Source organism: Marinomonas polaris DSM 16579 (assembly GCF_900129155.1).
GTDB lineage: Bacteria > Pseudomonadota > Gammaproteobacteria > Pseudomonadales > Marinomonadaceae > Marinomonas > Marinomonas polaris.
Genome location: NZ_FQVF01000003.1, coordinates 236,886 through 408,733 on the forward strand (window position 1 = coordinate 236,886; position 171,848 = coordinate 408,733).

Genomic DNA, 171,848 nt, shown 5'->3' on the forward strand with positions numbered 1-171,848 from the left:
TTCGCCGCCAATGAATCAAGAGCAATACCACTTAAATCGAGAATTTTATTACGTTCTGCCGAGGTTGTCTCAGTAGTAAAAATATTATCCAGCAACGATCGATTGAACAAATGGGGTTCCTGAGGAACATATCCAATTTTTTTACGTAGTGTTCGACTAGAGTTATTTGTAACTAATGTATCGTCAATTTTTACTGAGCCACTTTCTGGCTCCACAAGCCCTATAATTGACTTTATTAATGATGTTTTCCCCGCACCAGAATTACCAACAAGAGCAATACACTCTCCTGGTAGAATATTTAAATTTATATCCTTCAGATAGCTTTTTCCATCACTGGATTTTAACTTAAAACTAGTTATTGATATGGAACTGGGCTTAAGAGGAAAAGACGAAGGTAAACATTCAGGAAATTCACTATCAATAAGAGATAACCTATTTTCTTCTAATGCAACGGACGCGCGCTTAATACCACTAATAACCATACCAAAATAGCTTACAGGTAATAAAAACTGGAGGACATAAGCATTTATTTGAACTAGTCCACCTAAAGTTAATACTCCACTTTTCACATCAAAAATGGATTTCAAAGTAATAATTAATAGACCAATTCCAAGAAATAAAATCTGTGTACTACTTACCAACTGTGTATATGCCATAGACTTAACAGCACTTCGTTTAGAATTGACTAATGATTTTGAAATATTATCAATTTCATGTAACTCTGTTGCATGAGCTATAGTCAATTCTTTGTTATTCAAGGCATCAATTATAGTCGAACTTGTATGCTGCATTGCAAGGTTAGCATTACGTTGTTTGTCCCCGATATGAGTATGAGTGAACACAGATATAGATAAGAAAGTAATAACACATAAAATGAGAAGTGCTGGATAAATAAGCGGAGCAAAAAGAGAAAGTGCACTTACTGATAATACTAGCCTTATAATTAGGGGAATTACTTGCCATGTAAGGCCATCGATAAATATTGGCAATGCGTATAATAGTTGTGCCATTTTTGCAGAGAATTCTCCAGCAGGCATATGGCGAGAACGAGAATCAAATTTAAATATTGAATTCTTACAAAGCCGTCTCAAAGCCTCAATTTTCGCCTCTTCTATCACTTCTGTTGTTATGTATGCTCTGACCCTCAGTAGCAGTTCAGAGCATAGCCATATAGCTCCATAACCAATTCCTAGCAAATATACTACACCAGACGTATCAGCAGACGAATCGAGAGCATCAATCAGTTTTTTCAAAAGGATGGGAGCAGAAACAGAAAATAAAACGACAATGAGATCTAAAGCACAAGCATAGAAAAATTTCAACTTTGCCGATTTTTTTGAGTTAAAAAGAAGGTCTACGCATATTTTAAAAGACGTAAATATTTGACTGGTGCTTAACATCTAGCACCTCCTATAGAGACTATTGTTGAAACTTCACCATTGAGTGAAGCCCTGTCCATAACAACCCCTGACGCCCCTTCAATCCATGCATGTGAAATAAAAGGATAGGTTTGTACTCCAATCTTGAATTCACATTTAATACTTTCTTCAAAAGCTATTTTTGCTACTGCATATGAAAATTCTAAACATTGTACATCTTTCAATACGAACTTCATCGCGATACAGGTATTTTCGGCTATTAAATGAAGCTTTTTATCATTAATTTTTTTAGCGCGCCATTGCTTTGTTCTGAGAGTATTCAAAAGCCCATGAATATTATTCGCTCTTTTTTCCCTATAGGCGCTATTTAGGTAATTTAATGCTTTATACCAATATAGAGGTCTAAAGCTCTTAAATTTAATATCTTGACCCATTATAGCCCATCTTGGATCTGCTATCCCATTTGTAACCTTACAATCGATTCCTAGAGCATCAGAAGGAGCGTTACATTTTATAAGCGTACCGTTTAACAATAACTGCTCGATAACTAACTTTGCCCCCTCATCAAGCTCAGCAATATTTTTCCCCCATAGAGATCTAATATAATTACTTTGATCATCATCAAAAAAGGTAAAAACATCAGTTTTTTCATTCAAAGTAATTATATTTCCATTGTATTCCGTTGTATTAACAAAAGGAGGCCAACCTACATAATTAATTTTCATATTTTCATTAGTCATTAAGCTTCAACCTCCACTGACAAGCGAATAAATTAACAGTATATAAATTAATTATATAACCAGGACAGATTTTTACACCAGAAGACACCGCAGTGAGAGTCTCTCTGATACGATTAGGGTTAACATACTTTCCAAACTCGCCTTCAAGAATAATCTCCTCAATTCTATTTCTATTACTCTTAATACTACGCTGGGTTAAACCTGTAAAGTTCCCCTTTCTAGTATTCCAGAATTCTTCAGATTTATATTTTTTTGATGCTTGATAGCGAAGTTCATATCGATTGATTCTATTAAATAATAGTTTCTCAGATTCTATTGATAAAGCCGAATTAATTGATTCATATTGAAGAAATGGTGAGTGGTAAGCCCCCGGGAAAACAGCTAAAGGTGAAGAAATGATCTCGTGTTTATTTACAAGAGCATCAATATGACGCTCTTGTTTACTGATATCATCACTATATAACAAGTAAGGAAAACTAAGATCTACAGGGATAGAGCGTGCATCAAAAAAACCTTCTTCTATTGAGTTATTAGAAAAGTGCACCCCTGGATTTTCACACATTTTCTTTACATTTTCGTATTTTAATAATGAATGTCTAATTGTAGTTATAAGCGATTTTCTAAAATATGACGAGCTTTTTAGCAACCATTTTAGTGACGAAATAGGCATACCAGAATGAAGTAGTTCTAGGTGAAGCCAGCTTTGGGGAAGAGATCGAAACAAGGAGTCTCCGCCAGAACCATTCAGTACAAGTGTATTTTTTGACAGGATTTTTTTTGCAACAGTATTAATATAACCTTGGTTGACAAGTCCAGAATGTGGGAAGTTTGAATAACAAAAAGGATTAACTTCAGTACAGAATGGCGGAGTATCTTGTTGATCGATAACTGTCAGTCCAACTTTATTATACTCTGCCAGCCTTCGAACTCGTGCTAAGTCATCCGCCTCACCACTATCCGAGTCAGTTGCATGGATTAACTCAATTTCACCACAATACCCGCTACTTTTTACTGACTGAAGAAGGATACTTGACTCCAAACCACCACTATATTCGATAGCGACCTTAGAAAAGTTTTGTAGTTTTTTTGAAATAAAATCATCCAAGGTATCTATGAAATTAGAATTATTTTCAGTAAAATAATTTTCAATCTCAAAAATTTTGTTTCTAACGTCTATTTTTGTGCCAGGAGGTAAAAAATTAATACCTTTAAATGCTGAATCAAAAGAAGGGAGAGAACCGCCTAAAATATATTTTATAATATAGTCATCATTAAAAATGGCGTATCTACTCAGTAAAGAATCTAGATTTGAGCTTAAAACATAATTCAAATTTTTTTCTATTTTTAAAAAAATTTGACAATCACAATGATGATTTACATGTATTATTTTTTTAGCTAAAATCTTTAATATCAATACTTTTCTTTTATCTGATCTTACCTCTATATCTCCATTTGGATAAAGTTCCAGCTTTAGATCTGGAATGCTATTATTGGGTATAACATCAAATTTACAATCCCCTTCGTTATTTATCTCTAAACGAAAATGCATAGTATGCTTCCTTGCCTACATTAAGTAAAAGCAGCCACATAATGTGGCTGCGCTACATTATCTAACCAAAAATATCGTATGTAGCCCAAAGTGGTGGTTCATGTTGCTGACCACCAGCTGGACCTTGGATATTTACGGATGCACAAACAGTTACGACTGTATTAAATATATTCATACTATACTTTCCTTGTGTAGTTCAATTAATTGCGAATAATTATCATAATCATTCGCAATTAATTGAACTACACGCATTTTTCTTTGTCAACAGAAATTTTGCAAAAAATTAGTTTATGCCGGTAAGCCAGAAAATAAGTATGATATTGTTTTGTTATTGAACATCTCTCTTAATATAGCAATATTACCACCTAAAATGGTGTCCGGCTCAAATAGACCAATACACTCAAATTTAAAAGACAATGGACTTTAAGGTGTTTGAAAGAGATTAAAACATGTGGAATGCCGGACGCTTACAGTTATTCTGTCACCTGAAGAGCAAAAAAATAGAGGTCGGTAGGCAAGTGACTTAACGCGGTTATTGTGTCAATGAAGTGGTTAAACGCCTCAATACGATAACCCATACTTACAAGCACTCATTTTTTGCGTCTTTCCATAAAGCGCCAAGGAAGCCAGTCATGACAACGCGATTACAGAGAAGGAATGAGATCTTGGATTTTAGGGACAATGGTATGGACTCCTCCCCAATTCAGCGGAATTCCGATAAATTGGGGGGCGACCAAACCAAAGGAGCCATGCCATGAATAATAATACGACAATTTGTGTTGATTTAGCGAAAGAAGTTTTCCAAGTTGCTGTCTTCAATAAAGCCGGTAAGGCTAAGTTAAATAAAGAAGTCTCAGCGAAAAAAATGTGTCTCATCATTGCTCAATACCCTGATGCAGCGATCTTTATGGAAGCGTGTGGCTCTGCTCATTATTGGGCTAGGCGCTTTACATCATCAGGTCATAAAGTGGGCCTCATCCCCTCACACATTGCTGCAAAATATCGAGTCAGTAATAAGAGTGATAAAAATGATGTTCTTAGTATTTATGAGGCCAGTAAGAATCAGCAGTTACACTGCGTTCAGATCCGTACATTAGAGCAGCAAGATATTGCTACGTTACATAAATTCCGCGAAGGCTATAAAAAAGAACGTAATCAACTTGCCAACCGCCTTCGCGGTTTTGGCCATTACCCGGTATTGCTTGGATTGGTGCCAGCATGATGTATGCTAAGTTCGGTTCGGCTGAGTGCTTCAGGCGTGGCCGAGATGCCAGTGCCAGCATCGGCCTTGTGCCAGCGCACAGTGGCAGCGGCGGTAAAGTTACCATCGGCAGGATTACCAAACGAGGTGATACGTATCTGCGTACATTGATCATCAATGGGGCTCGATCTTTGGTCATCCATGTTAAAGAAAAAACAGACAGCTTGAGTTGTTGGGTAAGACAATTACTCAGCACGAAAGGGTTTAATAAAACCATTGTAGCTGTCGCCAACAAACTGGTCAGAATGGCGACAGCCATGCTGAAAAGTGGGCTTGAACATCGTCAACCTGTCGCACAGTGATGATGGTTTTTAAAAGTCAGTGAATAAAAGAAAGTACCAACCGAGACAGTTAGCAATATAGATTGAACGGAATGAACAGCTAGCAAGCAAACCAAATGAAACCTGAGTAGGTCATCGGCTTTTAAAGCCGTCACGCCGATAAGGCGTTTGGTTCACGGCGAATCAAAGCCGTTAAGGTCTGGAGTAGCTCTCCATAATAAGACCGAATATACGAAAGCTAACGCAAGTTTGTTATGACCGTTGATAAATATTGTTAATAACGAAGTGGAGTACGCATGATTCTTTATTAAAAAATAGGGACGCTATTGTTGCATCCCCAGAGAAGTCCATATATGTCCTACAAGCAGAAAAAGCGTCATTCGCATTCAAGTGGAGTGTCACCAACCAAGCCTTTTTCTGTCTAGTAGAAGCAGGGATGCCCTGTAAGTAGCCTCCCTGAACAGCAACGCGATAAGTACCTATGTAGTTTCTTTAAGAAGTCTCTATGAGTTATAAAGCTTATTTCACTACACAATGAACTAAATCCATATAGAAGATCAAGCAGACTCTCTAATAATCAATCGGCCGTCCAGCTTGATATGATTCTCTATTTCATCTGAAATGACACCTATTAAGCTCATAATCATATCAATAGCACATTTACCTATGTTTTCTACATCCTGTTCAACCGTCGTTAATGGTGGACAAGTAAACTTACTCAAAGGCTGATTATCATGACCTGATATTGAAATACTCAAGGCATTTTGATCCTTAAATGTTATCAAACCTTCTGAAAACATTGCTGAAATAACCCCAAATGCCACCCGATCATTGGCACATATAATGGCATCACCATCCAATTGATTAGATCTAATCATACGCAAGGCTTCTTCTCGCGCCCACTCTTCAAAATCCCAACGCAAACTTTGCCCAACAGGAAGGACGATAGGCGACTCATCACTTGCTTTCATCGTGTCGAGGTACACGTCCAAACGTTCCTGAGCATTACTATTTACATTCGGCATAGGGAAAAAAGCGGGATGTCGCCCCGCCCCAAGCATGTAATCTGTAATAAGACCAATTGTTTGCCTATTGTTATTTCTGACGCTGTAATTGGCTCCTTCAAAAACAGCATCAATAAACACCAAAGGCAACTCCATCTGGATTCTATGAAGCTTTTTTTCAACTTGTCGAATCCCGGATGGCGCATAGCAAATTCCAGCCACTTTCACCGAAAGAAAGTTTTCAATAGCCTTCGACTCAAGAGCAGGATCACCATAAGAACACTCAATCATCACTGAGTAGCCATAAACCAACGCGTTCATGGCAATCGAGCGTACAATAGAGGCGTAAAAAGGATCCCCTAAAGAAGGAATTAACACCCCTATTATCTTCGAATCTTTACGCATTAAGCGCGACGCTAAAAGATTTGGACGGTAATCCACTTCTTTTAGCATTGCCTCAATTTTCATTCTTGAGCGAGGACTAACGGCATCTTTTTTTTCAAAATATTTAGAGGCCGTAGGACGAGATACTCCAGCTAGCGCAGCAAACTCTTCCATTGTATTAACTTTTTTCAATCAAAAGTCCTCTCATAAAATAATACCCACAAAAACAACAACTAGATTACTGAAAATTGATTACATGCCTGAGCATACATTTTTATCTCAGAACGAATTCGTTCCCGCAAAAAAACGGCAGGATCATTAATTATCTCACCTTTTCTTAATGCAACATATTGCGCAGACATATACTGGCTAATCAATGGGTACGGAGCAGGAGATGTCGTCAAGTTCTGAATCAACACCTTCAAGCTTGCCTCAATATCAGTGTGATTCCAGTAGTATCGAGAGCGATCACTAAAACTAAACTTGCGAGCAAACATTTTATCTTGCTCATTCCCATGATAGTAACCTTCCCAATACTTAGGATTATTTACCATGGTTTGCTCCAACACATCTCGAATATTGGAGCGTTTTTCAGGTTCAATCCATTCATCTTCAATATAACTTAAGGCAAATACCGCTTCGCGAAATGCGAATGTTAATCCCGGACCCACTTTTAGAATCGCAAAATGATCTCTTACTAGATGGCTCAAACAAGATTGCGATTGATAATCCGTTGAATGAGCTTCAAAAACCATTCCGGAAAACTGATGAATAACAGACTTTAATTCTTTTGCTTTTACTGGGTCATATTCAATTACACTTGAGTGATCAAATTCCACTCCTGGCTGCACTACAACACCAATCACTCGATCAAAAGCATCGTCAATACCAAGATTAGAGAAAAGCACGCGGTGAGTATGAATGGTATCGGCCAAATCTATAGTAGAGGTCACCTGAAGTTCTTCTAAATCCTCTTGGGCACCGCCAGGAACAGGAACCTCGGTACCTATTACGTAATAAGGTTTCTGTTGCGCTAAAGAGACACGTTCAGCAGCCTGACACATAATAGCGGCACGCTTAGCAATCGTTTCCGACGACAACGGTACCTCATCATCAGCACAAGACATACTTGCATCTAAATGAATTTTAGTAAAACCAGCTTTAACATAGGCCTCTACAAGCACCATTGCCTTTTCCATAGCATCAGCTGAAGAAAGATGCTTCCAGGGATTTGGGCCCAAATGGTCTCCGCCAAGAATAAGCTGATTAGTATCATAATCAACGGACTTAGCAACCTCAGCAATATAAGCTTGAAAGTCAGCAGGGGTCATATTGGTATAACCACCATCTTGATTTACCTGATTACAAGTCGCCTCAATCAATAGTGGAGAATTATTTTCTTTCGCCTCTAACATAGCAGCTTCTAAAACAAAACGATTTGCTGAGCATACGGAATAAATACCTATCTGCTCACCTGAGCGATTTAGCTCGACGATATTTTTTAGTATTTCTGTTGAAGACATTTATATTTCCTCTAAAGATTCAGTGAAAGTATCGATAAACTTATTAAGCTCTTCTTCTGATGATGCTCCCTCCATTGGCCCCCAATGAGATACAGCCATGGCTCCACTTGCATTAGCAAGCCCAAGAGATTTTTCCGGTGAATAACCCAGTTCACGACATGCAATATAAGTAGCTCCGAAAGTATCTCCGGCACCAGTCGCATCAATTTCTTCAACAGAAAAAGATGGCATAAAGAAATAGTCATTATGACTATAAAAAGCACAACCATCAGATCCTTGTTTTAATACGATTTCACTAACACCCAATTCAAGTGCCGATTCGACCGCATCCTCTAAAATTTGTTTATTAGTTAGAGCAAATAGCTCTTCACCACTAGGCAAAAATATATCTGTTTTGGCTAAAACTTCTTTAAAAAATGCAAACAAGGCTGAATCACCCAACAATTCTTTACGTACATTAGGATCGAAAGATATTTTCCCACCATTATTTTTTACGATTTCAATCGCTGCTCGCATCATATGTATTACATCATGCGAAAAAATAGACGACCCCATAACATGTAAAACAGCACAAGTAGAAAGACGCTCTTTCGCAATATCAGTTAACTCAAAAGCAGCAGAGGCACTATGACGAATATTAAAAATAAAATCGCGGCTACCATTACTTTGATACCTAACAAATGCTGTTCCTGTTGGAAGCTCACTATTAACCCCAATTAGACTGGTATTAACACCATTATCTATAAGTCGCTTTAAACAAACTTTACCAAAATCATCATCTCCAACACTGCCAATTATCGAAGCTGGAACTTTCATTTTAGCTACTTGATTGATAAAAATAGCAGGTGCACCACTAGGATAAGGTCCAAGAAACTCACCAGCTTCAATGAATAACTGGTTCGTTTTTTTAGCCATTATTTCAACAAGAATTTCACCAAGAGTGATTACTTCTTTCATTACTTTACCTATGCAGGGATACATTACCGATAATATAAAACAGCAATATAAATTCTTTAAATTATAAAATATTCAAGGATGGTTATATTTTTAGAAATCTCTATTAGGTCTGTAGAAAAATATGACCATAAAAAAATAATCATCATTTATAAAACCTAACCAAATAGTAATACTAAGCAGCTTTTCTCTTATTTTTATAAACATCGATGCCTACAGCGATCAATATCACGACACCTTTAACAATAAGAGAAACAAAGAAATCGACATTCATTAGGCTCATAACATTACTAAGCACAGCGATAATCAAAGCGCCAATTAAAGTGCCAATAATTGTTCCCCTACCACCGGTAAGAGAAGTTCCGCCGAGCACACAAGCTGCAATGGCATCAAGCTCCATACCATTTGCGGCTGTTGGCTGTGCAGAAAACATTCTTGAGGCCAACATAACACCACCCACACCAGCCATTAATCCTGTGATCATATATGAGTAAATAGTGGTTTTAGATACGTTGATACCTGAATAAGCGGCAGCTTCTGGATTACCACCGACAATATAAACTCGACGCCCAAAAGTTGTCTTTGATAAGACAAAATGATTCAGAGCTATCATCGACAACAAAATAATAATGGGAAAAGGGATACCAAAAAGGTAACCGTTAAAAATGTATTCAAAAGGAGCATTATCATAAAGAGAGACGGCTTGACCATCACTGGTTAACATTGCGACGCCACGCCAAATTCCCATAAAGCTCATGGTGACAATAAAAGGGTGAACACCTAACCAGGTGGTGATAAACCCGTTCGAAAAACCACAAAAGACAGCGACTAAAAGCGCTATTGGAAGCATCAGGCCAAAAGGTAAACCATTTGTTAGTCCTATTACTAAAACCAGTCCCGTTAGTGCCACAATAGAACCAACTGATAAATCAATTCCAGCAAGTAAGATTGCATATGTCATACCAAAGGCAACAATAGCAACAATCGATGTTTGTAAAATAATATTTGTAACGTTATTTACTGACCAAAAATATTCGGATAAAAAAGAAGAAACCAAGCATAAAATTAATAACCCACCTAGTATTCCAGCATATTCGCGAAAAAAACTTTTAATCATTTGAATCAACTCCCGTTGCATAAACCATTACTTTATCCTGAGTTAACCCTTTCGTTTTAAACTCTTTAACCAATTTCTTTTCTCTCATAACAAATAATCGATCACTCATATTCATCACCTCAGGTAACTCAGATGAAACCAAAATAACAGCCGTTCCTTTTTCCGTCAGCTCGCGAATAATGCTATAGATTTCATATTTAGCACCAACATCTACACCACGGGTAGGCTCATCTAAGATCAAAATATCAGGTTGTCTTTCAAGCCACTTAGCTAGTACGATTTTTTGCTGATTCCCGCCACTCAGCGACCCCACACTTTGGTGTCTATTCTGTACTCGAATATTCATCCGCTTAATACTGTCTTCGGTTTGACTAACTTCTGCTTGCTCGTTAAGCAGACCACGGGTTGCTATTCGCTCAAAACTCGCCAAATTACAGTTAATATGCACACTGTGATCTAGCACTAAGCCTTCTTCTTTCCGGTTCTCAGTAACAAATGCAATACCATTTTCGATCGCTATAATGGGGGTTTCTATTGCTACTTTTTTGCCTTTAATAAGAATTTCACCTTCATATGGCAACATGCCAAATAAAGCATTCATCACATCTGATCGTCCTGCACCAACTAAACCAAAAAAACCAACCACTTCACCAGCATGAAGATCAAAGCTAACATTATGAAAGGCATTAGGATTAGTCAGAGATTTAACACTCAAGACAAGGTCACCAATTTCTGAAGCTGATTCATTTTTTGATGGATAAATATCACTCATCTCTCGACCCACCATCATGGTAATAAGGGGGTCAATTGATGTCTCGGCTTTATCAACTGTGTCTATATATTGCCCATCGCGCATAACGGTTATGTCATCAGAAATACGCATAATTTCAGCCATCTTATGGCTGACATAAATAATGGCTTTGTTTTCAGATTTCAGTTCGGAAATTATATTGAATAGAATTTCGACTTCAGAGTCAGATAATGAGGAAGTAGGCTCATCAAAAATAACAACATCAGACGGATAACTTAAGCCTTTGGCAATTTCTACCAGCTGGCGCTGCGCCATTGACAAAGAACCCACTTTTATTTCTGCCGATATTGGTATGTGATATTTATTAAGAATTCCTTTAGCATCGGAAATAATTTTTTTAGAATCGATCACGCCAAAACGATGAGGCTCATTATTTGCAAATATATTTTCTGCAACTGTGAGGTTATTACACAAAGAAAGCTCTTGAAAAATAATAGCTATACCATTGTCTCGAGAATCTCTAGGTGATTTAAACTCAACATTTTTACCATTGCGTAAAATACTGCCAAATGTAGGTGGATGAACGCCCGCCAGCATCTTAAGAGTGGTAGATTTACCACAACCATTCTCACCTAAAATAGTATGCACTTTTCCAGCTCGAAACCTTATGGATAGCCCATCTACAGCCTTGTTGTCGCCAAAATGCTTACACAACCCGACTGTTTCTAGTAATACTTTCGACATCAATAGCTCCAGAACAAAAAATAGGGCCTACATCAGCCCTATTTCTATCGCCGTTAATTACTTACCTGTATACAGCACAGGGACAATCGGATATTCAGACTTAACTTCTTTGCCATTCAAATAATCTGCAACGACTTTCATTGCCGTTTTACCCATAGCATCAGCATCTTGTTTCACAACACCGATAATATGATCATTTTCGTCGACAGCTTTAATACCCTCTGGCATACCATCAAATCCAATAACAACTGCTTTGGATTTTTGCTTAGTAACCGCAAGACCAGCACCAATCATCATGTCATCACCAAACGCAAAGATCAGATCCGTATCAGGATTTGCTTGCAGCATGTTAATAGTTGATGTCATAGACTCTTCACGAGTTTTGCCTGGTTGAACCGCAACGATTTTGATATCAGTATCTGCTACAGCATCACGAAAACCTTGCAATCTGGCTTCTACGGAAGAAATACCAGGATAAGACAACATAACAACCTGCCCTTTTCCAGCCAGCTGTTTCACTGCCAACTTACCTGCAACGACACCTCCACCGTAATTATCCGTCGCGATATGCGATACAATCTTGCTATTTTCAGCACCGATATCAACAGTAATGACAGGGATATTTGCACGTTCAGCTTTTTTCAGCGGCCCACGAATCCCCTTAGAGTCCACCGGAGATATGACAATGGCATCTACATTTTTAGTAATGCAGTCCTCTATATCATTAATTTGCTTAGCAAGATCTTGGTTTGCCACAGAAACTTTTAAGTTGATATGTTGCAACTTAGCACCTTCTTTGAGGCCATTACCTAAAGCGATATAAAACGGATGGGATTGAGTCAAAAGAGAAGCACAAACAACAGGCTCATCTTTCGCATAAAGATTGAAAGAAGCGGAAGCAAGAGCGACAGCAATTGCAGTAAAACGTTTAAGGTTTTTCATTTTGATTTTCCTGTACATTTATTTTTATAAGTATCACGCCAACACAAACCAGCTATTAATAATTAATAGTAGATATGTGAAGAAAATTACCCCTTAAATTTACTCGAGTCAATATTTTTTTTACTCGCGTACAAAACGAAAGAATTATCCTTTCCTACATAGCCACCCTAAAAGCATTGTGGGTGATTAAACTTTTGCTTGTAATATCTACATAATTGCATTCTATCTAAGACACGCCACAGCAATGTCAAAGGTTAAGCTGCTGAGATAATTATTGGGGCAACTAGGAGGCAGGTGGTTGGAATGATGCTAACATCATTGAAAGATAACCCTAGATTGGAATTAGATATTAAAAAAACTCACTCCACCCTCAAGGAGCAGAATGAGTCAAAGCATTACAAGCATTTACCCTGCTTTACTCTTACTACATAACGTCGATAGACTGAAAATCTTTCATGATACGGTCTTGAATCGCCTCTGTTCGCCCAGCGACAATCACGCCTTTACGAACATTCGGCTTATAAGGACTTCCATCCAACATACAGACATAACCACCCGCCTCCTGATAAGCAAGAATTCCTGCGGCATGATCCCACACTTTTGGTTTAGGGCTAATAAAGAAATCAACACCGTTCTGCACCATTGTTCGATATTCATGGCAACAACAACGCAGATTGGAAGAACGGGCATAATTAACTTGCTGAATAGCAACACGCTCGCGCACAGCACTGTCCTCAAACAAAAAAGGCGAAAAAAATCCAACCAACTTAGAGTCAACAGGCTGATTACTTAACATTAAGCGTCGTGGCAATTGGTCCGGTCGAACAAACCAAGAGCCTTCACCTAAACTCGTTTCAATCCAATCGTCATTTAATGGGTCATACAACAAGCCATAAACGGTTTCACCTTGATAGATAGCTGCAATTAATACACCAAAGGTTGATAAGCCATGAGCGAAATTCCATGTCCCATCAATAGGGTCGATGATAACAACCAGTTCATTCGTATCAATTTGATCTAATAATGACTCATCTTCCGAAACCGCTTCTTCACCAATGATGACAGCGTGAGGCAACAGCGTTTGAAAGCGCTGTGTTAATGCTTTTTCAGAGGCAACATCCGCTTCAGTAACAAGGTCATCAAAACTTGTTTTGAACGACACAGCACCATCCGAGAGCCTTCTAAACCTAGGCAAAATTTCTGCCTTGGCAACGTCCCGAACAATTTCTATCATCTCTGATTTTTGCTTACGTGTTAACACAACACCTCCATTTTACAATCTAAACCTATGAATTACGGGCGAGCATGATATTTTTCATCAATAGAGTTTATTGCTTTAACATTATCTGCCGAGCGACCATTTTCATCGAATACTTGAACCAAAAACGCATCGGCAATGGACTTCGCTAACTCTTGCCCAATTACACGTGCACCCATAGTAATAATTTGTGCATTGTTAGAAAGTGCGGCGCGCTCTGCAGAATAAGTGTCATGAGTGAGAGCGGCTCGAATACCCGGCACTTTACTTGCTGCAATACACACTCCAATTCCTGTACCACAGCATAAAATGGCACGATCGTATTTTCCTTCTAAAACTGCATTAGCGACACGATCAGACAAATTGGCATAAAACGGCTCAACTTCTCCAGAGTCAGTACGAGAAACTTCCTCTACATCGTAACGATCTTTAAGATGGTCAGCTAAAATTTTTGCTAGCCCTTCGCCAGCACTATCTCCAGCAATTGCAATTCTCATGATGCTATCCTCGGCTTTATATTTGCGTTTGAACGGCTGCGGCACATTTATTTAAAATATCGATATATCCACTAACACTCCAAGCGGATCGACCAATAAATAAACCATCAATGTGTTCGCAGGCTATAAGTTCTTCACAGTTATTAGGGTTCACCGAGCCGCCATATAAACAAGGAACTTTGCGTCCCAATACTTTTTTGGCAACATCCAGAATTTCAGCTTGTCTTGCGTCGGCATACTCAGCAGAAGCTGGAATCCCTCGCTCACCTATTGCCCAAACAGGCTCATAAGCAAACAAAATAGGCGCATCTTTCTGGTCATCACTCAGAAATTGCAACGCACCTCGCACTTCTTTTGCTAAGACATGAGCTGCCTGACCACTTTCTTTATCTGCCAATGTTTCGCCAACACAGATAAGCGGAATTAAACCATGACGAATAGCAGACTCGACCTTACGGCCAACAGTCTCATTGGTTTCACCAAAATACTCTCGTCGTTCTGAGTGACCCAGTTCAACGATATCAAGGTGACAGTCATTCAGCATTAGAGGAGACACTTCTCCTGTCCAAGCTCCATGTTCTGCCCAATGCATATTTTGGGCTCCTACTTTTACGGATGTATCACGAAGTATTTCTTTTACTTCACGTACACATGTAAATGCAGGGATAACAAATCTCTGAATATGGGCATCTGCATTAGCATCATCAACCTGTAAAGCGACTGAAAACGCTTGTGCCTCTGCCAGTGTCTTATTCATTTTCCAACTTGTACCAACCCAAAATTGCTTTTTATCCGTCATGTATTTTCCAGTGGTCTCGCAATAGTTAACTGAATGCCAGCGTCCACCAACTGCTGTTGGACGTTTGGCTCTGGAACTTGGTCGGTGATGACCCAGTCAAAATCATCAAGATTTGCCAGTACATGAAGTGCAACACGATCAAAGCGTGTGTGATTAACCAACAAGCAAGTCTTAACCGCCGCATTAATCATGGCTTTTTTTACTCTGATCACATCAGCATCCATATGAAACACTTGGTTTCCAGATACCGCAGGACTCGATAAAAAAGCAAGATCCGCTCGCAAACTAGTTAAATTTTGCTCTGCCAACACGCCGAAGTAACCATTAAACTTAGAAGAATACATTCCACCAAGTGCAATAAGATCAATCCCCTTTTCAAACTTTAATGCCTCCAAAATGGAAGCATTATTGGTAATAACTGTCAGTGGCTTTTTACGAGGAAGCATGCTCCCCAGCATTGCAGCCATAGATCCATCGTTGACCATCACTGTCATCCCAGGCTCAACTAGCTCCAATGCTTCTAACGCCATAAGTTCTTTACCTTCACTACCCTGACGTTCACGCAGTCTAAAATCACTTTCGAATTGCATGCCCGCTTCAATAGTCGCACCGCCTCGCACTTTACGCAGCAAGCCGCCGGCTTCAAGTTCGTCTAAATCACGGTGAATTGTCATCTTCGAAACAGCAAAACGTTTCGCTAACTCCTCTAGATCAACAACACCATTTTCGACAAGAAGATCGATAATTTGCTGTCTACGTTCATCACGCTTCATAAACACTCACTTCGATAGCAAACCTCTTGAGTATGTTATAAACCCAAAAATAACATTTTAAAAGTTATATTTAACAAAAATATGTTTGTTTTGTTAAGTTTAATGTTATTTAAGACACAAAACCAAGAAATTCCAGATTGAAATCACAAAAAAACGTGAAAACAGCCAGTTTTCACGCAACTTAGTGAGTAGAATAACATTTATAAAATCGAATTTAGATAGGAAACCATCAAGATAACAGGGGAAACTGCGTGAAACATGATTAGTAGATGTTAAAAATCACAAAAAATATCACATTCAGTATTTTTGATAGCGGATTTATTATCATTTAATGGCTGAATTTTGGCTCATAGTCCAATAATCCACCTACATAAGAAAGAACGTTATTGGTGTTCTTTTTTATGTACATCATTGTTAACGCAAGAGCTCAACCAGGAGCTCCAACTTAGGTCACTTTAAACCTGACAAAGATATATATAGAATTATTCAACTGTTAGAATCGCACGTGCGGTCAACTCATCAGTAATCAACCCTGTGAGTAAGCCTCCTTTAAGTGCTGCTCTGATAGCTTCAACCTTCTCTTCTCCACCAGAGACCGCTATTACATCACCTTTATGCCCTTCCAAAGACACGGACAACATCCGAGCACTGAGAGAAGTTTCTATTATGTGGCCATTTTCATCATAAAAATGCCCCATCACCTCTCCAACCGCACCGGCACGGGCAATTTCAATAATCTCTTCCGGTTTAATAGGACCAGAGGAAACCAACTGAGCAGTTTGAGCAACAGTTCCTATGCCAATAAACTTAATATCGGCATCATTGGCCATAGAAAAGACATCTTTAACGCCCTTTTGGTTAAGAAGAACTACCCTATCTTCAACAGAATTTGCCAATAACGGAACTGGCATAGTGTATGCTGGAGCGCCTGTTTTTGCAGCTATCCAGTGCAAAACGTCATCTCGGTTAATAGAATAGTCTCTAGTTAACCCTCCTAACAAGGATACAAAACGAATCCCCGACGTCTCAAGTTTAGGCAACTGATGAACCACTGCCGCCAATGCTCGCCCAAGCGCCAAACCTATTGTTATATTTGATTGCGTAGACAACACAGAACGCAAATAAGAGGCTCCTGCCTGTCCTAAAGCTTTGAGAGGAATGCCTTCTTCACCTAAATTTGGTGCAACAATACATTGACTCAAACCAAAGCGCTCTATAAGTTGATTTTCAAGCTTTACACACTCAGTTATGCTGCCGTCTATACTGACTTTTACAGCTCCTTCGGCCACTGCCTTTGAAATTAAGCGATGCACCTTAACCGATGTCAGCCCAAGCCTTTTTGCCACCGCCGCTTGAGTTAAACCTCCAACGTAATGCAGCCAAGCTGCTCGAATAGCTAATGAGCTGTCTGGTTCATTATTAGATTTTCTTTCATCCACAGCTATTGCTCTCTTTTTCCTGGATTAAGTTATAACGAACAAACACGGTGTTCGATGTGCACAACGTATTAACATCACTTTCTAGTCCCATGCTTAAATAAAACCATGCGAAACTTTACAACACCTACTACATAACTTCGACTTGAATAGTAAGTATTTTCTTATTTAAATTAATACTTTATTAAATATTCAAATCTCGAATGCCACTATCAATATGTGGCGCCCAAAAAGCGACGCTTTCTGCTATTTGCTCAACCACTTGATAATCTGTCGGATCACGCTCTTTGAAGCTCAGCTCAAGACAAATCTGATTGTCCTTAGCACCACCTTTATCAAGAGTTTCTAGTAAAGGTGTCGGCTGAATACGACCATTTTGATTGTATTCAGCTATAAAAGGTCGATGCCCTCCTTTATCCATAAGGCTTTGTTTAATATGAATAATAGGAGACACTGCTGGGACTACCTCTGCCCAAGCATAAGGATCATAATCTGCAGGATTACTAGATGTTACATCTCCATGGTCAATGTCTGCCATCATCCACATAGGAATCGCCATATTGGCATCCGTTAAGCGCTTTTGAAGAGTCATAGCAGAATCAATGGTATCGCCAAATTCACGTCCAACACTCATCGGCTCCCAATACACATAGTCTAAACCCGCCTGCTTGGCGTGCTCAGCCACTTCTGCCCAGCAATCAATGGCTATTTTTGTCAACTCTTCACGACGCACTTCGTCATTGAAATCCTTATGGGTCATGATGGCAAACTGTGTACCTACAGCATGCCCGCCTAAGTCGGCCGTTATATCTGCAAAGGTTTTAAACCATTCAATGTAATAACGACGAACGTCTGCATCTGGATGGCCAAAATGATTCAAGCGACCATATGGGCCTGTCATACCCGACGTAATACGGACGCCAGTCCGATCCAAAGCCACTTGCATTTCTCTTGTTAACCGACGAATAACAGCAGCTGGCCAACTAGGGTTAATAAATTCATGTGTCAATTGCACATCGCGGATTTTAATATCGTGCGCGATGGTGTCGATTAGATGGGACGGCTCGGCAAATCTATTTACCAGAGGGTTGGTATTAAGTCCTAACGTTAACGGCATACTTAACCTCTCTTATAAAATGTTTGAATAGGCTTGTGGCTGTGCAATATTAAACTGTTCTTGAAACCAATCTGAGAAGAATGTTTTTTGTTCCTCGCTTAAACGAAGCCCTTCTTTCGTCCGACGAGTAAGAACATCTTCTGGGGTCATCGCCCACTCATTTTCAACCAAATAACGCACTTCAGCTTCATAGAGGTTGGAACCAAAATGGACGCCAAGACCTTCAACACCCATTGAGTCTCCAACAATCTTATTAATTAGAGAACCATAATGACGACCGTAATGAATGAGTAATGGCCGAGGAATCCAACTATAAGCAACCTTAGAGTCCTGTATAAAACTTTGGAAATCTGCGTTACGAATGTCGCCACCCGGCAAAATCCCACCACGAGTCCAATCCCCTCCTATGTTTGGGAAAAAATGCTTAATCTTATGGATAGCATGTTCAGACAATTTTCGGAATGTTGTCAGCTTGCCGCCAAAAACATTCAGTAACGGAACACCATCGGTTTCATCCAAATCAAATACGTAATCACGTGTAACAGCCGATGGGTTACCCTTTCCATCATCAAACAAAGGACGAACGCCAGAGAAGCTAGTGATGACATCACTGCGTGTTAAGGATTCTTTAAAGTAACGATTAACAGCGGCGAGTAAATACTCAATTTCAGACTCTTCTGGCACAACATCTTCAACTCGACCTTCATAAGGAATGTCTGTCGTACCGATTAATGCCTTATTGTCTTCATATGGGTTAATAAAGATCACTCGTTTATCATAGTTTTGTACTAGATAAGCTTGCTGACCTTCCCAGAACTTAGGGACGATAATATGCGATCCTTTCACTAACTGAATATTACGAGAGGTCTTTGAGTGTGCTACATCATTGACAATATTACGTACCCAAGGGCCAGCAGCATTAACCAAGACTTTTGCCTTAAAGCTGCGCATCTCTTTAGTGAATTCATTTTCAGTTGTTATCAGCCAATGGCCGCTTTGGCGCTTCGCCGAAATACAACGAGTTCTAGTCAGTACTTCTGCTCCTTTTTTAGCAGCATCTAGGGCATTCAGAATAACCAATCGAGAGTCATCTACCCAGCAATCTGAGTATTCAAAACCTTTTGTATACTGATCTTTTATTGAAAGCCCTTCGGGGTCTCGCAGCAAATCTAATGTCCTAGTACCAGGTAGGCGCTTACGTCCTCCAAGGTGGTCATATAAAAATAGCCCCAATCGTACCAACCATGCAGGACGGTCTTCTTTGCTATGCGGCAACACAAATCGCATGGGCCAAATAATATGACTGGCAGAATTCAACAGCACTTCTCGCTCAATCAATGCTTCACGAACCAAGCGGAACTCATAATATTCAAGGTAACGTAAACCGCCATGAACCAGTTTCCCCGATCGGGAAGATGTACCTTGTGCTAGATCATCTTTTTCGCAAAGCGCAACACTCAAGCCACGACCAGCAGCGTCACGAGCAATACCTGCACCGTTGATACCGCCACCAATCACAAAAAGATCTAATACCTGTTCGTTATTCATAAAGAACCTCTTATTTCGTCGCTAAAGATCACGCTATGACTTATCTGAAGAATTTACCTGCAAGTGCGTTTTCGAATGCTCCCTTAACTGCTCCATAGCAAGCCATGTATCCGGAAGAGTCAAACGCTGCTGGTAAAAAGCATTAAAAAGCACGTCATAACGATCACAGAGTGCTTTATCCTTTTTTTCAATTTGGCCGAGCAATGGTGTAACCCATTCATCAATACAATCATCCATCGATTTATATTCACCAATCGCCACGGCTGCCATCATTGCTGCTCCAGCTGCACCTGCCTCTTCTCTTCCTGATACACAAACATCAGCGCCGACAGAAGCAGATAAAATCTTACGCAGAGTAGCCGACCTAACAGCACCACCACTTAAACGAAGCTCTTGGGTTGTCCCTCCCATTGATTCATAGCAATCACGCATGGCCATACCAAGACCTTCCACAACAGCACGCACTAAATCGTGAAATCGATGGTGATAAGTTAAGCCTGTAAAACTCGCTCTAGCCCGGCCATTAACAAAAGGACCACGCTCTCCTGCATCTGAAATATATGGGTGATAAAGCAGCTGGCCTTCTTCTGCTCGCTGTAACCAAGTTTCAACTTTATCAACCATGACATTGGGAGAAGACTCGCAGCCAAAATCCTTTAACAAATCAGAGGCAACATTTAATAGCCAATCAAGATTTAATGCGGACGCCATATTAGTTTGCACTTGTGTAACTCGTCCGGGGATAGGTAAGGCAATCACGTAACCTGTACATTGATCATTGAGAAAAACGTCATCAGACGAAACCGAGCGCATGTGCACACCTGTAGAACCGATGACAGAACAGGCTACGTTGTCTTGCCCTGTATGAACGCCTGCTCCTAATGCGGTCATCACCATATCAACGTACGCCAAAGAGACAGGAATTCCCGCCTTCAACCCAGTAAGTTCGGCGGCTTCTGCTGAAAGAGGATGAGTTGTTTCACAGCCATCAATAATGTCTGGTAAGAGGTCTCGGTATTCACTCAATCCCAAACTGGTGATAACTTGATCATCGTATTGTCGAGTACGGAAATCACCAAAAGTAAAACTGGCTTCGGATGGGTCTGTCGCCCTCACCTTAGTCAAATTGAAGTACAGCCAATCCTTACAGTGAAAAGCGGTCTTTGCTTTTTCTAATAAATGAGGGTAATGGCAGGCCATATGGGCGAGTTGGACACCTTGCTGACAGGTGCTTAACCCTGTACCAGTTTTTTCAAATCTTTGGCGCTCACTGGATTGGGTATTAAGGATATCAACAGTCTGCGCGGAGCGGCCATCTAGCCATAGCCAAGCATCACAGACAGGTAATCCATCATCATCAATTAACCACGTGCCATCACCTTGGCCGGTAACCGACAAAGCAACAACACGCAATTGAAAGTCTTCTATTTTTTCACCCAAACCTTTCAGTGCCGCAACACAGTCATCCCATGTCTTGCTGAGAGATTGAGTGGCAGAACCATTAGGTGTTGCTTTGTAGGTGTTACGCACTGATGAAACGGCAATTTGTTTTCCATCAAGCGTAAAGGCAACCGCCTTAACAACTGATGTGCCAGCATCAATACCCACTATGAGATTGGTAGTCACTTGTCAGACCTCCATACGCTTGAGAAGGCGCTTCGAAGGCAAACAAAGCGGGACAACTTTATTATTAGAAGCATGATTGAACCCCGTCTTGATCTAGCTAAGGAACCCAAAGCTAGAATGAAATATTTTTCTTATTGTGTAGATTATTTCCACATAGATCGAGTCTGTCAACCTTATATCTGTTTATTTTTTCACCTCTCTGTTAGTCAATAGAGCAGAATGAAGCAACTATTAAAATTTCAAAATCGTTGGGAAAAATCTATATAACCCTTATTTTTCATACAAATAGCATAGAATTTTAAGACCAAATATAAAAATCTAGATCTATATCTTCATTCTAAAAAAATTATTTAGTATGAGAGAAAATAGATCGATGTGATTTTTTTTAAACATTACGCAATAAATTTCATTGACAGGTATTTATTTTTATCCCATTGTAAGTGATCAAAGATCAAACAATCTTCTAAAAATAAATGTTGATCTTGGCTCGATCGAACAGCACATAACATCATTTATTGAACTTTTGTGCGTTTTAGAAGACAAGGCAGCCGGAGTAAAATAAAAATGATAAAAGCTACCACGCAATCGCAATTGTCTAATCAGATTAGTGCGAAAAAACGAAAAATAGCGCTTGTGAGTGCCATCTCAGCGACGATAATTTTCGGTGCTATGGCCCTTGATACAACCGTCATTGTTAATGGTTCTGTTAACGATCTAAGACAACAGGTTTTCTCTCCTGATAATTACGCAAATACCCACTATGCAGATATCAAATCCTATGTTTTAGACAATTCAGTCAATGCAATTACACTTCTTAAAGAACTCCAAATTGATAAGAAAGCGGCTGGGGATAAATATGGCGTAGGCGGTGGCATTGGTCCCGTTATTCCTGTTTCTTTTGAAGGTACCATTGATAGTGGAAGATCAGGCATTTTTAAAGTTAGCATCCCAGGATTCCCTGACAATCAAACCGTTCGTATTCAAACTGGTCCAGCTATTAATGGAACCGACCTTCGCGATGCAACGGGGAAAATTAGTTTTGGGGAATTCACCAACCAAATTGAATATCAAGACGTTGGTGCGGCACTGAACCGAGCGATGAAAGCAGACATTTTAGAAGACCTTGACCGAACTACTTTGACAGGAAAAATAGTTGAGATAACAGGGGTGTTTCGTCTTATTAATGCTAAAAACTGGTTAGTTACACCAGTAAGGATGAACCTAAAATGAGCCTAGCTTTCAATCATTCATCAGATGAACCTAAAAGCGATGTCGTTTTAGCAGCTCGTAATATTGCGAAGTCTTTCGGGAACACTCACGCATTAAAAAGCGTTAATTTTGATGTTTACCATGGGCAAGTAACGACATTATTTGGTGAGAATGGTGCGGGGAAATCAACCTTAATGAAGGTTTTATCTGGGGTTATTGCACCAACCTCTGGCGACATAATTCTAGACGGCTCTCCGGTACTCTTTAACAACGCGAATGAAGCTAGAGCAAATGGCATTTCAATCATCCATCAAGAATTAAGCCTTGCGCCCAATATGAACGTGCGCGACAACATTTTTATGGGTAGAGAAATCATCTCCAACGGTAGTGTTGACTTTGCTGAAGAAGAGCGTCAAACACGAGAGTTGATGGCAGGACTCGAAGAAGATATCGATCCATTAACAATGGTTGAGGAGCTTCGCCTTGGACAGCAACAAATTATTGAGATTGCTCGCGCCATATCGCAAAAATCCAGAATATTGATAATGGATGAACCCACTTCTGCACTCAGTGCAACAGAAGTGGAGGTACTGTTTAAAGTCATTCACGATCTAACCAGTAAAGGCGTTTCCATCGTTTACATTTCACACCATTTAGAAGAAGCCCTATTGATCACAGATCATGCCGTGGTTCTACGCGATGGAACAATGACCGCTTATGCACCACGTAAGGATATAGATCTTGAATGGATTGTACGCAACATGGTTGGTGAGAATTTTGATTTAGGCTCGCCACCAGAAGGTTATCAATTTGGTGATGTAGCGCTAAAAATAGACGATTTGGTCATATCAGACCCCAATGGGGCCGATTTCAATGTTGTTGATAAGTTGTCCCTAGAAGTTAAAGCGGGTGAAATAGTTTGTGTTTATGGGTTGATGGGGGCAGGACGTTCTGAGTTCATGGAATGTGTTGCCGGAAGACTTAATGCTCAGTCTGGCACTATCCTACTGGGTAACGAGGATATTAGTAAGCTCACCATTGCTGAACGAATTAACGTCGGTTTGGCACTAGTGCCCGAAGATCGTCAAAAAGATGGCTTGGTTCAAACCATGTCTGTAGGCCAGAACTTATCTTTGGCTAGCATTTCTGATTTCACAAAAAAGCTGTTCACCTCGATCAACTCCGAAAACTCGCTAGTAAGACAGTCAATAAAAGCAGTCACGGTGAAGACTTCTAGTGCAGATGCCGCTATTGGATCTTTGTCCGGCGGCAACCAACAAAAAGTGGTGATTGGTAAAATGTTAGCGACAAATCCGAGGGTTCTGCTTTTAGATGAGCCGAGCCGAGGTATTGATATTGGGGCAAAAGCTGAAGTATTTAAATTGCTTTCAGAGCGAGCAAAAGATGGTCTTGCCGTTATTTACTCCACGTCAGAAGTAGCAGAGTGCTTAAGCATTGCCCACCGCATTATTGTTATGCATAAGGGTCAAATTTCTGCTGAATTCGACTCAACCGTAAGCAAAGAAAAAATCATGGCTGCATCCGGCGAGTCCGTTGCCCATTAAAAGATTATAAGAATAATTTGGAGTAATACCATGTCTACCACCGCTCAAAACAAATCTGCAGATAACTCGCCTGCTAAACCAAAGAAATTAGATATTGGCCGCTTGCTACTTGAAGGTAGAGCCTTTTTCGCTTTGATAGCGATCATCATTTTTTTCTCTGTCATGTCACCTTATTATTTTACGGTCAATAATTTTCTGATCATGTCATCACATGTGGCTATTTTTGGCTTGCTCGCTCTTGGCATGCTACTGGTCATTTTGAATGGCGGCATCGATTTATCAGTAGGATCAACCTTGGGGTTATGTGGTGTGTTCGCTGGTTTCTTAATACAGGGGGTAAATATAGAGCTACTGGGCATTACTTTTTATCCATCCTTGTGGGTAGTTGTTGTTTTGACCTGTGCTTTAGGTGCTGCGGTTGGCTGTGTTAACGGCATACTCATAGCTCATTTCAAAGTACCTGCATTCGTGGCAACTCTTGGCACTATGTATGTGGCGCGAGGTATTGCTCTTCTAATCACTAACGGTCTGACATACAACAAACTGGACGGAAAACCTGAACTTGGTAATACAGGTTTTGAGTGGCTAGGCTTTAACCGTTTAGCGGGCATTCCGATCAGCGTCATTGTATTGATTATTGTGGCATTAATATGCGGTCTCGTATTGAGCCGCACAGCCTTTGGTCGCTGGTTGTATGCTTCTGGTGGCAACGAAAGTGCGGCAAATCTATCAGGTGTTCCTGTTATCCGAGTCAAAGTCGTTGTGTACATGATATCTGGTATTTGTGCTGCACTTGCGGGTCTTGTTCTTGCATCACAATTAACATCCGCAGGCCCTACTGCTGGAACGACCTACGAGCTAACTGCCATTGCAGCGGTGGTTATTGGTGGAGCAGCACTAACTGGCGGCCGAGGTACTGTACGAGGCACCATCCTTGGTGCCTTGGTTATTGGCTATTTGTCCGATGGCCTTGTCATTATTGGTGTCTCAGCCTATTGGCAAACCGTATTCACGGGCACTGTTATCGTCTTGGCGGTATTACTTAACAGCTTGCAATACAGCTCAAAAAGAAATGGTCGCTAAAAATGTTGTGTTTCTCGCTTTATAAAATAACAGCAGACAAACACATACAACTCGCCGAGTTTCGGCACACTCTTAAAATAATAAATTGGAGCACTTTATATGTTCAATATGACTAAGCGTTTACTGATTGCATCTACTGCTAGCCTAACCCTTATGACGGGCAATGCATGGGCGGATGGATTGATGTCTATTATTGTTAACAACCCTTCTAACCCTTATTGGTTTACCGAAGGCCAAGTCGCTAAAAGAACAGCCGAAGAAATGGGTTATGAAGCTAATGTTTCTGCTCACAAAGGGGATACAAATACTGAGAGCAAGCTGATTGATACAGCTATCACTAACAAAGCAAAAGCTATTATATTAGACCCAGCTAACGCTGACGGATCCATTGGTGCAGTTCGCAAAGCGGTAGCAGCAGGGATTCCAGTGATTATCATTAATGCCGAAATCAACCAAAGCGGTCTTGCAAAAGCACAATTGGTATCCAATAACGCCCAAGGCGCCGCATTAGGTGCCATGCAATGGATTGAAAGTGTTGGAGACTCAGGAAATTATGTTGAACTGTTTGGTGCACCAAGTGATAACAACGCCCAAACACGCTCAAACGGCTTCAAAACAGTGTTATCTCAGTATCCAGATTTGGTTAAAGTTGCGAGCGAAGTCGCTAACTGGGATCGTACTCAAGGCTATACAAAAATGCAGTCAATTCTACAAGCAAACCCAAATATTAAAGGTGTTATAAGCGGCAACGATGATATGGCGTTAGGTGCAATCGCAGCGCTAAAAGAAGCTGGTAAACTTAGCCAAGTAAAAGTAGGCGGATTTGACGGCTCTCCAGATGCTGCAGAAGCAATTCTCAATGGTGAAATGGAGTACACAGTACTCCAACCTGTGGCAACATTTGCAGCAGAAGCTATTCGCCAAGCTGATAACGTCATTAAAACAGGCAGCACAGGTATTGATTCTGAAAAACAATTGTTTGACTGCTACTTAATCACATCTGACAACATTAAATATTACACTTCTGCTTTCACACTATCTAAACATTAATCACGACTCGCTTTTAACGTAAGTTCTAGGGCTACAATCGTAGCCCTTTTTAGTCTTCTAAATCTAAAGATCAAGATTACAGAAGTAAAGTTGGACAATGTTAAATCTAGTAAGGGGACGCATTAAACATCACAAAATATGCAATTTACCATTAAAACTCATCAGCTTTTCTCTGGCCTCTTGGCTGAGTTCACTGTCTGTATATATTTCTGAAAACTGATCAAGTTCTGCCACTTTAAACAAAGAAAAGCTATTATATTTACTGCTATCAGCCACTAGAATACTTTCTTCAGCACACTTCATCATATCGGCTTTAAGCGCTGTTTTTGCTTCTTTTGGCGTAGTTACACCATGCTCAAAGCTCCAAAAGTTACTACTTATAAAAGCAATATCCGTATGAATAGACTGAAGTAGCCTTCTTGCATGCTCTCCAACGCAAGACTGGCTGGCATTATCAATCTCCCCACCAAACATGGTTACTTCAATCTGTTTGAATTCACTTAAAAACAGCGCAATTCTTAAATCAGGGGTGATAACCCTGAGAGGAAGATGTGTGATATTTTTCGCAATTTCCATTGTCGTCGTGCCGGCATCTAAAATAATAGAATTCCCAGACTCAACTCGCTCAGCTGCTGCTTTAGATATCCTTTCCTTTTCAGCCTTAAATAATTGGTTTTTTTCTTGAACAGAAAGCTGTGTCGCAACAAAATTATTTAAAGTGACACCACCATGAGTCCTTCTAACAACACCCTGATTTTCTAGATCGATTAAATCTCTCCTTACTGTTGCAGGAGAAACATTTAGAGTCTGAACAAGCTCATCAACAGTCGTTAAATTAGTATCTTTTAAGTAATCAACTATATCTTTATAGCGGTGCTGTTTTTTCATCAACTTTGGTCACCCTAGTTAAGTAAATAATCACGAATTCACCCAAAATAGTGTAATCGAAGGAAATATTGTAATAAGAACCAAGCAGCAGAGCAAAGTCCCTAAAGGCACCAACGTCGCTAATATGACTTTTTCAACCTGGATTTCAGCCACTTGGCTCGCAGCAAACAAGGTTACCCCAAGTGGAGGGGTAAACATACCTATGGCCAAGTTTACAACCATCACCACACCAAAATGAACAGGATCAATACCATAAATAATAGCAATGGGGGCAAGTATAGGTGCAAGTAGTAAAATCGAAGCAGATGTTTCAACAAACATACCAACAACTAAAAGCAACAAATTAACCGCTAAGAAAAACTGTAACTTAGTCGAAAAGTTATCCGTAGCAAAAGTAGAAAGTAGCTGAGGCAAATCGGACCGACTCACAAGAAAACTTAACAATGAAGCTGCCGCAATAATTAGCATCACAGAAGACGTTGATACCACAGAACCTTTAAGTATCCTTGGTATATCTTTAAACGAGATTTCTTTATAGACAAAAACGCCCAGTATCAGACCATAAATAACAGCGATAGCTGAAGCTTCAGTTGGAGTGAAAACACCACCATAAATTCCACCAAGAATCATGGTAGGCATTAGCAAAGCCAGTAAGGCATCTTTTGATGAAGCAAGTAAACTCTGTTGATCATTTGCATCATTTTTGCCATGTCCAGTCACAATACACCAAACAATAACCATGATAATAAGAGCGACGCCCATAAGCAGCCCTGGGCCTATTGCTGCAAGAAAGAGCTTACCTATGGATGTATTGGTACTAACACCATACATAATTAATGGTACAGATGGAGGAATAACAATTCCCAAATTCGCAGAAGACGCCTGAATCGCCGTCGCCATAGGTTTAGGATAACCATGTGCTATCATCGCTGGAAGCAAGATCGCTCCTACAGCATATGCTGTCGCAACACTCGACCCAGACACGGCAGCAAAAATCATACTGGTGATAACACAAGAAATCGCTAAACCACCCTGAAGGTTACCCACAAGAGATTTTGCAAAAGTTACCAAACGTTTTGAAACGCCCCCTTGCCCCATAATATTTCCGGCGAGGATAAATAAAGGAACTGCCATTAATGGAAAGCTATCTAGACCAATAAACATTCGCTGTGGAATGATTATTAATGGGAGGTTACTGAAAAAATAAAGCCCTACTGCTGACGCAATAACAATAGCGACGGCAATAGGTACAGACAAAGAAATGAATGTAAGTAATAACGAAACAATGGCTGTTGGCATGACTAGACCTCTGCGGTTTTAGTTATTTTAAGATCGGCAGGTTCAGATTTATTTTCGACATTTAATATATGCCATTCAAGTAAGGACGGAATGCTTAGAACAGCGCCAATAGGGATACTGATATAAAGCCAAAACGCTGAAATATTTAACATAGCGACATTCTGATTTTTTACCCTTACCGCAATATCCCAGCCATACCATATCAACACACCAAAAAAAATCAGCACAATGATGGTAACCGCTCGTTTTACCCATAAACCAAAGATATCTGGCAGTACTTCCACAAAAAAAGTAATACTGATCATACTTCCACGGCTAAATACACAGCCCATAGAAATATAAACCATCCATACCATCATCACCCTAGCCGAGATTTCAGACCAAGCTGATGGAGCACCAAATACAAACCGAGTGATGACTTGATAAAACACTAATAAAGCCATGAGCCCCATAAGAACCGCAGAAACATTTAAAGCAGAATTATTAAGGAATCGACTAAATTTAATAATGAATTTTGCCATTTTCGTATCCTCAAATAAGAAGGCTGATACTTTCATACCAGCCTTCTTAACCTATTATTTCATGCTTTTTATTTCAGCTAGTTTCTCAGTAAACTCCATTTCCTTGGCGATCTTATTACGAACACCCTCGGTAGCTTTTACAAAAGGTGCTATATCCACTTTATGAATAGTCATACCTTTTTGAGTCAGCTGATCAGAAGCTTCATTTTCAAGTTTCTCGCGCGACTGACGCATCACTTTAGCTGCAACATCGGCCGCTTGCTGAACCCACTTTTGCTCATTTGAGTTAAGTCCATCCCAATATCCCTGAGACATAGCAATAACAGCTGGACTATATAGGTGCTGAGTCATAGAGGCTTGTTTTTGAACTTCATAAAGCTTTGATGTTACCGCAAGATTGATCGGATTTTCTTGCCCATCAATCGTTCCTTGTTGAAGCGCAGTGAATACTTCCGTCCAAGACATTGGGATTGGCGAAGCACCTAATGCATTAAATGTCGCTAAATGAACCCAGTTTTCCATCGTTCTGATCTTTTTACCTTTAAGATCTTCAGGCTTCAAGATCGGGTCACCATTATAAGTAAGCTGGCGGAATCCATTTTCCCCCCAAGCCAAACCTTTAATCTGATGCTCTGACATTCCGTTAAGAATATCCTTCCCTATATGACTATCTAGTACGCGATGCGCATGATCATAACTTTCGAATACATAAGGAAAATCAAACAGATAAACATCTTTATCAAAGTTTCCTAAAGGCCCCGTTGAAGAAATAGTCATTTCAATAATGCCTAACTGCAGACTCTCAACCACTTCACGTTCACCACCCAAAGCACCCGCAGGTTTCAAATCGACTTCAATTTTATGGTCACTTAGCTTTTCCAGTTCTGATTTAAAAGCATTACCGGCCGCACCATATTGTGAATCCATCGTTTGGGTAAAAGCGAGGTTAATGGTTTTAGCCTCTAGAGCCAACGGAGAAAGGGCGAGAGTAGTTAAAGCAGCACATTGAATTATTTTTGTCTTTATTATATTCATTGGGGTTTCCTTTAATTTACGTTATTGCTTATGATCATTTTATAAAGTGAGATTTACTTAAGTGATTAACTGAATACTGTGAGCGAGTTCATCTTTATTGAAGACTTTCTTCCAATCTGGGTAGAGCAACTTATCCAAACCATTATCGATTGCTTTATTGCAAGCATCAGAAAATTGACCATCAATTTCATCAAAAATAACCGCTGACAGAATATTCATATGACCAAGAAGGAAGTCACGAGCACAATCATACGGAACACCACCATCAACCACTTCATCCATAGCTTGACGCATTGCAGTCAACAAAGTTGCGCAAACAGTTTCAGACAAACCTGGCTCTAACATTGCCATTTGATGCAAAGTAACACGGTACGAATTTTTGATCGGTGCATAGATAGTCTTCGCAATATCTTCCCCAAGCTCCCATGCAGAATCAGGACCTTGCAGTAAAGTTGAGACAACGCTTTGCTTTGCATGTAAACCACCAAAGTGGTCATTTAAAGCATCTTGATTAAGTTCTTTATTAAAAATGACTGGATGGCAAGGATGAGTCACAAAGTACACAAGATCATCACGCTTAGGGAGATGACCAGCAAACGGTGCAGCAGCATCAAGAACCACAACCATAGTCCCCGGTTTCAAATGCTCACAAACCTGACTACTGATTTTTCCAATGAGAGTATCCGGCACAGCCAAAATAACCGCATCAGATGCTTCTAAAGCCGAATTTTGCTGATCAGGGCCAATCGCATCAATATTAAGCTGCTCTTTTAGGTTCTTACGACCTTGCTCGCTTATTTCAACGTGATTAACCTTATAATCTGAATTTTGCAGGTTTTTAGACAAACGCATGCCCATTTTTCCGCCTGCACCGATTAAAGATATAGTTGTCATACTTACTCCACTTTTATTGTTTTGCTTTATGAGAAAAATACGATAATGCCTGCGATAACTCAGGATGAGTCACGGCATAATCATATATATTTTGATCTGAGATACAGGAATCCCAAGCTTGTCTAATGGCTTTTACTCCACCCTGAGCACCCAATGGGTGACCATGTATACCACCGCCGCCGAGATACATTAGTTCTGTAGATTTACCTGTTCGATTGTAGGTTTCTGGCACCTGACCACCCCACTGACCGGAGCAAAAAACAGGTAAAGTTGCAGATAAATGGCCAAGAGGTTGAGTCATTGCATAATAAGCCTCCATCACGGAATCATTACCTTGCCAATACTTCCCATCAATACCATTAATTTGAAGATGATCTATGCCTAATAGACGCCAAACTTTTTGCCAAACATTGAAAGAAATCCCCCAATCGCTGCGCTCATTAAAAGCCAGCCCATTAGTATGAGCATGCAAAATAACATCACTAAACTTATTAATTGAATCTAAACCGCAAATACCTATTTGATTGACGTTTATAACAGCAGCATCACCGCCTTTGCTTTTCAAATACTCATGATTACGTTCAATTTCACCAATATCTGAATGACAAATGTTAAATGCATAAATGACTTTCTTACCGCTTTTTTGCTGCCAATTATCAATAACAGGCATAATAGCGTCGATGCGATCTTTTACATGAGAGTATGGCGGACTTTGTAGTTTCTCATCGTCTTTGATGAAATCAATGTCAGCAGCCACAAGCTGTGCAACCAGATTTGCACTGTCTTCTGGCGTAATACCAATATTCGGTTTTAAGATCCCACCGATCACTGGCCCTTCTGACATTCCCAATTTACGATAAGTACCTTCAATACCAAATTTTGGACCTTGAAATTGAGCAACAAATTGATCGGTGAATTGAATGTCTTCTATTTTTAAACGTTCAATCACCTTAATAGAAGAGACCCCACCACAAGCAATAGTGAAAATAGCAGACAAGTCATATCCGCATAAATCAATAGGGTAAGAGATAACCACACGGCCACGATATTGCTTTAATGATGAAACAAAATTTTCTTCTACAGAAATAATTTCGGCCGAAAAGCATCCCACATTACCGCTTGAGATATCTGGAATTTTCGTAAAAGTTCCAGTTGTTTGATCATTACAAATTTTCTCAGCAACTTGAGCTAAACTGATGAAACTATGAATTAAGTACGTAACCTCAAATCTATCCATCATTTACTCTCCACCTGAGCATAATCGAACAAAGAAATCTTCAGATCCCATTTGCCCACCTTTAAGAGCCACCTCTACCCCATCTATATCACTGTCTTGAGCATGAGCACTGCATAGAGGAACACCTGGGCAAAGTGGTGCAATAAACGTCAAAGCATCTAAGTTTAAACTTTGAATACAGTAACCTGAGGTATCACCACCTGCGACAGCAAGTCGCTCAATAAGACCCGTCTTTGTAACGGCTAAAGCAATAGCACCAAGGAAACTACCAAGCATTTCATCAAAATGTAGATCTCCGTCTTGAGAAGTGGTCGTTGAACCGCTTTTCTGAGGACCCAAAGCGGAATACACCAAAGGCGATTTATTACTACTAAGTAAATCAATACAGGTTTGAACGATCTCATCTAAATATTGAGACCTGCTTTCAAGCATCAATAATCTGGCGATATCAAGTTCAACGGGAATGAAACCATGGCTCAACGCATAATCAATTTGACTACTTGTGATAGAAGAACAACTACCGGATAGCGCCAAAATCCTAGACTTAGGCGTGATATTGATATTCTCGACAAGTTTATTTTGGCTATAAACGGCATCTTCGAAACCAGATGAAGAAACAGAAAAGTGCAGACCCTCTTGGCAATGCTCATTAATCAGCGCCCCAACTTTAGCTTGAGAGGAATAATCAACAGAATCAAAGATAACCACTTTATTCTCAGCAATAAATTGCTGTAATTTAGTCGCCGCAGAGTCGTCTGAGTACATACTCAAATTAACTGAGGCGCAATCAACCTCACCTAACTGATGCATATGCTTTACCAGATTCGCTTCTGTCATTGGCGTTGCTGGATGGCAGCTCATCACAGGGTGTCGATCTATGCGATAAGTCTCCCCTTTTGAATCAGCAAACAACTCACCAAAGCACACGTAGCGTTTAATTTTTGGAGTGCCCACTACTATGGATGTCCAGCTAGGCGATAAAACGTCAATTCCGACCTGAGTTGCTACGGCTAAGTTACCTTTATGAAAGTTAGAATCGAAAGTTGAACAGACTTTATAATGTATATATTTAGGATCGAAAGAATTTAGAAAACGATATACTTTCGGTAATTCAGCTCTCATCCACGCAGGATCTTTGCTTCGACTTATCCCTGCCACTCCGACACAGTCGTAATCAGAAAAGTTAACCGCATCATTTCCCTCTGGCACACGAAGCAATAGAATCGTTTTCTTGCCACGTAAGCTTAGACTTTCAAGTACATCAGTGGAGCCGGTGAAATCGTCTCCGTAAAATGCCAATTCTACTGTTGAGTTCAAAACCAATTCCTTATTCTTATTTTTTGACAATTCCACTAAGAGATGAAGAACAAACCTTAAGCACAATGTCATTGTTATGATTTAAAATACTCAAAAAATCATATCTATTCAATCATTATTTTGATTATTTACCTTCATACAAACAAAAACAAATCAAAAAAAATCTTTTTTACAATCATAAAATTCACATGAGATTTGCATAAAAAATATAGAAAAACCAACTATAGCAATGCAATAGGACTCTAAATACCATTAAAAATGGCAAGAAAGCTTAAATACGAACGTGGTTAAAGAAGAGAAGAGAAGAGAAGAGATAATGCTAGAAAGAATGTAAAAATGATTTCAAATCCTCAAAATATACCCATGTATTTTATGAGAAAAGGAAACACCTCTTACTACATAGAGTTGAAATGCAGCTCATCAAAAGACGATAGAATGACATGGGGATCACTACACAACGCCCCATGTCATAGGTCATTATTTCCCCCAGTTTTCTATCACCTCGACAAAATGACTCAGAAATAAGTTAGTCTGATATGCATCCAAGGCTCGATGATCGATACTAAGAGACACGTAGCATTTTGGTCGGATGACAATTATGTCTTCACCATTCGCTTCTTCCACCACGGCTCTTTTTTCAAGTTTCCCGATCCCCAAAATAGCCACCTGAGGCTGGTTGATAATAATCGGCGTAGCAAATAGGCTTCCGCTCACGCCATGATTTGAGATGGTAAATGTGCCATCTCTCATGTCTGCTGCAGCCAATTTACCTTGTCTGGCTTTGTCTGTTTGTTGCTGTAGGGCTGAGGCGATTTCAAACAAGTTCTTCTCTTGAACCTGTTTAACGACTGGGACAATCAGTCCATCATCACCTAACGCTGTGCCGACACCTATGTTAATGTCTTCAAATATTTCCAAGCAATCATCATGAAAACGCGAATTAACGACAGGAACTTTTTGCATTGCCTTAGCACTGGCGGCCAAGAAATAAGCGGTAAAAGTCAGCTTTACACCCGCTTCTTCAAAGCCCATTTTGCACATTTTTCTATGCTCTATGATTCGCCCCATATCCATTTCAAAGACGCTAGTCACATGCGGCGAAGTGTGCAGTAAGCTATCTACCATATGATTCGCAATTTTCTTGCGCATGGAAGTATGAGGAACCAGCTTACTTTTTAAACCATGCGATTTTTCTGCTGGGATAGAAGTATTTGAGTGACTTTTATCCTCATCAGCTCGGGTATCAATAAAGGCTAAAATATCATCTCGCGTAACACGTCCACCTTTACCTGAGCCATCAATAGAGGACAAGTTCAGGTTATGTTTTCTCAATAACTTTCTGACCGCAGGTCCAATTAAATGGCGTTTTGAGCCATCGTCAGCCACGTCGCATTTAGCAACCTCTACAACTGACGCATTTTGCGAAGCGTCATTAGCAACAGGAGATAATGATTTATCTACAGAAGCTTTATCTACCTCTGATTGTTCACCACAATTTAAGTAGCCAAGGATGGTCTTTTCATCAACATTATCACCCGATGTCGCCAAGATTTTTCCAATGGAGCCATCATTTTCAGCACACACTTCCATCGATACCTTGTCGGTTTCCAGCTCTAATATGGGATCGCCTTTTCGAACTTGATCACCCTCTCCTACCAACCAAGTAGAAAATACCGCCGCGGTTCCTTCCAACGCGCCCACTGGAAGCGTAATAGTCATTGATTCGTTCATCGTTTCCTCCTCACACTTCAATCAGTTTTTTCATGGCGAGAGCGATCTTTTGCTCACTCGGCACGGCTTTTTCTAACAAGAGAAAATTGTGAGGATTAGGGATATCAGGCATGGTCAATCGTTGAATCGGCGCATCAAGACTAAAGAACAATTCATCGGCTAACGTCGCCGCAATTTCAGCGCCAAAACCAGCGGTTTTATTATCTTCATGAACAATCAAACAACGTCCAGTTTTCTCGACAGAGGCAAGTATCGCCTCTTTATCCCATGGCTGAATGGTTCGAAGGTCAATAACTTCAATGCTCATATCAAGACTCGTTGCTGCATTTTGACAGCGTTCTACCATCGCGCCCCAACAAACTACCGTTAATGCGGTGCCTGATAGAATCGTCTTTGCTTTCCCAAATGGGATGACATAGTCATCACCAGGATATGGACGACGCGACCAGCTATTGTCTAATAAAGATCGATGCTCAAAGAAAATAGTTGGATTATTGTCTCTTAGGGCAAAACGCAGCAAACCAACAGCGTCTTCAGCGTTTGAAGGCATAGCCAATTGCCAGCCGACTTTATGCGCCCACTCCACTTCGTCACTCATGGAATGCCATGGATCACCTCGACGGGCAAACCCGCCCGGAATTCTTACAACCATGGGCGCAGCAAATTGGTTATTAGTGCGCCAGCGCATAATGCCGGTATCAGAAAGTTGTTCAGCTGCAGGCTCAGCATATTTGCGGAACTGTATTTCTGGCACTGGCATCAAGCCACTCAACGCCATTCCTACAGAGCGACCAATAATCCCTTCTTCAGATAAACTGGTATCAAACACTCGATTACCGCCAAACTTTTCATTCAGACCAAGCGTTGCTCCGTGAACACCGCCTTTCGGTCCAACATCTTCGCCGAATACAACCACTTTAGGGTTCGTTTCTAGTTCGTAATCAAGTGTCTTGCGGATCGCCGTTAGCATGTTAAGACGAGAACCTTCAGGCTTAGTCTGATCGCTTTGAGCTGGAAATACATGACCACTTGCCGCTAATCCACCCCGAAGCTGAACCTGATCTTTTTCGGCATAAACAAAGCGTGTAAGATTTTCAGGATCAGGTTGCTGACGCTCCTTCGCTTTATCAACCGCATTACGGATATTACGATAACTTTCGTCTTCCAAATCTTGCCATTCATCTGCGGTCATTAAGCCATTATTTAATAGATAGCTTTTTAGCTTAGGAAGCGGATCTCTGGATTGCTCATCGGCAATAAAGTCAGCATCTTTGTAAGTTTGAGTGTCTTGGAATGTGTGACCACATAAACGCGGGACTTTTAGTCGAAGTAAACAAGTGCCTTGCCCAGATCGGACATAGTCGACAGCTTCTTTTATAAGTGCTGGAGTCAATTCTGGGTCGGTTCCGTCGCCATCAATAATCTTCAGATTTTTATAGGCTTTAAGATTCGCCACCTGATCACCGCCAGGCGTTTGTACTTCCTGAGGTACTGAAATGCCATAACCATTATCTTCAATGTAAAATAAATGCGGTAAGTTGTTGGTCGTTGATATGTTTAATGCCGCCCAAAAACCACTTGTCGACATGGAGGAATCGCCACCCATTGAAACAGCAATAGCACCCGTATAGCTTGAGTCCTTCAACTGATTTTTGTGATAAATAATGGATTGCGCCCAACCAGATATAGGCGAATATTGTGCGCCAACACCGCCACACATAGGGAATAACATAGCGCCTTTTCTATCGGTATTAGGATAGTTACACACTACGCCGATGTCTCTACCATCACTGTAGCCGCCCGCTTTCGCCATAGGCGATGCAACCACTTCATCCAAATCGATCCCAAGACTCATGACAAAAGGTCTAGAACGATAATAGCCACTTGCAGCATCGTGAGGATGTGTCAGCAAAGAACCTAAAATAATCTGAGCAAAATCATGTCCACGAGCAGAAAACTGGTTAAACACTAACTTTTCTGGCACTAACTCTTTTTCTTCTATCTGATCCAGAGCACGAGATAAAAGCATTAATTGACTAACTTGAAGCCAATTAAATTCAGGCTTTTGACGTATGAAATTTGTGACGTGATTACTTTTTTCTAGCAATTGATTCATAGAGGTACACCATCTTCAGCTGCTTTTCAGCTTTATTGTTATAAGTATGATGTAGTTAATCTTATCTATGATTCAGCGAAATTATCTTTCTTAATTGCCGAGTCTTTGACAGACTGAGCAACAAAGTTTCTTCAAATAACAAAAAATGGAAACACTTTCATGCTCGACAAATTTGACATCAGTATTCTTGCCGCCTTACAAAAAGACGGTCGTTTAAGTAATAGAGATTTAGCAGATAAGATTGGCCTTTCAACCGCACCTTGCTGGCGACGCTTAAAACGCCTAGAAGAAGAAGGCTATATCAATTGCTATACAGCAGAGTTGAATCCGAAGAAGGTGAACTTAAATGTGATCGCCTTCGCGCAAGTCTCAATGGATAACCATCACCCAGAAACACTGGAACCTTTCCTTTCCATCGTACGCAACTGCCCTGAAATACAGGAATGTCATTCTGTCAGTGGTGATTGTGACTACCTACTAAAGATCATCACCAGAGACCTAGATAGTTATGATGAGCTTTTGAGCAAACAACTTTTGCAAGCAAAAGGCGTTCGCTCGGTAAACACCATGTTTTCAATGAGACAGCCAAAAATAACAAGGGAATTCCCGTTAAGTGAATTCCCTCTAAGTGACTACTCGTAATATAAAAAAACGGCGCAAAGAGAAACATTTATTAACCTCTCTTTGCGCCGCAGTCTAGTCTTAAGCCAACACAAACTCTTCTATCTGTTTGCTCATACGCTTATCTTCTGGCAAGTATTTCTCCATTGCTACCATAAGTTCACGGTGTTGCAAAATAGCGAGACACTCTTTTTCACTGAGATGATCTAACAGGCTTTGAATATTGTTACTGTTAAGGATTTGCCATTCGGCACAAATCCACGCGCGACAAAATTCTTTGTTTGGTTCATCTATTGGCATTTGAGCAAGGTGCCAATAAAAAAGTGTCGCATCAGATGACAAACGTTTTAAAGAAGACAAAGCGCCATCAAAATCTAGCTCGCTTTGCGCTTCATCATAGTGACTTTGCATGTTAATAATTGGGTGCGGACGCTTTTCTTCTGGTGCGCGCATAAGACCCAAGTAATGAATCACATTGCCACGTTTTGCACCGCCACTGATCCAAGATAATGGAATAGACAAAATCAAACCAAAGCTAATTGGCAAAGACCAATAGAACAACTCGATACTTAAAAATAGCGCCCCACTCGCCAATCCTAAGCCCAATAAAGTATGACTACAGTGCGCACGAGCAGCGACTTTCCATGAAGTTGCGCCGTCATCACGAGACTGAGGTTTCCAGCCACTGTCGCGACCTTTAAAAACATCGTAAACCACTTGAAATTGAGACAACATCAAAATAGGTGCATACAACGCTGACAGCACGGTCTCTACCAAGGTACTTAAGGTCAGTAATATCGGTCCACCAAATTGCATGCATCGGCGAAAGTTCAACATCGCTGACAACCAGCCATACACTTTAGGGGCTAGCACCAAGGCCATGGACAAGACGAACAAAGAACGCGCTTTTTCGAAATCAAACACCGGCCATGTTGGAAATAACGATGGATTAGCAAAATACTCAGGACGGACAAAATACGCCTGAACCGCCAAGGCAAAACCCACCACGATCAACATCAACCAGAAAACAGCACTCAGGTATGACATGATGCCAGACATCAAATGTAAGCGAGTCGCAAAGTGAAAACCTCTAGCAAACACAAAGGCTTTGTGCTGCAAGTTGCCCTGACACCAACGGCGATCACGCACAATCACATCCACCAGCGACGGTGGTGCTTCTTCGTAAGACGCTTTCAAATCCGTATCGAAACGCACGCCCCAACCAGCACGACGCAATAACGCGGCCTCCATGAAATCATGGCTCATCACATGACCACCGAAAGGCGCTTTACCTTCTAATACTGGCAAGCCACAAGCATCGGCAAATGCTTTGGTACGAATAATGGCGTTATGTCCCCAAAAGTTAGAAGAATAACCATGCCACGCCGCCAAACCAGAAGCATAAATAGGGCCAAAACAATGGTTGGCAAACTGTTGAATACGGCTATATAAAGTGTTCGCACGAATGATGGTTGGTAAAGTTTGAATCAAGCCCAAACCTGGTTCGGCTGCCATACGACGAGTCAGAGAAATAAGGCAATCCGCCCCCATCAAACTGTCGGCATCCAACACAATCATGCATTCATAATCGCCGCCGTAACCTGTCACCCACTCAGCAATGTTGCCAGCTTTACGCTCGGCATTGTTGTAACGACGACGGTAATAAATTGGGCAAGCCGTAGCATCATCATTTAGCAAAGGACGAAACGCTTGTTCCTCGGCAATCCAGGCATCCGCTCTGTTAGTATCACTAAGAATGAAGAACGCAAATTTGCCCGGAGCCTGTTTCATCAGGTCTTCATGCATGGCTTGGATATTGGCACGAATACGTAGAGGATCTTCGTTATAAACAGGTAATAAAATGGCCGTAACGCCTTCTACGTCTTGTTCTTTACGAGTGTGGGAAAAAGGCCACAGCTGGAAAATCAAGCCAAGCGTTGCTTGTGAGAACGCAAAAGAAATCCACGTAAAGTTAATACAAAATAAAACCAAGAACACCCACTGCAAACCAGCAATAGCATTAGTATTCAGCACACTGTACATTTCAGTGGCACCATACCAAGACAATCCAGCAGTGCTTAATAAAACAAACAAGCGCGAAAGAAATGTCGTAACGGCAAAACCTTGCAATCTTTTCTTACGAGCTTGGGGAGCTTCATCAACGGTATGACGCGGCATATCCAAAGGCGAAGCTTGCGGCAATGCTAATTTTGTTGCGCTATCCTTTAACATGATTATTCCTTCATCCAACGATACAGCCAAGTAGGAGCAACGGCAGTATCTCCCTGTTTAAGTTGAATTCTTAGCTCTGCCAAATCCACATCTTGTGGGTCAAAAGAGACGTAAACACGAACACCATTTTTATGGGGGTTTTTGACGGCTATCGCTTCGAGTATTTTTCCTTTACTAATGCTGGCATCAATAGTCAGATCGTCAATATTAACATCCGGCATTTTATTGAAATCAATCACTACTTCTGGGTTTGTCTTAAAGAGCTTCACGCCTTTGGCACTGCGAACAACACGAGGGTAATCCAATGAAACAGGCGTGTCGTTAGACCAAGTCATCAAATATTGATAAGTATATGATTGGTCTTTTTTAAGGCCATCTTTAGGCTGCCAATACGCAACGATGTTGTCATTGGTCTCAGAATTTGACGGAATCTCTACTAGTTCAACGTGCCCAGCCCCCCAATCATTCATCGGTTTAATCCAAGCAGAAGGACGTGTGTGATAGCTGGCTTCTAAATCCTGATAATCTTCAAACTTACGATGACGTTGGATCAGGCCAAAGCCTTTTGGCGAGGTATCACTAAAGGCGCTAACTTGCAGTGATTTTGGGTTATTCAGAGGTCGCCAAAGCATCTCATCTTTACCGGTTAAAATCTGTAAACCATCAGAATCGTGGACAGCGGGACGGTAATCAGGAACATCAGAAACATCCAGTGAGCTGTTGTACATGAACATCGATGTCAACGGAGCAATACCCACATTCTTCAAATCAACTCGTGGAAACAAGGTCGCTTTTACATCGATACGAGTCGGCTTTCCTGGATAGATGCCGAAACGATAAGCTCCAGTAACACTCTTACTGTCCAATAAAGCATGAACAACAATAGCGTCTTGGCTTGATGATGGACGTTCAATCCAAAATTGCTTGAACATTGGGAACTCTTCACCCTTTGGCTGGGCAACATCTACAGCAAGACCTCGGGCTGACAAGCCATAAGACTGACCTTTGGAAACTGCACGAAAATAACTAGCACCTTGAAAAACAGCAAATTCATCATTCGTGTTCGCATCATTAATTGGGTAATGCAAACGTAATCCGGCATATTTGCCAACCTGAGAAATCAGCTTACTAATCTCTGCATTCGGTGTGGTAAAAGAATCTGACGATACATTCAAGGGAAAAGCACGGCCATTTTCCACGACATCAATAGAGACTAAATCTTTAAATATAAAACCAGGAGCAAACAGCTGAACTGAAAATTTTGTTGGCGTGTTTCCCCAAACCGCTTGGTTTTGCTGGAAATTAATTTGTCGATAGGTAGGATAATCCATATCAGTCAGTGCTTGCGGTGCTTTCTCCGCAGGCTTCATTGGAGATTGAGCCAACTCTTTCGCCAAATCAATAACCGTTTGATTTGAAAAAGCATACCCTTTTGACTCTTGCTCTAATTGAACGCTTTCAGCCACAGGAACAGAATCCACCTTAACATCAGACTCTTCTGCTTGTGCATGACCTATTAAGTTAATTAATAGGGACGTTAATAAAGATCGTTTTATAAGCCAAAACGAATTGGCGCGCATGTGAGATAAAGAAGTAAAAAATAATTTCAAAAGAAGCTCTCTCGTTGCTTAATTGGACTTAACCAATCCTCAACATAAGGATGACGTCATAAATTTGACACTCATGATATAAGTAAACTCGCGCGAGATTAAGGCAGCAAAGTCGGAGGAATTCATAAGAATTAAGGAGAGATTGTGCTTAAGGAAGTTTAATGATGCTTATTATCATTAAACTATATCTCTCAACCGACTACATCGCTGTACAAATGCGCTTACTCGACTGATATTGAACAATATATTAAAGAAGCCTTCGTACTCAATAGAGATAAATCATGTTCAAACAACTCAATAATTGGCTGGAAAAAAGACAAATTAAAGCAATGGAATTTACCATAGAACAATGGGAATCCGCCATTGCTGATTGGCACGTTATGAACCGTTACCAAGGCGCTGAACGTGACACACTTCGTGATATGAGCTTTCATTTCCTTGCTCGTAAAGGTGTTACTCCTGGTGCCGAATTTCAATTCACTGAAGCCATGTGCCTAAAACTTGCCACCATGGCATGCGTGCCTATTTTGCATCTCGGTTTAGATTGGTACGACCACTGCAAAACCATCATTTTGTACGAAGGTGACTTTATCACCAACCATCCTTATCAAAGTGAAGATGGTGTCGTACATGCTGAAGGTCGAGGGTTAAGCGGCGAAGCTTGGCAGAGAGGACCGTTGATTCTATCGTGGGAATCCATCCTAGAAACGGGCGCTCATGCCCGTCATGGCAAAGCCAGTAATGTGGTCATTCATGAGTTCGCACACAAATTAGACATGCTTCGTGATGGCGCTAATGGCGCACCGCCGATGCACCCGGATATGAAGCCCGGGGAATGGCACGACATATTCACCGAAGCCTTTGAACGTCTACAAAATGACTGGCAACATCACAAACACTTACCACTGGATGAATATGCACTAACCAACCCTGCCGAGTTCTTCGCGGTGTGCAGTGAAACCTTTTTTGAAGATCCTAAAATGATGAAAAAAGAGATGCCTGATGTTTACCGACTACTGTGCCAATTTTATCGTCAGCAGCCGGCGCCCTGACTAGGTCACAGGTCCAATTCAAATGTCGATACAGTGTCGTCCAGTATTTGCATAAAACCACGAATCAATTCATGAACTTTCATGCACTCAGGGCGCTCCAAATTATCAACTCTTGACCAAAGCGCGATGTCTCGCCTTGGTCCTTTTGGTCCTGGCACCTTGATCAATTGATCGATTTCAACCGCTCCAGTCATTAAGGATAAACGAGCAGGTAGACGAACCAATACATCGGACGTATTTAAAAGGTGTAAAACCGAGCGAATACTTCCCGTAAAAGCCATGCTGGCAGCTTTGAGCCCGATAATCTCACTAGGCCGATCAAGAAAGCCAGCATTTGCTCCTGCCGCTATCCAATGTTGCTTCTCCAAAATCTCTTGAGAAATAACGGTATCCCTTCCTCTCAGAGCCGATTTTTTCCCAACAAAAACACCGGAGCGATCTCGAAACAACAACTGTCTATCGAGCGCCCCTTGCTTAACTGTAAGGTGCGCAGGCGCCAATAAAAAGTCGAGTTCACCCTTTTGCAATAACTCAATCTGGGCGGCCGCGGAGCCCGTCCTAAAGTGAAAGACATAACGCTTTTCTTGCATAAAATAGGCGGTCATTTGCTCTACCGTGGCAAATTCCCAAAGCGGATCAATACCAATCACAAATTCATTATGATAGCCGCTATGAAACTGTCGAATGACCTCTTCACCTTGTTCTGTTTCAGCCAAAATCCTTTCGCCAATTTGCGCTAATCTTGCACCAATTTCGGTAGGCTGTACGCCATAACGCGTTCGAATAAGCACTGGTGCACCGACTCTCATTTCCAACTGCTGAATACTACGCGTCAATGTTGGCTGAGTTATATACAGCTGCTCACAAGCTCGACTAAGAGAGCCCTGCTTCACAACGATGGCTAATTGCTTCAATAAGTTAGGATTCATCTATGCGTTTTCTATTAGTCTTGAGATAAAAATCTATTTTTACTTATACCTTGAATACATTAAAGTCATTTCTATTCCAGACAGCAAATATTTTAATTTCTAATAGCCAGCCACAGACAATAATAAGAGGACAATCCATGCAATTTTATCAACAAGGCTTTCACCCAGGCGATCCTAAAATTACAGACCCTGCAGATCGAGTCATCGCTCCGCCTTTAAAACATCCACTGCCATCAGAAGTAGATGTAATGATCGTGGGTTGTGGTCCTGCAGGGCTCAATCTCGCCGCGCAGTTGTCGAAATTTGCCTCTATTTCTACCTGTATTGTCGAACAAAAAGACGATCGTTTATTAGTAGGTCAAGCTGATGGTATTGCTTGTCGTACCATGGAAATGTTTGAAGCCTATGACTTCGCAGATCAAATTAAGCAAGAAGCCTACTGGGTAAACGAAACCGCTTTTTGGAAACCTAATACTGAACAACCAGAGCAGATTGCACGCAGTAGCAAAATTCAAGACGTGGAAGATGACTTATCTGAAATGCCTCATGTCATCATCAACCAAGCCAGAGTGCATGACGCCTTTCTTGATGTGATGCGCCACGGGCCAGGGAAAGTCGTTCCTCATTACTCCCGCCAACTACTCAACCTTGAAGTCGATCCAACAGTCACAGACTACCCGGTGACACTGACGTTTGAACGCTTAGACTCTCAACATCTTGGCGTGATCGAGACGGTTAAAGCCAAATACGTGGTTGGGTGTGACGGTGCTCGGAGCACTGTACGTAAATCCATTGGCCGTGAATTGGTCGGCGATTCTATCAATCAAGGATGGGGCGTTATGGATGTATTGGCAGTAACCGACTTTCCTGATATTCGCCTAAAATCAGCGATTCATTCCAGTAATGAAGGCAACATGCTGATCATTCCGCGCGAAGGCGGTTACATGGTGCGCTTGTATATAGAGCTGGACAAACTAAAAAATAATGAACGACTCAGCAAGCAATCAATCACAACCGATTACCTTATTGCTGCAGCAAACCGCATCATGCATCCGTACTCCATCGAGGTGAAAGAAATCGCTTGGTGGAGCGTGTATGAAATCGGCCAACGGCTTACTACCGCGTTTGATGACGCCGAAGATGGTCGATTACCTCATGTATTTTTAGCTGGCGACGCTTGTCACACTCACAGCCCAAAAGCGGGACAAGGACTGAATACTTCGGTCAATGACACATGGAATTTGGGCTGGAAACTTGCCCATGTACTAACAGGAAGAGCAAATTCAGAATTACTGCAGTCTTATTCTTTCGAAAGACAAACTGTGGCTCAGCAATTAATCGATTTCGATCGCGAGTTTTCGAAAATGTTCAGCGCCAAACCTAAATCTGCGACCAATCCGGATGGTGTTGATCCAACCGCCTTTCAGCAATACTTTGTTCAATTTGGTCGCTTCACCGCTGGTACCGCAATTCACTATCCGCAGTCAGACTTGGTATCATCTGGACAACATCAAGGTTTAGCAACAGGGCAAACCATTGGTATGCGTTTTCATTCTGCCAAAGTGACTCGCCATGCTGATGCGAAACCAGTACACCTTGGTCACAGCATGAAAGCCGATGGTCGTTGGCACATTCTCGCCTTTGCAGGAGAGCAAAACTTCATGAGCGATACTTGCAAAGTTAAAGCGCTATGCGAGTTTTTACAAAACAATCCGTCATCCCCTATCCAGCGTTTTACACCAAAAGATGCAGATATCGATGCCATAATCAATGTGCAAGCTGTCTTCCAAGTGCCTCATCGGGAAATAGAAGTAGCCGATATTCATTCGCTTTTACAGCCATCAAAAGGCTGCCACGGGTTAAAGGATTATGAAAAAGTCTACAGCGCTCTTTGTGAAGAGAACTCGTTCTATGACAAACGAGGAATTGACAAGAGAAACGGCTGCATCATCATCGTTCGACCTGACCAATATGTTGCTGATGTTTTGCCATTAGACGATCAAGATGGTTTAACAAGCTTCTTTGAGAAGGTATTACTTAACATAGCTTCCTAGTCTAGGAATTTAAGCAGAAACAAAAAGCCGGACAATAGTTCGGCTTTCTTGATTTACACTCTGTTTAAGGAAAGCAGTAAGCATAAACACTGGTAGGCCTATACAGTAATATTATGTAGACAAAATATTTCTCATGCTGATACCAGTATAAACAACAGCCAATAGGATACGATAAAATACTAATAGTTTCATTTTATGTATCTTATTGTGCTACATTTTTGTAAGTGGAGTTCAAAAATAAATTTCTAAAAATAAAAATATATGAATTCAATGAGGTCTAGATGGAACCACTTATTCAATCTCATCATAACCTGTTACCAGTAGAAATTTTCACCTCAGAAATCCGTAAAGTGTGCGGACAATTTGATGTCGAACCCAAGTCAAGAACAGGTATGATTGATGGAGGAGTAACTACCAAACGCTTCGGGGCTTTTGATACAGCAATTGTAGACATTAATTCTGTTCAAATAAAAAGGGATAAAAAAGCCATACGCCAAGACCCTGGAGAATACTTTTTCCTTTTAGTGCAAGACTTAGGGTGCAGCCAAGTCCAACAAGAAGAAAATATAACAAAATTGCGTCCAGGCGATATGTTTCTTGTCGATTCAGTGAAACCATCATCATTCCGATATGACAATAACAGATCTCGCCAAATATCCTTTCACATTCCTCGAGATGAAGCGATGCATCGCTTTGGCAATATTGGCTATGGTGGCATTAGCATATCGCGAGATGACCCACTCTGGTTGGCAATACATTCTGTCTTGAGAAAAATGATTACATCTGACGATACGCACCAACAGTCTTTAGGTGATGCTTTTCTTAGTTTAATCAGTGCATACCTTCACACCACATATAATGTTAGCCATATAGAGCCAAGCGAACAGCTACTTTCAAGAGCGTTAGCGCTTATCGATAAACACTGTTTAAACTCAAGCTTTTCTCCACGTGATGTTGCATATCATTTAAATATTTCTGAACGAACCCTACAACGGCACTTTCAAATTTTAGGCGAAACACCAAGACATAGGATTATTAACACAAGACTTGAACACGCTCACACTAGACTGTGTTTACGAAAAGAAGGGGTATTTAATGAAAGTGTGACCGATATTGCACTTAGCTCAGGATTCAACGATTTATCTTATTTTTATCGCGAATTCAGAAAAAAATACCATACAACACCGGGGTCAACGCAATAGTGACGTAATTGTCCAATAGTGTTGTCGGATAAGTCCAAGTCCCCACTGTTAAATTTTTTTTATCATCCTTGTTACTCGTTATTTGTTAACGCACCGAGCAATTATGGAGAATAAAAATAATGAACAGTTCCATTTCAAATAGAGCAGATGATGCAAGTTTCGATGTCCTAAACCCTTCTACAGGCCAAATTGTTGGTCATACTGCAAATATGGGGAATGATGAGTTAAATATAGCGGTGGAATCCGCTAAAACCGCTTTCCTATCTTGGTCTTCGCTGGCTGATGACGAACTTAAAGAGAGATGCCTTGCAATAACTAAGAAAATAGAAGATCACTCCGAAGAACTGGCAAAACTAATAACCCTTGAACAAGGAAAACCATTAAATGGTTTAGGTTCTCGCTGGGAGATAGGTGCCGCTGTAGCTTGGGCTGGATATACATCTAATCTATCTATTCCCGTCAAAGTATTACAAGACAACGAAGATGGAAAAGTGGAACTACACCGAAAACCACTTGGCGTTATCGGCTCGATCACACCATGGAACTTTCCTGTATTAATCGCAATTTGGCATGTAATACCGGCACTAAGAACAGGTAATACTGTTGTGATTAAACCCTCACCAAATACCCCTCTATCTACAATTCGTCTAATAGAAATAATGCAGGAAGTATTACCTCCCGGTGTTGTTAATGTCGTAACAGGTGACGATAAAGAATTCAACTTAGGCGCAGCAATGTCTGCACACCCTGATATAAGAAAAATTGTTTTCACTGGCTCATGTGCAACAGGCAAAAAAGTAATGAAGTCCGCTGCCGACAGTATGAAAAGACTCACCTTAGAGCTAGGTGGTAATGATGCTGGCATTGTTTTACCGGATGTCGATCCTAATGCCATTGCAGAAGGCTTATTCTGGGGGGCGTTTATTAACAATGGACAAACCTGTGCTGCAATGAAGCGACTATATGTTCATGAGTCAGTGTATGACGCTGTATGTGAATCGCTTGTTGAATTTGCTAAAAAAATACCCGTTGGTGACGGTATGAATGAATCAAGCATATTAGGCCCAATCCAAAATAAAGCACAGTTTGATAAAGTTTCACGCTTGATTTCAGAAGCCAAAGAGCAAGGAAAGGTGCTATTAGGAGGCGAGCCTGGAAAAGGTCTTTTCTACCCTCCAACAATTATTTCCGATTTGAAAAATGGAGATTCTTTGGTTGATGAGGAACAATTCGGACCAGTATTACCTATTGTAAAGTATTCCAATCTAGATGAAGCGATTCGTCTTGCCAATGACTCACCTAATGGCTTAGGTGGGTCTATTTGGTCATCAAATATCGAAGCGGCGAAAAGCATTGCTAACCGATTAGAATGCGGCTCAGTTTGGATTAATAAGCATGGTGCTATTCAACCGAATGCCCCCTTCGGAGGCGTTAAATCATCTGGTATCGGTGTAGAGTTTTCAGATGAAGGCTTAATTGAATATACCGATATTCAAGTTATTTTTAGCTAATTCTTACTAGTCAATGCTCAAAATTGGAATGGCCTCAGTCATAACACTATATGAGAACCATTCCCCTGAAATAGTCTACTAAATAATAGTGAGTTAATTATGACGGATAAAAAAACAAAAAAAATCGATTTATCTCGACGCAGCTTTATTGGGCATACTATGGTGGCATCTGGAGTATTAGCTCTAGGTGGTGGCCTTTTAGGAGCTAGTATTAATTTGGCTAATGCTGCTGAGAATTCATATGATTACATCATTTGTGGAGCAGGCTCCGCAGGATGCGTACTTGCAAATAGATTAACGGAAAACGGCGCTAGCGTACTCCTTATAGAAGCTGGCGGACCTGACAATAGTGAAAAAATATCTACTCCCATGCGTTTAATAGAGCTATGGGGGACAGTTTACGATTGGGGCTATTCAACGGTGCCACAAGAACATGCCCATGGTCGTTCACTTTATTGGCCAAGGGGGAAAGTACTCGGTGGCTCCTCTTCTCTAAATGGCATGATTTATGTACGAGGTAACGCCTCAGATTATAACCAGTGGGCAAGCGAATTCGGTTGTACCGGTTGGGACTACGACTCGATTTTGCCCTACTTTAAAAAATCAGAAGATTTTTCTGGTGGAGAAAACCACTACCATGGTGTAGGTGGTCTACTTCATGTTACTAGCGAATTCACACCCCACCCTGTTACAAAAGCAATTATAGAAGCTGCTCAACAAGCAGGATTAGCCTATAACCATGATACCAATGGAGCTTCTCAAGAAGGGGTTGCATTTACCGACCTTAATACTAGGAATGGGAAACGTGATTCAACTGCAGTCGCATTTTTACGCCCTGCTCTTGAACGTCAAAACTTGGCACTAATAACCAATGCTCGAGTTCATAAAGTAGAGATAGAGAAAGGCAGAGCGACAGGTGTAACCTATATGCAGGAAGGTAAGAAACAAACCGTCTCTGCTAAAAAAGAAGTCATAGTATGTGGTGGGGCAATTGAGAGTCCACGTATTTTAATGCTCTCTGGAATAGGTCCAAAGCAAGAACTTGAAAAGCTTGGGATTGCAGTAAAAGTTAACCTACCTGGTGTAGGTAAAAATTTACACGATCACACCCTATGCCCTGTAATTTATGAAGGAGCAAAAGAAATACCGCCACCAACAGACATGTCAATCCAGATTCTTCATGGACATTGCTTCGTAAAATCAAAAGAAAGCCTACCTGGACCTGATATGCAGCCACTATTTTTTCATGTTCCCTACTACGCACCAGAACAAGAAAAACCAACAATGAACGCATATTCTTTGTGTGCAGCAGGAGTTCGACCAACATCTCGTGGCAGCATCACTCTGCGCTCATCCGATCCCGAAGATGAAATGAACATCGATCCTCAGGTTCTACAAACGAAGAATGATGTAGATATTCTAGTCCAATCAATTAAACAAATGCGGGAAATCAACTCACAGCCTGCACTAGATGAATGGAGAGGACGAGAAATTTATCCTGGACCATCCGTTCAAACGGACGAGCAGCTGGCTGAATATGCGCGTTCGGCAGTATTATCTTACCACCACCAAAATGGCTCTTGTAAAATGGGTATTGATGCAATGTCGGTTGTAGATCCTCAATTAAGAGTAAAAGGCATCAAAGGACTAAGAGTAGCAGACGCCTCTATATTCCCTTATGTCATGGCTGGCAATACAAATGCACCTGTTATTATGGTCGCAGAGAAAGCTGCCGATATGATTAAAGCGGGTTAAACTCATTTAAGCTATCACCAATATAAGTCGTCGAACCACCCCAAAGCCGTATTTAGAGCATAAATCTAAATACGGCTTTTAAGTCAAAATCAAACTAGAATCTGATCAATTCCATAAAAAACATCTAAAAGTCAAGTTGATAATATCGACAGATAACATCGCTATTATCAACTTAATGATACTGCCTTTTTTCCTTACTATTGAATGATAAAAATTGAATAGCTGTCATTTGGCTACGACACAATAATAAAAAGAGGTATAGATACATGAAACCATCCAGCACCCGACGTATTGTCGACTTATCCGTTACCTTAGATAACAACCCCTATACCGATCCACCACCGCTATTACCTAAAATTGATTACACCGATCACCAACAAGGCTGGCCTGAAATGGCGGGTATGTTCCCAGGTCTTAAAAAAGAAGACATGCCAGGTAACGAGGCTTGGGCCGTCGAAAAAATGGTGATGAGCGCCCATAATGGCACTCATATGGACGCTCCTTGGCATTATGCGTCCACAACCGATGGCGGAAAACCCGCTTATGGCATTGACAGGTTACCTTTAGATTGGTGTTTACAAGCAGGGGTAAAATTGGATTTTCGCAATTTCCCTGATGGCCATATCATTACTGCCGCAGAAGTAGAAGCAGAGCTAAAGCGCATTAAACACGAGCTACAACCACTCGATATCGTATTGGTAAATACTCGTGCTGGCGCTATATACGGTGAAGCGGGCTATTTAGAGGCTGGCGTAGGGATGGGACGTGAAGCCACCATGTATTTATTAGAGCGAGGCGTTCGTGTGGTCGGGACCGACGCATGGAGCTGGGATGCGCCATTCAAATACACTCGTGAAAAGTTCGCTGAATCGGGTGATGCATCCATCATTTGGGAAGGCCATAAAGCTGGTCGAGATATTGGCTATGGCCAAATGGAAAAACTGTCTAACCTAGAAAGCTTACCTGCCAACGGTTTTATGGTGTCTTGCTTCCCTTACAAGATCAAAAATGGTTCCGCCGGTTTCATCCGTGCTGTCGCTATTTTTGATTAACTAGAAATTAGATTTAATCATACTAAAATAGAATGCTCAGTTTAGAGCATTCTATTTTTCTTTAATAACGGTCCATAAAAGAGACTTGTTCTTTTCGTATCTTTCCTAAAGTCGTTCAAACCGATAAGGAGTTGGGTCAATAATAGGCTCCATGTTTGAGATTAGGTCTGCCGCTAATTGCCCTGCCGCTGGCCCTGTTCCAAAACCATGCCCTGAAAAACCTGTTGCGACAGTCAAACCCGGTATGGATTTAACATGATCAATCACCGGATTTGAGTCAGGTGTGACATCAATAATTCCAGCCCATGCTTCAGCAATTTCTGCTTTTTCAAAAATAGGCCAAGCCTGTCTAAGATTGTTTAAAGCCTGCTGATTCAAGTCAGCATTAAATTGAGGGTCATTCGTTCTGATTTTTTCGAAAGGCGTACAACTTTTTCCATTCCAGCGGCGAGATAACCCTAAATCCTTGAAGAAATAACTTCCCATTGAGACATTCAGAAAACTACGCTGAGTACGAAGCTGATCAAGATATTTATGACCGATCAACATATGATCAAGTGTAATCGGAGCATCCAATTTCCCCCGTTGCGTAATGATATAACCGCCATCTTGGTGTTTACGGAAAGAGAAGTCTGGGCCACCAATGGCAATATTGGTAGGGCCTTCCATTGGTTTGGTACGCAGAACTGAACAAATTAAAGGAAGTGTTGGGAATGAAATACCAAGGTTACCTAAGAAGCGTCTTGACCAAGCGCCACCCGCTAGCAAAACTTGTTCGCAGCGAATTTCACCTTTTTCAGTAACGACTCCGCTGATTTTTCCACCTTCGGTCGACAAAGTTCGAACAGCACACTGCTGAACGATAACAGCCCCCTTTTCAATCGCGGCATTAGCAATAGCTGAAGCGGCAATTGAAGGTTCGGCATTACCATCTGAAGGGGTATAAATACCGCCAAGCCAGTTACCTTTTCCGCCCGGAGCCAATTCATCAATCTCTTGAGGAGTCACCATTCTAGAATCCAATGAAAGCGATTCTACAGACTTCAACCAGCTATTATGCATCTCAAGTTGTGCTTCTGTTTTCGCTAGAAACATAATGCCAGCTTGTTTATAACCGACATCACGCCCGACTCGACTTGGCATCTCAGCCCAGAGTTTATCAGCAGCTTGCGCCAAGGGAACATCATGTAAGTGACGGTTAGTTTTACGAATCCAGCCTAAATTGCGTGAAGATTGTTCGCCAGCAATATGACCTTTATCCAAAAGCACAACAGGTATATTTCGTTCAGCTAAAGCAAGAGCGGCAGTCACTCCAACAATGCCACCTCCAATGATAACAACGCGAGTTGAATCAGGAAGTTGATCTGGAGTCTCAACCTTTTCGAGTGTTTTTGTCATAACTTTTTTCCTGAAGGCATAGAAAGGTTAAAGTTCGTTCTAACCTCCCTTAATAAGCTGTTATTGGCCGATGATAATTTCTTCAACATTCGCGGTAGATGCACCACGATACGCAGTAACTTCGATCTCAACTTTGTAGACGGTTGAACCTAATGGAGGGCAAGTCGCTGTCGACGCAGGGTTAATCCCTTTGAATTTGGTGCCAATAAAGCCCATCACATCATGAATGTGTGCTGGGTCTTGAATAAAGACACGAGACATAACCACGTCTGCTAGAGTTGCGCCAACAGAAGCAAGAGCACGTTCGATGTTTTTAAATACTTGTTCTGTTTGATCAATTACATCTTCAGGTATTTCTTGTGTATCAGGATTACGGCCAGCAGTATTTGAAACATAAATCCAATTATCTACTGCAACCAAACGTGAGTAGCTTGCACTTTCTTCGAATTTTGAGCCTGTTTTAACTTTTACGATCTTAGTCATATGCTTTACCTAACATTAAATCTAAATAATATGGTTTGGAAAAATGAGGGTATCTGGTGAATCAGCAACAGAGCCCTATAAAAAACTTAAACGGCTTAACGCAATACAGGGACATCCCATAAGTTCAGCTTCACACCAATGCCTTTTTCAATGGCATTACGGTAGACAACCGTTGCCCATGCCACGTCTTCTACTGGCATGCCGCCCACAGAAAGAATGATAATTTCCTCCTCGTTCTCACGAGCAGGCGAGTCACCTGAAACAATTTTGCCAAGGTCTTCGATATCGTCATGGGTTAACTTGCCTTCTGCAATCATGTCCATGCAGCGAACACCCACAAGCGGAATCACGCAATGAGCAGGTTTAGGCACTTCCTCGTACCAAGCCTCATACAAACCAGTGTTATCAAGGACTTTACGAACGTCTTTTTGCTCCATGCCATCATCTAAACTACAGCTCGCAGGCATAGCTAAGAACGCACCGGGTTTCACCCACTCACGCTTAACAATTGGGTAAGTAGTTGGATCGCCAACCTCTCCAGAATTACAGTAGGAAACTAAATCTGAATCGCGAACAACGGCCTCAACACTATCGACGATTTCAATAGTCGTTACTTGCGGAAAGGTTTCTTTAACCCAATCAATAAAGCTGTCTAGGTTCTTTTGGCCACGACCTTTAACTTTAATCGTATCGACTTTAGGACAGGCCGTAATGAAGGCCGCTACGGTCGTCTTACCCATTACACCGGGACCAAGAAGACCAATGACTTTTGAGTCTTTACGAGCAAGGTAACGCGCCCCCACTCCTGGGATAGCACCGGTTCGGTAAGCGGACAGCAAATTAGCTGACATATAAGCCAAAGGCGCTCCGGTATCGATGTCATTCAAAATCATCATCAAGATAGAACGAGGTAAACCTTTCTCTCGGTTGGCGATGTTTGAGCCATACCATTTCACCCCAGACGTTTGGAAATTCCCGCCAAGATAAGCTGGCATCGCCATCAAACGACGATCTGCGGTTGGTTTTGGCATGGTAGGAAACGCAGACTCATCGGGAAAGGTAATCATGGCACCGTGAGAATCATTATTGGGGCCTGCCATACGGTAATCGCCTGTATACAAAAGCCCAAACATCTCTTCCATGGTATCCACACAACTCGGCATATCCGTTACACCAGCTTTGATCATGTCTGGCTCAGAAAGGTAAATAAAATCGATTTTAGTATTCTCGGTCATGGGTATACCTATTAAAATTTAGTTTATATTTTTATATTAATAATTATTTTTTCTAATAATAAATAAACACAAATTTAAAATATCAATATTAAATTTTTCTGAAATATTTATTATGTATGACGTAAATTATGTTTAACTCTCTTACTAATAAAAGAAATTAAAATGAAAGATTCCTCATCCTATATATAAAAAAACACCATTAACATATCCCTTTAGGGACATTTATAGCGCTTCATAGACAAGCTAAGCACTTTTCTAAGATCAACTTTGATCAAGGGACAGGCATGAGATGGATACTTGTAGTAAGAACAAATAAACGGCCGTATAAAAAAGATTGGAGATTCAATAGACATTTGGAGTTGAGAAACAACATTCCCCCTATCTATAGCCATCAAGGGCAATAAATATAACTCCCCCGCGCTAATCAACTAATGCAACATAGAACTAAATCTACAGTACGTGTAGACACCACAACGCAATGACTTAAACGGTTGAATAAGTCAGCAGTTTGCTTGATAAAACAGCTATATAAAAAATATGGAGTGCCACCATAGTTATTTTAGTTTTTTGTATTAGGATATTTATTTAACATGTTAATAATATCGATAATAAAAGGTAACTATATGACTTTCGCTCCTCGCAACTATGAACATCCTGCTCGCTTCAATAACGCTGAATGGAAAACTCGTGTCGACTTAGCGGCTATGTATCGCATTTTTGCCTACTTAAAATGGGATGAGTCTATCTATAACCATATTTCATTGCGCGTACCCGGTGAAGACAACCACTTTTTGATCAACCCATTTGGCCTTCACTATAGCGAAATCAACGCTTCAAACTTGGTAAAAGTAGATCTACAAGGCAACGTTATTGGCCATTCAGACTGGCCCATTAACCCTGCTGGTTTCACTTTTCACAGTGCGATACATGACAAAGTAGATAATGCTCATTGTGTTATGCATGTTCATACAACAGCAACACTTGCGGTATGTTGCTTAGAAGAAGGGCTTTCTTACAGTAATTTCTACTCAGCGCAACTATGGGATAAAGTCGCCTATCATGATTTTGAAGGCATCACTCTGCATATGGATGAAGGTCAGCGTATTTTGGACAGTGCTGGCGGCAAACCCTTATTAATGCTTCGTAATCATGGTCCTGTTGTAATGGGCTCAACATTGGCTCAAGCCTTTTCATTAATGTGGTTAGTAAACCGTGCCTGTGAAGTTCAAATGGCGTCGATGTCGATGGGGACAGTTCGTGAAATCCCTGAAGATATTTGTAAAAAATGCACCGCTCAATCGCTTAACTTTGATCCTAAATTTGGCGCAGGAGAAGACGTATTCGCAGCAATGAAGCGCATTGTTGAAAAACAGGATCCGTCATTCAAAAACTAAATGTTCGCTTATTGTCTGAATTTAGGCATAACAATTAAAAAATAGCCCCAAGGATATTCCAAGGGCTATTTTTACTTCTATCAGAATCAAAGTCACGACCAGTCTTTCAATAAAAATCTATGAGCAGCAATATAATATTTTTAGTGTTTTGTTATAGCTGAAAATTAATTAGCATGTTAACAATAATATAAAGATCATTATACGAAGTAGCGAGGACAGTAGTCGTATAAAGGTCGTCTTTTAGAGAATGCATAGACCAAAAAGGAATACAAAATGAACATATGTATCGTAGGTGTCGGCGCTATTGGTGGTTTCATTGGTGCTCGCCTTGCAACAAACCACAAATTTATCGTAAACGCATTAGCGCGAGGTAAAAGTTTAGCGGCTCTAAATAAACATGGCTGGCGCTTAGAACAAGAAGGAGAGCTGATTCAACGCCCATGTGTTGCCGTAGAATCTGCTAGCGATCTAGGCGTCCAAGATATAGTAGTCATTGCTTTAAAGACGCCTTCATTATCACAAGTCTTGCCAACTTTAGCGCCACTCATTGATGAGAATACACTGGTTATTTCAGCGATGAATGGTATTCCTTGGTGGTTTTTCCGAGACCTTGAAACACAATCTAATCACCCATTTCAATCAGTCAATCCTAAAGGAGCCAATGGACGGGCTATTCCTTACAAAAATATTATTGGCCTAGTAGTACATGCAGCAGCAGTTCGTTCTGAGCCCGGTATAATTCAACATAAAGCAGGAAACAGACTGCTTATTGGAGAACCTGAGGGCGGAAAATCAGACAGAGTTCAGGCACTAACAGACATTCTTAATAAAGTAGGTTTTGACTGTAATCACTCTTCTAGTATTCGTTCCGAAATCTGGTACAAGCTATGGGGAAACATGACAATGAACCCTATCAGTGCTATCACAGGTGCGACTGTAGATAACATTCTTCAAGACCCACTTGTTAGAAAATATTGCTCTGCCGTTATGAATGAAGCCGCTATATTAGGCGAAAAAATCGGCTGTCAGATAACTGAAGACCCTGAAAGTCGACACAAAGTAACTGAAAAGCTAGGTGCTATCAAAACATCTATGTTACAAGACGTCGAAAACGGAAATGCTATAGAATTGGATTCCATCTTAGGTATTATCTACGAACTCACCCAAAGACTTGAAATAGAGTCACCTAATATTGAATCTTTGTTTGGGCTGACAAGATTATTTGCCACTACGAAAGGTTTATATGAAAAAAAAGAAACATAATTCATATCTAATAATCTTTTAAAAAAAGCGCTCAATGCATATACATCGAGCGCTTTTTAATGGAATATCAACAAATATAAATAAAATATTATATTTTTTACGATTACTTTTTACTATTTATCGTATTTACATATTTTCTAAAATCAGCCAAAGCCGCTTTAGCATCAATACCACGATCAGAAACAGAGTTAACCCAAAGTTGATCAATACCTTCAGACAATTTGTTTAAATCTTTTACTCGCTGATCACTCTCAGAAAGGAAAACCACGTTCACGCCTTTTTCTTTCGCTTCTAGAATTCCGTCGTCATCAGCTTTCCCCCAAGCAGCACCAGCGAGTTGCGACAATCTTTCACCTGAAACGCTCATAATAGCCTCTTGATCTTTCTTACTAAGGCTTTCAAATACATCTTGGTTCATTACTATGCTAAACGCTGTGGTATATAAGCCTTTAGGAAACAAAGTAAGATCAGAACTAACTTCGCTTAAACGGAAGAATCTCTGCTCTTGCGCTGGTAAGAAAGTGCCATCAACAACGCCCTGCTGCATCATTTCATAAGACTTAGGTGATGGTGCAGAAACAGGGGTTACTTCAAGACGTTCAGCAAGGTCGTTAATCAATCCACCGCCAACCCGCATTTTTTTGCCTTTTAAGTCATCCAACGAATTCACTGGAAACTTAGTATGGAGCTGCCCTGGGCCATGCACAAACAAACCTAACAACTGAAAACCGTTATATTCGTCTGCTGGCTCAAAGTAGTCTTTATAGGTTCTCCACAAAGCTACAGACCCTGTCTCTGCATCGGTAATTTCACCCGGAATTTCAGCGACGCCTGATAATTTGAAACGACCAGGTAAATAAGCCTCAACACTAAAGCCGACATCATATATACCATCCTCAACCGCATCATAGATTGTTTTTGGATGTCCTGTGTAGTTTTCAACAACCACTTCAACACGACCTTCTGTGGCTTCCTCTACCCATTTTTTCCAAGTTGGCCACACAGTGGCATTTTGTGGATTTGTAGGTGGTAACCAAGTCGCTATACGTAAGGTTGTTTCAGCCGCAGCAGCTGAAAGAGAAAGTGCAGCGCCAGCTGTAACACAAAGTAGGCTTTTCTTAAAATTCATCATTTTTATTATTCCTATTATTTATGAATCATATTTTCGTCACCACCGTTCGAAGTGAGGTCAGTGACAACTCTTGCTAAAACATACGTTATCTATAAAGCAGCTCGGGTAAAAACATCGATACTTGAAAGACAAAGACAATGATCAGAAGTCGAATAATATCAACACACCAAAATGGCGTTACTCCCTTAAATATTGTTCCCGCTTTAACATCTTTTAACACCGCGCTAAGTACAAAGACATTCATCCCCACTGGTGGCGTAATTAAACTAATCTCAGTTACCACCACAACAACAATACCGAACCAGACAAGGTCAAAACCTAAACTTGCTACCAAAGGATAGAAAACAGGCACAGTAAGTAACAGCATCGAAAGGCTTTCGAAAACCATGCCCAAAACGATGTAAATACATAAAATAATGAGGATTACCACAATCGGCGCGACATCTAATGACGTGACAAAATTTAATAACGCATCAGGTAAGCCTGCGCGATTAATAAAATCTGAGAAAATAAGCGCACCAATTACCACACTAAACAGCATAGCCGAGGTCCTTACTGTATCTATCAGAGTTTCGTATAGACCTGAAAAGCTTAAGCTACGACGTGCAAATCCAATCAATAACGCGCCTCCCGCACCGATACCCGCCGCTTCTGTTGGCGTAAAAATACCTAAATAAATACCGCCCATGACGATGGTAAACAGCATCAAGACACCCCAAATTCCTCTTAGGGCAATCATGCGTTCTTTAAAAGTCATGCGTTCACCTGCAGGACCTTCAGCTGGATTACGCCAAACTACATAACGCACTGCGGCCATATACAGCAAAATGCCTAACATGCCAGGTATAAAGCCTGCCGCAAACAACTCTCGAATACTGGACTCTGTTAGTAAGCCGTAAATAACTAAGATGACGCTCGGTGGAATCAAAATACCTAAAGTTCCGCCCGCCGCTATAGACGCTGTCGCTAAGCTATCGGAATAGCCAAACTTGCGCATCGGTGGCATTGCCACTTTTGCCATGGTTGCGGATGTTGCCAAACTAGAACCACAAATAGCGGAAAAACCACCACAAGCCAGGACAGTAGACATAGCAAGACCACCTTTGCGATGACCTAAAAAAGCATAAGATGCGTTATACAATTCTTGCGAAAGGCCGGATCGAGTGACTATATTGCCCATCAAAATAAACAAAGGTATTACTGATAGGCTATATTCCTGCACGGTTTCAACAACTCTACTGGACGCCAAAGTAAGAGACGCGGTCCAGCGAAACGAAAATAAATTGTCAAAACCAAGCCCTTGCAACATAGCAAAACCGAAGAAACCAACAATTCCCATCGCAAAGGCAATTGGCATACGTAAAATTAAAATCAAAAAGAGCAGTACGGCAAAACCAATAAATACAACTGACACGTTATTCTCCAACCGACTGTGAAACGTTTTTATCTTTCAATACGCAATAAGCACCATAGGTCAGCATGCATGCAGCCGTTACCCAACTCATTAGCGCAATATATTGAGCGATATAACCTGCTGGTAATCCAAGATACTCAGTAAGCTCGCCGCGACTAAGAGAGCGTTCGGCTAACTGATAAATGCGAACAGCTAGAAAATAAAACGAAGTAGAAATAATAAAAACGGAGAAAATAGCGAGAATTTTGATTATACGATTTCCTAAGACTTGATCCAAAAGATCAACAACAACATGACTACCTCGCCAAGTAATAATAGGCATTTGAGCAAATACCATAATAGCTAAACCAATTTGCGTCAGCTCAACAGCGCCATCAATAGAATTATTAAAAAGATAGCGGCCAACCACATCAAAACAAGTCAGCAGTACGAGCAATAACAATACCGTTGCAGCAACTCCCTCTAATGTTAAACCAATCCATCGGTAGACATTGGGTTCTGGATATTGCTTCTTCATCCATCCACTTAATTGCATGGAAACTCCTAATTGATACTCTAATTATTATTTTTATTTAGTTATCATGTTAACTAAATGATCGTAAAAATAAAATCGCTTTTGATTAAAAAATTAATCTACGCAGCGATAATTAAATCACCTATAAAACTTCAAAGATTTGCAGCTCAACCAAGTTCGGTCGACGTATTCCAGTACCGACAAAAACACGTTCGGTTATCCATTGCATCGATGGCGAACTTGTTTCAAAAACAGGATGGCAACGAAAATAAATCAACTCTGGGGCTACCGGTTCACCAATTTTTATCTTTTGCGTTATTTCCGCAGATGCCACACGAATGGCTTTATTATTAATATAAATCAATTCACCGTTATCTAACTCGATGGCATATTGCGCATCGAGATGAGTTAATCTAGGAGTCAATATTAATTGATAGTCTGCCCCACCTCGCAGCACTTTTCCTTGCCAACCATTACCTTGTACCGTTCCTCCAGTAATAGGAATGACTCGGCGTTCACCATGAACTGAAACACCCACTTCCTGAGGCGCATCAATCTCCACTTTTAACGTCGCAAAATATTTTAACTCTGGGGCATGTATCATGAATGTCTCCTAACCTCTCAAATTACAAACGGCTTTTACCATAGGTAAAAGTGCCATTCTCGACCGATGCTTGAGGCTTAGGAACAGCAGCACCAGTTTGTGGCGAAACAGGGAAGATTGCATTGATTTGTCCAGTACCGGATGCACCAAAGTAAGGAGTCAGCACTTCCACTTTCTCATCATATTCAGACCACCCTAGCGCACCAAGCAACATAGCGGTATCGTGCATAAAACCTTCACCGTGACCTTTGGCTGCGTATTCAGGCAACATCTCGCAGAAAGTATTCCACTCGGCGTTTTCCCACATTCTCACCACAGATTCATCTAAAGACTCTAAGAAAGGGCTCCAAATTTTATGGGCAAAATCGGGGGCACTGCCATTTTGAGCAAATCGATGAGACAAAGAACCACTTGCTAAAATAGCGACGTTGCCATCGTAATGTTTTTCAATAGCTTCACGCAGCGCCCAACCAAAACGAGCGGAATCGTTAAGATAATGTACGGTTAATAAGGCAGAAACAGAAATAACTTTGAAATGCAGGTCTTGGTTCATATAGCGCATTGGCACTAGTGTGCCGTATTCTGGTGCAAGCGTGGTGTCATCATGAGCGAGAGTTTCAACACCTTGCTCATTACAAACTTGAGCAATAATTTTACCCAGCTCAGGGTTTCCGTTCACTTCGTAAGGCATATTCTTAATAAAATGCGGTAACTCGTTACTAGTGTAAGTGCCTTTAAAATGCGGCGCACAATTGATGTGGTAATTGGCATTTACCAACCAGTGCGTATCAAAAACAATAATAGTATCGACATTTAATTCTTTGCAACGGCGTGCAATTTCATAATGTCCATCAATAGCAGACTGTCGAGTCCCTTTACGAGGGCCGTCTAGTTCTGAAAGATACATGGAAGGAACATGTGTAATTTTTGCGGCTAATGCTAACTTACCCATTGGTAAAACCTCTTTACTTCTCACGCTCTACTTAAAAAGAGCGTGGATATTATTTTTATTGAATTTAAGAACTGGATCCAACTCTGTCAGTTCAAAAGAAATCTGACAATAGCTGTTATCTGTGATCGGCTTCATCCATTCGCAAAAGATAGAAAATACCTTTTCTGCAACCTCTTGACGCACTTCCATACTGCGTCCGTGACCTATTTTTAGGTTCAAATTTATCAACGCGAAATCATCGCGCCCATCCGCCACACGAAAATGATCACAACAAATCGCTCGGCTACGCACACCACCAAGAGGAAAGTGCCCTGTTGAGACAATGTATTCATGCAGTGCTTTAAACACTGGCTGAAAATCTAATCGATCTTCTAAATTTGCTGAATATTCAAAAACAAAATGAGGCATATAAATGCTCCAACAAGAACGAGGGAATAACTCCCTCGCCAATATTTAAACTACACACCCCATTTAGGGATGTGATGAGAGCCTAGGCTAATACATACATTTTTAGGCTCACAAAACACTTCAAAGCTATAATCACCGCCTTCACGGCCAGTTCCAGACCCTTTCACACCACCAAAAGGTGTACGAAGATCTCGAACGTTTTGGCTATTTACAAACAACATGCCCGCTTCGATATTACGACCAATGCGGTGTACCTTACTGACATCTTGAGTCCATAGGTAAGAAGCAAGACCGTAGTCGTTGTCATTTGCCATGCGAACCACATCAGCTTCATCTTTAAAAGGAATCAATACTGCAACCGGGCCAAAGATTTCTTCACGAGCAATACGCATATTATTGGTAACATCACGGAAAACCGTTGGACGAACAAAATGGCCATTTTTAAGGTGTGCAGGGAGCTCATTAACCGGTTTATCTGGACCACCAGCAATTAATTTAGCGCCTTCTTCCATGCCGATACGGATGTAACCCGTCACTTTTTCCCAATGCTGCTGACTAATCAAAGCCCCTACTTGAGTGTTCATATCAGATGGATCACCCACCTTGATGGCATCAGCACGTTTCGCAAAGTCTTCACAGAATCGATCGTAGATAGACTCTTGAACGAAGATACGAGAGCCCGCAGTACAACGCTCGCCATTGATAGAGAAGATGCCAAATACAGCGGCATCCAAAGCACGATCGTAATCGCAATCATCAAAAATCATCACTGGAGATTTGCCGCCAAGTTCCATGGAGAATTTCTTAAGACCGGCACTAGCGATGATGTGTTTACCAGTAGACGTACCACCAGTGAAGGAAATTGCACTCACATCATCATTGGTAATTAATGCGTTACCCGTTGTTGAACCAAAGCCATGCACAATATTAAATACACCTGCAGGAATGCCCGCTTCTAGTGCAAGTCTGCCAAGAAAATCTGTTGTCAAAGGCGACAATTCAGATTGTTTCATCACGGCAGTATTACCTAACGCTAAACAAGGTGCCGTTTTCCACGTACCAGTCATGAAAGGTACGTTCCAAGGCGAAATAAGCGCGCAAACACCTGTTGGAGAATACAAGGTGTAGTTAAGCATTTGGTCATCCACTGGATAAGTATGACCATTCATTTGCTTCGCTTTTTCTGCAAAGAAATAAAAATTATTAGACGAGCGTGGTACCAAGGCATTTTGCGTTTGATAAATAGGCAAACCTGTGTCGGCAGTTTCTAATTGCGCAATTTCTTCAACGTTTTGAGCAATCAAATCGCCTAGTTTTTCAATAATTTTAGAACGTTTAGCAACCGGCATGTTTGCCCAAGCTGGAAAAGCATCTTTAGCTGCCTGAACCGCAGCAGCAACTTGTTCTGGTGACGCATGAGCGACTTCCGCCAACACTTCGCCGGTGGCCGGATTAAAAGTTTGAAAGGTCTCTTTACTTTCAACCCATTTACCGTTTATCAAGTTCTTAATCATTTTTCTTTACTCTCCTGACAAGGAACCGAACGAGAATGCCTCGACATCGATTTAGTTAACATGTTAAATAAATTAAACTTAACATGTATAGTATGTCAAGCACACTTATCATCAATGGAATGCATTTAGTTAAAAGGTATGGATATAGAAAAAATTGGAATATTTATTGCATAAATTGACATTTGTCATAGATGTGAAATTATCACGGACGTGCCCTATCAAATAACCGACAATAAACGGGAGCGCATTAAAATGGTAAACACTAGCCTGAATAAAATTTTGCCGTCGCTTATTAATAGCATTGGTCAGCGTCATTTCTATGACCAAGTTGTCTACTCAATAAAAGCCTTAGACCCTATATCCAATATAAGAATTGTTAGCTATTCAAAAACAGATCACCCCGTTTTCCTAGGTGACTATCCGATGTCAGAAATTGACAAAGTGTACTGCGAATCCGCGTACTTACTGGATCCTATCTATGACACAATTTACGGCAAAAATCAGAAAGAACTCGTTACCTTAGACAGTCTCGTCAATGATGATTTTCGTAATTCCATTTACTATGACACTTTTTATCAACGCCTTGATTGGTGCAATGAAACTAACATTGTTATTGGCACTAACGACGACACTAAAATCTGTATCGCTTACTCGACTAAGGACAATGATTTATCCCTAAAAGCTGTCCATAAAGAACTCACGCCTTGTATAAACTCTATCAAAGCGGCCATCTTGACCCATGAACGTGTTGGAAGTCTGCTACAGCAAAGCCAACCTATAGAACATGAAAGCCTCACTCATAAAAGTCGTCACTCTCATCTTGATGAACTCAATCTGACTAAACGAGAGAAAGAGATTGTTGGGTTAATTTTGGAAGGCATGTCTTCCGTTTCGATTGCAGAAAAATGTTTTGTTTCAGAAGGAACAGTCAAAAACCACCGCAAAAACATCTATCGAAAGCTGAATATCAAATCACAAGCAGAACTATTTCGTAACTTCATCCAATAAATCAACACCCACATTGCAAAGCTATGTATTGACAAGAAGCGTTTTTTACGAAAGTATAGTTAACATGTTAACTATACTTGGTGAAAATAAACATGTTTCATTACAGACAAAAAGAATCAAATGACGTGGTATCAAAAACAGCAGATGCCAGCTATGAAATCAGGTTAGACGACACCATGCTTCCACCAACATCTGGAAGTGTAATTGGCGTAGCTCTAAATAATAAAGCCTTAGCTAAATCTTTAGAGCAAGTCTTCAACGAAAAGCCACACGTTCAACCACCCAAAACCCCTGTTTTACATATTAAAACAGACAATACTCACATTGGTTATGCTAACAGCATCAAGGTACCAAGCGATAAAGGTGCGATTTATGCGGGCCCATCATTAGGTATCGTTATTGGTAAAAAGGCCACTCGTGTTGATGCCAGCAACGCCTTAGATTTCGTTGCAGGTTTTACTGTTGTAAACGAAGTAAGCCTAGCTGAAACATCTTTCTACCGACCAGCAGTAAAAGCAAAATGCCGCGACACTTTCTGCCCTATTGGCCCATGGACAGTAGACAAAGAAACCGTCAGAAAACCCAATAATTTGAGCATCAAGACATTTGTTAATGACGCTTTAGTGCACGAGACAAATACTGATCAATTGATTTACTCAGTTGAAGAAGTAATAAGCTACATCAGCAGTTTCATGACGCTAGAAGCTGGAGACATCATCATCGCAGGCACGCCTGAACGCACACCAGATTTAGAAATTAAACCAGGTGATAGTGTCATGATCGACATCGAAGGCGTCGGCCGCCTAGTCAACCCAGTAGAACAAGAATAGGAAGCAGTCATGAAAAGCGCTCGTATACTTTTTAATAATGAAACATTAGCCGTCACGGTTAACGAACAAGATCAAGTGGTTACTCAGCAAGGTAAGATTCTAGAAGAAGGGTCTTTCACTTGGTTACCACCTTGCGAAGGCAAAATGTTTGTATTAGCCATCAATTATGCCGATCATGCCGCTGAACTTTCTTTCGCAGCACCAGAAGAACCATTGGTATTTTTGAAAAGCAAAAATTCACTCATTGGTCACGATCAAAAAACCTACCGCCCCGACAATATTGATTACATGCACTATGAATGTGAGCTCGTTGTGGTCATCGGCAAAGAAGCAAAAAATGTCTCTAAAGAAGACGCAATGGACTATGTAGGCGGCTATACCGTTGGTAATGACTACGCCATTCGTGACTACTTAGAAAACTATTACCGCCCTAACCTACGCGTAAAAAGCCGTGATACTTGTACTCCAATTGGCCCATACATTATTGACGCAAAAGATATCAAAGACCCTCATAACCTAATGCTACGCACCTATATCAACGGTGAGCTAAAGCAAGAAGGTAATACTAAAGATTTGGTGTTCAACATCCCTCATTTGATCGCCTATTTAAGTGACATTATGACGTTAACACCTGGCGATATGATCTTTACAGGTACACCAGAAGGGCTAGCCGATGTTAAACCTGGAGATGTGGTAATAACGGAAGTAGAAGGCGTTGGTATCCTCAAAAACACCATTATTTCTGAATCAGAATACCTAAACAATTTAAATAATTAAGGGTGCAATATGCTTTCAAACGACATTATTACTTCTTGTGCGAACAGACTTAATCAGGCAGAAAAAGAACGTGTTCAAATTCGTCAAATTTCACTGGATTACCCAGATATCACGATTGACGATGCCTATGCCATTCAACGCGAATGGGTACAAATGAAGCTGAATGAAGGCCGTAAAGTTATTGGTCATAAAATTGGCCTAACCTCACGAGCGATGCAAATGAGTTCACAAATAGATGAGCCAGATTACGGCACCTTGCTTGATGACATGCTGTACTACGATGGCTGTGAAATCGAAACAGACAAGTTCATTGTTCCGCGTATCGAGGTCGAACTGGCGTTCGTTTTAAAAAAACCGTTGAGAGGGCCAAACTGTACAATTTTCGATGTTTATAACGCAACGGATTACGTTATTCCTGCACTTGAGCTAATTGACGCCCGCAGCCAATCGATAGACCCTGAAAGCAAACGTCCCCGCAAAGTCTTTGATACCATCGCAGACAACGCGGCCAATGCAGCTATCATTTTAGGTGGACGTCCAATAAAAATCAGTGAAATGGATTTACGTTGGGTATCAGCCATTATGCAACGCAACGGCATTATTGAAGAAACTGGTGTTGCTGCAGGCGTATTAAACCATCCTGCCAACGGTGTTTCATGGCTTGCTAATAAACTTGCGCCCTTTGATATTGAGCTTGAGCCGGGACAAATTATTCTTGGTGGTTCTTTTACTCGCCCAATAGCTGCCCGCAAAGGCGATACGTTCAACGTGGACTATGGCCCACTTGGTTCAGTATCTTGTCATTTTGCTTAGGAGATAGACATGTCTGCGCCTAAAAACATCTTCAAATTAGCGCTCAAAAACCGTCAGCCACAAATTGGTCTGTGGCTAGGTTTGGCCAACAACTATACCGCTGAGCTAATTGCGAGTGCAGGATTTGATTGGCTATTAATCGACGGTGAACACGCACCAAACACCCTGCAAACCATGGTAGGACAGCTGCAAGCCATCGCGCCTTTTGCTAGCCACCCAATTGTGCGCCCTGCTTGGGCCGATCATGTTGCGCTTAAGCAAATACTTGATCTTGGCGTGCAAACGGTATTGGCTCCTATGGTCGACAACGCAGAGCAAGCGGCTCAAATAGTCAAAGCAACTCGCTATCCACCAGCGGGAATTCGTGGAGTTGGTAGTGCTTTAGCACGTGCTTCTCAGTTCAATCGAACCCCTGACTACTTGACTACCGCCAATGATGAAATTTGTGTGTTGGTTCAAATCGAATCTCTTCAAGCAGTCAAAGAACTGGATAACATTCTTGCTGTAGATGGTGTTGATGGTGTCTTTATTGGACCAGCTGACCTAAGCGCATCGCTTGGATACATTGGACAGCCTAACCATCCAGAGGTCGTCAAAGTGATTGAGCAAAGTATTGCTAAAATCATTGCGGCTGGAAAAGCGCCTGGCATTCTCATGGCAGACAAAACACAAGCGAAACATTACTTGTCGCTTGGCGCATTATTTGTCGCTGTAGGCAGCGATACAGGCTTACTAATGAACAGCACTAAGGCTTTGGTGAATGAGTTCAAAACCGAACAAAATTCCCATGAAGGAACAACAGCATCCGTCTATTGAGTGCTGATTGTAATCTAAACTATTGCATATCTGCCTGCTGGTTTAGAGATTTGATCTTTGATCACCCTTACTTTGCCCAGCATGATGTTTACTCATGTGCTGGGCTTTTTTATCGTGACTCAGAGCAACTCTCTCTTTCAATGTTTCCATGTCATACTCTTGAAAACTAGCGACAAAAAGCACTTAAAAAAACAACTAATAAAAAGAAACCGATTCAATGAAAAAAGAGTGGATTCCAAATATTACTATTGGTCAGGATTACGATGTCGCTTACAAGGACGCCACTATCCATTTTGATGTACTTGGTAAGATGGCTGACTTTTTTGGTCGTGATATGCCTATGCATCTGCATGCTGAATATTGCCAAATCCACCTTATTTTATCTGGTAAAACACTATTTAATATTGACCAAAATGTTTATGAAACCGAAAACTGTGCAGCCTTCTATACACCTCCAGCCACGCCGCACGCTTTTCTCACCGAACCAACGGCACCGGGTTATGTCATTACCATTCACAACACCCATTTACAAAAAATCATGGCTGAGTTAAATGCGTACAGCAATCACAACTCGTTGCTTATGCCATTTCATATAGATCAGCAAAAAGATACCAAGCCAAACCAGCAACACTGGGAACAACTATTAAACCTATTTAAAATACTCAAGCTAGAATGGAACCAATCCGCACTTTATCAACGAGACAGTATTGAAGCCATTGTTAAACTCATTCTGATCAACATGCTAAGACTCTCCGGTGCTGAGCAACCTAAAAAACAACACAATCAGACGGAAATTCTCTGTTTTAGAGAGTTTAGCACCCTACTAGAACGTCATTTTTTAACCGAAAAACAAATTCAATTTTATTGTGAATCCTTACACATCAATGAAAGCAGATTAAACTATTTGTGTAACAAGATAACCAAGCTAAGCCCAAAGAAAATGATAAATGGACGAATTTTACTCGAAGCTAAACGTTTGCTATCTCATACCAATAAAAATCTCACTGAAATAGCTTACACATTAGGCTATATCGATCCGTCCTATTTCTCTCGATTCTTTTTTAAAAATACCGGAATGAGCCCTTCGGATTTTCGCAAACACCACAGAGCAGATGAATAGCCCACGAAGGCTACTCTATAAATAAAACGTTAAAATTTATTACTTTAAAATGTCTCATAAAAACAGGCGGTGAAACATTTAAAAAAAACTTAACATGTTAATCAAATTACTATAAGTTATCTTTATAAAAAAAACAGTGCCCAGAAGTTATGCCATTCAGTGTAATTAAAGAGAAAATCATTATCGATTACTTCCCAAGCTCCGGTATAAAACTGGCAAATGCAATATTCCCATATAGGCTGATAAATGCTCATTAACACGATTACCAGACAGGATTTAACCACACAGACAGCACTGCATCTTTGTCGTGTTGCTATTGATCAAGCAGAACAGCTTGGTATCAATATTTGTATAACTATTGTCTGCTCTTCAGGTCGCAGCCTAGCCAGCGTGGCAATGAACAACGCACCACTTTTATCTCAAGCCATTTCCCATAAAAAAGCCTTTACTGCCGTGTCATTTGGCATACCGACCAAAGAATGGCAAACAAGACTCGCAGAAAGAAATAACACCTTACTCGCCTTACAGAGTGAACCTGACTTTACCTTTCTAGGTGGTGGGATTCCTATTTCGCATCAAGGCTCTGTTGTTGGGGCAATAGGTGTCTCTGGTGGCAGTGAGCAACAGGACATTGATTGTGCAACAACCGCCATAAACAGCCTTAGCTAATTAACTAAAAAATTACAAAAAATAAACGCCACAATATTTTTAAATCAGGAGCCTCCATGTCCTCTGCTTTGAGCAAATTAACCATCCCCTTGCTTGGGTATTTGGTCGCTTTTGGACCACTTTCTATCGATATGTATTTGCCAAGTTTGCCTACCATAGCCAATAATTTGGGCACCTCGGATCAGCTGATACAAACAACGATTACTGTTTTTTTGCTTGGAATGGCAATAGGAATGCTCATTTTCGGCCCTCTATCCGATATGTTAGGTAGGAAGCGTTTACTGTTAATTGGTATTGGTTTTTATTTTTTTAGCAGCATTGGTTGCGCAATGGCATCGACTGGCGAAAATTTAATTCTGTTTCGTTTCCTACAGTCATTAGGTGGCGCTGCAGCAGCTGTTCTTGGTAGAGCCTTAGTTCGTGATTTGTATGAACTAAAAAGAGCTGCCAATATCCTGTCACACATGCACATCATATCAATGATGGTTATGCTGATATCTCCAATATTAGGCGCTTATATTGTTAGCTATTTTGAATGGCGCTGGATCTTTTACTTCTTAGCACTATTTTCAATGGTGGCTTTTATTGGTAGTGCTCTGTTATTGCCAGACGTAAAACAAAATATGGTCGCAAAGCCTAGTGCTAGCCATTACTGTAAAAACTATATTGAATGTTTACGGGCGCCGTTGCTGATCCAATATGTGTTAACAAATGCTTTTTCATTTGCCGGCATGTTTGCCTTTATAGCGACATCAGCATTTGTCTATATCGAGCACTTTCAGCTTTCAGAAACCTATTATGCGGTTCTATTTTCTGCGAATATTTTCGCCATTATTATCGCAACTTTACTCAACTCGTATTTAAGCAAACGCTATAGCGTAAGTGCCGCATTAAGTACGGCTGTCGTTATTTCCTTTGCTGCGACGTTAATCATTTGGGGAATGATTGGCTTCAATAAAACGCCACTCGCCTTATTTGTCGTAGCCACAATGCTTTACATCAGCGTTACTGGTGCAATTGGTGCCAATAGCTTAGCGACGTTATTTGCACAACTACCAGAAAAAGCAGGCACGGTTTCAGGTTTACTAGTGGCAACTCAATTTGCAATGGGGAGCTTCATCAGTTATATGGCGAGTTTACTGTTTGATGGCACTCCAGCAAGCCTCTTAATCATGATGGCATGCTGCGGCACTCTTTGCTCAATTCTCTATCTGAGCACACGCATAAATAAAGTCATTTAGCTTTCAAAACAATAAATGAAATTTAGAAGGTATTTTTACAGAGCCACAAAATCGGCTTCAATCTCTCTAATTATATTGTTCATATTATCAATGAAAAATTGCACATCAGCGTACTCATGACTAAGCATTTCATTAAGCAACATTCCAGCGAATTCAAATAAAGCAAGATGTGGCGTGTGAATAGAAGGGCCTCTAATGAGGCCCTTCTATTATGTCTAAATCAAGCTACGCGGTGCTTTTCTCTCATTTTGCTAAAAATAAACACAAGGATGGATAAGATAGTTACGGTAAGCAGGGTCAATGCGATAGGACGCTCGATAAAAATACCAAACTCCCCGTTAGAAACACCCAATGCTTGACGCATACGGTTTAGAAATACTGGCCCTAGCACCAAACCTAAAATAATAGGCACAGCAGGAACATTATTTCGTTTCATAACGTAGCCAATCACAGAGAAACCTAGCGCAATGAAGGCATCACTAAATTGGTAATTCTGACTATAAGCACCCAAGAATCCGAGAACAAAAATCAATGCACCAATAAAACGACCACGAATTCGCGTGATATTAACGATAAATCTAGTCGCAAAAGTCAGATACAAGAAAATAAAGATATTCATCACGAACAGAGCAACATACAAACCAGAGATAAACTCAGGATGTTCAGTAAACAGTCGTGGCCCCGGCGTATAGTTATGAACCATAAATACAGACAACAACATCGCCATCAAGGCATCAGCAGGAATACCAAATGCGAGCAAAGGCACTAATACCGAAGCGGTTACCGCGTTGTTTGAAGTTTCTGACGCCACTATGCCGGCCTCTGCACCTTTACCAAACTCTTCTGGATTTTTAGAAAACTTCTGTGCCAAGGTATAAGAAAAGAATTGTGAGCCGAATTCACCAACCCCAGGTAACAACCCCATTACAACGCCTAATAAAGCTGAGCGAATTGCCGTTACCTTATTACGCAATAGCACTGTAATACCGTCAAAACGGCCAGAGCCTTCTAACTTGGTTTTGAAAGAGTCACCGCTTTTCGTAGAAATCAGCACATAGGCTTGAGACATGGCAAAAAGGCCAATAACAGCAGGCACTAATGGCACACCAGCTAACAACCAGGATTGATCAAAGGTATAAACTTGAGAGTTAAAAGACCGATCAATCCCAATCGAACCTAAAAACATCCCTAAGCCAATCATGGCTGCAGCTTCGAGAGCATACTTATTATGGGCAAGCACCACAAAAACCATCCCAAGTAGTGCCAACATAGCGAATTCAGCGCTGCCAAATAAGGTCGCCACCTGAGACAAGGTTGGCGCAAAAAACACTAAAGAGAGCACACTGACCATACCGCCAAAAAACGAAGAGGTATAAGCGATCGACAATGCCTTTTTCCCTTGTCCTTTTTGCGCCATGGGGTAGCCATCATAAGTCGTGAGTACCGCCACTGGGGTTCCGGGAGTATTCATTAAAATGGCTGGAATAGCGCCACCATACCAAGCACCACCATAGACACCTAGTAATAAAGTCACACCAAAAAGTGGCTCCATTGTGAAGGTCAAAGGCAACAAGATGGCCATAACACCAGCAGGTTCCAGCCCCGGAATGGAACCGATCGTGACACCAATAAGAGCACCTATTATAACGGCCCAAATGACACCGTTACCAAATACTTCGTGGATACCTAATGCAATTAAATCCATACAAAATCTCTAAAAATATTTGTTCATGAACCAAAGGGGTTGATCGCTAAATAGCTTTTCATACAAGACCACATCTGGAATCCAGATATTCACCCCGACCCTAAAGATCAGAATAATGAGTGCGACCGCAACGAGGGTATTCAACACCCAGAGTGGCGACAATAAACGACTTAACCAGACAATAGATAAGACAAATAGCGTCGTGGATATGGTAAAACCTACTATCGTAATGATATTGACATACGCAAAAAATAGAGCAGCTGTAATAGCCACCATGCGATAGTCACTTAAGCTATCCACGAAACTATCTAACAAGCCCTTTTCTCCCTCTATTGGCCTAATTACCAACATGAGTTTGATAAAAGAAAAGAACGCCAATAAGCCCAATCCAAACAAAGGCGCAACATAAGGCTGAGTAAACCAACCGTGGTCTCGCTTAATGTCTACGGTATGGCTTTGATAGGAGAACATTAAATAGCAACTAACGAGGGTCATTACTAAGAAAAACAGCTTGGACTTACGGTTTTCATATTCCATTTTTATCCCCCGCTTTGCTGCTCGCAACAGTATTAGAAATGGGCACGATCAAAACAGGAACTGTGATATTGTGAATGACTTTTTGCGCTGTTGAGCCTAAAAACATTCGTGACAGAGCATTAACACGGCGGTCACCCATCACCACCATACTGGCTTCAACATCTTTAACTGTATCAACAATTTTCTTGGCTGGGTCACCAAAACGAACAACCACTTCAATGCTGTCTTCGTTAAACTCAGCATCATTTAATTCTTCAGCAACGAAATTGTGGATTCGTTGTTTCATGTAAGTTCTCAGTTCCTCTTTCAATGACTCTAAGTGCGCATCGTGTGCCTTCTTTAATTTAAAGCCTACGAAAGAGTCATCATTACCACGATGAAACTGATCAGAAACATGTAGGAAAAAGATCTTTCCATTGGACATAGCAGCCTGCTCTAAAGCAGCTCGTAATACGACTCGACTACCCTGCTCTAAATCAGACGCGTATAAAATATTTCGCATTTATGGACTCCAAAAATACAGCCATCTATGAGATGACTGTATTTCAGTATTAGAACTTACTTCGCGCGGTTAATAACCTTACGAACAGTGTTCTCTAACAAGCCTTCCATACCAAACTCAACGCCTAATCCAGAAGACTTATTGCCTCCAAATGGCACGTGAGGTAGCACTTCTGCATGGTTATTAACCCATACTGTTCCTGAATCAAGTTGATCGACAACCCAATCAAGCTCAGCACAAGGCTCGCCCCAAACAGAACCGCCTAAAGCAAATTCTTCATGAATGGCTTTTGACATGACATCGTTAAGATCATCGTAAGGAATAACAGGAAGCACCGGACCAAATTGTTCATGACAAACAACATCAATATTATGCTGTGGGTTTTTGATAATAGTTGGAGCAATAAAGTAACCATCTAAACCAGACGGTAAATCTGCAGCAATCACTTCCGCACCAGATTCGCGAGCATCAGTAATCATCGCTTTTACTTTTTCATACTGATTCACGTTTTGTACTGGACCGAATGTCACGCCCTCTTGCATTCCATTACCAACGACCTGCGCAGCTGCTATTTTCACAAGAGCATCGCATAGCGCTTCATATTTAGAACGGTGGACATAGAGACGTTTCAAACAGGCACAGGTTTGACCCATATTGACAAAAGACGTCATAAAAATCTTTTCGGCAATTTTGTCAATATTGGCATTTTCCAAAACGATCCCAGCGTCATTACCACCCAATTCCAAAGTCACTTTTTTAAGATCACCAGCTACCAGAGAAGCAATATGCTTACCAACAGGTGTTGAGCCAGTAAAGACAACTTTCTTAACATCAGGGTGTGACACCAATGGCTCACCTACTTCTCTTTCACCGATAACCGCTTGCACCAAATTCGGTACCGTATGTTCATTAATAATATCGACCAAACGAAGTGTATTAATTGGTGTTAAAGAAGAAGGTTTGATCACGACACTGTTACCAGCACGAAGCGCTGGCATAATGTGCCAAATGGCAATCATTAAAGGCCAGTTCCAAGGTGTGATTGAAGCAACGACACCCACTGGCATACGATGCACTTCAACACGACGCTCTGCGCTATCTTCAAGAACCTCTGGCTCCAGTTTCAAATCGGCATTGTAGTGGGTCCAACCCACCGCCCCGCCCACTTCAAACTGAGCAAGAAACAGGGGTTTCCCCTGTTCAGCAGTAACGATTTCAGCCAATTCTGGACCAGCCTTTTCTATGGCATTAGCCACATTATGTAAAGCCGCTGAGCGCTCTTCATGAGATTTTTCACTCCACTCTTTAAAAGCCACCTTAGCCCTTTCAACAGCGTTATTTACATCATCTAGAATTGAAACTTGAATCGTTTTATAGGTTTTCTTAGTCGCTGGATTAATAATGTCTAAAGCCATGTTTCCACCATTTATTTTTATTTTGAGCTATACGATTCGCCAAAAAGAATGATTATTTAACTTCTTTCATTAGTTTTTTAGCGTTCTCGAAATCAAGCTCAACCAATTTTTGTGCGTCTTGTGAATTTGTCCAATACACTCCTGCACCTGTTGTCTCTTGCAGTTTCAACACTTCAGGTGCCTGTAGTGCTTGCTCTGCAATAGAAGCAATTTTGTCGATAACAGCTTGAGGTGTCCCTTTTTTAACAAACAAGCCATTCCAAAGCGTTTGGGAAATGCCTGTTTCTTCGTTCAATGTTGGTACATCGGGATTTGTTACCAAACGTTTGTAAGTGAAAGACGTTAACAATTTCGCATCTTTTGAATCTAAACAAGGAAGAATTTGTTGAGTAGTCGTATTGATAACTTCAGCATCGCCATTGGCTAAAACAGAACAATCTAAAGCATCAAAGGCAGAATCGGAGGCGAATTTAAAACCTAATTTTTTCGCAGCTTGAAAAGTAATTGCCGTTGGTGTTGCTTGATAACCAAAGTGACCTAGAGAAACATCGTGAGTTTTAGCGTATTCAGCTAACTCTGGGAGTGTGTTGTATGGCGCATCAGATTTAACGGCCAATACAAATGGATAATCGAGAAAAATCCCGACCGGAACAAAGGCATCCTCTGCATATGGCGCATTACCACCAACCACCTGACTTGTTACCAAATCCACAACAAATGAACCAATCACACTGCCATCAGGGCGAGATTGCGCAACCGTTGTTGCTCCTAATACGCCACCACCGCCAGGTTTATTCACTACAGTGGCAGGTACGCCGGTTTCTTTTGACATTTCTTCAGCAATAACGCGAGTCAAAACATCTTCCAGATCACCAGGAGGCCATGGGACGATGAATTTAACCGGACGATTTGGGTAGTCAGATGCGATTGAAGCGGTACTTGCAAACGTAGTAACTAGTAAGGTAGAAGCCGCTAGGACTTTCAAGGTATGAGATATTTGTTTTTTCATTATTATAGCTCCTTTTGAATAATACAGATCAAAATTACACTCTCAAATAGACTCGTTCTATGTCCCTATAGGGATATTTTTCTATCCCTACGAACCGTCTATGTAACGCATCTCATACCTAAAATTTACGATTTACCCTTTTCGACGATCCTTTTATTAGCCACTAAATTAGTGAACATGTTAACTAATTTCAAGCATTTTTTATTGCTTAATGTGCTTTTTTAAAATCATTCAAATATCAATCCTTTTAATAATTTCTAGAAAAGTCCTAAGGTTTGCCTGAAAAACACATTCATTAAAGATCACCAAATACCAATACTGTGTGGACTAGATACAAAAAAAATAAGAGGACAGAACACATGAAACGTCAAAACCCATTATTAGAAGAGCTAAAAAAAGTACTTCCTGAAATCGCTAAAAATGCAGACAAAGCGGAAGATCTTAGAAAAGTACCTACTGAAAATATTGAACTGCTTAAAAAAGTGGGATTACACAAAGCCTTTCTACCAAAAGCCTATGGCGGTTACGAAAACTCTCTACCTGAATTCGGTGACTGTATCGCGGCACTAGCTGGAGCCTGCGCAAGTACCGCTTGGGCATTTAGTTTACTTTGTACTCACAGCCATCAAATCGCTTTATTCCCTAAACAAGCACAGGACGATGTTTGGCAAGACAATCCGGATATGTTGGCCAGCAGCAGTATTGCCCCTTTCGGTAAATATCAAGAAACCGATGGCGGTGTCATTTTTACGGGGGATATGCGCTGGAGCAGCGGCTGTGATCATGCCCAATGGGCACTTTGTGGTTTTCTAAGAGAAAATAAAGAAGGCAAAAAGGACCATTGTTTTGCACTGATTCCTGCGACGGATTACAGCATCGATGACGACTGGCATGCCGCCGCAATGAAAGGCAGCGGCACGAAGACCCTAGTGATTCGTGACAAATTTGTACCAGAGCACAGAATTCAAAAAGCCAAAGATATGATGGAAGGTAAATCTGGCGGCTTTGGCTTATACCCAGACAGTAAAATTTTTTACGCTCCCTACCGCCCTTACTTTGCTTCAGGTTTCTCTGCTATCAGCTTAGGCATAGCAGAGCGTATGTTGGCAGTATTTAAAGAAGCGACTCAAGGTCGAATTCGTGCCTATACCGGAGCCAAAGTTGGTACTGCCACACCAGCGTTATTACGTATTGCAGAATCAACTCATCAAGTAATGGCGGCTCGAGCTTTTCTAGAGAAAACGTGGGATGAACACGCGGAATACGCCGAAGCTCATCGCTATCCTGATCAAGCAAAGTTGGCCGAATGGCGAACCAATCAAGCTTATGTGGTGAAAATGTGTATTGATGCGGTAGATCGTTTATTCAGTAGCATGGGAGCAAGCCACTGGTATTTGGATAAAGAAGCGCAACGCTTATTCCGTGATAGCCATGTCACAGGCGCTCACGCTTACACAGATTACGACGTTTGCGCACAAATATTTGGACGCGAATTAATGGGCTTAGAACCAGACCCATCTCTACTTTAATAAAAGCGATACCAATATCTAGATACAAGTGTCTAACCATGACGATTCATGGCTAGAACAGAATACACATAAGAATAAGAGAGAATACTATGAACTTCGACCCTAAAGAATTCCGCCGTTGCCTTGGCAACTTTGCGACAGGTGTTACTGTTATTACCGCAAAGTCCTCTGATGGAACACAAGTTGGCGTAACGGCTAATAGCTTTAACTCCGTGTCTCTTGATCCGCCACTTGTACTGTGGAGCATTGTTAAAACATCAAGCAGTTATACCGTATTTGAAAATTCAGACCATTTTGCTGTCAATATTTTAGCGGCGGATCAAATTGATTTATCCAACAATTTCGCGAAGCCAAGCGACGATAAATTTGCCAATATTGAGACACTGTCGGGTGTCGGTGGCGCGCCTCTACTCACCAATACCGCAGCCAATTTCCAATGTGAAAAATATCAAATCGTTGATGGTGGCGACCACTGGATCATGATTGGTAAAGTCGTTGAGTTTGCAAACTATGGCCGCTCACCTTTGCTTTATGTGCAAGGCAGCTATGCAGGTGCGATCCCTTTTACTGGCGCAAAAACACCTGCTCAAAACGTTGCATCGGACAAAACGCTTGCTCGCTTACATGACAGCGCCATTTACCTTATGCATAAAGTTCTGCAAAAAGTTCAAGAGAACTATTTACCAAAACAGTCTTCAACTGGCCTTAGCACCAGTGAAGCTCGCTTATTGCTTGTATTAAGTGACACGACTGGAATAACCATTGAAGATTTAGCCAATCTAGTGACCATCCCATCTGTTGATGTAGTAAGCGGTGTCGAAAGTCTGAAAAGTTTTGGGTTAATTAATAACGATCTAGCCCTAACAGAAAAAGGCCATGACATGGCGGAACGTTTATGGGCAATATCAGACCAGCAGCAGGAAGATATCTTTTCTAATTTAAAAGAAGAAGAGCTGACCAACTTCAAGCAACAGCTACATCAGTTATTGACTCAACTGACTTAGCTCTTAGATAGCAAGAATAACTGCTATTCATTGGCATTTTCGATAAAAGCATAAAAAATCCCCTCGTGGGATTTTTTTATGTATGTATAATAGCCTTTTATTTAACAAGTTAAGTTGTTAATTGTACCTATGAGTCACATTCTTTACTCTATAAAGTGCTGCGATAGGCACTGCGGATGAATTAGCAGATACCGCTGTAGGGCTGCTTGGCTTTCTTCTGTTCAGTTTCGGCGGGATCTTTACTCAAGCCGTTCCTTTAATAATTGAGCTACGCCTCCATATGATTGCCTTTGCCATCTTAGCCTGTACACTTTTAGCAAATATCACTCACAGAACCATCCTAGCAAAAGATAACAACAGGCCTATACGCTAATATTTCTTTAGAAGGCGTATTTGATATTATCAAAATCATACTTTAAGGAATTATCGAGATTACATGAAAAGACTAGAAGACTCCCTGACACTGCAATTATTAAGAGCCCGTGAATCATCAATGACTTTTTTTAGGCCTGTACTACAAAAAGCAGGCTTTACAGAACAGCAATGGCGAGTCTTACGCGTTTTAAATGATCATAAAGAATTAGAGGCTAAACAACTGGCTCATCTATGTTGCATTCTTAGCCCAAGTTTGACGCGCATTATTACGCGTTTTGAAGAAGACGGCTTCTTGATACGCAAAAAATCGCCTACAGATCAGCGTATTTCCCTGCTTTCATTAACACCAAAAGCCAATAAAATTGTTAAAGAATTCCGCCCAGAAGTGGATGCTGCATACCAACGAATCATCGAAAAGCTAGGTGAAGATAAGCTTAAAGAACTGAGCCGACTATTGAGCGATATTATTGCATTAGAAAGCTAAACAAGCTCAATAATAGGCAGCTCTTACACAAGGTTCTGCCTTTTTTGTTTTCTGGTTGCTTGAGGCGACTCATTAAAATACTGTTTATAAGCACGACTAAAATGCGAAGAGTGACTGAATCCCCACTTATAAGCGATATCCGTAATACTCAAATTATCTAAATTTAGAATATCTTCACGACTTTTATTCAATCTTGATTGCCAAACATATCGGCTCATAGTCATACCATGTGCTTCAAATGCTCTGGCTATTTGGCGGCACGACACAAATAAATGACTACTTATCATTTCTGCATTTAAATCTGCTGACGTTAAATGCTGTTCAATGAACGCCTTACATTTAAAAAATAATAAATTCCGATTTTTTTGATTAAATTTTGCGCCATGTAATCCAGACAGTACCTGAATATGGTGTATCACCTCTTCTGCTTTTAGCTGAAAAGTATGATGACTATCGATACTACTCTCTAATAATTTAAAAATCGCACTCGTTGATGAAGTACCACATTGCAAATTACGGTCTATTTTAATGAGGTTATCAACAACCCCTAACTCTCTTTCGGCAATGGATCGAGGAACATCTAAAACATACATTCCCATATTATTAGGAAAGCCATGTCCATAGGGTTTAGCGGTGTCATAAATGACCATGTCTCCTGGCATATGACTCGCGCAATCCATACCTTGATATGAATAACCATTTCCCTTTGTCATTAGACAAATAAAAAAACCATCACGACCGTCTTCATCAATATCAATACGGCTACGCTGCACAGAGTGCCTATTCGCCTCTATATGATTCACGCTAATAATATCGCCGTGAGAATGTCGAAGTTCCGCCTCTAACGGTGAATCCGAGGCGATTGGACAATCAATATGAATCACATACTGATTAACCGCCTCTTCCCAATAATGCCGTCGAGACATAAGGTCTATATCTCGAGTTGATACTCGAACTTGTCCTGAAAATGACATAAATCCCTCAATATAGTTTTTGTTTTTTTAAGGATGAATATCTAAACGATCTAAGTTTGATCATACCCCTCGCCAAATAATTAGTAAACATGTTAACTATATTCGAAGTTATGATCTCTTTTCAAAATGTCCGGCAGAGTAAAACTGCCAGTCCGATCAAGTCAATTTTCCCTCTCAATAAACCTCTATGCTCATCCATATAAACACCCAAACACAATAATAAGATCGAGAGGTTTACTCATGAAGTCCATTGATTTCATCGTGGTGGGCGGTGGCTCATCAGGTTGCACTGTGACACATAGACTTGTAAAAGCAGGTTTTCAAGTAGTTTTACTGGAAGATGGTCCAAAAGACGATTCTATATTCGTTCAAATGCCAGCCACTTTCATTCGTGTTATTGGGTCGAAGCGATCTGTAATTTATGAAAGCGAACCTCAACCAGACGCTGGCGGCCGAAAAACCTACGTGCCGCAAGGTCGGACCCTCGGTGGCGGTAGCTCAATCAATGCAATGCTTTACATCCGTGGCCAGAAAGAAGATTACGATGAATGGGAACGCAATGGCTGCGATGGTTGGGGATGGGACAACGTATTAACTGCTTTTAAACGCTCAGAAAACCATATGCGTCTAAGCGAACCATTCCACGGTACAAATGGCCCTCTGCGTGTCAGCGACACTCGTTTTCGCCACCCCCTCAGCCAAGCTTTTTTAAAAGCCGCGCAACAAACTGGCATCCCTTATAACGATGACTTCAATGGCGACAAACAAGATGGCATTGGCTTCTATCACACAACTACTTTTGATGGTCGTCGTGGTAGTACCGCTGCAACCTATCTCAAAGAAGTAGAGAATGCACCAAATCTAGAAATCCGAACAGGATGTTACGTTAACAAAATTATCTTTGATGGTAATAACAATGCGACAGGTATTGAGTTGCGTAATGAGTCGGGCAAGATAGAAATACTCTCTGTGAAGAAAGAAATCATCTTAACCGCTGGGGCATTATCAACCCCCAAAATTCTAATGCTGTCTGGTATTGGTCCAAAGGAGCAATTATCCAAACACGGCATATCAACGCTTTACGATTCTCCAGAAGTGGGCGAAAACTATCAAGATCATCTAGAAGTCAGTATCTATGGTCGTGCTAAACAGCCAATAAGCTTACTAGGCAGTGATAAAGGCCTCAAAGCACTGTCTTATGGTTTCCAGTGGACTTGTTTTAAAACGGGTTTATTGACTTCTAACGTTGTTGAATCAGGTGGCTTTGTTGATACCAGCAATTGTGGTCGCCCTGACATTCAATTCCATGTACTACCTACTTTAGTTGGTGACGTAGACCGCGAGCCTATTGAAGGTCACGGCATTTCCATCAACCCTTGTTTCTTACGACCTAAATCCCGAGGATTCGCTCGCCTACGCAGCGCCGATCCAACAGACTCGATGATTTTCGAAAGCGGTGCGTTATCACACCGTGATGACGTAGATACGCTTATCCGTGGCGTCAAACTGGCCCGCAAGATTATACGAGCGCCTGCCATGGCTGAACTGATCAGCGAAGAACTTCGCCCATCCGCAAAAGAAGATATTTCAGACGCTGAAATCGAAGCGCATATCCGCAGCCACGCTAAGACCGTTTACCACCCGGTTGGCACTTGCCGAATGGGCTCTGATGAACAAGCCGTTGTCGACACTAAGCTCCGTGTTAATGGAGTAAAAGGTGTGCGCATCTGCGATGCCTCTATTATGCCTACCATTGTGTCAGGTAATACCAATGCTCCGACCATCATGATCGCAGAGCGTTGTGCTGAATTTATTCTCAACGACTAATAACAATAACGAACGAGAGATCTAATAATGAAAATAAACTCTTATGAAAATCGCCTACTCGTCATTCTCTTTATAGGGTTTGGCTTTGTCTTTTTTGACCGCTTAGCGCTGTCTTTTTTGTTTCCTTTTATCGCAAAGGATTTGGGCTTAAACAATAGCCATTTAGGAATGCTATCTTCCGCTCTCTCTTTAATGTGGGCCATATCTGGTATGACATTAGGTGCCTATGCAGACCGCAAGGAATCAAAAAAATACATTTTAGTACTGTCTGTTATTGCTTTTACTCTTTGTTCTGCAATGTCAGGCATGGTAACCAGCTTCATTAGCCTACTAATATTCCGTGGACTAATGGGCGTTGCAGAAGGACCTGTACTCCCCATTTCACAATCATTATTGGCTGCAGCATCATCACCAAAACGCCGTGGCTTAAATATGGGCTTGGTCAATGCGTCTGCTCCAGGATTAATTGGAGCGGTTATTGCGCCTCCGATACTTATCTGGATTGCAACAGATTACGGCTGGCGCAGTGCATTTTACGCAACAATTATTCCTGGCTTGGTCATTGCTGCATTAATGATGTTTTTTGTGCGAAATAAACATGTGCATCAAGACCTGCAAAGTAGTCATGCAATTGGCAACAAAGCAGACATCAAAACCTTATTGAAAAACAAAAATATCCTACTGTGTATTTTAATTTCTTGTTTCTACATTTCTTGGTTCATCACCTTAGTGTCTTTTACACCGACTTATCTAATGCAAGTAAAAGGTTTCAGTCCAGAAGTCATGGGAGGCATCATGGGTAGCCTTGGCTTTGCTTGGATGGTATGGGGATTCATTGTTTCCGCTTTATCTGACCGATTTGGCCGCAAACCTATGTTAATTTTATTCACCATGATTGCCACTCTGTGCCCAATGGTTTTACTGTTTGTTGATGACGCTAGCACTATGCTTCCGCTAATTTTCCTAACCTATACTGGACTTGGCTGTTTTACTTTGTTTATGGCGACCATTCCGGCTGAAACCGTTCCAGCTACACAAGTGGCAACGGCGCTAGGTTTGATTATGGGAATAGGTGAACTATTCGGTGGATTTATTACACCTGTAGTCGCCGGCTTTGCTGCCGATGCTTATGGCCTTCAAATCGTCATGTGGATTGCCGCTGCAGGATCATTAATTGCTCTACTGCTATCTTTCTTCCTAACAGAAACGGCGCCAATTAAAGTAAACAAAGCTCAATTAAGTGCCGCATAACCCTTAATTTATAGAGTAATTATGAGTTCAAACAGGCTGATGAATCAGCCTGTTTTTTATTTTGCCGCATTATGAAATGCCACTTTCTATAAGTTTTTTGCCAACAAACGATAACTATCTAAACGATCCGTTTGGCTATGTGTCACGGTAACAAGAGAAATTTCATCAGTGTTAAATGCCTCAGCCAGAGATTCCATTTCAGCCCAACACTGCTCCGGTGTGCCAATCGTATAACTGGCTTCAATGCGATCAAACAAAGCTTGATGAGATGCCGGCATCGCATGATATCTATCGCGAACTTGGGCTGGCGTTAAAAAGTCTTCCCGTTCCCCTATATGAGTAGCAAACTTACGATACACCGCGGTTCCTGCTCGAAGCTTCGCTTCATTTTCCGTCTCTGCACAAATACAGGCAATCGCCAACATTCGTTGTAATGGACGCTCATGCCCTGCCTGTAGCCAAGCTTTCTGGTGAGCATCAAAGATACGTGGATGGCAATTTTCAGAATCAATAAATCGCGCTAAAGCCAAATGATAACCCAACTGCCCAGCCAGCTCAGCACTACCACCACTTGATCCAAGCATCCATAAATCTGGCACATCACGTACTTCTGGCATGACATGGATCGAGCTAAAAGGATGATTATCTTTAAATGTCCCGTGAATAAAGCTTTCTAGCAAATCTGCTTGCTCAGCATAAAACTGACTGTTCGAGGCTTTATTAGGAAAGGCTAAAGCGGCAGATGTCATTGCGGACCCACCTGGAGCACGCCCAACACCAAGATCAATACGTCCAGGAAAAAGTGACGCCAACATAGAAAAGCACTCTGCCACTTTTAATGGACTATAGTTAGACAGCATCACACCGCCACTACCGACTTTGATACGTTGTGTAATACTGGCCAAATGCGCGACTAAGATCTCAGGGCAAGGATTAGCGAAATGCACGCTGTCATGATGTTCTGCAACCCAATAACGATGGTAATTCCATTCATCACAATGTTTAGCTAATTCAACCGTTAACAAAGGCGCATCTTTTTTGCTGTGGGAACCGTGGACTGGCATTTGGTCAACAACGGACAATTTTATCTTCATAGATCGCTCTCATCATTAAAAATATAATTAACATGTTAACTTATTTATTCTGATTGATGAAGTTTCACTAAGCCCCCATTTTTAGATGACATGTCCCATTAGCTAATCCACGTAATCTTTACCTCATCAGTAAACGAACCAGCCAACTAATAAGAAAAAAGGATTATATGATGCAATATCACCTCAATGGTTTTAAGCCCGGTAACTATCAAGTTCCAGATTCCGTACGACTACCTGCTGCTCCACCAGCTATTGTTGACTTGCCCAAAAAAGTCGATGTGTTAATTGTGGGCTGTGGTCCTGCGGGACTAGCCTTGGCAAGGCAACTATCGGAGTTTTCTGATATTACAACTTGTATCGTTGAACTTAAGTCCGGCCCCTTATTATTTGGTCAGGCAGATGGTATATCTTGTCGCACAATGGAAATCATGGAAGCATTTAATTGTAGCGAAATGCTAGTTAAGGAAACCTACCAGCTTAATAGAAATGCTTTCTGGGAGCCGGACGATAAGCAACCAGAGAACATAAAACGTACTCACAAAGTTCCTGACGCAAGAATTGGGCTCTCCGAATTTTCCCATGGGGTTGTAAATCAAGCTCGTCTGCAAGATTTATTACTTGAAGGCATGGAAAATTCAATCACGAAACTTGTTCCCCATTACAATCGTCGGCTACTTGAGCTGCATGTTGACCCTAATCTTACTCAAGATTTGAATGCCCACCCTATTACGGCAAAATTCGCACGCAACGACATGTCACAATCAAGCAATGTCGAGACTATTCAAGCGCGATATGTCGTAGGTTGTGATGGTGCTAGAAGTGCAGTCCGTAAAAGTCTATCAATAATGCTAGAAGGCGACTCAGCCAACAAAGCATGGGGAGTCATGGATATTTTATTAGTAACAGACTTTCCCGATATCAGAGTGAAGTGCTTTATCCAATCAAAAGAAAATGGCGCCGTAATGCTTGTTCCCCGTGAAGGTGGTTATCTAGTCAGACTATATGTAGAACTCGGTCTGCTGGAGAAAGATCAAAGAGCATCTCATCTTGACCTTACCATTGAAGATATTATTGAAAAAGCACAACTCATTATGACACCTTATCAAATTGATGTTAAAGAGGTTGCTTGGTGGTCTATCTATGAGGTTGGTCAACGAGTAGCAGATCGCTTTGATGATACACCTGCTGATAATTCAGAAGGTTTGATTCCTCGTGCATTTGTTGCAGGTGACGCCTGCCATACGCACAGTCCAAAAGGTGGATGGGGACTAAATACCTCACTACCAGATACTTTCAACTTGGGGTGGAAGCTAGCAGCTGTTTTATTGGGCAAAAGTCAGCCTAAATTGCTACAAACATACTCTTCGGAAAGACGAAAAGTGGCGCAACAACTCATTAATGCAGATAAACAAATGTCCAGTCTGGTGGCAACTCGACCTACTGCTAAGTCCGGTGCTATACAAGCCAAGACCAATACGGCTGATATTGAAGAATTCATTGCCAGACAAAACGGTTTTATTGCCGGAACCTCCATTCAATATGACGCTTCATTTATCTGTACAGGGCACACACATCAAGACTTGGCGACCGGATTTATCATAGGCCAACGCTTCCACTCAGCAACCGCCATTCGAGTTGCAGATGGCAGACGACAACATTTAGGACATCTGAATAAAGCTGATGGTCGCTGGCGTATTTTCATTTTTGGAAATCAACAAAGTCCAAGGGATACCACTGCAGATTCGTACAAGCTTATAGATTTTCTAGATTGCTCTGAATCTTCTCCTGTCCGAAAATACACCTCAAACAGTAGCGACATTGACTCTGTCATTGATGTCTATGCTGTCTTTCAACAACAAGATTTATCCATAGAAAATATGCCTAATTTCCTATGGCCAGCAAAAGGAAAATACGGGCTAAGAGATTACGAAAAGGTGTTCCATACAGAAGAAGGTAACGATATATTTGAGCAACGTGGTATCAATCGCTCAAACGGCTGTATGGTTGTAGTACGTCCAGATCAGCATATTGCTAATATATTACCTCTCAATGCTTTTGATGAATTGAGTGATTTTTTTGATGGTTTCATGATTTCCTAAAATAAGAATAAATACTCTGAAGTGTCTCTTAAATGATGAATTAATAGAGACACTAACTTAAATCACAACATTGGGCAGTTTAAAGAGTATATGCATAACTCAAGAGATATCTGGCCGGATATATCCCAACAGATTGCTGGCTGCATAGACAAGCTTGGTAGCGGTGAATTTTACCCTAGATTTTTTCAGATGATGAAACACCTTGTTCACGTCGATCAATACATGGTGTTTGAGTTTTCCCCCAATGGCGATTATGCAACCTGCCGCCTAGCACACAATATAGAACACCCTGACCTGGGGGTAGAGCTGGCTTCACTGTATTTGGACGGTGCCTATTTAGATGACATTATGCTAAAAGAATTAAAAGAGTCACTTCTTTCCCAAATGGACGTGGCATCGTGCCGTCTACTCGAGAAAAGAAAGCTTCCTCCCGTTTATCGGCAGCGATTTTTTAATGTTCCTAACTTCGATACTAAGTTTTCATTTGTAGTGATGGACCGAAAAAGCCAACATATCTTTTACATCAACTTTTACAGCAAAATAGAACATAGCTTTGCAGAAGAACAACTTGACTCGCTGAAATCGATATCTTCCCTAATAGGTTCATTGTTGTTAAAACATTTTCGAGATGAACGCAAACAACGCGGAACGATTAAATCTCTACTGGCATCCGGCCTTTCTGAACGCGAATCTCAAATCTGCAATATGATACTTCAAGGCCATACAGCAAAATCAATCGGTAATCATCTTGAGTTGTCCGAATCAACAGTCATCACTTATAAAAAAAGAGCATTCAAAAAGCTAAGAATCAATCGCAAGTCTGAGTTAGTTCGGTTTATCTGATTAAGGACGAACAACCCTCCATTCCCGCCAAGTAGACACATCAATTGAATAGATTGCAACTGCATAGCCGCTGGCAGAGTAAAGCGCAAACTGAAAGGCGCCTACCGATTGGCATACAGGCGGTTATACTCTCGAACATAACCTTCCTGCATGCCATTTAAACCTATTTTACAGGTTATAGTTCGTTCTGAACTTTATCTAGAATATGCCAAATTCGATCTAACCAATCCAAATGCTCAGGCTTCATCAAAGAAGAACGTAGGCACGTAGTATATTCACTATCAACCACCACCTCTGGGTACGCTTTTTGTATCAAATGAGAAGGAAAACTGAAAGTAGCCAAATACAAGTGCTGTTTTTCTGCGGCATGAAATGTCTGATCAGATAAGCGCGATATTTCACTCGTACTCATCGCTTTTGGTGCCCACATCACAATATCCATATCTGGTACAAGTGGCGTAATGAAGCGATCATCCCGTGCTAAGCGAGAAAAAAACGCTTCCGCCGCGCGACGGCAACTCACTAAACCATTAGCAAACTCGCCACTCGCCTGCAGTGGAAACATTTGCATGGTTGTCCATAATGCTACAGCCGAAGCACCTGCACGAGAACATTCAAGACTGATTTCACCTAAATGCAGTTCTTCTGAACTAAAGTAAGTATAAGGTGAGTCATGCTTATAAAAGCGCCCTACCTCTGGGTCTTTAAATACGACACAACCACAACCATAAGGCTGTAAGCCATGTTTATGGGGATCAATGACGATGGAGTCAACGCGATGTGTTAACGCAAACGCATCACAAACGTTAGACGGCAAGGTATCGACCAACTTGTAATAACCGCCGTAAGCCGAATCGATATGTATTCTAAAGTCATACTTATCTTGCAATGCCAGTATTTCTGGTAGCGGATCAACCGAACCCACTGCCGTGGTACCTAGCGTCACTACAACCGTACCAATATCCCCCAGCTTTAGTTTTTCTTCTAGGGCCGCAACATCCATACGTGCGTTGTCATCTACCGCGACCGATTCGAAAGGAATTTGTAGCACACCACAAATACGGTTATGGGTGTAGTGCGCCTGTTGTGAAGCAACAATTTTCTTACCCGGATGCACCTGATTAGCAATCCATAAAGCCTCTAAATTCGCAAGTGTTCCACCACCTGTGAGGTGTCCTAAATGCTCTTGCCAACCGAACATTTTAGCAATTCCAGCAACCGCTTCTTTTTCCATGGCTGAACTGGCTTTACCTCCATCCAAAGCATGATTATTTGGATTGATCCACATGGCCATCATGTAAGCCATGCGCGCAACAGGATGAGGAGGCTTCAGCATTTGTCCTGCATAAAGTGGATGTGGATAAGGATAGTTATCCCACATTCTTTCTGCTGCTAATAACAAAACGTCTTCTGCACGTTGTTGATCGTATTCCGTCTGAAACTCAGGCAGATCTGTGTAGCCCTCGGCTAATTTATGCATCGCTTTTTCTAAAATTCCGATACTTTGCATTTCTATAGTCATGTTGTTTCCTATAATCTTGTTGCAATGCTGGTAGGCGTAGTCACTGTCATATCAAAAGGTCAGACACTCATACCTGATGAAGAAGAATAGTAAGAGTAAGACTGTGCAGGCCATCTGAGAAATGATTCATGCTCACAAGTTCTGTGCAGAAAATTCATATGCGCAGCCTTCTTAAAGTTTTTAGACATCAAGCTGTTGGTCAACCTCGCTATTGATAGTTTTTTTCATTCCAATAACTTGATTTCCGAGTTCAGGATTGCCGAGCTCAGATAAAGGCTTAGCGTAATGGAGAGGCAAGACCAATGATCCGCTCTGTATGAATGCAGATAGAATGACTTATTGAGAAATCAATAAGATAGAATTACGTTATGCCTCTAGGTGAGTAAATAGAACGACATATTTGATCAGCGATAATTTCCCGAAGCCATCTATGAGCGCTGTCATGTTGATGGATACTGTGCCAGAGCACGTAATAATTATGTTCAGGGATATTATCCATTGGCAAACTTACATGAGTTAAATCATAGATTTCACTTGCTTTTAACGCTATGTGCTTAGGTGCGACCAACAACATATCCGTACTCGCGATCACCTTAAAAGCGGACGTATAAAAAGGCACTTCAAACGCAATGCGCCTTTGTTTATGCAAGCGACTTAGCTCTATATCAAAGAAACTATCCTTATCGCCACCAATGGTAATACTAACAAACGGATACGCTAGCAGCTGCTCTAGACTGAGATCACTTTTTTGTAATAAAGGATGATCTTTGTGCAGCAACAAAGCAGGTTCATCACGGCCTAAATGAATACCATAAAGATTATCTGGAACTTGATTAATCATGGTAGCGACAAAATCAATTGGTTTTGAACCCAAGCTATCTAACCAATCTGATTGCCAAGTTTTATAAATTAAATCTATTTGATTGGGTTGTTGGTGCAGAGAAGACAAAATATCAGGAAAAATAAAGTTGGCGACATAATCGGTACAGGCAAACGTAAAACGTCGCTGGCACAAAGAAGGGTCAAAAGCCTCCTGTTGACGCAAGTTATCAATCTGATTAAGCAAGTCCTGCAATCTGGGCTTTAGCTGTTGGGCCATCGCCGTCAGTAAATAATCATTACCTTCTCTTACCAGAAGTTGGTCGCCAAAATACTCCCTCAACTGTGCCAACTGTCGGCTAATAGCAGATTGCGTCAAGTGCAAGATTTTTGCGGCACCTGTCACATTACGCTGCTCAAGCAGTACCGCTAAAGCTCGCAACAGGTTGAGGTTTAAGCGCTCCATAAAACTCTCTTTCTGAAAAAGAAATAAGGTTGAACAATATCACTTTGCCTATAGCGAAACCACTGGATACCAAAACACATTAAAAACGCCTTTTACACTGATAGAAAGTACCCTGCGCTTCAATTCGGGTTAAACCCAATTTTAGCTTTTATTGTCTTCTTGTTGCTTCCTACTCTTAACTGAGGATCTAATTCCTAGCCAGTAAATTGAAAAAACTGACATAAGCAACAAGACAGCAGCAATCGGATGATTAATGAAATTCGTGATATCCCCACGAAGAATAGTCGCAGTTTGGCCTAAGGCAAGCTCAAACCGTGGACCAAGGAATCAAGCTGGCGCCCCCCACCGCGGAGTTCGCCGATTTACAATAACATTCCACCCAGTGTCTTCTTCCACTTGAGTCGCAATCGCACGGGCCAAGGTGTCGGTGCTACCGCCAGCACCAAATCCAACCTCTAATGTAATTGGGCCGTTAGGCTACCAATCAACTAAAGCGAGTACTGGAGTCGACATTAAAGCAGCGCATGTCGCTACTTTCAGAATATTAGTGAGCTTCATCTTTCTTACCTCTTTTAGGTTTTTATATGGATAGAAACAAGGCTTAGCTGGTTTTGCTTAACATACACTCGGTCATACTTCAGACAGGACGTCAGAGCATCTTGCTAGTCCGAAGATATCCATGAGCCGATATCCTATATTAAGATCATTACAAACATTCACATTGGCGCTCGTTCGAATTTCGTTATTCACTTAGAACCTCCAAGGGATTATTTTTATAATGAAATATAAGGAAGAACCTAAAGAGTAAAACTCTGCTTACTCGCTGAGAAATGAGTCGTACTCATAAGCTCTGTGCGGGAAATTCATAAGCAACCAACAGCGGCATGAGTTAACTGCGACAAGCTTGAGCCAGACTAGAAGGAACGAATAAAATGGAAGACATAACTTAAAGGCGTATTCAAAGAATGATCTTTTTATTAAATAAAATTAGTTAACATGTTAACCTATTTACTTTGATCGATGAAGATTTGATAATAGCAATGTGATTAGTACAAAAATAACTCACTTTGAGACCTTTACACGACATCACGCGCAATGCCAAAACACATAACAGTCGTGCAAAGGTCTCAATTTATTTAATTACCAACATACAGGTGATATGCATGTTAAAGGATATGTCCCTTCTTAAGTCTCGTTGTTTAGTCAATGGCGAGTGGGTTGAAGCAAAGGCAAAAACCACACACCCTGTTACTAATCCAGCAACAGGTGAAACTATTATAGAGATTCCTCACCTTTCTCCTGAAGAAATCCCTGCCGTGATCGAAGCGTCCAAGGTCGCACAAAAAAAATGGGCTGCTTTACCTGCTAAAGAACGTTCGGCTATTTTGCGCCGTTGGTTTGAGCTAATACTTGAGAACTCTGATGACTTAGCGTTGCTGATGACCACTGAACAAGGCAAACCGTTAGCTGAAGCGAAAGGCGAAATTGCTTATGCTGCTTCTTTTATCGAATGGTTCGCAGAAGAAGCCAAACGCATTTACGGCGACACTATTCCTGCACCACGAGCAGACCAACGACTGACGGTTATTCGTCAACCTATTGGCGTGACCGCCGCCATTACTCCGTGGAACTTTCCGGCGGCCATGATCACACGCAAAGCGGCTCCAGCGTTGGCAGCTGGTTGTTCGATGATTGTTCGCCCTGCCGATTTAACCCCACTTACCGCGTTAGCAATCGCAGAACTTTCTCAACGCGCGGGTATTCCAGCGGGTGTATTCCAAGTAGTCACAGGCTCAGCAAGCAAAATTGGTAAGGTACTCACTGACAGCCATGTGGTTAGCAAACTGTCTTTTACCGGTTCTACCGAAGTTGGCCGTTTGCTGATGGCTCAATGTGCAGACACCATCAAAAAAGTGTCCCTTGAATTGGGTGGTAACGCGCCATTCATCGTCTTTGACGATGCTGACCTTGATAAAGCAGTTGAAGGAGCAATGGCCTCTAAATACCGTAATGCCGGTCAGACTTGTGTATGCGCAAACCGAATTCTGGTTCAACGTGGCGTTTACGATGCGTTTGCCGCCAAGCTAACGGAAAAAGTCAAAGCCCTAAAAGTGGGTAATGGCGCCGAAGCAGGCACAGATATTGGCCCTATGATCGAAGAAAAAGCCATTCTAAAAGTAGAAGAACACATCAAGGATGCTATTAGCAAAGGTGCGACCTTGATTCATGGAGGTGATCGTTTGGGTGGATTATTTATCACGCCAGCGATCCTAACGGGTGTAACTCCTGAAATGAATGTGGCTCAAGAAGAAACCTTTGGCCCTCTCGCTCCTCTTTTCTCATTCGATACGGAAGAAGAAGCGATAGCGATGGCCAATGACACTATTTTTGGTCTAGCAGCGTATTTCTTTACTCGTGATCATGCTCGCATGATTCGTGTATCAGAGGCCTTAGAATATGGCATGGTTGGTCATAATACTGGCTTAATTTCAAATGAAGTCGCGCCTTTTGGCGGTGTTAAACAATCGGGCCTTGGTCGCGAAGGCTCTAAGTACGGAATTGAGGATTATTTAGAAATGAAATACATCTGTAGTTCCATTGCTTAATATATCAATACCAGTAGAGCATAGGCATTTCAAGACGAAGCGCTTATGCTCTACTTAACACTATTTGTAGAGAAAACATCAAAATCAATCAGACACACTTTGTTATTTTCTCCCATGAGACTCTCTAGAACAAAGTCAGCATGGATCAAAATATAAGCTTTGACGTGATTAACTAATATTCCTTACGGATTTCTGTCGCTATTGTGTGAATTTCTTCTAACTTTCAAGCAACCCGCCTACTCTTATAAAAACATGACAATATCTACTAATTGCCATCGCTGATAATAGTACCGCCATCAACAACGATATTTTGCCCAGAAATAAAGCCGCCCGCCCGACTTGCCAGCATCACCGCCACGCCAGCTATTTCTTCTGGCTCACCGACTCGACGAAGTGGGGTGGCGAGCAAACGGCGTTGCATAAATTGTTCATTTTCAAGTAACTCTGTGGCCAAAGGCGTTCTTATCAAACCAGGAGAAATAGCGTTCACTCGAATCCCTTTAGGTCCCCACTCAACGGCTAAGTTCCGCGCTAGCTGAGCCAATCCGGCCTTAGACAAACCATAGAGGCCAATGGCTTTATTGCCTCTTAATCCGGCAATACTAGACATTAAAATCACTGACCCTTGCCCGCGTTCAGCCATATCTGGAATCAACGCAGAGCAAAGTCGTAATGCACTTTTTAGATTGATCGACATGACAAAATCCCAGTCGTCATCGGTGATTAACTCTATTGGCCCAGCCGGCCCTTGTACGCCAGCATTCGACACAAAAACATCAATACGGCCGTAAACCGCCTTGGCTTGTTCAACCAGTTTATCGATGCCCTCGTTACGACTTAGATCACAAGCAATAAAAACCACGCCACTTTTCGCGACATACTGATTTGTCCGATCGGAAGCAATAACCTTAGCACCATAAGCAGCCATGGTATCAACAATGGCCGAACCTAATCCACCGGATGCGCCAGTAACCAATACCACCTTATCTTGTAGCGAAAATAGCGTATTCATGTTCATTTTAATAAAGCCCGTTCGACTAGCGTATTCAAATCCCCATCATGTTTAAAACCCACGTCATCGGCAGAAGGCGTTTCTAGCGGTGGAAAGCGCCCAAACAAGCTTTCAATCATAGGATTTGGCTCATAGCTAACGAGTTCATTTGCGTTTTGCTGGTACACCGAGCCAATAGCATCGACCATTTCTGCCATGCTGAAACAGAGAGTTGGCAAGGTGAAAGTTCTAGTCGCCTTTAGTTTGCTTTCTTCTACCGCTGCACCATGTAAAAGGTTTTCAATAATGTTCGGCAAAGACGATGCCCATGTTTTTGCTTGTGCCGACATAGGGCAAACGAAAGTATGACCTTGGGATAACTCACGAATAATATCGCTAAGAAAAGCCGACAATTGACCGGTTTCTGCTGGCGGACGAGCCAACACACCGGGTAAACGCAATGAGCGGCCATCGACCCAGCCACGGCGACTAAAGTCATTAATCATCACCTCACCAACGATTTTATGGGCGCCATAACTCATCTGAGGTTTCAGCGGAGTATCATCGGTGACCAAATCTGGCATGGTGCCAAAGACCGCAATACTGCTAGCGAACACCAACACTGGCTTCCGCCCTATCGATTGTGTTTGCGCTTTGCAAATTTCCAGCAAGGTCATCGTGGCATCAAGATTCACACTACGACCAAGCTCGTCATTTTTTTCCGCCATACCACCGGGAATACTGGCCAGATGGTAAATAACATCCATGGGGAAACGCCCCAAAGAGTCTTTCAACCATTGATCGTCTGCAAGGTCACCACTATGTTGCTCAACCACTAAACCAAGCATTGAGCTATTAACAACTTCATCAAACTGGCGATCCAACAAGGTCAAACGCGACACCTTGCCTTTACCAACATAACCTTGAGACAGAATATGTTTTGTCAATGCTTGTCCGACAAAGCCATTTGCGCCCGTAATTAATACATGCATCTAACGACCCCTTTTGTTAATTCGATATGACTTTTTGCTCAATCACACCAAATGGACCATCGCGGCCATCATCAAATTTCGCCTGCATACGGACACTGTCACCAAAACGCATATACTGAGTTTTGATCTCACCAAGATCGATTTTCTCAATCACTCGTCGTTCAGCGATACACGCTGATCCTGCATCTCGAGATTTATTGGAAACGGTACCCGATCCTATGATACAGCCTGCATTTAATTTGCGAGTTCGTGCCGCATGAGCGATCAACTCAGGGAAAGAAAAATTCATTTCACTGCCATGAGGTTCACCAAAACGCTCACCATTCCAGGTGACATTAAGGTGCAAATTAAAACGCCCATTTTTCCAAGCATCACCCAGTTCATCGGGCGTAACCGCAACCGGTGCAAAACTTGATGAAGGCTTGGCTTGTATAAAACCAAATCCCGTTGCCATTTCACGAGGCCCAAACGATCGTAGACTCCAATCGTTTATTTGTACCAACAAACAAATCGCCTGAGCCGCTTCGTCAAGAGTAGCAGCCATAGGTACTGGCCCTGTGATCACCCCAAACTCGCCTTCAAAATCAATACCATCCGCTTCGCTTGGCATGGGAATGTCTACGGTTGGGCCTTGAAAGTCATCGCTGGCACCTTGGTACATAACAGGAATGGTGTCGAAGTCAGCAATAGGGTCGGTATTGAAGGCTTCCTCCATCAATTTGCCATGGTTCAAGAAGGCCGAAGCGTCTAGCCATTGGGGGCTTCTTGGTAATGGCGCAAGACAAGCGGATGGGTCAAAGTCAAAAGCAGCTTCCAGTTTGCCTTCATTCAAAAGGTCATACATGGCTTGCAGGTCTATCCATTTACTTTGCCAATTTTGTACAGCAGAAAGTAAGTTAGGGGTAATAGAGGATGCGTCTGCCGCCTGGGTTAAGTCCTTTGAAACAATGATTAAGCGACCGTCTAAGGTGCCATTGGGTAGGGTTGCGAATTTCATAACATCACTCCTTTATTAAGCTAATACTTTGGCCAATTCATCGCCATATTCGCCACCCACTAGGATGAACAAAATACGGCACATTTTTCCTGATCGATTGGCCCACGCATGGTTAGTACCACGCTGCACCACGACACTACCGGGCTTTAAAATGACTTCATCTCGGTCGACGATAAGGGTTAGTTCACCTTCGATGACTATGCCGTAATCAATGGATTCGGTACGGTGCATAAGTGGATGTGGTGAGTCGTCTTTTACTGTCGATGCACTTTCGTCGCCGACTTTAGAAAACATGTCTTTCATCTTGCCATGCCCCTGATTCAAGAACTCTTCGCTGTCTGGCGGTATGTCTACATAGCGAATACGAGTACCTGTTGAAGCAGGAGGTAACACCACAGGGCCCAGGGTTGGATCCGTTTGAGTATGGGAGATAGGCGCTGGTGTATGGCTGGTGCTCCACACTTCATGGAACTTGGTTCCGGGGACGGCCTCTAGGTCCATGACGGTTTTTAGTGGACCATTTTCGACAATAATGGAGTTGCCATTTTCATCATGCCCCGTAACAACTCGATAAATATCGGGAAAGCCCATAAAAAAGCTCCTTTACAGAAAATTATAGACAACACGTGAAATAAAAAGTGGTAGCGATCAGTCGGAAACACCATCACGCTACCCAAGGGAGTTTCAAATCAGAATTAAATAGGCTGAGCTAAAGCACCTAATGACTGCCCCATAATTTTTGAATGCTCAGCTTTGTCGCCACCATTGATTTCGATATGACACAAGCGAGCCGAGTTTTCGACCACCATACGACAACGCTCCCAACGACGCTCATGGAATGTATCTAATGCGGCCTGAAGGTTAGTGTTAGCCGCCAATTCATCGGCTAATACAATGCCGCTTTCAATACCAATTCCTGCACCAGAAGCAAGGTGTGGAGTCGTCGCAGCAACGGTGTCACCGATCATAACCAAACGCCCTTTATTCCATGGTGTTTTCACCAACAAATTTGCCAGCGGGCGATAGTCAATGTTGGCTTCTTCTTTTAGCACATGAGGAATCAGTGCTTTCACCGTTGGGTTAGGGAAATTTTCCATCAGACTGGCAAAAACTTGAGGCCAAGTCGCTTTGTCGATGTGCTCTTTCTTAGGACGATCTTCTGTAATAAACATATACATGTGTGTATCCGATACAGGATTTACGCCAAGCTTAAGATGATCGCCCATCCACATAGTCACACGATTAATTTCAGCAGGGCGTGGCATAATGGCACGCCAAACACCTTGACCTATGTATTCAGGGTCAGCCACTTCAGGGAAGAACTCTTTGCGGATTTTAGAATGAACACCATCCGCCCCAACAACAAGATCATAGTCTTGAGTACTGCCATCAGTGAAAGACACAGTCGCGCCTGATTCTGTCTGCTGAATATCAGTGTAGGTGCAGCCTAAACGGACATTAACACCAGACTCAAGTGTCGCTGACGACATAATACGAGCAAGCGTAGGACGAAAAATGCCACCGCTGCCTCCCACAGTAGAACCCACAGGACTCGGTGTTGGCAGCTCCATAACCAGAGGACCGTGCGCTAGGTGAATCGCCACACCATCCGTTACACAACCTTGTTCAACAACTTGTTGATACAAACCAAGATTTTCTAATGCTCGCATGGATGCACCATTAATAGTGATACCCGCTCCTAGTTCACACCACTCTGGATCAATCTCAACCAGATCGACTTGAATGCCATGACTACGCATTTTGATTGCTGTGGCCATACCGGAGAAACCACCACCAATGACCAATACTTTATTTACTGCAGTCATTTAATGACTCCTTATTTTTGTTGTTAGTACAATTAATTAATGTCTGTGATTAACACTGAAACCATGCCCGCTTGATCCACATGAACTGGGACTTTTGCTAAACTCTGACCAAGGCAAGGGCCTTGAATACACAAACCAGTATCAGGCTCAAACAAAGCGCCGTGGGCATGACAAGCCACATGTTGCTTCTTGGCGTCCATATACGCATCCTTGCGCCACGCCATTGGCGCACCAGACACATGTGGACAAGCATTTCGCCAAGCGAATAAGCGACCATCAAGTTTCACAACGAAAAACAAATCATGTCCTGCGTCGTTCTCCAAAAACCCTTTTGTCGCCCCTTCTTCTATCTCATCGATATGACAAAGAACTTTAGCTTGAACCTCTCCCATCACTCAGATATATCCTGTGATTTTTGATCATTTGCGTATTTTGGCTTAAGTAAAAAGTGCGCCAGAGCAGGAAGAAGAATCAATGCGCCCAACATGTTCCAAATGAACATAAAAGCCAGCAACAAGCCCATGTCAGCTTGGAATTTAATTGGACTCGCCACCCAAGTGATCACCCCTACAGCTAAAGTAACGCCAGTTAACATAACGACTTTACCTGTAAAGTTAAGCGCCCTTAGATAAGATTCAGATAAACTAGTACCTTGACGTAATCCAACCAAAGTTATGGACAAAATATACAAGGCGTAATCGATACCAATACCGACCCCCAAGGCGATAACTGGCAAAGTGGCGACTTTCACGCCCATGCCTAATTGCACCATCAAAGCTTCGACCATAATGGAGGTCAGCATCAAAGGAAGCAGCGCCACAATAACGGCTTTAAAGGAGCGGAAGGTAATTAACGACAATAACGCAACCGCACCGTAAACAAGGAACAGCATTTGATACCAAGCCGCTTTTACCGAGATATTAGTAGCGGCTTGAATCCCTGCACTACCCGCAGCTAATAGAAACTGCACATCGTCGGTATTATTGTCTTTAGCGAAAGCTTCCACATGATTAACAATGTTACTCAAGGTGTCTGCTTTGTGATCTTGTAGATAGACATAAACGGTCAACAGATTGCAGCTGCTGTTGTACAAACCTCGTGGTGCGCCCGCTGTGATGTAATTCAACATACTTTGGTTAGGTAAAAACTCGTACCATTTAGGGTTGCCTTCATTTAAGCCAGACAACACACGACGTGTTAACAAAGACAAAGAGTTGGTCGATTCCACCCCAGGAAGCTGACGCAATTGCCACTCAAGGGCGTCTATTTTATTCAAAGTATCATACTGAGAGCATTGACCATCTGGCGTCTTCACCATAATGGCCATCACGTCACTGGAAGCACCATAATGTTGATTCATAAAAGCGACGTCTTGGTTATAGCGACTGTCTTGACGTAACTCTGGTGCACCCTGATCTAGATCTCCTATCTTTAATTGGGTACTTAATGCAAATGCACCAACGGTTAAAAGAAATCCACCAATTAAAGCGCCTATAGCCCATTTTCGTTGAGTAAACTTATCCAAAAATACCCATAGCGCAGGCATTTTTTTTGCACTGTCTTCATTAATATCATTCACCACACTACGTTGTGCGGCTTTTTTACCAACGCCGACATAAGACAGCATGATGGGCAAAAGAATGAGATTGGTAAAAATCAGTACCGCAACCCCAATAGAAGCCGCAATGGCTAACTCTTGAATAACCTTAATATCAATAACTAACAGCACAGCAAAGCCAACCGCATCAGCAAGTAATGCCGTTAAACCCGCCATAAACAAACGTCTAAAGGTAAAACGTGCCGCGACCAGTTTGTCAAAACCACGGCCAACATCCTGCATAATACCATTCATTTTTTGTGCGCCATGACTCATGCCGATAGCGAACACTAGAAAAGGCACTAATATTGAATACGGGTCTAATACATAACCTAGTGTAGGTAGAATACCTAGCTGCCATACCACCGCTAATATAGATGCAAATACCACTAAAAAGGTTGAGCGTACACAACGGGTATACCAAAACACCATAATCGTTGCGATAACAACCGCTAACGCAAAGAACCATAGCACTGCTTGAACGCCTTCGATCAGATCTCCCATCACCTTGGTAAAGCCAGTGATATGAATTTCCAGACCTTGTTCTTGGTATTTAGTTCGCAAACCTTCAAGGGCTTCAGAGTATTTTGCGTAATCCAACGCCTCTCCTGTCGCATCTTCACTTAACAGTGGCATGTAGATGATGGTGGATTCTTCATCTGCGGCGATTAACTGACCTATTTGACCCGAACGCGCCACATTGGCTTTTAGTTTCTGCAAGCTAGCCGGTGAACCATCGTAATCTTCAGGAATCACTGGACCGCCATCCAAACCTTCTTCAGTGACACCAATCCAGCGAGTGGAAGGTGTCCATAAGGATTTCATTTGCACTCGATCTACACCTGAAAGTAAAAAAACCTCATCACTTAATTGGCGTAACAGGTCTAAATACTCTGCGTCGTAAATCGTGCCCTTAGGACTAACGACCGCAATTCTTAATGCATTACCTAAACCTGTTAGCTCTTTCTCATAGGTTAGGTAGTTTTGAATATAAGCCTGATGAGTTGGCAAGGTTTTTTCAAAACTGGCATTGATCGTCAATTTAGTGGCTTGCCACCCTAATAGAGCCGTGAGCAAAGCGCATACGATAATGACGATTAAACGATTATTAAATAATACCCTTTCAATAATTGATCCCGTATTTGGATCAAACTTGTCTTCTGGAGACGCTGAGGTAGACGAATGGTGTTTCATTTCAAATCTCCTACATCAATGGATACAGGTCCATTAACGCTTAAAGCAAGTACACTACCATTAGTTTTTTCTAATATATTAGTAAGAGGTGGGAGGCGCTTACGAGTGAGTGGAACCAGACGATTTTCTGTTAGACCAAGTAAAATACCAGCCTGATTGGCCATAATAACTTGGCCGTTTGCATTAATAAAAGACGCCAAAATAGAGGCGCTAATTGGGTTTTTAATGTTTTTCCAGTCTGCACCGTTATCATCAGAAATGAATGTATTTCCTCGAAGCCCAGCCAGAACTATTTCACTATCACCTAATAATTGCGCTGTAAAAAAACTCCCTTCATAAGGTGTCTCAAGAGTCGCAAAGGTTTGTCCATTGTCCGTTGAAAACGCAACAAAACCTTGTTCGCCCGCAATCAAGATACGATCAGCTTGTTTGCGAATACTGTATAAATGAAGTCCAAAGTAGTTTTGAATACGATCGATCCAAGACACCCAAGTTTTTCCTCCATCTTTTGTTTCCAGTGCCAAGCCGTATGCACCGACCACAATTAAATGATCTGGGCCAAGTAACAACATGTCTAAAAAAGGTTTATCAGGGCCATCAGAGACTAACAATTTTGCCTGATAAATAGCCTCTTCATCTTTGGAAGCTTCGGCTTTCTGCAACAAATTTTGAGCGAGAGTACGACCATCCAATTGAACCTTCCACTCTGCTCCACCATTCACCGTACGCAATACAATGCCGCCATGACCAATGGCATAGCCATTTTTTTCATCTGAAAAATCGACTCCCGTTAAGGTCACACTGACTGGCGAAGGTTGCTGCTGCCAGCTTTTACCGTCATCATCTGAACGGAGAATTAACCCACGCTCACCAACGGCAATCAGATGACTTCCTGCATAAGACGCCGCCATTAACACTGAATGTTCAACAAGGTGAGATTCTATAGCAGGACGTTCTATTGCATCCGCAACGGCAGAAACAGCACCATCGATACGACAAAGTAGCAATGCCATGATGGTATAGCGGCCGAGTTTGCGCCAAAAGTTAACCACTGTGACGGATGTCTCGGTAGTATTTTTATACGACATAATCCACCTCACACCACTGACTCAGGTTGAGCCACCACTGAACCACTTCGGAAAACTCGCATGAAGCAAATAAGTGAAATGGATCCAAATACTAATGCAGCAATGCCAATACCATGGTAACCCGCTAACTTAATAATGGTTCCTCCTAAGATAGGACCAATCGCTGCGCCAATCATTAGCATTGCTGGTGTTGCAGCCATGGCTCGACCTGATGTGTCTAAACGGGCCAATAACCCAAACACAAAAGTATGAGTAAACAGCATAATAGAAACAAAAAATGCAGCGGAAGCGGCGTAAAGTGCAAAACCTGTTGAGTTCATCATGATATTAGACAAAAGAATTTGCAGAACTGGGCCTGAAAACAAGACAACACGGGTCGAAATACGCTTTTCCAAAATACCCGCTAGTGCCGCCGCAACAATATTGATTAAAGCCAGTGCAATTAAAACAACAGTAATGGAATCTGTTGCAAAGCCTCTTTCATGGCCTACTCGCTCCATAAAACTGAACGTCATGGCTTGAGTAATCGCCATCAAGCTTATCCCCACAATGCCATACCAAACACTGGTTGGAATTTTTGTTGGGGTTTCCGCCTGATCGCCCTGACTTTTTTCAGTTAATTTTAATGATGGGAAAGTCAGTAAGCAGACCAAAGAAGCCAATAACATAATGCCGCCAAAGATGACGAATAATGACTGTCCACCAACGGCTTGAGTAATATTAGGCGTTGCGCCCATGAAAATAAAACCCATAACCCCTAGGGTAAAGCCTGCAATCGCAAACAATTTATGCGGATTTTCGCCACGAGCTAATGTGCCATGAGCCATGCTTAATGCAGAGCTTGCGCTCAAACCAGCAACAAAGTGCAAAGCGGCTAACAGCATAAATTCGGATGTTTGAGATGCGCCGATAAAACACACACCTGATACAAAAAAACCAAGCGTTGCCACCAAACGTGTATTAAGTCGTTTGAATTTAGGTGCTACAAATAAACTGGCACAAACTGCGCCAATTAAAAATAAGGTAACTAAGCTACCAGACTGCTGAGTATCAAATTTATAGTAAGAAACCAGTATGCCTATCCATAATGGAAGAGCGACTAAATCCAGCATCCCTGCACAATGGGAAATCATCAGAGCTAGGTTGCCTTTAAAACCAAAACGATGGCTCATCGCACACCTCCCATCAGAAAGGCGGCTTCTCTTCGATCCGTAAAGCAAAAAATCCCGTATCGCACAGATATCATCAACATACAATTGTCATCCACTTTGTTTATTGTTATTTCGTGGTAATGGCTTATTTGCCACCTTTTAAGCTTTCATAGGGCAGTAATCAAAAATTACAGCTCCCCCTATAAAAGCTTTTTTTATTTTCTAAAATGATTCATTTATATTTTCACGAAGACAGACTTACTCGTAAGCGCCATTTTTCCCTGAGTCTTTACCCGGTGCCCATTTATTTCTATAGCGCATCAAAAAGGTCTGTGATGTGTCTGCATCAGAGGTAGCTACACGAGGCACCCAATTTTGGTCATGCAAATCCATGTCTGCATCCATTTCGATATGGCATGCAAATGGGCTGTTGAAGTACCAAAACCAGTTTGAACCAAAAATATGACGACCCGGTCCCCAAAATGCTTGATAGCCTTTCTCAATAAAACGCGAACCGTTTTGCATCATTTCTGTTGGCCCACCAAAGTGGAAAGTGAAATGCTCGACACCTTGCATAAATGGTGGCGCACCAATCAAAAAGTGAGTGTGATGATCCAAGGTTCCTGCAGGTTGTAAGAATGGTCCTGTACCTTCAAAACGATCAGTACAACGGAACCCTAAACGCTCCACATAAAACGCTTCCGCTTTAACCGGGTCAGGCACAAAATAAACGATATGCGACAGTGTGCGTGGACGTATTTGTTCTGCATCATCATTAACCGCAAGATGGTTTACTGGGCGTTGAAATGGCGAGCCTGGCACATTCGAGATTTCGCCTGGCAAGGTTAGCTGTTTACGCTCAGTGACTTTAAAACCAATCACAAAACCTGAATCATCTTTTGATTCAATCGAGCCATCAGCCAATGTTTTCACGTCTCTGTCTTTGCTTAATTCCGCAGTAATCGCATCAATCGTTTCTTGATCTGCAACGCCCATGATGGTTTTACGCATCATACAGCCATTACCAATGCTTGCAGGTAAACTCTCATCTGCAGAGTGTACTAATACAACAGATGTCCCATCTAACGCTTCAAAACGGCCACCTTTTTCAGTGACATCAACAGGAAACAAACCGTAATCAGTCAAAAAAGTCGCGCAACCAGCTACATCCTCAACCCCAAAAACGATGCTTTCTAAACCTACTATTTTCATTCTTATTATCCTCTTTGGATTTAGGCCGTATGGCCTTTAAGAGTTTCAGCCACCCAGTCAGCTATATACGCTCCGGCGTTGGCTGAATTATCAAAACTAGAGTGCTGTACGCCACCTTCACGATCAGTAAAGACTTTTAGCTCTCGATTAGGACTGTTCACAAGTTGCTCATAAGTACGATGAGCCCATTTCAGCGGGATTTGTGAATCTTTTTCGCCGTGGGTCACAAGGAATGGCACTTTGATACGATCCAGAACACCATCAAGGTGAACTTTTTCCGCAATCTCCATGAACTCATCCATGTCTTTTGCACCCCAAACCCAACGCACGTGCTCCCAATAATGCGGAACAGGAAAACTGCCTTCTTTTTCTAAACGACGTTTTTGTACGTCACGCCAGTCATGGTTCGCTCCCCAGACTACGCCACAAGCAAATCTTGGCTCAAACGCTACTGCACGAGGACAGTAGTAACCACCCAGAGATACGCCTTCCATGCCAATACGTTTCGCATCAATCTCTTCACGTGTTTCCAACCAATCCACTATTCGGCTTGCCCAATGCTCACTGTCGAAGCGCGCAGTAAAACCTTGTTGACGAATGGCATCACCCGTACCTGGCTGATCCACAATTAATGAAGAGACACCACGTTTCGCTAACCAAGCAGGCAAACCTACTCGGTATTTCATTTCTTTTGTTGAATCCAAACCGTTCACCTGCACTAACACAGGCGCTTTGCCTTCCACGCCTTCTGCTCTAACGTACAATGCAGAAAGGTGCTTTCCTTCATACGGAATCTGAACTAACTCACAATTCTCTTTAGACAATTCAAGACCACGAGCAAAAATGTCTTGGAAACGCTTATATAACGCTTCGCGACCTGGCGAACCATGCCCTTGTAAACGTTCAGCCGTGAGGTAATAAGTCGCTGCGCGACCATATTTATCACCTGCGGAGATCATGCGGCCACGCGCTTCGTCTTCCTCCGCTAGCTCACACAACTTATCTGCCATGCGCTCCCAGCTTTCACGAAACGCTTTTGAACCCGCAGCGTCTTTTGCATCTGCCGCTTCTTTCAATGGCGCACACATTTCTTGGATCTCACCAATTCGAGCACCCATTTCTAGAGCAAGGTTGATAGAAAGATCCCATGGGTAATTAGTGGGAAAGTAACGAAACATAAATTCTCCAACGTTTTATATTTGAAAGCTGAGCAACAGCTTATGTTATGAAATACACTCTCTCGATTAACCGAAAACCTGCACCAAAGGACAAGTAAGACCAAAAGGGGGAAAGGAATCACTCCCCCTTTGATGCAAAATAATCAAATCAACTGAGTATTACATGAATCTATCGTGTTCCCTGACGAGCCAAACCTTGACCAGTGAAAGTACTGGTAGGAAAGCGTGCAACAGGCTTATTTTGGAATGGTTTATCATTCATCACGTTAGCGATGTAGGCTTCACCAGATAACAAGTTGTAGAAACCAAAGGTTTGTGGAATAGTGCCCGGAAACTCAGGCATGATGTAATTGAATTGCCATAGCGTTTTCCAAAGTTCACCATTTGAATCCCAACGATCCCCTAAAGACGCCTGCCATGTATCTTCATCTAGGTAGTATCTGCTTCGTGTAGCCTGATGACGTTTACCATCCGCTAAAGTTGCTTCCACTACCCAAACACGATGTTTTTCCCAACGAACCGCATCTGGATTTAAGTGATTACCTGTAATCGCCTGCTCATCACTAAATTGCAAAAAGCGGTTTTCGTTATAAGGAATCAAGATTTCTTTCTTGCCCAATAACTTCCAATCGAACACCTCTGTCGTGCCTGAGAAAACACTCAACTCATCAAAAGACATTAAGCCTGCCGTTGCTGGCGTTGGCGTATCACAGCATGCATTTGGTAATTTTCGAACTCGGCGCTGACCCGTCAAGTAGACATAAGCCGCACTTTTATCCGCGTCCAAATTTGTGCGTCCCACAATCCTTTCTCCGGCACGAATCGGTGGACCGTAGTTTTCAAGATTGACTTCCCAGAAGTAACCATCAAAATCATCGCTTGATCCTTCCTGGAAGTAATAAGGCATTTGGTTTTTCAACAGACCATCTGTTGTCAATACAGTTTTGCCACTGGATGTTATTTGATACTGGTTAATTTCAGACTCCCAGCTCACGCCACGCCAAGACAAACGATGGTTATTGATCGCTTCCAAACCATTTTGTGGAATTGGAAAAGGAATACCGCCATAAGCGCCTTTAAGGTCATCCCCATCAAGCGTAGCTTTTAACGCATTTTGAGTGGTGAAGTTATACACCCAATCTGGCGCGGTCGCCGTTCGGTGTGTTGGATAAACATCAAGACGGTAAGTATCGGGATATTTTTCCAACATAGCTTTCACACCGTCGGTCAAATATTCGGCGTATTCCTTCATATTGGCAGCAGTAACTGAATACAATGGCTTTTCATTTGCAAAAGGATCTAAACGCTTGCCACCCAATACTTCTCCTGAAATAGGTTGATTGAATCCCCCTGTCCAAGCCGGAATAGAGCCATCTGTATTACCTGTTTTTTCAGCGCCAAAAGGCGTTAAATCTACCCCTAGTCTCGCGGCTTGTTCTGGGCTAACAGCGGCATTAGAAGCTATTGAAAAACAACCTAGTACTGCAGAGGTAACGAAAATACTAAGAGAGTGTTTTTTATTGTTATACATCATCATTCTCCAAAAAATTAAAAGGTCGTACTTATGGAAGCGGAGATAAAGTCTCGGTCTTTAAGAGATTGTTTATAGGTTTGGCTGTTGGTGTCATCATTAAACACACCCTCTGGTCCATAATATGTGACGTAACTAAGGGAGGCGTTCCAACGATTCAAATACAGCGCTTTCACACCTATGTTGATATCACCACCTTTATCAATACCAAATGAAGAGCCAAGTGCCGAAGACTTACCAACGGTATAACTTGCACCAATAGATGGACTTAAATCCACGCCATCAAATACTTGACGATAAGTTGGCGTAAAGACCAAACGTATAGAGGCGGCTGACTTATCGGAATTTGGATTTAGCATGCTTTCATTTTGTGTCGTTTTTACACGAGTATTCCATGCAACCTCACCGACAAACGACGCTTCCTGAGCAATAAAGCTAGGGACATTGGCAATCCAGCTCACTTGCGCATGGGCTGTCTCACCAATGGCATAGCCAGGATTACTGTCGTTGTTATATCTTTCTTGAGAGGTATTACGAGCTTGAGGCGTGCTATTTAAAGGTGTGTTTTTACGATAAGATACTTCGCCAGCCCAACTCCAGCGACCAATGGTTTTTGCCATACTTGCACCATAAGCTTCAATACCTTCTGCATAAGCCCAACGGTAGTCTTGCGCGGTTGGTGGACCCATTACCCCAGGTATCGTTGTTGTATAGCTGTTACTAGGCGCATAAGCGTGAAACCGAATGGCATAAAGACCATAATCAACATCGTTATCGTAATCGCTAAACTTCAATTGAACACCGTACTGACCTGAGTCAGATGGTTCGGCATCATCGATATGATCAAAGTTACCAATAGAACCTGCAAGAATCTGATCGCCACTTATGGTGTCACCAGAAGCTAGGTATGCTCCGGCAGGCTGTAATCGTGACTTCTCCCATTCGTAGGAATAATAAGCACCCACGGAAACACTTTCAGACACCGGCAAATCAATAGACACTTTACCCGTTGGTCTCATCGTTTCTTTAAATTGAGAGTTTGGAACAGACATGAGTTTAACAACATCCACTGGGCCTTGAGTGCCCGCAATGCCATTTGCGCCAAAGAACAAACTCTCTCCCCACAAAAGAGAATGTCGACCTACGCGTAACGTACCTTCCATGCCATCGACAACAGGAAAACGACCATACACGAACGCATCCATGAGTTCAGCATCCCCCCCCATGATGTCTTTGGTTTGATCAGAGAATTCACTTGCGGAACCGTAGTTATTATTAGTGCTGGTCGTATTATCGGTGGCTCGATGGTATACATCGTCATACCATGCCGCACCACTAACACGAACCCCAAAACCATCGTAAGATGCATCAAACTCTGAAAATAAATCTAATCGATTAGATACCAGTCCTTTATTAAAGTTGTTGTTACCATCGTCATAGTTGTCGTCTGATGTAAGGGTGTCTGACTGATCCTTAAGACGCATTGCAGTGCTGTACTTCAAGGTATTATCAAAGCTAATTCTTAGGTCACGATTACCTGTATCAATATTAAAGGCGTAACCTGTGCTTGCGCTTGAGGCAATCGCTAACGCAACGACCTTCAGCCTAAATGGCGTCGAGTTGATTGTTTTCACGTGTTCTTCCTCTCAAATTTTATTTTTATGTTTTAAGAACAAGTTAAATGTAAATTAGTCCGACCTTTCAGAAAAACCCTTTAAACTAAATCAACCATTCGATACTATCGAATGATCAAAAAACAATAATTGACGAGAACCTTCATGCGATTTAAAAAGCTCGACCTCAACCTTCTGGTGGCTTTAGATACCCTTCTCACTGTCCAAAGCATCACCAAAGGTGCAGAACAGCTCAATATGAGCCCATCCGCCCTAAGCAATTCACTATCGAGATTACGAGATTATTTTGAAGACGATCTGCTGACACAGATAGGCAGAAGGATGGTCATCACCCCTATGGGAGAGAGTTTAAAAGCGAATGTACGCAACGCCTTGAACAATATAGAAAGCACAATTCTGGTACAGCCTAGCTTCGACCCAAAAACAACCGACCGAATATTCAGTGTGTTTTGCTCAGATTACACGCAAACCGTTCTAGCTCCACATGCCTTAGAGATAGTAGGTAAACAACAAAGCACTGCTCGATTTCAATTCTTAGCACAAGTTGAAAACCCTGATGAGCAGCTAGAGCAAGGGAAAGCAGACCTATTAATCATTCCGTCTGATTTTGTATCCTCGAGACATCCCAGCAAGGTTCTCTATGAAGAAGAGTTCGTTTGCGTTGTTTGGAAAGACAGTAAAATAGCAAAAGGCAAGCTAACCACAGAAAAATACGCGGAAGCAGGACATGTATTAATGCGTCCAGCTGTAGTAAAAAAAGATTTTTTTGAGACATCATTTGCACAAAAGTATGGCATTAAGCGTCGCTTAATTGCGACCACCTTCAGCTTTGCCTCGCTTCCAGCCTTAGTTATAGGATCTGAAAATATCGCCACGATTCACGCAAGACTGGCAAGGAAAATGGCCAAAGTATGGCCACTTAAAATTCTACCACTGCCTTTTGACATTCCACCAATGAAACAATGCGTGCAGTGGCATCAATACAGAAATAACGACGAAGGGCTTATTTGGCTAATAGACACACTGAAATCAGCCGCAATTAACATGGACGCAGAATAACGCAAAGAAAAGGGTCTGTTCCGGCAAGTCAGGAATAGAACCTTTTCTTTATCTCTTGCTTCACCTTCTTTATCGGCGTTTGATGACTCAACAAACCAATTGTTTCTGACATTTTAGGTACAGCATGAGAAAAGTGTGATTTAAAGCCATCACATAGATAATTACGATTTAATAACCCATCACTAGAGGGCTCAAATCGATGCTTTGGACAACCGCCATGACAAACTGAACGCACCTCACATTGATGACAATCAGTGCTGATATTGGTTAACTTATCTTCCCCGAACTTCAGGTTTTGCGGCAAATTCACTAGCTCGATTAACGAGGTTTCATTCACATTGCCCAGCTTATGCTCGGGGTAAACATAATGATCGCAGGAGTAAACATCCCCATTAGACTCCATCGCCAAACCGTTGCCACAGGTTTCACTAAACACGCAAGCCCCAGGCCGACCCGCTAGCTGGCTCATGGTTTGCTCAAAATTCATCACGAAGATTTTACCTAGATCCTGCTGAATCCAATGATCAAAAATCGTATTGAGAAACTTACCATATGCCTTGGCCGGAACCGACCATTCCGCTAGGTTAGATTCCCCTTCAAACGTTGGCTGAATCAATATCAAACCATCCCTATCTGGCACGATGGCTTTGCGTTCAACCAAAGGAATAAACTGCATATATTGACTGCCTATTCGCTTTAAAAAAGCATAAACATTCAACGGTCGCTTTACATTTTCGGCATTCACCACCGTTAACGTATTAAAATCTACATTGTGCTTTTTAAGTAACGCAAGACCATTAAGGGTATCATCAAAGGTACTTTTTCCTTTACGAGAAAGGCGATAGGTATCATTACTGATGCGGTCCCCATCGATAGACACCCCGATCAAAAACTGGTGCTCTTTTAAGAAAAGCGCCCACTCCTCATTCAGCAAAGTAGCATTCGTTTGCAGCGAGTTGGTAATGGTCTTATAACCTCGGTACTGCTGCTGAAACGCAATCGCTTGGCGGAAGAAGTCCACCCCCAACAGTGTGGGCTCGCCCCCCTGCCAAACAAAATCAATGACATCCCCTTTTTGCGATTGAATCTGATCACGTATGTAATTTTCTAGCGTCGTATCATCCATACGCCACTGCTTTTTTCTATCTGGATAAAGATGCTCCTTCTCCAGATAGAAACAGTAAGTACAGTCAATATTACAGACCGAACTACTTGGCTTAGCCATGACACCGAAGTTGTTTATTCGCTCTATTACCTTGTGACTCATCATATCTCTAGCAACCATCTTATCTGCCATTATAAGAAGCAGCATGCTCGACGACGTTATTTTGGCGAATATATTCGCGGAACTCTTCTTTCATATCAGCCAACACATCAGGATATTGAGCTGACAAGTCTTTAGTCTCCCCACGATCTTTAGAGATATCATACAAGGCAAAAGGAACATCCTTTGTGAACACTGGCGTACTACTTAAAGGCGCTTGCTGACTCAACTTCCAGTTATCACGAACCAAATAACTGGCTCCCATCAACTCGTCTGCTAACACACTCCCTTTCGGATGAACGTCAGTAAAACTTCCTGATTTCTGTAAAGCAGATAAAAATGACACGCCTTTAGGTGGGTAAATCTCTTTACCTTTATAGCGTGTACTCGGTATATCGACGCCAGCAGCATCTAAGAAGGTAGGTAAAATATCTACAACCTGCAGGCGTGCATTAGAATTAGGTCGGTGTTCTTTTTGACCATTTAACTTCACAATAAAAGGCGATGCTGTCGCCCCTTCCGCACCAGTAAAACCTTTAAATAAACGAAATGGAGCAGCGCTCACTTCAGCCCAACGAGGCCCATACGCCACTACGGAACCAGGCTTACCCATATTTTCTAACGAGTTATCTACCTTGGTACCAGGAATTGGCAATATGAAAGCTGGCGCGCCTTCTGCTCCATTGTCAGACATAAATACGATCAAGGTATTATCGTATTCATTAATGTCTTTTAAGTGGGCAACTAGCTTACCTATATGGCGGTCTAGATTGCTTACCATAGCGGCATAAATCTCCATGTTTTTAGCTTCTTTAAGCTTCTCTTCTTCTGTTAGTTCATTCCAACGTTTTGGACCAATAGACTCAGCGGCAACCTGGTTAACATCCTTAATTAAACCTAAGGCCTTCATTCTGGAAATACGCTTTTCTCTGATGACATCATAGCCTTCATCATATCGACCTTTTTGAGCATCAATATCCGCTTGCGGCGCTTGTAATGGCCAATGAGGAGCCGTATAGGCTGCGTAGGCAAAGAAAGGTTTGCCATCGCCACGACTCGAATCAATATAATCAATTAGCTTATTGGTATAAAACTCTGTGGAATAAAAGTCTTTTGGCAATAACTTGGCTGGGAATAAGCGATCGTTTTCAGCATACATAGTCAAATCAAGAGGAGTTGGTACTTTAGGTGGTGCAAAATGTGATCCTCCACCATCCACTAAGGTATAGCTTTTCTCAAACCCTCTTGCATAAGGCAGTGCGCTTTTATTAATACGAAACCAACGTTTATGATCTTTATCAGGAGCTTTCACGTCGTAAGCTAAATGCCATTTCCCTACCATATAAGTATGATAACCAGCATCAGAGAGCAACTCTGGCATAGTGGCGGTTTTTTCACTTATATGACCACGATAACCCTCTGGAATGTTATCAAAATCATAAGTATTCGATTTACCCCAAGGAGCACTGATCGGCTTATTTTGCAAGATGTTTATGCCAACCACTTCCCCCATGTTTCCGATGCCTGCCAAATGATGATCTACACCAGTCATTAGGCTTGCTCGAGTCGGTGAACACACCGCAGCGGTATGAAAATTTGTCAGTATTCGCCCTTGTGTTGCTAGCTCATCAATATTAGGCGTATTGATTTCACTGCCATAAGCACTTAAATCGGAGTAACCCAAATCATCAGCCATAATCAATAAAATATTGGGGCGTGTGCTACCACTATTGGCGTTCACCGTATTCTGAGAGGAGTCTGTTTGGGCTAAAGCCGATGCGCTTAATAGTGAAGCAGCGACAAAACCTAAACACAAGTGAGGAACTTTAAATTTCAACAAGGAGCTCGTGCCCTTGTCATGCAAGCGATCAATCATAGATACATCCACTAAACTAGCTGTGTGTTATTTTTATTAATGATGAAGCTATCAGTAAATAGGCTTTAATCAAGCCCTTAAAATTGAACCCATGTGTTGATGAAATCGAATGATGATGTCGCGACAAGCAATAAAGAGGTACCAAACAACATCTACTCTTCATCTTCAGTGGCAGAATAATAAAAAGACCAAACGTTATGTTCGGTCTTTTTGTGCATTCATATCGATTGAATATCGTTCATATATTAGCCTTACTCAATAACACCCGATTGTTTCTCAATTTCATGTAACTCATCGGAAACAACTTTTTCTTGAGTAGGAATATATTTTTTCAGAGTCTCATGATAAGGACAGCCGGAGAACTTTGGATCCCCTTTGTATAGTGACGCGAAATGCTCAGGGAATGCCTTATCAAGCTTGCGAATTTCTTCGCGAACTTCGGCTTTTTCTTCCCCAGTCATTTTATCTCTAGCATCAATATAGGCTTCCGTAGGATCATCCTCGTAGTTAAGAAAAACATACATAGAGTGAAACCTAGTGTAGCAGCGTAGTTAATTTGGCTATCTAATTAGAGATGTTAATATGCACAAATAGGCGAACACTAAAAACTTTTACTCTAAAATGAATTTATTGCAACTAACGCTTTACCCTACAGAGATCGACTATGTTTCATACTACAATAATAAAACCTAGATTTTCTGAAACAGATAAATTAGGACATATAAGCAATACCGTTTTCCCTGTTTGGATGGCCGAATCACGCTCCGATTTCTGCCGATCAGCCCTTGAAATAACACAGCCTTGGGTGGTTGCTAATATTTCTATCGATTTCAAAAAAGAAGTACTTCATGGTGATGATGTCATCGTCAATACTTATGTGGAACGCACTGGCAGCAAGTCGATTACTTTTTATCAAGAAATGTTTCAATACGAGAAACTTTGCGTAGTAGGACGTACAACAGTTGTATGTATAGACGAAGCCACAAGACAATCTTGTTCATTAAATAGCAATGACAAGGAAAAGCTCCAACCATATCTAGTAATACTTGAAAGTGATGGTAACAACACATCTTTACAGTACAAGCAGCCGAACAGTTTCGATGAGCAAAAAAAATCACCGGCTTAATGTAAGCAACCCTGCTTTTAGCTTACCCACGTATTCAAGTTCTCCGCATGCAGACAAAGTAATATCAGTGCAATGGGCCACAACAGACGCCTATATCAATACATTAACAAGAACGTTATAAGGTTAAATTGGCGTTTGTAGATCAAGAGCCATAAAACGCTACTATTTCTTCAATAAACTTAGACTCTATAAGTGACAAGGCTCGGGTTTTATGCCAATAAATATGAACAGGGATATCAGCCACGCCGTCTTCAGGAGGTAAGCGTCTAAGCTTGGATTCTAGATGGGTCGCTTCAATAAATTGATCAGGCAATGCTCCAATACCATATCCAGTATAAATGAGGCGGACAGCTTCATCTAGATTATTAGTATAAGCACTAATACGACCATTTAAACCATGGGCTTCCTTGAATAAAGTAATTGGTGAAAGAACATCGCCAATATCTTCACACAATAAAGCAATAAACTCTTCTTTTAATAAACTATCTAGACTCAAATCAATAGCATCAAATAGAGGATGATGATACCCACAATACAAATAATATCGCTGTTCAAACAATAGTTTATGGTTAATTACTTCAGGGGTATATCTTCCTAAACAAATACCAATTGCAGGATTTTTTTGCTCAATATCACTTAAAATATCCAGACTAGATTTAACGTTCATATTCAACGTTATATTAGGATACTTTCTTTTAAAATAGACTAAAAAATTATTATATTTTGGATTGTGAATTCGACTAGCCACCAAAATCTTAATCTCACCTTCTAATAAATGTGAGTTAATTCCTTTCATCGCCTCAATGGAAGTAATTTCTGTGAAAATTGTTTGAGCAACTTTCAAACAATAGTGACCCATTGGAGTAAGCTTTAAAGGTTTGGTATTGCGGATAACAAGTTGACTGTCAATTTTCTCTTCAAGCTTCTTTAAGCTTTGACTGACAGCCGATTGAGTGATGTTCAAACGATTAGCAGCAGCACTAACACTCCCTTCTTCATATATAACAATAAGCACATGAAGTAGTGTCCAATTCAAATTATCTGCTAATTTCTGTTGTATCATAATAATCAAAGCACTTATATTATCGTGTTTTTATAACTGAAAAATGCAAATCGAAGGCTATGGTTTTTACACCGACAATCACACAGCACGATACATTTTTTCACCCTATTGTAACGGATACTACAATATAGTTAGATACTACACAGATTTTTATTTTATTATTTATACTATTCTTTAAAATTTAAGAAATTTGTCTTCTTTTCAAGTAGAAATGCATGATCATTAGCAGACTGTTTGTCATCAGCCAATGATCATACAGCGTATACGCAACTTCTTATTCAGCAGCAATCACTGTGATTTCTACCAACAAATCAGGATGGGCTAGAACCGACTCGCCACATGCTCTAGCTGGCGGTAAAGTACCATCAAACCACTTGTCCCAAACTGCATTCATTGCTTGAAAATCGGTCATACTTTTCAACCATACCGTTGCTGACAATATTTTCGATTTGTCACTACCCATTTCTTCTAATAGCGCTTGTATTTTTTTCAAACAAGTTAATGTTTGTTCTGACACATCCTCATCAATAGCACCAACTTGACCTGATAAATATATCGTATGATTATGGGTCACTATTTGGCTCATACGCTGATTGCTATGAAACTTTTGCATTATTCTTCCTCTAGGTAGTAAAAAATCATTCTATTTTAGAAAATCGCTGAGCATTAAATGGACTAACGTCAACTATTGTCGGTTTATTATGAATTAACTCTTCAATAATACGACCTGTAATCGGCCCTAATGTGAAGCCTTGGTGGCCATGTCCAAATGCGAGCCATAAATTAGCATGCTTACCAGCAGCACCAATTACAGGTTTCATATCTGGCATACAAGGTCTAGAGCCACACCATGGTTCATTTTCAACGCTATCATTTAAAGGTAAGATTTTTTTTGCGAAAGCCACTACATCAGACAGTTGTCCTACATTTTTTTTCGCGTCTATTAAGGTCATCTCAGCCCCAGTAGTAATACGAATGCCTTGTTGCATAGGCCCCATAACAAATCCTTTGTCGACTTCGACCAAGCTGTGATTAATTGTGTTTTCGTTTTGAACTTTAAAGTGTTGGTGATAACCACGCATTGGAAATAAAGGAAAATCATACCCTAAAGGCTTTATCAGCTGATTCGACCAAGGCCCGGCAGCAACAACTATGTGATTACAGTAAAAAATACCGTCATCCGTTATTATCTGCCACCCATCGCCATCTGGAAGAATTTTTTTAACATCACTATCTCTTATCTCTCCTCCCATGTTTTGGAAGCTTTTAGCATAGGCTTTAACCAATGCTCCAGGGTTTGAAACCTGCCAAGAATTTAACCAATGTATTGCTCCAACTACCCCTTTAAAGTTGCAATGAGGCTCTAATTTTTGCAATTCTTTCAAAGAAAGAATCTGATGATTAACACCTTGATCACAACTTTTTTTAGCAACTTCAACAGCCGCTTTAAATTTAGTCTCGGTTCTATGGATCTCAATCCAACCATCACGCCGAATGAGGTTTTCAACATTGGCGGCTGTAATCATCTTTTGATGTTCACATGTGCAATGCTCAATTAGAGTCTGCCATTCTTTTTCTATTTTTTGGACTAAATGTTGAGATGAAAATTGCCAGTACTGGAGTAGAGCTTGTCGATAATGTAGAAGTGCAGGCCAACGATAACGAATACTGGTATTGTTGTTAGGCACTATTTTCAACAGTTCAAATAGCTGTCTTGGAAAAGGATGTATGTGGATCGCCTCTCGCTGAATCAGACCAGCGTTACCATATGATGTTTCTGATCCTGGTGACTTTCTATCTATTAATAGAACCTTAGTTTTTTTTTCCTGAAGGTGCCAAGCTATAGACGTTCCAACCATACCTGCACCAACAACAATAACCTCATAGCGCATAACATATCCTTTTCCCAATCTGTGTATAAATTCACATATACCTAGACATAAAAATGCAAAGTGTTATTCATCTAAGGTGAAACCAGATATAAATGCTTGAAGGTTTTCATTCAGCTTTTCAATACAGTAACCACCTTCTACCAAAATAATAATGGGCTTATTAAGTGCCTTTAGTTTTTTTGACAATCTAAAAAAACCATTTGTACTAACATTACATTTAGCTTGCGGATCATCTTTATAAACATCAAAACCTAGAACGTGAATAACAACGTCTGGATTAAATAATTTTACTTTATCAATTGCTTTATCAACATAGTTGAAAAATCCGTCTTCATCTGTTCCATGAGGCATTGGAAAGTTATTGTTATACCCATAACCCTCTCCTTCTCCTTTTTCGTGCTCATGCCCAGAAACTATCGGATAAAAATTGATAGGGCTACCATGTACTGAAGCATATAAAACGTCTTTACGGTTATAAAAAATCTCCTGTATTCCCTGTCCATGGTGCATATCTGTATCTATGATGGCAATTTTTTTAAATTTTGGTTTTAAATACTCAGCAATAATTGCAGCATTATTCAAATAACAAAAACCACCTGCTGCACTTTTTCGCGCATGATGTCCAGCAGGCCTTGTTAGACATATCTGTACTTTATTTGACGGCTCTCCCTCTTTTAATAATGCATCAGCTGCATTTAATGCAGTTTGAGCAGACCAATAAATAGATGTCCATGTGTATTTTCCTATAGGAGCACTACCATCCGCTTGATATTTAGCCGCTTTAGCTAAAATACCAAGCCCAAAGTTATTATGTGGCATATAGATTGATGTCTGAACCTCTTCTCCTACCTCATCCTCTAAAGCAATCCATTCATCATAGCCATTTTTTAGAAACTCCACATAACCAAAGTCATGTACTGCTAGAATTGGATCAATGCCAATTTCTTTAGCATCTATTACGTTTAAACCCATGGCTTCAGGAGCTCTTAATAAAGCAGTTAATCTCTCTGGCTTTTCTTGAGGTTGATGTATTTTACCCCGAGAATAAAAGCTTTTAGGCTTATGTAACTTTTGATTTTCATGACTGTATATTTTCATATTACGCACTCTTATTTAACGCTTAAATTCTCGGTTAAAGACATTTTTACATTTGATCGATCAAATGTATTTCCCACAGAATGAAAGGTCAAATTATATAAAATAATATAAGGTATAAGTACAGCTAATATATTTTCAGATAAATGGCAAAATAATCCAAAATCAAACAAATTAACTAATATATTTCATTGAAATAAATTTTTACTTGTACATATAATGAATTCAGTCGAAAAACACCGTCATGCACCTGACAATAGGAAATGTAATGACTAATAACGCTTTATTCTACTTGACCAATAACGATATGCCGGTTGTCAGTCATGCAAATGGTATTTATATCTGGGATACACAAGGACATCGCTACATAGATGGTTGCTCAGGTGCTATTACTTGTAATATTGGACACAACCATCCGACCGTAATACAGGCAATGTCTGAACAACTAAATAAAATTGCTTTTAGCTATCGAACTCAATTCGAAAGTCAAGTTGCTATAGATTTAGCAGATCAACTTGTCAATATAACTGAGGGTGACTTGGATAAAGTTTTCTTTGTTGGTAGTGGTTCAGAAGCTGTCGAAAGCGCAATAAAGCTAGCAGTACAGTATTTTGTCGCCAGCAGCCAACCAAAACGCAGCAAGTTTGTATCCTTAAGTCCTTCGTATCACGGTAGCACTCTTGGAGCCTTAGGGTTGACTGGGTACGAACCATTAGAGGCACCATATCGCTCAATTTCTATTAGTTCTATAAAAGTGCCCTCTCCAGATTTATACCGCTACAAAGAAGCCAACATTGAAGAACACATCACAACAGTACTGAAGCAGACTGAGAACGCTATTTTAACAGCAGGTGCAGACACAATAGCTGGCATTGTCTTAGAGCCAGTTGGCGGAGCCAGTACTGGTGGACGCATGGTCACCAAACGTTATATGGAAGGGTTGCGTGCTTTGTGTGATCGATATGGTTGTCTATTAATTATGGACGAAGTACTCAGTGGTATGGGACGCACAGGAAAATGGTTTGCTTATCAACATTTTGGCATAGCACCTGATATTTTAACATTGGCCAAAGGCTTAGGTTCTGGTTATTACCCTATAGCGGCTATGATGGCGCGAAAAGAGTTAGTCGATGTTGTAGACCTTAGTGGTGGTTTCATGCATGGTCATACATACGCAGGAAACCCTTTAGCCTGCGCCACCGGCCTTGCTGTTATTGATGTGATGAATACTGAACAACTGATCAGTAATTCTTCAAAACAAGGCACCTATCTTCATCAGCAACTTGAGCTACTGGCCCTTAAGCATAATTGTATTGGTGATATACGTGGCATTGGCTTGCTTCAAGGTCTAGAACTCGTACAAAACAAGATAACTAAAGAACCTTATCCACCATCGTTTAATGCCTTTGAAAAAATCACAACTCTAGCCAAGAAACGCGGCTTACTTATTTACCCAAGACGTTGTTTAAATGGTTTAGCAGGAGACCATGTATTAATTACACCGCCACTAACCGTAACCAGTGAAGATATTGATGAAATAATTTCCTTATTGGACGAAAGTTTTACTGCTTTCGAGCAAATAAAATAGAATAAATAATACTCCATATAAGAGCGGGTATTGATATTAGAAATATTAAAAACGAATAAAAAGAGAGTTAAAAGATAAAATAATAATAAATCAGTATAAAAATTACGATGCACAATAATGTGCGCCGTCTATCATAATAAACTGAAAAGAAAGGAACAAAATATGAAAAAATTCACAAAAAAAATATCACAAACTTTTATGCTTGCAGCCGTCATCTCTGGTGCTACCGCTATGGTTTCCACGTCAACATACGCACGTGACCTAGATGAAATCCGTGGTGATGTGCTTCAAGTGGTCAATTCAGGTGCTTATCCTCCATTTAGTTTTGTCAATACTCAAGGTGAGTTAGTCGGCTTTGATGTAGATATTGCCGAGGCTCTAGCTGAAAAGATGGGAGTTAAAGTTAATGTTCAGTCATCTCCTTGGAATGGCATTATTGCAGCTCTAGCCGGTGGTCGTTTTGACGCCTGTATTTGTAGTATGAGTGATACCGAAGAACGTAGAAAAGCCGTCGCTTTCACAGACTCTTACTATAGTGCTGGCTTAGCAGTCTGGGTAAAAAGTAATACTAATGATGTGAGTAGTCTTGCAGATTTTTCTGGTAAGCGTGTTGGCTCTACTTTAGGTGAAACAGGTAACCAGTGGGCAGTAGAAAAAGCCGATGGTAAATGGCGTAACCAAACCTTTCAAGGCTTACCTGACATGATGAATGCTCTTAATACAGGCCGCATTGATATAATGATTGCTGATGACGTACCTGTCATGGTGGCCATTAGAGAAAACAAAAGCGATATTAAAATAGTCGATGTAGGTCCTTTACCTCGCTTTCCAGCCGCAATTTCTATTCAAAAAAATAAGCCTCAGTTACTTGCTGCTTTAAATTCTGCTTTAAAAGAGATCAAGTCCGATGGTACTTACCAGGCAATTGTAGATCAATGGATTGGTAAAGGTGCCAATATCCAGTAAAGACCATGGGAAAGATCATCGCATTTAATGCGCTGATCTTTTTTCACGCTAATACTTCTCATTAAGAAGTTACATTGTACGTAGCAGCTTAATAACGAAAAACAAAGGTAAGCTCATGGATTTCAATTTGATGATCGAGGTTACTCCGTTGCTAGTCAAAGCAGCGTGGATCACGATCGATATTTCTATCCGCTCATTATTTTTTGGCTTCTTTATTGCGTGCGGACTGGTTTTTTTACAGTCTTTTCAATTTGCACCTATACGCTGGTTTGCTCGTGGCTATATTAGTGTCATCCGAGGAACGCCATATTTCGTGCAGCTATTATTAGTGTTTTATGGTGGACCAAGTATTGGCTTAAGGCTTGACCCCATTACGTGCGGAGTTGTCGTCGGTGCATTCAATATTGCGGCCTATATGAGCGAAGCTATTAGGGGCTCTATTGAGTCTGTTGATAGCGGCCAAGTAGAAGCCTCAAGGTCTCTAGGTTTTGGGAAAGTTCAAACTTTAGTATCTATTATACTACCGCAATCAGCTGCACTGATGATCCGCTCTATCGGGATATTAGCCATCGTGTTGATCAAAAACTCTTCATTGGTTTCTATAATATCGGTGGTTGAATTAACTTATCAAGCACAACGTTTGATTGGTTCTACCTATAAACCCTTAGAGATATTTACGCTTAGTGCGTTTATGTATGTCATCATAATTTATGCGGTAATGGGAATTATTGAATTAGCCTATCGTCGTGCAATGCGTTATACAACCCTATAGGAGGTTCCAGAAATGGAATTTGATTTCACTCCGGTAATAACTTATTTTCCTACCTTATTAAAAGGGGTTGGAGTGGGTTCTCTTGTTGCTGTTATCGTTGCTTTTATGTCAATTGTAGGTGGTTTATTAGTAGCGGTGATATCTATTTATATTAATAAAATAGTGAGTTGGCCCCTACGCTTTTTTATCTGGCTATTCATGACAACGCCCTTATTACTCCAGCTCTATTTTTTATATTTTGGTCTTGGCGAATGGATTCTGATTCCCGCCATATTCGTTGGCATACTCGGACTAGGTTTTCATTATATGGCATATAATGCTGACATCTTCGTAGCGACTATAAAGTCAGTATCAAATGGACAATATGAAGCATCACGATCTCTCGGATTCGGACATGCAGCTACTATTTTTTATATTATCGTCCCACAAGCTTTTATTCGCTCTATCCCTCAATTAGGAAACAATATGATCTTGATGGTAAAAGACACGTCGGTTTTATCAGCAATTGGGGTTGCTGAATTAGTGTATGCCTCTCAGTATGCAATAAGTGTGTCTTTCAGACCATTTGAATTCTTTATTGTCATCGCTGCAATGTATTATCTAATCAATATATTTATGGAACTAGGACAAGTTTGGCTTGAACGTGAAACAGCGTATCGTCGTTAAAACTTCACCAATTTTATAATTAAGGTAGAACGGAAATGAATACAGAACGAAATAAAGACGAACCGATGATTGAAATTCGTGATGTTCACAAAAGTTTTGGCGACTTGGAAGTTCTAAAAGGCATCAACTTAACGGTTAATAGAGGAAAAATAGTCTCTATTATTGGCCCTTCTGGATCTGGTAAAAGTACATTATTGCGCTCTGTGAATCACCTTGAAGTAATTGATCAAGGTAATATTCTTCTTGATGGAGTGCAAGTTAATCGGCCCGATATGAAAGGTTTGCAATTTGAGCGGCATATTAACCATATACGCCAGAATATGGGTATGGTTTTCCAACACTTTAACCTTTTCCCCCATTTATCTACAATTGATAACATCACTTTAGCACCTAGAAAACTTAAAAAAATGCCCCCAAAAATAGCTAGAGAACTTGGTATGGAGTTGCTTAATAGAGTAGGTCTTGCCAGTAAAGCTGATGTATTTCCAAATTGGTTATCAGGTGGTCAAAAGCAACGAGTCGCTATTGCTCGTGCTTTAGCAATGGAGCCTAAAGTAATGCTATTTGATGAAGCGACTTCTGCTTTAGACCCAGAGCTTGTTGAAGAAGTTAATCAGGTAATGCAAAGCCTAGCTGAAGAGCAAATGACCATGTTGATCGTGACACACGAAATGGGATTTGCTCGTGATGTTTCAGATTGGGCTATGTTCATGGATGGTGGTGTCGTTGTTGAAGAATGCGCTCCTCAGAAGTTATTTAGTAACCCAGATCAGGAACGGACTCAAAACTTTCTGCGTAAGCATCTTAACTCCTGATTATCCTAAAACATTTTTTAAAATTTTTATTAATAAAGAAACCGTATAAAAATACGGCTTTCTATTTCATTAGATATGCAAAGGATATGAAAATATGAGAACTAAAAAAATATGGCGCAGATCAAATTTAGAGAAACCTTAGAGGCTTATTGTTTTTCGACTGATTTTTTTCTGTCATGATGGCCATGTGAGTACCACATTAGGTGTTACACTTAGTTTAACATAAAGACCTAAAATACGCATAAAGACCTAAAATGGTCGTGCCATTTTGTTATTTTAATCGGCAGGAAAAACAGGTTTTGGTGCTGAATTACTGTTAGAAATAATTGATTAAACACTTGTTCATCATATTAAATAGTAAAGCTTTTAAATAATGTCATCTGCCCTATTATCAATAATAAACTTTATGGAGAAATACTCTGAAAGCCTTCTATCATAAAAACCAAAAAAAACACAGCCCTAAATTTTATATTAAACATGGCAAACCAACACCTGCAAAAGAAATCCCAGAGCGAGAAGACGTTTTTATAAAGGTAATAAATGAGCTTAATATCCCCTTGGAAGAAGCTAATGATTTTGGCATGTCATTTATCTCTGCAGTTCATACACCAAATTATTTATTTTTTTTAAAAACTATCTATCCTAAATGGGCTTTATTATCTGAGCCTAGCTCCGAGATTTTTCCTGAAAGTCACCCAGTAAAACACACTCCTTCATATCCCAAAGATACTATTGGTCAAATCGGATGGCATATTATGGATTTATCTTGTCCAATTGGGGAAGAAAGCTGGTTGGGAGCTTACGCATCAGCACAAACAGCCATTAGTGCTGCAGACTGCATAGCAACAGGAAAATCCAGTACTGCGTATGCTGCTTGCCGCCCACCTGGCCATCATGCCCATTCGGATGGTGCCGCAGGTTTTTGCATATTAAACAATTCTGCTATTGCCGCTGAAAGATTATTAAAAGACTTTGATAGAGTTGCCATTTTAGATGTGGATCTACATCACGGAAATGGAACCCAGGCAATATTTTGGAATCGTCGCGATGTTATGACAATCTCAATACATGCTGACCCTGCTATTTGCTATCCACATTATTGGGGATATGAGCATGAAAAGGGTGAAGGCCAAGGTTATGGTTTCAATATCAACTTTCCGATTCCAGAGGGTACATCAGATAATGATTATATGTATGTACTTGAAAAAGCAATTGACCAACTTAAAACCTACTCTCCAGATGTCATCATCCTAGCCTTAGGCCTCGATGCCTCTGAACAAGATCCAATTGACATGTTAGGTTTAACAACCGCAGGCTTTTCAGAAATTGGACAGCGCGTGAAAGCACTTAATCTACCAACATTAATCGTACAAGAAGGTGGTTATATTTCTCCAATTCTAGGAGATAATTTAGCGGCTTTATTGAAGGCTTTTATTAATGAATAATTTAATCTGAACAATAAGTATAGGCACCTATTTGGTGCCTGACTCTAACGGTAGTAAATGTCTGGAAAAACATGCTGCATTGCCCAATAAAACTACCTTCCTAACGTTTCGAAAAATAAGAGAGTTTTAAGAAGCAGTATAAAAAATTTTATACTTTACAGATCGTTTTAAATCACAAAAAGCCCCGACTCTTTGAATGATTACTAACAGTAAAGGCTTTTTATTGTTACTTTGGATAAGTAAAAAATATCGACTATTTTTAATCATATCCCCCCTAACTAAATAATCCAACTTTATGATTACTTACTAAGAAACGACATGTATTTTTTCATTAGATATGACTTCTATCTGAGAGTTATTCAGCCATGTTTCAATTTCAATTGAATTAAGCGCCTTAGAAAACAAAAAACCTTGTGCAATACCGTAGCCTAGCTCTTTTAAAATTCTGCATTGCTCTTGACTTTCAACACCTTCAGCCACGACATCTAACTTTAAGCTATGCCCTATATTCAGCACTGCCAGGCTTAAGGCTCGACTAATATCATCTGTTTCAAGTTCAGAAACAAAACTCTTGTCTAATTTTAACTCTTTAAAAGGAATTTTCTTTAAGTAGCTGAGACTAGAATATCCTGTTCCAAAATCATCAATTGAAAGACTAATGCCTTTATTATGAATATCATTTAGAACTTGGATTGTTCTTGGATTTGTATCAAGTAAGACACTTTCTGTTATCTCCAGAGTAAGATCTAATACTTTTAGGTTATGATATTCCAATTCACTTATTATTAAATTGCAAAGATCAACGTCATGAAAATTAAGTGGGGATAAATTCACAGAGATAGTAGGAATAAATATACCTTTTTTTCGCCAAACTGACATTTGACGGCATGCCTCTCTCAATACCCAACGACTAAGATCAGTAATCAATCCGCATTCTTCTGCAATTTTTATAAAACGTGTAGGTGGAACAGCACCAAACTTAGGATGATTCCATCTAGCCAGCGCTTCAACTCCATACAAACTGCCTGTATTCATTTTAATTTGAGGCTGATAATTTAGCTCTAACTGGTTATTTGATATTGCTTTTTGAAGTTCAACTTCGAGCTCTTGCCTTTCGAGTGCCAATTGATTTAATTCATGACTAAAAAAAGAAAATCGTCCTTTCCCCTGTTTTTTAGCTTGATACATTGCCATATCTGCACGATGAATTAGAGTACTAATATCATGACCATCTTCAGGAAAAACGCTTATACCGATGCTAGCAGAGGGTATGATTTTAGAACCATTAATCTCTATTGGATGAGAAAACGACAACCTTAAATCTTCAATAAAATAATTTAGATCACTGGAGCTTTTCCCCAAAACAACTAATAAAAATTCATCTCCTGCTAAACGTCCACAAATATCTGAGTTTAAACATTTTTCATTTATTCTTGCAGCGATCTCAATAAGTAATTTATCGCCTACATGATGCCCAAAAGAATCATTAACTAACTTAAAACGATCTAAATCTATAAAGAGCACAGCAAGAACATCATTATTTTTTTCAACATCCTTTAGAGCCTGTTCTGCACGAGCATGCAAAACACTTCTATTTGGCAACTTTGTTAAACTATCATAATAGGCAAGATGTCTTATATTTTCACGCTGTTTCTCCCTATCGAAAGCTAAAGAACATAACGGAGCAAGTACCTTTACTAGTTGCCGTTCAAATAATGATGGAGGATGATTGTCTTTTCTATAAAAAGCAATTACACCTACAGATTCATCTTGACTACCTATAATGGGAGAGGACCAACAACCTTTATAACCGCAAGGTAAGGGTAAGATAGGTCCACTAAAATTATCCCATAATGGAGCGCTTTTAATATCAGTAACAAGTACTGGCAGACTGAGATATGCCTCAGTGCCTGAAGAATCAACATCACTACCCAATGGAATTTTTTGTAAAAACTTCTTGTATTCACTCGGTAATTTTGGAGAGGATAAAAGTTGCAGATAATTACCATTGACTAATAAAATTGCAGGAGTAATGTCGTCGATTAACCGACTAATTTCATGACAAACCGATTCCATAATCATCTCTAGAGGCTCATCTCTAGCTAGAGAGCCAACAATTTTGGAATGTAATACTTCATGAATTTTTGTTTGAGTAATATCGGATAAAATTGCGACAATGTTAGTGAGCTCTCCAGCTTCATTAAAAGCAGGATCAATCATCACAGAACACCAAATTTTTTTTCCACATTTACTCTTAATAAGTTCATCAATCTTGACCTCAACGCCGTTTACCAATGTCTCTCTTAATTCTATAATTCGGTCTTCACTAAAGTGCGGAGCAATAACAGAAGTGGGCGTATGACCCAAAAGATCGTCATTTTCATATCCTAAAAGAGTCGAAAACCCCTCATTAATGTAAACAACTTTCCAAGAAGCGTCAGTAATCAATATTGCGTTACCAGTTTTATCCGTTACTAAAGAAAGCATTTCAACACGTTTACGTTCAATAACAGAAGATGTTACATCTTGAATAAAAGCAGTGTACAAAAAAACACCGTCAACATTAACTTTTGATATGGACATTGATCCCCATTTTTTAGAACCATCTTTGCAAACTATCTCAACATCTCGGTTGGTGCCGACAATTTTATTCGCACCAGCATTTCGATTAGCATTAACATAATTATCATGATTAGGCTTAATGCTATCAGGGACAAGAATTTTTACATTTTTCCCGATGACTTCTTTTCTTTTGTACCCCCACAATTTTTCTGCTGAATAGTTGTAAAAAACGATATCATTTTCAGGATTAATTACAACCACACTATCTATTGCTTGCTCAAGTGTTTCTACAAACAAATCAGATAACAAATTCTTAGCCGGCATCAAAAAAATCCTTAAAAACTATAAATTTAAATAATATATAGACTTACAATCATCTATAAATATCTCAAAATAAATATTGTTTAGCATTAAAACAATAAACTACAAAGAAGAAAACAACATTTCAAAACAATTACATAAATACACCATAAACATACATAAATACACAATTATAAATAGATTTTATATTTAATGAATCATTAAATATAAACATTAAAACTTACATTTAAAATACATACCAATTTGCAAATACAATTTAAATTTTTTAATACGTTCCTTAATCCTTAATATAAAAAAACATATCTAACTCTATTTAAATCATCTCAACCGGAAATTTAAGACTAATTAAAACAACTGACTTACATGGTGATATTACCTATAAAAATCATGATTTTGTTAAAATTTCTGGCTAAAAAAGATGATTCAATGGGTCAGAACAACAATTTTATTTGAAATTTAGATATTAAAAAAACAGGCGTTTGATAATTTATTGTAAAAGAAAAAAATATGGAAAATTTTGAAGATTAATGGTCAAAAAATGTAAGGGGGTTTCATTTTATTGGGTTAATGCCTACATAGCTCTAATTTTGATCACAGTGGAAAAATGATTGAGCACTAATCCGTTTATAGCTTACCTTAGGTCGAATAAAAAACGGAAAAGATCACAATGCGAGCTAAAAAATCATTAGTTTCGCGAGAAAATCGTCTTTTTATTCCAATAGATTTTTACAGCTCGAATCTAGCAAGTGACGGAGTATTTAAAACCTGTCTGACATTTAGTATGGTTAGTATTATTTAAGCAAAGGCATGCTCATCACCTTTAAGAAAGCTAATAATAGAAAATGATTCAAAATCTGGATATTTAATTTTAACTTATCTTTTAACAGGAAGGAATGATGAGTTGGGTAAAATAGATACGATGTTAACTGGTCAACAAGCTGAAGTGCAAGCAATTATAGCGAGGTTAGATAACACTTGCCTTTATATAAGGGGAGCTAAAAATCGCTCTAATTCTTGTGTTAGCGATGCAAATTTAGCGGTGTAACGTCAAAGTAGAAACATCACTAACAGTGAAAAAATGACTGATACCCAGTAAACTCTGGGAGAATCCACGCAGCGTTTACTCCATATATATTTTCAGAGATCTTTACGAATTCAATTCGATCACCAAGCTCAAAATACAAATCATTTCGTACACTGTCATGAATTACAGTTTAATGTTTAAACAACACTTTCCTCCTAGCCTTGCGAAGACAAAAGCATGGTACGATGTCTCATATAAACACTTTGAGTAATGGACAACTAAAACTAACATTTCATCGCAAGCAATAAAGCCGCATTTGGATGATATTATGAAAAAAGCCGAAGGTTTTTCGGCCTGATACCTTTGGCCACTCTCCAATGAATGAAGAGTATAAGCACCAACCGAGAGAACATTGGCAAAGGCTTAGAAGTGTCTAGAAAAGTCCAGTTAAGTCACTACATTCGAACTTACCCAAAATTCGATACTAAATGGAATAGAGGTCTATAGAGTAAATATATGACTAATAAATCAACTAACCCACGCCGACTTACTCCATCTATGCCTTGGCTATTAGCTTTTGAATCTGCAGCAAGAAATCTTAGCTTTACATTAGCAGCCAAAGAGCTTTCTCTCACACAAAGCGTTATAAGCAGACACATACAATCTTTGGAAGACTTACTGGAAGTTGAACTCTTTCACCGAAATGGCAAGCAGTTACAATTGAACGAAGCTGGCGCGATGTACATGAGAGAAGTAAGCAGCGGACTTCAACGAATACGTAATGCATCACAAAATTTAAACACATATAAATCCACAGCAACATCAATTAACCTCGCCTGCTTACCAACTTTCGCAGCAAAATGGTTAATGCCGCGTTTGGCCGATTTCTATGTTAAACATCCCAACATTCTTGTACACATACATGCAAAAATCCGCCAATTTAATATGGAATTAGAGGGAATGGACTGCGCTATAAGTGGTGGTGGACGAGCTTGGCCTGGAATGGCATCCTATCCTCTAGTCAAGGGCTATCTAGTTCCAGTAATTAGCCCAGCATTGCATGAAAGAGTTCCTTTCAACACGCCATCTGATGCCGGATTACATACGCTTTTACAAGTATCTACAAGGCCTGACGATTGGTTCCAATGGTTTTCTGTCCATGATCTTTCAACAACTAATATACGTCTTGGTCCCCAATTCGAAATGACTTCTCATGTACTCCAAGCAGCTATCGCTGGAATTGGAATTGCATTGGTGCCTTCTTGTCTCGTTGAAGATGAGCTTACAAACGGATCATTAATTATGCCATTCAGTCCGTCAAAAGTAGATACACTGAAATATGACTACTCTCTACACATCACTCCTCATCAAGACCAATCTCCTACTGTGTCGGCTTTACGGGAGTGGCTTCTAGAACTGTCAACCCAATAATTAATCCCATCAGTTGTACTGGCCAACAAAATAAAAAGCGCCTCCGAGAGCCAGTCCGAATTTATGCATCGATACTCCAAAATTGCGAGAGCGAAACAGTTCATCATAAGCCCAACTAGGCTTAAATTTGCCACTGAAGCTATTCAGTTCAGAGCCGCCTTCATTCCCCTCAGCAATTGCTTCAAACACAGCTTCACCAGCCAACATGCCCGATTTCATGGCTGTATGGGTCCCTTTAATCTTACTGAAATTGAGAGTGCCGGCGTTGCAACCGATCAATAACCCACCAGGATATGTCATCTTTGGCAGAGAATTAAACCCATCCCTAGTAATAGCTCGAGCACCGTATGCCACATTTGATCCTAGAGCGTGTGATTAGAAATTCTGACGGCTGTTTTAGAGTTTTGCTTCCAGTTCAGGTAGAATCTCAAACAAATCACCTACTAAGCCATAATCAGCCACTTGGAAAATTGGCGCTTCTCCATCCTTATTGATAGCTACAATCACTTTAGATTCTTTCATTCCAGCTAAATGCTGGATCGCACCAGAAATCCCCACTGCAATATATAACTCTGGCGCCACAATTTTTCCGGTCTGACCAACTTGCAGATCATTGCTTACAAAACCTGCATCCACCGCTGCACGGGACGCACCAACCGCGGCTACTAGTTTGTCGGCAACCTTTTCAAGCAAGCTAAAGTTCTCAGCAGAGCCCAGCCCCCGTCCGCCGGAAATCACTGTACTTGCTGCGGTCAATTCTGGACGGCCTGATTTAACCAACTCTTCACTAACGAAACGCGAGACCCCCATATCGAAGACAACATCTACAACCTCAGTATTAGCATTTCCACCTTCCGCTTTAGCCTTCTCAAAAGCCGAAGTCCGAACTGTTATAACCTTGACCGCATCTCGGGATTGCACCGTTGCGATAGCATTACCCGCGTAAATCGGGCGCTTAAATGTATCAACTGATTCCACAGCAACGATTTCTGTGAGCTGCCCGACATCAAGTAGGGCAGCAACGCGTGGCATCGTATCCTTAATGGTACTGCTCGCTGCTGCAATAATATGGCTATAGTCAGCAGCCAGCTCAACAATCAAGGCACTTAGATTTTCCGCCAACCCTTTTTCATAAACATCGCTATCAGCCAACAATACCTTGCTGATACCCATAACTTTGACAGCTTCATCAGCAACACTCTGGCAAGCGTTACCTACGACCAGCATTGTAATTTCGCCACCAAGTTGACTTGCGGCCGTCACAGCACTAAGAGTTGCTGGATTGAGTGTGCTATTATCGTGTTCAGCAATAAGTAAAATACTCATCCCATTCTCCTTAAATGACTTTGGCTTCGTTTTTCAACTTGTCGATCAACGCGTCTACACTGTCCAGCTTAATACCTGCTTGTCGCTGAGCTGGCGCTTCCACTTTTAATTGCAAAATATGCTGCTTGAGCTCCACACCAAAATCGGCTGGAGTCTTCAATTCTAGAGGCTTTCGCTTAGCTTTCATGATGTCTGGTAATTTGGCATAACGTGGTTCATTCAGACGAAGGTCAGTCGTAACAATTGCAGGCAGTGTCAGTGATAAGGTACGTAGACCACCATCTACTTCGCGGGTAACCAGGGCTTTGTCTCCTTCAACAGTTACTTTCGAGGCAAAAGTGCCCTGAGGACGACGAGTTAAAGCAGCAAGCATCTGGCCAACTTGATTATTATCGGAGTCTATCGATTGCTTGCCTAGGATCACCAGCCCAGGCTCCTCAGCTTCCATCACTTTGGCAAGCAGCTTAGCGACATTTAATGGCTCAGGTTGGCTTTCAGTTTCGATATGAATAGCGCGATCCGCACCAAGCGCCATGGCAGTACGCAGCTGTTCCTGAACGGCATTAGGACCAATTGAAACCACCACTATTTCAGAAGCTATACCAGCTTCTTTTAGACGTATTGCCTCTTCAACTGCAATTTCACAAAAAGGATTAAGAGCCATTTTCACATTGCTCAAATCTACGTCTGAATTATCAGACTTCACGCGTACTTTTACGTTGTAATCAATAACGCGCTTGACGCTAACAATTATTTTCATAAATAGGTCTCGATATTATTTATTAAGTAATTTAGTTTTTATTCGGCAAAACTTTTCCACGATTCAATAAACCTTTTGGGTCCATCGCTTCTTTTAGCCTCATCATTAGTGCTATTTCACCAGGGTTTCTAGATATGCTTAGGTGATCTTTTTTCTTTAATCCTATTCCATGTTCTGCTGAAATGGATCCACCTATTTCCTGCAGTGGCTTATAAACTAAACTCTCAATTTTAATACGCGTTTCTTCATTGGAATCCCCTGTCGAAATTGAGACATGCAAATTGCCATCACCTAAATGCCCAAATACAACAACTTTGGCATCTGGCCAGATTTTTCTCACCGACACCTCTAGTTCATTAACATAGGTATCCATGTCTACTATTGGTAGGCTAATATCAAAAACAAAGCGTGGAGCAATTAATTCAGAAAGCCCTTCGATATCCTCCCGAATAGCCCAAAGACGGTCACGTTGTGTATCGGAGTTTGCTACTACGGCGTCGCTTAAAAGCTCTTTTTCAAAAGCCGATGTAATCGCCTGCTCAAATCGTTGAGCTGTCTCAGCTTGGTCATTCCCCAAACTCTCTATCAACACATAAAAAGGCGCATCCGTATCTAGAGGGGCATTATGACGACCGCTTTCTTTCGTCAATAATGCATAATAACTGCGCCACATCACTTCAAATGCACCGAGCTCTCCTCCTAATGTTTGTCTCATGTGCTGCAGTAACCCAACAAGACTTTCAAAGCTGTCACAAGCGACTAGGGCCGTTTGTGACGCAGACTGCTGTGGTTGCAATTTGAGAACCGCACGGGTAACAATTCCAAGTGTTCCCTCACTTCCGATGAACATATGTTTTAAATCATAACCAGCGTTATTCTTCAGCATGTTGTTCATTGAGCTGACCACTGAACCGTCAGCCAGTACCACTTCAAGACCTAGCACTTGATCACGCATCATGCCGTAACGGATAACTCTTATACCGCCTGCATTCGTCGCAATATTGCCACCGATAGTACAAGACCCTCGAGCCCCTAAATCCAACGCAAACTGCATCCCGATTTGCTCCGCAGCCTCTTGAACGATTTGAAGTGGCACCCCAGCCTGAACGGTCAAAGTGCCGCCCACAGGATCGACCGATTCAATTTCAGTCATACGCTCAAGCGAGATAACTAACTCATTCGATGCTGCTACAGCACCGCGCACCAACCCAGTCAAACCACCATGTGTCACGACTGGCTGATCCGCTTCGTAACACAAAGCCATTACTTGCGATAACTGATCAGCACTAGCTGGTCTGACAAGCGCTAACGCCAAACACGGCTCTTTTGTAATCCAATCTGCAGGTCGAGCACGAACATCCTCACCACGAAGGATATTTTTTGCACCCACCACTTTTTCTATGAAATCCAACAAAGTATCCATACGAACCCTCAACCTTATAATAAGTTTGAATATAAAAATCTTTATAAACAGGCAGGGTTAACCCTTACCTAAAAAAGGAAATAAATATTTTTTTAATTTAGAATTAAGTCTTTAAATCAGAATAATGGCTTTCTATTTATTCCTATAAGCAAGCCATCGTTTAAAAGAAAAGAAAATTGACCCAAGTGTCAGTACGATAAAGAACCATGTAATCGGTCCTCTGAAGAAAATAGACATGTCATAGTTACCAATTAACAATGATCTCCTAAGGTTATCTTCAAACATAGGGCCTAATATGAATCCTATTAAAAAAGGTGCAGAAGCAATCCCAGTTTTATTGAATATATAACCTAGAACACCAAAGCCCATCATTAACCAAATATCAAACGTATTGTTATTGACGGCATAGGCACCATAGACACAAAACATCACAATGATTGGGAATAATATTTCCTTTGGAACATCTGCGATTTTTGAGAAATATTTTATAGCGCCAAGCCCAACTACTAATAAAAATAAGGAGCTGACCATGATTCCTATGAAGAGCGCGTAGATGAGCGAGAGATTATCTTGGAACATTAAAGGACCAGGTGTCAGTCCATGAATCATGAATGCCCCCAGAATAATCGCCGTCACCACATCTCCAGGAATCCCAAGAGAAAGCAAAGGAATCATAGTTGCCCCTGCTACACCGTTGTTTCCAGCTTCGGCTGCTGCAACGCCCTCTATTTCACCTTTACCAAAATTTTCTCTATTAGGAGATTTTCTTCTCGCCTCACTGTAAGAAATAAAGGCTGCTGCGGTCGCACCACTACCTGGAATAGCACCAATGATGACGCCAATGAAACTGCCTCGAACAATCGTTTTAAGACATCTTTTAAACTCACTCCAAGAAACCTCTTTACCATTTGCATTGATAACAATTTTTGATGCGACTTTTCGTTGGTAAAAATCAATCACTTCAGGGATAGCAAAAAGACCAATTAGCAGGGGTATGAACGAGATTCCATCCATCAAATTGTAGTCATCAAAAGTGAGTCTTTGAGATCCATAAACAGGGTCTAAACCTACTAAGGAAATCATGAGCCCTAATGCAGCCGCTAAAAAGCCTTTGAGAACTGAAGCCCCTGATAAAGACACGATGATGGTCAGGGAGAAACAGATAAGCCAAAAGAATTCCGGAGCACCAAAATTTAAAGCTATTTTCGCAAGGTACGCAGCAAAAAATATCAGTGAAATATTAGATATGATATCGGCTATCACTGAAGAATATAGGGACATTTTTAGTGCTTTCTTCGCCTCGCCATTTTGCGCCATAGGATAGCCATCCAATAGCGTACAAGCTGAAGCAGGTGTGCCTGGTGTACGGATCAATATTGCTGTTATCGACCCACCATACATACCACCTTTATATATCCCCACTAGTAGAAGTATCGCTGAGACAGGCTCCATAGAGAATGTAAAAGGCAATGCTAACGCCACAGCCATGGTTGTTGTAAGCCCAGGAATAGCACCAATTACAACACCTAAAAAGACACCGATAGCAATTGCAATGAAGTTATCCCACACAAAAAAGAGCGATAAAACTTCTGAAAAATTTTCCATAAAACAATCCTAAATATACTCAAGAATCTTATTTAATAAGGCATTACAGGTAATGGCACACCTAGAACCTTGGTAAACAATAAAGTGATAACAACAGGAATAATAAATGCGAGGCTATATACCCATTTTTTTCGAATTGGGTGAGCAGCAAAGAGTATAAGAGTGGCTAGGACGCCACTAAATATGGCGCCAATTAACTCAAAAAAAGACAAATAGACTACCAACGCCAGAGCCATTAACAAAAACCGTAAAACGGGGCCTCGTTCAGAACCAGCGGATTCCTTATTGTCTTTATCATTACGGAATAAACCTTGGATAATGAGCAAAATCGCTATTAGAAAAATCAACCACCCCATATAACGAGGTAGCCAGCTTGGAGACATCATAGGATTCTGAACCATTGCCGGCTCAGTTACATATTGAGGGACAAGATAAAACAGTAACAGACAAGCCAAGGCCAGCATCACACTGCCAACCAAGACTGTCGAAATATCAGCAGATGATTGCTTAGAACCTTTGAACATTTTAGGTACCTTATTAAGCTTACTAGTATTTAGAGAGGTAAGAAAAAACCTACCTCTCTCGCTCGGTAGCCGCATTAGTTCTGACGAACACCAGCTTCTTCAGCAACCATTTTCCAACGTTCAACTTCTGAGGCGATGAAAGACTTAAACTCCTCACCAGAAACAGAGCTCTTCTCAGCGCCCATTTTATCGATGAATTCAGTAAACTCTTTTCTTTCTTTCACGCGCTGCAATGCCGCTTGCAATACCTCAACACCTTCATCCGGGAAGTCATTTCCTGCAATTACGCCATTCCACACCGTTGTCACAAACCCTCCCAAATCATAACCTTCAGTTTCTATAACCGTTGGCACATTAGGTAATGCCTTGAAACGAGTTTTTGAAGTAACTGCAAGGGCTTTTAAACCACCAGACTGAATATGAGGAAGAACGGTAGAAGCGTTCTCAAATGAGACATCAACATCCCCACTTAAAAGAGCAGGAAGTGCTGCACCACTGCCAGGGAATGGAACAGCAGTAAGTTTTGTTTTAGTCAGTGTTTTAAATAACTCCCCAGACATATGTATGGAGCTGCCTACTCCTGGATGACTGAAGGTCATAGGCTTAGATTTAGCCGCTGTAATAAATTCAGCAACGGTGTTATACGGACTACTAGAAGGCACAACCATAATATTTGGAGCATCAAGCAGCTTTTCTATAAATTTGAAATCGCTTACAGCGTCATAAGGAAGGTTAGGATAGATGGAAGCTCCAATTACATGTCCAGGTGATGCCATCAAAATTGTGTGATCAGCATCACGACCACCACGAGCAAGTCGACCCGTCGCTACCGTTGAACCAGCACCAGGTCGGTTCTCTACTATGATGTTTACGTCCAGTTCTTTTTGCAGTAAATCCGCCACTTGACGCGACAGTACATCCGTATTGCCACCCGCAGAATACGGCACTACTAAGTGAATATCCTTCGTTGGCCAATCAGCATAAACAGTACTTGCCCCCAATCCCATCACAACACTTGAAGTAGCAAGGGAAATCGCGATAACAGCATTTTTAATCTTCATTTTTTGCCTCTTTTATTTTTATTTCGGCTTTGGATTTTATTTGTATGTTCGATACACATACTCTTAAAAAGACAAGCACAAGACAACATCAAAATATGAACACCTTTCATTCATTTTATGAATGCATGATTTTTTCATGTTTTACCCTCCTCAAAAAAAACACATATAGAAAAATTAAAAAAAACCAACAAAAACAAAAATTAACATTTTCAAAAACTAAAATCGCATAAGGAAAGTAATCACTCCAAATCTAAATAACTTCAAGATCAATGTCCTTATCCTACTAGAAAATATTGAATTAAAGGCCTTCCATTCAAATTTGGAATGATGTTATGCATATAAATCGCTTTATGTTTTGAGCTAATCTACATCAAACTGATTCGTGTTAAAGGTTTAAATGAACCTACTCGTCCGCAGATTAAAAAAATCCAATTAAATAATTCTGAAAGGTTTTTAACCATGCAGCCAAAGAATGAGAGTTTTGTTAATCCATCTGAAATCCGTGCGCGGTTTTCTAAGCACATGTCTGATATGTACCGAGAAGAAGTGCCTCTTTATGGTGACCTACTCACTTTAGTAGAGGACATAAATCAAGAAGTACTAGAAAAATCACCAAATACTAAAGCTCATTTAGAACGAACAGGCGAGTTGAAACGCCTATCAATGGAACGTCATGGTGCTATTCGTGTAGGCACACCATCTGAGCTTTCAACGATTCGTCGTCTTTTTGCCGTCATGGGAATGGAGCCAGTTGGATACTACGATTTAACACCTGCTGGTGTACCAGTGCACTCCACAGCGTTTCGCGCAGTACATGAGGAAGACTTACAAATCAGTCCTTTTCGAGTTTTCACATCGTTACTTAGACTCGAATTGATAGATAACTCAGAGACACAGCAACTCGCAGCAGACACACTGGCTAAACGACAGATATTCACTCCGAGAGTATTAGAACTAATCGAACAGTTTGAACTCAACGGTGGACTGAGCCAAGCTAATGCTGAGACTTTTATTGATGAAGCGTTAGAAACGTTTCGCTGGCACACGACTGCAACCGTCACAAGTGACGAATATAAAAAGCTACATGATCAGCACAGATTAATTGCGGATGTGGTTGCTTTCAAGGGTCCTCACATCAACCACTTGACCCCTCGCACGCTAGATATCGACCAAGTTCAAACTCAAATGCCAGCTCGAAATATTACGCCGAAAGCCGTTGTTGAAGGCCCACCACGTCGTAATTGCCCTATTTTACTGCGCCAAACTAGCTTCAAAGCCTTGCAAGAAAAAGTGGCGTTCAGCGACCAAGGCAGTGAAGCAGGCAGCCACACTGCTCGTTTCGGCGAGATTGAACAACGTGGTGCGGCTTTGACTCCAAAGGGTAGAACGCTATATGACGAATTACTGAATGCTAGTCGGTCTGAATTGAAAGAATTTCCTAATGAGGAAAATGCACAGCTCTACACAGAAATACTAGAAAAACACTTTTCTCAGTTCCCAGACAGTCATAAAGAAATGCACGATCAGAACCTCGCCTACTTCCGCTATTTTGTAACGAACAAAGGCTATGAGGCATTGAACAATAAAACATTTCCAACTAATTTAAAGGACTTGATTAACGCCGGCTACATCGAGTACGAGCCGCTAGTATATGAAGACTTCCTACCTGTTAGTGCTGCTGGAATTTTCCAATCAAACCTCGGAGATAACGCTCAAACAGACTACAAAATTTCATCCAATCAGACAGAATTTCAAAATTTTCTTGGGGCAGAAGTACTTAACGAGCTAGCTCTTTATGCTAATACGCAAAAGCGATCAATAATCAAATGTGGCGAAGCACTCAATCTTGCACAGCTTAAAGCTTAATATCAAATAGTGGAGCCGAATCCAAACTACCTGTTTGCAATGCATTCATGAACATTGCAAACAGTCCAAACGCATGTAAGTACACCACTAACTAAGTGATATATTTCGCTCATTGGCGATAAAAATCGGCTAGAAAATCTGACTAAAAAAGTATCTGTAGGATTAATCGCAACTCAGCACTAATCGACGAAGAAGAGAGCTAACCACTCTTTTTTTATGCCTGCACGAAAATGACAGTAATATCACTCACATCATAAGCGCAAAAAACAAGCTCAAAAACTGCTAAACACTACCAAAAAACGGATAACAAAGGATAAGAAATGGATAAAGTAAGGATAAAGTAAGGATAAACAGACACAAAAAAAGGGCTTACGAATTAACGTAAGCCCTTGATTCTATTACTTAATTATGTGGTAGGACTAAGCAGATTCGAACTGCTGACCTCTACCATGTCAAGGTTACTTTGAATATTCCCTTACATGGCAATGAACTACTTTATATAACGTATTCAATGCCTTAGTAAACATACATCCTTTGAATCAAAGCAATATAAGGCAATAAAACTCTATATCAGGGGATTTTGGCCCATTTTGATCCCATCTTGGTCCATGACCTCTACCCTTCGAATCAAAGCATCTCAAATTAGCCCATACCTTAAAAGCAAAAATCCCCATAAATACATGATTTCAATTGCTTTGAATCAAAGAATACTTTTGGACATTTTTGTTACTTTGATTCGTAGTAAACTTGAATTTTCGTGGGATTACAATCTTCCCATCACCACAAAAGGTCTACAAAAATAACCTATAAAGTATTATTTTGTAGACCAAGCCACAAAAAAATTTGCTGGAAACTAACCTATTCACGCTCAATTTTTCCTTATAGCGACTTCCATTTACTCACTCTTCACAACGACTAGAATGTAATTACCCACACTATTCAAATTAACCTTTGATCTGATAAACCACCATATTCAGATTGAAATATGATTTTATTAATAGTGTTATGTGGATATGGCAGCAAGAAAACTGGCCTAACTTTACATGGGATAAAAATGTTATAAAGCCCATGTTAAGAGAAGCGCGCCTTAACCAAGGGGTTCTATTGGGTAAAATGGTCAGTCAATCCCATGATAAAAAGCAAAGTATGCTGGATACACTTTTGGCCAACATCGTGAACTCAAGCGCCATTGAAGGTGAAAAACTGAATGCCTTTTCAGTACGCTCCTCACTAGCCAACAAATTCGGTTTGACAGAAGAAAACTCGTTTCCTACTACTGAGCAAACTGATGGGATCGCTGAGATAATGATCGATGCCATTGAGAACCTTGATTCAACACTGAGTTTAAAGAGAATTCTAAATTGGCATGAAAAACTATTTCCTAAAGGCTATGCCATGCTCAGCCCTATCATGTGTGGCCAGTTACGAGGAAGTGAACCAATGCAGGTTGTTTCTGGTCGTATTGATCGTCCTACCATTCACTTTGAAGCCCCGCCACGAGAAGTGCTTGATACAGAATTAGATCATTTTATCCGATGGTTTAATGACTCAAAAAAAGAAGCTTCACTAGATCCATTATTAAGAGCCGCTATCACTCAAATTTGGTTTGTCACTTTACATACATTAAACGATGGAAACGGTCGTATCACTCGATAACTTACAGACCTAGCATTAGCTCAAGCTGAGAGCCAATCTGTTCGATTTTATGCAATGTCAGTGAGCATATTGGCAAATAGTAAAAGCTACTATGAAATCCTTGAACAAACACAAAAAGGGAGCGTAAACATCACAACATGGTTAGAGAAAGGGACTTATTCGCATGTTCCATAACAAGTCAAAATACATTGGCAGAAACTACATGAGGATTTTCGAGTTTAATAATGTCTAGTAAAATCGGAGACACTCAGATGAGTCCATTCCATTGCTTACCTTGGAACATCAACCCCACTCCACTTCCGTGACAAGCATATAACCTGCGCCATAGACGGTTTTGATTAGAGCATTTTTATCATTTTCTGGTTGGATTTTTTTACGCAAGCGAGAAACGCGTACGTCAATACTGCGATCATAAGGCACTGTATTTTCTCCCAATAATTGGTCACGTGACAGTATTTGATAGGGATGTTTAAGTAGAGCCATTAGCATATCTGCTTCTGCGCGACTCAAGGTTTCTTGACGTGGTGTATCAGTATTGAGTGTAAGTGACCCAGGATGATAAGTAAGCCCAGAAAATCGAGCGTATTGAGTTTTATTAACAGGCTTTTCTTCGTGTAATTGCATACGCCGCTGCAAGCTTTGCACCCGTGCGACTAATTCACGCGGTTCAAAGGGTTTGGTTATGTAATCGTCTGCTCCGAGTTCAAGTCCAAGCACACGATCAGTGAGGGCGTCTCTTCCTGACACTATAATAATGCCGATATTTTTGTGCTGTAAGCGTCGAATCAGGTCGATGCCGTCCATGTCGGGTAATGTCAGATCAATAATACAAATATCTGGTTGTTTAGCCGCAATTTTTTGCTCTGCTTCTAGACCATTACCAAAGTATTTTGTGTCAAAATAGAATTGATTCAGTGTATTACAAATCAAGGTTCCCAGATCTTTTTCATCTTCAACGATATAAATCAGACATTTCTTAGTCATTATTGTGTCCTGAATTATTTATAAAGTTTGCCTCTATTGCATTAAATAGTGCATTGCTATCAAAAGGCTTTTGTAAAAAAATACCGTTGTATTCAATGTTCACCAGTTTATCGCTATAACCTGTCATCAGAATAAAAAAGGCTTTGGGGTATTTTTTTTGAATCAACACATTCACATCATAACAAGTTGCTGATCCTGGCATCACTGCGTCTGATACCACGCCTACTAAAGAAGGTAAGCCCATGTTAAGTAGATTCATAGCTTCATCGGCGGTGCTGGCTTCGATCACAGCGTAGCCTAACCCCACCAGCTGCTGACGGACAACAGCGCGAACATCTTGGTTGTCTTCTATTAACAGAACCAGTGCGTCTTTACTTTCTTTTGACAAGCGTTTTGTAGTGGGCAAAATGCATAGAGAGCTGTTATTTATACCATCAGTCGCAGGTAATAAAATCTCAACACAGGCGCCAATATCGTCGTTATTCGCTACTCGCATATAACCTTTTGACTGTTTAACGAAACCAAACACCATGCTCAATCCAAGCCCAGAACCCGCACCAGATAATTTAGTGGTATAAAACGGTTCACACGCTTTAACTAAGGCTTCCGGCGTAAAGCCCGTTCCACTGTCTTGTATCGTAAATAAAACATATTGCCCCGGTGAAATAGACTCATCAAAAGAATAATGAGTCGACAAGGTAGCGCCATTGACCTTATTAACGGCTAAGGTTAATCGTCCACCTTTTAACATGGCGTCGGCGGAGTTCAACATCAGATTTACCAATGCGTCTTCCATAAGGGCCGAATCAACATAAATAGCTGGGCAGTGGTCTATAACTTGGGTTATCAAGACAATATTGTCTGGTAAAGGCGCGGAAATAAGTTCTACCACATCGCGAATAAGAGACTTAGGCTCAATATAACTAGGAGACAATGGCTGACGACGAGAAAAAGCCAATAAGCGCCGAGTTAAATCAGCACCACGACGAGTGGCTCTTATTGCTGGTACTAAGTGATAATTCCATTTTTGTGGAAACGTATCTTCAAGCTGCAATTCTAAAAGATTACCCAAAATGATGGTGAGTAAATTATTAAAATCATGGGCAAGACCACCCGATAGCTGCCCTACCGTTTTCATTTTACTGGCTTCAGCCAAGCGATTTTCAGTTTCGCGTTCTTTGGTAATATCAATCGATAATGTTAGCAAGCCCACTACCTTTTTATTATCATCATAAAAAGGCAATACCGTTCGTCGCGTTAAAATAGGTTTACCCTTGTCAATTAAAGGGTATTCATAAATAACGCGTTCACCTTGCAGCGCACGTTCAATATGTGGGCTTATTGCGTCATACATTTCAGCGTTCACAACACTTGAAATAGGCTTACCAACAATACTGTCTTTGGTTTCGTTAAAAATTTCGAGGTATTCACGATTGGCAAACACAAAATGCAAATCGCTGTCTAAATAAGCGACTTGTGCTGGCAGGGCATTAAGAATGAGTCGCTGTCTTGCCTCAGCAGCCCGTAATTCAGATTGGGTTAATTCCAGTCTTTGCACAGCCCCTAACAGCTGTTGATTACTGTCTGATAAGCCTTGGGTCCGCTCTGCAACTCTAAGATTTAAGGTGGTAATATTATCCCGTAAACATGACACCATATAATCAAACGACTCAGCGAGCACGCCCAGTTCATCATTACGTTTAATGCCCGTTTTTGCCATCAAATCGCCTTTATTGATCTTTTGCGCTGTCAATGACAGCTTACGAATTGGCGAAGTAATCCATTTAGCAAATAAAAACGCCAGCAGCGCACCAACGAATAAACCCACAACGCCAATAGCCACAATACGCTGGCTCAATTGGATCGAGCTGAACATCAAATCATCAAAGTATACCGATGAACTGATGTACCAATCAAAACCAGACAAGTGTCGTGTAAGCGACAACTTTTCGTAATTGTAACGTCCTGGGTCATCAGGACGATCCCATTTGTAATACAGCTCTTCACCAGTATCCGCCATCGCCATCAAATCTTTGTAAATCGGATGGCCTGTCACAGGGTTGAGCTGTGTTTTGAAGTTAATGCCATTGATATTAGCATTAGGGTGGAACAGCATGTTGCCGTTTGAGTCAAACACATACAAATAGCCGTTATTCGCAATATTAATGTCTTTTAGAACGTCAGCAATGTCTTTAACCGCTTTTTCTTTTTGTGCGGCGATCTCTTTTTCAAGGTCGTCAATGTAAACACCAGCCCCAATAACAAAGCCCCATTGAGCCATGTTTTTAACAAAAGAGTATTTATCAATGATCTGCGTTTCGTTAAGCCGATTCCACTTATATTTGTAAAAGCCTTCGTTTTCTTTAAGCGCTAAATCCACCAACTTTGGAATGACAAGCTCGCCATCAACGTCAGTGTAAAGCGACAAATCAGAGTCATTAAAAAGTGGCGATGGATGGGCTAAAATTTTCGCATTGTAGTCTGTTATCCATACATACCCTTCAAAGCCAAACTTAAAATGACGCAGACTAAAAAAAATGTCCTGCCAAATTTCTTCTTCAGAACGTCCTTTCGCTCTGCCATTCACAACAGCACTTTCAATGTAGTTTTCAGTGAGTTCCACAATGGATTTTAAACGCTGCTCATGATGACTTAAGGTACGATTAATGTAGGTATCGGAATTAAAGGAAATACTACTGGCTAAATCATAAACAACGTTTAACACCTGACGATTAGAATTGAGCTCTAATTTAAACACATTGTTTTTAATCAAAGGGACAGAAAAAAGGTAAATAGCACCGAAAATACTACTTATCAGCAGTATTAATAAGACAAACAGTCGAAGAGTAATAGCCGACATACGAAACATGATTTTCTTCTTTTTTTTATTAGAACCTAATCCTATCACAAACTTTCTTGGCGCCATCGGCTTGTTACATTTGGTTAGAATTGGAAAATAGTTTGGCAATATTTCTCATCTAGTATCAGTGCAAATATAAAAATAACAACACAAGCAGACCTGTCTGCTTATTTGCATAGAGTAAATACGATGTCTAAAACAGAAGCGGATTTTATCCTATCAACACAACACCTTAGCAAAGGCTTTAAAGGCTTTACCGCGGTAGATGATGTGAACCTCAATGTTTCTCGTGGTGATATCCATGCCTTGATTGGACCAAACGGAGCCGGTAAAACCACCGTTTTTAACTTACTGACGAAATTTCTTCCGCCCTCGTCTGGAAAAATTCTGTTCAATAATCAAGACATCACATCTCTGGATCCAGCAGCTATTGCACGCTTAGGCGTGATTCGTTCTTTTCAAATTTCCGCTGTTTTCCCTAATCTGTCTGTGCTGGAAAATGTGCGTGTTGCCTTGCAGCGTAAAGAAAAAAATAGCCTGCACTTTTGGACTTCTGAGCGTGTACTAAACAAGCTAAACGATAAAGCGATTGAGCTGCTTGCCTCTGTTGGCTTAGAAAGCTTTGCCTACAGCAAAACCACCGATTTATCGTATGGCCGAAAACGCGCACTGGAAATCGCCACAACATTGGCACTTGAACCAGAGCTCATGCTGCTCGATGAACCAACTCAAGGCATGGGGCACGAAGACATTGACCTAGTCGCCGACTTAATTAAAAAAGTCTCTCAAAATCGCACTATTTTGATGGTAGAGCACAATTTACACGTAGTTTCTAAATTAGCTGACAAGATTACAGTACTGCAGCGCGGCGCGATTTTAACTGAAGGCGACTACGCTACCGTCTCCGCCAACCCTCAAGTTCGTGAAGCCTATATGGGCACAGAAACGGTTGATCAGGAGGTGTCCGCATGAGCCATAATTCTCGCGAAAAACTGCGCATTACCAATTTGCACGCCTATTACGACGAATCGCATATTCTGCACGGCATCGATTTGTCCGTAATGCAAGGCGAACTCGTCACCTTGTTAGGCCGTAACGGTTCAGGTCGATCTACTACCTTAAAAGCGATTATGAACATGGTAGGCAAACGCAGCGGTGAAATTGTTGTGAATGGCCAAAATACCATGACCATGCCTGCTCACAAAATTGCTCATCTTGGGCTGGGATTTTGTCCGGAAGAACGTGGCATTTTTGCCAGTTTAAGCGTCGAAGAAAATCTTTTGTTACCACCACAAGTGCGATCTGATGCCATGAGTCTCGAAGAAATATATGCAATTTTTCCTAATCTTCATGAACGTCGCACCAGTCAAGGCACTCGCCTTTCGGGCGGCGAACAGCAAATGCTCGCATTAGCACGCATTTTACGCAGCGGCGCCAATATTCTTTTATTAGATGAAATCACCGAAGGCTTAGCACCAGTGATTGTGCAAAAACTCGCCGAGGTGCTAATGCTGCTTAAAAGCCGCGGCCTTACTATTTTATTGGTTGAGCAAAATTTTCGCTTTGCCGCCCCCATTGCTGACCGCCATTACATTATGGAACACGGTCATATCGTAGAAGAAATCTTAGCCGCCGAGCTAAGTTCAAAAAGCGACCTACTCAATACCTATCTAGGGGTGTAATCCCAGATAACACCAGAAGCACAATAAAAATAATCACACGCTTGGAGTATTAACATGCAATTACAGAAAAAAGTCTTATCCAACCTTATCACTGGCATCGTTGTTGCGACCATCACAAGTACCGCGGCAGCAGCCACCGATGGCAAAATCAAAATTGGGGTACTGGCTGACATGGGAGGCACTTACGCCGACTTATGTGGCCCAGGCTGCGTTATTGCCACCCGTATGGCAATTGAAGACTTTGGTGGCAAAGCGTTAGGAAAAGACATTGAACTAGTTTCTGCCGACTCTCAACTTAAACCAGATATCGCCTCTTCCGTGGCGCGTAAATGGGTCGAAAACGAAGATGTTGATGTGATCGGCGGCTTAGTCTCTTCTGCTGTGACTGGCGCCGTAACACAAGTAACTAACAACAGTAAAAACATCACCTTGATCACAGGCTCTGCATCAAACGCCTTCACCACTAGCGCCTGCTCGCCCTACATCGCTCATTGGACTTACAACGTTGTAGCTTTAGCCAATGGCACCGTGAAGCAAATGGTCAACGAAGGCAAAAATAAATGGTTTTTTATTACGGCGGATTACGCCTTTGGGCATGCGCTGGAAGGCGTTTCTATGAAAGTCATTGAAGCAAACGGCGGCGAAACCGTCGGCACGGTTAGAGCGCCATTGGGCACCACCGACTTCTCTTCTTACGTACTGCAGGCTCAAGCGTCCGGCGCCAATGTTGTGGCACTGGCTAACGCTGGCAACGATACCGTTAACGCCCTAAACGCGGCGGCGGAATTTGGTTTAACCGATTACATGGACATTGCAGGCTTATTGGTCTTCACACCAAACGCCCAAGCCATGGACCCAGATACAGCCCAAGGTATGCGTTTAACCACCGGCTTTTACTGGGACATGGACGACCAAACTCGTGCTTGGAGTAAGCGTTTTGAGGCTTTACACGGTGCGATTCCTTCTATGGCACACGCCGGAGCTTACTCGGCCACTATGCATTACTTAAAAGCCGTAGACGCTGTTGGTACAGATGATTCTGATGCGGTCATGAAGCAAATGAAACTCACCAAGCCAGATGATTTTTTCGCTCGTAATGCAACATTACGAGCCGACGGTCGCATGGAGCATGACATGTTACTGGTCGAAATCAAAAAAGCGGCTGACCGTAAGAACAAAAACGACATTTATAACATTGTCGAAGTGATTCCTGGCAATAAAGCCTACAACCCGATGTTGCCAAGCTGCGCGTTCTAATCTTGGTAGTACTGAGGAAAGCCGGATCCGGCTTTCCTGATTTTCCACACAGTTTACATTCAAGGTAGTTGACACGTTATGGCAACTTTTCTCGGAATTAATTTTTTTGCGCTGTTTGGTCAACTCTTGATCGGACTGATTAACGGCTCTTTTTACGCTCTGCTCAGCCTCGGCTTAGCCATCATTTTTGGTCTTTTACGCATCATCAACTTCGCCCAAGGCGCCATGTACATGCTCGGCGCTTTTGTCGCCTTGTTGGGTTTTAAATACATTGGCATGAACTACTGGGTTGCTCTTTTAATCGTGCCAATTGTAGTAGGCGTGATTGGCGTATTAATCCAACGTTTTTTGATACGCCCTATCGCTAATGAAGACCATTTGTACAGTCTGCTGCTGACGTTTGGTCTAGCCCTGATGATACAAGGTTTATTTACCCACTGGTTTGGCTCTTCGGGTCAATCTTATCCCGTACCCGATGCATTAAAAGGCGGGGTTCGCTTGCCATTTATGTATCTGCCTAATTATCGCGCTTGGATCATCGTTGTCTCAGTTCTGGTGTGCTTTTCAACTTGGTGGATGATCGAAAAAACCAAGCTCGGTGTGTATCTGCGAGCTGGCACCGAGAACCCACAATTACTGCAAGCCTTCGGTATTAACGTGCCTCTGATCGTGACGTTAACGTTTGGCTTTGGCGTGGGTCTAGCCGGCTTCGCTGGCGTCATGGCAGCCCCTGTGTATTCCGTTTCACCCGATATGGGGTCAAATATTTTGATCATTGTGTTTGCCATCGTGGTGATTGGTGGAATGGGGTCTATCGGTGGCGCTATTTTGACCGGACTAGGAATGGGCGTCGTAGAAGGCTTGACCAAGTACTTTTACCCAGAAGCGTCAGCTACCGTGATCTTTTTAGTCATGGTGATTGTGCTGTTGATCAAACCCTCTGGTCTATTTGGTAAAAACGCTTAGGAGTACTGTTTATGCGATCTCGTTTAGCTATTTTAGTTTTGTTGGGATTGGCACTTGCCGCTCCCTTGGTTATTTATCCGGTTTTTTTGGCCAAAGTTTTATGTTTTGCCCTTTTTGCCTGTGCGTTTAACTTGCTGTTAGGGTTTGCTGGTTTACTGTCTTTTGGGCATGCGGTTTTCCTTGGCACCGGCGGTTATATTACTGGTTGGTTAATGATCAATAGCGGTTTAACACCAGAAATCGCCATCATCGCGGGCACAGTGGCTGGCGGTTTGCTTGGCGCTGTTTTTGGCAAATTAGCAGTGAAACGTGAAGGCATTTATTTTGCCATGGTGACATTAGCCTTGGCGCAATTGGTGTTTTTCTTATACCTGCAAGCGCCCTTTACCGGCGGTGAAGATGGCCTACAAGGCGTACCACGCGGCAAGGCGTTTGGCCTAATTGACCTAGCAGATAACCAAACCATGTACTACTTCGTATTGGCTATTTTCTTAGCAGGATTCTGGCTAATCCATCGCACTGTGCATTCGCCTTTTGGGCAAATTATGAAAGCCATTCGTGAAAATGAAAGTCGAGCTACGTCACTGGGTTACGACGTAAATCAATACAAGTGGATTGCTTTTATTATTTCGGCGGCGCTGTCCGCGTTAGCCGGTTCAACGAAAACACTTGTATTCGAGTTGGCCTCTTTGACCGATGTGCATTGGCACATGTCAGGGGAAGTCATCTTGATGACGCTGGTTGGCGGCGTCGGAACCATCATCGGGCCATTAGTTGGTGCTGGCGTGGTAGTGAGTATGCAAAATTACCTCAGTGGTGGCGAGTTAGGTAACTACCTACACATCATTATGGGGGCCGTTTTCGTTGTCTGCGTACTCAGCTTTCGCAGCGGCATTGTCGGTCAATTTAATAAATTTCGTCGTAACAACTTTTAAGTTTTGGCTAAGGATTACACACCATGAGCATTCAAATCATTGGCGTTATTGGCGCTGGACAAATGGGACAGGGCATCGCACAAGTCATGGCCTGCGCGGGTTATCAAGTTCAGTTGGTCGATTCTTCTGCCTCTGCGTTAGACAAGGCGGTTGTTAGCATTCGTCACAGCATTGATAAGTTAACAAGCAAAGGCGTTCTCGACGCAGGCAACGACTATCTTGCTTCTATTCAGTGTTCAACAGAGCTTACGTCGCTTGCCTCGGCGGATTTGGTTATTGAAGCCGCGACGGAATCGGAAAAAATAAAAATCGCTATTTTTCAAGAGTTGGCCACGGTTTGCCAGGACTCCACCCTTTTCGCCAGCAACACCTCGTCATTATCGATTACCCGTTTGGCCGCCAGTATACCGAACCCAGAGCGTATGATTGGCATGCACTTTATGAACCCTGTGCCATTGATGGAACTGGTCGAAATCATTGACGGTTTGCAAACAGCCGTCACCACTCGTGATGCCATAATGGAGGTGGCAAAAAACGCTGGAAAAATAGCCATTGCAGTGAAAGACCGCGCAGGCTTTGTGCTGAATCGCATTCTATTACCGATGATCAATGAAGGCATTTTTGTGTTCGAAGAAGGCTGTGCATCAGCGGAGCAAATTGATCAGATTATGGTGCTAGGCGCTGGCCATCCGATTGGCCCATTGGCGCTCGCAGACCTAATAGGCTTGGATACCTGCTTGAGCATCATGGACGTATTACATACCCAATTTGGCGACAGCAAATACCGAGCAGCGCCTCTTTTGCGCCAAATGGTAGATGCTGGGCAATTAGGAAAAAAAGTCGGCCAAGGGTTTTATCAATATGGAAACTAGCATGGCACCAACCTTTGACTGTCTTCTGCTGACGCAACCACAAGATGATGTTTGGCTAATCACCATTGATCGCCCAAAAGCATTAAACGCCTTAAACAAAGCACTGTTAACGTCATTAAGCCAAGCATTTCAATGGCTGGATGCACTGCCGACCACAAAAGTGATCCTGCTCACGGGTAACGGCGATAAAGCCTTTGTGGCGGGAGCTGATGTTGTGGCAATGCAAGCCATGACCGCTTTAGAAGCACGCGATTTTTCGCATTTAGGTATGGCTTTGATGCATCAAATAGAAGCCTGTTCTGCGCCTGTCATCGCCTTAGTAAATGGCTATTGTCTTGGCGGTGGTTGCGAGCTGGCATTGAGCTGCGACTATATTTTGGCCAGTGAAAACGCTGTATTTAGCCAGCCTGAAGTCTCGCTGGGCATTACGCCAGGCTTTGGCGGAACTCAGCGTTTAGCTCGATACATCGGCAAAGGCAACGCCATGCAGTGGATCCTAACGGGTGATCGCATTTCGGCTCAAGACGCGCTCAAACTGACTTTATGTCATCAAGTACTCAGCCCCTCTGAACTGTTAAAAGGCGGTCTAGCGCAAGCTGAGAAAATTGCCAAAAACGCACCTCAAGCAGTGCGTTTTGCAAAACAGCTGATCCATCAAGGCTTAAACCTGTCTCTGCACGACGGCTGTCAGCTTGAAACCGAACGCTTTGCGCTGAGTTTCACTACACAAGATCAAACCGAGGGAATGGCGGCTTTTGCTGAGCGTCGCCCTGCTCGCTTTTCACATCAATAACAACGACATTATGAGGTCAACAATATGAATAATACCGCCCTCGACACACATTTAAATAAAAACGTAGCGAATCACACGGCGCTAACGCCGATCTCTTTTTTAGAGCGCACCGCCACTATTTACCCTGATCGTATTGCCTCAATCAATGGTTCAATTAAACGCACTTGGCATGAAACTTATCAACGCTGTCGTCAGCTTGCCAGCGCACTACAGCGCAAAGGTATTCAAAAAGGCGACACCGTTTCTGTCATTGCGCCAAATATTTCGGAACATTTTGAAATGCATTTTGGCGTCCCCATGGCGGGCGCTATTTTAAATTCCATTAACACTCGGCTCGATGCGCCCACCATTGCGTTTATCTTACAACACGCCAACAGCAAAATCGTTTTTGTGGATCGTGAATTTAGCGCCCTACTAAAAGACGCGTTAGCACTGATGCCACACCAACCCTTGGTAATTGACATTGACGACAGCCAGTGGCTAGGCGGTGAACTAATTGGCACTTCAGACTATGAAGCTTTTTTAACGCAAGGCGACGAATTTTATGAATGCCCTATCCTCGAAGACGAATGGGATTCTATTACGCTCAATTACACGTCTGGCACCACAGGCGATCCAAAAGGCGTGGTGTATCACCACCGCGGCGCGTATTTAAACGCCATCAGTAACGCCATGTCGTGGGGTATGACTCAGCACCCGGTGTACTTGTGGATATTACCGATGTTTCACTGCAATGGTTGGTGTTTCCCTTGGGCGATAGCCGCCATGGCAGGCGTCAGTGTGAGCTTACGCCACGCCAAAGCAGAAGACGTATTTGACATCATCAAAAAAGAGAAAGTCGGCTATCTGTGTGCAGCACCCATTATTCTCAACATGCTCAACGCCGCCGACGACAGCGTCAAATCTGGCATCGAACACTCTGTCAATGTGATGACCGCAGGCGCAGCGCCACCCGCCGCTGTTATTCAGGCGATGGAAAGCATCGGTTTTAACATTACTCATGTGTACGGTTTAACCGAAACTTACGGGCCTTGCGTTTATTGTGCTTGGAAAGGCGAATGGGACGACCACAGCGCGGAGGAAAAAGCACGTCTAAAAGCTCGACAAGGCATCAAAGCGCCGATGCTAGAAGGCTTAATGGTCGCCGACCCAGACAGCTTAGAACCGGTGCCTCAAGACGGTAAGACCCTTGGTGAAATTTTCATGCGCGGCAATCTAGTAATGAAAGGTTACCTAAACAATCCCGCAACTACAGAAAAAGCCTTCGCAGGCGGTTGGTTCCATTCAGGGGATTTGGCCGTTTGGCACAGTGATGGCTACATCGAAATCAAGGATCGCTCAAAAGACATTATTATTTCGGGAGGCGAAAACATCTCCAGCATCGAAATTGAAGACACATTGTACCGCCACCCTATGGTTCAAGAAGCCGCCGTCGTCGCGAAATTAGACGACAAATGGGGCGAAACACCTTGTGCGTTTATCACCTTAAAAGACAGTACGCTTAAAAGTGCAAATAAAGTAAGCGAACAGGAGATTATTCAGTTCTGTCGTGAACATATGGCGCATTTCAAAGCACCAAAATACGTTGTTTTTGGCCCTTTACCCAAAACGTCCACAGGAAAAGTACAGAAGTTCTTACTCAGAGATCAAGCCAATGCGTTGTCCTTGGCAAACGTTAAGTTGGAGAACAACAAATGAACACTAATCACCTAAAGGCCATTGTCGCGATAAAGCGTGTTATCGATTACAACGTCAAAGTACGGGTTAAAGCAGACCTCAGCGATGTGGATTTAAGCAACACCAAAATGTCAATGAACCCCTTTTGCGAAATTGCTGTTGAAGAAGCTGTGCGCCTTAAAGAAGCTGGCATAGTGGACGACATTTTAGTGGTTTCAATAGGTCCTAAAAACTGCCAAGAACAAATCCGCAGCGCACTTGCTTTGGGCGCCGACCGTGGTTTACAGGTGGAGTGTGATGTCTCCGCCAGCCCTCTGGATGTCGCTAGAATTTTGCAAAAAATCCAGCAAGAAGAAGGCGCCGATATTTTTCTACTAGGCAAGCAGTCCATTGACACAGACAACAATCAAACCGGACAAATGCTTGCGGCCTTGCTCGACTGCCCGCAAGCCACCTGCGCGTCTCGTATTCAAATTGAACAAAATAAAGCCATAGTGACTCGCGAAGTTGACGGCGGCTTACTCACCGTTGAGATGCCCTTGCCCGTCGTAATCACCACAGACTTGCGTTTGAATGAGCCGCGTTTTGCGGCTTTACCTAAAATCATGCAAGCCAAGCGTAAACCCCTAGCGGTGAAAACCTTAGCCGATCTCGATATCAAGCTAACCACCGACATCGAGCTGATCTCAGTGAGTAGCCCAGCTCATCGCCAAGCCGGCATTATGCTGAACTCCGTTGACGAGCTGATTTCGACCTTGCGTAGCGATGCCCAAGTACAGATTCCCAAGCACGGTGAGGAAGCCTAAATGAAAACATTAATTATTGCAGAACATAACCAACACGCCTTAAAAGCCGCTACCTTGGTGACCCTAGGAGCAGCGCAACAACTCGGCCAACCGATCGATTTGCTTATTGCAGGCCATGAAATATCCGAACTCAGTCAAGACGCGGCGACCATTGCTGGTATCGACCGTGTTTTGACATGGGATCATGCTATGCTTGCCATCCCGTTTAGTGAAACATTGGCGCCAGTCATTGCAAATTTACGTTCGCAGTACAGCCATATTTTGTTAGCTTCTTCGTCGTTTGGCAAAGACCTCGCACCTAGAATTGCCGCGCTATGTGGTGTTAATGCGCTGTCTGATGTGATCGAAATCATCAGCCCCAACCAATACAAACGTCCGATTTACGCCGGTAACGCCATTGCCACAGTGAAAAATAGCGCTTCTTGCCAGATATTAACAATTCGTACCAGCGCGTTTTCAGCGCCAACCCATGAACCTACCGCGTCGCTTGCTCAAGTTCATGCTTTGTCCGTCGAACTCCCACATTCCCCAGTGCGCTTCGTCAAGCAAACGCTCAGTGAATCCAGTCGTCCTGAATTAAACAGCGCAGAGATCATAGTATCCGGTGGGCGTGCAGTTGGCTCAGAAGCAAACTTCTCCGTGATTTATGATTTAGCGGATAAGCTCGGCGCAGCCGTTGGCGCATCTAGGGCCGCGGTCGACGCAGGCTATATTGCTAACGACTTACAAGTCGGTCAGACCGGTCAAGTAGTGGCACCCTCTTTATACCTAGCGGTTGGCATTTCTGGCGCAATTCAGCATCTGGCCGGCATGAAGGACTCCAAGGTAATTGTGGCCATTAACAATGATCCTGAGGCACCGATTTTTTCTGTGGCCGATTACGGTCTCGTCGCCGACTTATTCGATGCGATTCCCGCAATGACTGCACGTTTGTAGGCTCCAAATATTTTTCACGGAATAACAACCGTTTACTTTTTATCAAGGTGATTTATGAGCGTTTACATCGCACCACAGCAAGATACTATTTTTGTCCTCGATCAATTAGTGGAACTAGACAAACTCGCCGCACAATATGCATTAGACGACGTGTCTCTTGAACTCGCAGAGGTAATCGTACAAGAAGCGGGTAAACTGGCCACCGATGTGCTTTCACCACTTAATACCGCAGGCGATAAACACGGCACGGCTTTGGTCGATAAACAAGTACAGCAAAGCCCTGGCTACAAAGAAGCGTACCAGCAATACGTCGACAATGGCTGGGCAACTCTAACGGGGCCCACCGAATTTGGCGGCCAAGGTTTACCAAATGTGTTGGGGACGGCCATTAACGAGCTTTGGCACTCGGCAAACATGGCGTTTGCACTTTGCCCTATGTTGAGTCAAGGCGCGGTGGAAGCCTTAACTGCACATGGCAGCCCAGAACTGCAAGAACTCTACCTGCATAAACTCATTTCTGGTGAATGGACCGGCACCATGAATTTAACGGAGCCTAATGCCGGCTCTGATCTTGCTGCAATCGCCTGTAAAGCCAAACCAGAAGGCGATCACTATCGTATTCGCGGACAAAAGATCTACATCACCTGGGGTGATCACCAAATGACCAGCAATATCGTGCATTTAGTATTGGCACGCCTACCAGATGCTCCGGCAGGGGTAAAAGGTATTTCTTTGTTTGTGGTGCCGAAATATTTGTTGTCTGACGAAGGAGAACCAACTGAACTCAATGACGCACGCTGTATTTCTCTTGAGCACAAACTAGGCATTCACGCTAGCCCAACGTGCACAATGAGTTTTGGCGATAACGACGGCGCCATTGGCTATTTGATCGGTGAGCCAAACAAGGGGTTGAGCTACATGTTTACTATGATGAACCACGCTCGCCAGTCCGTTGGTTTACAAGGTTTGTCTATCTCTGAACGCGCCTACCAACAAGCACGTCAATTTGCCAAAGATCGAACCCAAGGCACCACCAAGGATGGCCAAAAAATCGCCATTATTGATTATCCCGATGTACGCCGCATGTTGATGGCGATGAAATCAGGTTGCGAAGCCATGCGTGCACTATCACTTTGTGCAGCGGCCGATATAGACAAACACCATCACGGCGACCTTGATGCCAAAGCGCGCGTAGAATTTTACACACCTATCGTAAAAGGCTGGATGACCGAACTGTCCCAAGAACTCACCTCGCTGAACATTCAAATTCACGGTGGCATGGGTTTTGTTGAAGAAACAGGGGCGGCTCAGCACTTTCGTGATGCTCGCATTCTAACTATTTATGAAGGCACTACAGGGATTCAGGCGCTGGATTTAGTCGGTCGAAAAACCCTCAATGACGATGCGAACGCGCTAAAACAGCTGCTGAACGAAGTAAGCAACACTGTATCACAGCTATCAACCAGTACGGATACAACCCTCAATCAAATAACACCACGACTGAACCGAGCTCTACAAAAAGCCACAGCAGTAAAAGACTGGTTGCTAGCACAAGGTAAAGCAGATCGACAGATGGCTGCCAATGTCAGCGTTGATTATTTAATGATGATGGGCTATTTGTGTGGCGGCTGGTTAATGGCAAAAAGTGCCTTACGCGCTGTTGAACTAAGTGGACAAAATAACCTCAACAATGAAGCAAACACTTACAGCGAAGATTTTTTAACGGCCAAACAAGGCACTTCGCACTTTTATGCAGAATACTATTTACCACGTGTGCACCAGCATGCTGACACTGTGTTAAGTGGTTTAAGTAGTACTTTTTCTCTTGATACTGACCAACTTTAAGGAGATAACATGGAACGCGACGTCATGTCATTTGATGTGGTCATTGTGGGCGCGGGAGCAGCGGGATTATCGGCTGCTTGCCGTCTAAAACAATTGGCACAAACACAGCAAACAGAGATCAGCGTTTGCGTGGTAGAAAAAGGCTCCGAAGTAGGCGCTCATATTGTGTCGGGCGCAGTGATTGATCCGAAAGCCCTCAACGAATTGTTTCCAGATTGGCACGAAAGACAAGCACCTTTGACCGTACCTGCGACAGAGGATCAAATACTGTGGCTGCGCAACTCAACTCAACATTGGACCATTCCAACCTGGTTAGCACCCAAAACCATGCATAATACTGGCAACTATATCGCCAGCTTAGGCAACCTATGCCGCTGGTTAGCTGATCAGGCTGAAGATTTGGGTGTGGAGATCTTTCCAGGTTTTCCCGCTGCCGAAGTTATCTATCACGAAAATGGCAGCGTCAGAGGCATTCTAACCGCAGATATGGGGTTAGACGCACAAAATACCCCCAAATCTGGCCACATGCCAGGCATGATATTAGAGGCCAAATTCACCCTTTTTTCCGAGGGTTGCCGTGGCCATCTTGGCAAAGCCTTAATCGAAAAATACGCACTGGATCAGAATAAAGACCCACAACATTACGCCATTGGCATTAAAGAATTATGGGATATTGACCCCGTCAAACATCAGCCTGGTTTGGTGATTCATGGCACGGGGTGGCCACTTCAAGGCGACACTAACGGCGGTTTCTTTCTTTATCACACAGACAATCATCAAATTGCGATGGGGCTCATTGTTGATCTTAACTACAGCAACCCTTGGGTAAGTCCATTTGATGAGTGCCAACAACTAAAGCATCATCCAGTGTTCGCCCAATATTTAGAAGGCGGCAAACGCGTCTCTTATGGCGCTCGCGCTATCGCCAAAGGCGGTTTTAACTCTTTGCCCAAAATGACTTTTCCCGGCGGACTGTTAATTGGTTGTGATGCAGGCACACTGAATGTATCTCGAATCAAGGGCACACATACCGCGATGAAATCGGGTATGCTCGCGGCCGAAGCCATTCTTGACGCTATGCAGAACCAACAAACCGAGGCGATAAGTTTTGAGTCTCACTTTCGCAATAGCTGGCTCTATGATGAACTGTTCCAATCCAAGAATTTCGGCCCCGCGTTACACAAGTTAGGGCCATTTTGGGGCGGTGCCTTTAATACTTTGGAGCAAAACCTTTTTCAGGGCCGTTTTCCTCTTAAGTTACACGACAAAAAAGCCGATCACTTACAGATTAAGCTTGCGGCGCATTGCCTTAAAATAAATTACCCAAAGCCAGATGGTTTACTGAGTTTTGATAAATTATCTTCTGTGTATTTGTCTAATACCAATCACGAAGAAGACCAGCCGTGCCATCTACATTTACATGATAATAAGCAGCCATATCGGGTTAATATTCCACTGCATAACGAGCCCGCCCAGCGTTTCTGCCCTGCCGGTGTTTATGAAGTTATCGAAGAAAGCAGCCAACCTCGGCTGCAAATCAACGCACAAAATTGCTTGCACTGTAAAACCTGTGACATAAAAGACAGCGGCCAAAATATCCAGTGGTTACCACCAGAAGGCGGCGGCGGGCCAAACTACCCCAATATGTAGTATTACACTTTTTGAACACATCAGACGGGGACGATATTATGTCTAAACAGGCTTTTCAAGATTCCTATCCGGCAGAATTCAGCCATTGCTATGGCTGTGGTCGTGATAACCCTCACGGTTTGCAGTTAAAAAGTTATTGGCACTTGTCCGCGGATAAAGAGCACACAATCGCGCATTTTACGCCTAAGCCTTACCATACTGGTGGTGTTCCTGATAACGCCTATGGCGGATTGATTGCTTCGTTACTGGATTGTCACGGTACAGCATCTGCGGCCGCCGCCGCTTATAAAGCACAGGGCCGAGACATGGGCACCGCGCCTATTCTTCGCTTTGTCACAGCGTCGTTGTCAGTTGATTTTTTACGACCCACACCAATGGAAAACAAACTGACGATTCTAGGAGAAGTTATTCAATTGGAAGGTAGAAAAGCCACAGTAAAACTAAGCTTAAGCACCAACGACCAGCTTTGTGCTACGGGCACCATGATAGCGGTAGCGTTGAAATAAAGAGCGAATTCAACGTTCAAGCGCGACACTCTTCTATGCAGCCTGAGTTAGCCTATTAAATACGACTTCAGGCTATTTATACTCCAGATATTTTCTTGGCCTCCACCCAAGCAAATTGAACATTGAGCCAAGATTGGTGAAATTATGAAAGTGTAGTGGCATAGACGAATAGTTTCGTAACTTACAATAGTACTTCGATATTCCGAAAGCTCAGTATGAAGCGGTGGTAAAGCCAGACTGCATGGCTGATGATTTGTGCAGGATAACGATAACCTGCATAGATGTTTGAGTTTTTCATCTGTAGATTATCTCATAATTAGTTGAGCTTCTGACAAGTTGACAGTACTGTATTTGCTATTAGGCTTTCCAAAATATTAAGATGCTCAGCTCGACTAGATTTTACTTTTTCCTTAATAAATAATCTAACTTAATGATTATGTATTAAGGAATAGCATGTATTTTTTCATTATATCTGACTTCTATTTGAGAGTTATTCAGCCATGTTTCGAATTCAATTGGATTAAGTGCCTTGGAAAACAAAAAGCCTTGTACAACGCCGTAGCCTTGCTCTTTTAAAATACTACATTGCTCTTGACTTTCAACGCCCTCAGCCACTACATCTAATTTCAAACTGTGTCCTATATGCAGCACTGCCAAGCTTAAAGCTCGACTGATATCATCTGTTTCAAGTTCAGAAACAAAACTCTTATCCAATTTCAGCTCTTTGAAAGGAATTTTTCTTAAATAACTAAGACTTGAGTATCCTGTTCCAAAATCATCAATTGAAAAGCTAATACCTTTACTATGAATATCTTTTAGAACTTGCATCGTTCTTGGATTTGTATCAAGTAAGACACTTTCTGTTAATTCAAGAGTAAGATCTAGTGCTACTAAGTTATGATATTCCAATTCACTTGTTATTAAATTGCAAAGATCTATGTCATGAAAATTAAGCGGGGATAAATTCACAGATACGGTTGGTATAGCTATACCTTTTTTTCTCCAGACTGCAAGTTGTTGGCATGCCTCTCTCAATAGCCAACGACTAAGATCAGTAATCAATCCACATTCTTCTGCAATTTTTATAAAACGTGTAGGGGGAACTGCACCAAACTTAGGGTGATTCCATCTAGCAAGAGCTTCAACTCCATACAAACTACCAGTACTAATTTTAATTTGAGGCTGATAATTAAGCTCTAATTGGTTATTTGAAATTGCTTTTTGAAGTTCAACTTCGAGCTCTTGCCTTTCTAGTGCTAATTGATTTAATTTATGGCTAAAAAAAGAAAATCGTCCTTTACCCTGTTTTTTTGCTTGATACATCGCCATGTCTGCTCGATGAATTAGAGTGCTGATATCATGACCATCTTCAGGATAAATGCTGATACCGATGCTAGCAGAGGGTATAATTTTATTGCCATCAATCTCTATTGGATGTGAAAATGATAACCTCAAGTCTTCAATAAAATTATTTAGCTCTATCGCGCTTCTATCTAAAACAATTAATAAGAATTCATCTCCTGCTAATCGTCCACAAAGATCTGAATTTATACATTTTTGATTTATTCTAGTAGCAATCTCAATAAGTAATCTGTCACCTACATGGTGACCAAAAGAATCATTAACTAGTTTAAAGCGATCTAAATCTATAAAGAGTACAGCAAGCACACTGTTATTCTGCTCTACATTTCTTATAGCCTGTTGTCCACGAGCATGCAAAACACTTCGATTTGGCAAATTTGTTAAACTGTCATAGTAAGCAAGATGTCTTATGCTTTCACGCTGCTTCTCCCTATCGAAAGCTAAAGAGCATAATGGAGCAAGCACCTTGACTAGTTGACGCTCAAATAATGATGGTGGATTATTATTTTTTGTATAAAAAGCAATAACACCTACAGGTTCGCTTTGATTATCTTTAATAGGAGAGGACCAACAACCTTTATAACCGAAGGGTAAGATAGGTCTCCTAGTATTATTCCATAATGAATCACTATTAACATCAACATCAACATCAGTAACAAGTACTGGCAAACTGCGATATGCCGCAATACCTGAAGATGCAATTTTACTATCCAATGGAATTTTCTGTAAGAACTCCCTGTAATCCCTCGGTAATTTTGGCGAGGATAAAAGTTGAAGGTAATTACCATTAACTAATAAAATTGCAGGAGTAATATCGTCGACTATCCGACTAATTTCGTGGCAGACAGACTCCATAATCATCTCTAGAGGCTCATCCCTAGCAAGAGAGCCAACAATTTTGGAGTGCAATACTTCATGAATTTTTGTTTGAGTAATATCGGATAAGATTGCAACAATGTTAGTGAGCTCTCCAGCTTCATTAAAAACAGGATCAACCATCACAGAACACCAAATTTTTCTCCCACATTTACTCTTAATAAGTTCATCGATCTTGACCTCAACACCGTTTAGCAATGTATGTCTTAAGTCTATAATTCGGTCTTCACTAAAGTGAGGTGCAATAACAGAAATGGGGGTATGCCCCAAAAGATCGTCATTTTCATATCCTAAAAGAGTCGAGAAACCCTCATTAATGTAAACAACTTTCCAAGAAGCGTCGGTAATCAATATTGCGTTACCTGTTTTATCCGTTACTAAGGAGAGCATCTCAACCCGCTTACGTTCAATAACAGAAGATGTTACATCTTGAATAAAAGCGGTATACAAAAAAACACCGTCAACATTCACTTTTGAGATGGACATTGATCCCCATTTTTTAGAACCATCTTTGCAGACGATCTCAACATCTCGGTTTGTACCGACAATTTTATTCTCACCGGAATTTCGATTAGCATCAACATAACTATCATGATTAGGCTTAATGCTATCAGGGACAAGAATTTTTACATTTTTTCCGATAACTTCTTTTCTTTTGTACCCCCACATTTTTTCTGCTGAATAGTTATAAAAGACGATATTATTTTCGGGGTTAATTACAACCACACTATCAATTGCTTGTTCAAGGGTCTCTACAAACAAATCAGATAGCAAATTCTTAGCTGGCATCGAAAAACCCTTCTGAACTATAAATTTAAATAATATAAGTATTCATTAATATATAAAAAAATATTGTTTAATATAAAAACAATACACTAGATCTAAGTAAAAAAAAATGCAATACATGTACATAAACACACATAAATTTACACAAAAACACAATTATAAATATAGATTATATAAGATTGAGATAATTTATCCATATCTCAAAAAAGTTATTATAAATAATTTTTATATGTGTTTTATATATATTTTATAAAATAAATATTTATTAAAAAAATAATATAATGTAGATTATTTAATATATTTTAAATTTCGCGGTCCTAATATGAAAAAATACACAGATAACTCCCGAGAAATTAGTTTTCCAGAAAATGTAAGACTCATTACAACAACTGATTTGAATGGCGATATCACCTATGCAAATGATGCTTTTGTTAATGTTTCTGGCTACACAAGAGATGAGCTAATAGGTCAGCACCACAACATTATTCGACATCCAGATATGCCAAAACAGGCGTTTGTTAATCTTTGGGAAACAATCAAATCTGGAAAATCATGGAGAGGAATGGTCAAAAATAAATGTAAGGACGGTTCATTCTATTGGGTTGATGCCTATGTAACTCCAATTTTTGATCACAGTGGAAAAATGATTGAGTACCAATCCGTCCGTAGCCTGCCATCGGTCGAATCAAAATACAGAGCTGAAGTTGAATACAGAAAATGGAAAACTGGTAAACCACCAATTCGAGCTAAAAAACCGTTACTATCTTGGGAAAAGCGCCTTCTTATTTCAATAGCTTTTCCATTTTTAGTTTTGGCAACTATAGATCTAGCAAATGATGGAGTATTTCAGGCTTGCATAACAATGACTTTTGGTTTGGTTTGTATTATTTTAGCAAAGATATGGCTATCACCGTTCAGAAAGCTAATTAAAGGAAATAATTCGAAATCTGGACATTTACTTTTAACTTATCTATTTACAGGAAGGAATGATGAGTTAGGTAAAATAGATATGATGTTAACTAGTCAACAAGCTGAAATGCGAGCGATTATAGCAAGATTAGATAATAGTTGCTTTTATATAAGGGGAGCTAAAGATCGCTCTGACTCTTGTATTAGCGATGCAAGTTTAGCGGTCTCAGGTCAAAGTGATCATGTCAAAGAAATATCACTAGCAATGAAAAAAATGACTGATAGCCAGCAACAAGTAGCAACTGCTTCGACAGACACTTTAGAGGCTTCAATTGAGTCACAAAACGCGACACTAAAAGGCAAAGATCAATTAAACCAAATGATTACATCAATTAATCAATTGGCTAAGTCTCTTGAACAAACTCATAGAACAATATCCGCATTAGCTGTAAGTAGTGACAACATAGTAAAGGTAATTGATGTAATAACGGCAATAGCCGATCAAACAAATCTTTTAGCATTAAATGCAGCTATTGAGGCAGCTCGAGCAGGAGAAGCTGGTCGTGGTTTTGCCGTCGTTGCTGACGAGGTTAGAAATTTAGCCTTTCGTACCCAAGAGTCAACACGTGATATTCGAGGCATAATATTAAGTTTAGAAAGCGATACCGAAGCTTGCGTTAAATCTATAGGGGATGGTGTGTTAGCATCAGAGCAAACAGTAAAACTAGCAAGAGAAACAGACAAAGCATTTGAATTGGTGTTGAATTCAGTTCAAAACATAAACCTGCTTGCTACTAATGTTGACATGGTAATGTATGAGCAATCGAAAATTAGTGAGCAAACTAGCCAGAAAATGGCTGTAGTTCAGGAAAGCGCAAAATTTGCAGTCGAATCCAACAACACTTTTAATAAACACGGAGCTCAGTTAAGTAGACACTTAGATAGCTTAGACTTATTAACAAGTCACTTCTCGACTAGTTTGAATCGATAATTTTTTGGTAAAACCTTGATTTACATTGAGATAAGTACAGCTAAGGAACACATGATCAAGTCGAGACTAATGCATATAAAATGTGGGCAGTAGTATTGAGTCGTTGGGTGACTTCAGCGACAGAATAACCGCCCTCATTAACCGCTTATCTATTTAAACGTTAGTAGCCTTCTAGTAAACCCTTATAATTCCAGTTTACTCCTGCAAAAATGACGATAGTTGATTAACATGAGATTGTGTCTCATTGATTAATAACCCTATCTGAACAGCGGCTTCATTTGAAGTTTTGGCCAAATTACGCACTTCGTCAGCCACCACTGCAAAACCTCTTCCCGCTTCACCAGCCCTCGCTGCTTCGATCGCAGCATTTAAAGCCAACAAATTCGTTTGATCAGCTACGGCATTTATCGTTGTAACGGTTGTCTGAATCTTGCCAAGAACCGACGACATTGAATGATGAGTTTCACTAACAAGTTTATTTCGAGATGACACATTGCTACCAAAAACAATGTACTTAGAAATATCACCATTCAAATCCGTTATTGACGAAATGACACAATCTAATACCACCTCAGCGCCATTATGATTTAATTTCATCATTACTGCTGTGGCTTCACCTTTTTCAATTTTCTGAATACGTGGTTTATCTAGGTAGTCTTTTAAATTGCCAATCACCAATTGTATTTGAGTGTCATTCTCAATATTCAGCTGCTTTTTCGTGTAATCATTCGCAGAAATAAACTGGCCATTTTGGTTAAATTCCAACACCGCTGAATGACTACTGATGGCATCTCTTTGATTAATTTGCTCCAATACCTGTCGTTTAATTTCACGCACATCAGAGCTAACTCCAACAAAGCCAGTGTGTTCACCAGATTTGTTAAAAATAGGATTCACCGACAAAACGATCCAGTAAGGCACGCCACTCTTATCAAAATTCAATATTTCTTCGTAAAAAGGCTGTCGTGCTTTTAAGTTTTTCGAAATCCGCTTAATGGTTTCTTTGTCCGTCTGCTCCCTTTGCAATAGAAAACTTGGCTTCTTCCCCTTCACTTCTTCCAAGGTATATCCTGATAAAGTTTCAAAGCCTGGATTGACGTATTCGACAAAACCATTTTTATCTGTGATCAATACACTTGTACTAGTATTACTGACCACCTGAGAAAGCAATTTGAGCTGTTTGTTATTGGTATTATCAGATCGTTTAGATAGAACAAAGGCGCTTAATTTTCCTTTTTCTGAAGCAAGAAGGTGATGATGAACATGAACATAAACGTCTTGCTTTTCAGATAAACAAAGTAAGCCGTCCTCGCTGTTAGAAGCCGTATTAAGAACTTCCAATAGTTGAGTGTCTTTATGGTCTAAATACAGAGAATCACTATTTATTGAATCAAAGTTAGCTGTAACAAGCTTGTTATTCAGATCAAAAACCGCATACGAATCCTGACCTAAACCTATTAATTTTTGCCAGTTTAGCTCAGCCAAAATCGGCTCAGAGACCGGTTCGAAAACATAAAGCACACAAGACTCAAGGTGCTTAATCGTAAAAGGGGTTGTTTGCAACTTAAAATGCAACCCTTTATCGCCTTTGATGTAATCACTACTTTTGTCGTGATGCTTCAACAAAAAAGTAAGGGCTTGATTATCATCGGATTTGTTAAACCTTTGGCTTAACGAACCATAAGCCTGATTGCTGGCAATAACTCTCTGTTCTCTATCAACAATGACTGCAGCGTCTTTATGAGTGATAACTACTTGCTCTGCCATTATTTTTGTATTTTTTGAACTAAACCACATAAAATTCCACTATTTCACTGTTTTAATTAAGAATTTTTCAAATATTGATACGCTTGAAAACATGTTTTGGATCACAAAAAGGCATTGTCAACTTATCGGATTGAGCTAATTAAATTCGACCAAATACTCCTTAACTTAAATTTTGGACGCAACTAACCCTACCCCACTCTACAAAGGATCGTTCATGAAAAGCTCTATAATGGATAGCTTTGAGTAGACGAAGAGTTTCGTAACCTACAATAATACTTCGAAATGCAAGTCATTCTTCGATATCCCGAAAGCTCAGTGTGGAACGGTGGTAAAGCTAGACTGTATGGCTGATGATTTGGCAGGATAACGACAACCTGCATAGATGTTTGAGTTTTCCATCTCAAGATTACCGCATAATTGTTAGAGATTCTGTTAAGTTGACAGTATCGCTCGATGGGGATTTTGAGCATGGTATTAACACGACTCAATACCATAGCGTTGCCAAAGTAAGTAAGCCTACAGCTACTCGCCACTTGGCTACTTTAGTTCAACAAGGGTGCTTGATTAGATCTAAATCTGATGGACGTAGTACCCAGTATTTGCTCGTTCAGTAAAAACTGAGCTTATCAAAATGAGGGTGCTGTCTGGTCAGTTAAAACTAATACAAGTTATGAGCCACTCAGACCCTAGCAGTAAAAATTCCTCCCTAAGTTCTTACTGGGTCAGGCTCGAAAGAATAAAGCAAAAACGCCGAGCTACTAGCTCGGCGTTTTCCTTTTAGCTTGATAACTTATCGCTTAAATCCAACAACCAAATCTTTAAGTTGATTTGCTACATTATCTAATTCTTGCACAGCCTCTCCTGCTTCAATGGATTTCCCAGTACAATCTGTAGACAATGAAGATATGTTAATGATCTGCCTATTAACTTCATCAGAAACTAAAGCCTGTTCTTCAACTGCAGCTGCCATTTGTACCGACATATCAACAATTAAGTTCATATCATCAGCAAAGCTATTCAGCATTGTTTCTGTCTCACTTACATTAATTAAACCATTCTCTGCGGAAGAGCTACATTGCGCAGCAATAGCAACAGAATTAGAAACAGAGTCTCTAAAATGAGTAATTATCGAGTAGATTTTCTTGGTCGACTCTTGTGTGCGTTGTGCCAATTGCCTCACTTCATCGGCAACAACCGCAAAACCACGACCATGCTCTCCTGCGCGGGCCGCTTCAATCGCCGCATTAAGCGCCAGCAGGTTTGTTTGCTCTGCAATTTGCTCAATAATACCGGCAGCATCAGCAATATTCGTTGTCTGAGATTCAAGTTCTTTTATTGAATTCGTAATATCTTCAACACTGCCGTTTAAAGAAGCTATTGAGTGCTTAGATCGACTGGATAACTCGACACCTTTAGTAACCTTCTCCCGTGCAACAGTGGCATTTGTTGCGGTCTCTTGCACATGTTTAGATACTTCAAAAATGGCCGTGCTCATTTCATTCATTGCTGCTGCAACTTGCTCTGTTTCACTGGACTGTTTATCCATATAAAACTTCGTATTATTCGTCGCATCTAATCCTACTTTTGACTCTCTACTCAATTCATTTGCTGAGTTTTCAATACGACTTAGCACTGTATTTAAATGAGATAACTCACTCAGAATACTGACTTTAATACGTCCTATTGAAGAGACATCATCAGTGTATGTAGCAACGGCCACAGGATGGCTAAATGATTCTTTAAGTAAATCGTCTATAGATGATAATGATTTCTTGAATGAGTAATTTTGATAACTAAAAAAAACTAAAACATTTAGTAAGATTGCAGAGAGTAGTAATGCGCTATTATCTTCAAAAACAAAAAAACTAGAAATCAAGCAAGTTAAAAAAACCATCAAACTATAAACCCCTTGAGGGATTTTCAATTTCGATTTTTTATTAGCATTAAGTCTTGAGTAATACTCATCTGCTCTAATCACATCCTCAGGTTTAGGCGTAACACGCACACTTTCAAATCCAACTACTTTACCAGACACCGTTATCGGTGTTACATAAGCATTCACCCAATAATGATCACCATTTTTACATCTATTCTTTACTAATCCCATCCATGGCTTACCAGACTTCAGATACTCCCACATTATAGAAAATGCTTGAGGAGGCATATCTGGATGACGAACAATATTATGCGACGAGCCAACAAGCTCACTCCGATCAAACCCACTTATTGCAACGAACTCATCGTTACAATAAGTTATTATGCCTTTTAAGTCTGTAGAGGTAACAAGCGTTGTTCCTGCAGGAAGGATAACCTCTCGATTGGTAACTGGAAGATTTTTTTTCATTTTTTAGTCGCTCAAATTTGATATATCGGTGGGCTTACCAAAATAATAACCTTGAAAAAAATCACATTTCATTTCTTTCAATATCACCACCTGTTGATTACTTTCCACTCCCTCCGCTACCACTTTCATTCCATTAAGATGCGCAATTTTTATAATAGATTCGACCATACCATCACCTCGATATGCGCCTAAAGCATCTATAAAAAGCTTATCGATTTTCAAATAGTTAATGTTAAATGATGTAAGATAACTCAGTGATGAATAGCCCTTACCAAAATCATCTAAGGAAAAGCTAACACCTTTATTTCGCAACAAATCAATATTGGACCGTGCATTACCACTGTCATCAATTAGAGAATCTTCTGTAATTTCAATATCAATGAAATTCAAATCAATATCGAATGCTTTAGCACTCTCTTCTATTAATCCAACGATAAAACATGAATTAATAGAAATAGATGACATATTTATAGAAATTGACATTTTTTGTAACAGTGGATTTTCTGAAATAGCTTTAAAAGCTTTGATGATAATTTTCTTATCAACCAACTCCATTAAAACTAAATTATTAACGGCACTAATTATCTCAACTGGTGAGACCCATCCTATTACCTTACTATTCCATCTCATTAACGCTTCATAACCATAGACAGAAAAATCTTCAGATTTTATCTTAGGTTGAAAATACAAAACAACTTCATCATCCATAAATTTTATAACATTACTTTCAATGTATTTTATTCTATTAATACTATCCTCGACTGAAGCATCGTAATACGAAAAAACAACATTATTATTAATGGCATATCTAAGTGAGAAATCAGTTCTCCTCAAAATTTCATCAATATTTTTACCTACACCATTATCATGATAATCACAAAATCCAACTATGAATTTTTTATTCACAATAAAATCAATTGAAAGAGCTAAGTCCGATATATTTTTTACAATTTCATTAAAGAGACTAGGGATTGGAAGATATGTCTTTTTCACGCAACTTAAAAATGAATAGTCACTAATTTGAATGGTGTAATCCACACATTCCACACTCTCGATCAAATTGAAAATGGTATAAATTGACTTCGTCAGAAAGTCTCGATCAAATATTTTTTTATTCACTTCAACCATTTCAAATCGAGCACGAAAAAAATAATAATCGTCTAAATTAACCCCCTTACTTTCTAATAAAAACCTTAGATAATTAACATTAGGAAGCTCGGTAATAGGATCATACATCTTAGCTTTTAAAAGTGATTCACTGATTTTTTCAGATTCTGTACGATCAATACCTACAATCTGAATCCTATCATTAGATGCAAGTTTAAAATTCCAATCTATCACATGACTTTTTCCATCAATTTCAATAGACGACTTGGAAATAGAATAAAAACCATCTTGCAAAGTTTTTTGGATGATATGCTCAAATTTGTAGTTTTCAAAACAATCTATAATAAATTTATTTGAATCGAAGAATCCGCTTTCAGAAAATAAGACATTTGACTTTATCACTAATCCATTTTTATCGATGGACGCTATATATAAGCCTTCATAATTAGATAAGTTATCATAGTTTTCCATTGTCTCATTCAGATCATTTTTGACTGAATAATAAGGCGTCATATCATGGCAAATACCTATATATTTCAAATTACCACTTTCATCTTCAGCCTTACCAACCGACAAATGCATCTTAAACTCTTGGCCATCACTCTTCTTTCCAACAACTTCACGACCGATTCCTATAATTTTGGCATTACTCGTCTTTCTATAGTTCTCAAGATAACCATCATGCTCCATTGCTATCTTTTTCGGCATGAGAATAGATATATTTTTCCCTACAACGATATTTTCTGCATAGCCAAACAGTTTTTCAGCTGAAGGTGAAAATGCCTCAATTATACCCATATTATTAATGACAATAATGGCATCAACTGCTGATTTGAAAATTGAGTCGTAAAAATTACTCAAAACCTTATCCTTTTAAACAGTATTAAAAAATAAAACCACATTTAAAATAAAAATATGACATATGAAAAAAGACATTAATCAATATAATTTACAATGCTATTAATAATCAGCACAGAAAAAGATTGAGAAAAACTTATTTTTTTAAAAAATAATATAAAGTTCATTTTCTCGAATTATATGATTTCAATAAAGTATAGGTGGGGTATATGGAGAATCTATAAAAAATGCAACATATAAAACGGACACTAAAGTAGTTTTATCGAGAGATCTAAAATCCATACTAGATAGATAATTACTTGCAAAGCTAAATACACTACAACAATTACCATCAAGACATTTATCATCACAATCACAAAAGTCAGACCCTAGATGACCATCCACTTTGGACCCTAGATGACCATCCACTTTGGACCCTAGATGACCATCCACTTTAGAAATGCTGGATATATTTTCAACAGACGAGAAACTATAAAAAATATTTATAGGTTTTTTTACGGATGCACTAATTAATAAAGAAATTAAAAAAAGTATAGTAATGATCAGACGCCTCTCGGCAGTAACACTAAAACCATTAGACATACATAAATTCATAAGAAGAACATTTATTTATTGATCAGTATAAATATATTCTATAGTAAATAATTGCAGAAAAACAGTATTACCTGGATTTTGTATAATTCACTATAAACCTACCATTAAAGCTAATTGTAAAATAGAAGATAATAGTATATGGACATAGGTTATTTATGGGATTAATTTTTTTACTATGTAGCGGATGGTTGACTTTAAATAACAAAAAACTACTTGCCAATATCAATATTCCATACAATCAAAGAGAGATTAATAAGGTTTTTAAGAAACTGCTTAGGAAACATACGATCAAGTTGAGCCAACGACCCTCGTTTTCTTCAAACCACCAAACACAACAGACAACCCAGTTGTTTTACCCCTTACTGGTCACTCAATTCGGTAATTTAGTCTCATTGATTAATCTTTGAACGGATTAACCCCTTGCAGCTCGTATCCTCTGATCAACCCGAGACACGTTGGCAAGAGCAAACAAACGCATAGAAGTAACCTCATGCAAGGCATCTTCCATCGTTGGGTCACTCATGCTGTACCAATGTTGCATGCAGTCAATACGAAACATAGTAGACAGTGGATATCCCATTGCCAGCTTGGGGATAAAACGGCTCAACAACCACTTCTAGTTGAAACTAAGACATCAACTCATTCATGCGAGAAAGAAAAAATTTCCTTACGTATTGTTTTACGGTTATTGTTGTTGAATCCGCTGTCAGCAAAAGTGAGTTAGTCTGACATGGTTGAGACTCGAAGACTGAAAACGCGATTTTCCCATGAGAGGAACTTATTCAAATGTTCCGCAACAAGTCACATTACATTGGCAGAAACGCCATAAGGATTTTCGAGTTTAAAAACATCTAGTAAAATCTGAGACATCCAGAGCCTGAATGGTCTTGTATACTCGCCTATAAAGCAGGTTAGTAAGCCCCTATTAAATTAGCTAACTAACCTGTTGGATTTTCGTTTATCAATACTGTTGATAAACTGTCATCGTTCCTTGTTGGCTAAACTGAATCACATTAAAATCTTTGTATTGCTGACCTTTTTCAGCCATGCCAGGAGAATACCTTGGCATTCTAGGCACAGCCAACCCTGATACATTTTCAGGTTTCTCAAGTATTAAACGTGCCACATCTTGTTCTGGCACATGCCCTTCAATTAAGTAACCGTCGATTACAGCGGTGTGACACGATTGTAGTTGCATGGGCATACCCACATCTTTTTTTAAAGAGGACCAGTCTTCTGTGTGATGATAATTAACGGTATATCCCTCTGCCTTCATTAGCTCCCCCCATTTAACACAACAACCACATGTCGGAGACTTGTAGAGATCTATTATAGGTTGTGCAAACACGCTTGCACTGACTAACGTTAAGATTGAAGTTGCAATGCTTTTATTTATTACCTTCATATATTCACCTCTTTCAAAATTAGCTATTTACTATTAATTTGGCTATCTGATAATTTTACCGCCCGCAGCCTTAAAGCATTTAGTATGACACTCACCGAGGACAACGACATAGCTACAGCGGCAAAAATAGGCGATAAGAGAATACCTGTAAACGGATAAAGTACTCCTGCAGCAATCGGTACTCCTGCCATGTTATAAATGAATGCAAAGAACAGGTTCTGCCGAATATTACGCATGGTTGCCAGGGATAATCGCCGTGCCTCCACGATGCCCATCAGATCGCCACGTAATAGAGTAATACCCGCACTTTCGATAGCCACGTCGGTTCCTGTCCCCATGGCAATACCTACATCTGCGGTTGCCAAGGCTGGCGCATCATTAACACCATCACCAGCCATAACAACAACACGACCCTCATTTTTAAGCTGTTGAATAACATTGCCTTTATCTTCCGGCAATACTTCTGCCTTCACTTCATCAATGTGGAGTTTTCGAGCTACAGCTTCGGCAGAGGTACGATTATCTCCGGTCAGCATCACCACACGAATCCCTTCATTCTGCAGAGCGGCTATTGCCGCTTTAGTGGTGTCCTTGATCGGGTCTGCAATCGCCAGCAAACCACAAACCTTTCCATCAACTGCGGCAAAAATTACTGTTGCACCGTCCTCTCGAAGTTGATTGGCTTCTTCCTCAAAGGCGGATGTATCAACATTTTCTGACTGCATTAACAATCGATTACCAAGCAGAACCCTTTTTCCATCGACTTCACCAGTAACGCCTTTGCCGTTTGGAGAGTCGAAATCTATGGCGTCTGGTAATGTTAGGTTCATTGTTTTAGCTTTATCCAAAATAGCATGTGCCAAAGGGTGCTCGCTGCCCTTTTCAAGGCTACCGGAATAACGCATCAAGTCCTCATCGCTGAAACCGTTTGCCAAGACCAGTTTTGTCACCTGAGGCTTACCTTCGGTCAAGGTCCCGGTTTTATCCACTACCACTGTGTCTACTTTTTCCATCCGCTCCAACGCTTCAGCATCTCGGATCAAGACACCGATCTGAGCGCCACGACCAACACCGACCATGATCGACATAGGAGTCGCCAGACCCAAGGCACAGGGACAAGCAATAATCAGCACACTCACAGCTGCGATCAGACCAAAGGCCATGGGTGGCGTTGGACCGACGATAGACCAGACTCCGAATGCAATGATAGA

General features: G+C 41.1%; 139 protein-coding genes and 2 pseudogenes (1 of these 141 only partly in view). 56 read left to right on the top strand and 85 right to left on the bottom strand.

Annotated features, from left to right (window positions below; genetic code table 11):
• The 3 genes in view from BUA59_RS03170 to BUA59_RS03180 are tightly spaced (each overlapping or abutting the next) and all read right to left on the bottom strand, a layout consistent with a single transcriptional unit that may run on beyond the window.
• On the bottom strand, positions 1-1,400 hold the 5' portion of the coding sequence (locus tag BUA59_RS03170) for an ATP-binding cassette domain-containing protein (RefSeq protein ID WP_072838273.1). Its footprint begins 325 nt before the window's first position; only the first 1,400 of its 1,725 coding nucleotides appear in the window; its start codon is at positions 1,398-1,400; its stop codon lies beyond the left edge, outside the window.
• The gene (locus BUA59_RS03175) at positions 1,394-2,119 is read right to left on the bottom strand and encodes a lasso peptide biosynthesis B2 protein (protein WP_072838274.1); all 726 of its coding nucleotides are present in this window, start codon (positions 2,117-2,119) and stop codon (positions 1,394-1,396) included. Before BUA59_RS03175 ends, BUA59_RS03170 begins: the two co-directional genes overlap by 7 nt.
• Positions 2,112-3,668 carry a hypothetical protein gene (locus BUA59_RS03180; RefSeq protein ID WP_072838275.1) on the bottom strand — a complete coding sequence of 519 codons (1,557 nt, stop codon included), beginning with the start codon at positions 3,666-3,668 and terminating at the stop codon, positions 2,112-2,114. The genes BUA59_RS03175 and BUA59_RS03180 overlap by 8 nt, the downstream gene beginning before the upstream one ends.
• A gap of 754 nt (positions 3,669-4,422) precedes the next feature.
• Between BUA59_RS03180 and BUA59_RS24010 the strand changes: the two genes are divergently transcribed.
• Together BUA59_RS24010 and BUA59_RS24015 are read left to right on the top strand one after the other, a co-directional pair.
• Positions 4,423-4,890: an IS110 family transposase gene (locus BUA59_RS24010; RefSeq protein WP_072838276.1), complete on the top strand. Its 468-nt coding sequence runs from the start codon at positions 4,423-4,425 to the stop codon at positions 4,888-4,890.
• Positions 4,887-5,231: a transposase gene (locus BUA59_RS24015; protein WP_072838277.1), complete on the top strand. Its 345-nt coding sequence runs from the start codon at positions 4,887-4,889 to the stop codon at positions 5,229-5,231. Before BUA59_RS24010 ends, BUA59_RS24015 begins: the two co-directional genes overlap by 4 nt.
• A gap of 536 nt (positions 5,232-5,767) precedes the next feature.
• Here the strand turns inward: BUA59_RS24015 and BUA59_RS03195 are convergent.
• From BUA59_RS03195 to BUA59_RS03260, 14 genes are all read right to left on the bottom strand, one after another.
• Positions 5,768-6,790 (bottom strand): LacI family DNA-binding transcriptional regulator, encoded by a 1,023-nt coding sequence (locus BUA59_RS03195; RefSeq protein WP_139248827.1) that lies wholly within the window; start codon positions 6,788-6,790, stop codon positions 5,768-5,770.
• A gap of 41 nt (positions 6,791-6,831) precedes the next feature.
• Entirely contained in the window at positions 6,832-8,121 is a 1,290-nt protein-coding gene (locus BUA59_RS03200; protein WP_072838279.1) for a D-tagatose-bisphosphate aldolase, class II, non-catalytic subunit, read from the bottom strand.
• Positions 8,122-9,078 (bottom strand): sugar kinase, encoded by a 957-nt coding sequence (locus BUA59_RS03205; RefSeq protein ID WP_072838280.1) that lies wholly within the window; start codon positions 9,076-9,078, stop codon positions 8,122-8,124. It lies immediately after the preceding gene.
• A 172-nt stretch (positions 9,079-9,250) separates the two neighbouring features.
• A complete protein-coding gene (locus BUA59_RS03210) occupies positions 9,251-10,192 on the bottom strand; it encodes an ABC transporter permease (protein ID WP_072838281.1) in 942 nt (313 codons plus the stop codon).
• Positions 10,185-11,687 (bottom strand): sugar ABC transporter ATP-binding protein, encoded by a 1,503-nt coding sequence (locus BUA59_RS03215; RefSeq protein WP_072838282.1) that lies wholly within the window; start codon positions 11,685-11,687, stop codon positions 10,185-10,187. The genes BUA59_RS03210 and BUA59_RS03215 overlap by 8 nt, the downstream gene beginning before the upstream one ends.
• Positions 11,688-11,744: 57 nt before the next feature.
• Complete coding sequence (locus tag BUA59_RS03220; RefSeq protein WP_072838283.1) at positions 11,745-12,629, bottom strand: substrate-binding domain-containing protein; 885 nt, start codon at positions 12,627-12,629, stop codon at positions 11,745-11,747.
• 424 nt (positions 12,630-13,053) lie between these two features.
• Entirely contained in the window at positions 13,054-13,890 is an 837-nt protein-coding gene (locus tag BUA59_RS03225) for an inositol monophosphatase family protein (protein WP_084122112.1), read from the bottom strand.
• A 32-nt stretch (positions 13,891-13,922) separates the two neighbouring features.
• Positions 13,923-14,384: a D-erythrulose-4-phosphate isomerase gene (derI, locus tag BUA59_RS03230; RefSeq protein WP_072838284.1), complete on the bottom strand. Its 462-nt coding sequence runs from the start codon at positions 14,382-14,384 to the stop codon at positions 13,923-13,925.
• Between the two features lie 16 nt (positions 14,385-14,400).
• Entirely contained in the window at positions 14,401-15,183 is a 783-nt protein-coding gene (locus BUA59_RS03235) for a triose-phosphate isomerase (RefSeq protein WP_072838285.1), read from the bottom strand.
• A complete protein-coding gene (locus tag BUA59_RS03240) occupies positions 15,180-15,956 on the bottom strand; it encodes a DeoR/GlpR family DNA-binding transcription regulator (RefSeq protein WP_072838286.1) in 777 nt (258 codons plus the stop codon). Before BUA59_RS03240 ends, BUA59_RS03235 begins: the two co-directional genes overlap by 4 nt.
• Positions 15,957-16,438: 482 nt before the next feature.
• On the bottom strand, positions 16,439-17,395 hold the full coding sequence (locus tag BUA59_RS03245; protein ID WP_072838287.1) for a sugar-binding transcriptional regulator: 957 nt from the start codon (positions 17,393-17,395) through the stop codon (positions 16,439-16,441).
• 181 nt (positions 17,396-17,576) lie between these two features.
• On the bottom strand, positions 17,577-18,509 hold the full coding sequence (locus BUA59_RS03250; RefSeq protein ID WP_072838288.1) for a sugar phosphate isomerase/epimerase family protein: 933 nt from the start codon (positions 18,507-18,509) through the stop codon (positions 17,577-17,579).
• Positions 18,510-18,521: 12 nt separating this feature from the next.
• The gene (locus BUA59_RS03255) at positions 18,522-20,057 is read right to left on the bottom strand and encodes a glycerol-3-phosphate dehydrogenase (RefSeq protein ID WP_072838289.1); all 1,536 of its coding nucleotides are present in this window, start codon (positions 20,055-20,057) and stop codon (positions 18,522-18,524) included.
• 33 nt (positions 20,058-20,090) lie between these two features.
• Complete coding sequence (locus BUA59_RS03260; protein ID WP_072838290.1) at positions 20,091-21,683, bottom strand: FGGY-family carbohydrate kinase; 1,593 nt, start codon at positions 21,681-21,683, stop codon at positions 20,091-20,093.
• Positions 21,684-22,247: 564 nt separating this feature from the next.
• Here BUA59_RS03260 and BUA59_RS03265 point away from each other — a divergent pair.
• From BUA59_RS03265 to BUA59_RS03280, 4 genes are all read left to right on the top strand, one after another.
• The gene (locus BUA59_RS03265; protein ID WP_072838291.1) at positions 22,248-22,913 is read left to right on the top strand and encodes a DUF2291 family protein; all 666 of its coding nucleotides are present in this window, start codon (positions 22,248-22,250) and stop codon (positions 22,911-22,913) included.
• Positions 22,910-24,457 (top strand): sugar ABC transporter ATP-binding protein, encoded by a 1,548-nt coding sequence (locus BUA59_RS03270; protein WP_072838292.1) that lies wholly within the window; start codon positions 22,910-22,912, stop codon positions 24,455-24,457. The genes BUA59_RS03265 and BUA59_RS03270 overlap by 4 nt, the downstream gene beginning before the upstream one ends.
• Before the next feature lie 30 nt (positions 24,458-24,487).
• Positions 24,488-25,540 (top strand): ABC transporter permease, encoded by a 1,053-nt coding sequence (locus BUA59_RS03275; protein WP_072838293.1) that lies wholly within the window; start codon positions 24,488-24,490, stop codon positions 25,538-25,540.
• A gap of 99 nt (positions 25,541-25,639) precedes the next feature.
• Positions 25,640-26,590 carry a D-ribose ABC transporter substrate-binding protein gene (locus BUA59_RS03280; protein WP_072838294.1) on the top strand — a complete coding sequence of 317 codons (951 nt, stop codon included), beginning with the start codon at positions 25,640-25,642 and terminating at the stop codon, positions 26,588-26,590.
• Positions 26,591-26,719: 129 nt separating this feature from the next.
• Here the strand turns inward: BUA59_RS03280 and BUA59_RS03285 are convergent, their stop codons facing one another.
• From BUA59_RS03285 to BUA59_RS03325, 9 genes are all read right to left on the bottom strand, one after another.
• Entirely contained in the window at positions 26,720-27,478 is a 759-nt protein-coding gene (locus BUA59_RS03285) for a DeoR/GlpR family DNA-binding transcription regulator (protein ID WP_072838295.1), read from the bottom strand.
• Positions 27,479-27,508: 30 nt separating this feature from the next.
• Positions 27,509-28,777, bottom strand: coding sequence for a TRAP transporter large permease (locus BUA59_RS03290; RefSeq protein WP_072838296.1), 1,269 nt, complete (start codon positions 28,775-28,777; stop codon positions 27,509-27,511).
• Between the two features lie 2 nt (positions 28,778-28,779).
• Positions 28,780-29,298 carry a TRAP transporter small permease gene (locus tag BUA59_RS03295; RefSeq protein WP_245813084.1) on the bottom strand — a complete coding sequence of 173 codons (519 nt, stop codon included), beginning with the start codon at positions 29,296-29,298 and terminating at the stop codon, positions 28,780-28,782.
• A 54-nt stretch (positions 29,299-29,352) separates the two neighbouring features.
• Positions 29,353-30,333, bottom strand: a complete 981-nt coding sequence (locus tag BUA59_RS03300; protein WP_072838298.1) for a DctP family TRAP transporter solute-binding subunit — start codon at positions 30,331-30,333, stop codon at positions 29,353-29,355.
• A gap of 57 nt (positions 30,334-30,390) precedes the next feature.
• Complete coding sequence (locus tag BUA59_RS03305; protein ID WP_072838299.1) at positions 30,391-31,227, bottom strand: phosphogluconate dehydrogenase C-terminal domain-containing protein; 837 nt, start codon at positions 31,225-31,227, stop codon at positions 30,391-30,393.
• A 13-nt stretch (positions 31,228-31,240) separates the two neighbouring features.
• Entirely contained in the window at positions 31,241-32,467 is a 1,227-nt protein-coding gene (locus BUA59_RS03310; RefSeq protein ID WP_072838300.1) for a ribulose-bisphosphate carboxylase large subunit family protein, read from the bottom strand.
• Positions 32,468-33,781, bottom strand: coding sequence for a four-carbon acid sugar kinase family protein (locus BUA59_RS03315; protein WP_072838301.1), 1,314 nt, complete (start codon positions 33,779-33,781; stop codon positions 32,468-32,470).
• 477 nt (positions 33,782-34,258) lie between these two features.
• On the bottom strand, positions 34,259-35,512 hold the full coding sequence (locus BUA59_RS03320; RefSeq protein ID WP_072838302.1) for a 2-oxo acid dehydrogenase subunit E2: 1,254 nt from the start codon (positions 35,510-35,512) through the stop codon (positions 34,259-34,261).
• Between the two features lie 10 nt (positions 35,513-35,522).
• Complete coding sequence (locus BUA59_RS03325) at positions 35,523-37,628, bottom strand: alpha-ketoacid dehydrogenase subunit alpha/beta (protein ID WP_139248828.1); 2,106 nt, start codon at positions 37,626-37,628, stop codon at positions 35,523-35,525.
• Positions 37,629-37,787: 159 nt separating this feature from the next.
• On the opposite strand from BUA59_RS03325, the gene BUA59_RS03330 reads away from it, so the two are divergent.
• Positions 37,788-38,270, top strand: a complete 483-nt coding sequence (locus tag BUA59_RS03330; RefSeq protein WP_072838303.1) for an Lrp/AsnC family transcriptional regulator — start codon at positions 37,788-37,790, stop codon at positions 38,268-38,270.
• Positions 38,271-38,330: 60 nt separating this feature from the next.
• Here the strand turns inward: BUA59_RS03330 and mdoH are convergent, their stop codons facing one another.
• Entirely contained in the window at positions 38,331-40,481 is a 2,151-nt protein-coding gene (mdoH, locus tag BUA59_RS03335) for a glucans biosynthesis glucosyltransferase MdoH (protein WP_072838304.1), read from the bottom strand.
• 2 nt (positions 40,482-40,483) lie between these two features.
• On the bottom strand, positions 40,484-42,091 hold the full coding sequence (locus BUA59_RS03340) for a glucan biosynthesis protein G (protein ID WP_245813085.1): 1,608 nt from the start codon (positions 42,089-42,091) through the stop codon (positions 40,484-40,486).
• Positions 42,092-42,372: 281 nt separating this feature from the next.
• Between BUA59_RS03340 and BUA59_RS03345 the strand changes: the two genes are divergently transcribed.
• Positions 42,373-43,143 (top strand): M90 family metallopeptidase, encoded by a 771-nt coding sequence (locus BUA59_RS03345; protein ID WP_072838305.1) that lies wholly within the window; start codon positions 42,373-42,375, stop codon positions 43,141-43,143.
• Between the two features lie 5 nt (positions 43,144-43,148).
• On the opposite strand, the gene BUA59_RS03350 is transcribed toward BUA59_RS03345, so the two are convergent.
• Positions 43,149-44,072 (bottom strand): LysR family transcriptional regulator, encoded by a 924-nt coding sequence (locus tag BUA59_RS03350; protein ID WP_072838306.1) that lies wholly within the window; start codon positions 44,070-44,072, stop codon positions 43,149-43,151.
• Between the two features lie 137 nt (positions 44,073-44,209).
• Between BUA59_RS03350 and BUA59_RS03355 the strand changes: the two genes are divergently transcribed.
• From BUA59_RS03355 to BUA59_RS03375, 5 genes are all read left to right on the top strand, one after another.
• Positions 44,210-46,126, top strand: coding sequence for an FAD-binding monooxygenase (locus tag BUA59_RS03355; protein WP_072838307.1), 1,917 nt, complete (start codon positions 44,210-44,212; stop codon positions 46,124-46,126).
• Positions 46,127-46,407: 281 nt separating this feature from the next.
• On the top strand, positions 46,408-47,328 hold the full coding sequence (locus BUA59_RS03360; RefSeq protein WP_072838308.1) for a helix-turn-helix domain-containing protein: 921 nt from the start codon (positions 46,408-46,410) through the stop codon (positions 47,326-47,328).
• Positions 47,329-47,447: 119 nt separating this feature from the next.
• Complete coding sequence (locus BUA59_RS03365) at positions 47,448-48,839, top strand: aldehyde dehydrogenase family protein (RefSeq protein ID WP_139248829.1); 1,392 nt, start codon at positions 47,448-47,450, stop codon at positions 48,837-48,839.
• 99 nt (positions 48,840-48,938) lie between these two features.
• Positions 48,939-50,594 carry a GMC family oxidoreductase gene (locus BUA59_RS03370; protein ID WP_245813086.1) on the top strand — a complete coding sequence of 552 codons (1,656 nt, stop codon included), beginning with the start codon at positions 48,939-48,941 and terminating at the stop codon, positions 50,592-50,594.
• 266 nt (positions 50,595-50,860) lie between these two features.
• Positions 50,861-51,646: a cyclase family protein gene (locus BUA59_RS03375; protein WP_072838310.1), complete on the top strand. Its 786-nt coding sequence runs from the start codon at positions 50,861-50,863 to the stop codon at positions 51,644-51,646.
• A 105-nt stretch (positions 51,647-51,751) separates the two neighbouring features.
• Here BUA59_RS03375 and BUA59_RS03380 read toward each other — a convergent pair whose 3' ends face one another.
• The 3 genes from BUA59_RS03380 to BUA59_RS03390 form a co-directional block, all read right to left on the bottom strand.
• A complete protein-coding gene (locus BUA59_RS03380) occupies positions 51,752-53,044 on the bottom strand; it encodes an NAD(P)/FAD-dependent oxidoreductase (RefSeq protein ID WP_072838311.1) in 1,293 nt (430 codons plus the stop codon).
• A 60-nt stretch (positions 53,045-53,104) separates the two neighbouring features.
• Entirely contained in the window at positions 53,105-53,527 is a 423-nt protein-coding gene (locus tag BUA59_RS03385) for a RidA family protein (protein ID WP_072838312.1), read from the bottom strand.
• Between the two features lie 95 nt (positions 53,528-53,622).
• Positions 53,623-54,762: an ornithine cyclodeaminase family protein gene (locus BUA59_RS03390; RefSeq protein ID WP_072838313.1), complete on the bottom strand. Its 1,140-nt coding sequence runs from the start codon at positions 54,760-54,762 to the stop codon at positions 53,623-53,625.
• 623 nt (positions 54,763-55,385) lie between these two features.
• On the opposite strand from BUA59_RS03390, the gene BUA59_RS03395 reads away from it, so the two are divergent.
• A complete protein-coding gene (locus tag BUA59_RS03395; RefSeq protein WP_072838314.1) occupies positions 55,386-56,156 on the top strand; it encodes a class II aldolase/adducin family protein in 771 nt (256 codons plus the stop codon).
• Positions 56,157-56,429: 273 nt separating this feature from the next.
• Positions 56,430-57,419, top strand: a complete 990-nt coding sequence (locus BUA59_RS03400; protein ID WP_072838315.1) for a 2-dehydropantoate 2-reductase — start codon at positions 56,430-56,432, stop codon at positions 57,417-57,419.
• A gap of 103 nt (positions 57,420-57,522) precedes the next feature.
• On the opposite strand, the gene BUA59_RS03405 is transcribed toward BUA59_RS03400, so the two are convergent.
• The 7 genes from BUA59_RS03405 to hpaE form a co-directional block, all read right to left on the bottom strand.
• Entirely contained in the window at positions 57,523-58,551 is a 1,029-nt protein-coding gene (locus BUA59_RS03405) for a TRAP transporter substrate-binding protein (protein WP_084122114.1), read from the bottom strand.
• A gap of 85 nt (positions 58,552-58,636) precedes the next feature.
• Positions 58,637-59,965: a TRAP transporter large permease gene (locus tag BUA59_RS03410; RefSeq protein WP_072838316.1), complete on the bottom strand. Its 1,329-nt coding sequence runs from the start codon at positions 59,963-59,965 to the stop codon at positions 58,637-58,639.
• A gap of 1 nt (position 59,966) precedes the next feature.
• Complete coding sequence (locus BUA59_RS03415; RefSeq protein WP_072838317.1) at positions 59,967-60,500, bottom strand: TRAP transporter small permease; 534 nt, start codon at positions 60,498-60,500, stop codon at positions 59,967-59,969.
• A 121-nt stretch (positions 60,501-60,621) separates the two neighbouring features.
• Positions 60,622-61,083 carry a DUF3237 domain-containing protein gene (locus BUA59_RS03420; RefSeq protein WP_072838318.1) on the bottom strand — a complete coding sequence of 154 codons (462 nt, stop codon included), beginning with the start codon at positions 61,081-61,083 and terminating at the stop codon, positions 60,622-60,624.
• Positions 61,084-61,105: 22 nt separating this feature from the next.
• Positions 61,106-62,035, bottom strand: coding sequence for a 3,4-dihydroxyphenylacetate 2,3-dioxygenase (gene hpaD, locus BUA59_RS03425; RefSeq protein ID WP_072838319.1), 930 nt, complete (start codon positions 62,033-62,035; stop codon positions 61,106-61,108).
• Between the two features lie 27 nt (positions 62,036-62,062).
• On the bottom strand, positions 62,063-62,443 hold the full coding sequence (locus tag BUA59_RS03430) for a 5-carboxymethyl-2-hydroxymuconate Delta-isomerase (RefSeq protein ID WP_072838320.1): 381 nt from the start codon (positions 62,441-62,443) through the stop codon (positions 62,063-62,065).
• A gap of 50 nt (positions 62,444-62,493) precedes the next feature.
• The gene (gene hpaE / locus BUA59_RS03435) at positions 62,494-63,957 is read right to left on the bottom strand and encodes a 5-carboxymethyl-2-hydroxymuconate semialdehyde dehydrogenase (RefSeq protein ID WP_072838321.1); all 1,464 of its coding nucleotides are present in this window, start codon (positions 63,955-63,957) and stop codon (positions 62,494-62,496) included.
• A 252-nt stretch (positions 63,958-64,209) separates the two neighbouring features.
• On the opposite strand from hpaE, the gene BUA59_RS03440 reads away from it, so the two are divergent.
• From BUA59_RS03440 to BUA59_RS03475, 8 genes are all read left to right on the top strand, one after another.
• Positions 64,210-64,965 (top strand): helix-turn-helix domain-containing protein, encoded by a 756-nt coding sequence (locus tag BUA59_RS03440; protein WP_072838322.1) that lies wholly within the window; start codon positions 64,210-64,212, stop codon positions 64,963-64,965.
• A 92-nt stretch (positions 64,966-65,057) separates the two neighbouring features.
• A complete protein-coding gene (locus BUA59_RS03445) occupies positions 65,058-65,795 on the top strand; it encodes a fumarylacetoacetate hydrolase family protein (RefSeq protein ID WP_084122118.1) in 738 nt (245 codons plus the stop codon).
• A gap of 9 nt (positions 65,796-65,804) precedes the next feature.
• Positions 65,805-66,572 (top strand): fumarylacetoacetate hydrolase family protein, encoded by a 768-nt coding sequence (locus BUA59_RS03450; RefSeq protein ID WP_072838323.1) that lies wholly within the window; start codon positions 65,805-65,807, stop codon positions 66,570-66,572.
• Between the two features lie 9 nt (positions 66,573-66,581).
• Entirely contained in the window at positions 66,582-67,385 is an 804-nt protein-coding gene (gene hpaH / locus BUA59_RS03455) for a 2-oxo-hept-4-ene-1,7-dioate hydratase (protein WP_072838324.1), read from the top strand.
• 9 nt (positions 67,386-67,394) lie between these two features.
• A complete protein-coding gene (hpaI, locus tag BUA59_RS03460) occupies positions 67,395-68,201 on the top strand; it encodes a 4-hydroxy-2-oxoheptanedioate aldolase (RefSeq protein ID WP_072838325.1) in 807 nt (268 codons plus the stop codon).
• A 217-nt stretch (positions 68,202-68,418) separates the two neighbouring features.
• Positions 68,419-69,321 carry a helix-turn-helix domain-containing protein gene (locus BUA59_RS03465; protein WP_072838326.1) on the top strand — a complete coding sequence of 301 codons (903 nt, stop codon included), beginning with the start codon at positions 68,419-68,421 and terminating at the stop codon, positions 69,319-69,321.
• Positions 69,322-69,567: 246 nt separating this feature from the next.
• The gene (locus tag BUA59_RS03470) at positions 69,568-69,990 is read left to right on the top strand and encodes a GlcG/HbpS family heme-binding protein (protein WP_072838327.1); all 423 of its coding nucleotides are present in this window, start codon (positions 69,568-69,570) and stop codon (positions 69,988-69,990) included.
• A gap of 56 nt (positions 69,991-70,046) precedes the next feature.
• Positions 70,047-71,231, top strand: a complete 1,185-nt coding sequence (locus BUA59_RS03475) for a multidrug effflux MFS transporter (protein ID WP_072838328.1) — start codon at positions 70,047-70,049, stop codon at positions 71,229-71,231.
• Between the two features lie 220 nt (positions 71,232-71,451).
• On the opposite strand, the gene BUA59_RS03480 is transcribed toward BUA59_RS03475, so the two are convergent.
• From BUA59_RS03480 to BUA59_RS03500, 5 genes are read right to left on the bottom strand one after another with little or no spacing between them, the layout of a single operon-like run.
• Entirely contained in the window at positions 71,452-72,936 is a 1,485-nt protein-coding gene (locus tag BUA59_RS03480; RefSeq protein WP_072838329.1) for a tripartite tricarboxylate transporter permease, read from the bottom strand.
• 9 nt (positions 72,937-72,945) lie between these two features.
• Positions 72,946-73,473, bottom strand: a complete 528-nt coding sequence (locus BUA59_RS03485; protein ID WP_072838330.1) for a tripartite tricarboxylate transporter TctB family protein — start codon at positions 73,471-73,473, stop codon at positions 72,946-72,948.
• On the bottom strand, positions 73,463-73,975 hold the full coding sequence (locus BUA59_RS03490) for a universal stress protein (protein ID WP_072838331.1): 513 nt from the start codon (positions 73,973-73,975) through the stop codon (positions 73,463-73,465). The genes BUA59_RS03485 and BUA59_RS03490 overlap by 11 nt, the downstream gene beginning before the upstream one ends.
• 56 nt (positions 73,976-74,031) lie before the next feature.
• Positions 74,032-75,390, bottom strand: a complete 1,359-nt coding sequence (locus tag BUA59_RS03495) for an aldehyde dehydrogenase family protein (RefSeq protein WP_072838332.1) — start codon at positions 75,388-75,390, stop codon at positions 74,032-74,034.
• Positions 75,391-75,442: 52 nt separating this feature from the next.
• A complete protein-coding gene (locus tag BUA59_RS03500) occupies positions 75,443-76,399 on the bottom strand; it encodes a tripartite tricarboxylate transporter substrate binding protein (protein ID WP_072838333.1) in 957 nt (318 codons plus the stop codon).
• A gap of 359 nt (positions 76,400-76,758) precedes the next feature.
• On the opposite strand from BUA59_RS03500, the gene BUA59_RS03505 reads away from it, so the two are divergent.
• From BUA59_RS03505 to hpaR, 3 genes are all read left to right on the top strand, one after another.
• A complete protein-coding gene (locus BUA59_RS03505) occupies positions 76,759-77,928 on the top strand; it encodes a p-hydroxyphenylacetate 3-hydroxylase oxygenase component (protein ID WP_072838334.1) in 1,170 nt (389 codons plus the stop codon).
• A gap of 89 nt (positions 77,929-78,017) precedes the next feature.
• Positions 78,018-78,932, top strand: coding sequence for a p-hydroxyphenylacetate 3-hydroxylase reductase component (locus BUA59_RS03510; protein ID WP_072838335.1), 915 nt, complete (start codon positions 78,018-78,020; stop codon positions 78,930-78,932).
• A gap of 436 nt (positions 78,933-79,368) precedes the next feature.
• A complete protein-coding gene (hpaR, locus tag BUA59_RS03515; protein ID WP_072838336.1) occupies positions 79,369-79,791 on the top strand; it encodes a homoprotocatechuate degradation operon regulator HpaR in 423 nt (140 codons plus the stop codon).
• 23 nt (positions 79,792-79,814) lie between these two features.
• Here hpaR and BUA59_RS03520 read toward each other — a convergent pair whose 3' ends face one another.
• Positions 79,815-80,765 carry a helix-turn-helix domain-containing protein gene (locus BUA59_RS03520; protein WP_072838337.1) on the bottom strand — a complete coding sequence of 317 codons (951 nt, stop codon included), beginning with the start codon at positions 80,763-80,765 and terminating at the stop codon, positions 79,815-79,817.
• A 240-nt stretch (positions 80,766-81,005) separates the two neighbouring features.
• On the opposite strand from BUA59_RS03520, the gene BUA59_RS03525 reads away from it, so the two are divergent.
• Both BUA59_RS03525 and BUA59_RS03530 read left to right on the top strand, forming a co-directional pair.
• The gene (locus BUA59_RS03525) at positions 81,006-82,592 is read left to right on the top strand and encodes a GMC family oxidoreductase (protein ID WP_072838338.1); all 1,587 of its coding nucleotides are present in this window, start codon (positions 81,006-81,008) and stop codon (positions 82,590-82,592) included.
• A 27-nt stretch (positions 82,593-82,619) separates the two neighbouring features.
• Complete coding sequence (locus tag BUA59_RS03530; protein ID WP_072838339.1) at positions 82,620-83,843, top strand: MFS transporter; 1,224 nt, start codon at positions 82,620-82,622, stop codon at positions 83,841-83,843.
• 86 nt (positions 83,844-83,929) lie between these two features.
• Here the strand turns inward: BUA59_RS03530 and BUA59_RS03535 are convergent, their stop codons facing one another.
• The gene (locus BUA59_RS03535; RefSeq protein WP_072838340.1) at positions 83,930-84,937 is read right to left on the bottom strand and encodes an MsnO8 family LLM class oxidoreductase; all 1,008 of its coding nucleotides are present in this window, start codon (positions 84,935-84,937) and stop codon (positions 83,930-83,932) included.
• A 167-nt stretch (positions 84,938-85,104) separates the two neighbouring features.
• Between BUA59_RS03535 and BUA59_RS03540 the strand changes: the two genes are divergently transcribed.
• Positions 85,105-87,036 carry an FAD-dependent monooxygenase gene (locus BUA59_RS03540; protein ID WP_245813087.1) on the top strand — a complete coding sequence of 644 codons (1,932 nt, stop codon included), beginning with the start codon at positions 85,105-85,107 and terminating at the stop codon, positions 87,034-87,036.
• 90 nt (positions 87,037-87,126) lie between these two features.
• Entirely contained in the window at positions 87,127-87,879 is a 753-nt protein-coding gene (locus BUA59_RS03545) for a helix-turn-helix transcriptional regulator (protein WP_072838342.1), read from the top strand.
• 175 nt (positions 87,880-88,054) lie between these two features.
• Here BUA59_RS03545 and BUA59_RS03550 read toward each other — a convergent pair whose 3' ends face one another.
• Positions 88,055-89,401, bottom strand: coding sequence for a pyridoxal phosphate-dependent decarboxylase family protein (locus BUA59_RS03550; RefSeq protein WP_072838343.1), 1,347 nt, complete (start codon positions 89,399-89,401; stop codon positions 88,055-88,057).
• Between the two features lie 361 nt (positions 89,402-89,762).
• Positions 89,763-90,686 (bottom strand): LysR family transcriptional regulator, encoded by a 924-nt coding sequence (locus BUA59_RS03555; protein ID WP_072838344.1) that lies wholly within the window; start codon positions 90,684-90,686, stop codon positions 89,763-89,765.
• Positions 90,687-91,849: 1,163 nt separating this feature from the next.
• Here BUA59_RS03555 and BUA59_RS03560 point away from each other — a divergent pair.
• Complete coding sequence (locus tag BUA59_RS03560; RefSeq protein ID WP_072838345.1) at positions 91,850-93,292, top strand: NAD-dependent succinate-semialdehyde dehydrogenase; 1,443 nt, start codon at positions 91,850-91,852, stop codon at positions 93,290-93,292.
• 265 nt (positions 93,293-93,557) lie between these two features.
• Here BUA59_RS03560 and BUA59_RS03565 read toward each other — a convergent pair whose 3' ends face one another.
• The 13 genes from BUA59_RS03565 to BUA59_RS03625 all read right to left on the bottom strand — a co-directional run bounded on the left by BUA59_RS03565 (position 93,558) and on the right by BUA59_RS03625 (position 108,683).
• Positions 93,558-94,310 (bottom strand): SDR family NAD(P)-dependent oxidoreductase, encoded by a 753-nt coding sequence (locus BUA59_RS03565; protein ID WP_217653719.1) that lies wholly within the window; start codon positions 94,308-94,310, stop codon positions 93,558-93,560.
• Positions 94,307-95,275, bottom strand: coding sequence for an NAD-dependent epimerase/dehydratase family protein (locus tag BUA59_RS03570; protein WP_072838346.1), 969 nt, complete (start codon positions 95,273-95,275; stop codon positions 94,307-94,309). The genes BUA59_RS03565 and BUA59_RS03570 overlap by 4 nt, the downstream gene beginning before the upstream one ends.
• 16 nt (positions 95,276-95,291) lie before the next feature.
• Positions 95,292-96,272, bottom strand: coding sequence for a fumarylacetoacetate hydrolase family protein (locus tag BUA59_RS03575; protein WP_072838347.1), 981 nt, complete (start codon positions 96,270-96,272; stop codon positions 95,292-95,294).
• Between the two features lie 15 nt (positions 96,273-96,287).
• On the bottom strand, positions 96,288-96,863 hold the full coding sequence (locus BUA59_RS03580) for a cupin domain-containing protein (protein WP_072838348.1): 576 nt from the start codon (positions 96,861-96,863) through the stop codon (positions 96,288-96,290).
• A 104-nt stretch (positions 96,864-96,967) separates the two neighbouring features.
• On the bottom strand, positions 96,968-98,098 hold the full coding sequence (locus tag BUA59_RS03585; protein ID WP_072838349.1) for an FAD-dependent oxidoreductase: 1,131 nt from the start codon (positions 98,096-98,098) through the stop codon (positions 96,968-96,970).
• 32 nt (positions 98,099-98,130) lie between these two features.
• A complete protein-coding gene (locus BUA59_RS03590) occupies positions 98,131-98,490 on the bottom strand; it encodes a Rieske (2Fe-2S) protein (RefSeq protein WP_072838350.1) in 360 nt (119 codons plus the stop codon).
• Entirely contained in the window at positions 98,490-100,889 is a 2,400-nt protein-coding gene (locus BUA59_RS03595; RefSeq protein ID WP_072838351.1) for an efflux RND transporter permease subunit, read from the bottom strand. Before BUA59_RS03595 ends, BUA59_RS03590 begins: the two co-directional genes overlap by 1 nt.
• Positions 100,886-101,977, bottom strand: coding sequence for a WD40/YVTN/BNR-like repeat-containing protein (locus BUA59_RS03600; protein ID WP_084122121.1), 1,092 nt, complete (start codon positions 101,975-101,977; stop codon positions 100,886-100,888). The genes BUA59_RS03595 and BUA59_RS03600 overlap by 4 nt, the downstream gene beginning before the upstream one ends.
• A gap of 8 nt (positions 101,978-101,985) precedes the next feature.
• The gene (locus BUA59_RS03605) at positions 101,986-103,149 is read right to left on the bottom strand and encodes an MFS transporter (protein ID WP_072838352.1); all 1,164 of its coding nucleotides are present in this window, start codon (positions 103,147-103,149) and stop codon (positions 101,986-101,988) included.
• Between the two features lie 237 nt (positions 103,150-103,386).
• Positions 103,387-104,340 carry a VOC family protein gene (locus tag BUA59_RS03610; RefSeq protein WP_072838353.1) on the bottom strand — a complete coding sequence of 318 codons (954 nt, stop codon included), beginning with the start codon at positions 104,338-104,340 and terminating at the stop codon, positions 103,387-103,389.
• 20 nt (positions 104,341-104,360) lie between these two features.
• On the bottom strand, positions 104,361-105,518 hold the full coding sequence (locus tag BUA59_RS03615) for an alpha/beta hydrolase family protein (RefSeq protein WP_072838354.1): 1,158 nt from the start codon (positions 105,516-105,518) through the stop codon (positions 104,361-104,363).
• A gap of 169 nt (positions 105,519-105,687) precedes the next feature.
• Positions 105,688-107,049: a DUF1329 domain-containing protein gene (locus BUA59_RS03620; RefSeq protein WP_072838355.1), complete on the bottom strand. Its 1,362-nt coding sequence runs from the start codon at positions 107,047-107,049 to the stop codon at positions 105,688-105,690.
• A 17-nt stretch (positions 107,050-107,066) separates the two neighbouring features.
• Complete coding sequence (locus BUA59_RS03625) at positions 107,067-108,683, bottom strand: DUF1302 domain-containing protein (RefSeq protein WP_072838356.1); 1,617 nt, start codon at positions 108,681-108,683, stop codon at positions 107,067-107,069.
• A gap of 144 nt (positions 108,684-108,827) precedes the next feature.
• Here BUA59_RS03625 and BUA59_RS03630 point away from each other — a divergent pair, with 144 nt between their 5' ends.
• A complete protein-coding gene (locus tag BUA59_RS03630) occupies positions 108,828-109,742 on the top strand; it encodes a LysR family transcriptional regulator (protein WP_072838357.1) in 915 nt (304 codons plus the stop codon).
• Positions 109,743-109,770: 28 nt separating this feature from the next.
• Here the strand turns inward: BUA59_RS03630 and BUA59_RS03635 are convergent, their stop codons facing one another.
• The 3 genes from BUA59_RS03635 to BUA59_RS03645 form a co-directional block, all read right to left on the bottom strand.
• Positions 109,771-111,009: an anaerobic sulfatase maturase gene (locus BUA59_RS03635; RefSeq protein ID WP_072838427.1), complete on the bottom strand. Its 1,239-nt coding sequence runs from the start codon at positions 111,007-111,009 to the stop codon at positions 109,771-109,773.
• Between the two features lie 19 nt (positions 111,010-111,028).
• A complete protein-coding gene (locus tag BUA59_RS03640) occupies positions 111,029-112,882 on the bottom strand; it encodes an arylsulfatase (RefSeq protein ID WP_072838358.1) in 1,854 nt (617 codons plus the stop codon).
• A gap of 251 nt (positions 112,883-113,133) precedes the next feature.
• Positions 113,134-113,406 (bottom strand): hypothetical protein, encoded by a 273-nt coding sequence (locus tag BUA59_RS03645; protein ID WP_072838359.1) that lies wholly within the window; start codon positions 113,404-113,406, stop codon positions 113,134-113,136.
• Between the two features lie 140 nt (positions 113,407-113,546).
• Between BUA59_RS03645 and BUA59_RS03650 the strand changes: the two genes are divergently transcribed.
• The gene (locus BUA59_RS03650) at positions 113,547-114,008 is read left to right on the top strand and encodes an acyl-CoA thioesterase (protein WP_072838360.1); all 462 of its coding nucleotides are present in this window, start codon (positions 113,547-113,549) and stop codon (positions 114,006-114,008) included.
• Between the two features lie 142 nt (positions 114,009-114,150).
• Here BUA59_RS03650 and BUA59_RS03655 read toward each other — a convergent pair whose 3' ends face one another.
• From BUA59_RS03655 to BUA59_RS03670, 4 genes are all read right to left on the bottom strand, one after another.
• On the bottom strand, positions 114,151-115,071 hold the full coding sequence (locus BUA59_RS03655; RefSeq protein WP_072838361.1) for a LysR family transcriptional regulator: 921 nt from the start codon (positions 115,069-115,071) through the stop codon (positions 114,151-114,153).
• Between the two features lie 274 nt (positions 115,072-115,345).
• Positions 115,346-115,684: a RidA family protein gene (locus BUA59_RS03660; RefSeq protein WP_072838362.1), complete on the bottom strand. Its 339-nt coding sequence runs from the start codon at positions 115,682-115,684 to the stop codon at positions 115,346-115,348.
• Between the two features lie 25 nt (positions 115,685-115,709).
• Entirely contained in the window at positions 115,710-116,963 is a 1,254-nt protein-coding gene (locus tag BUA59_RS03665) for an NAD(P)/FAD-dependent oxidoreductase (protein ID WP_072838363.1), read from the bottom strand.
• 63 nt (positions 116,964-117,026) lie between these two features.
• Positions 117,027-118,061, bottom strand: coding sequence for a histone deacetylase family protein (locus BUA59_RS03670; protein WP_072838364.1), 1,035 nt, complete (start codon positions 118,059-118,061; stop codon positions 117,027-117,029).
• Between the two features lie 265 nt (positions 118,062-118,326).
• Here BUA59_RS03670 and BUA59_RS03675 point away from each other — a divergent pair, with 265 nt between their 5' ends.
• The 6 genes from BUA59_RS03675 to BUA59_RS03700 all read left to right on the top strand — a co-directional run bounded on the left by BUA59_RS03675 (position 118,327) and on the right by BUA59_RS03700 (position 124,310).
• Positions 118,327-119,646, top strand: a complete 1,320-nt coding sequence (locus tag BUA59_RS03675; protein WP_072838365.1) for an aminotransferase family protein — start codon at positions 118,327-118,329, stop codon at positions 119,644-119,646.
• 162 nt (positions 119,647-119,808) lie between these two features.
• A complete protein-coding gene (locus BUA59_RS03680) occupies positions 119,809-120,612 on the top strand; it encodes a transporter substrate-binding domain-containing protein (RefSeq protein ID WP_072838366.1) in 804 nt (267 codons plus the stop codon).
• A gap of 130 nt (positions 120,613-120,742) precedes the next feature.
• Positions 120,743-121,384, top strand: a complete 642-nt coding sequence (locus tag BUA59_RS03685; protein WP_232617105.1) for an amino acid ABC transporter permease — start codon at positions 120,743-120,745, stop codon at positions 121,382-121,384.
• Positions 121,385-121,396: 12 nt separating this feature from the next.
• Positions 121,397-122,050, top strand: a complete 654-nt coding sequence (locus BUA59_RS03690; RefSeq protein ID WP_072838368.1) for an amino acid ABC transporter permease — start codon at positions 121,397-121,399, stop codon at positions 122,048-122,050.
• Between the two features lie 35 nt (positions 122,051-122,085).
• Positions 122,086-122,865 carry an amino acid ABC transporter ATP-binding protein gene (locus BUA59_RS03695; protein WP_072838369.1) on the top strand — a complete coding sequence of 260 codons (780 nt, stop codon included), beginning with the start codon at positions 122,086-122,088 and terminating at the stop codon, positions 122,863-122,865.
• 557 nt (positions 122,866-123,422) lie between these two features.
• Positions 123,423-124,310 (top strand): histone deacetylase family protein, encoded by an 888-nt coding sequence (locus BUA59_RS03700; RefSeq protein WP_084122123.1) that lies wholly within the window; start codon positions 123,423-123,425, stop codon positions 124,308-124,310.
• Between the two features lie 306 nt (positions 124,311-124,616).
• Here BUA59_RS03700 and BUA59_RS03705 read toward each other — a convergent pair whose 3' ends face one another.
• Entirely contained in the window at positions 124,617-127,196 is a 2,580-nt protein-coding gene (locus BUA59_RS03705; RefSeq protein ID WP_072838371.1) for an EAL domain-containing protein, read from the bottom strand.
• Positions 127,197-128,733: 1,537 nt separating this feature from the next.
• On the opposite strand from BUA59_RS03705, the gene BUA59_RS03710 reads away from it, so the two are divergent.
• A complete protein-coding gene (locus tag BUA59_RS03710) occupies positions 128,734-129,648 on the top strand; it encodes a LysR substrate-binding domain-containing protein (protein WP_072838372.1) in 915 nt (304 codons plus the stop codon).
• Between the two features lie 18 nt (positions 129,649-129,666).
• Here the strand turns inward: BUA59_RS03710 and BUA59_RS03715 are convergent.
• The 7 genes and pseudogenes from BUA59_RS03715 to BUA59_RS03745 form a co-directional block, all read right to left on the bottom strand.
• Positions 129,667-130,011, bottom strand: a pseudogene (locus BUA59_RS03715) (NAD(P)/FAD-dependent oxidoreductase); the annotation flags it as partial.
• Between the two features lie 33 nt (positions 130,012-130,044).
• Positions 130,045-130,974, bottom strand: a complete 930-nt coding sequence (locus tag BUA59_RS03720) for an electron transfer flavoprotein subunit alpha/FixB family protein (RefSeq protein ID WP_072838373.1) — start codon at positions 130,972-130,974, stop codon at positions 130,045-130,047.
• Positions 130,975-130,984: 10 nt separating this feature from the next.
• Positions 130,985-131,734: an electron transfer flavoprotein subunit beta/FixA family protein gene (locus BUA59_RS03725; protein WP_072838374.1), complete on the bottom strand. Its 750-nt coding sequence runs from the start codon at positions 131,732-131,734 to the stop codon at positions 130,985-130,987.
• Between the two features lie 31 nt (positions 131,735-131,765).
• On the bottom strand, positions 131,766-133,157 hold the full coding sequence (locus BUA59_RS03730) for an FAD-binding oxidoreductase (RefSeq protein ID WP_072838375.1): 1,392 nt from the start codon (positions 133,155-133,157) through the stop codon (positions 131,766-131,768).
• 132 nt (positions 133,158-133,289) lie between these two features.
• Positions 133,290-134,762, bottom strand: coding sequence for a tripartite tricarboxylate transporter permease (locus tag BUA59_RS03735; protein ID WP_072838376.1), 1,473 nt, complete (start codon positions 134,760-134,762; stop codon positions 133,290-133,292).
• 32 nt (positions 134,763-134,794) lie between these two features.
• Positions 134,795-135,286, bottom strand: coding sequence for a tripartite tricarboxylate transporter TctB family protein (locus BUA59_RS03740; RefSeq protein ID WP_072838377.1), 492 nt, complete (start codon positions 135,284-135,286; stop codon positions 134,795-134,797).
• A 74-nt stretch (positions 135,287-135,360) separates the two neighbouring features.
• The gene (locus BUA59_RS03745; RefSeq protein ID WP_072838378.1) at positions 135,361-136,347 is read right to left on the bottom strand and encodes a Bug family tripartite tricarboxylate transporter substrate binding protein; all 987 of its coding nucleotides are present in this window, start codon (positions 136,345-136,347) and stop codon (positions 135,361-135,363) included.
• 459 nt (positions 136,348-136,806) lie between these two features.
• On the opposite strand from BUA59_RS03745, the gene hglS reads away from it, so the two are divergent.
• Positions 136,807-138,213 (top strand): 2-oxoadipate dioxygenase/decarboxylase HglS, encoded by a 1,407-nt coding sequence (hglS, locus tag BUA59_RS03750; protein ID WP_072838379.1) that lies wholly within the window; start codon positions 136,807-136,809, stop codon positions 138,211-138,213.
• A gap of 1,005 nt (positions 138,214-139,218) precedes the next feature.
• The gene (locus tag BUA59_RS03755) at positions 139,219-139,869 is read left to right on the top strand and encodes a Fic family protein (RefSeq protein ID WP_217653720.1); all 651 of its coding nucleotides are present in this window, start codon (positions 139,219-139,221) and stop codon (positions 139,867-139,869) included.
• Positions 139,870-140,151: 282 nt separating this feature from the next.
• Here the strand turns inward: BUA59_RS03755 and BUA59_RS03760 are convergent, their stop codons facing one another.
• Both BUA59_RS03760 and BUA59_RS03765 read right to left on the bottom strand, forming a co-directional pair.
• Positions 140,152-140,853, bottom strand: a complete 702-nt coding sequence (locus BUA59_RS03760) for a response regulator transcription factor (protein WP_072838380.1) — start codon at positions 140,851-140,853, stop codon at positions 140,152-140,154.
• Positions 140,846-143,722: a cache domain-containing protein gene (locus tag BUA59_RS03765; RefSeq protein WP_072838381.1), complete on the bottom strand. Its 2,877-nt coding sequence runs from the start codon at positions 143,720-143,722 to the stop codon at positions 140,846-140,848. The genes BUA59_RS03760 and BUA59_RS03765 overlap by 8 nt, the downstream gene beginning before the upstream one ends.
• 180 nt (positions 143,723-143,902) lie before the next feature.
• Here BUA59_RS03765 and BUA59_RS03770 point away from each other — a divergent pair, with 180 nt between their 5' ends.
• The 13 genes from BUA59_RS03770 to BUA59_RS03830 all read left to right on the top strand — a co-directional run bounded on the left by BUA59_RS03770 (position 143,903) and on the right by BUA59_RS03830 (position 157,638).
• Positions 143,903-144,685, top strand: coding sequence for an ABC transporter ATP-binding protein (locus tag BUA59_RS03770; protein WP_072838382.1), 783 nt, complete (start codon positions 143,903-143,905; stop codon positions 144,683-144,685).
• The gene (locus BUA59_RS03775; protein ID WP_072838383.1) at positions 144,682-145,395 is read left to right on the top strand and encodes an ABC transporter ATP-binding protein; all 714 of its coding nucleotides are present in this window, start codon (positions 144,682-144,684) and stop codon (positions 145,393-145,395) included. Before BUA59_RS03770 ends, BUA59_RS03775 begins: the two co-directional genes overlap by 4 nt.
• Positions 145,396-145,449: 54 nt before the next feature.
• On the top strand, positions 145,450-146,652 hold the full coding sequence (locus BUA59_RS03780; RefSeq protein WP_084122125.1) for an ABC transporter substrate-binding protein: 1,203 nt from the start codon (positions 145,450-145,452) through the stop codon (positions 146,650-146,652).
• 78 nt (positions 146,653-146,730) lie between these two features.
• Positions 146,731-147,618: a branched-chain amino acid ABC transporter permease gene (locus BUA59_RS03785; protein ID WP_072838384.1), complete on the top strand. Its 888-nt coding sequence runs from the start codon at positions 146,731-146,733 to the stop codon at positions 147,616-147,618.
• An 11-nt stretch (positions 147,619-147,629) separates the two neighbouring features.
• Positions 147,630-148,553 (top strand): branched-chain amino acid ABC transporter permease, encoded by a 924-nt coding sequence (locus BUA59_RS03790; protein ID WP_072838385.1) that lies wholly within the window; start codon positions 147,630-147,632, stop codon positions 148,551-148,553.
• A gap of 23 nt (positions 148,554-148,576) precedes the next feature.
• Positions 148,577-149,425, top strand: a complete 849-nt coding sequence (locus BUA59_RS03795) for a 3-hydroxyacyl-CoA dehydrogenase NAD-binding domain-containing protein (RefSeq protein WP_072838386.1) — start codon at positions 148,577-148,579, stop codon at positions 149,423-149,425.
• A gap of 1 nt (position 149,426) precedes the next feature.
• Positions 149,427-150,218 (top strand): enoyl-CoA hydratase/isomerase family protein, encoded by a 792-nt coding sequence (locus BUA59_RS03800; RefSeq protein WP_072838387.1) that lies wholly within the window; start codon positions 149,427-149,429, stop codon positions 150,216-150,218.
• 24 nt (positions 150,219-150,242) lie between these two features.
• A complete protein-coding gene (locus BUA59_RS03805) occupies positions 150,243-151,916 on the top strand; it encodes an acyl-CoA synthetase (protein ID WP_072838388.1) in 1,674 nt (557 codons plus the stop codon).
• On the top strand, positions 151,913-152,701 hold the full coding sequence (locus BUA59_RS03810) for an electron transfer flavoprotein subunit beta/FixA family protein (RefSeq protein WP_072838389.1): 789 nt from the start codon (positions 151,913-151,915) through the stop codon (positions 152,699-152,701). The genes BUA59_RS03805 and BUA59_RS03810 overlap by 4 nt, the downstream gene beginning before the upstream one ends.
• The gene (locus tag BUA59_RS03815) at positions 152,702-153,637 is read left to right on the top strand and encodes an electron transfer flavoprotein subunit alpha/FixB family protein (protein ID WP_072838390.1); all 936 of its coding nucleotides are present in this window, start codon (positions 152,702-152,704) and stop codon (positions 153,635-153,637) included.
• Between the two features lie 54 nt (positions 153,638-153,691).
• Positions 153,692-155,482 (top strand): acyl-CoA dehydrogenase family protein, encoded by a 1,791-nt coding sequence (locus BUA59_RS03820; RefSeq protein ID WP_072838391.1) that lies wholly within the window; start codon positions 153,692-153,694, stop codon positions 155,480-155,482.
• Between the two features lie 9 nt (positions 155,483-155,491).
• On the top strand, positions 155,492-157,132 hold the full coding sequence (locus BUA59_RS03825; protein WP_072838392.1) for an electron transfer flavoprotein-ubiquinone oxidoreductase: 1,641 nt from the start codon (positions 155,492-155,494) through the stop codon (positions 157,130-157,132).
• A 38-nt stretch (positions 157,133-157,170) separates the two neighbouring features.
• Positions 157,171-157,638: a PaaI family thioesterase gene (locus tag BUA59_RS03830; protein ID WP_072838393.1), complete on the top strand. Its 468-nt coding sequence runs from the start codon at positions 157,171-157,173 to the stop codon at positions 157,636-157,638.
• Between the two features lie 441 nt (positions 157,639-158,079).
• On the opposite strand, the gene BUA59_RS03840 is transcribed toward BUA59_RS03830, so the two are convergent.
• Positions 158,080-160,665, bottom strand: coding sequence for an EAL domain-containing protein (locus BUA59_RS03840; protein ID WP_072838395.1), 2,586 nt, complete (start codon positions 160,663-160,665; stop codon positions 158,080-158,082).
• A gap of 319 nt (positions 160,666-160,984) precedes the next feature.
• Between BUA59_RS03840 and BUA59_RS03845 the strand changes: the two genes are divergently transcribed.
• Positions 160,985-162,562, top strand: a complete 1,578-nt coding sequence (locus BUA59_RS03845; RefSeq protein ID WP_072838396.1) for a methyl-accepting chemotaxis protein — start codon at positions 160,985-160,987, stop codon at positions 162,560-162,562.
• Positions 162,563-162,757: 195 nt separating this feature from the next.
• Here BUA59_RS03845 and BUA59_RS24255 read toward each other — a convergent pair whose 3' ends face one another.
• From BUA59_RS24255 to BUA59_RS03875, 6 genes and pseudogenes are all read right to left on the bottom strand, one after another.
• Positions 162,758-164,359: a methyl-accepting chemotaxis protein gene (locus tag BUA59_RS24255; protein ID WP_072838397.1), complete on the bottom strand. Its 1,602-nt coding sequence runs from the start codon at positions 164,357-164,359 to the stop codon at positions 162,758-162,760.
• 760 nt (positions 164,360-165,119) lie between these two features.
• Entirely contained in the window at positions 165,120-166,673 is a 1,554-nt protein-coding gene (locus BUA59_RS03855; RefSeq protein WP_072838398.1) for a methyl-accepting chemotaxis protein, read from the bottom strand.
• 3 nt (positions 166,674-166,676) lie between these two features.
• A complete protein-coding gene (locus BUA59_RS03860; protein ID WP_072838399.1) occupies positions 166,677-168,641 on the bottom strand; it encodes an EAL domain-containing protein in 1,965 nt (654 codons plus the stop codon).
• Positions 168,642-169,695: 1,054 nt separating this feature from the next.
• A pseudogene (locus BUA59_RS23565) lies at positions 169,696-169,907 on the bottom strand (transposase); the annotation flags it as partial.
• Positions 169,908-170,193: 286 nt separating this feature from the next.
• On the bottom strand, positions 170,194-170,508 hold the full coding sequence (locus BUA59_RS03870) for a DUF411 domain-containing protein (RefSeq protein ID WP_205114019.1): 315 nt from the start codon (positions 170,506-170,508) through the stop codon (positions 170,194-170,196).
• Between the two features lie 152 nt (positions 170,509-170,660).
• A partial coding sequence (locus BUA59_RS03875; protein ID WP_139248830.1) for a heavy metal translocating P-type ATPase occupies positions 170,661-171,848 on the bottom strand: 1,188 nt, incomplete at its 5' end.

What these genes read in the sequence shown, in the direction of transcription:
- BUA59_RS03805 (WP_072838388.1), top strand. Translation starts at nt 150,243, where the DNA reads ATGAATAATACCGCCCTCGACACACATTTAAATAAAAACGTAGCGAAT.
- BUA59_RS03565 (WP_217653719.1), bottom strand. Translation starts at nt 94,310, where the DNA reads ATGAACATGAATACGCTATTTTCGCTACAAGATAAGGTGGTATTGGTT.
- BUA59_RS03570 (WP_072838346.1), bottom strand. Translation starts at nt 95,275, where the DNA reads ATGCATGTATTAATTACGGGCGCAAATGGCTTTGTCGGACAAGCATTG.
- BUA59_RS03310 (WP_072838300.1), bottom strand. Translation starts at nt 32,467, where the DNA reads ATGATGGATAGATTTGAGGTTACGTACTTAATTCATAGTTTCATCAGT.
- derI (WP_072838284.1), bottom strand. Translation starts at nt 14,384, where the DNA reads ATGAGAATTGCAATTGCTGGAGATAGTGCTGGCGAAGGGCTAGCAAAA.
- BUA59_RS03265 (WP_072838291.1), top strand. Translation starts at nt 22,248, where the DNA reads ATGATAAAAGCTACCACGCAATCGCAATTGTCTAATCAGATTAGTGCG.
- BUA59_RS03370 (WP_245813086.1), top strand. Translation starts at nt 48,939, where the DNA reads ATGACGGATAAAAAAACAAAAAAAATCGATTTATCTCGACGCAGCTTT.
- BUA59_RS24010 (WP_072838276.1), top strand. Translation starts at nt 4,423, where the DNA reads ATGAATAATAATACGACAATTTGTGTTGATTTAGCGAAAGAAGTTTTC.
- BUA59_RS03325 (WP_139248828.1), bottom strand. Translation starts at nt 37,628, where the DNA reads ATGAATCAATTGCTAGAAAAAAGTAATCACGTCACAAATTTCATACGT.
- BUA59_RS03660 (WP_072838362.1), bottom strand. Translation starts at nt 115,684, where the DNA reads ATGCAAAAGTTTCATAGCAATCAGCGTATGAGCCAAATAGTGACCCAT.
- BUA59_RS03685 (WP_232617105.1), top strand. Translation starts at nt 120,743, where the DNA reads ATGATCGAGGTTACTCCGTTGCTAGTCAAAGCAGCGTGGATCACGATC.
- BUA59_RS03250 (WP_072838288.1), bottom strand. Translation starts at nt 18,509, where the DNA reads ATGCCGTTAACGTTAGGACTTAATACCAACCCTCTGGTAAATAGATTT.
- BUA59_RS03765 (WP_072838381.1), bottom strand. Translation starts at nt 143,722, where the DNA reads ATGTTTCGTATGTCGGCTATTACTCTTCGACTGTTTGTCTTATTAATA.
- BUA59_RS03730 (WP_072838375.1), bottom strand. Translation starts at nt 133,157, where the DNA reads ATGGATACTTTGTTGGATTTCATAGAAAAAGTGGTGGGTGCAAAAAAT.
- BUA59_RS03845 (WP_072838396.1), top strand. Translation starts at nt 160,985, where the DNA reads ATGAAAAAATACACAGATAACTCCCGAGAAATTAGTTTTCCAGAAAAT.
- BUA59_RS03330 (WP_072838303.1), top strand. Translation starts at nt 37,788, where the DNA reads ATGCTCGACAAATTTGACATCAGTATTCTTGCCGCCTTACAAAAAGAC.
- BUA59_RS03445 (WP_084122118.1), top strand. Translation starts at nt 65,058, where the DNA reads ATGTTTCATTACAGACAAAAAGAATCAAATGACGTGGTATCAAAAACA.
- BUA59_RS03295 (WP_245813084.1), bottom strand. Translation starts at nt 29,298, where the DNA reads ATGGCAAAATTCATTATTAAATTTAGTCGATTCCTTAATAATTCTGCT.
- BUA59_RS03360 (WP_072838308.1), top strand. Translation starts at nt 46,408, where the DNA reads ATGGAACCACTTATTCAATCTCATCATAACCTGTTACCAGTAGAAATT.
- BUA59_RS03480 (WP_072838329.1), bottom strand. Translation starts at nt 72,936, where the DNA reads ATGGATTTAATTGCATTAGGTATCCACGAAGTATTTGGTAACGGTGTC.
- BUA59_RS03525 (WP_072838338.1), top strand. Translation starts at nt 81,006, where the DNA reads ATGAAGTCCATTGATTTCATCGTGGTGGGCGGTGGCTCATCAGGTTGC.
- BUA59_RS03635 (WP_072838427.1), bottom strand. Translation starts at nt 111,009, where the DNA reads ATGAGTCACAAGGTAATAGAGCGAATAAACAACTTCGGTGTCATGGCT.
- BUA59_RS03240 (WP_072838286.1), bottom strand. Translation starts at nt 15,956, where the DNA reads ATGAAGCGTGATGAACGTAGACAGCAAATTATCGATCTTCTTGTCGAA.
- BUA59_RS03610 (WP_072838353.1), bottom strand. Translation starts at nt 104,340, where the DNA reads ATGAAAATAGTAGGTTTAGAAAGCATCGTTTTTGGGGTTGAGGATGTA.
- BUA59_RS03690 (WP_072838368.1), top strand. Translation starts at nt 121,397, where the DNA reads ATGGAATTTGATTTCACTCCGGTAATAACTTATTTTCCTACCTTATTA.
- BUA59_RS03725 (WP_072838374.1), bottom strand. Translation starts at nt 131,734, where the DNA reads ATGAAAATAATTGTTAGCGTCAAGCGCGTTATTGATTACAACGTAAAA.
- hglS (WP_072838379.1), top strand. Translation starts at nt 136,807, where the DNA reads ATGCAGCCAAAGAATGAGAGTTTTGTTAATCCATCTGAAATCCGTGCG.
- BUA59_RS03705 (WP_072838371.1), bottom strand. Translation starts at nt 127,196, where the DNA reads ATGCCGGCTAAGAATTTGTTATCTGATTTGTTTGTAGAAACACTTGAG.
- BUA59_RS03815 (WP_072838390.1), top strand. Translation starts at nt 152,702, where the DNA reads ATGAAAACATTAATTATTGCAGAACATAACCAACACGCCTTAAAAGCC.
- BUA59_RS03580 (WP_072838348.1), bottom strand. Translation starts at nt 96,863, where the DNA reads ATGGGCTTTCCCGATATTTATCGAGTTGTTACGGGGCATGATGAAAAT.
- BUA59_RS03440 (WP_072838322.1), top strand. Translation starts at nt 64,210, where the DNA reads ATGGTAAACACTAGCCTGAATAAAATTTTGCCGTCGCTTATTAATAGC.
- BUA59_RS03810 (WP_072838389.1), top strand. Translation starts at nt 151,913, where the DNA reads ATGAACACTAATCACCTAAAGGCCATTGTCGCGATAAAGCGTGTTATC.
- hpaR (WP_072838336.1), top strand. Translation starts at nt 79,369, where the DNA reads ATGAAAAGACTAGAAGACTCCCTGACACTGCAATTATTAAGAGCCCGT.
- BUA59_RS03430 (WP_072838320.1), bottom strand. Translation starts at nt 62,443, where the DNA reads ATGCCTCATTTTGTTTTTGAATATTCAGCAAATTTAGAAGATCGATTA.
- BUA59_RS03760 (WP_072838380.1), bottom strand. Translation starts at nt 140,853, where the DNA reads ATGACTAAGAAATGTCTGATTTATATCGTTGAAGATGAAAAAGATCTG.
- BUA59_RS03655 (WP_072838361.1), bottom strand. Translation starts at nt 115,071, where the DNA reads ATGATACAACAGAAATTAGCAGATAATTTGAATTGGACACTACTTCAT.
- BUA59_RS03770 (WP_072838382.1), top strand. Translation starts at nt 143,903, where the DNA reads ATGTCTAAAACAGAAGCGGATTTTATCCTATCAACACAACACCTTAGC.
- BUA59_RS03575 (WP_072838347.1), bottom strand. Translation starts at nt 96,272, where the DNA reads ATGAAATTCGCAACCCTACCCAATGGCACCTTAGACGGTCGCTTAATC.
- BUA59_RS03235 (WP_072838285.1), bottom strand. Translation starts at nt 15,183, where the DNA reads ATGACGGATAAAAAGCAATTTTGGGTTGGTACAAGTTGGAAAATGAAT.
- BUA59_RS03385 (WP_072838312.1), bottom strand. Translation starts at nt 53,527, where the DNA reads ATGACTAAGATCGTAAAAGTTAAAACAGGCTCAAAATTCGAAGAAAGT.
- hpaD (WP_072838319.1), bottom strand. Translation starts at nt 62,035, where the DNA reads ATGGGTAAGTTAGCATTAGCCGCAAAAATTACACATGTTCCTTCCATG.
- BUA59_RS03595 (WP_072838351.1), bottom strand. Translation starts at nt 100,889, where the DNA reads ATGAAACACCATTCGTCTACCTCAGCGTCTCCAGAAGACAAGTTTGAT.
- BUA59_RS03680 (WP_072838366.1), top strand. Translation starts at nt 119,809, where the DNA reads ATGAAAAAATTCACAAAAAAAATATCACAAACTTTTATGCTTGCAGCC.
- BUA59_RS24255 (WP_072838397.1), bottom strand. Translation starts at nt 164,359, where the DNA reads ATGTGGTTTAGTTCAAAAAATACAAAAATAATGGCAGAGCAAGTAGTT.
- BUA59_RS03285 (WP_072838295.1), bottom strand. Translation starts at nt 27,478, where the DNA reads ATGAAAAAACAGCACCGCTATAAAGATATAGTTGATTACTTAAAAGAT.
- BUA59_RS03450 (WP_072838323.1), top strand. Translation starts at nt 65,805, where the DNA reads ATGAAAAGCGCTCGTATACTTTTTAATAATGAAACATTAGCCGTCACG.
- BUA59_RS03520 (WP_072838337.1), bottom strand. Translation starts at nt 80,765, where the DNA reads ATGTCATTTTCAGGACAAGTTCGAGTATCAACTCGAGATATAGACCTT.
- BUA59_RS03400 (WP_072838315.1), top strand. Translation starts at nt 56,430, where the DNA reads ATGAACATATGTATCGTAGGTGTCGGCGCTATTGGTGGTTTCATTGGT.
- BUA59_RS03465 (WP_072838326.1), top strand. Translation starts at nt 68,419, where the DNA reads ATGAAAAAAGAGTGGATTCCAAATATTACTATTGGTCAGGATTACGAT.
- BUA59_RS03540 (WP_245813087.1), top strand. Translation starts at nt 85,105, where the DNA reads ATGATGCAATATCACCTCAATGGTTTTAAGCCCGGTAACTATCAAGTT.
- BUA59_RS03780 (WP_084122125.1), top strand. Translation starts at nt 145,450, where the DNA reads ATGCAATTACAGAAAAAAGTCTTATCCAACCTTATCACTGGCATCGTT.
- hpaI (WP_072838325.1), top strand. Translation starts at nt 67,395, where the DNA reads ATGTCTGCGCCTAAAAACATCTTCAAATTAGCGCTCAAAAACCGTCAG.
- BUA59_RS03215 (WP_072838282.1), bottom strand. Translation starts at nt 11,687, where the DNA reads ATGTCGAAAGTATTACTAGAAACAGTCGGGTTGTGTAAGCATTTTGGC.
- BUA59_RS03495 (WP_072838332.1), bottom strand. Translation starts at nt 75,390, where the DNA reads ATGGCTTTAGACATTATTAATCCAGCGACTAAGAAAACCTATAAAACG.
- BUA59_RS03415 (WP_072838317.1), bottom strand. Translation starts at nt 60,500, where the DNA reads ATGCAATTAAGTGGATGGATGAAGAAGCAATATCCAGAACCCAATGTC.
- BUA59_RS03870 (WP_205114019.1), bottom strand. Translation starts at nt 170,508, where the DNA reads ATGAAGGCAGAGGGATATACCGTTAATTATCATCACACAGAAGACTGG.
- BUA59_RS03490 (WP_072838331.1), bottom strand. Translation starts at nt 73,975, where the DNA reads ATGCGAAATATTTTATACGCGTCTGATTTAGAGCAGGGTAGTCGAGTC.
- BUA59_RS03790 (WP_072838385.1), top strand. Translation starts at nt 147,630, where the DNA reads ATGCGATCTCGTTTAGCTATTTTAGTTTTGTTGGGATTGGCACTTGCC.
- BUA59_RS03365 (WP_139248829.1), top strand. Translation starts at nt 47,448, where the DNA reads ATGAACAGTTCCATTTCAAATAGAGCAGATGATGCAAGTTTCGATGTC.
- BUA59_RS03290 (WP_072838296.1), bottom strand. Translation starts at nt 28,777, where the DNA reads ATGCCAACAGCCATTGTTTCGTTATTACTTACATTCATTTCTTTGTCT.
- BUA59_RS03555 (WP_072838344.1), bottom strand. Translation starts at nt 90,686, where the DNA reads ATGGAGCGCTTAAACCTCAACCTGTTGCGAGCTTTAGCGGTACTGCTT.
- BUA59_RS03550 (WP_072838343.1), bottom strand. Translation starts at nt 89,401, where the DNA reads ATGACTATAGAAATGCAAAGTATCGGAATTTTAGAAAAAGCGATGCAT.
- BUA59_RS03840 (WP_072838395.1), bottom strand. Translation starts at nt 160,665, where the DNA reads ATGCCAGCTAAGAATTTGCTATCTGATTTGTTTGTAGAGACCCTTGAA.
- BUA59_RS03395 (WP_072838314.1), top strand. Translation starts at nt 55,386, where the DNA reads ATGACTTTCGCTCCTCGCAACTATGAACATCCTGCTCGCTTCAATAAC.
- BUA59_RS03475 (WP_072838328.1), top strand. Translation starts at nt 70,047, where the DNA reads ATGTCCTCTGCTTTGAGCAAATTAACCATCCCCTTGCTTGGGTATTTG.
- hpaE (WP_072838321.1), bottom strand. Translation starts at nt 63,957, where the DNA reads ATGATTAAGAACTTGATAAACGGTAAATGGGTTGAAAGTAAAGAGACC.
- BUA59_RS03405 (WP_084122114.1), bottom strand. Translation starts at nt 58,551, where the DNA reads ATGATGAATTTTAAGAAAAGCCTACTTTGTGTTACAGCTGGCGCTGCA.
- BUA59_RS03420 (WP_072838318.1), bottom strand. Translation starts at nt 61,083, where the DNA reads ATGATACATGCCCCAGAGTTAAAATATTTTGCGACGTTAAAAGTGGAG.
- BUA59_RS03740 (WP_072838377.1), bottom strand. Translation starts at nt 135,286, where the DNA reads ATGTTCAAAGGTTCTAAGCAATCATCTGCTGATATTTCGACAGTCTTG.
- BUA59_RS03745 (WP_072838378.1), bottom strand. Translation starts at nt 136,347, where the DNA reads ATGAAGATTAAAAATGCTGTTATCGCGATTTCCCTTGCTACTTCAAGT.
- BUA59_RS03530 (WP_072838339.1), top strand. Translation starts at nt 82,620, where the DNA reads ATGAAAATAAACTCTTATGAAAATCGCCTACTCGTCATTCTCTTTATA.
- BUA59_RS03785 (WP_072838384.1), top strand. Translation starts at nt 146,731, where the DNA reads ATGGCAACTTTTCTCGGAATTAATTTTTTTGCGCTGTTTGGTCAACTC.
- BUA59_RS03590 (WP_072838350.1), bottom strand. Translation starts at nt 98,490, where the DNA reads ATGGGAGAGGTTCAAGCTAAAGTTCTTTGTCATATCGATGAGATAGAA.
- BUA59_RS03320 (WP_072838302.1), bottom strand. Translation starts at nt 35,512, where the DNA reads ATGAACGAATCAATGACTATTACGCTTCCAGTGGGCGCGTTGGAAGGA.
- BUA59_RS03620 (WP_072838355.1), bottom strand. Translation starts at nt 107,049, where the DNA reads ATGTATAACAATAAAAAACACTCTCTTAGTATTTTCGTTACCTCTGCA.
- BUA59_RS03775 (WP_072838383.1), top strand. Translation starts at nt 144,682, where the DNA reads ATGAGCCATAATTCTCGCGAAAAACTGCGCATTACCAATTTGCACGCC.
- BUA59_RS03355 (WP_072838307.1), top strand. Translation starts at nt 44,210, where the DNA reads ATGCAATTTTATCAACAAGGCTTTCACCCAGGCGATCCTAAAATTACA.
- BUA59_RS03600 (WP_084122121.1), bottom strand. Translation starts at nt 101,977, where the DNA reads ATGTCGTATAAAAATACTACCGAGACATCCGTCACAGTGGTTAACTTT.
- BUA59_RS03650 (WP_072838360.1), top strand. Translation starts at nt 113,547, where the DNA reads ATGTTTCATACTACAATAATAAAACCTAGATTTTCTGAAACAGATAAA.
- BUA59_RS03510 (WP_072838335.1), top strand. Translation starts at nt 78,018, where the DNA reads ATGAACTTCGACCCTAAAGAATTCCGCCGTTGCCTTGGCAACTTTGCG.
- BUA59_RS03605 (WP_072838352.1), bottom strand. Translation starts at nt 103,149, where the DNA reads ATGAGCCATCGTTTTGGTTTTAAAGGCAACCTAGCTCTGATGATTTCC.
- BUA59_RS03545 (WP_072838342.1), top strand. Translation starts at nt 87,127, where the DNA reads ATGCATAACTCAAGAGATATCTGGCCGGATATATCCCAACAGATTGCT.
- BUA59_RS03720 (WP_072838373.1), bottom strand. Translation starts at nt 130,974, where the DNA reads ATGAGTATTTTACTTATTGCTGAACACGATAATAGCACACTCAATCCA.
- hpaH (WP_072838324.1), top strand. Translation starts at nt 66,582, where the DNA reads ATGCTTTCAAACGACATTATTACTTCTTGTGCGAACAGACTTAATCAG.
- mdoH (WP_072838304.1), bottom strand. Translation starts at nt 40,481, where the DNA reads ATGTTAAAGGATAGCGCAACAAAATTAGCATTGCCGCAAGCTTCGCCT.
- BUA59_RS24015 (WP_072838277.1), top strand. Translation starts at nt 4,887, where the DNA reads ATGATGTATGCTAAGTTCGGTTCGGCTGAGTGCTTCAGGCGTGGCCGA.
- BUA59_RS03280 (WP_072838294.1), top strand. Translation starts at nt 25,640, where the DNA reads ATGTTCAATATGACTAAGCGTTTACTGATTGCATCTACTGCTAGCCTA.
- BUA59_RS03800 (WP_072838387.1), top strand. Translation starts at nt 149,427, where the DNA reads ATGGCACCAACCTTTGACTGTCTTCTGCTGACGCAACCACAAGATGAT.
- BUA59_RS03505 (WP_072838334.1), top strand. Translation starts at nt 76,759, where the DNA reads ATGAAACGTCAAAACCCATTATTAGAAGAGCTAAAAAAAGTACTTCCT.
- BUA59_RS03255 (WP_072838289.1), bottom strand. Translation starts at nt 20,057, where the DNA reads ATGAATAACGAACAGGTATTAGATCTTTTTGTGATTGGTGGCGGTATC.
- BUA59_RS03670 (WP_072838364.1), bottom strand. Translation starts at nt 118,061, where the DNA reads ATGAAAATATACAGTCATGAAAATCAAAAGTTACATAAGCCTAAAAGC.
- BUA59_RS03305 (WP_072838299.1), bottom strand. Translation starts at nt 31,227, where the DNA reads ATGACAACTATATCTTTAATCGGTGCAGGCGGAAAAATGGGCATGCGT.
- BUA59_RS03500 (WP_072838333.1), bottom strand. Translation starts at nt 76,399, where the DNA reads ATGAAAAAACAAATATCTCATACCTTGAAAGTCCTAGCGGCTTCTACC.
- BUA59_RS03645 (WP_072838359.1), bottom strand. Translation starts at nt 113,406, where the DNA reads ATGTATGTTTTTCTTAACTACGAGGATGATCCTACGGAAGCCTATATT.
- BUA59_RS03345 (WP_072838305.1), top strand. Translation starts at nt 42,373, where the DNA reads ATGTTCAAACAACTCAATAATTGGCTGGAAAAAAGACAAATTAAAGCA.
- BUA59_RS03200 (WP_072838279.1), bottom strand. Translation starts at nt 8,121, where the DNA reads ATGTCTTCAACAGAAATACTAAAAAATATCGTCGAGCTAAATCGCTCA.
- BUA59_RS03695 (WP_072838369.1), top strand. Translation starts at nt 122,086, where the DNA reads ATGAATACAGAACGAAATAAAGACGAACCGATGATTGAAATTCGTGAT.
- BUA59_RS03485 (WP_072838330.1), bottom strand. Translation starts at nt 73,473, where the DNA reads ATGGAATATGAAAACCGTAAGTCCAAGCTGTTTTTCTTAGTAATGACC.
- BUA59_RS03220 (WP_072838283.1), bottom strand. Translation starts at nt 12,629, where the DNA reads ATGAAAAACCTTAAACGTTTTACTGCAATTGCTGTCGCTCTTGCTTCC.
- BUA59_RS03820 (WP_072838391.1), top strand. Translation starts at nt 153,692, where the DNA reads ATGAGCGTTTACATCGCACCACAGCAAGATACTATTTTTGTCCTCGAT.
- BUA59_RS03675 (WP_072838365.1), top strand. Translation starts at nt 118,327, where the DNA reads ATGACTAATAACGCTTTATTCTACTTGACCAATAACGATATGCCGGTT.
- BUA59_RS03795 (WP_072838386.1), top strand. Translation starts at nt 148,577, where the DNA reads ATGAGCATTCAAATCATTGGCGTTATTGGCGCTGGACAAATGGGACAG.
- BUA59_RS03180 (WP_072838275.1), bottom strand. Translation starts at nt 3,668, where the DNA reads ATGCATTTTCGTTTAGAGATAAATAACGAAGGGGATTGTAAATTTGAT.
- BUA59_RS03615 (WP_072838354.1), bottom strand. Translation starts at nt 105,518, where the DNA reads ATGTTTCGTTACTTTCCCACTAATTACCCATGGGATCTTTCTATCAAC.
- BUA59_RS03710 (WP_072838372.1), top strand. Translation starts at nt 128,734, where the DNA reads ATGACTAATAAATCAACTAACCCACGCCGACTTACTCCATCTATGCCT.
- BUA59_RS03830 (WP_072838393.1), top strand. Translation starts at nt 157,171, where the DNA reads ATGTCTAAACAGGCTTTTCAAGATTCCTATCCGGCAGAATTCAGCCAT.
- BUA59_RS03390 (WP_072838313.1), bottom strand. Translation starts at nt 54,762, where the DNA reads ATGACCGAGAATACTAAAATCGATTTTATTTACCTTTCTGAGCCAGAC.
- BUA59_RS03665 (WP_072838363.1), bottom strand. Translation starts at nt 116,963, where the DNA reads ATGCGCTATGAGGTTATTGTTGTTGGTGCAGGTATGGTTGGAACGTCT.
- BUA59_RS03640 (WP_072838358.1), bottom strand. Translation starts at nt 112,882, where the DNA reads ATGATTGATCGCTTGCATGACAAGGGCACGAGCTCCTTGTTGAAATTT.
- BUA59_RS03585 (WP_072838349.1), bottom strand. Translation starts at nt 98,098, where the DNA reads ATGACTGCAGTAAATAAAGTATTGGTCATTGGTGGTGGTTTCTCCGGT.
- BUA59_RS03630 (WP_072838357.1), top strand. Translation starts at nt 108,828, where the DNA reads ATGCGATTTAAAAAGCTCGACCTCAACCTTCTGGTGGCTTTAGATACC.
- BUA59_RS03825 (WP_072838392.1), top strand. Translation starts at nt 155,492, where the DNA reads ATGGAACGCGACGTCATGTCATTTGATGTGGTCATTGTGGGCGCGGGA.
- BUA59_RS03470 (WP_072838327.1), top strand. Translation starts at nt 69,568, where the DNA reads ATGCTCATTAACACGATTACCAGACAGGATTTAACCACACAGACAGCA.
- BUA59_RS03855 (WP_072838398.1), bottom strand. Translation starts at nt 166,673, where the DNA reads ATGAAAAAAAATCTTCCAGTTACCAATCGAGAGGTTATCCTTCCTGCA.
- BUA59_RS03210 (WP_072838281.1), bottom strand. Translation starts at nt 10,192, where the DNA reads ATGATTAAAAGTTTTTTTCGCGAATATGCTGGAATACTAGGTGGGTTA.
- BUA59_RS03275 (WP_072838293.1), top strand. Translation starts at nt 24,488, where the DNA reads ATGTCTACCACCGCTCAAAACAAATCTGCAGATAACTCGCCTGCTAAA.
- BUA59_RS03535 (WP_072838340.1), bottom strand. Translation starts at nt 84,937, where the DNA reads ATGAAGATAAAATTGTCCGTTGTTGACCAAATGCCAGTCCACGGTTCC.
- BUA59_RS03300 (WP_072838298.1), bottom strand. Translation starts at nt 30,333, where the DNA reads ATGAATATAATAAAGACAAAAATAATTCAATGTGCTGCTTTAACTACT.
- BUA59_RS03560 (WP_072838345.1), top strand. Translation starts at nt 91,850, where the DNA reads ATGTTAAAGGATATGTCCCTTCTTAAGTCTCGTTGTTTAGTCAATGGC.
- BUA59_RS03380 (WP_072838311.1), bottom strand. Translation starts at nt 53,044, where the DNA reads ATGACAAAAACACTCGAAAAGGTTGAGACTCCAGATCAACTTCCTGAT.
- BUA59_RS03205 (WP_072838280.1), bottom strand. Translation starts at nt 9,078, where the DNA reads ATGAAAGAAGTAATCACTCTTGGTGAAATTCTTGTTGAAATAATGGCT.
- BUA59_RS03375 (WP_072838310.1), top strand. Translation starts at nt 50,861, where the DNA reads ATGAAACCATCCAGCACCCGACGTATTGTCGACTTATCCGTTACCTTA.
- BUA59_RS03735 (WP_072838376.1), bottom strand. Translation starts at nt 134,762, where the DNA reads ATGGAAAATTTTTCAGAAGTTTTATCGCTCTTTTTTGTGTGGGATAAC.
- BUA59_RS03175 (WP_072838274.1), bottom strand. Translation starts at nt 2,119, where the DNA reads ATGACTAATGAAAATATGAAAATTAATTATGTAGGTTGGCCTCCTTTT.
- BUA59_RS03350 (WP_072838306.1), bottom strand. Translation starts at nt 44,072, where the DNA reads ATGAATCCTAACTTATTGAAGCAATTAGCCATCGTTGTGAAGCAGGGC.
- BUA59_RS03270 (WP_072838292.1), top strand. Translation starts at nt 22,910, where the DNA reads ATGAGCCTAGCTTTCAATCATTCATCAGATGAACCTAAAAGCGATGTC.
- BUA59_RS03755 (WP_217653720.1), top strand. Translation starts at nt 139,219, where the DNA reads ATGTGGATATGGCAGCAAGAAAACTGGCCTAACTTTACATGGGATAAA.